This is a genomic window from Bacteroides sp. OM08-11 (genome assembly GCF_003438665.1).
Classification (GTDB): Bacteria; Bacteroidota; Bacteroidia; order Bacteroidales; family Bacteroidaceae; genus Bacteroides; species Bacteroides cutis.
The window spans coordinates 68,697-299,382 of record NZ_QSTJ01000002.1 but is presented as its reverse complement, the minus strand read 5'-3'; the positions used below and the strand labels follow the sequence as shown (position 1 = coordinate 299,382).

Genomic DNA, 230,686 nt, shown 5'->3' with positions numbered 1-230,686 from the left:
GGTAATATTGCGGATTTGGTAATTGACGGAGGAATTGGTGGGACAGAAGGTTCTACCGTAGTGGATTGTACCAACGATGAAATCGAAATAGTACGTCAAGGGAAAGGCTGGCTCGACGAAGGATAAAATTTTAATCAACAACAAAACTTTTCCGGTTTCTGCAATGTTTCTTGTCAAAAGAAACAATGAACTCTATGAATACCAAAGAGAAATACTGGAAATATTCACTAATAACTATCATCTTAGGACTGGGCCTCATCCTCTTCCGGCAAATTACTCCCTTCCTTGGCGGTTTATTGGGAGCATTAACCATTTATATCCTTGTCAGAAAGCAGATGTTTTATCTTTCCGTGAAAAAAAAGATGAAACGCAGTTTGGCCGCTACTATCATTACGGCAGAAGCTATTTTATGTTTCCTTGTCCCCTTAGCCCTGGTAGTATGGTTGGCAATTACTAATTTACAAAACATCAATCTTGATCCTCAAGTAATCATTACTCCGTTTGAAGAAGCCGCCCAAATCATAAAAGAAAAAACAGGATACAATATACTGGGTGGTGATGTCATTTCTTATATAATATCGATTCTTCCACGTATAGGTCAGACTTTAATGGGCGGTATCAGCAGTTTTGCCGTTAATATGTTCGTATTGGTGTTTGTACTCTACTTCATGTTGATAGGAGGGAAAAAAATGGAACAGTACATTGACGATATTCTGCCTTTTAATGCCGCCAATACACAAAACGTAGTACGCGAGATTAACCTGATTGTACGTTCAAATGCCATCGGTATCCCTTTATTGGCTATCATACAAGGTGGGGTAGCTATGATCGGTTACTGGATATTCGGTGCTCCCAATATTCTGTTATCAGGACTTCTTACAAGTTTTGCAAGTATTGTACCAATGGTAGGTACGGCATTAATATGGATACCTATTGCCGCTTATATGGCTTTAATAGGAAATTGGCTCCAGGCTGCTGGTTTAGCTTTTTTCGGAACAATTGTTATTTCACAATTGGATAATCTGATACGTTTTATTATCCAAAAGAAGATGGCAGATATCCATCCACTCATTACCATCTTCGGAGTTGTCATCGGTTTATCATTATTCGGCTTTATGGGGATTATATTCGGTCCATTACTACTTTCTCTGTTTTTTCTTTTTGTTGATATGTTCAAAAAAGAATACTTGGATGGTGGAAAATAACAAGCTTCTTGCAGACATTTCATACATCCACGTCGACTAAGAACATTTTCTTTTAGGTTCTTTTCTCTTCAAGCAAAATACCGGCAGAAAGAAAAAGATACCTATCACCGACATCACCAATCCACCAATAGTACCAGCTGCCAATGGAAACCAAAATGCCTCTTTTTCAGTACCAACCATGAAAGGAATAAATCCCAAGATAGTGGAAATAACCGTTAAGAAGATAGGTACAACCTTGGCATTCCACGCTTTGGTATAAGCACGTAATGAAGACAGACATGGAAAACGGCGCCGAATACTGTTATATTCATTGAGTATATAAATACTGGCATTCACCGTAATGCCACATAACAACACAAATGAAGCAAAGCCACCCTGGTCAAAGTTCAGACGGAACCAGTAAAAAGTAAGGAATACTCCAATGTAAGACACAGGAATAACGAAGATAATAGCGAGTGGTTGCTTTAAAGAGTTGAACAATATACTGGTAGTAAAGAAAATAATGGCTATCACCACTAGCAAAAACAAATATTGCTTATTATCCTTTTTACCCCATCCCCATGAAGTACTTTGAGACTCGGCTGTATACCCCATCGGCAAAATAGAATTAAACTCTTCCAAGTCACGTTCCAAAATCTTATTTCCCATTTCATTGGAGCCAATATATTCATACTGTAGGCAAAGACGATACTGTTGCCGTTCTTTGGCTATCTCTTGCGGCATTTGTCCTTTCTCCACACTTGTCAGTTCCGAAAGTTTGTAATGTTTATCATTATCCGATCCGTATGGAAAGAACTGCATTGCCCAAATATCATATTCGTGAGATTGCCGGGAAGAAAGCCTGATCTTTTCTGTTCCCTCCTCCGTCAACACCGAACCTATTTCCATATTCTTGCCGAAGATAGGTTGTACTGCCGCAAACAACTTCTGTGCACTAACCCCTTCCTGTATCATACGTTCCTTATTCAGATTGAAATAAAACTCTTGATAGTCATCTTTCCACCACGAGAACTCCGAATTAATGAGTACTTCCTTGATGCGACGGTGCGTCAAAAGCTTCGCTTTCAATTTTTCAGCCCATTCATAAAGTTCATCATAGTTGTAACCATACATCTTTACACGATAAGAACCCGCACTCTCGCGCACATCATTGCTAAATCCTTGGTCTTGCAATCCATAAATACCCCAACTGCCACCACCCAGTTTCAATGCCTTACTTATCATGTTAGCTTTTAAAGTATAAGGAAAACCGCTATTTTGATACTCTTTCTTAAAGTAAACGGTGATACTTGCTCGTCGAGGACTATATACAGAAGTATGGAATTGCTTAATCTCCTTAAACTCACTAAGATAAGTTTCCATACGTTTTACCAATGTATTCATCTGTTCCAACGTACTTCCATTAGGCAGGTTTGCATTGGCATAGAGTACTACTTCTTCATTGCGTGTGAAATAACTGCCTTCATATACTTTCTGCACAAAAAGACGCAAGGCACCTCCCAAAACTTTGTCTACAACGGGTTTCACCGTTTCTTTATACGCGTGGGAACCGATGGTTTTATTATAGATCTCTTCCCATTTTCCCTCTCCCTGCAACTTCTCGGGAAGTAAAAAGACCGGCAAACCAAACCCCAACAATAGCAATATACAAACCGCCCATCGCCATCGGCAAAGAAAACGGATAAGCACAGTATAACAACGAGTAAAGTAAACCGGAAAACGTTTAAAAAACTTCCTGATGCCGATCATACTTTGTTTCATCTTGAATGACAAAATACTCCTTCCGCACCTTTTTGAATTCGTATGTTTCACCAATCCAATCTTCTCTATCATAGAAGGTACGAAAAATAAGGATACCAACAAAGATACAGCCAGGTTGATAATCACTACCGCCGCAAAATCCTGCAAGTTCAATCTGATTTTATCATCCAGAAAAAAGATGATGACCAATGCTCCCATAGTGGTGAGCGTAGCCGCCAATACAGACATAAAAGCTTTCAGGTTACGACGATGGAGAATATGGTCGGCCATCACAATTGTACTGTCTATCACAAGGTTCAACGAAACCGTAATACCAGCCAACGAATAGAGTTGCATCTCCAACCCGAAGAGATAATAAAAGATAAGTGCAATCGCTATGTTCACAACCAGACTGGTAACTATCAGAAAAAGATACTTCAATTTACGGGTTATCAACCACACAAATACCAATAGAATAAGTACCGTCAATCCGGTACGGAAATAGATCTTATCCAGTTCTTCCCGAATGTACTCTGTAGCATCGTAGCTCGCATGAACTTCGTATCCGGCGGGAAGAACCGTCTTGATATCTTCCATCGCCTCCATAACCTCATGGCTGAGTTGCAATTGATTGGCAGTTTCCTCAGCCGTTACAGACAAATAAATAGAATTCAATCCGTTGATACGGTAATAACTTTGAGGCGATTCTTCAATATGAGTTACAGTTACCAACTCATCCAGACGAATTACCTTTCCCGCAGTAGTAGTCACGACTATTTTAGAAGGTTCAAAACGATCTGAAACCCTGTCGGGCACTAAAGCAAGACGTATCCATTGTTCACTGCCATCTCCTGCATCCACATTATGTGTACCCAGGAACTCTTTCCGATAATATTGCCTCACAGCTTCCCTGATATCAGACAAAGTAACCCCCAGTGTACGTAACTGTTCACTATCGTACTCCAACCTCCATTCCATCGGAGTTGCCCCGCTCAGTTCCACTTTATATATACCGGCAATCTGTGCCAACCGTGGTTTGATATGCTCTTCTGCATACTGTTGTATCAATATCGGGGTCGAAGGAGCATTCAATGTAAAGGACATGAAAGGACGCACCGCATCTTTATCCGGAACTTTCATCCGGATAATTGGATAAGTGACCCCCTCAGGCAATCCGGGCCATGTCTGCCGGATTACAGTAGAGGCCTCGAAGCGGACAGCATCCACATCCGCATGTTTATCCAGTTCCACAGTAATACTGCCCGAACCGTTACCCGAGTTGGAATTCAATTTCTTCACTCCCCGTATACGTGCCAACATGGCTTCCAGTTTACTTGTCACCTCCATTTCAATAACCCGCGACGATGTTCCAGGCATACTGAAACTTACCGTAAAGCCCGGCAGGCTACGTGATGGGTTCAATTTGACCGGCAAGAGCGGTATCAGAGCGATGCCCACCAAAGCCAGACAAACGAATGTAACAATGACGGTGAAAGAAGAAGCAGATTTCATGGTTTTCTCAGTTATCATAATCAAATTTTTCCGATAACGAGAACCCCGTCGCAAAATCATGCAACGTCAGTTTCCGTATTTTATAATAATACAGCCAGTAATTCTTCAAAGCTGAGATATAATTACGCTGTGCTTCCTGTTGACGGTTTAAAGAAAGAGTAAGACTATTGATATCCGCTTTACCGATAATAAAACGTTGACGCGTTTCATTATAAGCCAACACAGAAAGGTCGAGCGCTTCTTCGGCACTTGCCACCATACTCTGTTGGACATTGAAATCGGAAACAGTCATTATCACTTCCTCTTCAATACTGATTTCACTTTGGCGGGCAGAAGTTTTCACCACATTAAGACTGTTACGCGCCATGTTATATTTTCCTTTCCGCACTCCCCAGTCTATCAATGGTATAGAGACACTGACAGATACCATTTCCTGCTGCATGGGATGTTGATATGCCCCACCCAGTTTCTCTGCAACTTGATTGAATCCTACACTCGCATTGATACTGGCATTGAACCGGGATTCTTTTTGGGTCTTATCCACTTTTTGTTCAGCTTCCAGAACATTCTGCCGGAGTTCAAGAAAATCCGGATTGTTGGATTGTGCAGCCATCAAAGCCTCATCTACCGGAATAGTCAGGGCTTGCGGACGACCGGGAAGTTTTACTTTTATCTCCGTATTCTTTTCCAGATTTAAGAAAGAAGCCAATGAAAACATAGCACGTTTCAAAGAACTGGTCGCATTCTGCAAAGTATTACGTGCATTCACCACATCAAGCTTCAAAGTCAACAAATCTGCCCGGCTGATAGAAGCTATCTTCAAACGTTGCATTCCGATACGGTAAAGAGTATCGGTAGATATCGCATTTTCTTTTGCCAGATCATATTCCGCCTGCGCCATGGCAAGCGCAAAGAAATAAGTGGTAGCTTGCTCGGATACCTGTTCTGCATTATAGATATATTCTTTCTTGACTTTTTCGTACTTCAAAGGCTCAATCTTACGTTCCCAACGGAAAGGATTGTACCCCACCAAGTTCTGCGAATATCCCAAACGTACCGGAACACTTGTAAATTGAGTATATTTATTACTGCCGAAACTCCGCATATACCCCAGTTCCGTATCCAGATAGAACGTACCTCCCGTCAAGTCAAAGTTCTGCCGGATAGCCAGATTACCATATGCATAGAAAGACTGTTGGCTACGATACACATCCAAGTCCTGTTCCGAGTCATAACGTTTGGTGATATCACGGTTATACTGTGCCGGAGTCATGTTCAACGTCAGGCTGGGTAAGCGATTTGCCTTATAGGTACGGTATTCCCAATAACCGGACAAATACATGTTTTTGGTACGGAATGCTTCCAATGAGCTGTCGTTCGCCATAGAAATAGTCTGCTGCAAATCCAGTGTTATCCGACGTTGAGCAGAACAATAAAGTGAACATAAACTCAATAGAAGTATAAAATTCAGTTTTTTCATATATCAAGTAGTTTTCTTCTTATAAATGAACCAATATATCAGCGGAATAATGAATAAGCTGACCAATGTCCCGATAAACATGGCACCAATCATCGCAATAGAAAGCGGTTTCTGTAACTCTGACCCCATATCAAAAGAAAATAGCAGAGGAACCATCGCGAATATCGTAGTGAGCGACGTCATGATGATAGGACGAAGCCTTCTCCGTCCCGCCTCGTGAATGGCCTCCATAAGCGGCATACCGGCTTTTCGCAGTTCATTAATCGCGTCCAATTTCAAAATGGAGTCATTGATAATAATACCGCACGTTACAATCAATCCGATAGCCGACATCAAATTCAGAGTATGCCCACACCCCCACAGCAGCAACAAGGCAAATGCAACATCGACAGGAATTTCCAGCAAAACGATCAAAGGTTGCACAAAACTTTCAAACTGGGCGGCAAGGATGAAATACATCAATAAGATAGATATGAAAAGGATTATCACCAGTTCGTCCAGCATCTGGCGGTTGGAAAAGAAACTACCGGAAAAAGTAGTATCCCAATCTCCGGTAGTATCCGCTACCTGCTTCACTTCCGTCATCAAAGGTTCCGCATCCTCCACGTCATAAAAACGGAAAGGAATATATTCTCCATTACGTCCTGCAGTAATTGTTTTCAGGTCTTCTGCCGGACTGATTCTGACCAAACCACGTAAAGGAATATATTCTATCTCACCTTTATTGTCCGGACGTGTCTGTACCAAAGTTTGCCGTAAAATTTCATTCACAGTTTTCTCTTCGCCCACTATACTGATAGGCAAATATTGCTGGTATGAATGCAACATTGCCACACTGTTCTCCTTGAAAGCCGTTTTCAACTCCCGGTACAATTCATTATAAGCGACATTGTATAACAAAAGTTTTTCTTGCAGAACACTGATATTCAATTGGTTTTCAAAAGATATTCCGGTCGGTGCCACTCCTGTCCGTTCATTAAACCTACGTTCCAATTCTTGCAATTTTTCCGCTACCGGGGCTTTTTCCTTATTACGCGCATAAAGTTCAGCCACTACATCAGCCTCTCCGGTTACAAACAACTTCTCAAAAACCGTTTCGGGAGGCATAAAAGTAACCACCGCCAAGGGATATTCAGCTTTCAATCGTTGATATACCTTTTGCTGCAAGGATTTTATCTCCGAAGGGCTTTCTGTCTTGAAGTACAATTCAGCCTCAGAAGATGAAAGCGCCTGTTCCCGGTTCAACAAATACTCCTGCTGACCGACAGATGCAGTCTGTTCCACAGTTTCCCCCTTCAACTCTTCAAACAAGACATCCACCCGATGGCGATTTTCATCCACATGGATATTTTCATTCCATTCTATGCGGACAATTAATTCATTCTGATCGATTTCAGGCATACGCTCTTTCCCGATAAAAAAGAAAAGGAAGACACAAAGAGGAACGGAAACAATACAGAAAACGACACTCAACGTTTTGTGAGAAAAAACCCAATCGACTCCTGCATCATAAAAACGATCCAATGTATGTTCCTTCAACGGATTATTAATACGTATCCTGCCCAACCAAGATTTCCGGCGTATTCCCGTACGGTAAACCAACATGTAAAGTACCGGCAACAACATGATACCTGTAAAATAAGAGACCAACAATCCCACCGTTACCGAAAAAGCCTGATCATAGAACAATGCCCCCGCAATGCCACTCATAAATATCAATGGAACAAAAACAGCGATAGTAGTCAGTGACGAACTAAGCATCGGCGTTATCACCTCGCTTGTCCCTGTCACACATGCACGTCTCAAGGAGTATCCCCGCTCTCGATACTGAGAAATATTTTCGGTAACAATGATACTGCTGTCAATCATCATACCTAATGCCAGAATCAACCCTGATAAAGAAATAATATTGAGTGACATCTTAAAGAGGTAGAAAAACAAGAAACAGACAACAATAGACACCACCATACTCAATCCGATGATAAACGGTGATTTGACATCGCCCAAAAACAAAACCGCCACAATACAAATGAACAGAAAACCCAGTGACAAATTCTGTTGCAAATTGGAGATCGTATAATCCAGTAATTCAGTCTGGTTCCGACTGATACTGAAATCAATATCCGGATATACTCTTTTGAAATAATTCATCGTACCGGTAATCGCCTGCTTCATGTCGTCCATGTTCTCGTCCGCCTGCTTGATGACTGCCAAGGTCACCGCACGCTTGCCGTTACTCATGGACACACCTTTTTCTTTGACCGGTACAATACCTATCCGGCAGAAGTCACCCAGACGGATAATACGTCCCTCTTTACGCAAAAATATATTCCTGACATCTTCATCTGTACGCAGCAAAGTAGAAAACTTTATGTTATACTCATAATACCCGTCACGTACGGTCATACTACCCGGCTCCACATTATTCTGAGCCAGTGCATTTTCAATATCCTCCATGGAAACACCGAGTACCGCCAGTTTATCCGGATCGGGCACAATCTGCAACTGCCTTTCCAGCAAACCGGTCACATCTACCATTGCCACCTCCGTCAGCTGTTCTATACGGCGTTTAATGACATTCTCCGCAAATTCACATAAATCAAGGAAAGCACGCTCATCGGTTTCCCCATAAGCACTGTCATTCTTCAAAGTCAGATTTACATAAAACACAGGAATATCCGTAGCACTCGCTTTCACCACCTTAGGGCGATCAGCATCTTTGGGCAGATAGTTCATGGCAGCGTCAATCTTCTCATTCACCTCGATAAAAGCAAGATCCGTATTCGTACCATAATCAAAACTCAAGCGGATGACACCCGCCCCATCCCGGGTTTCACTATTCATATCTTTCAACTTCGCCACCTGGATAAGCTGTTGCCGCAAAGGTTTTACTATCGTATTTTCCAATTCGCGTGCAGACGTATTCTGTTCAGACACCTGTACCGTAATTTCAGGAATAGCAATATCAGGCAACAGGGAAACAGGCAAAGTGAAATACGTCACCAGCCCCACAATGAAACATGCCGTAAACGCCATCAACACGGCAATCGGTCTCCGTATAAGGAAGTCAACCATCCTTCTCTCCTCAGTTTTATAATTAATTATTAGTAATTATTTTCACCGGTGCCTCATGCGCCAGATTTACATTTCCGGTTACGATAATCGTGTCTCCTTCCTCAATTTTATCCGTTTGGGAAGCTCCCGTAACCAATGTATATTCATCAGCGTTCTCCAATCCGGTTTGCACATAATTCCACCGGGCAACGCCCTTCTTCAGAGTAAATACCACCTGTTTACCCGAACGTAACACCACCGCACTCTTCGGAATTACAAACTGCTTACCCAAGGAACGGTGCACATTCACCCTCACATTCATGCCACTGAACAATCTCCCCTTACCGTTTACAACAGCTTTCACCTTAACCATTCCCTTGTCGTCCACTATCGGATTTATCTGCGTAATCCGCCCTTCATAACCGGAAGCAGCATCAGAATAAGGAGTAATAATCACTTTGTCACCGGTCTTTATCAGAGGAAGTTCATTTTCCAGTACCGTGAAATCAGCTTCCATATTTTGTGCACCGACAATGGTACAGAAAGCCTCTGAAGTATTCGCGGCATTATAAGTTTTAGAAAAGAGATTGGCTACCACACCCTCAAAAGGAGCCACCAACGTAGCATGTTCCTCTTCATATTTAGCCAATTCATATTGGGAAAGATTTTGTTCGTAACCACTCTTGGTACGAGCCAGTTGCATGACGTCAGCCGGTACTTTACTTATGTCATCCACCGTATATCCCTGTCCTATCAGCACATCCTGCAACTCCAGTTTTGCACGGTCCAAGGCATCCTTAGCCTGTGCGGTTTTATTCTTCAGGCGAAATTTGTCCAGTTCGGCAATTTTTTGCCCTTTACGCACATAGTCACCATTCTTTACATAAATATGCGCTACAATACCGGTTGTTTCAAAGCGTAAATCCGCCAATCCTCCGGCAACGACCTTTCCGTTACTCACCAACTCATGATTAAAGTCCCGCTGCCTCAAAACCTCTATGGTCACTTCATTGTCATTGTCAGGAAGAACGGTTGCTACACCTTCCTCAAGAGTTTTTTCTTTCTTTATTCCAGAACAGGCAGTCAACAATAAGAGCACCATATATAGCACGTACCGATAATTTTGTGTTTTCATAGCGATTTTATTTTTAATTAAGATTGTTGCAAAATTAGTATTTATCATTAGAATGTAAAATAAATAATACAAATTCTAAAAAATCATCATCAATAAAGACAATCGAATATATTTCATATTAAAACTGATTCTATTCCGCATCCCCCGTTATCTTCAATTGAACCGACGAAGGATTCATATTGGAATACACGATTATCGTTTTGCCAAAGTGCTCCGGATGGTCTGCTTTATAAGCGACCTGCAATGAAATACTATCACCGGGAGAAACAGGCTGCTTGAAATAATCAACGGAAGTACAGCCACAGGAAGTAGATAGAATCTTATATTCACTTTTCGGTAAATAGTTTGTATCATTTCCTAATAGGGTAAACTGCATTACATCAGGAAAGACTATTTGTTTTCCATTCCATTCTTTCACCAAATGGTTAATCCTTTCCTTGTTCGTTTCTCCACAAAGGAAAAGACAAACCATGGTAATTATAAGCATTAATATTCCCATTTCTAAATAAAGTTTTCGTCTCTAAACTGAAAAAACATCAGAATAGGATTACTATCTTCTTTCGTATTATTAATTATCTTTCCAAGTTCCGTATCCCTTACCTTCACATTTTCTTTTATATCAAAAGGTTTTAATACAGCAATAAAGTCATCACCACACGAACCTACTATTTGAAAATAGTCAATCTCTTGATTAGGGGCAAGATATGTTTTTCTAAAGAAATAGGAACCCTTGTCTCTATTTTTATCATATATACCAATATAACCTTTTTTCTCTACATTAAATAAAGAGACAAAAAAATCTTTATTTTCAAATAACTGGACAGAATAAATATAATGTTCGTTATATAGTTTTGAAATATAATTCTCCCCTTTCATCTCTGATGACTGTAAATATTCCAATGGAGGAAAAGAAAGATTCTCATACGCCACATTATAACAAACAAAGCATGAGTCTTTCGTAATTTTATAGACTTTTGAAGTAAAAGGAGGATAGAAGAATATATCATTTCCCTGTCTATAGAAACGATGAATAGGTCGCATCGAATAACCACTTTCAAAATCGATAGGCACGTACTTTTTTTCTATATTACCCTGTTTATCATATTGAAGTAAATGAAATTTATGCTTCACATCTTTTTTCATTACAGGAAGTGAGTTATAAGCTATATATTCCCCTTTAGCAACTTCTTCGGCAGATACAGCATCAATACTTTGTTGTTCCAAACACTCAAATGTATCCATATCATAATTTATTATACGACTCCCTAAATCTACTATAGATATTCGATGGTCTTGTTCATTCAACGAGATTGCTGACATCATAGAATATTCTCCAGGACCTTGTCCTATTCTATGTAATTTTCTCAAATATTTTCCTTCGTAACTAAATACAAAAACTGATTGAGAATACACATCAAATATGAAGATTTCTTTGGATGTACAAAGTAGTTGTGTAATCTCCGTTATCAAACATTCTTCTTGGGTATCAAGTTGAATGTATCTTCTGTTTTGGGAAAGCTCCAATTTATCATGCTCTGATTTATTTTCAACAAACATGATTTTTCTTCCACCAACTTCCGGTTTATTTTTAGTATTATCACAAGCTAAAATGCTAAGAACAACGAAAGATAGTAACAATAAATATATATTTCTTTTCATATACTGTAGTGTTGTAACAAAAGGAAAAGAAAACGTATAATAGAGTTCTTTCTCTTTTCTTTTAATTCAAATTAGCAGCAACTTTTACTACCTGAACCAGAACATACGCATTTTACACTAGGATCACTACCCGGAAATACATATTTATATCCATCACTACTTTCAGTATCATTGGCCAATGCTTCCACATTAGCCAATAGTAAATCCGACACAGAATCAGATTTCTGTGACGTATAAACACCATATCCTGCAATTGCCGCAAACGCTGCAACAAAAGCTAACTTAACATTTTTTTTCATATAAAAATCATTTTAATGTTTACTATTTATGTTTTTCCGTATTCATCATTTCAACGGACGAAGCAAACGCATTGCTTATTAAATGAAAATAGTATCTTTGCCGGGCTTCTATTTTTAGAGGTTAGGGAGCATTCTGTGTTTTTTCTGTGCAAAGGAAGGTGACATCGTCTGCTCCTTTTAATATATCATTTATCACTACGTGTAGCCATACTCTATTAAAAAAAATCTCATGCTTTGTCTAAATTCGATAACCGGTATCTTACTTTTGTATCCTCATATCTATTTTTTCCAATTCTTCCCTCATTTCCCGTATAGCCGTAGACTCAACTTTCGGTTTCTTCGTCCATACTATCCTCTTCATTTCTTCAAATTTATCCGGTTGGCAAAAATCCGGTTCTGCATACAATTTTGCCAACAGATAATACGGATATATCCTTCCCGGCAGACGACAGATAGCACGGATAAACCTATTTTCCGCTGCCCGGTAATTTCCCATTTGCTGATAGTTCTTACCTATTATATTCAGTATCATCGGATCATTGCTCACCTTCATCGCTTCTTCCATGATCCGGTTAGAATCCTCATATCTTTCCAGTTTATGCAAGCAGTGCCCATACTCAAACATAAAACTATCTTTCTCTTTCAACAAAGGATAAAGTCTTTCATAACCTTCCAATGCCGCTTCGTAAGCTCCCGCCCGATAAAGCATCCGTACATTCACCTCTTCCCGGCAGGCATCCAGCATCTTGCGGTCATCCGGCAAGCGGCATATACCGTATGCAGCTATCACAACAGCCATCATCACCAAAGTTGTCCACCTGTTATTCATCACACACACCAGTAACAGGCCGACTAATGTAACAAGAAATACCGGAAGTTGAAGCGGATAAGATGAAAAAGAAAATACCAACAGTGAAATTATAGCCGCACATACCCCGTAGCGCTCCTGGCGTATTCCCGAATACAGACAAAAACCTATAACCAGTAATACCAAAATTGTCACCGGTATTCCATATTCAATCGTCACCTTCAGATATTCATTAAAAGCATACTTCGGACTTCCCGCCACATGTTCTTCCCACTGACTATATTCCTCCCCTGCAAAATACTTTTCTTGCGCCACTCCAAAGGCCGCTGCAAAACTTCCTTCTCCATGCCCGCTCCAAGGTTTCTCGACCACCGCACGACACGCGATCTTCCACATAAACAACCGTCCTTTGGCAGAATCCTGCTTAATCATAAACATCAGGAAAAACACCAACATCAGCGTAGCCACACTCCCGATTACAGTCATCACCGCACGCTTTCTTTTCCATTTCCACATTCCAAGCCAAATTCTTCCCCAACCATTCTCCATGGCAACCACACATACGCAAGATATCCCGGCTGCCAGCCATGCCGAACGGCTCATGGTGGCAGGGAGTACACAAAGGATACAAATCCCTGCTCCTATTGCAATGCACTTCTCTATTCTCAAAATCTTTTCCGGCATATACCTCCACGGATACCATAATTCCATAGTACGACATAGACACACGGGCAGCACCATCGCCAGATAACCTGCATACGGACCCGGATTAAAAAAAGAACCGGTCAGCGCATATCGTGAATGCCCCGAAACTGCAAACCCATACAACTGGCATATCCCCCAAACAGCCTCTGCACCACCCCAAATCATCAATGCCACCGACAAACAATATGCAGAGTCATACAAATATTTCTTCTGCCTCAGCACAAAAGGTATCAATAAGGCAATTCCGGCTGCCACCACAGCCATTTTATCAAACCATATCCATTGCTCGATGGTTTCACCTGCCGCCAACCCAGAATTAGTGATACTCGCCAAAGAGAGCAACAGCAACATGGCAACAATCAATAGAACACCTGCCACATTAAATCTCCACACTTTCATTTTATCGTTTTCCATATCCTGTCCCATCTTACGGTTCCCCTGTTTTCATCTACCGATTTCCATATTCTACAAGCTTTACCTACAATATATTCTTCGGGTAATAATCCCCAATAACGTGAATCTTTAGAGTTTTCCACCTTATCACCCGCCATGAAGTAATAATTCTTCTGGAAACAATATTCCGAAAGTATCCGGTCACCTATATATACATGATTATTCTTACACTTCAACCTCTCCTGCCGTTCCCATTCTATCACATTCTTATAAAGCCTGAAAGTAACACTATCCAACCGAATACAGTCACCCGCCTTTGGAATATAGAACGGCCCAAAGTTTTTTACCGTCCATTTCTGTGTCCCCCCCGGATAAGCCCTGACTCCGGTATCCTCGTCCGACAGTTGCCGTTCCTTAATGATCGTCATAAAACGGTCTTGCGCCTCCACATTCCCCAATTCATGCGGATAGCCATCCACCCGGTATCTTCCGTTCACAATCCGGAACGTATCTCCCGGCAACGCCACACAACGCTTCACATAATATTGCATCACATCCATCTCAATCCGTTTCCACTTCTTAGGGCAGGGATAATTAAAAACCACCACATCATTTCGTTCCACCTCTCCCAGTCCCGGCAGACGTTTAATCTTCACCTGTTTGTCATTGACCGCCTCCATGATGTTGAACAGCCGTGCACCATATTTCATCTTGTTTACCAAAATTGCATCACCTGCCAATAATTCCGGTTCCATAGAGTCGCTGGGTATATGAAACGATGTGACGCAAAAAACTTGGATAACCAGCCACAAAAGCCCCATGCCACAGATACAGAGAAAGATATTTATTCCCCAATCAATGATTTTATGTAAACGAAACGACTTATGCATACTATAGTTTCTAATTTAAATCTGCTTTTCCCTGAATTATATTCATATAAAGTTCTTTGATTTTAGGATTATAAACAGGATTACCTATAGCTACAATTTTATTATCCTTATCTAATAAAAAGGTTTGAAAGGATGGAATTGATAGCAAATGGTTTACTTTATTAAAAATATCAAGTGTGTCAATACAGATTGGATAATTAAACTCATAACGATCCAACATATATGTAGCTTCTTTCATATCATTCACATGAAAAATTAAGATTGGCGACACTAAGGAAGGGGTAATTCCATTCATTTCCTGAATTATTATTTTCCATTTATCTAAATGTAATTTACAACTCAGACATCCTATAGTATCAACATAGGAAACAATCGTATATTCAGTATTAAACATAGAATCATTTGGTATTTTTTCCCCTTGAACCGTATATGTCATACTCTCTGGAAATATCATTATTTTTCCTGTCCAATTATCTGCCATCTGAAGAATATTCTCTTTTTTTATATTATGACAGGACATAAAACATACTAAAAGGAATAATACAGATATAAAAAATCTTAGTTTCATTTTCAATGGGTTTGAATAATATACAATATAGGGTTCGACTCCTCTGTAACTCCATAACTTTCCAAAATTTTCTTACCTTCATCATTCATTTGTTCCTTCAAACCTATGGGAGAAACCACCGCAACCAAACAATTACCATTAGCCTCATATTCTAACAAAGGCATATTAATTCCATAATAATCATCAATCAGCGTTTCACAATAACACGAGTTTCCTTTATTCTTTTCTTTTTCATACAGAGCAAAGACGGGCTTATTATTATCAAAATAAACATAAGTAATCACATCTTCGTTCTCTACAAAATACTTCAAATGACAAGAAGATTTTCCCATCTCCAATAATAATTCTTGCTTTGATAATTTATCAAACCCGTCCAACTGTAATTCATTCTTTCCTAAATTTATCTTATAGACAGATGAAACGATATTATCTATTTTGTAAACGATATTATCCAAAAATCTTCGATAATATATTTCATCATTTTTTTTATATAACGGGTGAATAAGCATCCTTTGGTTAGCTCCATATTCTTTTTGCGAGAAATATGAAATTAATTTATGATACTTCGCATCCGTTATTATCAAATTATCATCTTTTATATCACTACAGATAAAATAAAAATGCTCTTTCGCATATTCCATCTTATCTGCATAAAAACCCAAATTCTTCTCATGAACGAAATCCCCAAACAATGTATATGTTATTACTTTATGCCGATTAGTCAATACATATATTTTCTTCTTTTCTTCATCAATAGAGAAATCCGATATACTTTTATATTCTCCCGGGCCACTACCGATAGTGCCAATTTTTGAAATAAATTTCCCCGTTGATGCATCAAATATCATTATCTTTGCTGCATATTTTTGATCCAGTACATATATTTTATTGTCGTAAAACACCAATTTATCAACTCCACCAAACAAAGACTTTTCACTGGTTTCCAATGGTAACAAAAATGCTTTATCCGAGAATTCAGATATACGTAACGGCACATCCTTCTGTTCACATGTTATTATAGTTCCTTCTTTAGAAATTTCTCTTTTTTTTCCACAAGCACTCAAAAGACATGAAATAAATATAAAACAATACAATTTATTCATATACATTAATTATTATATGGGTTATGTAAAAGGTGACATACATATATTTCTCCCGTGTCTATCATTTCAACGGATAAGCAAAAAAATTGCTAATTATTAATCAAATATCTACCTTTGCCTCGACCTCCTTTTTTAGTTGGTTATGGAACGGGCAGTAAGTTTTGCTCCAATAAAAATTCACACTGTCCGCTCCTTTTATCATTATATTATATTATCCTAATCATCTTAAATGTCCCAAGAAACGTTGTTTCCCACTCTCCCACAGAAACACCTGTTCTTCCACTCCTTTGGTACAATGATGCAATCTCAACAAAGCATTAGACGGTACATCATCAAACTCTATGAAATCATCTTCCGCTACCTTCCTGCCCAATGACACCCAACCATTCGCTCCATCCTGATACAGCAACTCGTAGCAATCACCACTTTTCACATAATTATCATCGTTACGCGGTATCCACAAGATGCCACCTATCTCTACCGGTCTGCCAAAATCCAGCACTAAGAAAACACTTCTCTTATACGACTGAAACAAAGAAAGCCAATCACCGTCCTGCGCCTTATCTATTTCCCGGCCCGGCATGCTGCATGTGGGTAGCAAATCCTCCACAAAATCAAAACGCAATTTTTCTGTAAAAGCAGTATCAGTATATACGCACAGTTCAGCAATCTCCAGTTGCGCTTTTCTTATCAAATTGAGCTTCAAATACCTATAACGTTTCTTGGGCCGGAGCTCGATGTACCGCTTCAAATACAACCCGCTGTCTCGCACCACCGTCAAAAGATCCGTATCTTCAAAGTCAAGCCGGTTACTGGCTTCCACACGAGTTCCATTAATTCTGTATAAATGATCCTTCATGTAAGATGTCACCGGATACTTCCGGGTCAGTCTCACCCTCTCCTTCTTAGTACAATCAGGTTTAAATACCCTGATTTTCCCTCCTTCCAGCATGAAAGGATAACCATTCTCTACCAGACCGTCTTTTCCTTTCGCCACCGGCATAAAGATTGCTTCCGGTTCAATATTTTCAATACGGGCATATCCGCCATCCTTTTCATAACACCCCACAGGCATCCACCCCTCAAAAGCAAACACGGCAATAAACCCATCTTCATTTTTTTCGATAGGAACCTTCACGATATTCCCACCGAAGTACTCCGCAGTCACATCACGCAAATAATAATCCCCACCAAATGCAGGATACGCTTGTCTGGCAAAACAAGTACGATATACCTTTCCCTTTCTCCGTTTGTTTTCCCAATCCCGTTTCACTCCCGATTCATGAAACTCTATGGGAATAAATCTCCCGGTCGTGTCTTCCACCGCATTCCATTCATGGCTTTGCCTGATTTCCGGTGAATATTTATACCGGTCTCTCGTCACGGGAATTCCCAATGTACGAAACATATACATGATATAATCACAATACTCCCTGCACGTCCCCATCCAGCATTTCCTCAAAGAAAGCGCCCCGTGATGCGGCATGTTGAAATCTGTATTATGCCTGTATCCGGCACGTTCCGCATAATGTTGCATCGCGCTTGCAGCTTCTATCACATCCGTTCCTCTATACAAAGAGTCCAGCAACGGTACAAAATAATCACGATACTCCCCACGCCACTTTTCCAGCGGTTCATCCCCTATCCGGTAGGGTAACAGATACTCACAGAAATCGTCAAAAGAATAATATTTACCCCACTCATACCTCCGCCATGCTTCAAAAGCCAGCTCTATATTCTCCATCAGATAATCGGCAGTTATAACCTGCGCATCATATACTTTAGGCAAACTCCTATAAGGAAAATTTTTCCATCTTTTCTCAATCGCATTTTTTGTCTTCACATCGATCATCGCCTGCCGGATGTTATCCAATTCCGGTACATTATATGCGAACTTGTCCTTCATATTGGCAATCAGAAATCTGGCAGCCTTCCATTTCAAGGTATCCCCCTATCCTTATAGTAATTCAGTACCCGTTCCAGTTCCACACGATTGTCTCCGGCAAAAACCAAAGTATCCTCTATACGACGGTCTTCATCCGTAGTACATCCGGTCCATAATAACTGTATAGCTATCATAGCCCATACAACATATATCTTATGGAAAAACCTGTCGTCCATCTTCATAATAAAAAGCCCTCTCCTCTTTACCTCTTGTAAGGTTTCGTAACCAAAGCAATGCATTCTCGGGTACATTGTCATACTTCAGCCAAACAGACGTAGCTGTCCGCTTGCCAAGTGAGACCCATCCTTTTATTCCATCCTGATAAAATAATTCATACGTATCTCCTGCACGCACATAATTATCATCATTTCGCGGAACATAGACTACACTATGTACCGGCACCTGTTGCCCAAAATCAAAAATCAACGCTTCACCTCTACGCTTCGATTTGTAAAAGCTGACCCAATCACCATCGTTTACCGCCTCTATTTTTCTTTTTTCTTCTTCCGGCAGTATCGTATCCGCCTCTATACTTACAGGTATCCATTTATTTTGCTGCATCGTATCACTGAATACAGCAAACTCTCCTAACTGCAAAAAACGTCCTTTCCGGGCCTTATAGCGGATATAGCGATATTCATGCGTCTTTGACAGATTTACTATATTATAATTCACTTTAGGACTGTCTGCCACCTGACATAAAAGTTCGGCATCTCTAAAGTCTTTCCGATTGGCACCTTCTATACATACCCCTACAGCCGTTTCAAGATACTTTTTCACTCTACTGTCAGGAAACTTACGGTTAAGACATACCGTAATCCGATGTTGTTCATCCGGTCGGAAATACCGCACAGACAACGTTCCATCCAACCAAAAAGGTTCTCCGGCAGGTACAAACTCCCCCTGCCGATAAAAAGTGACCTGATATAACATATCCGGTTCCACATTACGGAATACCGCTCTATCTTTTCCAGCTCTCGTCACATCAATCGGATCAAATTTGCTACCGTCAAACACCGACAGATAAGCATACTTTTCCTTTCCGTTATTGGCAATATTCGTCTCCAACCTATTAACAGACCGATATTCCGCTGTCACGTCTTTCAAATAAGGCTGCCTGAAGCGAGCATAAAGTTCTTTATCCTCATACTGCCCCTCAATTTTTTCAGGTTGCATGGAATACATCTTACGATATACCTTGCCACGCTTACGGGCATCAATCAAATCACGTACAATGTCCTTATCCTGCTCAAACTCAAAAGGAATTGTTTGTCCGGTCGTATCTATCAAAGCTACCCAATTATGATTTCCTACATATGTATTAGATACAAAATAAGAGTCCGACGCTACAGGTATCCCGGCAGCCCTCATTGCATAACACAACAAATCCGTTTTGTCCCGGCAATATCCAATACGGTTTTTCCATAGAAAAAGAGCTCCAAAATGAGGAAGTGCAAAATCACGGTTATGAGCAAATCCTTCTTTCTTGATATAATCATGCAGCAACTCAGCAGCCTTCACTACATCCGTACCTTGATATAACGAATCAAGCATACTAGCGTAGCGATCATAATATAACTTCCGCCATCGCTCCAAAGGCTCATTATCCAATCGATAAGGAAGAATATAATCACAGAAATCTTCAAAAGAATAATGTTTACTCCATGGACGGCGTTCCCATACCTCAAAAGCCAAATCTATATTCTCTATCAATAAATCAGCCTTTATTTTCCGAACATCAAACTCTTTCTGCGCTTTGTTATAGCGTGTACCTTTCCATTTATCCCTTATCTCCTTTGAGAGGGTTTCCTGTTGTGGTATAGCCATCGTCAAAACCCGTTTCAAACTATCTATCTCTCCATCCGTGTAGGCATAATTATACAACATGTTCGATAATAAAAATCGGGCAGCCTTCAGCTTCTCCGGTTCTTTCTCATAATGTTTCAGCACTATTTTCAATTCTTCCGCATTACTGTCCGCCGCTTGTAGACAGAAGTCCAGACGCTTATCTTCCATACTGCTGCATGAAATCAGCAATACGGTCAATATCGGCATCAGTATGTTGTAACCCACACGTCCCATCATTCCAATTATATAGATCTAATTCTACTCGGTATCCCCCATAATCTTCAAATGAACCAACGAGGGATTGGCATTGCAATATACCGTTATCGCCTTGTCAAAATGTTCCGGATGATCTGCCTTATAAGTAACTTGCAGGGAAATACTATCTCCGGGACGGACAGGTTCTTTTGAATAATCAACAGATGTACACCCACAGGAAGTGGTTACATCATTGATAATTAATGGATACTTTCCTGTATTTTCTATCTTAAACGAAGTTTTCTTTTCTTCTTTCCAATTAAAGTGTCCCAATGAGATTATTGGTTCTTTAATTGTTATTTCCGTTCTCAAGGTTTTCTCACCTTCAACGTCTTTCTTACCTTGGATAATATTCAAATAAAGTTCCTTTATTTTAGGATTATGAACAGGATTACCGATAGCTACCACTTTATCATTTTTATCAAGTAAGAAAGTTTGAAACATCATATCTGATGGAAAGTGATTTAATTTATTGAAAGAATCATTTTCATCAATACAAACAGGATAATCAAAATGATTTCGTTTCAAGATATAATTCAATTCATTTTGACTTTTAGGATACATAAAAAATAAAATTGGGAAATTCCCTAAAGAGTCTAGTTGATTAATAAACTCCTTCCATTGTGACAGTCTCAGTTTACAGCTTGTACATCCTGTTGAGTCAATATAGGATATAATTTTATATTCACTTTTTGGCAAAAAATTTGTATCAGCTCCTAATATAGTAAAATGCATAATATCAGGATATGTTATTTGCTTACTACTCCATTCTTGCACTAGATGATTAATCTTATCTTTCTTTATTCCGTTACAAGAAAAAAGACAAATCACCGCAACTATCAGCACTAAAATTTTCATTTCAAAATAAGTTTCTATTTACTTAATCAAGAATATTCAAGAGTCAAAAGTATTTATTCTATTTCTTCAATGAATAAATTAGCAGAATTGGATTATCTTCTTCTGTTGATTCATTCAGCAATTGTATCAACTCATCATTTATTTTATTCCCCTTTTCCTGTAACTGCAAAAGTAATCCCGGACGAAGTAAAGAAATAAAAGAACCATCCTGAGTTACTCCTATCGGAGAGCTAAAAGCCCCTATTTGAAGTTCTGATTGAAGTTTATCTTGAGAAAAATTATATGAAATGTTCTTCTTTTTATCATAAAACCCAAAATACATTGTTTTATCCATATAATATGGCACACATAGCAACTGGTCACTTTCATAAACATTATAAAATGCAACGTAGGGTGATTCTAATAACTCCGGTATGTAATTCTTATTATTAGCAGACTTTTCTTTTAAAAAATCTATGGGTGGTAATTTCTTTTCTCCAAACTTGAACTGAAAAGCAGGATAAATGCTGTCACTCTTTACACGATATAATACAGGATTAAAAGGTGTATATAAGCTTACTTCATCACCTTGCTTATACAACTTTCGGCTCGTACCCAAGGAATATCCACTTGAAAAATCAATAGGAATGAAACTCTTCTTTATATTTAAATCCTTATCTGTTATAAAAACATAGGAATCTGAAGCATCCGATGCCAACTTATTATACCATACATAATCACCATTTGGTAATTGTTCCATATAATCACTATAAAATGGCATTTTTTTCTCAGACAAAAAGCGAAAGTCAGCCAAACTATAGACAATTATCTTTTGTTGTTCAATATCAATAACAGAAAGAGTTTTATCCCGTTCATTTACTGAATACTCAAAAGGGTTAATATACTCACCAGGTCCATTTCCTTTTTTACCAATTTGTTGTACAAAACTTCCATCTAAATTGAAAGCATAAAGAGTTCTCGCCATAATATTATCCAATAGAATATAACGATCTCCAACATTAGTACATTGATTACCACCCGCCAATAAATAATCATCACCTGTCTCTAACTTTACATAAGAAACAGACAATAAATCTGATGCCGACAAAGAACTTTCTTCTGAAAAATCAACTATCACCGACTCTACTTCTTTATTACTTGTACTGCATGAGACAAATAGAAGCAAAAAAACGACATATGCAATTCTAATCATACTTATATTATTTATAAGAGCAATAAATTCCCATTGAATCAAAACAAACTTTGTTTGCTCCCATTCCGATACTGTGATTTTTAAATTATATCTTAGCTACACATCTATTCAGCATCCCCCATAATCTTCAAATGAACCAACGAGGGATTGGCATTGCAATATACCGTTATCGCCTTGTCAAAATGTTCCGGATGATCTGCCTTATAAGTAACTTGCAGGGAAATACTATCTCCGGGACGGACAGGTTCTTTTGAATAATCAACAGATGTACACCCACAGGAAGTGGTTACATCATTGATAATTAATGGATACTTTCCTGTATTTTCTATCTTAAACGAAGTTTTCTTTTCTTCTTTCCAATTAAAGTGTCCCAATGAGATTATTGGTTCTTTAATTGTTATTTCCGTTCTCAAGGTTTTCTCACCTTCAACGTCTTTCTTACCTTGGATAATATTCAAATAAAGTTCCTTTATTTTAGGATTATGAACAGGATTACCGATAGCTACCACTTTATTATTTTTATCCAATAAGAAAGTCTGAAAAGCCATATTAGAAGGGAAATGATTCAATTTATTCACAGAATCCCGTTCATCAATACATATAGGATATTTAAAATTAGCTAAATAAGTAGCATTACATATATCTGATTTCTTTTCAGGTGAAAAAAAGAATAAAAATTTAACAGAAGATAATTCCAAAGAAGATATAGTATCTATAAACTCCTGCCATTGAGGTAATCTCAATTTACAACTCAAACATCCTACTGAGTCTACATATACAAAAATCTTATACTGAGATTGCATAGAAAAATCGATTGTGTCTTTTCCATGTAACGTGAAAACGTTTTTTTTAGGGAAAAGTACCTCTTTATTTTCCCAAGATTTTATAAGAAAGAGAATTTTATCTTCTTTTGAGTTTACACACGACAAGAAAAAGATTAATAAAATGATAAGATACAATATCTGGTTATTTTTCATTTCACACATCACATAATTAAATAATTACAATAAAATAGTTTTAAGTTGTGATTTAGCGAGAACATATTCACCATCTTTTCCTATCATAACTGCATATATGATATTATCACCCTCAGAAACACATATATCACAAATTGTCGGGTTTACTTTATAGACACAATCCAAACTACCAAAGGCATCAAAACGTAATACATATCGAGCCTCTAGATTTTGATTATGTCCCAAATCATCCCCATCATATAGCATATAAAAATAATTATTAGATTTACAAATATCAATACAATATCTTATATCACTTTTATGAAGAATCGGGGTTTTCTCATTCAAAATACGATTTTCCATTTTTTTGTTTCCAATACAAAAGGAATCCGTCTGCACCCAAGCCTCATTATCCTTAAGAAAAAATCTAACAACAGAGGCATAAGAAGGGGCTAACATTAAACAACCACTTACGTTATGAAAAGCAATTCTCCCTTGAAACAATTTATATTTAGTTGCAATATCGGAAAATTTATATTCTGTATACAAATCTAAGCTAGATTCCAACTTGCCACTCTCATCAAAAAAAGTCACTAAAGCATCTTCATAAAATCCAATACATGCATATCCATTTTTTATTTGAGTAAATCTATCTGAATTGCCTAAATCCACACTATTGCAATCTTGTATACAACCACTTATCAATTCTTTCAATTTATATTTTCGGCATTTTCCATTCTGCCGTTGAAGAATATTTATTACCTGCTCATTTTCATCTACATCAATTGCAATAGGACTTAATACATCATTGGGTCCCTGTCCAATAGACAATGCTCGTACAAAAGAAGCATCTTCCAAATTGTACAAAAGCAATGCTCTATTTTCAATATTATCTGCCAGGATTAAAATGCTATCTATTATTTCCATTTGATATGGTTTATGAAGTAACGGTTCAATAGGTATCTCTTGGAAGAATAGTTCAAACGGCGATAATTCCGATATATTTTCGACTTTTTTGGTTTGAGAATTATTTGCACATGAGGTCAATACTACAAATAAAACAAGCAATATATATTTATACATATTTTTGATTTAAGAAAAGAGAAATCAGATTGTCAACAAATAATTTGTTGACAATCTGATTATCTACTTATTTATAATACAGTTTAATTCCAACACCAGTACCATTTGCCGGATAAAAAGTGCCACAAAAGTCTCCTGTACAAGAACTTGTATCACTACAGCAATCTACACTGTCCCCTGTTTCTGAATCATTAGCCAATGCTTCCACATTAGCCAACAACAAATCTGACATCATTTCATTCTTTTGGGTGGTATAAATACCATAACCTGCTACTGTAACAAATGCTGCTACAAATGTATATTTCAATAATTTTTTCATGTTCATTTTTTTAATGTTAGTTTTTCAATTATTTATAAGAACAATAAATGCTCATTGAATCAGAACAAACTTTGTTTGCTCCAATTCTGGTACTGTGATTTTAAAATACTATCTTTGCCTCGACCTCCTTTCTTTGGTGGGTTATGGAGCGGACGGCACGCTATGTATCAGCAAGACGTTCACCGTCCGTTCCTCTCCATCTATATTCTTTTATTACATACTAAATTCAACTATAGGCTCATCACTATTCACGTCCGTAGCCGTAATAATGCCCCGCTCCTCATCTACTGAAATGCCATAGATATAGCGGTCCAAGACATATTTCATCAGAGGTTCGCCTTGCAGACTGAAGACATAGATGTATTGCCCGCCGTCTACTTCTTTTCCTTTGGGTTGCCGTGACAATTCCTTGAAAGTACGTCCGTGAAAGACAGCATAGATAGCTTTGTCAGTCACCTTTATATCACTAAAGCCCATGATACCGACCGGTATGCCATAACCTCTGGACACCTTAAATTCCGGTTCCCCATGCGGACCGATACGGACAATATGGGTAGTATCTTTTAAATTATAAATTTCAAGGACTTCACCCAATTGGGTAACGGCAGCAAGAACGCCATTACGAGGATTGTAATCAATGAAACTGCGCCATGCTTGCGCCAAGGCAGGTCGTGAATGTGCCAGAGCATCTTCATTCGCAGTAGGCATACTGCCAAACTTACGAAGCAGCTCTCCTTTACGGCTAACCATGCAAAAACGATTATCGCCGGAATAATCGGGGATAATAAAAGTTGAATCGTCGTATTGCGAAAAGTCCAAAGCACGAAGGATCTTCTTGTCCAGTGACACCGCTTCATCACGAAGCAGTGAGTCACCGGATTCAAAGAACACAAACCTAGTTAATTCACTCTTATTGGCATCCAATGCCCACAAAGATTGCCCATTCCATCGGATATTTTCGGCAGAAAGCATATCTTTGGGTGAATCACCACACTCACCAAATGATGCGATATAGCGGAACTCAGGATAACGGAACACTTGAAAAAAATGATCCATACCATGCAAGTCAAGCACAACAGCCAACTCATTTTCTATACGTATACGAAAAGGATAACGGAACACAGCAGTATCCAGAAATATCTCCTTCGCTTTCAGCTCCTTCGTATGAGGAAATTCTGCATAATTGTAATTTGATTTTGAAACATTCGAAGCACAAGAGGATAATAAAAGAAACAACAGGCTAATATAGTAAACTATAGGGGGCATATACTTCTTTTACCTTTATATGATTAATAGGACAGTCTACAGAACCTGAACCATAACACTCTATATAAGTCATCTCCTCATCATCAGCTAATGCCTCCACATTTTCTAATAATAATGTACTCAAATTTTCAGATTGATGGATTTTACAATAACCTACAATTGAAATAACAACAACCATACTTACCAGAATAAATTTACTTTTACTTTTCATAATGTCGTTTTTTTGTATTAGAATATGTAACAAAGGTAAATGAAAAAATTAGGATTATGGATAACATTGCAAGAAATATGGTGCACAAAGGGCGTGAGAAATTTCTCACGCCCCACCAATACCTTGTAGGCGATATTTCGTCAAGATAGCACAGTTAATTGATATCCATTTTTCTCAGTAATTGAGACAATTTTGATAGCAGTATCCCTCACAAAAAGTTTGTTCACTTGACTTATTGCCGTCCTACGACGGCTATCCAATCCGTCATCTGCCAGATTCCAACCGCAAACATGAGCTATTTCGTTATTTGATAAAAAATAATCCGGAGCAGATACAAAGGCATAAAGTAGTTTATTGGATTGAGAGGAACAGGATATTTCCTGCCCTTTACAAACCAAAACCTGCCTTATAGCATCAAAAGAATATTCTCCTATTTGAAAAACCGATTTGGACTTATTTGCTATATTCTTTACATAGTTCAATAATATCAAAGACAATAAACTTCCCAATAGTAAAATCCATACGCCAAGCGCCAACACTAACTCCGATGAATCCCAGTCTATATATCGTACAAATGGAGAAGGAATAAAGTAGGCAGTCAGTATCGTTGTGTACATGTCATCAACATAATAAGTACCCAATAAATTTTGAGATAGACAAATGGTAGTATCACCTAAACAAGATTCATAGCGATTTGCTTTACCCAAAGGAGTAACAGTGAGTTTCAAAGCACATTTCATCATGGGATTTTCTTTTCCTATCTCTTCCTTCCAGACAGTCAACATCATATCAAGAAGGTTCACCGAATAAGACTGCAACATTCTAAATCGGCTTCCAACCGTCTCCAAAGGATAGAGTCCCTGCGATTCTTTCAAAGAATCGATAGTTACAACAAACATCCCATTTTCTGTAAACAACCGACGTTTAGTATATTCTCTTTTGTACTTTTTCAGTACATAAGCAGGAACTTCTAATCTTTCGCATTCTCTATTTATCACAAATTCTGCCAATTTCCGCAAAGTTTCTCTCGCACCATTCTGCCCTGCCACCATATTTCTACTGCCATTATGATAGACAATAAGCATCAAGACAACGGTCATTACTATTATAAGAACACATAATATAGACAAAATGTATTTATATTTTTTCATAGTTACTATAAATCTATTTTTTGACAAAGTTAATAGAAAAATAGTTTTTTTCTGAAACACATTAAAATCAATTTCTTTCTTGAAAACAAATATTCATATCGAAATCCATTTTTGAAAACACATTATTTTATCTACATAATACGGTACACAAAACGACTGGTCATTTTCATAAACATTATAAAATGCAACGCAAGAGGATGCAAGTAAATCCGGTATATAATTCCTATTGATAAATGCTGTCACTCTTTACACGATATAATACAGGATTAAAAGGTGTATATAAACTTACTTCATCACATTCGTTAATTCTCCTTCTATCAAGAATTCACCTTCGAACACCTTAGGTGTAAGAAGAACAACCGGCAAACAATCCTCCTGCCAGCAGGAAGCAAATAGCTATAATACTTCCTTTCATTTCAGTTTTTATATTACTCTTCATATTGATGGAACAAAGGGTTAAAACATTGACTCATAAAATCATACACATTAAGGCCTTAATTACATTTTCTTTAATTCCAATTTCTGAAAACACAAAACATTTTCATCAAAATCAGGACGTTTGAAATGGGAAGTACTTAAGTATAATCCGTCTTCACAGAGGTAGAAAAGACGAGGATTGTAAGTATACTCCGAGAAAAGGGTTTCTCCAATCACATTCAATTTCTCATCCAATATCATAATAGAAAATGACATTTTACCAGAACGAAGCAGTTCCAAATAGTCACCGGAGTAATTATTTATTTCTGTTTCAGGATAAGCAAACCTATAATAGACTTTCCTATATCTATCGTACAAGATATCTCCGTAAGAGGCATGTTCGCACTGTGCTTTAATCAGTTTCTGAAAATCATCTTCCTTGGAACGGAAAACGGTTACTTCATCTATATATCTGCTGTTAGCTCTAATTTTCTTTACTGTTTCATGATCCGGAGTTGTCTTATACAAATATTCATCAGCGAAAAAGGAATATATAAAATTCTGTCCATCACAGCAACAAGAATATTCTGCACCCATACCTGCAACAGTGCCAAAGTCTTTGGAAGTAATCAAAGGAGGAAACTTCATCGGTAATGCCGTCACTGTCTTTTTTACGGTATCAACCACAGCCCTTACAGAACTATGTTCTAATGCTTTATCGCCTAATCTGCCATTAAGCATCTGAGGGATATACAAATTATCCCCGATGAACGTCAACGGTTTTCCACCATATAATATCGGCGGAATGAATGATTGTCCACTTTGTGTTTTCGAGAAGTCAATCCGCTGTTTAATAATTCCGGCAGTATCTACCCGATAAATAGTACTCACATAAAGGCTGGGAATATAGATATGTTCCATATCGGCAATGGTATATCCGCCAAAACCTCCCGTTACAGAGTTATTACCTTCGGCATCAATGCACACCCGTTTTATCAATTCTTGCGCATCTACATCATAGATGAGAATTTCTCTTTCGGGCAAATTCTGAAAGCTCAAATACCACTTGTCTTTATCCTTGAATGGGAAAACCGATATTTGAGGCATTCTTACATCATCCGGAATATTGAAAGACAAGAAATCGTCCTTCGCTTCCAACTTACAGATATCTTGATTTACTTTAGAAGTACAAGAAAGAATGGAAGTTATTATGTAGAGAAATATTAATACTTTTCGCATATAAATTTTAAATCTAAGTTGTACCAGAATTTATTTCATATTTTTTGCTAAAATCTTGACTTCATGTTCTAAAGTTGTGTTATCATAAATTTCATTGCGGGCAATTCTGTATTGAACAAAAATAGGGAATATTTATCAATATAGAAAACATAATAAATTAAATAGATTGAACCTGCTTGTTTTATTGAACAAAATCGATATTTCTTCATTCTAAACTTCCTTTTTATTGCTTGCAAACTTTTTCTTTATCCATAAAATTCTATATTCGCAAGCTGCGAACAGATAAACTTAGATTAAGAATAGTAATTCTTAGCCTAAGTTTATATATTTGCAAACAGCGGACAAAATATATTCTAAATAAAAGAAAAGTTTGCAAGCAATAAAAAGGAAGTTTAGAATGAAGAAGAAATATCTTTTCGCTTTACTCTGGAAATAAAGAAACTATATGTGGAATGAACTGATAAAAACAGGGGGCTGATAAAACAACGCCTGCCTTCCTCGTTCCCAAGAAAGGCAGGCGCCATTATTCGATATGATCAATCTCTGTTATTTCAGCAAAGCTTCCGGATCCAAATGGTCGGCTTCGATATCCTTGAAGTAACGGTAAGTGCCGACTTTCAATTCTACTGTAGCGGCATCATCACAAACGATGATACCTTTTTCGTGCATTTGCAAAGCACTGATTGTCCACATCTGCATTACAGGACCTTCTACCGCATGATAAAGGGCACGGGCTTTGTTATGGCCGTTCACGATAATCATCACTTCCTTGGCACTGAGCACAGTACCTACACCAACTGTCAATGAAGTCTTGGGCACCTTGTTTACATCGTTGTCGAAGAAACGGGAATTGGCGATGATAGTATCGGTAGTCAGCGTCTTCTGGCGGGTACGTGAAGTCAGGGAAGAACCCGGTTCGTTGAAAGCGATATGGCCGTCGGGACCGATTCCACCCATGAAGAGGTCTATACCACCGTATGACTTGATTTTTTCTTCATAACGGGCACATTCCGCATCAAGGTCGGCGGCATTACCATTCAGGATATTGGTATTCTCGGGTTTGATGTCGATGTGGCTGAAGAAATTGTTCCACATGAAAGAATAATAGCTTTCCGGGTGTTCCTGCGGAAGACCTACGTACTCGTCCATATTGAAAGTGACCACATTCTTGAAAGATACGATACCTTTCTTGTTGAGGTCGATTAACGCCTTATACATGCCCAGAGGGGAAGAACCGGTGGGGCATCCAAGTACAAACGGTTTCTCGGGTGTCGGATTGGCGGCCTTGATTTTCGCAGCTACATAATGTGCCGCCCACTGTGATACGGATTGGTAATCCGGTTGAATGATTAGTCTCATGTGATTGTTTTTATTAGGTTAATAACGTTTTGTTAATTAAGAGTTAAGAGTTACGAAGTCAGTAATTTTACAATTACTTCCTGTCTTTCTTCAAACGCTCCGCCATGGCACGCGCAAGGTTTTCACATTGTTCGTAAGTAATGTCTTTCATAGCCTGCTTCATTTCTACAGGGTCACCTATGATTTCGAACTTACTCTTTTCCGCAAATTCACCCATACGCTTCACGGCAGCACCTGCCCAGCAGAAAGAGCCGAAATAGCCCAGATAACGGCCTTTCACTTCGCGCACCAGTATCTTGGACAACAAGGATTCTACTTCGGGAAATATCTGATTACTGTAAGTAGGGCTACCGATTATCAAACCTCTATATCTGAATATATCGGCTATGATATAAGAAGGATTGCTTTTGGCTACATTATGCAGCACAATGTTTTTGATGCCTTGCACTGATAATTCCGCCGCAATAGCTTCGGCCATCTGCTCCGTATTGCCATACATGGAACCGTATGCAATGACTACACCTTCTTCGGCGGCATAACGGCTCAATTTATCATAAATGCCGATAACCTTGGCGATATTGTCCGTCCATACCGGCCCGTGCGTGGAACAGATAGTAGAGATGGGCAAGCCACCCAACTTTGCCAACGCCTTCTGTACCGGAGAACCATATTTGCCGACGATATTGGAATAGTAACGAACCATTTCGTCCCAATATTTATCCAAATTTATGCGGGTATCGAGGAAACCGCCGTCAAGCGTTCCGAAACAGCCGAAACCGTCACCGGAGAAAAGTACTCCCTCGGTTTCGTCAAATGTCATCATCGTTTCGGGCCAATGCACCATCGGGGTCATATAGAAACGTAGTTTGTGATGGCCTAAAGCCAGAAAATCATCCTCTTTCACCAAGTATTGTTCACCCGTCACGCCATAGAAACCTTCAATCATGCCGAAAGTCTGTTTGTTACCGACAATGACAATATCCGGATAGTGTTGCTTTATCAGACGGATAGAGCCTGAATGATCCGGTTCCATGTGGTTGATGATAAGGTATTGGATGGGACGTTCGCCAATGATGCTCTTTATTTTACGAAGATATACTTCAAAGTAACAAATATCTACGGTATCGATCAGAGCCACAGTTTCATCGTCTATCAGGTAAGAGTTGTAAGAAACTCCGTAAGGCAATGGCCACATACCTTCAAACAAATGTTTATTACGATCATTCACTCCCACGTAGTGGATTTTTCCTTTTATCACTGTTTTTGGGTTCATTGTTTTTTCTCTAATTTAGATTGATTCCATATTCTAACGTCGGCAAAAATAAGTCTTTTTTCTCACATTTCATATTTCTTTCCTTGATAAGCGCCGAGTTCTTTCATTCTTTTTTGTACCCGATGGTTAAATTCATAATTTTTTAGTCCCCAATCCGGTGCAATCAATAATTCTTTGGGAGATTGGGATACAAACCGCTCCAATACCAAGTCGGGACGCAGGTGTTCGACGTAATCTATTACGAGGTCGATATATTCTTCGACATCAAACAGATGGAAATCTTCGGGATGCTGTTCATACTCCCATGCCATGCGGGTGCCGCGTATCAGTTGCAATTGGTGCATTTTCAGCGTGGTGAGGGGAAGACGCGACATCGCGGCCGCCTGGGATACGATAGCGGGATGCGTTTCGCCCGGCAATCCCAAGATGACATGCCCGCCGGTAAGAATGCCGCAGGAGGCTGTACGTTCTACCGCATCAACAGTGGTTTGAAACGTGTGCCCCCGGTTGATGCGACGAAGTGTTTCGTCATGGGTACTTTCAATACCATACTCTATCAAAAGGAAAGTGTGTTTATTGATTTCCTCCAGATAATGAAGCAATTCATCGGGCATACAATCGGGACGGGTACCGATAACCAACCCGACCACATCATCTACGGACAGAGCCTCCTCATACTTCCGTTTCAAGGCTTCCAGTTCGCCATACGTATTGGTATAGGCCTGAAAGTATGCGAGATATTTCATTTCCGGATATTTGTGGGCAAAGAACTGTTTGCCCTCTTCCAGTTGTTGTGCAACCGGCTTTTCCGTCCGGCAATAATCGGGATTAAAGGTCTGGTTGTTGCAATAGGTACAACCGCCATATCCTTTACTGCCATCCCGGTTGGGACATGTAAAACCGGCGTTCAACGATATCTTCTGTACTTTGTACGGGAAATAACGCTTCAGAAACAAAGGAAACTCATTGTAAAGAGGTGTGATGTTCATAAATCTGTCTATTATGAAGCAAAAGTAGTGCTTTTGTTCGAAATAAAATAAAATAAATTCATAGCTTTGCATGTAACCTTAACCAATCAACTGATATAATGAATAACTATCATAAAAATTTGGTCTTCATAGCCGCTTGTATCGGAATGTGTTTTTTCGGCGTTTCAATGATTACATTGGGTTCGGTATTACCGTCGCTGGTTATCAAATTAGGTTTAAACAGCTTGCATACCGTTTCGCTTGTAACATTCCTGCCACTCGGCATGTTGGTGGGATCACTGATTTTCGGTCCTATCGTAGACCGTTTCGGGCATAAGGCATTACTCGTGCCCGGTTGTGTCATTGTATTGCTGGGTATGGAAGGACTTGCTTTCTTCGAAAACATTCCCATGTTACAAGCTTCCATCATCGGAATAGGACTGGGTGGAGGTATTCTGAATGGAGAAACGAACGCATTAGTGGCCGATATCTCGGAAGACGCAGAAAAGGGTTCCCGGCTTAGCTTCCTGGGCATGTTCTACGGACTGGGCGCATTGGGTATCCCCATGTTACTGGGCATCTTATCGGAACATTTCACCTACGAAGTGATTTTACAAGGTATCGGTGTTATCATGCTGGCAGCTATCCTGTTCTGTATCCCCATACGTTTCCCCGCACCGAAACAGGCACAGGGTTTTCCCATAAAAGAAGGATTGGGATTACTGAAAGAGAGTAGTTTGTTGCTGCTCAGCTTCATTCTGTTTTTCCAAAGCGGCATTGAGGGGGTCTGTAACAACTGGTCAACAAGTTACTTTGGAAAGGCGACAGATATCCCCGCCGACCGCGCATTGCTGGCACTGACTTGCATGATGGTGGGATTGACGGTAGCACGTATACTTCAGGTCGTTATCTTCAAGAAAGTAAAACCGGAAAAGGTGTTGCCTTACAGCCTTGTCCTGACTGCCGCCGGCTTCGGCCTGCTGATATTTTCACCGGACTTTATCAGGGCAGCCATCGGCATGACAATAGTGGGTGCCGGATTATCGGCAACCTATCCTGTCATATTAAGTCTTATCGGTAACCGTTATCCTTCTTTGTCGGGAACGGCTTTCAGTGTAGCGCTCGCCATAGCTCTGGTAGGACAGACCGCAATGAATGGCCTGATGGGAATTATAGCGCGAAGTGCTGATGGTATCAAGTTATATCCGTATCTGATGATAGTTTCACTCATCATCATGCTTTTCTTGTTCAGGCGTTCGCTCAAATAAAAACAAGCCGGTACTTCGCTATTTCTTATCATTATCGTATATTTGTTCCGAATTATCAACCGTTTGAATAATATAAAAAAACTATGATATGAAAAAGATAAGTATTGTACTTCTTTTATGCTTCTACGCCTTGACCGGTTTTGCGCAAGGTGGCAAACCACTCGACTTAAAAGAAATCGTATCCGGTAAATTCTCTCCTGAAAATATTTCCGGTGTTATTCCCATTCCGGGAGACGGTGAGCATTATTCCCAAATAAATGCCGACCGGACACAGATTATCAAATATTCTTTCAAGACCGGTAAACCGGTAGAGGTACTTTTTGACGCTACCACCGCCCGTGAGTGTCCATTCAAGAAATTCGACAGTTACAGTTTCTCTCCCGATGGCAGCAAACTGCTCATCGCCACGGAAACGACTCCTATTTACCGTCGTTCATATACAGCTGTACATTACATATATAGCCTAAAACGTAATCTGGACGGAAAAATCAATAATGTCGTAGAAAAACTCTCTGACGGAGGACCGCAGCAGGTACCTGTTTTTTCGCCGGATGGCAATCAGGTAGCTTTTGTACGCGATAACAATATTTTTCTCGTGAAACTGCTTTATGGCAACAGTGAAAGCCAAGTTACGGAAGACGGTAAACGTAATGAAGTTTTGAACGGAATTCCCGACTGGGTATACGAGGAGGAATTCTCTTTCAATCGTGCTTTGGAGTTCAGTCCCGACAGTAAGATGCTGGCATTCATCCGTTTCGATGAGCGCGAAGTGCCTTCCTACTCTTTCCCCGTTTTTGCCGGAGAAAAGCCTCACATTGCTCTTTATGAAAAATATCCGGGAGAATATACCTATAAATATCCCAAAACGGGCGAAGTCAATTCTAAAGTATCTGTTCATACTTTCGATATCAAGTCTAAAGTGACCCGTAAAATAAATGTTCCGCTGGATGAAGACGGATATATTCCTCGTATCCGCTTTACGCAAGACGAGAATAAACTGGCTATCATGACCTTGAACCACCATCAAAACCGATTCGACCTGTATCTTGCCGACCCTCGCAGCACCGTTTGCAAACTGGCTTTGCGCGACGAAAGCGATACATACATCCGGGAGAATGTGTTCGACAATATTATCTTCTATCCTGAGAATTTCAGTTTTATGAGCGAAAAGAGCGGATACAATCATTTGTATTGGTACAGTATCAGCGGTAATCTGTTGAAACAGGTAACTTCCGGCTCGTATGAGGTGCAGGATTTTCTGGGTTATGACCCTGAGGATGGTAGTTTTTATTACACCAGCAACGAAGAAAGCCCTATGCGTAGTGCTGTGTACAAGATTGACCGTAAAGGAAAGAAAAGCAAGTTGTCCGACAAGACAGGAACGAATAGCGCGCAATTCAGTACGGACATGAAGTATTTTATGAACCGCTACTCCAGTGTGGATACACCTACTGTTATCACGCTGAACGACAATACAGGTAAGACATTGACTACTCTAGTCGATAATGCCGCCCTGAAACAGAGAATTGACGGATATGCCATGCCGAAAAAAGAATTCTTCAATTTCCAGACCTCAGAGGGTACTAAGCTGAATGGCTGGATGATGAAACCGACTGATTTCTCGGCCAATAAGAAGTATCCGGTCATCATGTTCCAATATAGTGGCCCGGGATCACAGCAGGTACTTGACAAATTCGGCGTCAGCTGGGAAACATATATGGCATCGCAGGGTTATATTGTGGTTTGTGTAGACGGACGAGGAACAGGTGGACGCGGTGCAGAATTTGCTAAATGCACCTATCTGAACCTTGGCGTGAAAGAAGCCAAAGACCAGGTAGAAACAGCTCTTTATCTGGGAGGTCTGCCTTATGTAGACAAAAATCGCATCGGCATCTGGGGATGGAGCTTTGGCGGATATATGACTATCATGAGCATGAGTGAAGGTACACCGGTATTTAAAGCCGGAGTAGCCGTTGCCGCCGTTACGGACTGGAATTATTATGATACGGTATACGGGGAACGCTTTATGCGTACTCCGAAAGAAAATGCAGAAGGATACAAAGCTGCTTCCGCTTTCAACCGTGCCCATAAGTTGAATGGTAACCTGCTATTAGTTCACGGAATGGCTGATGACAATGTACACTTCCAGAATTGCGCGGAATATGCAGAACATCTGGTACAACTTGGAAAGCAATTCGATATGCAAGTGTATACGAACCGTAACCACAGTATTTATGGGGGTAATACACGCTTGCACCTGTATACGAAATTAACAAATTTCTTTGACAGGGAATTAAAATGACAGTTTCCATTTATCTGATATCACTATGACAAACAGAGTACCTAAACCGGAATGGCTTAAAATAAGTATCGGAGCGAACGAACGTTATACCGAAACTAAGCGTATTGTAGAATCGCACTGCCTGTATACTATTTGCAGCAGCGGACGCTGCCCCAATATGGGGGAGTGCTGGAGCAGAGGTACTGCCACTTTTATGATTGGCGGCAATATTTGCACCCGCTGTTGCAAGTTCTGCAATACACAAACCGGGAAACCCCTGCCGCTCGATCCGCAAGAACCTACCCACGTAGCAGAGTCCATCGCTTTAATGAAACTCTCGCATGCAGTCATCACCTCAGTAGACAGGGATGACCTGCCTGACCTCGGTGCTACACATTGGACGCAAACCATCCGCGAAATCAAACGCCTCAATCCGGAAACTACCGTAGAAGTGTTGATACCCGATTTCCAGGGACGACATGAGCTTGTTGCACAAGTGATCGACGCCCGGCCGGAAATTATCTCCCACAACATGGAAACCGTAAAACGTATCAGTCCGTTGGTGCGCAGTGCCGCCCGTTATGAAACAAGCCTTGAAGTGCTACGCCAAATTGCAGAAAGCGGTACTACGACCAAATCGGGCATTATGGTCGGACTGGGAGAAACCCCGACGGAAGTAGAAGAACTGATGAATGATTTACGCCAAGTGGGTTGCCACATTCTGACAATCGGACAATATCTGCAACCTACACACAAACACTATCCTGTGGCAGAGTATGTGACTCCCACTCAATTTAACATTTACAAACAGATTGGATTAGAAAAAGGATTTGTACAGGTAGAAAGTGCCCCGCTGGTCCGTTCTTCCTATCATGCCGATAAATCAACCATTTACATACAAAAAAAGATGAAATAAAGAACATTTAGCTATAGCTGATTGTTAATTAGAGAAAACGACAAAATAATACAATAATGGGTCGGCAAAGAGTTCTATCATCTCAATTCAATATGTCATTAGGATATATTCCTGTTATTATATCCATTTTACTATGCGAATTCATAGATCAAGACATAGCAATCTACACCGGTACCGGTGTGGGAATATTCTACAGTTTCACTATCTGGACAAGTAAAAGTATACATGTTCCTAAAATCATTCTTTACAGTACAACCGGAATGTTATTGTTGCTGACTATAACGACTTTTATTATTCCGAATTATTGCCCTAAGGAAATGTCTCCGTTTACTTTGGAAATCAGCGCCATTATTCCACCACTGGTTATCTTTCTCAACCGGAAACGTTTTCTGAACTATCATGCCTCACAAACCCATAAATGTTGCAAGCAGTTTTTTGCCCAAGGAGCCGAAGCCGCAATTGTTTCAGCACGTGTATTACTGATTATCAGTTCCCTGCATTTTTTTATCATCATTATCTCTGTTTTGATAAGTCACCCGATGGGAGATACCCTCCGCTATATATTATTCCACATCATTCCTCCTTGTGTATTCATTTTAAGTATCCTGTTCAACCAATTCGGTATCTACTATTTCAATAAGGTAATGAGATACACGGTTTTTGTACCGATAGTCGACAAAAAAGGAAATGTCTTGGGAAAAGCAATAGCCTCTGAAGCCATAAACCATAAAAATGGCTATATAAACCCGGTTATCCGTATTGCAGTAACTTCACATGGCATGTTGTATCTTCTGCCACGCCCACAATGTTCCTCGCTTGAGAAAGGAAAAATAGATTTACTCATGGAGAGTTATCTCCTTTATGGTGAAACATTGGAACAAGGTGTTGAAAGAATGTTACAGCAAACACTTCCCACGGCTCCGCGCCAGAATTTGCACTTCAACCTGATGTATCCCTTCGAAAATGAAGTCACTAACCGACTGATTTATCTCTTTACCCTCGATTTGGATAATGATTCTATATTATGTAATAAAAACTTTAAAGGTGGAAAACTTTGGACTTTCCAGCAGATAGAACATAATTTATACCGTAATTTCTTCAGTAGCTGTTTTGAATATGAATTCGAACATATTAAAGCTATTATTAACATAAGAGAAGAATATAAAGACACTAATGGATAAATATACAGCTCACTAAAAAGAAAACATAAAAAAACATAGCTACAATTTGGGCTGGTTTAAAAATCCCAATATCTTTGCACACATAACCTTATATATAAATTTTTAGAAAAAAAACATGAACAAATCATTTGGTCACTATAGGAGACTGAAGGCATTATCATATACCTTCCTCCTATCAATGGTACTGTCGTGCCCAGTTGTAAATGCTGCAGGTAGAGAAAAAATCCATGCGGAAGTTGCCCAGCAACAAAGCCAAATCCTTAGCGTAACGAAAATCAACCCTACCACAGTAGAAGTATTATTCGCCAATCAACAGCGTATGACTCTTGATTTCTATGGAGAAAACATCTTCAGAATCTTCCAGGACAATACAGGTGGCATACTCCGTGACCCGGAAGCCAAGCCTGAAGCTAAAATTTTGGTAAGCCAACCCCGCAAAGATGTATCCCAACTGGATATTAAAAACAGCGATGGTTCCGTATCCATTATTACCGGAAAGATTGAAGTACAATTAAACAAGAGCACCGCATTGATGAAGGTCATCAATCTGACAACCGGCGCTACCGTACTGGAAGAAGCAGAGCCTATTATTTTCGATAAAGAAAGAGTCACCTTGAAATTTAAAGAACATCCACAGGAGTATTTCTATGGAGGTGGTGTACAGAACGGGCGATTCTCACATAAAGGTAAAACCATATCCATTGAAAACCAAAACAGCTGGACAGACGGAGGTGTAGCATCTCCTAATCCATTCTATTGGTCAACGAATGGTTATGGCTTGATGTGGCACACCTTCAAAAGAGGAGTTTATGACTTCGGAAGAGAAGAAAAGAATATTGTGAAACTATTTCATCAGACAAACTATCTGGATATCTTTGTCATGGTTAATGAAGGTGCTGTACCTTTACTGAATGATTTCTATCAACTGACCGGCAACCCTGTATTGCTTCCGAAATTCGGTTTCTATCAAGGGCACCTGAATGCCTATAACCGTGACTACTGGAAAGAAGACGAGAACGGAATTCTATTTGAAGACGGAAAACGTTATAAAGAAAGTCAGAAGGACAACGGTGGTATCAAAGAATCGCTGAATGGAGAAAAAAATAATTATCAATTCTCGGCACGTGCCGTGATAGACCGCTATAAGAACCATGATATGCCTCTGGGCTGGCTCTTACCTAACGATGGTTATGGAGCCGGTTACGGTCAGACGGAAACACTGGATGGAAACATACAAAACCTGAAAGAACTGGCAGGATATGCTCATAAGAATGGTGTGGAAATCGGTTTGTGGACTCAATCTGACTTACATCCTAAAGCAGGTATCAGCGCTTTGTTGCAAAGAGATATCGTGAAAGAGGTACGTGATGCCGGTGTACGTGTATTGAAAACGGACGTAGCATGGGTGGGATCCGGATACTCCTTCGGACTGAATGGTATTACAGACGTGGCACAAATCATGACCTACTATGGTAACGACGCTCGTCCTTTCATCATTTCTCTCGATGGCTGGGCAGGTACACAGCGCTATGCAGGTATATGGTCGGGCGACCAAACCGGTGGCGTTTGGGAGTATATACGTTTTCACATTCCGACTTATATAGGTTCGGGATTATCGGGTAATCCTAATATCTGCTCTGATATGGATGGTATTTTCGGTGGAAAAAATCCAATAGTAAATACCAGAGACTTCCAATGGAAAACCTTTACCCCTATGCAACTGAATATGGATGGTTGGGGAGCTAATGAGAAGTATCCTCATGCACTGGGTGAACCTGTAACTTCCATCAACCGCTGGTATCTGAAAATGAAATCGGAAATCATGCCATATACATACAGTATAGCAAAAGAGGCTGTTGACGGTCTGCCAATGATTAGAGCTATGTTCCTTGAATATCCTAATCCTTATACGTTGGGGAAAGCAACGCAATATCAGTTCCTATATGGCCCATATTTCTTGATAGCTCCTATTTATCAGGCTACCAAAGCTGATGCACAAGGCAACGATATCCGCAACGGTATTTACCTGCCCGAAGGTGAATGGGTAGATTATTTCTCCGGTGAATTATATCAGGGTGGACGTATCATCAACAACTTTACTTCACCGCTTTGGAAACTCCCCGTATTCGTGAAAAACGGGGCAATCATACCCATGACGTCCCCCAACAATAACGTCAATGAAACAGCCAAAAACCTGCGTATATACGAACTCTATCCATACGGACAAAGCACATTTACTGAATATGACGATGACGGTATCACTGAAGAATATCGTGCAGGTAAGGGTGCAAGCACTTTGATAGAGTCTGCCGTTGGTCCGAAAGGTGATGTTACAATTACTATTCAACCGACTCAGGGTGATTTCAACGGCTTTGTAAAAGAGAAAGTTACCGAGTTCAAAGTCAATGTGACCCAAAGGCCCAAGAAGGTTTCGGCAACCATCGGTAAGAACAAGTTGAAACTTACCGAAGCCAAAAGTATGGATGAGTTCCTCCAAAAAGAAAACGTCTATTTCTATGACGCTCAACCTAATTTGAACAAATTTGCTACCAAAGGTAGCGAGTTTGAGAAAGAAGTTATCATTAAGAACCCACAGCTACTCGTCAAGTTGGCTGCTACGGACATCACTGTAAATCGTACAATATTGAAGATTGATGGGTTTGTGTTTGCTCCGACTGACAACACCAAGACAAGTACCGGCCCTCTGACCGCTCCTAAGGCTAAGGTAAGTGAAGAGAATACAGCTGCTTATACTCTGAAACCTACCTGGAACAAGATAGACAATGCCGACTATTACGAGATAGAGTTCGACGGTATGAACTATAGTACCATCAAGGATACGGAATTGTTGTTTGAAGGACTGAAAGTGGAAACTACATACGACTTCAAAATACGTGCAGTGAATAAGGATGGATATTCCGATTGGTCAACATTCAGTGCTACTACCAAGAAAGATCCGTTGGAATTTGCCCTCCATGGCATTACGGGTGAAACTACCGCTGCCAACCAAGGCCGTTCACTCCGCCGCTTGTTCGACTTTGAAGAAGGTGAATTGTGGCATACCAAGTATAATGAAAAAGCTGTACCGTTCGATCTGGTTATGGATTTGAAATCAATCAATCAAGTTGAGAAGTTCCACTATCTTCCGCGTGAAAATGCAGGAAACGGAACAATCCTGAAAGGTACTGTTTACTACAGTATGGATAAAGAGAACTGGACTGAAGCAGGAGCGTTCGAATGGAAACGTAACAATGAAGTGAAGGTATTTACATTTACCCAAGCACCAACTGCACGCTACATCAAGATGAGTATCACTGAAGCCGTTGGCAACTATGGTTCCGGTCAAGAGATTTACGTATTCAAAGTACCGGGAACAGAAAGTTACTTGCCGGGCGATATTAATAACGACAAATTGATTGATGAAAACGATCTGACCTCGTACACCAACTATACCGGCCTGAGACGTGGCGATGCCGACTTTGAAGGATACATCAGCAACGGCGATTTGAACCGTAACGGTCTGATAGACGCCTATGATATTTCTGTCGTAGCCACTCAGCTTGAAGGTGGTGCCGACGGTGTCAGAGGTGAAAAAGTAGAAGGTAGTCTCAACATAAGTACGCCGAAACATACTTATGCCAAAGACGAAATAGTAGAAGTATTGGTAAAAGGTTCCGGACTACGTTTCGTAAATGCTCTCAGTTTTGCTTTACCTTACAATCCTGCCGATTATGAGTTTGTGAGCGTACAGCCGATAGCCATGAAAGAAATGGAGAACCTGACTAATGACAGACTCCATACCAACGGAACGAAATCGCTGTATCCTACGTTCGTAAACATCGGAGAGCGTAAAGCATTGGAAGGTGACGGTGACTTGTTCATTCTAAAACTCAAAGCTAAACGGAATGTGACTTTCAACTTGAAGATAACAGACGGATATCTGGTAGATAAGTTACTGAATGTATGTAAGTTCTAAATGTCATACCGATAAGAGAGTTTTCTCTCTTATCGGTACATAAATAAAAAAACGAAGGTGTATCCAAAACAAACAGTAAGTGTTTTTTTGTTTTTGATACACCTTCGTTTTTTTATTCCTTCTTTCACTCCTACCTATACAGTAGAAAAATACAAGGTATTTTAGAAAGGTCGGGCACTTTCCCTTGCCATTCTTTTACAGTCTTGGTTTTGATATACTCTCCTTCGCAAGTAATATTTGCCGCAATACAAAGTTTGGTTTGCGGACGGCAATTATGCAGAATATCCTCTACCATCTTATTATTTCGATAAGGGGTTTCAATGAAAAGTTGAGTCTGACTCTCGGCATACACACGCTGTTCGAGCATTTTCAACTTCTTGGCACGTTCACCAGGTTCAATCGGCAAATAACCGTTGAATGCAAAACTTTGCCCGTTGAAACCCGACCCCATGACAGACATAATAATGGAAGAAGGTCCCACCAAAGGAACCACTTTCAGGTTTTTACGTTGAGCGATAGCAACCACATCCGCTCCCGGATCGGCCACAGCCGGACAACCGGCTTCAGATATCACCCCCATCGGGTTTCCCGTTTCAAGAGGTTTCAAATATCCGGAGATATCCTCAGGCGAGGTATGCTTGTTCAACGTGTAAAAAGTAAGCGTATCTATATCTATCTCCCTATCCACCTTTTTCAGAAAACGACGTGCCGAACGCACATCCTCCACTATAAAATGGCGGATACCTGAAATGATCTCCTTATTATAAGAAGGTAAGACCGTCTCAACAGGAGTATCACCCAAAGTAACGGGTAAAAGATAAAGAGCAGATTCCATTATCCGTAAATGATATTTCCATTCTCGTCCTTGTACTCATCCAGCCCCTTTTCATAAGTAGCCATAGCACGAAGGCTCATACCGACACTGGAGAAACCACCATCATGATACAAATTCTGCATGGTAACCTTACGGGTGAGATCAGAAAACATAACGATACAATAGTCTGCACATTCGTCAGCCGAAGCATTACCCAGTGGAGACATACGATTAGCAAAGTCGAACAACTTATCCATCCCCTTCACTCCGGAACCGGCAGTAGTCATTGTAGGAGACTGGGAAATAGTATTGACGCGTACATTATGTTCGCGACCGTAAATGTAACCGAAACTACGAGCGATTGATTCCAACAAAGCCTTAGCATCAGCCATATCATTGTAACCGTAGAACGTACGTTGCGCAGCCACATAACTCAAAGCCAAAATCGAACCATATTCAGCAATAGCGTTCATCTTCTTGGCAGCCTGTATCATTTTATGGAAAGAGATAGCCGAAATATCCAACGTCTTGTCCAACATGTCATAATCAAGATCATCGTAAGTACGTTTTTTACGCACATTGGGAGACATACCGATGGAGTGAAGCACAAAGTCAATCTGACCACCCAACACTTCCATAGAACGTTTGAAGACGTTTTCCAAATCTTCTACACTTGTAGCATCAGCCGCAATCACTTCACAATTCAGTTTCTCGGCAAGAGCCGATACTTCACCCATACGCACAGCGACCGGTGTATTGGATAAGGTGATAGTCGCACCTTCTTCTACTGCTTTTTCTGCTACTTTCCAGGCAATGGACTGCTCATTCAGAGCACCGAATATAATGCCTCTTTTTCCTTTCAACAAATTGTAACTCATACCTATTATTTACTAAAATTCGGCACAAAGATACGAAGTTTCTGCATAAAAGCCCTGAAAGTGTGCAAAGAAAAGGCCAAAACCTCAAAAAATACACCAAAACCAACAATAAGTACACATAGTTTCATTCAAAGCCCGATACATTTGCAATCAGTAATTAAGAGGTTTTTTCATAATATTTATTTAAGGTTAGAATTAGGTTAACATGAATTATTTATTAATTCTTTCGTAAGTTGCTCGTGAGAGTCGCTTACGGGAGAATAATAAAAAAGTGGTAAGCAGAGAGTGAATAGTTGAAAGTCAATAACCCCGAATATGATGAAAACGCCTTTCCTTAATTAACCCGTAATTTGTAATTAATAACTTGTAATTAATATAGTATCACGAATGAACACATTTATAAAAAAACTGGTTGCGCTCATCGTTTTTTCCCTGCCACTGTTACCCATACAACATGCAGTATTTGCGCAAAACGGAAGTTTGATAGACGAAAGTATCTACAAGAACCTTCCTTTCGATATGCCTAAGGTAAAACAACCTTCATTCCCCGATTATACAGTCAATATTTTAGAATTCGGCGCCAAAAGTGATGGCATCACTCTGAATACCCAAGCAATCAACAATGCCATCAAAGCGGTAAATGCCAAAGGTGGCGGTAAAGTCGTCATCCCGGAAGGACTATGGCTGACAGGCCCTATCCAACTGTTAAGTAATGTAAACCTACATACCGAAAAGAATGCATTGGTACTATTTACAGACGATTTCAATGCCTATCCCATCATCAAAACTTCGTTTGAAGGACTGGAAACCCGTCGTTGCCAATCACCTATCTCCGCGATGAATGTTGAAAACATTGCTATTACAGGTTATGGCGTATTCGATGGTTCGGGCGACAGTTGGCGCCCTGTGAAACAAAGTAAACTCACTCCCGGACAATGGAACGAGTTGGTAAAATCAGGTGGTGTAGTAGATAATTCCGTATGGTATCCCACTGCAGGTTCCCTGAAAGGAGCACTGGCTTGCAAGGAATTCAATAATCCTGAAGGTATCGAAACCGAAGAAGAATGGAATGAAATCCGTCCATGGCTGCGTCCGGTATTACTGAATATCGTCAAGAGCAAGAAAGTACTGCTCGAAGGTGTCACTTTCAAGAACTCCCCGAGTTGGTGCCTGCACCCGTTGTCTTGTGAACACATCACTATCAACCAAGTGAAAGTATTCAATCCATGGTACTCTCAGAATGGTGATGCCTTGGATCTTGAGTCTTGCAATAATGCACTGATTATCAACAATATCTTTGATGCTGGCGATGATGCCATCTGTATTAAATCCGGAAAAGATGAAGATGGTCGCAAACGCGGCGAACCTTGCCAGAACGTAATCGTCATGAACAACACTGTATTACATGGACATGGCGGTTTCGTAGTAGGTAGTGAAATGTCCGGTGGTGTAAAAAATATCTACGTTACAGATTGTACCTTCCTAGGTACTGACGTAGGTTTGCGTTTCAAGAGTACCCGTGGTCGTGGTGGTGTGGTAGAAGGTATTTATATCCACAATATCCACATGATTGATATACCTCACGAAGCATTGTTGTTCGACCTTTTCTATGGTGGTAAAGGTGCAGGCGAAGAAACGGAAGAAGAGCTGAAAGACCGTATGCAAGCCGCCATTCCACCGGTAACTGTTGAAACTCCTTCATTCCGCGACATTCATATTTCAAACATCATCTGCAAAGGCTCGGGACGTGCCATGTTCTTCAATGGTCTGCCTGAAATGCCCATCAAAAATGTGACGGTGAAAGATGTGATTATCAGTGATGCTAAAGAAGGTATCATTATCAGTCAAGCGCAAGGTGTAACTCTGAAGAATATCCGTATTGAAACCAAAGGAAACACTCTGAAGGTGAAGAACGCCAAAGAACTGAAAGTAGAAGGAAAGGAATATCCAGTGATTGATGCAAAGGGCAAGACACTGGATTTCTAATTCATCACAGAGAACATAGAGTTTTCTTGAAATGCAGATTAAAAACCTTAAATTTGCATCTTCATCTATTAAACACAATACGTCATGAAAACGACCTTTTTAGCCGGTTTCCTGTTGCTATGTACAGGTACACTTACCGCACAATCACCAACAAGTACCCGAACAATTTCCATAGAAGTCAGTAACACTTGGAACAAAGATAGAACAGATGCCCCCGTCGTACTGAAACTCAACGATCTGAAACCCGGTTTCCAGGTACGTTCCGCTGTAGTAATGAACGGTAATAAAGAAGTTCCTTCACAGTTGGACGATTTGAACGGTGATCTGAAAGCCGACGAACTGGCATTCGTCATCGACATGCCTGCACAGAGTAAGAAAGAACTCACGATCACCTTATCTTCTACCAAGACAGATAAAAATTATCCTACACGTGTTTTTGCCGAACTACTGGTACGTGAGCCCATGAAACAAAAACACGCTCCCATACAGTCGGTCACAGCACCGGGTACCACCAATTTCTATAATATGATATACGGACATGGTCCGATGTTTGAGTCCGAACTTGTGGCATACCGTGTATACTTCAATGCCAAACAGACCGTGGATCCCTATGGGAAATTCCATAAGGGACTGGAAATCAAAGAAAGCCAATTCTACCCCAACGACGAACAACTGGCACGAGGTTTTGGAGATGATGTGCTGATGGTGGGAAACAGCTGTGGCATCGGTACTCTGAAAGGCTGGGACGGAAATAAAGCTATCCATATAGAACCGGTAGCTTTTCGCACTGAACGTATCCTTGCATACGGTCCCGTCCGTACCGTAACCGACATAGAAGTAAAGGGTTGGAATTATCAGGGTAGAGAGTTAAATATGACCAACCGTTATATCCTCTATGCCGGCCATCGCGACCTATTGGTAGAAACGTTCTTCGATGAACCGTTGAAAGACGAAGTTTTCTGTACCGGCGTACAGAATATTATGGGTAACGAGACTCTCACTGATTCTGATCACATGGGATTGATAGGCAGCTGGGGAAGACACTGGCCCGTAAATGATACTGTGAAATATGCCAAAGAAACCGTGGGTATCGCCACTTATATTCCGCAGAAATACGTTCGTAAGGAAGTGAAAGATAAAGATAACTTTCTCTACACTATATCTGCACCAGGCAACGACCGTTTCCATCACTATACAATGTTCACTTCCTGCAAGGAAACATTTGGCTATCCCACACCGGAAGCCTGGTTTGCTTATATGCGAGATTGGAAAGAAGAGTTGGAACACCCTGTGGATGTAAAGCAACTGACAGCCCAAGAAAAAAATTACGTATCCGAAGTATGGGTATCCGATTTGGGAAACGGGAAATATAAAAATCCGGTACTCTATGCTGATTACTCCGATCCTGACGCCTGCCGCGTAGGAGATGATTTCTACCTAACCTCTTCTAGTTTCAACTGCCTGCCCGGTCTCCAAATTCTACATTCCAAAGACCTTGTGAATTGGACTATCATAGGTGCCGCCGTACCATACGCACTAACTCCCACCGAAACGCCCGAACGACCGGAACACGGTAATCGTATATGGGCTCCGGCCATCCGTCACCACAATGGCGAGTTCTACATTTTCTGGGGTGATCCCGACCAAGGTGCTTTCATGGTAAAAGCCAAAGATCCGAGTGGACCGTGGACCAAACCTGTACTAGTAAAACCGGGAAAAGGCATCATCGATACTTGCCCCTTCTGGGACGAAGACGGTAAAGTATACATGGTACATGCCTATGCCGGTAGCCGTGCACAACTGAAAAGTGTCATTGCCATCTGTGAACTGAACGCCGAAGCAACCCGGGCCATCACTCCTTCACGCATCATTTTCGATGGTCACGAGGCACATGAAACCTGCGAAGGTCCGAAGTTCTACAAACGGGGCGATTATTACTACATTTTCCATCCGGCAGGTGGTGTACCTACCGGGTGGCAGGTAGTACTTCGTTCTAAAAATGTATACGGTCCTTACGAATGGAAAACTGTGATGGCACAGGGAAACAGCCCGATCAACGGTCCCCACCAAGGTGCATGGGTGGATACCGTGACCGGTGAAGACTGGTTTCTACACTTTCAAGATGTAGGTGCTTATGGCCGATTGGTACACTTGCAACCCATGAAGTGGGTGAACGACTGGCCTGTTATCGGTATTGATAAAGACGGTGACGGCTGTGGCGAACCTGTATTGACCTATAAGAAACCAGATGTCGGCAAATGTTATCCCATCTGTACTCCGCAGGAAAGTGACGAGTTCGACGGGTACACGCTGTCTCCGCAATGGCAATGGCATGCCAATATCAATGAGAAGTGGGCATACAGCGCAGGCGACCGAAGTGTTATACGTCTATACTCTTATCCGGTAGTAAAAGAATACAAAAACCTGTGGGATGTAGCTAATCTGCTTTTACAGAAAACCCCTTCCAGTAATTTCACAGCCACCATGAAGTTGACCTTCAAACCTATACAGAAGTACAAAGGTGAACGTACCGGACTGATTGTCATGGGAATGGACTATGCCGGGTTAATCTTAGAGAATACAGATAAAGGACTGGTTCTTTCACAGATTTCTTGTCAGAATGCCGACAAAGGTAAACCTGAACAAATAAATGGAAGCGTGAATTTGGCAGATAATACGGTTTATCTGAGAGTGAAATTCAGTACAGATGGAAAGAATATCAAAAGCAGTGAAGGAGGACACGATCTCATGGTGATGTGTAACTTCAGTTATAGTCTCGACGGAAAACAGTATCAACCACTCGGCCAGCCCTTCCAAGCTAAAGAAGGCAAATGGATCGGAACTAAAGTGGGAATGTTCTGTACCCGTCCTGCCATTGTCACCAACGATGGAGGTTGGGCAGATATAGACTGGTTCAGAATTACCAAGAAATAAGTACTGTATCTATCTCACTTTTTATGCGTATATTTGCATTGAATTAATAGGAACAACGTATGAAAAGACTGATAATATTTGATTTAGATGGTACATTACTGAATACCATTGCCGATTTGGCACAAAGTACAAACCATGCTCTGCATGTATTGGGATATCCCACACACGAAGAATCCGCCTATAATTTTATGGTAGGTAACGGAATCAATAAACTGTTTGAACGTGCCCTGCCCGAAGGAGAGAAAAGTGAAGAAAATGTGTTGCGTGTACGTACAGAATTTATTCCTTATTATGATGTGCACAATGCAGACAAGAGCCGTCCCTACCCCGGCATTTCCGGGCTGCTGGAACAATTGCAGGCAAAAGGATTGCATATAGCCGTCGCTTCCAATAAGTACCAGGCGGCCACCGAAAAGCTGATAGCCCACTATTTCCCCGGCATTCGTTTCATCGCTGTATTTGGACAGCGGGAGGGCGTGAACGTGAAACCGGATCCGACCATCGTGGAAGATATTCTTGCTATAACTAAAGTAGAAAAAGAGAGTGTACTCTACGTAGGAGATTCCGGAGTAGATATGCAAACGGCACTCAATGCCGGTGTCACCTCCTGCGGGGTTACATGGGGCTTCCGTCCACGTACTGAACTGGAAAGCTTTCATCCGAATTACATCGTAGACAAAGCAGGGGATATTCTGTCTCTCATTAATCAATAATCACTATTTTTTAATGTGGAATATCCGGGGAAAAATATACATTTCTCCGGATATTCTGCTTTATAACATCATTAGACCGGGCTTTAACATTATAATACCATATAGAAAACAAAAAATACACGCCTAAGAACAAATATTCCACAACTGATATTTTACATTCCGATACATTTGCATCAAACAATTAACAGTGTGTACGAACACACTAAAGAAAAAAATCACTTATTTAATTTATAAACATGCAAAGGATGTCTAACAAAATGAAAAACATGCGCGCATTTCTGCTATCATTACTGGCAGTGATATCGCTTAGCGTATCAGCGCAGAATGTAACCGTGAAGGGTACGGTTACAGACAAAACAGGAGAAACCGTTATTGGTGCTTCCGTAGTACAAAAAGGTAATACCAGTAACGGTACAATTACCGATATCGACGGTAATTTCTCTCTCAGTGTTCCCTCTAATGCTACCTTAGTTATTTCTTATGTGGGAATGACCACACAAGAAATTGCAGTAAAAGGACAAAAAACAATTAATGTAGTTTTAGCTGATGATGCACAGGCTTTGGAAGAAGTTGTGGTTATCGGATATGGTACTGTGAAGCGTAAAGACTTGACAGGTTCTGTAGCAACGGTCAGTTCCGATGTACTGGCTGCTGTTCCAGTGGCTTCTGCCACAGAAGCTTTGACCGGCAAAATGGCAGGTGTACAGATTACCACAACAGAAGGTTCACCAGATGCTGAAATGAAAATTCGCGTACGTGGTGGTGGTTCAATCACAGGTGATAACACTCCATTGTTCATTGTAGACGGTTTTCCTGTGGAATCCATCAGCGATATTCCTGCTTCGGATATTGAAGATATCACAGTTCTGAAAGATGCCTCTTCTACAGCTATCTACGGTTCACGTGGTGCAAATGGTGTAATTTTGGTAACAACGAAGTCTGGTAAAGAAGGAAAAGTCAACGTTAGTTATAACGCTTACTATAGCTGGAAAAAAATTGCCAAGACTCTGGATGTACTTTCTCCAAAAGATTATGCTAAATGGCAATATGAATTGGCAGCTCTTATTAAATCAGATGACTTGAGTTCATATGAGAAATATTTTGGAGCTTATACCGATATGGATATGTATGACAATATTCCATATAATGACTGGCAAGATTTAACATTTGGCCGCACAGGTCATACATTCAATCATAACTTAAATATCAATGGTGGTAGCGATAAAATCAAATATGCATTCAGTTATAGCCATATGAATGATAAAGCTATCATGGAAGGCTCAAATTACAAACGTGACAACTTTAGTTTGAAATTAAATACTAAACCTGTGAAGAATGTAACACTGGACTTCTCCGCGCGTTACTCTGATACTGATATCAAAGGAGGTGGTGCAAATGATGTTAGTAGTACTTACGACTCAGACAAGCGTTTGAAGTACTCTGTAATTTATACCCCAATTCCACTTTCAAATCTGGATTCTTCTGCAGGTAGTTCTGATGATGACTTAGGAAACTTGTATCACCCATTAACTGCTATCTCTGACAATGATCGCGAACAGGAACGTAAAACCTTGAATGTAGCAGCCAGCTTCGGTTGGGAGATCTTTAAGAATTTCAAAATCAAAACAGAAGTCGGTTATGACGATTATCGCAACAGTGACCAACGCTATTGGGGGCTGACTACCTATTATATCAAAAACGTACCATCTGACATTAATCAAGGAAAACCCGCTGCGCAATTTGCGAACACGAACCGTCATAAGTTCCGTAATACCAATACTATCAGTTACGATTTCTCCAAATTATTTAAAGGAGATAGTCATCACTTGAATGCAATGGTAGGTCACGAATGGATTATAACTAAATCTAAAGTATTAACTGATATTATACATGGTTTTCCTGAATCATTCACAGCACAAGATGCATGGAAATACTCCTCACAAGGAGTACCCTTCTCCATAGATAATTATATTAATCCAGATGATAAATTATTGTCTTATTTCGGTCGTGTAAATTATGACTTCGAAAGCAAGTATCTGGTTAGCGCAACATTCCGTGCCGATGGTTCTTCCAAATTTGCTTCAGGTAATCAGTGGGGTTATTTTCCCTCTGCTGCTGTTGCATGGCGTATTTCTTCCGAAAGATTTATGGAAGGTACCAAATCTTGGTTAGATGATTTAAAACTCCGTTTCAGCTATGGTACTGCCGGAAACAATAATATTCCTTCGGGGCAGATGAATTTAAATTATGTATCTTCAGCCACATCATGGATTAATGGTTTCAGTAACTACTGGGCAGCTTCTAAAACAATGCCAAATCCTGATTTGAAATGGGAAACTACTATTACCCGTAATATTGGCATGGATTTCACTGTCCTGGGTGGTAAACTTAATGGTAGTGTGGAAGCTTATTTAAATACAACTAAAGATTTGTTAATCCAATTTCCAGTTTCCGGTACAGGATACGATTACCAATACCGTAATATGGGCAAAACTCAAAACAAAGGTATTGAAGCAACTCTAAACTGGACAGCTATTGAAAAGAAAAACTTCGGTTTGAGCTTCAGCGCTAACATTGGTTTTAACAAGAATGAAATCAAAGATCTTGGCATCATGAACGACTTCGGAGCAGAAACATATTGGGCTTCTTCTGAAATTGGTTACGATTTTTGGATTGCGAAAGGAGGTTCTGTAGGTAAAATGTATGGTTACCGTTCTGCTGGACGTTATGAGGTAAGCGATTTTGAAGGTTACGATGCATCAAGTAAAAAATGGATATTAAAAGATGGAGTAGTGGATGCATCTGCCGTAGTAGGAACTTTACGCCCCGGTATGATGAAATTACAAAATCTTGACGGTAGTGAAGATAACAAAGTAACTTCCGATGACCGTGAAATCATTGGGGACGCAAATCCTCTGCATACAGGCGGTTTTACTATCAATGCTCGTGCATATGGCTTTGATTTGAGTGCAAATTTCAACTGGAGTTATGGCAACGATGTATATAATGCCAACAAAATTGAATTTACCCAAACCGGTAAATACCAGTATCGTAATTTGATTTCAGATATGGCTGATGGAAAACGTTGGACTAATTTAAATGCTGACGGTACAATTTGTAATGATCCCGCCCAACTAGCTGCAATGAATGCCAACACCACCATGTGGTCACCCTATACCGCACGTATGGTGTTCAGCGATTGGGCTGTTGAAGATGCATCATTCTTACGCTTGAATACTTTGACATTAGGATATACCTTACCTAAAGCTCTGTTGAACAAAATAAAGATTCAGAATCTGCGTTTCTATGTAACAGGTTACAACTTATTCTGTATTACAGATTACTCAGGATATGACCCAGAAGTTTCAACTGTCCGCAAAACAAATCTGACTCCGGGGGTTGACTACTCTGCATATCCCAAGAGCCGCCAATTTGTTATAGGTGTTAACTTAAACTTCTAAACTAATAAAAAGAAAGACAAATATGAAAAGATTTATATACATATCACTGTTATCCCTTTCATTGACAGGTATAATGACCTCCTGTGATTTGGATGCTCCAGCACAATCTGCAATGGAAGAGCCTAATTTGTTCAATGTAAAAGAATTGGCAGAAGCTGCCGTAATGGGTATTCATCAATCTTTTGGCGAGACAAACTCATATCGTGGTCGTTTCCTTCCTTATTATGGAATAAATTCCGATATCGAATGGATTAATAATATGGACGCATCAAAAATCGCAGATGATGGTAAATACGAATTATGTACATATGCAGCCCGTCCATCCAATACTCAAATGAATACTGCCAATAATGCTTGGGCCAAATTTTATGAAGGTATAGAACGTGCCAATTTATGCATACGCGGCTTAAAAAACCATTCAAATCTTGAAGATCCTGATTTTGCTCAACTCTTAGGTGAAGCCATTACTTTAAGAGCTGTACTCTATCTTGACTTGATTAAAGGTTGGGGAGATGTTCCCGCACGTTTTGAACCCAATAGTTCTGAAACTGTGTACCTTCCTAGAACCGATAGAGACGAGATCTATCTTCGTCTTTTAAGCGATTTGGACAATGCAGCTGAGATGGTACCTTGGCCAAACGGTTCAGATGTTACTAAAAGTACTGAGCGTGTCAACAAAGCTTTCGTAAAAGGACTCCGTGCCCGGATCGCACTCTATGCAGCCGGATATAGTCAGCGCGCAGATGGTGTACGTAGAAGTACTAATCCAGAATTGAGTGTTGATAAAATGTACACTATCGTAAAAAATGAATGTGAGGATATCATCAAAAACAGTGGTTGTCAGTTAGGAACATTTGAAGAAAATTTCAAGAAACTGTGTCAGGACAATACTACAGCTGGTGGAGAATCTATTTGGGAAATACCATTTGCAAGTGGACGTGGTCGCGTATTATACACATTTGGTGTAAAGCATAATGTTGCTGACCAATATACGTCACAGGCTCAGGGGGGTGTCAATGGTCCGTTACCTTATCTGTTTTATGATTATGATATCCAAGACATACGCCGTGACATAACTTGTGTACCTTACGAATGGGGTAAAGATTTAGTTGATGGAAAAGCCAAACAAGAACTACGTAGTTTAAAAAGTTGGTGTTTTGGAAAATTACGATACGAATGGATGAACCGTATCGTAACTTCCACCAATGATGATGGTGTAAATTGGCAATATATGCGTTTAGCAGACGTTTACTTGATGGCGGCAGAAGCAATTAATGAATTAGATGGTAATCCAGCAAATGCCGCAAAATACTTAAAGCCCATTTTGGATCGTGCTCTACCTGCAAGTAAAGTAACAGCATACATGAACCAAGCAACAGCCAGTCATAATGATTTCTTCAATGCAATCGTTGAACAGCGAGCACTAGAATTTGCGGGAGAATCATTAAGAAAGGCGGATCTTATTCGCTGGAATTTGTTGAAAACAAAATTAGATGAAGCCAAAGAAAAAATGAAGAAATTGGCAAGACGTGAAAGTCCTTATAATGATCTTCCTGAGAAACTCTACTATAAAACTGATACAGATGGAGAGTCTTTACTTTTCTACGGATTAAACCATGGTGAAACAGGTACTGCCCCTGCCGGTTATGAAAACGTTACTTGGATCAACACAGAGAAGTTGCCTGATGCTTTAATTGATGCTCTTTATCAAAAGAACCCTGATGAAAATCAATACTGGCCTATCTGGCAGACATTTGTCGATAGTAGTAACGGTACACTTTCCAACAACTAATATATTGTTGAACATACACATTAAAAGATTATCATGAATAAATTCAAGAAATATACATACCTGTTAGGACTAGCATGTACAGTCCTAACAGTAGCATGCGATGACCAAAGTGAGGAAATTACCTATTTGGAACATAATCACTTATTCGCTCCATTCGGTTTAGAAGCAAAGGTTAACAATACCATTGACGTACGTTTAAACTGGACTGTCAATTCCGAAGCATCGTCCTACGACTTGGAAATCTATGCCAATGATAGCCTAACATTTCAAGGTACCCCAGTACGTACCTATACTGATATCACAGCGGATCAATTACCCTATGATGTTACAGGACTAGAAGGTGATACCAAATATTCAGCCCGAATCATGTCTAAAAGTGAAAAGATTGAAAACTCAAAATGGAATGGTGTTTTTTTCAAGACAGATCCGGAAAAACTTTTAAAAGAGGTTGATGAAGATAATCTTACAGCTTCATCAGTTACTCTATACTTTGAATTAAACAGAACGTTTACCGAAGTGACAGTAACTCCAGAAAAGGGTGAAACCATAAAACAACCCATTTCAAGCCAAGATATTGAAAACGGTTATGTCACTGTAAATGGACTCGCAGGTAACACCAGTTATACAGCTAAATTACTCAACAATGAAAAGAATTGTGGTATACGTACATTTACTACGCTGATTGATCCAGCCACCGCAATAGTTGTATCACCAGAAGGAAAATCCTTGCAAGATGCAGTCGTAGAAGCAACTGCAAACAAGAATCTCATTTTGGTTCAAGCTGGCACTTACAATATTGATGAAGTTATTGTTGATAAAGAAGTACAGATCATAGGTGAACGCTTTAAAGATAAACCGATTTTGGTAGGTAAATTCAATATGGTTGAAGGTTCAGGTATTACAATGCGTAACATCATTATGGACGGAAACAATGCTAAGGTGAAGAGAATGTTCTCGTATGAAGATGGAACTACGGCTAAAGAAGTAAAGGTTGAAGCTTGTGAAATCAGAGGTTACAAAGAAGGTTTATTCGTAATTAATAATACGGCTAAACCTATAACAGTAAGTGCCATCACTATCAACAATAACCTAATCTACGACATAGCTTGTGATGGTGGTGATTTTCTTGATAGTAGATCAGGTTCCATCAAAGCTTTAACAATAACTAACAATACTATCTACAATTGCTCTCAAGTAAAAGCGCGTGAATTCATTCGTATTGACGGAGATGCAGATAAGAAGCCATGGAATCCTGAAATTACCGAATACACCATTAAACTGGAAAACAATACCATTGTCGGTGCTAGTAAGACCTTCAAACGCTTGATGTACGTTAGATACCCAGGTGCAAAAGTTACAATGAAGAGTAATCTGATTACAAACTTCTCCGGTTATCTGAACGATCAGAAATATATTGAAGCTAAAAATATCACAGCTAGTAATAATCGTTACTATAATGCAAAAAATGCTGGTATAATCCAATATAAAAGTGGTGATGAGACAATTAAAGCATTTATAGACGATAACTGCGTAGAAGCCAAGTTCGTTGATCCCAAATTCAAAGATGAAGCAAATGGAAACTTCACTATCACCAATGAAGATCTTATCATTGATAAAGTTGGCGATCCTAGATGGCTAAAATAAAATAGTACTAACCAATCATAAAAGTCTCTGAGACAATGAAGGGAGGACATCGTTGACCGGTGTCCTCCCTTGTTGTTATGTTTCTTATATTCATCCACCCAACCTGCTACGAACATTTATGAACAGTCTTCACATCCTTATGGATATGACTTTGGTCAGATATCCCGACCGGGTATTAGTTGTAACAGACAGTAACAAGAACTATATATCCAAATAGCGCTTACTGTTTCAATACCTTATCCCGATATTCCGTCGGTGTCATTCCCATCTTGTTCTTGAAACACTTGCTGAAGTAACGCGGATCATTGATACCCACCATATATGATATTTGTGTCATGGAATACTCACCGGTTTCTATCAACTGCACGGCACGGTTTATACGCATATCCTTGATAAATTCGATAGGTGCCAAACCAGTCAGCGTTTTCAATTTCTTAAAGAAAACCGAACGGCTGACAGCTAATTCCTGTACTAAATCATCGACTACCAAATCTCCGTTATCCATATTCTTCTCCATCAGCTCCAGAAGTTTATCCATGAATTTACGGTCGTTGGAGGACATAATCGGTGCTTTCTTGTCCTCTGTATCTTCCTCCGGCAAAGAAGCGACACCGGCAGACATCAGATCTTCACGATACAGAGCTTGCAACTTTTTCCGTTGCGTCAGTAGATTTTTCACACGTGCTTTCAGATAGGTGGCACTGAAAGGCTTGGTTATATAATCGTCCGCTCCATATTCCAATCCCTCCAATTTACTTTCGATGGAGGTTTTGGCAGTCAAAAGGACAACAGGAATGTGGCTGGTAGTCATGTCAGCACGTAGCTCACGGGTCATAGCTATACCATCCTTTTCCGGCATCATCACGTCACTGATAATGATATCAGGCAGGAACTTCAATGCCTTACTCCACCCCTCCATACCATTCCCCGCCTCTACGACACGATATTCTGAGGAAAAGATACTACGCAGGAAGAGTCTTAATTCCGAATTATCTTCCACCAAAAGCATGACACCTTTAGAGTTTCCCATTTCTTCTCCTTCAGGCGTTTTTTCTTCCTCCATATGGTCATGAGCCATCTCATCCTGATTACCAACAGGTTTGGCTACCTCCATTCCGGCGGTAGCATCATCCTGCATAAACTCAACAGAATCATCATAATGTTCCTTACCTTTCTGGAAATCAACCTTAAAACAACTTCCCTCTCCCAACTGGCTATCCACTGAAATCAAAGCTTTATGCATTTCAACCAACTCCTTCACCAGTGACAAACCAATACCTGTACTGGACTGATTGAATAGATTACGATCCACCAAATTCTCAAAACGTATGAAAATAGAGTTCTTCTTGCTATCCGCAATACCGATACCTTGGTCTTGTACACCAATTGAAACAGTATTTTCATCCTCATGGATAAAGACTTTTATCATCTTTCCATTTGATGTATATTTAAAGGCGTTAGACAATAGATTAAAGACAATTTTCTCGTACTTATCGACATCTACCCACAAATAGAGTTCTTCTTTCTCCGTCTCAAACAAGAAATCAATCTGATGTTCATCAGCTACGGAATCGAAATTCTCCATAATCTTACGGGTATACGCCACCACCTCAATGCGTTGTACCAGCATTTTCATTTTCTTATTCTGTATTTTACGAAAATCGAGTATCTGGTTAATCAAACGCAACATACGGTTCGTGTTCCGCTCCACCACCTGCAACTGCTCACGGGCATCTGCCGGAAGCGAAGCATTCTCCAACACATATTCTACCGGACCGGAAATCAACGTTAATGGAGTACGCAGTTCATGAGAAATATCCGTAAAGAAGCGCAACTTCATATCCGTCATTTGTTGCTCCATAAATACCCGATGCTTCAAACGATAGATAGTAAACAAGATATAAACGGCAGTTACGATAATCAGCACAATGAACAATACATATAGGAAGTAAGCAAATGGAGTTTCCCAGAAAGAGGGAAGAATTTCGATATCGAGTAAACGCGTATTTTCCGTCCATACTCCATCAGCATTAGTAGAACGTACCTTAAAAACATAGTGCCCTTTCGGCAAGTTAGTATAGGTAGCCATACGCTGTTTGCCCACATAATTCCATGCCTTCTCAAATCCATCCAGAGTATAAGCATACTGTATCTCGAAAGGTGCCGTATAGTCAAGCGCGGCAAACTGTATCGTAAAAATATTCTCCTTATGAGAAAGTTTCAACTCGCGTGTATCATCTAATGCCTTCTGCAATACCGAGCCTTCTCCAGGCAGTACATTTTCATTGGCAACCAGCAGCTTAGAGAACACAATCGGGGGGATATAACTACTTTTACGGATGGAGTCGGGATTGAAAACAAAAATGCCATCACTCGCCCCAAACATGATATTCCCCCACGAAGTATAGGCTGAAGCCGCTTCACTGAACCTGACCTGAAAGGATATACGCTTGTCCACATAATTCTCAAACTTTTCTTCCGCAGGAATAAACTTGCTGACACCATTTTCGGTACTCATCCAAAGATTACCCTTAGCGTCCTCACGTATGGAGAGTAACACATCTGAAGGTAAACCGTTCTGTACACAATAGGATTTGAACATGGCGTGCCCATTTTCGTCAATAGACATCAATTTATTCAGTCCGCCACCAAAAGTAGCCAAATAGAGTTCCTTTTTTCGAGTAGAGATTATCCAATGTACATCATTATTACTCAAGCTATTAACATCATCTGTAACACGTACAAAATGATGGAACACCGCATCCTCTGGAGATTTAAAGTCCGCATTTACCATCAAAGCACCTACGGTAGTACCTATCCAGATATTCCCTTGATGATCGCCGGTTATGAAACGAGCTTTATAACAGTCATCAATGGGATAGCCCTTAAGGTTATTACGATGATTGACAAAGATTTCCCTTCCTCCCTGATTACGCGTCAAGTAATTCACGCCACCAGCAAAAGTCGCTATCCAAATGCGGCCACGTATGTCTTCGTAAACGCAATACACATTGTCGTCACTCAGACTGTAGATGTCATCCTTACGATATTGATAACGAGTCAGCTTATAACGCATTGCCCCTTGCGGCTCCGCTTTCACCAGTCCGTCACCCTTAGTGGCAATCCAAAGATTGTTCTTGCTGTCTTGCCGGATAAAATACACATTTCCTATCAGTGGAGTACCTGTACGGGATACCGTTCCTGCCTCAGTGAGATAGCCGAGCTCTTTATGATTTCTATCGTAGACACGCAGTTTACTATCCTTCAGCCCCACCCATAGGTTATGCTCTTTATCCTCACAAAGAGCACGTACTTCATTACTCAGCGACTCATACCGATGGGGCTCGGGCGTAACCATCCTAAACTGAGAAGGGCGGAAAGTTACCTTTTCCAATCCTTTGGAATGTGTACACATCCACAGATTACCTTGTCTGTCAGAGAAAGCGGAATGAATTTTGTTGGAGAAACGCCAATTTGCATCAGTCAGTCCATTATAGAAAGGACACAAACGATTACTTTCCTTATCAAAACGCGAAAAGCCACCGCCATATGGATGTACCCATACCGTACCGTAAATATCCTCATGTACATGAAAAGCCGGACGTGAACGATCGGTACTGGTAGGTTCCACCTTGATAACTTCTGTTTTCAGTACCTTTGTTTTCGGATTGAAATGGACCACCGTACCGGAAATTTCTTGTTCAAACCATATTTCCGAAGTTCTATCCACATAAACGGAACGAATCGGCACTTTAGGTAGATGGGACGCTTCAAAATGTTCCGTCGTCTTGGATTGGAATTTGTAAATAAAGAAACCATCCGTGGCGGTTACAATCACCATTTCCTGTTCATTCAATTTCCGGATAGCTACAATCCTTGAAGAAACGGGCAACTGAAGTAGCCGGAATTGTCCGTCTTTCTTCTGATAACGCCATACGCGTCCACTACCCGAACCAAAGAATATCTCGTCATTGTGTTCCTGAGCAGCATAAAAGAGCTGCCCGGCAGAAGTTTCCTGTTTGGACGCTTCTACAAAATAAGATACGGATTGTTTGCTTCCCGCCGGAAACATTGTCAATCCGTTATTAGTCAACAACCATTCATTTCCTGAAAGATCTTCGAATACATTATGTATAAACGTAGCTTGCAAAGAACCGTTCTTTTCAGAATACCAGTCTGTCGTCAGGCGATATGTCTCAGGGTTTGTCTTTATTCGGATAGCACCCTCTTTCTCCGTAAGTAACCAGACGGAACCACAAGGCAATATTTTAATAGTGGCAACGGTGGCTGCGGCACCGTCTTTCTCCGTGGCAGGTACTCGTTCGAATACTTCCGAACGAGGATCAAAACGATAGACGTGGTTATCGTATGTCTGCATCCAGAGAAAACCGTATTCATCTTCAAACATCTGATCAATGCGGTTGTTCGTCAAATCGATCTGGTTATCCAACTTTGCTTTATAGGTTCTAAAAGTATACCCGTCGAATTTATTAATTCCGTCCCAGGTAGAAAACCACATATTACCTTTTCTGTCCTGCAAAATACTCATAACGGTATTTTGGGAAAGTCCGTCTTCTGATGAATAATGAGTAAAAAAACAGTCGGGCTGCGATTTGGCCGACAGCGCACATACTAAACTGGCAATCAGATATAAGATTCTTTTCATAATGGATCTATTCTATGCGGTAAAGATACATATTTCAGTGAAAAATCCAGTATCTTTGTTTTTATTTTAAGTACCAAATATGAAACAGTTTATCTTCTTTTTCATCTTATTTCTGTCAGTAAATAGTCCCATTTCGGCCCAGTCTGATACAATCCCCTATGGAATTCTCAAAAACATGCCGGTTTTCTACGAACAACTCAAGCAACAACTCACCTACCCCGAAGCATGGGGAAACTCTTCTATAAAAGATTTCAAACAGTGGAAGACGAATGCACGTAACATTGTAATGGAATGCATGCAGAATTTACCGCCTGCTCCCGGAAAATACAATATGACACTCGTCGCAACAGAACAACGAAATGGCTACGAAGCCCGTAAAATCCGGTTTAATGTCTCGGATTGGTATAGCATACCAGCCTATCTGCTGGTTCCTGCAGGTAAGGGTCCTTTTCCCGCTATCGTCATGCTTCACGACCACGGTGCCCATTTTTCAATTGGGAAAGAGAAGATGATTCGTCCATTCGGAGTGTCGCCGGAGGTCTTAACGGATGCCGGAGACTGGGTAATACGTTGTTACGACGGAGAATATATCGGTGATTATTTTGCACAGAACGGATATGTGGTATTGGCCATAGATGCCTTATTTTGGGGAGAGCGTGGGCGAAAAGAGGGTACAAATTATGAAGTACAGCAGGCGTTAGCTTCCAACTTCCTGCAGATGGGGGCTTCTTGGGGGGCTTTCATCAATATAGATGATGTACGCAGCGCTGAGTTTCTGGCTTCGTTGCCTATGGTTGACAAAGAAAGAGTAGGGTGTCTGGGGTTTTCTATGGGAGCTTATCGTTCGTGGATGCTTGCAGCCCTTACCGATTGTATCAAAGCTTCGGCATCTGTTTGCTGGATGAACACCACTGAATATCTGATGTCTCTCACCAATAATCAAAACAAAGGCGGATCGGCCTATTCGATGCTCATTCCCAATCTGAGACGTTATCTCGATTATCCGCATACGGCAAGTATCGCCTGCCCGAAACCTACACTGTTCTTCAATGGAAGTAAAGACAAACTCTTTCCGGTGGATGGGGTGAAGGATGCGTATCAGACCATGCGTGCCGTGTGGAAGAGTCAAGATGCAGAAGACAGGCTTGTGACCAAGATATGGGAGGAGAAGCATTTCTTTAACAAATATATGCAAAGAGAAACGCTGGAATTCTTCAATAAATGGTTTCTTACCAGTCCTCTTGAAGGAGAAAGAAAATAATTCTGAGGGATATAATAATCTGTCGCGAGGAATATATAGATTTATCACGACAGATATATAGACTTATCATGACAGATCTTTATATCCCTCGCAAGGCATCTATATATCTGTCAACCTCTTATTTAAGATGTTTTTTAATCCAGACTAAATGTCCATATTCCGTATCTTCTGACGTCCAATGTTCATTGATTGGAGTGACAAGGGCTTCTTTCGGACAATTCAACAGATTGTACACAATATAGCTCGTAGTAGGCGGACATGTATCGTCATTGTATCCCCAGGTAAGATAAGTAGGTACTCTTATCTGCCTTGCAAAATTCACGACATCATAATATGCCATTGTTTTGAGTTTATCGGGAGTATCCATACCACCTACACGGAAAAAATGGGGATAACCTCCGGCACGTCCGACCTTATATCCAGCCATATCACAGAGAGCAGGATGGTTGGCAACACACGCAGTGACACGTTCATCCAGTCCGGTGGTTACCAAGGCTAATGCACCACCCTGGCTACCACCCTGAACGATAACGTTCTTACCATCCCACTCCGGTAACGACGTAAGGAAATCGATACTGCGAACACATGCCAGATACACACGTTTCATATAATAATTGTCACGGTTATCCAACCCATTGGACAGATATCCGTTCTCCCTGCCATTAAAAGCATTGCTGATTTCCTTAAATTCGGTTTCCGTCATTTCTGGATTCAAACCATGAATCTCCATTTCAAAACGAATACAACCCTGCTCGGCATAATATTTATGCCGCAATGGTTCTTTTATAGTCTTTATACCTGCTCCCGGAGGACAGAGAACCACGGGACAAGCGGCTTTCGTCATGTTCTTGGGACAAGTGAGGTATCCGTAGATGCTTTGCCCACGATTATTAAGTTGTAGTTTCACGAGATAGCAATCTATCTTGTCAGTAGAATACTTTTCTACCCATTTCTTTGTAAAATTCAAGGGATATTTAGTTGCTTCAGTTTTGTTTTTCTCCCAGAATTCTTTGAAATCGGCAGGTAGTTGTGTATAAGGCTGTAATTTCTCGGGCGAGAAACCGACCTTCACATGGTGTCTATAGGTCTTACCTCCGATAGTTGCCTGCAAACGGCAATCGCGAAATCCCGGTTGTTTCATGGTACCGACAGCGATTACGGCTTTACCAGCTTTCAGGACAACAGAACCTTTGGTATCGGCGGGCATCATGTCGCCACCAAGTTCATAAGTTACCGTCACTCCATTCTGAGGGATGCCATATTTATAGAACTGTATTTCTACAGTCGCTTCTTCTCCCGTTTTATACAACCAATCGGCATGATCGGGTACGGCCACCCAAAGCACATCGCTACGGTAAGGATAATTCTCTGCTGAAACTGAAAGTGTCAGAGAGATCAGGAAAACAACAGATAATAAGATTCGTTTCATTATAGCATGTCTAAATTTTACATACGCCACAGAAGACGCAGATTTATACTTTGGCAAATGTTTTTATCGTTTTATCTCTATCAGCCCATTACCATTCTTCACCGGATTCCAACCATCGTCCCCCGCAAGTACGGTTTCAATCTCATAGCCTTTTCCACTTTTGAGCTGATGTGAGAATGGCGCACGTGTTTTAGAATTGGAACCTGCGCCATAACTACCATATTCGGCATAGAAAACTGTTTTCTCCGCTTCTTTCTTCCCCCAATTATGCCAACCTGCCGGAAGAATATGCTTGCCCATGTCACAATGAACGTATACAGCCTGCGCATAAGGTCGCCACGGGCGGGAAAGATATACTTTATGCACATCGTCATCAGCCGTCAACTTACAATCTTGAAATACATAACCATATCTCTGACCCTTATCGGTAGAAGGTGCAGTGACGTAACCATCTCCTTTACTGTGAATACGGCAACGGTTGAATACCGCCACAGACCAACCGAAAATAAAATCGACAGTTCCTTCTATGTAGCAATCTTCATAATATTGGCGACATCCCTTTCCGTAAGTATAAAGCGTATCCTGGAAACCAAGAAAACGGCATTTTTTGAAATATACGCGGTCAGCGCTGACAAAGCAAGCTACAGCCTGTCCCACAGGTCCTGCCGTATTTTCAAAAGTTATGTTCTCCGCATAGAAATCGGGGGCATAGATATAGCAGGAAGAAGAACCGGAAGTACTTTTCTCTTCACCAAAGACATTGAGCTTACGGGCATAATCATCAAACGAAACCACAGCACCTTCCTGACCTATCAGCGAGATATTTATCTTACTCTCAGGAATTATCAATTTTTCCTTATATACCCCTTTGCGCACCAAGATAGTGGTACGTTTGTTCTTGCGAAAATCAGGAACGGCATCAATCGCCTCCTGTACCGTGAAGAAATCACCGCTACCATCCTGTGCCACTACAAAATCATAATGACATACATACTTAGCCAGTTCCGGTACTACTTTGGCAATGGCATCCACAGCCAGCCCGGCAACGACACGGGCACCATGTACATTCAAGTGTGTATTGTCTTCACGTCCCTTAGGCATGGCAGGAACTACATCGGCGGGAACCCACATAAAAAGTTTCTTCGATTCTTCCGGTCCCATACCTTCCACCAAATCATGAGTCAACTTATTCATATCTATAAAAGGAACGTCCAACTCTTTTGCCACATTACGCGGAGAGTCCAGATAAGCTCCATGTGTATCTATCAACTTATCACCTTTCTCAGGAGATGGAGTCTGCGATGCTTCACGTTTGGCATCGGGATTTATTCCTTTACGGATATCATCTTGGATGATTGCCTGTGCTACAGCCTTTTCATCAGCCGTTCCAAAATTACGGCGTACAATGGAATTGAACAAAACAGGAATGCCACCCTTGGCCCGTGTTTCATTCACAAATTTACGCAGATTGGCATCGAAGGTAGTTCCGGGATCTGTATGGCGGTCGGCAACGGGTTTTTCATCATTATGCCCGAACTGGATGAATACATAATCTCCTTTCCTTATCAGAGAAAGTACTTTATCCCATCGCCCTTCGTCGATAAAACTCTTGGAACTACGACCATTCATGGCATGATTGTCTATCCGGATGTCTTCGGAAAAGAAACCGGGCAACACATGGCCCCATCCTCTCTCGGGATTTCCTCCTGTGAGCGATTTATTCGACATTGTCGAATCGCCAATCATAAAGATCGTAACAATCGGTTTGTCCGCTTTGAACGCGGAAAACAAAAAGAATGCTACAAGTAGCAGAAACAATTTATTTTTCATGGTTTTCAAACTTATGTTTTTTACTATATTTGCCACACTTATTTATAGATTCTACACAAAATGCAAAAGACAAGAAGTAATACATTCATTCTCGAAAACGAGAAAGTATGGGAACCTGCCGGTGAAGGCGTCGTTCGTCAGATCATGGGTTATGATGGCCAAGTAATGCTCGTAAAAGTAAAGTTCGAGCAGGGAGCAGTCGGCACACCCCATACACATTATCACACGCAGACAACATATGTTGCCAGCGGCAAGTTTGAATTTACCGTCAACGGCGAAAAACAAATCGTTTCAGCGGGAGACGGCATTTATATGGAACCGGATGCAGTACACGGATGTGTCTGTTTGGAAGCAGGGGTACTGATTGACTGCTTCAGCCCGATGAGGGAGGATTTTTTGAAAAGATAAATAGTCATTCAGGGGCGTTATGCCCCTGAATGACTATTTATCTTCCTTCCGGTATCCATTCATTACAAATCCTAAATATATACTTCAAATCATTGTATTTGGCCACTTCTTTCTTTGAAAGTTGCTTTGCCCATTGTACGCGACCGACATTTGCGGCACCTTCACCTTTATTACCATATTCGGCATAACGTGCCGTTTTCTCATTCTCTGCATTACGCCAGTTGTCCCAGCCTGCCGGACAGATGTGTTTCCCCATTTCACAATCAATGAATACAGTTGCAGCATACGGACGCCACGGACGTCCCAGATAAACCTTATCTACACCTGGCGCTGCCGTCAAAGTACAATTCTTGAAAACATATCCCACTTCCACATTGGCAGGAGTAGATGCTGCCGTGATATATGAATTTTTCTTGCTATGGAGCGTGCAATTATCGAATAAAGCGGTAGAAGAACCGAATATAAAATCGGTAGTACCTTCTATATAACAATTAAAAAAATAAAGACGAGTACCCTCAAGCCCCGTATAGATGGTATCCTGATTTCCCAAAAGACGGCAATTAATGAATACCAGACGATCACCTTCTGTATGAAGCGCCACGGCCTGTCCTAATTGCGCTGCATTATTCTCAATCGTTAAATTCTTGAAGATAATACCGTTACCTTCTACCTTTACCGTATAAGTACGGAACGTACCCATCTTATTGATATTGGCATGGTCATCGTACGTAATAATCGTATTCTCCGTATCTTCACCGATGAAATCTATGTTTTGCAACCATGAGGGGATAACCACCTTCTCCTTATAAAGTCCGTTCTTGATAAATACCGTCACTTTATAATCCATAAAAGCACGAATTCCCTCCATGGCTTCATTCAATGAACGATAATCGCCCGAACCGTCACGCGACACTACCAATGTATCTTTCCACTGATTGGCTGCGGACAGGGAAACAACACCACATGACACAATCATTATACAGACAGCCAAGATCCTTATTCTATCCTTCATTTCTGATTTATCACTTCTTTTACCTCCTGAAGACGCTCCCATTCCAAACTTCCCAAAATAAAAGGCCCCACGGCTTTGGGATCATTATTACGGATAGTTTCATTGATATAATAGTTGTAATCACCTGAACGATATACCTTTCCACCTAATCCGGCAACAGCACAGGCTTTGGTTATGGTCACTATACCATCTTTATCCACTTCTATGAAATTATCAAGAATTCCTTTATATCCCTTAATTGCTACATCCAGATAAGATTTATCAATATATCCTTTACGTACACCTTTAAACAGAGCATACACAAACATGGCAGAACAAGATGACTCCAAATAATTACCTTCTGCACCACTCTTATCCAATACTTGATACCATAAACCTGTTTTCATATCTTGCAAACGTTTCACTTGCGAAGCTATTTTATTGAAAATAATCAGCATGGAGTCACGTCCCGCCTCATGTTTCGGAATAAAATCCAGTGCATCTACAAATGCCATAGCATACCATCCCATAGCACGTCCCCAGCTATGTTTTGACTGTCCGGTCACAGGATCCGCCCAACGTTCTTTATGGCTTACATCGCAAGCATGACGATATAAATCATTTTTCGCATCATAGGTATGGCGGGCCGCCATCAAAAACTGGTTGATAACGTCTGCATAAACATTCACTTCATTATTACGGAAAGCATATTCCGCATAGAAAGGCGCTCCCATATAGACACCATCCAGCCAAACCTGATTTGGATAAATTTTCTTATGCCAAAAGCCGCCATCGGCATTCCGAGGCTGCCCATCGAACTGGCTGCGTAGCAGGGCGAGTGCTTTCTTATACTTATCATCCTTGGTTTGCTCATAAATACGAAATAGAAATTTACCGGAGTTCACACGATCCAAACTATATTCCTGCAACTTGTACATCTTAATGGTCCCATCGTTATTGACCATCGTATCGGCGTATGCCAAAACATAATCATAAATTTTCTTATCACCATAACGGTCGTACACATCCAGCATGGATTGAAGTTCCAGTCCATGACAATAGTCCCATTTCAATTTTGGCTGAAAATCAAGCTGCCAGGATTCAGGCCAACGAATCATTTCAGACTCTACCATACGCACTGACCAAGGTAGTTCCTTACTTACACGTTGCGCAGATACCCCTAAAGAAATTCCTAAGGATAATATCAGTAACAAGCCAGATACAAATAATTTACAAATAAAAATCTTTTTCATGAAATTGTTCATTTTGGGTATTAGACCTATTCTTTATTTACGAAACAAAAATAGCGTATTCTTACTAAACAAGTGTGTACTTTTCAGTACAGAAGGTAGATTATTTGGTTTTCGTGTACGGAAACGAGTAATTTTGTGCACGATAACGAGCAAATTTGTCTAAAATCGTCCTTTTTACTAAATATTATGCTTTTCCAGTTTGATTAATTAATAAAAGGTCTTATTTTTGACCCCAGTTTTTAATACATACTATTGTAAAACATAATCAATTACCAATTTAACACGCATAAAGAATGGAACAAGTTTTCAAGTACATCCTCGGTTTAGGAGCAGCTGTTATGATGCCAATAATCTTTACAATCATTGGCATGTGCATTAGGATGAAATTCAGTAAGGCTCTGAAGTCGGGCCTATTCGTCGGAGTCGGTTTTGTGGGTTTAGGAGTAGTCACAGCTCTGTTGACAACTAATTTTGACAATCCTTTAAAAACCATATCCGATTTATATCACCTGCAACTAAACGTGTTCGATATGGGATGGCCTGCCGCTGCCGCTGTTGCTTATAATACAGCTGTAGGTGCGCTAATAATACCTATATGCTTAGGTATTAATTTTTTAATGCTCATCACCAAGACTACACGAACAATAAATATCGATTTATGGAACTATTGGCATTTTGCTTTTATTGGTGCTGTGGCATACTTTGTTACAGGTGAAAATTTGGCATGGGGGTATTTTGCCGCTATTATCTGTTATGTTATTACGCTGGTTTGTGCAGACCTTACTGCTGAGAAGTTCCAAAAATACTATGATTTAGATGGAATATCTATTCCTCAACCGTTCTGCCAAAGTTTTATGCCTTTTGCCATTGTCATCAATAAAGCACTGGACAAAATACCGGGTTTCTCCAAATTAGACATTGATGCCGAAGGAATGAAAAAGAAATTCGGTGTGATAGGTGAACCGTTGGTATTGGGTGTCATTGTAGGTATGTTGATTGGATGGGCTGCACAGTTGGATATTAAGAAAATACTTTTCTTAGGCATTACAATGGGAGCTGTAATGGAACTTATTCCTCGTATTACTTCTTTGTTCATTGAAGGATTGAAACCTATATCTGAAAAGACATCCGAATTGGTAAAAGCCAAATTTAATGGCAAGAAGATAAACATCGGTATGAGTCCTGCATTGGTTATCGGACACCCTACGACCTTGGTAGTATCGGTTATCTTAATTCCTGTCAGTCTGGCATTGGCAGTATTTCTCCCGGGTAACCAATTCCTGCCATTAGCTTCTTTGGCTGGTATGTTCTACTTGTTTCCTATGGTATTACCTTTCACTAAGGGTAATGTATTGAAAACATTAATAGTAGGTCTCGTCACTCTGATTATCGGTTTGTACTTCGTAACCGACATGGCACCAGATTTTACTTTGGCTGCCAACAATGTATACGCCGAGACACATGACCCAACGGCACACATTCCTGATGGTTTCTCCGGTGGTGCAATTGATTTTGCGTCTTCTTTCTTCGGTTGGACCATATATAGAGGTATAAAACTCTCGTATGTGGGTGGTGCTCTGTTGGCTTTGGTAGCTATCGTATTGATGTTGATCAACCGTCGTGCCATCATCCGTAACGAAAAGGTAGCAAAAGAGACTATAAAAGAAGCTTAAATTAATCATAGCATATTCATCTTAAAAGTTTATATTAGAAATGAAAAAATTAGCAATTGCCCTGATGTTGGGTGCTGCCGCATTGACGGCTTCCGCCCAAGTAAACTACAAAGTACAGACAGCCTGTCATCCGTCAGACGTAAAGCACTATGACACGGAACGTCTTCGTAGCTCTTTTATGATGGACAAAGTAATGGCTCCGGACGAAATTAACGTAACTTATACTCTTTACGATCGTTTGATTTATGGAGGTGCCATGCCTGTAAACAAGACTTTGAAGTTAGAAGTATTCCGTGAACTTGGTCCGGAAATCACTTATTTCCTGGAACGTCGTGAACTGGGTGTTATCAACACCGGTGGTGATGGAGTGGTTACCGTAGATGGTAAGGAATATCCGATGAAATACAAAGAAGCACTTTATGTGGGTTGCGGTAATAAGGAAGTTACTTTCAAAAGTAACGATGCTTCTAATCCTGCAAAATTCTATATCAATTCAGCTCCGGCTTACAAACCTTACGTTACTCAGCTGATTACCACTGACGTTAAACTCCAGAAAGCTAATCCTAAGAAATATGCTCTGGGAATTTCCGATCATTATGGAAAAATGGAAGACAGTAACGACCGTATCGTAAACCAACTGATTGTGAAAGATGTATTGGAAAGAGTGAAAGACGGTGGTACCAACCAATTGCAAATGGGACTTACGGAATTGGCTCCCGGTTCTGTATGGAACACTATGCCTGCTCACACTCATACACGCCGTATGGAGGCTTACTACTACTTCAACCTGACTCCGGGAAATGCTATTTGTCATTTGATGGGTGAACCTCAGGAAGAACGTCTTGTATGGTTGCACAACGAACAAGCCATCACTTCTCCTGAATGGAGTATCCACGCAGCAGCAGGAACCAGTAACTATACTTTCATCTGGGGTATGGGTGGTGAGAACCTGAAATATAGCGACAAAGATGAGATTAAATACATTGATATGAAATAAACTCTCTTTAATACAGAATAGGCATGGATTATTCTAATCCATGCCTATTTTGTCATTTTCTCCATGATTTACATCAAAAATTACACCAGAAACACAACACAAACCCCTACATTTGCAAATAAAATAACAAATCTATATCATGAGTACATTTCAAAACACACTGGGCAAAATGACCAATTATCGTTGGACTATTTGCGCCATGTTATTCTTCGCAACAACAGTAAATTACCTCGACCGTCAGGTATTGTCACTTACCTGGGACGAATTCATCAAACCGGAATTTCATTGGGATGAATCTCACTACGGAACAATTACTGCAGTTTTCTCATTTGTATATGCGGCTTGTATGCTATTTGCCGGCCGTTTCGTAGATTGGCTAGGCTCTAAAAAAGGATATTTATGGGCTATTGGCGTATGGTCAGTCGGTGCCTGTCTCCATGCCTTTTGCGGTATAATTACAGAACATTTTGTAGGTTTACATAGTGCAGCAGAATTAATGGGGGCTACCGGTGACGTAGTAGTGACTATCGCTACCATCAGTATGTACTGTTTCCTGGCAGCCCGTTGTGTACTAGCTTTAGGAGAAGCCGGAAACTTTCCAGCCGCAATCAAGGTTACTGCCGAGTATTTCCCCAAGAAAGACCGTGCATACGCTACTTCCATATTCAATGCCGGCGCATCTATCGGAGCGTTGATTGCTCCTATTTCTATTCCTTTATTGGCTAAAGCCTGGGGATGGGAAATGGCATTTATTGTAATTGGTGCGCTTGGGTTTATCTGGATGGGCTTTTGGGTATTTATGTATACAGCTCCTGCCAAGAGTAAGCATGTAAACAAGGCTGAATTAGAATATATAGAACAAGACAGCTACGAGATTGCGGGAGTTAAAGAGGAAAACCAAAAAGAGGAAAAGAAAATGGGCTTTTTGCAATGCTTCGGTTATAAGCAGACATGGGCCTTTGCCATCGGTAAATTTATGACCGACGGTGTATGGTGGTTTTTCTTGTTCTGGACCCCGTCCTATTTGAACACACAGTTCGGTATCAAAACTTCCGAGGGACTGGGTATGGCACTCATTTTCACATTGTATGCTATCACCATGCTTTCCATTTACGGTGGTAAAATACCTACTATCATCATCAACAAAACCGGACTAAATCCGTATGCAGCGCGTATGCGTGCCATGCTGATTTTCGCATTCTTCCCGTTGTTGGTATTATTAGCACAACCTTTAGGCACTATTTCACCATGGTTCCCGGTTATTATGATTGGTATCGGTGGAGCAGCCCATCAATCATGGTCTGCAAACATCTTCTCCACTGTGGGCGATATGTTCCCGAAATCAGCAATCGCCACTGTTACCGGTATTGGCGGCATGGCAGGTGGCATCGGTTCCATGTTGTTACAATTCATTGCCGGTGAACTCTTTGTATATGCAGGAAACACTAATATGACATTCATGGGATTCGAAGGAAAGCCAGCCGGTTATTTCGTAATCTTCTGCGTATGTGCTGTAGCTTACTTGTTAGGATGGGTAATTATGAAAGGATTGGTTCCTAAATACAAACCTATCGTACTTGACTGATACAGAACCCAATAAGCATAAAAAAACAAAAAAGCTCTTTCTTACGAAAGAGCTTTTTTGTTCCCTTATCGGAACTGGATTTTAGCATTTAGCCCAACGGTAACAAATAAGGAAAACATTTTAAGGTGAAAAAAAGGGAAGTCTCACGACTTCCACAATTCTTCTAACCTTAAATCTAAATCTCTATGAAAAAAACGTGTTGCAAATATAACGCTTTATCCTACGCGAAGCTATTAATAAAATATATAAATATAAGAAAAACATTTAATAAACATTAAATAATCACCTATAATAGTCATTCTTCACTCTACTAAAGTAAAAGGAGAAAAATCAGTAAAGCCAATGAAAGTTTACCAACTCAAAAGCATCTTACTGCTTGCAGCAAACGTGCATATACAGGATTTTGTTTCAGTAGTTGAGGTACACCGGTCATAAACATCTGCTTACGGGCACGTGTCAACGCCACATTCAGTTTCCGATCTATTTGCACACCATCCTCTTCCGTCATATTGGCAAGAAATCTTAATTGATATGCCCGATTTACACAAAATGAGTAAATAATCACATCCCGTTCACTACCTTGAAAACGTTCTACTGTATCCACTAAAATATCATTCAAAGCAACAATACCCATAGCGGCAATCTCTTTCTTAATCAAAGCAATCTGACTACGGTAAGGAGTAATTATTCCCAATGTCCGCGTTACATCAAAACCACCCTCAGAAAACATATATTGCCGATAGACCTCCTTCGCCAACCGCGCTACAATTTGCGCCTCCGAGTGATTCATCTTGACAGACTGCATCACAGCATCGGGTACAGAAGGCAGAAAAGCGACACGGCAAGTCAACAAATCTGCGAACTCACTATCTGCCAACCCCGAAGCAAGTTCCAGTTTTCCAAATTGGTGCGGTAACCCTACCGGTTGTAAAAGTCCACCATAAAAGGCATGATTAGGAAAAGCGGCTACATCTACATTCATACGCCCTTGCCGGCAAAGCATATCAAAAGATTTGAAATTTGCCAGTTGACGGTTAACAACCGAAACAGGTAAATTTAAAGTAACATTCCGATAAAGTCTCTCAAAAAGTGAATCCTTCAAATTACGCAGTCCAATGGCACGCAAATTCTCGTCACATACCTCCGACTGCTCAGAAGATTGTAACACTACCGCAGGCAACTGCTTATGATCTCCAATCAAGATAAACTTACCAATAGCATTTCCTCCCGAAACACTACGGGTACAAAGCAGTCCCAACAACTGTGGCTCTAATATCTGAGTAGCCTCATCTATGATAGCTACATCAAAGGTTTTCAGTCTGAACAACTCTGTTTTGGCAGAAAGTGTAGCAACCGTTCCCACAAAAATCTGGCAACGCGACATACGTTCTTGTACCTCACGCCGGGTACTACACGGTTCAAGTACATTTTCTATTAAATATGAACGATAAGACACATCGCATGACAACTCATTACCGATGCGGATAAAATCGACTTCCGGAGTAATTGCAGTCAATGTTTTACAGATTTCATCCACCGCACGGTTAGTATACGAAAGTAACAAGATTTGTTTTCCTTCCCGATGAAACGTCTCGACCATATTACGCAAGGCACGGGAAGTCTTGCCCGTTCCCGGAGGACCAATCAACAAGAAATAATCCCGAGCCGCCCTTGCTTTCAAAGCGATACGTTCAAAATCATCCTTTGTTGAAGCTATGTCATCATCCAATGAAACATCAAACTCAGGCGGACGTTGATTTAACAACAAAGCCCGCCTTTCTGACGTGGCCGATAAAAAAGCGGAAAGTCCCCAATACATACTTCGGAAAGAAGTATCCATTATATCATGTTCCACAGCATAACGGCTATCCATTGGTAGAACAGCTATATTCTGTTGTGAGGCCCGAAGACGGATGCACAAATCCGTATCAGAAATCCATTCGATATTTCCTTTGAACACCATCTTATTGGTAACATTATCGGTATCTGTATTTCTTTCGTAAAGAACCACAGCGTCTCCCCGACGAAAGTTCGGGAGTCCCCCCTCACTTGGTTCCTCCCAAGCAACCGGAACCCTTCGCAATGACAAATAAGGCTTATGTACATTTGCCGCACAATTCTCTTGTATTGTCAAATCATACAAAATCTCCCCACTCTCACACTTCTCAGCCAGTGTGGAAAGCCATAACGCAGCCGCGCCGGCAGGTCCTTCATAGTCCATATCCCCCGACTTGGAGGTATAAAGTTCTTTAGTGATAAAGTTGTAAAGCGTATAGAAATAAGACTTTTCCAAAGGTGACAATGTCTCAATGCGTTGTCTCACTACATCAATGGAAGGTAAAAGATACCGTTTCCACAACGTATTATCCAATTGCCGCTCGTTCAGCGTATCAGAATTAAGTTCCTGCAAGCGCTCTGCCGTATATTGCTGACTATTGCGTAATTGGATACTGTACTCATTCGCCACAATCCGGTTCCGCACGTCCATCACTCGGCGTACCATCGCCCACGATGGACGTGCCGGATAAAGTAACGGATAACGTGTATAAAGCAGGTAAGCTTTCACCCACCGGTGATTCATCCCCATGGAATACTCCAACACAGCTTGATAGAGCAACATCTGTACCTTGTTATTTTCCTTCGGTTCCACCTTACCCCGGATGGTATATTCATCTGCCTTACCCGACTTCATTTCAATGAACGAAGACATATCCCGCTGCATATAATCGAGCCGTCCTTGCAAGCCCAGAGCCTCGCAGATGTAAGAAGGTTCCAATACAGCATCCGTTTTATCCAGGTTATAGCCAGAAGTATGGAACGTTTCTTTCACTGTCTGCCGTATATTCTCGAAATGCCGTTTACAATCGGCAAAGAATTCCCGTTCCTTCTCCCGATCACGTAAGTCAGCGCATGCTGCCAGTTCGATGGGATAGGTACGGAAAGCTTTCTTCATACAAACTAGATAATCCGGCTCGTTGTCGGCATAAATCCACTCATCCAAAAAAAGGTTGGCGATATTACCAAGCAGAAGTGACCGTGTATTTTCAGGAAGCTGAAAACGAGCTAACAGATAGTTGGCAGGATGGTGACCGTAGTCTTTGAAACACTCCGCCAGTGAACTGATATCTATCAGATAATCAGGTTCCAATATAATGAATGAAGGAGTCAAAACTCCCGATTCATCCACAGCCACATCCAGCAGATTGAGTTGAGCATGACGCCATAACAAACGACAGGTCTCATTAAACTCCTCATTGACTTGCGGTATATTATAACGTACCTTCAACGGCTCGTCTGCCACCGAATCTACAGGCAATACATATAAATAAGTATCATCAGCTTGCTGAAAACTGACACGCATACGTCGTACACACTCCCTAGCAGGCGGGAGTACAATATAAGTAGCATCGGCACGTGGAAACAGGCGATAAAGTTCATCGGGAATATCCACTTCTGTCAGTCGCTTAACGAAGAAAGCCAACGTCTTGGCATCACGCAACAGATGTTCCCGCTGTGGCTCTACCTGCCGGTTCAGTATGGCATTGGAAGTCAGACGGAACGTGTGCAAACGGTTCTGCTCAACCACAGAAAGTCCTGTCTTGGAAGCTACAAAGTTGATACGTGCAGAGAGGTCAGTCATTTGTAAGCTACTGTCTGTCATCTGCGTACGACAAAGGTGTTCAAGGAGTTCACGCAACCGGCGATAAGCGGCGGCAAGAAGCACATCTTCACTTCTGCAAGCCGCTAACAATATATCGTAGTATTCATTGAATTCCTTCATACTTCGATATCCGCCAGTTCCTTGTTTTTCTTATCCTTAATCATCAATATACTCAACTCATAGAGCATATAGAGTGGAACCGAAACGACTGTCAATGTAAAAGGATCGCCTGTCGGAGTAATGATGGCAGCAACAATTACGATGACAACAAGCGCATGACGGCGATATCTCCGCAAAAGAGACTTATGCACCAGCCCCAACAAGGACAGCAGCCATGTCACCAACGGCAACTCAAATGCAAGTCCCATGCAGAGCACCAGCATCATAAAGTTGTCAATATACGAATTGAGAGAGATCTGATTTTCTATCGCCGCACTTAGCTGATAAGTAGACAAGAAGCGTAATGTCAACGGATAAACCATGAAATAACCTAGTAATACCCCCAGAAAGAACATCACCGTACCGATACACAACGCTTTTTTCACCCCCCTGCGTTCTTTCGGATAGAGCGCCGGACTGATGAACCGCCAAATTTCAAAGAAGATATAAGGCGCAGCCGTCACTACCGACATCCAAAATGCTGTAGACATGTGGATAAAAAACGGTGCCGCCAGATTGATATTAATCAGTTTTACATGAAATTCCTGTGTGAAGAACTCATCTTTCAGATCGAATATCTCACCAACATAACGCAACACATCATAAAAGATAAAGTCGTTATGGCAAGGTGCCAACACCACATTATCAAACAAATAGGGCATTGCAATAAAGTAACCGACCGCCAACAGAAACCACACACCAAGAATACGAAACAACACACGGCGCAATTCATCCAGATGATCCCAAAAGGTTAATTCTTTATCAGACATGATTATAAACAGGAAATTTAGTTTTCACTGTAGAAGACACAGAGATTATTATTATACTCTGTCAGTATCTGTTATCCTGAACTTGCCGAAGGGTCTCTTCTCCTCGTATACATAAAGAGAATAGACTTTTCAACAGGTTCAGACTATACCCTAATGAAATAATCAGAAGAGATTTTGAATGGAGCTAATGACAGATAGACCTGCTTATCAATAAGGGAAAATTTTGCGACCTCTGTATTCTTACGGTGAAAGAAAATTATCATTTTTTCTCCTCAGCCGGTTTATCCACTTCGTCTTTAGCCTTATTAATTTCTTCCTTCGCCTCATTCACGCCTTCTTTGAAGCTCTTCACGCCTTTACCCAATCCTTTCATTAATTCAGGGATTTTTTTACCGCCGAACAGCAACAATATAAGCAATGCGATAATAACCCATTCGGAACCACTGGGCAAGAAACCTAGTAAAAGTAAGTTTGTCATAGTTATACAGGATTAATTTGATGCAAAGATAGTGAAATAATGATTAATGATTGACGATTAATGTGTAATGATTGGCGAATAATGTGTAATGTTCGGTGATTAATCACAAACCAATAAGCCACAATTCTCATCAATCCTGATAATATACTCTCTTCACTCTCGTCGAAACACTCGTCAATACTTCATAAGGAATAGTTTCGAGCACATCGGAGAGAACGGTTATTGGCAAATGATCACCGAAGATTTCCACTGCATCACCTTCCTTACAGTCAATATCAGTCACATCTATCATGCAAACATCCATGCAAATATTCCCCACGTATGCGGCACGTTGCCCGTTCACCAAACAATAAGCACGACCGTTACCCAAGTGCCGATTCAGTCCGTCGGCATAGCCGATAGGAATGGCGGCAATGCGTGAAGGCCGTGTCAAGTGCCCTTTACGGCTGTACCCCACCGTATCTTCTTCGGGCACGTCCCGTATCTGGAGAATAGTAGTTTTCAACGTACTCACATTATTCATAATAGAATTGTCTATCGGACTGATACCATACAATCCCAGTCCCAGGCGCACCATGTCGAACTGCGCCCCAGGAAAACGCTCTATACCCGCAGAATTGCAGATATGGCGAAGTATCTTATGCGGGAAAGCCTCCTGCAACTGCATCGAAGCCTTTTCAAACATCTCTATCTGCCTACGCGTAAACGCATCGAACTGCGGCGCGTCACTCCCCACGAAATGCGAGAAGACCGAACGGGCAATCACAGCATTCTGCCCCTTCAGGCGTTCTATTAACCGGGGCATATCTTCCGGCGCAAAACCAAGCCGATGCATACCCGTATCCAGTTTCACGTGAATGGGGAAGTTCGTGACCCCCTCTTTCTCCGCCTCCTTAATCAATGCATCCAATAAATGGAAACTATACACTTCCGGTTCCAGCTTATAGTCGAACAACGTCTTGAATGCCGTCATTTCAGGATTCATGATGATGATGCTTGCGGTGATACCTGCCTTACGCAGTTCCGAACCTTCATCAGCAACAGCAACCGCCAGATAATCAACATGATGTTCCTGCAAAGTTTTAGCAATTTCATACGAACCCGCGCCATAGGCCGAGGCCTTCACCATACACACCATCTTGGTTTCGGGTTTCAGCTTGCCACGATAATAGTTCAGATTGGCAATCATCGCCCCCAGGTTTACTTCCAATATCGTTTCGTGCACCTTCTTTTCCAGTACCTCTGTGAGGGAATCGAAACCGAACTTACGTGCACCCTTTATCAGAATTATTTCATTTTCCAGCCGCAACTCCCCTTTTGCAATGGCACGCGTCAACGTATCCGTATTGGGATAGAAAGTTTTTTCGATGTTGAACCGTGAAGCACAAGTAGAAATCTCACTCCCCACACCGATAATGCGCTCTATGCCACGACTGTTCACCAATTGCGCCACTTGTCGGTAGAGCGTAGGCGTATTCTGCCCTGTCTCCAGGATATCCGAAAGAATCAGTGTCCGCTTCAAACCCTTGCTCTGCGAACGCCGGTACAGAAAATCGAGCGCAATATCCAGCGAAGCCAGATCGGAATTATAACTGTCATTTATCAACAGACAACCGTTCTTGCCCTCCTTTACCTCCAGACGCATAGCGATAGGTTCCAACTTTGCCATCCGTTCTGTAATTTTCTCGGCAGGAAGCATCAAATACAGACAGGCAGCCAAACAATTCAACGAGTTCTCTATGGAAGCATCGTCAATGAATGGTAGAGTAAACGTGTTGTCCATGTCCAGATAACGGTAAGAAATGACAGTAAAATCGTCCTTCTTATCCACCTTACTTATAAACAAAGGGCGTTCCATATCCTTACGACTCCATGCAATTTCACGCGCCGAAAGCATCGACTTGCCCACGCAATTACTGATAAATTCGTCATCGCCATTGTAAATCACCACATCACAGTTCTTGAACAACGCTAATTTCTCCATACACTTTTCCTGCAAGGAGAAGAAGTTTTCCTGATGCGCACCACCAATATTCGTCAGTATACCGATAGTAGGCTTTATGATATTCTGCAAAGCACGCATTTCCCCCGGCTCCGAAATCCCGGCTTCCAGCAGGGCGAGCTCAGACTCCTCATTCATCTGCCACACGGACAAAGGTACGCCAATCTGCGAATTGTAACTACGTGGCGAACGCACGATGATACGTTCGGGACTGAGCAACTGGTGCAACCACTCCTTCACAATGGTTTTTCCATTACTACCCGTAATACCGATAACAGGTATCTGGAAACGGTCACGATGCTGTTCCGCCAATTTTTGCAAAGCCTTTAAAGGACTTGCAACAATCAACAAATTGGCAGTCGACAGTTGATAATTGATAATGGACTGTGCCACCGCCTCACTCACTACGAAATTCCTCACACCCCGAGCATATAAATCCGGTATATATCGCGCACCGTCGTTCCGCTTGGTAGTCAGTGCAAAGAAAAGTGTTTCCTCGGGGAAACTCAATGAACGGCTGTCGGTAAGCAGCCAGTCAATGGTGGCCGGTGTATCCCCTACACGCCGTGCACCAATGATTTCAGTTATGCTTTCAATCGTATACGACATATTTCTCTCTCATTTTTGAAGTCTAAGTACGGGTATTTTCCGTTAAGTCGGTCTATTTTTAACACAATTTGTCCTAAAAAACGCTTATACTCTTCAGAATCCGGATGAAAGGGCTTATGCGCCAACGCTCTATGTATATTTTCACTTTCTTCTATTATCTGTAACGTCTCTAAAGAGAAACAGGCCGATGAAAAGCGTTCCCAAACATAGCTGGCAGCTACTTCGGAAGGGTGCACCATGTCTTCTGCATAAAATCGATAATCACGCAACTCATCCAGCACCAACTCATAAGCAGGAAAGTAAAACACATTCCCCGAAAACACCTCCTGTAAACGGTCGATGGCAAGCAGTAGCGTGGCTTTGCTGAGTTGGTTGGCATGTAACCCGTCGCGCACATGACGGATAGGGCTAACGGTGAACACGATCTTCAGTTTTGGGTTTCGTGCCAGCAATCCCGACAGCAGCGAAGTATAGTCCGTCACAATCTCCTCTACCCCCAACCGACGACGGTTGAAACACTTCTCCGGCTGCTTGTGACAGTTGGCGACAATACATCCCGTGCTGTTCCGTTCATACACCCATGCCGTACCGAAAGTCAGCAACAAGCAATCCAGACTGAAAATATCATTGTGTGCCCGGACAATACGCCCGTTGATACGTCGCAAAGTTTCTTCCACTTCGGGTGACGAGAAATCGCCATGATGCATCGGGCTGTGCCAACATTCACGAAAGAAAAACAAGTCTTGCCGCCCGTATATCTTTCCTGCCACAATTTCACGCAAAGCAGCAGAAATGGACAACGGATTATAAAGTACACCGTATGGGTTGACGTCGCAACGAAACTTGGCATCGACAAGCCGTTCCCCCATGCCGGTGGCAAAGCAAGAACCGATCGACATCAAACGGTCACTATGCGTAAGTTGCGGCAAGCCAGCGGGGAGGTAAACGGGAGTGTAGAAATTCATAATCTCCTCCTTCCCGTTACATCATCATATTCTTTCTAATCGAGAACTTAACAATAGCCATCGCATTGATAGCCGCCAGCGGCACATCCATCGGCTCGTGGTGCGGGTTGTAGCTCACCAGCTTCAGGCAACCTTCCTTGTCCGAACGGTTCACATATTTTACCGCCAGATACTCATCACCATCGATGACGAATGAAACCAGATACATTTCGCCATAAATGACATGGCTGAAACTGTTTATCTCCTTGAACCCCACGATATCGCCCGATTTCAGTATGGGATACATACTGTCCCCGCTGATGTATAGCGCGCCATCGCATACCGGAATGCTCGGTATCTGTATCCTCCCCACCACATACTGCCGTTTATCCGCCAGCAAGGTTTTCAGGTTGGCGGCGGCGGTGATGTCGTAAAGCGCCACACTACGGTCATCCACAACCTCTGGTGTTTTAGGATTGTGGAGTATTTCTACTTCACCCTGTGCCCACTCGTCTCCACACTGCTTCTGCTTGTGTGCCGGACTTCCCTTACCTGTGAGCAACCAGTTGTAGTCCACCTCTTTCAGCCGCTCCAGCAACAGTGGAAAGTCTATACTATTACGTGCAATCCAGTTACTCAGGGTAGAACGGGATACTCCCAGATAGGAGGCCAAGGCAGCATCAGTCTTCAAGTCGAGCACTCTCTTGGCACGCCCTACGATTTCCGACACATTGAACAATAAATCTATTTTTTTTTCCATAGACACAAGTTATGTAATATTTTATTATACTGCAATGTTTATCATTGTATAACTTTGACTCATTTACCTCATTTCCACTCAATTATGAACGATTTTTAAACATCAGCGGCACAATCCGTTTCTTACTTGAAAACGCATCTATCTTTAATGTGACAAACGTACGCAAATTGTTTCTAAAACACAAATAATTAAAGCTAATAATTATAAAGTGAGGGAACTATAGATACGCCACGAGGAAACTATAGACCTGTCGCGAGGGATATATAGATGCCACACGAGGAATATATAGACCTGTCACAAGGGAGCTACAGACGCCTCATTTCATCCTGAAGCGCAAAGACCTCTACCAACAGGCGCAAGATGTAACATTAATGCCCCAAAATGTAACATTAACATCTCAAAATGTAACATCCGGTACACATAGCATAGCATAGAATAGCATAGCATAGAATACTCCCTCCTCAATAGTTCCCCCGAAACCGGAGGAACTCAAGACACAGGCTGTCCGCAGCCTGTGGATGAAAAGGGAGATTTTTCGATACGGAAAGATATGTCGACCGGGGAAGTACCTATTGAGCCTGTGCAGGAGCAGGCAAATAACCGGCTATTTATCAAAACACATTTCGTGAACAAAAACAGTGGTTTTAATTTTCACGCACCACATGCAAGCCTTACATTTGCATCGTGATTAAGCTTAAAACACAAAAACAAAACTATTTTATCAACCGATTTAACACAATTCACACATGAAAAAACTCAATTTTAAAACAATGGCAGCCTGCCTGCTCCTGGTTTGCGGCATGCCATGTCCCGTGTCCGGGCAGTCCGTCCCGGGCAGTTACGACATCGCCGCACGTTCCCAATCATTCTGTCCGGCTTCCAGGCAAGCCTCGGAGCTGTTCTGCAAAAAGCCGGAGGCTATGGATTACTCCACCGGACGAGCCACGATACGCATACCGGTTTACACCATCCGTACAGCTTCGTTCACTCTCCCCATCTCGCTTTCCTACACCACCGGAGGGATAAAAGCCGAACAGAAAAACGGGCCGGTGGCACTGGGATGGACGCTGGAAGCGGAACCCGTCATCAGCCGTGAGGTGCGCGGATTGCCCGACGAACGATCGTTCCTGTACGACAAGTCAAACCTGACCCGCCTGCCCGATATCTATAAGGCAAGGATAGGACAGGGAACCTGCGACGTGCTTGAAGACATTTTCCACATGAAGCTCATCGACGCATCGGCCGACTTTGTGCTGCAACAAGCCGACAGCCACCAGTTCATCCCCCGGCTGTTTCACCGTCCGGAACTGAAAGTGTCATTGGGCGAAAGCGAAACCAAGGTCAACGACAGTTTCAACAACCAGCTGAGGGTTATCGATGGAACCGGAAACAAGTACCTTTTCGGGCAAGATGCCAACGCGAGGGAGGAAACGAGCCTCGTAAACTCCTATTCCGCACAAACGGCCTGGAAAGCTTCCGAGATCACTTCGCCCGATGGCGACAGGATAAGTTTCAGCTATTACACCGACCTGCCGGACGAGGTTTACAAGGGTGCTTACGACTATTACGCCACGGAAGACAATTATCCCGACTACCATGTGCCGTCACCGGGGACACCTCCCCACCCGGGCTACTGGGCGGGAGTGAACGGACAAGAAAACTACTATTACATGAACGGGACAACCATACAGCCCGGCGGGACCCCGAAGCCGGTTTTTGAGAAGTGGGGGGGCGTGGGTAACCGCAGCTACTTCGGGGCGGTGGCCACGGTAAAGGTGCGCCCGATAAAGGGTATCGCTTTCAGTGGCGGCACGGTGAGTTTCTCTTATTCTTCCACCGGAAACTGCCTGGAAAAAATCCTGGTGAAAGATACCCAAGGGAATGTAGTGCGCAGCGTTACCCTGATACAGAAAAAGGCCGGTCATGGCAGGATCCTGCTTGAAGCGCTGAAAATAGCCGACGGTGACGGCAATACGGTCGAAACGTACAAGATGAACTATTTCGGGGGAGATTATGACCCTGCCACCAAAGCCGTTGACTACTGGGGATATTATAACGGGAAAAGCGGCAATACGGATTTTGTACCGAGACAGACGGTGAGTATCACCAACAACCGGCAGACGTACTCGTTCACGATAGGCGGCGCCGACAAAAGCGGCGACCTGTACAGTGCCAGAATCCATACCCTGTCGGACATCACCTATCCTGCGGGCGGAAAAACGGTGTACGCCTATGGACTGAGCCGCATTCCCGCCCCGGACAGCGCTTCGGGATATATAGACGGGGGACAACTCCGGATTACGGAAATAACGGACTATCCCGTCGCGGGACATCCCATAAAGCGTGTCTTCAAGTATTATTCGGGCGACAACGAGGAAGGAATCGGAAGTACCCGTTTCCCGATGTGCAACCTGACCTATCGGCAGAAGATGAAGAAGTACTATGTAAGCAGCAACCAGATCGCCCCCGATGTCCGCCCGGTAGACTACACGCTGTACACGCACAGCAATTCGGTGACCCAAGACCAGGACGTGTATTTCGACAAGGTTATGGAGTTTGTAAACCCTCAAGGTTCCCAGCCCGCTCCAGGTTCCGTTCCCGAACTTTCCGCGGAGAGACAAGTCGGCGAATCTACCGTCCATCATTTCGATAACCGTGCGGTGTGGCCCGACTCCTATTATACGAATCCGGACAACTTGCATAACATTGACGAGCCTGTCAACAACAGGGTACTCCTCCAAGCCGGGAAACGCACCGACATCATCAACCACGACCGACAAGCCGGCAGCGTGTCTTCCCTGCCCCGCCATTCTTTCCACGACATCAGTGACTTGCGCAGGCTTTCGTTGATAGAAGGAGCGACGGACGCAATGGTGGCTTCCAGTTCGAAACTCCGTGAACTCTATCAAAACAGCTACAGCCACAGGACAGGAAAGGGTTATACGGTAGTGGATGCGGAGGACGGTTCGCAGACTGTCACGGTTTACGGGAACGACACCGTGCTGACGCGCTCCGTTTCCAAAATCCACGAAAACAGGTATAACCTGATCCGTGAAAGCAAAACGGACAATAGCGACGGGACGTATGACCGGGTGGTGTACACTTATCCGTTCGACCGCTCCAAGACCATAGATGCCGCCATGACCGCCTCCAATGAGCTGTCCACTCCGGTCGAGGCCCGTTATTATTCGGACGGTAATCTGCTGAAAACGGTGCGCTACCGTTATGAACAGGGAGCCGTGAACCGCGGCTACAGCCTGTCGGCGGTGGAAGGAAGCGTGAATGCCGCCAATACCCAGTTCAGGGATGTAGAGACGTATTCGCGTCCTTTGAAATGCGGGCGTCCCTGCCAGGTGACTTCCCGCGACGGGACAATCACCACTTACCTCTGGGGATACGGCGGAAAGGATATCATTGCGGTGGCACACAACCTGTCCCTTTCGGTTTTCGAGACGGCCGGTATCCAACCCGAAACCTTGGCTGCAAGCCACGACATCGGGCAACCGGTTTACGACATCATCGAGCAGGTGCGCAAGGACAACCCGCAAGCGCAGATTACCGCATACCGCTACCGCCCTTTAGTGGGAGTGATACAGGAGACAGCTCCCAACGGAATGTCCACCTACTACGAATATGACTCCCTGGGGCGTCTCACTACAATCAAAGATACTAATAAAACGAACCTTTCAACCATAGAATATCATGAAGTCAATCCATAATAAAACAAACAGCAAACTCTACGGGGCATTGCTCGCCCTGCTGGTGACGTTCCTTTTCCCACTTACGGCGGGAGCGCAAAAGACCTTCACGGAGGACATGTCCCTATCACAACCGGACCGCAACCCGCAGACATTCAACATTCCGGCAGAGTATTCCGCAGTAGACATCACCCTACGGTTCCACATCGACAGGCCCTCCATGTTCGGCCCCGTATTTTTCAGTCCGTCCGCAACCACCGGCAGCTCTTCTTCCTTCCCGTTGGGATATACGGTCAGGCTCTTCAAGATAGCGGACGATGGTGCCCGCCGGGAATATACGTTGAAATACCGGCCGATGACCGGTCGCCCTTGCGGCATGAACGCGTATGTCTCTTCCGGCGATTACATGGCGCAGGTGGCCCTGAAGAATAATACGTCAGCGCATGAACTGCGTTTCACCTTTATTGTCGACAACCTGTTGCCGCCATATTCTCTTGACGTGCCGGCCCCGGCCCCTGTCTACCCCGGCCTTATCCCTTATATACCGGAACCCGATTCCGACCCGTCGTATGCTTCACCGGTGGCAGGCATCACCTCCGGACGGAGTTACATCCGCCGGAAACTGATGCTGGACACCTCGGGAGGATGCCTGGACCGGATACAATACTTCGACGGGCTGGGCCGCCCGGTGCAGACGGTACGGAAAGGCGTGACCCCGGGAGGGAAAGACCTGGTGGATTTCATCGACTACGACAAACGTGGCCGTGCATGGCGGCAATGGAACGCGGTTCCCGTATCGGGAATGAGCGGGGCTTTCATCTCCAACATGCCCGAACAGGCACCGGGCATCTTGGGAGACACCCGCCCGTATTCGGAAACCCTCTACGAAGAATCTCCCTGGGGACGTCCCTTGCTGATGACAGATGCCGGCATTGCCTGGAAGGAACATCCCGTGCAGACGGTGTATACCCTCAACAGGGCTTCCGGGGAATATTCCTGCCGACAGTACAAGGCGGGTAGCGACGGTACCCTCCAAGATGCGGGCATGTACCCATCGGGGACGCTCGAAGCGGTAAAGACCACGGATGAAGACGGCAAGGTGTCGTATACCTTTACCGACAAGCGGCAACGCACGGTGCTGACCCGCCTGAAACAGGGGGATGAAACTTACGACACCTATTATGTATATGATGCGGAAGGCAACCTGGGATTCGTACTCCAGCCGATGTACCAAAGCCATGCCAACCTTAACTTGTATGCTTTCCGGTACGAATACGACGCCATGCAACGCTGTATCAGCAAGAAGCTTCCCGGCGCGGAGCCCGTGGAGTATGAATATGACAGCTGCGACCGCCTTTCTTTCTCGCAGGACGGCAACCAACGTCCGGCGGGCAGATGGACCTACTACCTGTATGACGCTTTCGGAAGGCTGACGGAACAGGGGGAGTGTTCTTCGAAAAACCTTTCCTCAGGCCGCACGGCACATGTGAGGAATTTCTATGACGGCTATGCGGCATTCCGCGAAGCCACGGGCTATGACAGCGCCTTCCACGATGACACTTCGGGTTATGCCCACGGGGCACTGACGGGAAGCGTGACAACCTCCTTCGGAAGTGACACGCCTGTCTTCAAGGCTTACTATTACGACAACAAGGGCCGCACCGTCAAGGTTGTCGAAAGCAATCTGCTGGGCGGTTACGAGACTACCGGTACGGTATATACGCTGACGGACAAGCCGCTCACCGTGACACATACGCATACAGGAAGCGGGAAGCTGACACGGACGGAAACGTATGTCTATACATACGACCATGCCGACCGGCTGAACCGGGTGGAACACACGCTGGACGGTGCGAAGGTGACACTGGTTGCCAACGCGTATGATGAATGGGGACGCCTGTCTTCCAGGACTTTCCACGGCTCTTCCACAAATTCGCTGGCCTATACTTACAACATCCGCGGCTGGTTGACGGAAATCGGCGGAGGGAAGTTTACACAGGACCTGTATTACAATACGGGCAATGGTACGCTCTGCTACAACGGAAATATCAGCAGCATGACCTGGAAAACGGGCAACGAGAGCAACATACGCGGATACAAGTTTGACTACGACGGGGTAAACAGGCTGGCAAGCGCCATGTACGGGGAGACCGCCTCCATCGACAGCAATACCGACCGTTTCACGGAACGCGTGACGGGTTATGACAGCAATGGGAACATCACCGGCTTGCAGCGCTACGGACAGACTTCGGTAGCCGGTTATGGCCTGGTGGACAACCTGTCATTCACCCTGGACGGCAACCGGTTGAACCGTGTGGACGATGCCACGACCGCTTCTGCCTACAACGGCAGCTTTGAGTTCAAGGACGGCGCTTCACAGGCTGGTGAGTACACTTACGACGCAAATGGCAATCTGACGAAAGATTTGAATAAGAATATCATTGATATTCAATATAATGTATTAAATTTGCCAAGTAAGGTCGTGTTCAGTGACGGCAGCGTCATCTCCTATGTTTATGCGGCGGACGGAACAAAGCTGCGCACCGTGCATACAATTGGCGGTGCGGCCACCACAACCGACTATTGCGGGAATGTGGTCTATGAAAACGGTGTTCAGAAGCTGTTGCTGACGGAGACGGGATATGTGACCTTGAACGACAAGAAGTATCATTACTACCTGCAGGACCATCAGGGGAACAACCGGGTGGTGATGAGTCAGGACGGCAGTGTGGAAGAGACGAACCATTACTATCCGTTCGGGGGCGTATTCGCTTCTTCGGGGAATGTACAACCTTACAAGTACAATGGCAAGGAACTGGACACGAAGAAGGGGCTGGACTGGTATGATTACGGGGCAAGGCAGTATGATGCGGCGCTGGGAAGGTTTACGACGGTGGATCCGATGGCAGAGAAGTATTATCCGGAAAGTCCTTATAGCTATTGCGGAAATAATCCGATAATGTTTATTGACCCTGATGGACATATGAAGGTAATCTACAATCCTGACGGGACATATAAAGAGACTACTCATAACAACTGGTTTCATAATACTTTTATTGGCCGTCAAGAATACATTGCTTATAAGGAAGGGAATGTAAGATTGTCAGAGCAGGAATTTTGGAATTGGCAACGAACCGGAAGTTATAGTAGTATTCAAGGTACGGGTAATATGACAAATATTGAGTTTACATTGGATGAACCGGCAAAGGGAGTGGTAGACGGTATAAGCAAATTCATACTTTCCAGTGTTTATTCATTGGTAAATTCGCCTAAGGTTGTATTGACAGGGAGGACTTGGTCAGGAGCATCACAGACTTCGACTGAAACAATGGGAGCGTTTATTGATGTAGTCAGTAATAATATACCATTTTCAAAGATGAGTAAAGTGGGCAATCCGGGTTCATGGTACAAGTTTAAGAAAGCTAATAAACATATACCTGCATTGAAAAGAAAAGGTGTTTATAATGCTGAGGTAAGGAGATATGAAGGGAAAACAAGGAATATAGATATATTCAATAAAGAAAAAAATACAATAGAAACTATTAAGTATACTCATAATCAACAAAACGAGGAGGAATGATGACGCCAGATTTAATTGGAGCATTTATTTGCTGGATATTAAAAGGATGTAGAACTAACTTATTTAAAGATGAATGGAATATTGAAAAAGAAGTTCGAAATAGAATTATTGCATATGTTCTAGCTTTTATTTTATTAATAAGTCTATTCGTTTCTTAACTGTTCACTATTATTGTTTCTTTCGTTACAGCAATGGCTCTTCATCTCTCAGTTTTGAATATCAGAATTTCTAATTCGACAAACTAAATACTCCCTTGCTTATGTCACTGAACATAGGCAAGGGTTTTCATTATTATCCAAAACTATCTATGAGACTTTTCAGTTATCACGCCCTATACGCTGCTACGGAGTGGGTAACGCTTTCAAAAAGATCTGGCAAAGACCGCTTGTATAATGACAGTAACCTGAATTTCTTTACTGAGAAAGTGACGGAGTAATCTTTGATTATAGGATAGGAATTACCCACTTCCTTCAAAGTAAACGTCCTTCTCTCTCACTGTTTCGAAAGCACCAATATTTTTAACTCGAAAAAGCCCGAAGTGAAAGGATTTTATAATGGCTTTTCATCACAATCCATTTTCTTTTGCTATTTTTGCAATTTGTAATGCTCAGATTAGTAATGAAGACTGAAATAACAACATATAACTTGCTAAATTCTATTTCTTATCCTGAAGACCTGCGAAAGCTTAGTGTAGAGCAACTTCCGGAAGTCTGCAATGAATTGCGGCAGGATATTATAAAGGAACTTTCGCGCAACCCTGGACATTTTGCAGCAAGCTTGGGAACAGTAGAGCTGACAGTGGCTTTGCATTATGTTTACAATACTCCTTATGACCGTATCGTATGGGATGTGGGACATCAGGCTTACGGTCATAAGATATTGACCGGACGACGGGAGGCTTTCTCCACCAATCGGAAGTTCAAAGGGATACGTCCCTTCCCTTCCCCTGAAGAAAGCGAATATGATACTTTTACCTGCGGACATGCGTCGAACTCTATTTCAGCAGCGCTCGGTATGGCCGTAGCTGCAGCAAAGAAAGGGGAAGAAGACCGCCATATAGTTGCCATATTGGGCGACGGAAGTATGAGTGGAGGACTGGCGTTCGAGGGGTTGAACAATGTCTCATCTACCCCAAACAATATGCTGATTATCCTTAACGACAACGACATGTCAATAGACCGTAGTGTAGGAGGAATGAAACAATATCTTTTCAACCTCACTACCTCGAACCGTTACAATCAGCTACGTTTCAAGATGTCTAAAGTGTTGTTCAAGATGGGATTACTGAATGAGGAACGCCGGAAAGCCTTGATACGCTTTGCCAACAGCCTGAAGTCTATGGCTGCCCAGCAGCAGAATATATTCGAAGGAATGAATATCCGTTACTTCGGTCCTATCGACGGCCATAATGTAAAAAATCTGGCACGTATCCTACGGGATATCAAAGACTTGAAAGGACCGAAAATCCTACATCTGCATACTACCAAAGGAAAAGGATTTGAACCTGCCGAAAAAGCTCCGGGCATCTGGCATGCTCCCGGTAAATTCAATCCGGAAACGGGTGAACGGATCAAGGCAGACACGACCAACCTGCCCCCACTCTATCAGGAGGTTTTCGGTGAGACATTGGTGGAATTGGCTGAAAAGAACCCGAAGATTATGGGTGTCACTCCTGCCATGCCTACAGGTTGCTCCATGAACATATTAATGAAAGCCATGCCCGATCGTGCTTTCGATGTGGGTATTGCCGAAGGACATGCAGCCACTTTCTCAGGCGGTATGGCAAAGGAAGGATTGCAGCCGTTCTGCAATATCTATTCTTCTTTTATGCAACGGGCATACGATAATGTGATACATGACATTGCATTGCTTCGTTTACCCGTTGTGCTCTGCCTGGACCGTGCCGGACTGGTAGGTGAAGACGGACCGACACATCATGGCGTATTCGACTTGGCATATTTCCGTCCTATTCCTAATATAACTGTATCTTCACCGATGAACGAACATGAACTGCGCCGATTAATGTACACGGCACAACTGCCGGACAAAGGACCGTTTGTCATCCGCTATCCACGCGGACGTGGCGTGCTGGTGGATTGGAAATGTCCGTTGGAAGAAATTCCCGTCGGTAAAGGACGAAAGTTAAAAGACGGTAAAGATATCGCTGTCATAACCCTTGGACCAATAGGAAATATCGCTGCCCACGCCATCAAGCGGGCAGAAGAGGAAAAAGGGCTTTCTATTGCACATTATGACCTGCGTTTTCTCAAACCGATGGACGAAGCATTATTGCATGAAGTGGGACGTTCATTCCAACGTATCATTACAGTGGAGGACGGTGTGCTGAAGGGTGGCATGGGAAGTGCCGTGCTCGAGTTTATGGCAGATAACGGTTATACACCACACATACAACGTATCGGCGTGCCTGACAAGTTTATAGAACACGGCTCGATACCGGAATTGTACAGGTTATGCGGAATGAGTGAAGAGGAGATCTTTAATCAATTGATAATGAATAATTGGCAGTGAAAATAATTATTGCTGGTGCCGGCGCAGTAGGCACACACTTGGCTAAACTGTTGTCCCGCGAGAAACAGGATATTATATTGATGGACGACAATGAGGAGAGGTTGAGTACACTTAACTCAAACTTCGACCTGATGACTGTCACCGCATCACCAACTTCTATCAAAGGGTTGAAAGAAGTAAATGCAGGTGAAGCAGATTTGTTTATCGCAGTTACTCCTGACGAAAGCCGGAATATGACTGCATGCATGTTGGCAACCAACCTTGGTGCACAGAAAACCGTTGCACGTATTGATAATTACGAATATTTATTGCCGAAAAACAAAGAGTTTTTCCAGAAATTGGGCGTAGATTCACTGATTTATCCGGAGATGCTCGCCGCTAAAGAAATCGTATCTTCCATTCGTATGAGCTGGGTTCGCCAATGGTGGGAATTCTGCGGTGGAGCACTGATACTGATAGGTGCCAAAATGCGTGAAAAGGCAGAGATACTGAATATTCCCTTACATCAATTGGGCGGACCGGAGTTGCCTTATCACGTAGTTGCCATCAAGCGCGGTAATGAAACGCTTATTCCACGAGGTGACGATACAATTAAACTACATGACATCGTTTACTTCACAACCACCCGCAAATATGTGCCGTATATCCGGAAAATTGCCGGAAAGGAGGATTATGCCGATGTACGTAATGTGATGATCATGGGAGGAAGCCGTATCGCCGTACGTACCGCACAATATGTTCCCGACTACATGCAGGTAAAGATTGTAGACAATGATATGAACCGTTGTAACCGACTGACAGAGCTATTGGACGATAGAACCATGATTATCAACGGAGACGGACGGGATATGGATTTGCTTGTGGAAGAAGGTCTGAAGAATACGGAAGCTTTCGTTGCACTGACCGGTAATTCGGAAACAAATATCCTCGCCTGCCTGGCAGCTAAACGCATGGGCGTCAGCAAGACGGTAGCAGAAGTAGAAAACATAGACTATATCGGTATGGCCGAAAGTCTCGACATCGGTACGGTTATCAACAAAAAGATGATAGCCGCCAGCCACATCTATCAAATGATGCTGGATGCTGACGTAAGTAATGTAAAATGCCTGACTTTTGCCAATGCCGATGTTGCGGAATTTACCGTGAAAGCCGGATCCAAAATCACCAAGCACCCGGTAAAAGACCTGGGATTGCCTAAAGGAACTACTATCGGAGGACTTATCCGCAATGGAGAGGGTGTGGTAGTAATGGGTAATACACAAATACAAGCGAACGACCACGTAGTAGTATTCTGCTTGAACATGATGATTAAGAAAATCGAAAAATACTTCAATTAATTGAGAATAAAAATTGATTAACTTTAAAACGATCATACGGATAATCGGTATTCTACTGTTATTGGAAACAGTCATGTTACTTTGTTGTTCCGGCGTATCCTACTATTACGGCGAGAACGACTTGCTTGACTTCTGGAAATCCGGGGGGATCACGGCAGGCATAGGTTTATTGTTGGTAATAGCAGGTAAAGGAGGCGAACGCCAATTAACCCGTCGTGACGGATATGTACTGGTGAGTTTAGCTTGGGTCGCTTTTTCGCTTTTCGGTATGTTGCCATTCTACATCAGCGGATATATTCCAAGCGTCACAGATGCTTTTTTTGAAACGATGTCCGGCTTTACAAGTACGGGAGCCACCATACTTGACAATATAGAATCTTTACCGCACGGACTACTCTTCTGGCGCAGTATGACGCAGTGGATAGGCGGACTGGGAATTATCATGTTCACCATCGCCGTACTTCCCATTTTCGGTGTAAGCGGTCTGCAGGTATTTGCAGCAGAAGCAAGTGGTCCCACACACGACAAGGTACATCCACGTATCGGTATCACCGCCAAATGGATATGGAGTATCTATGCCGGAATTACATTTATTTTGGTCACCTTGCTGATGATGGGAGGAATGGACTGGTTTGACAGTATCTGTCACGCTTTTGCAACCACCGGTACAGGTGGTTTTTCCACCAAGCAAGCTAGTGTGGCATACTATAACTCCCCCTATATAGAATATGTAATTTCAGCTTTTATGTTTATTTCCGGTATCAACTTCACACTACTGCTGTTCTTCGTCAACCGGAAATTCAAAAAAGTTTTTAATAATGCAGAATTGAAATGGTACTTTTGGTCAGTGGTATGCTTCACCGGACTGATTGCAGTTGTACTCTATTATACAAGTCCCATGGGTACAGAAGAAGCTTTCCGCAAATCATTGTTTCAGGTCATTTCACTGCAAACTTCCACAGGCTTTGCTACAGATGACTATATGTTGTGGACTCCTGTTTTGTGGGGACTACTGACAATAGTAATGATGATGGGTGCTTGTGCCGGCAGTACGACGGGAGGATTGAAATGTATCCGTCTGGTCATCCTTGCCAAAGTATCACAAAATGAATTCAAGCACATATTACACCCTAATGCTGTACTTCCGGTAAGGATAAATAAACAGGTCATATCTCCTTCCATCATATCTACGGTACTGGCATTCTGTTTCCTATACTTAGTGATTATCATCATCAGCATACTGTTGATGATGGGGATGGGCATAGGTTTTCTGGAGTCCGTTGGATGTGTCATATCCAGTATCGGCAATATGGGTCCCGGTTTGGGAGAGACGGGTCCGGCATATTCATGGAGTGCATTGCCCCATGTCGCCAAGTGGTTGTTATCATTCCTCATGCTTCTAGGACGTTTGGAATTGTTCACTGTTTTACTGTTATTTACTCCTGAATTCTGGAAGCGAAATTGATTTAGGATAAAAAGTGTAAAAATAATCATTTTTTGTTATACTGAGATTGCAAAATGAAGGATAGTTGTTATATCTTTGCAGCTCTAAAGAGAAATTAATGGTATGAGACAGTGCATAAAATATTGTATGATTGTCATACTCGCAGCCTTGTTGCATAATAGTGCAATGAATGCCGCGACTTTTTTATGTACTCCGGCAAACAGTAAAACAGAATGTTGCATTTTATCTCAGGCACCTACCGCACAACAAGCTATCCGTAATTTTTATCATCATCTGTCCGTTCTATCTCTGTGTATAGAGCATACAGATACCATCATGCAGGTGCCAAATGATAAAAGTACCACTCTATGTGCTACTTTCATCCGTCTGCAACAACAGCCGCAAGCGCCGGAATGTGATCGTTTGTCATACTTATCCTCTTTTCCCGTACCCGACTCGCATTATTATGTCTTCGGGCTGAGAAAAATTATCATTTAAAACAAATCTCCTATCCAGATTTGGCCGGGCAACAATTCAGAGGTATTGTCATACGGTAAAATAGTTCTATTATATATATCTAAAATCTTATTCAGGTTTATGAACTTTACTTTGTTAGTGGCCGTCTTATTGACGGCAATTGCTTTCGTGGGTATTGTCATCGCTATTTCCAATGCGATAGCTCCCCGTTCGTACAATCCGCAGAAGATGGAGCCGTACGAGTGTGGTATCCCCACACGTGGTAAATCGTGGATGCAATTCCGTGTAGGTTATTATCTGTTTGCCATCCTGTTCCTGATGTTCGAAGTGGAAACGGTATTCTTGTTTCCGTGGGCAGTCATCGCGCGTGAACTGGGAGTAGCCGGACTTTTTAGTATCTTATTTTTCCTGATTATATTGGTTCTGGGCCTTGCATATGCCTGGAGGAAAGGAGCATTGGAATGGAAGTAACAAAGAAACCCAAAATAAAATCTATTCCTTATGAGGAATTTACAGACAACGAGACGTTGGAGAAACTGGTTCGGGAACTTAATGCCGGAGGTGCCAATGTGGCTCTCGGTGTACTGGACGATTTCGTCAACTGGGGACGCAGTAATTCGCTGTGGCCGCTTACCTTTGCAACAAGTTGTTGTGGTATTGAATTTATGGCTCTTGGCGCTGCCCGTTATGACATGGCACGTTTCGGGTTTGAGGTAGCCCGTGCCAGTCCGCGCCAGGCTGACATGATTATGGTGTGCGGAACAATAACCAACAAAATGGCTCCCGTACTGAAACGTCTTTACGACCAGATGGCAGATCCTAAATATGTGATAGCCGTAGGTGGATGTGCCGTCAGCGGAGGTCCGTTCAAGAAGTCCTACCATGTAGTGAACGGAGTTGACAAAATATTGCCGGTGGATGTTTATATCCCCGGATGCCCTCCTCGTCCGGAAGCCTTCTATTATGGCATGATGCAATTACAACGTAAAGTGAAGGTTGAGAACTACTTTGGCGGAGTGAACAGGCAAGAAGAGAAATCGAAAGAAGAAGAATAATCAATATGGAAATAAGATATATAGAACCCGCAGTCTTGCACGACGAAATGCTGCGCCTGCGGAAAGAAGAGCAAATGGACTTTCTGGAATGTCTCAGCGGTATGGACTGGGGAATACCGGAAGAGGGCGATGCTCCCGATAAAGTTCGTGGACTCGGTGTCGTTTATCTGTTGGAATCAACAGCCACCGGTAAAAGAGCTTCAGTATGCACTGCCACCTTGAACCGTGAACATCCCGAACTGCCCTCTGTCAGCGATATATGGAAAGCGGCAGACTTCAACGAACGTGAAGTGTATGATTTCTATGGTATTGTATTCATCGGTCATCCCGATATGCGCCGTCTCTATCTTCGTAACGACTGGGTAGGATATCCGATGCGTAAAGACGATGATCCAGAAGTAGAAAATCCCTTGCGCATGGACAACGAGGAAACCATCGATACGACTACCGAACTTGAGTTGAATCCCGACGGAACCGTCAAGAACAAGGAACTGATGCTTTTCGGCGACGACGAGTATGTGGTCAATATCGGTCCTCAGCACCCTGCAACCCACGGTGTCATGCGCTTTCGCGTATCACTGGAGGGAGAAATCATCGAAAAGATAGACGCCAATTGTGGTTATATCCACCGCGGCATAGAAAAAATGTGCGAAAGCCTCACTTACCCGCAGACTCTTGCCCTGACCGACCGTCTGGACTATTTAGGTGCACACCAAAACCGCCATGCACTGTGCATGTGCATCGAAAAGGCTATGGGTATAGAAGTGAGCGAACGTGTACAATACATTCGTACCATTATGGACGAGTTGCAACGTATCGATTCCCACTTGTTGTTTTACTCTTGTCTTGCGATGGATCTTGGTGCACTGACAGCTTTCTTCTACGGTTTCCGTGACCGTGAAAAAATTCTCGACATCTTTGAAGAAACTTGTGGCGGACGTCTCATCATGAACTATAATACCATTGGCGGTGTACAGGCAGACCTTGCTCCCAACTTCCAGAAAAAAGTGAAAGAGTTCATCCCCTACCTACGTGGCATTCTTCACGAATACCACAATGTATTTACCGGCAATATCATTGCACAACAACGTCTGAAAGGTGTAGGTGTACTTTCAAAGGAAGACGCCATCGCTTTCGGGGCTACCGGCGGCACAGGACGTGCCAGCGGTTGGGCATGTGATGTACGCAAACGGATACCATACGGAGTATATAACAAGGTGGACTTCCGCGAAGTAGTCCGCACCGAAGGCGACTCGTGGGGACGTTACCTCGTACGTATGGAGGAAATAGAAGAAAGCTTGAAAATCATTGAGCAACTGATAGACAATATCCCTGAAGGGTCCTATCAGGAGAAGATGAAACCGATTATCCGCGTACCGGAAGGTAGCTATTATGCTGCCGTAGAAGGTAGTCGTGGTGAGTTCGGTGTCTTCCTTGAGAGTCATGGCGACAAGACTCCCTACCGTTTGCACTTCCGCTCAACCGGATTGCCTTTGGTTTCGACCGTAGATACCATTTGCCGTGGAGCCAAGATTGCCGACCTTATCGCCATTGGTGGCACACTGGATTATGTAGTACCTGATATTGATAGATAATATGTTTGACTTTAGTATAGTAACCAACTGGATTCACCAGCTATTGACCTCCATCATGCCGGAAGGTCTGGCCGTATTCCTTGAATGCGTAGTGATAGGCGTATGCATCATCTTGATGTATGCCGTACTCGCCATTATTCTGATTTACATGGAGCGTAAAATATGCGCTTTTTTCCAATGTCGCCTTGGCCCGACGCGCGTCGGGAAATGGGGATTACTCCAAGTTCCTTGCGATGTTATCAAGATGTTGACCAAGGAAATCATCGACCTGAAATTCTCAGACCGTTTTCTCTACAATCTGGCGCCATTCATGGTGATAATCGCCTCATTCCTCACTTTCGCCTGCCTGCCCGTCAACAAAGGGCTCGAAGTATTGGATTTCAACGTAGGCGTATTCTTCCTGCTGGCTGCATCGAGTATCGGTGTGGTAGGTATCTTGCTGGCAGGTTGGAGTTCCAACAACAAATTTTCACTGATTGGCGCCATGCGAAGCGGTGCACAAATTATCAGTTATGAACTGTCCTGCGGATTAAGTATATTGACGATGGTTGTCCTGATGGGAACCATGCAGTTCTCCGAAATCGTAGCGGGACAAGCTGACGGCTGGTTCATTTTCAAAGGACACATCCCGGCATTAATAGCTTTCATTATCTACCTGATTGCAGGTAATGCGGAAACCAACCGTGGGCCTTTCGACTTACCCGAAGCGGAAAGTGAGTTAACTGCCGGATACCACACGGAATATTCCGGTATGGGTTTTGGTTTCTTCTATCTGGCAGAATATCTGAACTTATTTATCGTGGCAAGCGTAGCCGCCACCATTTTTCTGGGTGGTTGGATGCCATTCCATATTGTAGGACTTGACGGTTTCAACGCCGTAATGGACTATATACCTGGTTTCGTCTGGTTCTTTGGTAAAGCATTTTTCGTAGTATTCCTGCTAATGTGGATAAAGTGGACATTTCCCCGTCTGCGTATCGACCAGATTTTGAATTTAGAATGGAAATATCTCGTACCTATCTCAATGATAAATCTGATATTGATGGTATTAATCGTAGTCTTCGGACTTCATTTTTAACCGGCGCAGCACCTTTCCCCCTGCGAACAATTTCAAAAAAAGACTAAAGCAATGAAAGAAAAAGAACATAATTCATACATCGGCAGCCTTGTACATGGCATCTGTTCTCTACTTACAGGTATGAAAACTACCATGACCGTTTTTCTGCGCAAGAAAACAACCGAACAATATCCGGAAAACCGCAAGACACTGAAACTATCCGACCGTTTCCGTGGAACGTTGACGATGCCCCATAACGACAAGAACGAACATCACTGCATAGCCTGCGGATTGTGCCAGATGGCCTGCCCTAATGACACGATACGTGTCATTAGTGAAATGGTGGAAACCGAAGATGGCAAGAAAAAGAAAATACTGGCAAAGTATGAATACGACCTTGGCTCATGTATTTTCTGCCAGTTGTGCGTCAATGCCTGTCCCCACAATGCCATCACTTTCGACCAGAATTTTGAACACGCCGTGTTCGACCGTTCCAAACTGGTGTTGACGTTGAACCATCCAGGCAGTCATGTAATGAGTAAATAAGATTTCGGCTAAAACGAAATATAAAATAATAACATAATCATTATGGAAATAAATCTTGAAACAGTAGTATTCTACTTCCTCGCGGCTTTTATCACCATATTTTCAATCTTGACGGTGACTACCAGCCGTATGGTGCGCTCGGCTACGTATCTGCTGTTCGTACTCTTTGGTACAGCAGGCATCTACTTCCTGCTGGGTTATACGTTCCTCGGTTCCGTACAAATCATGGTCTATGCCGGAGGTATTGTTGTCCTCTACGTCTTCTCCATCCTATTGACCAGTGGCGAAGGTGACCGTGCAGGAAAGCTGAAACGTAGTAAATTCCTTGCCGGACTAGGAGCCACAGTGGGTGGAGCCATCATCGTATTGTTTATCACATTGAAGCATAAGTTCATCACTACCACAGATTTGGCACCGCTGGAAATCAATATCAAAACCATTGGACACCAAATGTTGAGTGGCGACAAGTATGGCTACCTGCTGCCTTTCGAGGCTGTAAGTATCCTTTTGTTGGCATGTATCGTGGGGGGACTGCTGATTGCTCGAAAACGTTAATCATCAATCACTAAACATTAATCACTGATTATGATACACATGGAATATTATCTGATAGTTTCGGCTATCATGTTCTTCGCCGGTATCTACGGGTTCTTCACCCGTCGCAACACGTTGGCGATATTGATTTCAATTGAGTTGATATTGAATGCTACGGATATCAACTTTGCGGTATTCAACCGTTTCCTGTTTCCGGATGGACTTGAAGGATATTTCTTCTCACTGTTTTCCATCGCTATTTCGGCGGCAGAAACAGCAGTGGCTATTGCCATTATGATTAATATTTATCGCAATATCCGTAGCATCCAGGTGAACAAGCTGGATGAGTTGAAATTTTAATTAATGGATAATTGACTTATTTATCAATTATCAGTTTTTCAATTATCAATCATCAATTAAACAAATGGAATATACAATTCTAATCCTTCTTCTTCCTTTCCTCTCCTTCCTTGCACTGGGGCTGGGAGGTAAATGGATGTCTCATCGTATAGCCGGAACCATCGGTACCGCAGTGTTGGGCGTGGTAGTATTGCTCTCTTATATCACTGCGTGGCTGTACTTCAGTGCACCGCGCCTGGCAGACGGTACGTATGAGACACTGGTCCCTTACAATATTACCTGGTTGCCTTTCACTTCGTCGCTCAGCATCGATATGGGCATTCTGCTCGACCCGATTTCAGTGATGATGCTGATTGTCATCAGTACCGTATCTTTCATGGTACACCTCTACTCTTTTGGATACATGAAAGGTGAACGAGGTTTCCAACGTTATTATGCTTTTCTCTCGTTGTTCACCATGTCCATGTTGGGGCTGGTAGTAGCGACCAACATCTTCCAAATGTATCTGTTCTGGGAACTGGTGGGCGTTTCATCTTATCTGCTGATCGGATTCTATTATACGAAACCGGCAGCCATTGCCGCTTCAAAGAAAGCATTCATTGTAACCCGTTTTGCCGACTTGGGCTTCCTGATAGGTATCCTCGTTTATGGCTATTATGCCGGAACCTATACTTTCCATCCCGCTGAAATGGCAATATTGAAAGGCGGTGCTGCCATGATTCCACTAGCGTTGGGATTGATGTTTATCGGTGGTGCCGGAAAGAGTGCTATGTTTCCGCTACACATCTGGTTACCAGATGCAATGGAAGGTCCTACTCCTGTCAGCGCACTGATTCATGCCGCTACCATGGTAGTAGCAGGTGTATATCTGGTTGCCCGTATGTTCCCACTGTTCATTGAATATGCTCCTTCGGTGTTACATCTGGTGGCATACGTAGGTGCGTTCACGGCATTCTATGCAGCAAGTGTGGCTTGTGTACAAAGTGACATCAAACGTGTACTGGCCTTCTCCACGATTTCCCAAATCGGTTTTATGATGGTGGCGCTGGGTGTTTGCACATCAATGAATCCGCACGAAGGGGGATTGGGCTATATGGCAAGTATGTTCCACCTCTTTACGCATGCCATGTTCAAGGCATTACTGTTCCTCGGCGCAGGCAGTATCATCCACGCAGTACACAGTAATGAAATGTCTGCCATGGGAGGACTTCGTAAGTATATGCCTATCACGCACATTACTTTCCTTATTGCATGTCTGGCCATCGCCGGTATCCCTCCGTTCTCAGGTTTCTTCTCCAAAGACGAAATCCTGACTGCCTGCTTCCAGTTCAGTCCGGCCATGGGCTGGATAATGACTGCAATTGCCGCTATGACAGCTTTCTATATGTTCCGCCTTTATTATGGCATATTCTGGTCCGGTTCACAACCCGGTATAGCGATGGGACAAGAGTCGGCAAACAATGAGAGCCACAGCCATACCCCTCATGAGTCTCCGTTGACAATGACTATCCCGTTGATGTTCCTAGCTCTAGTCACAGTAGTTGCCGGTTTCATTCCGTTCGGTGAATTTATTTCCTCCAACGGTACGGCATACGAGATACATCTTGATTGGAAGGTAGCAGGTACAAGCATTGCCATAGCCGTAATCTCTATCGCGATTGCCACCTATATGTATGCAAGTAGTCATCATCCGCTTGCCAATGCGTTGGCGCGTCGTTTCCACGGCTTGTGGAAAGCCGCATACCATCGTTTCTATATCGATGAAGTTTATCAGTTCATCACCCACCGTATCATCTTCGGTTGCATCAGCCGCCCCATCGCCTGGTGGGATCGTCATGTGGTGGATGGTTTCTTCAACTTCCTCGCATGGAGCGCCAATGTTACCAGCGAAGAAATACGTGGTTTGCAAAGCGGACGGATACAACAATACACGTTTGTATTCCTGTTGGGTACACTTGCTTTGATATTGCTTCTGCTGCTATAAACCAGAGATTTTTCAATCGTAAATAGTAAATCGTAAAATCGTAAATATAGATATGAACTTTTTAAGTATTTTCGTACTCATCCCCTTGCTGATGCTTCTCGGTCTCTGGCTCAGCCGTAACATCGCACAGATACGTGCGGTGATGGTAGCCGGAGCTTCTGCCCTGCTTCTATCAGCTATCGGACTTACCATTATTTATCTGCAAACCCGTCATGGCGGTGCAACGGATGAAATGTTGTTCCGTGCAGAAACAGTTTGGTATCCGGCACTTAATATCCACTATTCCGTAGGTGTAGACGGTATATCGGTAGCCATGTTGCTACTCTCGGCTATCATCGTATTTACCGGCACATTTGCCTCTTGGCGGTTGCAACCGTTGACTAAAGAATACTTCCTTTGGTTCACACTGCTTTCCATGGGAGTATTCGGTTTCTTTATTTCCACCGATTTGTTCACGATGTTCATGTTCTACGAAGTAGCTCTCATCCCTATGTATCTGCTTATCGGCGTATGGGGTTCGGGACGTAAGGAATATTCCGCCATGAAGCTGACACTGATGTTGATGGGTGGTTCCGCCTTTCTGCTCATCGGTATACTGGGTATTTACTACGGCAGCGGCGGTACCACAATGAACCTGTTGGAAATAGCCAAACTTCACAATATCCCCATCGAGCAACAACGCATCTGGTTTCCGCTCACCTTCCTCGGTTTTGGTGTACTGGGCGCCTTATTTCCATTCCACACATGGAGCCCCGACGGTCATGCCTCCGCACCTACTGCGGTATCTATGCTCCATGCCGGTGTACTGATGAAGCTGGGAGGTTACGGATGTTTCCGCATCGCTATGTATCTGATGCCCGAAGCTACACAAGAATTAGGTTGGATATTTCTAATTCTTACAGGTATCTCCGTAGTTTATGGTGCATTCTCGGCTTGTGTACAGACGGACTTGAAATACATTAACGCCTACTCTTCAGTATCACACTGTGGACTGGTACTCTTCGCCATCCTGATGATGAACCAAACGGCCGCCACGGGTGCCGTACTGCAAATGCTCAGCCACGGATTGATGACCGCCTTGTTTTTTGCCCTTATCGGTATGATTTACGGCCGTACCCATACGCGTGATGTTCGCGAACTTAGTGGTCTGATGAAGATCATGCCTTTCCTGGCTGTCTGTTACGTTATCGCCGGTCTTGCCAACCTCGGTTTGCCGGGACTCAGCGGTTTCGTTGCCGAAATGACCATTTTCAACGGTGCCTTTCAACATCCCGATATATTCCACCGCACATGGACCATCATCGCTTGTACAAGTATCGTCATTACTGCTGTCTATATTCTCCGCCTTGTCGGTAAAATTCTTTACGGTACTTGTACCAATAAGCATCACTTGACTCTGACTGATGCCACATGGGATGAACGTACAGCCGTCATCATCCTTATCGCCTGTGTTGCCGGTCTCGGTCTTGCTCCATTATGGATCAGCCGGATGATTGGAGAAAGTGTATTGCCAGTAACCAATTTATTTCAATTGTAAATCGTCAAATCGTAAATAAAACAACATGGATTATTCCCAATTCCTATTGATGAAAGAAGAGTTATCGCTGATATTGGTCATCATCATACTCTTCGTAGCCGACCTCTTTATGAGTCCGGATGCGCACAAAAACAATGGTAAGCCGGTATTGAACACAATGCTCCCCGTTGCACTGCTCGCCATCCATACTCTTATTACCATCGTCCCCGGTCCGGTGGAAGATGCATTCGGCGGCATGTATCACAACACCCCGATACAAAGTATTGTAAAATCCATCCTCAGCGTAGGTACACTTATAGTTTTCCTGATGGCACACGAATGGATGCGCCGTCCCGATACCGCCATTAAACAAGGTGAGTTCTATGTGTTGACACTCTCTACACTATTGGGTATGTACTTCATGATTTCCGCCGGACACTTCCTGATGTTCTTCATCGGACTGGAAATGGCAAGTATCCCGATGGCAGCGCTCGTAGCCTTCGATAAATATCGCCATCACTCTGCCGAAGCAGGTGCTAAGTATATACTTACCGCGCTGTTTTCAAGCGGTCTGTTACTATATGGACTTTCATTGATTTACGGAACAGTAGGTACACTCTATTTTGCTGATATACCTGCCCATATCGATGGCAATCCCATGCAGATTATGGCATTCGTGTTTTTCTTCTCGGGAATGGGTTTCAAAATTTCTCTTGTTCCCTTCCACCTCTGGACGGCAGATGTTTACGAAGGAGCTCCCAGTACAGTTACAGCTTATTTAAGTGTAATCTCCAAAGGTTCCGCCGCTTTCGTGCTGATGACTATCTTGTTCAAAGTATTCGCCCCGATGGTAGATCAATGGCAAGAAGTGCTCTATTGGATAATCATTGCCTCCATCACACTTGCCAACCTCTTTGCACTGAGGCAAGAAAACCTGAAACGATTGATGGCATTCTCCAGTATCTCACAAGCCGGATACATCATGTTGGGTGTCATCAGTGGCACTTCGCAAGGTATGGCTTCGTTGGTTTACTACGTATTGATTTATCTGTTTGCCAATCTGGCAGTGTTCACCGTAATCACCATTGTTGCCCTGCGTGCGGATAAATTCACGTTGGAAGATTATAACGGACTGTACAACACCAACCCTAAGCTGGCATTCCTCATGACACTGGCACTGTTCTCACTGGCAGGCATCCCGCCGTTCGCAGGTTTCTTCTCAAAGTTCTTTATCTTTGCGGCTGCTTTCCACAGCGGTTTCCATCTATTGGTGTTCATTGCTTTAATCAATACAATATTATCACTTTATTACTATTTGAAGATAGTAAAAGCAATGTATATCAACAAAAGTGATGAACCGATTGCCACTTTCCGCAGTGACAACTACACCCGTGCCAGTCTCGCTATCTGTACACTGGGTATTGTAGTACTAAGCATTGCCAGTGTGGTATATCAATCCATCGACAAGTTCTCATTCGGGATGTAGTCAAACCATTTTTTATAGGGACAAGGCGGATAAATCATTTCCTGATTTTATCCGCCTTGTCCTTTTACGCCCCTCCTATGTTATAAATTATTGTCTTACAGTACAGAATAACAAGATAATTGCTTATCTTGCGCCATTAAACTAAAAACATTGTAAAACATGAAGTTATCCGAAGAAGAGATAGCAATATTACAAAAGTCTATTTCAATGGCTCGTTTAGGCTGGTGGGAAGCCGATTTCTATGAAGGAGTATATTACTGTTCCGATTTCCTGATAGATTTATTTAACCTGCAAGAAAACACTATCTCTTTTGAAGACTTCGGAAACCTTATATGCGAAGAATATAGAGATAGAATACGTGCCGAGTTCCGTACATTCAAAATGATGGATATCTATGAACAAGTTTTTCCAATGCAGACCAGGTACGGTGTCATGTGGGTCAGTACCAAAGTCGGAGAAAAAAGGGTAACAGAAGAAGGGCACCCCCTTGTTTTCGGTACTCTGCAATGCATTTCCCGCCAACGCATGAATGCCTCCGAACAAACAGTCAACCGACTGAATAACCTTCTTTATCAACTCAATGGCATCTCACGTTCTTTATTAAGCTTCCTCCATTCAGACAATACAACGGAGGTCATCAATAAAATCCTGAGTGATGTACTTCATTATTTCCACGGCGATCGTACTTATATCGTCGAATTCGATCAGACAAGCAGTATACAACATTGTACATACGAGATATTATCACCCGATCTGCCTGTGATATGGAAAGGGCAATCTAAAATCCTAAGAGATAATATCTGGTGGAACAAACAAATTCTTTCTGGTAATCCTATTATATTCTTTGATACCAATGAAATACCAGAAGAAGCTTACGAAGACAAACAAATTCTCACAAGAATCGGAGTAAAGTCGGTTATGGCAGTACCGGTAAATACCAAGAAAGGTATTCGGGGATATATCAGTATCGAAACTATCCGAGAATTCCGTGAATGGAACAATGAAGATTATTTGTGGTTCTCCTCTCTTGCCAATATCATCAGCATCTGTATGGAGCTACGAAAGGCCGAAGAAATAGCCAGTCTGGAAAAGAAATATTTCCATGATATCTATCAAAACATTCCGGTAGGCATCGAACTCTATAACCGTAATGGCATATTACTCGATATCAATGAAAAAGACCTGGAAATATTCGGATTGAAAAGTAAAGAAGATATAGTAGGAACCAATATGTACGACAATCCTATTATGTCTGAAGAGTGGAAAGATATGCTGAAGCAGGGAAAAGCAATGGACTATTCCCTCAAATACGATTTTAACCAAATCGGTGATTTTTACAAAACAACCCGTAAAGGGAGTATAGACCTGACAACTAAAGCTATTCCGATGTTTAATCATGCCGGTAAACTGGAGAATATCCTGGTTGCCAATATAGACAATACGGAAACAAACAATGCATACGTCAAGATACAGGAATTTGAAGAGAACTTTATGTTGATAGGCGATTATGCCAAAGTAGGTTATGCTCGCTTCAATGCAATGACAAGAGAAGGATATGCCATGAACAGTTGGTATCGGAATATAGGAGAAAAGGAAGGTACTCCGTTAACACAGATCATCAGAATACATTCCCATTTCCACCCCGAAGACCGGAAAATTATACAGGCTTTTTTCAACAAGGTACTAAACGGGGAAAGTACTCACCTGCAACACGACGTACGTATCTTACGCGAAGACGGGCATTATACCTGGACATGTATAAATGTCATGGTTAGAGACTTCCGGCCGGAAGATGGGTTGATTGATACGACTTGCGTAAACTATGATATCACGGAATTAAAGGAAACCGAATTCAAGTTGATAGAAGCCAAAGATAAAGCTGAAGAGTCAGATCGCCTAAAATCAGCCTTCCTCGCCAATATGAGTCATGAGATACGTACACCGTTGAACGCCATTGTCGGTTTCTCAAGCATGCTGGTAGAATCGGAAGACAAAACGGAAAGACAGGAGTACCAAAGTATCATTGAGGAAAACAATGATTTACTGTTGCAACTGATCTCCGACATTCTGGACTTGTCCAAAATAGAAGCCGGTACTTTTAACTTTGTAACTGGTGAGATTGACGTCAATCAGATGTGCCATGAAATTATCAACTCCCTGCAACTAAAAGTCTCCTCACAAGTAGAACTACGTTTTGAGGAGCATTTACCCCGATGTATCATCGTTGCAGACAAAAATCGCTTGACACAGGTCATTACCAATTTCATTAATAATGCCATCAAGTTTACTTCCGAGGGTAGCATTTCCCTCGGTTATCAGGAAGTAGACGACAATTATCTGAAATTCTATGTACGCGACACAGGTATTGGAATTCCTGCTGATAAAATCAATCAGATCTTCGATCGCTTCATCAAACTAAATACCTTTGTGCATGGTACAGGTTTAGGGTTGCCTATCAGCAAAAGCATCATAATGCAGATGAAAGGACAGATAGGAGTAGATTCTGTAGAAGGAAAAGGTTCGTGTTTCTGGTTTACCATTCCTAAGCAATAAGCTTACGTTATCGGTAGTATGAACCAAAAGCAAGACCCTTTGCCCGGTTCACTGTCTATACCAATCGTACCTCCCATTTGTTTAATGATACTCTTACTGATAGGCAACCCTAAACCTGTACCATGCACAAAAGAGTTCAATTTGACAAAACGTTCAAAAATCTCAGCCTGCTTCTCTTTTTCAATGCCAATACCCGTATCAGATACGTAAAAACGCAAATGGCTTTCGTCAATTTGATCGTAACCGATGCAGATGCTACCCTCGGAAGTAAACTTGATGGCATTATTCACAAAATTAGAAATAACCTGGTTCAGGCGGTTACGGTCACTTATAATCGTACACTCCGGTAAATGGCGTTCAAAGATCAGTTCCACTCCCGGCTTAATTTTCATCTTCATAACACGCACAATGTCCTCGCACAACAGGTTTACATCCAATTCCTTCTCTACAAAATCAAAAGTACCGGCTTCTATTTTGGACAAGTCCAGAATGTCGGAGATCAGTTGCAACAGTAAATCATTGTTTTCCTCTACTATCGCCATATACCGTTTCCTTTCTTCGATATCCTCTTCAGTCACCAATAGGCTTGAGAAACCGACAATGGCGTTCAACGGCGTACGTATCTCATGGCTCATATTGGCAAGAAAAGCACTCTTCAACCGGTCTGCCGTCTCAGCTCTTTCCTTGGCTTCCGTCAGTTTGGCGGCAGTTTCTTTTAATTCTGTAATATCATAGTTTACACCGATCAGTTCAATAATACCATTCTCCGGCTCAAAAAGATTAACTACGACATTGGTACGTACCCAGTTCCATTCATTTTTAGTACCCGGACGTAAAACACGCATTTCTCCTCTAAAGTCTTTTGCCTCACCGATACGGGCTTTCCGGAAAAAATCCAGCATCCTCCCCCTGTCATCCGGATGCATCATGGCATACACCCCGACTACATCCGCCAACGGAGTCTGTTCATCTTCTCCCATATTCTTATACCATTGTTTGATGGCATATCCTTTTCTATCCAATAAGTTCAATTTGGCGTACCCCACCTTGGCATAATCAGAAATAAGCAGAAAGAAATTTTCAAAGTCACAGATACGGCTCAGCGCATCCATACGTTCCGTGTTATCAATGTTAATCATTGCGTATCCGGTGAAATTACCTTTGCTATCGTATATCTTGCTGATCTTAGTATACAAGTTTATTACATTCCTTCTGGTGGATGAATAATATTCGTCAAGTCTATCAAAAGAATAATCCAGACGGAAATCGACCACATCCTCGGTACGTATCCGCTCTATCAGGTGGGAAGATAAATTAGGATTGGAGAACAGATCAATGCCTATAACCTCCGATTTATTCTCAAGTCCGAATATTTCCATATCCTTATTGTTGATATCCACCAAAATCCCGTTTCTATCATAGATTTCAACACCGGCAGGTATATTGGCAAATATATTCTTAAACAATTTCTCACTATGGTCCAATGCTTGATGAGCCTGTGCAGCTTCGGTAGTATCCAAAAATAATGCTACGACTTCATCTTTTTCAGGTGAATATATTACAACATGACAACTCTTCCCGGTACGTTCAAAACCCATGTCCTCTTCTTTATAAGAGCCGTTCGCCAATATATCCAACAGATAGTTCAGCATTTGAGTAGTATCTTTATAGAAATAAGAGGCTGCCTTTCCTACAAATTCCGACATAGGTCTGCCCAATACGTCCGCAAAGTGCTGATTGGCATCTGTTATGAAATAATCACAAGGTTTATCCTGCGCATCCTTCAATATGGACAAACGTATGTATCCCAAAGGCATGTAACGGAACAAATTACTGAGAAAACTGCGTTCACGGACAGCGTCATCCTTATTCTTACGTAATTCGATACAAATACTCACAATGTTCGCCAAAGAACTCAACCATTGAAAATCTTCATTGGACCACATCATTGTACGGTCTACCAAATCAACTCCCATATATCCCCACACATGGTCATTAGCTACCAAAGGAGTAACCATCAACGATTTTATATTTTGTCCCGACAACACTTCAAACTCATTCCGCGCAGTTGCAGGTATTTGCCGCAGGGTTTCCAGGATGATAGGCTTTTTTGAGAGAATTTGAGAAGTCCACCAAGGAAGTCCCTCAGTAGGAAGTTGGTGAAGCATTTCCTGTTCGGGCAACACACCCGGTGCCACAACTTCATAGATACAATCTTGATATTGATAATTCTCATCATATTCGAAGATATAAACCCGCCCTCCATGAAAGAAGTCAAGAATATCCTTCAATATCTCGTAAATGCTGGAACTGACATCCTCGTCTTCGAGAAAACGAAACAGTGAATGTGAAATAGAATTTTGCCTGTACAACAAATCATTGATTCTACGCATGACATCATTCTCTAATTCATTGTCGGGAGCTTTCACACGCTGCAATATACCAAAAGCTTTCAATGTTCCATCCGGCATGCATTCTTTCTTACCCATACGCGAATTTACCCATATCACTCCTTCCGCTGAATGAATAGGAAAAGTCTGTTCATAGACTTCCAGATATGTAATCGAAAGAAACTCACGGCTGATACGCATCCTATAATCTTCGCGTATCATCTGTCCAAAATCAAAAAAGCTCAGTGTCTCCCCTCTCAAACCAAGCAAATCACAAACGTATTCGGAACAAAGATATTCCCTTTTCGAAAAATCAGCCTCCCACCATCCTATTCGTCCGAGGTTTGAAAGGCAACGAAAACGTTCACTGTCATCACGATAAGAATTAGTCATGTCTTTTAATTTGGTTTAACGTACAAAATTAAAGATAAAAGTATAATATGCAAGTTTTCAAACTCTTTTTTACTATTCTTTCCAATGAAGAGCAGGCGTAACAGGAGTGTAACGAATATGAAAATGAAACGTACAGTGTATGTATTACTTACGTAATAATATCACTTCATCTTTGCAACGAATAAAAAAAAGAATGAAACCCAAAGACGTATTAATCAAGAAGCGTATTAAAAAGATGAGTAAAAAACTGGATTTAGGTAAGATTTTTTTTCTGATTTTACTCCTGCCCCTGTCTGCAATGACTGCCATGGCAGGTACCATCAAAGGAACCATTACCGACAAACAAACTAAAGAACCACTGACCGGGGCCACCGTACAGATATCAGGCAGCACACTGGGTGTGATAGCCGACATTGACGGCAATTATACATTGGACGTAAAAAATGGTACTTACACCATAGAGATACGATACATAGGTTACAAAAACATTCAAGTCACCAATATAAAGGTAGGCAAAGAAACTCTTATCCTGAACTTTGAGTTGGAGAACGATGCACAGGCACTGGGAGAAGTATCGGTAATAGCCCAAAAGAACTTGGAAGGTGAACGTGCCTTGCAAATGGAACGACAGAAGGCGACGCTTGCCATCGAGAACCTGGGAGCCAAAGAGATGAGCATCAAGGGGATCAGCAATGTGGAAGAAGGAGTAAAAAAGATAACAGGCATCTCCATTGCCAGTGCCGGACAACTGATTGTTCGCGGACTAGGCGACCGATATAGTACCACCACCCTGAACGGGCTTCCCATCGCCTCACCCAACCCGGACAACAAACTTATTCCACTCGACCTTTTCCCCTCGAGTACCGTACAGAACATCACCGTGAGTAAAGTATATGATGCCGGTGCCTTTGCCGACTATTCCGGAGCGCACATCGACATCAGCACCAAAGAGAATGTACCCGACAACTTCTTCACTATCAGTCTGAATACCGGAGGTAAATTCAATACGACAGGCAAGGACTTCTACCGTATGGACCGCGACGGCTCACTTTTCAGAAATCCGTCGATGGACCGGGCAGCCCTGGATATGAGCAGAACGGAATTCAATGAATACGTAAAGACCAAAGACATATTCAATACCTCGTTTGCCGTAAACAAGAAAACCTCCCTACCCGAACTGGGTGGAAACATCGGCCTTGGCAGGAACTTCAACATCAACAACCAAACATTGAGTGTCATCGCCTCCATCAGTGCAGGCAACGGGCACCAGACCATGAACAATGCGTTCTACAAAACCCTGGAAGCCAACGGAAACGCATTGGACAACTTCAGCTACAACGGTTATACAGACGAACTAAAGCTGGCAGCGTTAGGTTATCTGGGCTACACACTGCGTAAGCACGACCGTATCGGTTATACCTTCTTCTATGCCCGCAATGCCAGCGACACCTATCAACGCCGTGAGGGTAACGATGCCGAAGGCTACGAGTTGACCGGCAGTAACAACATCACCCACATCTATACTTTGCAAAACCACCAGTTGAACGGTTTACATAACTTTGGTGAACACGGGCAATGGGAACTGACTTGGGGAGGGTCTTACGGCAAAACCGGCAGTGAAGAACCCGATCGCCGCCAAGTGATGTATATCAGGAACAGTCAAGGTTCCCTCAGCTTATTCACACTGAACCAACAGGAAACCGCACGCTATTTCGGCGAGTTGAATGAAAAAGAATGGAATGCCAATCTCGGCCTGACATGGAAATGGAACGAACAGAACTCCGTAAAAGTAGGTTTCAACTATAAAGATAAGAACCGCGACTACGCAGGTACGCGCTTTTACTACGACGTAAGGAAACTGAAACCGGCCATTACGGATATTTATGATACGGACAGCTTCCTTAATCAGGAAAACATCGCCAACGGAAACATCAGTGTAGGACGCTACATGTATCCCTACGAGAGTTACAAAGCAGGTAATGATATTTACGCCGGATACCTGTCGACCGACTTCTACCCGATAGCAACCATGCTGGTAAACCTCGGAGTAAGGTACGAAATAAGTAAACAATGGGTAAAATATGCCACAGACGGAGGAGAGAAGTACTCCAAACGCCGTAACCTGGACAAGAACGATATCTTCCCCACCCTAAATCTGCGGTATGCCGTGAACGAAGGAAACAACATCCGTTTCTCCGTTTCACGTACCGTCACCCGTCCCTCATTCATCGAAATGGCACCGTTCCTCTATCAGGAATCCTACGGTTCGGCACAAATACGAGGTAATGCAGAGCTACAGAACGGATATAATCTCAACTTTGATTTGCGTTACGAACTCTTCAAGAAAAATGGTGACATGCTTTCCCTTACCGGTTATTTCAAATACTTGGACAAGCCGATAGAGCGCACCCAGATGCTTAACGGCGGCAGTACGATACACTCTTTCCACAATGCAGACAACGGTATGGCAGGTGGCGTAGAAGTGGAGTTCCGCAAACAGCTGGTACGAGACCTGCGGTTGGGTGCCAATGTCAGCTACATGTATACCAACGTAAAGTTACCCGAAAGTGGGGCCTATACCAACAAGGAACGTTCGCTGCAAGGCGCATCACCTATCCTGGTGAATGCCGACCTCACCTACTCTCCCCGCTTCGGCGAAGACCGGCTGCTGAATCTCGCTTTGTTATACAATCTTCAAGGCAGCCGCATCCATTCGGTAGGCATATCCGGCCTGGGCGACGTGAAACAACAAGCCGTGCACACGCTGAACTTTAATGCCGGTTACAACTTCAACAAACGTTTCAGCATCAGGGCACAGGTAAACGATCTGCTGAACCGCGATATCGTCTTCAAACAAGATGTACCGAAAACAGGGCAGAATATCGAAGTGGAACGCTACAAAAAAGGAACAAACTTTGAGATAGGGGTAAGTTATAATTTCTGAGATCTCTCCCCTGCTCTAATAAAAAAGTATAATCAATTATTACAAACCATTATTAACTAAACGAATTGAATTATGAAATCTTTAAATTTGAAATTGTATTCTTGGGCACTGGTAGCCGGAATGTTCTTCTTCACCGCATGTAGTGATAACGAAGATGATGGAAATCCTGACGGTAATGCAATCGAGAACGGTGCCACCCTGAAAGGTTCCACCACCTCGGACGTCACCCTGAAAGCCGGCAACTCCTACAAATTGAGCGGCGAGTATATCGTAGAGAACGGTGCGACGCTGAACATCGAAGAAGGTGTAACCATCACCGCCATCGGTGACGATGATATCGTAGACTATATCCTCATCAAACAAGGAGGCAAAATCAATGCGGTAGGTACGGCAGACAAGCCCATAGTGATGACCAGCGACCTAAAAGCTCCCGGCGCATGGGGCGGTATCCACATTTGCGGCAAAGCGCAAACCAACGTAGGTTCGGGAGTATCCGAAATCGGCGATGCGGTCTATGGTGGCGATAATGATACCGACAATTCAGGCATATTGAGATATGTACGTGTAGAATACAGCGGTTACGCTTTCAATCCCGAGAAAGAAGCCAACGGCATCACATTCTACGGGGTAGGTAGCGGCACCACTGTTGACCATTGTGAAGCCTACAAAGGTTCCGATGATGGTTTCGAGTTCTTCGGCGGCACTGTCAATATCAGCAACATGGTAGTAGTGAGCTGTAGTGACGACTCATACGACTGGACCGAAGGTTGGAGAGGTACGGGCACAAACCTCGTAGCCTATCAGGAACCGGAAGCCACATTAGGATACGACTGTGACTGCCTCATCGAAGCCGACAACTATGAGAACGACTTCACCGCCACTCCCATCGCGCACCCGACACTGAAAAACCTGATCCTTGTAGGCAACGGATCCACCGAAAACAAACGGGGTATCCGTCTACGCCGCGGTACTCAAGTCAACATTGACGGCGCCAAAGTCTGCGGCAAGAATAACGCCGTAACCCTGGAAAGCGACGAAACAGAAAATGCCTTGAAGAACGGGATTTCCAAACTAATAAACATGACGGTAGACTCCGAACTGAAAAGTGAAAAGAACATCTATACGAACGATGCTTTCGTTGCTGCCGGAAACACGATCGACACTTCACTGAAATATACTTCATTCAGTGACATCAAGGCTGAGTGCAACTGGATGGCGGGTAACTGGGTGAAATAAAATAGAAAGATATCCAAATTCTTCCTATCCAGGTCTTATTAAGGTAAAAAACAGCCTGCACAACTCCGGTCAATGTGCAGGTCGTTTTTTTATAGAAGCGATTAAACTCCCTTATCTTTCTTCTTCAGTTCCTTTTTCAAATCCTGCACCTGGAAACTGAACAAATCCAAATGTCGGTAAATACGCTGCATAAAGCCGCTTGCCGCCTTGAAGCAAATACGCGAAACACGTACCTTGTCTGCCGTACAGTCTTCTATCCGTTCTACAGGTTCGCTGGTAATGGCGGGAAAGAAGTTACCCAAACCCTTGATATTCACAGTACGGCCACTTGCCAGAAAATCGGCAATGATGTCTGGAAGCTGTATCAATACGGACTGTGCATCACCCGTTTGCAATGAACTCATCTCCGCAAGCCTTGCCGCAATTTCATCGTTGCTCACCGGTTCGGGTTGTAACACTTTCGATGCGGCATAGTAACGCACCACTTCTTTATCTCCACTCTTGTCCACTTTCTTGCGGACTACATAATTCATTGACATACAGATTTAAATCTTTAAGTTTATAAGATATTCTTACCCAACATTTGTGATATCAACATCGAATATCTGCGATATTACGACTGAATGCTTTCGACATTACGCCCGAGTACCTTAGACATTACGACTAAAAGCCTAAAACACCCGGATGTTGTACCCCAAAACATGGGGATGTTTTCACATAAAACACCCGGATGTTTTATCGTATAACATGGGGATGTTTTGGAAGAAAAGTTCCGGTAGTTATTATCTTTCGATATAGGGCTTAAAGATACTAAGTATAGATGAGAAAAGCAACAGATATATAAGCAGTTCCTTCAACTAAACACATCAAGAGAATGCCCTCTGAAAGTCTCTTCCTGACGGTGATTGGAATACCTGCAAATCAAATTCGGGAATGATGGCAAGTACATGGTCGAAGACATCGGCTTGTACACCTTCGTATGGCACCCAATCTTTGAGAGAACAGAAGAAGTAAAGCTCCATAGGGATACCGTGGTCGGTGGGTTGTAGTTGGCGTACCATGCAAGTAAGCTCCTGATTGACATCGGGGAGACTTTTCAGATAAGCGGTCAGATAGGCACGGAAGACACCCAAGTTGGTTTGGCGGCGACCGTTGACGAGGATAGAATTATCAATATGGTTCTTTTCATTATAGTCTGCAATAACTTGCTCAGTATGTTCTACGTAATCTTTCAAAAGACGGATTTTACGATACTTCGCCAACATCTCCGGAGTACAGAACTTGACACTCGTCATATCGATGTTGATGGAACGCTTTACACGCCGTCCTCCACTCTCACGCATACCGCGCCAGTTCTGGAAGGAGTCGCTCACAAGCAGATAAGGGGGAATAGTAACAATGGTGTTATCCCAATTACGCACTTTCACAGTGTTCAGGGTGACTTCTATTACCGTACCGTCCGCACCATACTTGGGCATTGCAATCCAGTCGCCTACTTTCAGCATATCGTTGGCGGAGAGCTGTACACCGGAAACAAAGCCCATGATGCTATCTTTAAATACCAACATCAGGATGGCTGCCGACGCACCCAAACCGGCAAGCAGTGAGACAGGCGATTTATTGATGAGGATACTCACGATGACGATAGCTCCTACAAACCATAGGATGACCTGAACAGTTTGGAGCATTCCCTTCAAAGGGCGGTCACGAAGCTGTTCCTTGGCACTATATACCGTATAAACGGCTTTCAGGAAAGAGTTTATGAAACTCAGGAAAGTTATGATAATATAAATGAGACAGATACGCTGGATAAAAGCCAGAGTAGCCGAACCCGCCTCCGCAAATGCTACGGGGACAAAGATATAAATGATAACGGGAGCTACCATGCGGCTGAGGTGTACCATCACTTTATGGTCGAATACGATATCGTCCCATGTAGCTTTAGTCTTCCGCACCAGATGCGCCACTATTTTCAATAAGATATGACGGCATACGGCATCTGCCAGAAACGCAATGACAAGTACCAGCGCAAATGCGATGAATTGGTCGAGGCTATCAGCCAAGGAAGGAGATATTCCCCAAGATATCAAAAGATTATCAATGCTCTGCAATATTTCCATAATTTTACCCTTCGTCTTCCCTAAAGGGGAAGAAAAAATAATTTCATTAAGTTGATATTCATCATTAATGTACTTATAGAAAATCTATTTAGTTGCACACTCAACTATCAATCCGTTTATGGAGTAATCCTCTTCTCCTACTCAGGGTACAGGAGGCAACTCTAAAAACTCACGTATATCTTCTTTCAACCACTGATATAGGTAAAGGTTCTTATAGCCGCTGTTTTTTTTCAGCATCACGGCTACATTGACCTGGCTGTTTTCATAACCGGTCAGCTCGTTACGGAACTGCTCATTGTGTTCTGCCAGACGCTTGATTTCCTGTTCACGTTCACGGCGCAGTACGGTACAGACGGGAATTAAAATCTTCAGCACTACACAGTCCATGATGTGATGCCCCTGCATATAGAGATAAGTGGTATCTGGAGTCAGACCAAGACGTTCCAGTTCTTGCCCCATTTTCTTTATCGGATCGATATATCTCGGAAAACGGGCACGCATCTCGGATAATTTTGCCGATACTGTACGCTGCATCCGGTCCAAGGCACTGTAGGGATGCCGGATATTTATCTCTTGCAAACGGACATAGCTGTTGAAGTCGTACATGGGAAACGTGTGGGTATCGTGCAGGCGATAGAACCATACATTCCAAAGGAACAACGGATAGGCTATTTGGGAATAGCGTTTCAGGAAAGCGGGAAAGTCCAAAACAAAACGATCGTTCAGCGTAGCCTGCACACAAACCTCACGCAAACTTTCGGCAAAACAGTGAAAGTTTTCAATAGCATAACCGTAAGTCTGAAAGATATAAGGATTGCGGTTTATCTTGCGTGACATGTTAGTGGCACCTTGCAACAGAAAATCATAGTCACTGTCTACACAAGCGATCAAACTACGTCCCAGTTCGGCTGTATTCAGGGTATTCATCAGTACCATCTTCTTACCTTTGGCAAGGGAGGTGGCGGAAGGAAGCATTACCTGAAAATAGCGTTCTTCGTTTTCGAACTCGGATAGCAAGGTACGCCAGAAAGCAATGTCGTCATAACTCTCCACATACGCAACAATACGTCGGCGGGCTCTTTTGGGCGAAAGTTTGCGGGCGGCATCGAGGTAAGTGGAAGTAAGGTTGTGTCTTAAAGAAGTAGCCATCGTTCTATCGTTCTATCTCTGTTGAAATTTCTTCAACTTCCGTCACCGCATCCAGCCAACCTTCCATGATGACGGCAGGTGAGTGAGTGGTGAGGATAAGTTGCACATTGGGGTTCAGTTCGCGTATCATGCCGATAAGTTTCTGTTGCCACTCGATGTGAAGGGATGCCTCAGGCTCGTCCATGAAAAGTACACAATGGTCACCGTCACGTACCAGCACGGTTAGCAGAATTACCAACATCTGCTTTTCACCGGAAGAGAGCTTATAAGGTAAAAGACGTTCTCCATCCTGATAAAAAACGATATCGTTGCTCTTCCGGTCTATCTTCTTGCGAGTATAGCTGAACAGTTCATCAATCAGGTCCTGAAATTTCCGTTTTGGGGCGGACAATGAAGGTGCCAGAGAACGCTGTTTTTCATCACCGCTGAGAAGTTCTATCATCTTGTTGCCAATGTTTACCTGATAGTCGAGATAACGACGCTGAAGCAGGTAGAGTTGCCAGTCCAATTCCGACTTCACATTGGGATCCGCCATATGGGCGGTAAAATCACCCATGATGAGAGGACGGTCATAACTACGGATCACGTCGTAAGGTATAAAAGTCGCTTCAGGATTATCGAAGAAAACACGAACACCGTTTTTTTCATCATTCTTCATTTCACCGGAAGTCTGTTCCAAATAGTTGACCGAACTGTTCAGGATAGTGGTTTTCCCCACTCCGTTGATACCGGAGAGTATGTTGACGTCCGGGCGGAGCTCCCAGGCGATGTTGTACCGATGCCACAGTCCGTGTATTTCGATACGTTTGATATAATTGGCTTGTACTTCCATGATTTCTTGCTTTAAATCAAGACAAATATAAAGAAAGGAATTGAGAAATTAGTTAACTTTGCGACGTTTTTCGCATTGGCACGATTAGCGCATCGTCATATTAGTAGATTATTGCATTATGAACAAGAATATACAAGGACACCTATTTGCCTTAACGGCTAATATATTATGGGGGTTGATGTCACCTATCGGTAAATCGGCATTGACAGAGTTCTCCGCATTGTCAGTCACCACTTTCCGTATGGTAGGTGCAGCCGCCTGTTTCTGGCTACTTTCGCTGTTTTGCAAACGAGAACAGGTAGATCACCGGGACATGTTGAAGATATTCTTCGCTTCTCTGTTCGCATTGGTTTTCAATCAAGGCGTTTTTATCTTCGGATTGTCCATGACTTCTCCTATCGATGCCTCTATCGTGACCACCACACTACCTATCGTCACTATGATAGTAGCTGCTATTTATCTAAAAGAGCCTGTTACCAATAAAAAAGTGTCAGGTATTTTTGTGGGAGCTATGGGAGCATTAATACTCATCATTAGCAGTCAGGGTGCCAATAGCAGTGATGGTAATATATTGGGTGACTTACTCTGCCTGATAGCACAAATCAGTTTCTCCATTTACCTGACTGTATTCAAAGGGTTATCGCAGAAATATTCCCCTATCACCCTGAATAAATGGATGTTTGTCTACGCTTCCATGTGCTATATTCCTTTTTCTTATCATGATATGACAGCTATCCAATGGAGTGGTATCTCTACAGCTGCACTGTTGCAAGTGGGCTATGTGGTAGTAGGTGGCAGTTTCCTGGCTTATATCTGTATCATGTCTGCGCAAAGGATGCTCCGCCCCACAGTGGTAAGCATGTACAACTATATGCAACCGATCGTAGCCTCAACAGTGGCAATTATGATAGGACTGGGAACGTTCAATCTTGAAAAAGGAATAGCAATCGCACTGGTGTTCCTTGGAGTATATATTGTAACACAGAGTAAGTCACGAAAAGACTTTGAAAAAGAGGGGAAAGAAGTGTGACTATCCCCTCAACTCCTCAAAATACGTATCCAGCAAGTTCTTGGCGGCAACAAAAGAGGTTAGATTGCCCTGCAATACCTGCTTTTCCTTATCACTCAACATCGTCTCAATCTTCCGGTTATGATAGAAACTATCACGAAGCTGTTCGTTGATAGTCTCGTACATCCAGTATTTGCTTTGTTCATTCCGGCGATGCTCAAAATATCCATTGCCTTTCACGAAATCAATATACTGATATACCATATCCCAAACTTCTTTTACTCCGAGATTGAAGAAACCCGAATAGGTCAAGACTTGGGGAGTCCACCCACTCTCGGGAGCCGGAAAGAGATGGAGTGCATTGCGGAACTGGGTAGCCGCCAACTTGGCACGCTCCAAATTATCGCCATCGGCTTTATTGATAACAATGCCATCTGCCATCTCCATAATACCGCGCTTGATACCTTGGAGTTCGTCACCCGTACCTGCCAACTGGATAAGCAGGAAAAAATCCACCATTGAATGTACGGCAGTTTCACTCTGCCCCACACCAACCGTTTCTACAAATATCTTATCAAAACCGGCTGCTTCACAAAGCACAATCGTTTCACGCGTCTTACGAGCCACACCACCCAACGAACCTGCCGACGGGCTGGGACGAATAAATGATTTGGGATGTACGGAGAGTTTCTCCATACGGGTTTTATCGCCAAGGATACTTCCTTTGCTGCGCTCGCTACTGGGGTCGATGGCAAGAACCGCCAGTTTACCGTTATATTTCTCCAACACATGCAGACCAAAAACATCGATAGAAGTACTTTTACCCGCTCCCGGTACACCACTGATACCCACACGGATAGAGTTACCCGAATAAGGCAGACATTTTTCTATCACCTCCTGCGCTACCGCCTGATGTTCCGGTTTCACACTCTCCACCAACGTCACTGCCTGGCTCAATATGGTTACATCACCTTTCACAATACCGTCTACGTATTCTGCTACGGAAAGCTGACGCCGCGCCTTCCGCTTCAGATAAGGATTGACCGATGACGGTTGTTCAATGCCCGCATTGACAACCAAGCCTTTGTATGCTTCGTTATTTTCAGGATGTTCCATGTTTTTTTAATGTGCTAATATGATTAATATGCTAATGTGATTAATATGACAATATACTAATTGATTAATGCGCTAACAGACCTTTCTGATAATTCCGATTATCTACATTAGCATATTAGCACATTAACCACATTATCTCTTTATATTAATCTCGACTTTCGGTTGCATCGGATCGTTCGTTATCATCAACAAGCGCAAATGACGACGTTTTTTGCCAATATTCTTTTTCACCACATTCACACGAAGACGAGTACTTTCACCCGGTTGTAGCAGGCTCTTCTTCAAACTGACGCCCACGGCAGGATGGAACACCTGCAATTTTCTGATTTGCAATGGAGAGCGACCGGTATTAGTGAGAATAATATCCTGACGGGCCTTCGATTTCTTCGCTAAAACAGCACTCATATCAACATCTTTCGTGGACAACTGTATAGAAGGAGCATTCGTTTTTTCCGTAACCGTCATACCAGAGAAGTCAGGCAAGAGAATGGCAGACACAGGAATTTCATTTTCATCGCCTACTTTATCTCCGGCAAAGCGCGCCAAATAGACAGAAGTTTGCGTCAGACCGAGGTCAGTAAGTTTCTCAGAATCCAATGTAAGGGTAATAACACCTTTCTCACCTTTTTGCAAAACGTTGGGTTTTACTTCCATTTGCAGGTAAGGCGGCAAGTGCATAAGCACTGGTTCGTAAGGACGATCTGAAAGGTTCACCACCCCGATGTGGATAACCGGCTTGTCACCAGGCTGCACATCCGGAAAATCAAGGTTGTTCTTGTCAATACGAATTTGTCCGATGAGATACGGATGAGTCTTAGTATAATCCTTAATTTCTTGCACTACTTCTCCGGAAAACTTCAAATAAACCAAATGAGGTTCTGCATTGCTATAAATAGCCACAGATTTATGAAAATGTCCCAATGCTTCCGCATCAAAGGTCACATTGACCATTCCTTTTTCTCCAGGCGCTATAGGCGTTTTTGTCCATTGGGCAACGGAACAAGCACAATCCGGCTCTACCTCCGTGAGCACCAAAGGTTGATCACCCGTATTGGTGATGGTATATTGCACCGAGACCGGGTGCTTCCATTCAATCTGGCCGAAATTATGCATTTCGGTATTAGAGGTAAAACGTGGCTGTGCTGCGGCTGTCAAAGCCACAGCAGCCAACGTATATAGAGTAGTAAAGATACGTTTCATTTATTCTGTTTCTAAATTAGATGTACAAAAATAGATGTTTTAAATGAAAGTACCTAATAATTTAAGATTACTTGATTACTACCGTTCCTCCTGTAGAGTGCGAAGCATATTCCGGAGCGTACGCACACTGAATAGTGGCAAGTCCTGTTTCGTATGTTCCTCCACGAGCCACACGATAGCTATATTCCAGTACATGAACACCCTTGCCAAGCCGATCGAAGAAGAAATTCGTCGCGGCATCTTCCACCTCTACATAATAACTGAAGCCACTGTTCCAACGATAACCGGAAAGAGCGCCTATCGGTTCGAAACAAGCACCCCGCTGATCTTTCAACTGAACGAAGTCCATGGCACGATCCAGACGAATGGTTAAACGGGAGACAACTTTATCGCCAATGGATAAGTGAGCACTTTCTGTAATGGGTTGCAACGACTTCTGTCCGTCGGCAGCAACACGCTCTACAAACAAAGCCTTTTCTACGTTCAGTTCTCCGCCTTGTTGTTTCACGTCGGAAACAGGTGACAAATATTGCGCATAAACGGCTCCCCAAGCAATACCAGCATCACGTTTCTCTACAGTGATGGACTTAGCTTTCAATACCGGGTTCTCTTGGGTAAAGGTTTCCTTGATATATCCCAAACCGTGAACAGTAGTTTTAGTTGGTGATACTGTTTCCAGTACTTTATTACCTAAAGTGATACGCACATCCCCCTGATTATCGAGCAAGTTACTACCTTGGCAAAGCAACGCATAAACGGCATCGGCAGTGGCTACCGGAGAGTCCCAACTTGTAGCCTGCTTCTGTTTCAGCAGCCAAAGTTTCATTTCTTCTACCAAAGTTTCGTTACCACCTACCATCATCAAAGCTTCCATCACTTCGACATGAGTAGAAACCGGCAACATCCCCCAAGCATACGGATTCGCATAAAAAGCGAAGTGCGCACCCATTTCATCGGTCTGTACCAGATGTTCCTTGATAGAAGCGATAAATTCATTGGCAGCAGCCTTGCGACCGGTCTTGAGCAGAATGATGGCAGATTGTGCCTTACGTGCCATTGTTCCGTTTTCAAGATTACGGGCTATCTTGGAAAGGAAGTATCGATAGGCCACTTCATTACGGGCTGGTACCTTTTCACCACTGATGGCGATCAAGTAAAGATAACGCATAGCGGCATCTGATATTGTCGTAATCTTGGCTCCGTTTTTCTCAGCCTTAAGAATAGTATGGTATTCATCCAAAGCTTCCTGATGCAGATAACCGAAAGCATTTTGCAATAAACCGGCGGCATCGGCAGAAAGGGCTTCTTTCGTCAGTAACGGAAGGTGTACCAGCAACTCGGTAACATAAGCAGTAATGTATCGACTGCCTGGCATTCCCTTGTACCAGCTCCATGCACCGTCTTCTCCCTGCAAATCTTTCAATTTGGTAAATGCAGCCAAATTGCGATTATTCAATTGGTTCACATCGAACAAAGTGGCTATGCGTGCCTGCTGTTCGGCTTCAGTGGCAGCTTCCATCAACCAAGGAGATTCATCAAGCAAAATATTTTTCACACTCTGGTTTTTCTGTAATTGGCTGAGGAAAGTTTCCTTTGTTCCACCTGCCAGTCTCCAACTATCGAATACGGCTTTAATGCGCGGCTGGCTATTGGCAATGAAACCTGCCAGACTGTTGGCATAGAAAGCAGTAGCCCAAGAAATAGCATTATCCGTGGTAGGCTGGCTCAATACCGGAAGGGCTTGCACGGCATACCAAGCAGGATTTCCGGTAAATTCCACCGTCAGACGGCGGTCGGTAGCCGTACGGTTATTACCGTTGAACAAACTGTCAAGGGAGAAGGTACGGGTTTCTTCGCCCCGAACAGGCATTGCCAAAGTTTCGGTTATAAATTCCTTATTGCTCAATACCGGCAACAAGTGTTGTTCACCATCACTGAACGTACCTCCATCGGCAACCATACGTACACCTAATAAATCATAACGGTCGGTCACGTCGAAGCGGAAGTCAACGGAAGTTGTCTTTCCGGCTTCTACGACAAACTTCTGTCGTTGAGTAGAAATAACCTTCTCATTTATCGGATTGAAAAATGTAAGTGTAGCTGTACCCTTCACTTCTTTATTTGCCATATTGGAGATAGTTGCGGCAATCTGTGTCTTATCGCCTACACGGACGAAGCGAGGCATATTGGGCATCAACATAAATTCTTTGGCTGTTACGGCAGTACCATCAAGCATTCCCGTCATCATATCCTTTGTATGAGAATATCCACGGAAGTTCCAACGAGTCAGGCTTTGCGGCATGGTGAAAGAGAAAGCTATCTCTCCCTGCTCGTTGGTGAGCAGTTGCGGATAGAAGAAAGCAGTCTCGGCAAAGTTGGTACGAAGTTCTGCCATAGGCTGCAAGGTTTCACCGCCTATAGGAATTAATTCCTCTTCAAAAACGACATCCTCTACTGTATCAGAAGACTCAACCGGTACATATTTCACTTCAACAGCTTGTCCGACTTCTTCGGCTGAAGCCATTGAATTACTGATACCACGTACTCTGAGAGCACCAGTCATAGACTTATTTCGAGTGACCCCATAAGCCATTACTGGAGGCTCTTGAAGCAAAGCTTCGTCATCGACGATTTGTAGCAACTCAACGACTCCATTAAAGGGAAATATGAAATAGTCGAAATGCCAAGCCGGTACTTTCCAAGCGTTCAAAGGAAAATAGAATGAGAAATAATTCGTATCATACCTGCTGGCATTACGATAGACGCCATACTGATTATCTGGATAATAAACACGTAAAAATTGATTTTGACTATAAATCTTATCCAAAGAGGCATCGTACATCGTTGCCAACATTTCTGCTGCAGCAGGTGTACCTTGCGGTGTCTTTATAACAAGTCTCCATTCCTCTTTCTGTCCGGGGCGCAAACGGTCACGGAATACTTCCCATTTCATGTCGAGCGTATGGTTGGGCTGACGTTTTTTCAAAAAGACTTGTTCACTATACATTTCTCCACCCTTCACGAAACTAAAAAGAACGGTTATCCCTTTACCATATTTCTCCTGATAGGGAATTTCCATACGGAAGATTGTATCACTCAACTGCATGGTACGGGATTCAATACGTTTTTGTTCACAGAAGATATCCATCAACATATATACATCCTTATAAGAAGTACCAATAAGGAAAGATGCCGGATACCGGGCATCAAACTCTTCATTTTCTTTAAAATAGAACAGTTCGGTAAATGCAGCCGGACGTTTATCGTTCTTTGAGAACAGCAAAAAGCCGGAACTGCCATACTCTCCATTATTTTCTTCACGTCCCAAACTGTCACAGACAGAAAGTTCCAAACGATAGTTTCCCGAAGGCAACTTACTCCAAGCAGAAAAATCTTGTTGCACATTGGCATTGAACTTACCTTCAAGTACAGGTTGTTTTATATCCTTATCCGCCTTTACATTCTTTTTGGTTTTAATCAGCACTACACCATTCACACCACGGCTTCCATAACCAACAGTCGCAGAATCGCCTTTTAAAACCGTTATAGATTCTACATCCGTAGGGTTCAGTTTACTGATGTCTCCAACGACTACATCATCTACCACATGGAGAGGGCGATTTTCTACCGGCTCTTTCATAAATCGATTTATATCCTCCACAGAATATAAATGATAAATTCCTTTAATATTCTGAGGGATATTCATTATGTTAGTTACGCCGAAGGTGAATGACAGGTTATCTTCTTTACAAATAGCCCGAGGCAAACGGACATCAAATGAGTAAGCCTTGGGACCTGCCAATAAATTATAATCGGCAGTTTGTGTTTCACCGGCCTCATCGGTCACAACCGCTTCAACAGTATAAGTATAGACATGACCGTATCTGTCGATATTTCCATCCGCCTCCTCAGCATTCAAAGTCAAAGGAATGGAGAAATTACCGTTAGCATCCAACTTTAGAGTATCTGCCAATAATGCTTTATCCGTATTATTCCAATAAAAAGGTCGCGGATTACGCCGTTTTACCGTATAAACCAACGGTACATCCTGTACCGACACTCCATTAAACGATTTGACATTCCCCTTCAATATTACTTTCTCACCTAAACGATAAGCCTCAGAAACCGGAATGAAAGTGATTTCGAATGTAGGACGTTTATATTCTTCCACTCTGAAAGAAACATTGGAGCGCAGTTCTTTAGTCTGTACAGTGAATATCCCGCTCAGGCACGCAGAAGGGAGTACAAACTCAGCTGTAAATGAACCGAAATCATTCGTGTGTACTTTCTTAGTGGCAAGTTCTTTGTGGTTGGTATCCAACAGAGCAATTTCATAGTCGGCTCCTGCCAATACGTGGGCGCTATCACTGTTTTGTTTATATGCTATACCTTTCACATATACAATTTGCCCGGGACGATAAAGCGAACGGTCAGTCAACAGGGTAACCTGTTGCCAATCAGCATCCTTATCACCAATGTATCCAGAACCCATATAGACAGACTGAGGCATCATCGCTGTATCTTTCCCCTTACGTGCTACATAACTACGGATACCATGTTGCCAAGGTACTACAGCTTTACCTCCGGCATCCGTTACCACCTCTGCCAACAGCTTACGATTTCGTTCACTGTAAGTAGAATAAAAACTCACCTTTGTATCTGCAATCGGTTGTCCGTTACGAGCATCCAGTGCAGTGATTTCCATACGACCATCGCCCAAATTCAAAGTTAGTACTTTAAAGCGGGTAGATACCAGAAACTTATCCTCTGTCCGGGTAGTCGCAACATCGGGTACTACCTGAAGTATATAAACCCCTGTTTCTTGAGGTATCATAAACTTGAAGACTGTATCTGAAGAGAGATAAGGTATATCCTCAGGCAATTTATCCTTACCCGGTAACGGTCGTAAATCAAAGTGCCTGGAAGAAAGCTTCCGGGTATATCTTTTATAAGTATCCTTGTTTATACTCTGTTCCATCTGGGGAACTTCACTCAAAGTAGTGGCGTATATATTCAAAGTAAATCCTGTCAAATTGCGATACTGCAACCTCATGTCTACAGAATCACCGGGATAACCACTCCCGTCCGTAGTCAAAGTAAGTTGAGGTTGTAACAATCCTTCGCGAATATTCTTCAACTCATTGATACGCTTATAGGTAGGATAGCGTTTCAACCCTTCATCACAGACTTTCAGTGCCTGGGCAATATGCTCCACACCCGGATTGCGCAAATAAACGGCTTTATTGATATAAGTTTCGGCACAAACCTCACGTGAACCGTATTCTCTTATCAACCCATCCAAAGCCTCAAGATATTCTTGACTAACCTTTTTCTGACTCATTCGAAAGGTTGGATAAGGTTGCTGATTAATGCCATTGGTCAACTTCCAATCCCAATAATCAAGGGAACAGAGTAATACAGCATCTTCTGAATCGACACGATGCCGATAGGCATTTATCATATTTTGATAAGTATCTCCGATACGAATCTGCATCAGAGAATCCACATTGAAACCATCCAGTTTCTGATAGGTAATAATGGCACGTCTTGCCAATAGATGATACATATCATGCTGGTAGAAACGGCTACCGTCTTCCAATGTAACAAAAGGTACATAACTTCGTGAAGAAACGTCGAGTAAATTGATAGAATCCTGCAAGGATGCACAATTGTGCTCGTCAATCTTGGCTACAAATTGAGTAATTGTCCACTCACGGATATCCGCAGGTATTTCGTTTATATCCAAAGCAATACGGTTCATCAAGACAGCACGGTTACTTTGCATATAATCGGCATACTCACGTGCCAACAGTGAATGCAAGATGGCTTTGTTCACCGGATTTTGTTCCGATTGCGCCCAAAATTCCATATTTTTCAGATTGGCGTAAAGGCTATCCGGAGTCAGTTTCTCCTGATAGGTGTCCCGGTAAATAGTAGCTTTCAGCATTTGTGGAGCATTCTTCTCCTTTTCTGCCTTTTGATAGATTTCACCCGTCAATTTTATTACGGTCTGAGGCAGGCTCTTCTTTTGAGCCTGTTCCACTTGTTTCCATAACTTGTCATACGACTGCGCATGTAATGCTGACAGCCCCAAACCTATTAATAGTAAAAACAGGGTACATTTTTTTTGAAATCTCTTCATGGTTATTCTATTGTTAAGTTTTTATTTATTCTTGAAAGCAGTGGACAATCTTCATTAAAGATATTCATTATAAGGTAAATAACAAAAATAACAAATTACTGCTTATATTGTGCTACCTTTTAAATAAAAATATAAAAAATGAGGGATACAATTCCAAAGAACGTATCCCCCACTCTTCTATTAAGTTAGTGTACTCAGTTTGAATAGCTATAATACTTCATAGCTTCAATCCAGTTCTCTCCCATTCTGGTGAGAACGTGTTTAAATGAATTCACAATTTTCTTTTTCATACTCTCAAAAAATTAAACTAATACCTGAAAACTAATTTTTCTCATTTATTGATGGTGTATCCCATCATCAACATTTCATTCCTTCCTACTTCGGCAAGAATGCGTCTAAATGAATTTACAATCTTTTTTTTCATTTTGTTATCCTCCTAAAATCAATCTTGTTACTCTTAAATGTAACCTATTACCTATTGTTTCTATGTTTTACAACACAAAATTAAAGTCTTTGTTCAAAATGGCAAGCACTTTCAAACAGAAAAACATGTTATACAACATATTTCTTGATGTAAATCAATTTTTCAACAATAGAAAAAGGAGCAAGATACCTTAAGACATCTTACTCCTTTTTCTATATTCCTATTTGATTAGGTATCGTTTCCGGTTATTTTTTCGGAGTCTGTTCCAATGTTGCCATCAGGAAATCATAAAACTTCGGTACAGACGGAATATACGCACGTTCGTCGGGTGAATGGGGCGAACGCAAGGTAGGACCAAAAGAGATCATATCAAGTCCCGGACAGTTGGCACCGATAATGCCACATTCCAAACCTGCATGTATCACTTTCACTGCAGGTTCTACTCCAAATTGCTGTTTGTAGGAAAGCTTCATGCTTAATAAGAATAATATAATAATATAGGATTCATATCTTCCGAAAAGTTCAATTGTACTTTGGAAGACGGAGAAAGATAACCTTCTTCAAAGTATTCTTTTAGTATTGGCATTTCATACGAATTCAAAAAATAATAGTCTCCTTTAAAATCTGAACTTCCCCAACGTTGTTGTAACAAAATATTATTCTCCTTATTGAACAATAAGTCATTCAATAAAAGATTGATTTTTCTAATGTTTGTTTGATTATGATTGGCAAGTAAGGTGTACATGACGTTACCTTGCATGTAGCGTATGTGAAATAAATTAGAACGAATGATACAACAATTCATGTTGTAAATCTTATCAGCAGCAATAAGTTCTTGAAATCCGGCCTTTTCAATCTGCTGTATTGTTTGTCGATTAATCAAATTTTTGCTTTTAATGGAAAAAACTGGAGAAATTTGATCCTTTTTTACTTCAAAAATAACATTAGAAAATAGAGGGATAAAATAAAATCCATTATGGTCGGCCGGATAAAAAGGAGATGTACCACTAAATTGATTCCATCCTAAATTCCACTTTTCACTATCTAAAAAGAAATCTTCCCTATACTGCTCAGACAAGTCTATCTTTCTGAGTAAGTATTTTTTTCCTCCTTGTTTTTTAGCATATAAATCTGTAAATAAGCATTGACTGTTATATTGCAAATGGCGGCTTATATAATTTTCATTATTCAATCTGGTAGATCCTATAAAATTTCCCGTTAAAAGATTGTAAGTATAGATAGCTTGAGCTCGAAATTCTAATGCATATATATATCCTCGGTCATAGTCGATAGTGAAATCTGAAATATCTGTATATTCTCCAAGCCCTCCGCCTTTATTCCCTATTTTTCGCAAAAAAAGACCCTCATTATTGAACATATATAACTGTTGCGTCTTATCCAGTACGTAAATGAAGTTATTGGATACTTGCATTTTAACTATATCAGAGAGTACTATTTCCGAATTATCTAACGGAATAACTTTGACTGACTTATAAATAGCTGACAACCACGTTTTTTCCTCTGAAACGATAGTGTCTATATCTAACGTATTATTGTCTATGTAATATTCTTCTTTTGCACCACACGAGCACAAAAGAAGTAATATTAATAGAAAGAATGTATAAGATTTCATAATATTTTAAAAACAAGTACCTATGGAATTAAAAACTTCTGTTCCAGTCAACTCTCTATCACAATTATAATAATTTACTTCTTGTCGTGGACTGCAAGATGTCCCTCTTCCATTGTCACATCCATATGTATGAACAAAACTACCAACTAACGATAAATTACCACATTGCTCCATAGCACCTGTGGTACATCCCAAATAAATAGTACAATCGTACTCTTCAAATTCATAATCTGCTAAAGCTTCAATATTAGCTTCTATTAAACCGGGGATTTTATTACTCTGATGAGATATATAAATCCCATACCCTGCTATTAAAACAATAATAGTTATCCATAAAAATTTTCCATGTAGTGATTTCATATGTTCAGTATTATTTTTATATAAAAATAATTTATTCTCTTTAATATCACAAACAATAGTCAGTATTATTATTTATCAACACAACACATTTTCAAAGGTTACATTAATATTTTTTCATACAATTATCTACTGAATATTTCAAAAGAAATAATATTGGCGTAGAAAAAACAGAAAGAGCTTACTACAATCTCAAAAAATGTAGTAAGCCCTGTTAAGATAGTGTCAATTCTTTATTCTTATATAATGATATTACTTTTCAGGAGTCTGTTCCAATGTTGCCACCAGGAAATCATAAAACTTCGGTACAGACGGAATATACGCACGTTCGTCGGGTGAATGGGGCGAACGCAAGGTAGGACCAAAAGAGATCATATCAAGTCCCGGACAGTTGGCACCGATAATGCCACATTCCAAACCTGCATGTATCACTTTCACTGCAGGTTCTACTCCAAATTGCTGTTTGTAGGAAAGCTTCATGGCGTGAAGAATTGGAGAATCGACATTAGGCTGCCAACCGGAGTAAGCACCGCTCAACTCAATCTTCATACCTGCCATAGAGAAACAAGCCGTCAGGCTGTCACTCAGGAAGTCTTTCATTGTATCGCAAGAACTACGCGCTAGAATACGAACATCGGCCTTACCATCACCAATAATTACAATGGCCAAGTTGGAAGATGTTTCTACTGTATCAGGTACAGTAGGGATCATGCGCATCACACCATTCTGACAAGCCATCAATGCATTAATCAGATTATCCTGAATTTCTTCGGGAACAACGGCAAGCGGTAAGCTAACCGTTTCCATTGTCAACGTAATACCACTTTCAATTGGAGTATATTCTTCATTGAGTTGTCTTTCATATTCCTTGATGTAGTCTTCCAATCCTTCGATATCCTCAGGATTAAATACTAATATGGCATGCGCCTCACGAGGAATGGCATTACGCATATTACCACCTTCGAAACTTGACAACTGGCAGTCAAATTCAATCAGCAAATCGTGAACAATACGTGCCAGCAACTTATTGGCATTGCCACGCCCTTGGTTGATTTCTAGACCAGAATGCCCACCACGTAAGCCTTTCAGGGTTAATTTCCGGGCTACAAGATCGGCTGCAGGAACCTCTTCCTTATATTCCATAGTGGCAGTGATATCAATTCCGCCGGCACAACCGATATAAAGTTCGCCTTCATCTTCCGAGTCAAGATTCAGCAAGATTTCTCCTCCCAACGTACCCGGTTTCAAACCAAATGCACCATACATACCAGTTTCTTCGTCTTTGGTAATCAATGCTTCAAGCGGACCATGTTTCAAGTCATCGGCTTCGAGCACTGCCATAATAGCAGCTACACCCAAGCCATCATCAGCTCCTAACGTAGTACCTTTAGCTTTCACCCAGTCACCGTCAATGTAGGTTTCAATGGGGTCTTTAGTAAAATCGTGGACGGTATCGTTGTTCTTTTGAGGCACCATATCCATGTGCGCCTGAAGTATGACGCCTTTGCGGTTTTCCATACCCGGAGTGGCAGGCTTACGAATAATGACATTACCGACTTCATCGACAAAAGATTCCAAGCCTAACCTCTTACCGAAATTAACAAGAAACTCGGTTATCTTTTCCATGTGTCCTGACGGACGGGGAATGCGGGTCAATGAATAAAAATGCTTCCACACATTCTGTGGAGCTAACTGTAAGATTGTACTCATAATTCTAAAAAGTTAGTTTTCGCAAATATAACAGTTATTTTTCCAATCACGGCACTATACGCTGCATTTTTACCCCTCCTTACCCGACAATTGTCATAAAAGAGCTATAGAGATATCAACAAGAATATTCCAAAGTAGTTTATTTCGGACGGTTCAGCAACGAGAGATGCATCCAACCATAAATACCAAGAATAATAACCAATAACGTCTGAATACCATGTACAATCAATGCAAAAACTCCTGCATCCGTAGCATCTACACCATAGAGCATCATCATGGTGATGACGGCAAAATGCCAAGGACCAGCACCATTGGGAGTAGGAACAATCACCGCAAACGTTCCGCCTACAAACATTACTAGAGCAGCCCAAAAACTAAGGTGTGCCGTGAATTCAAAGCAATAGAAAGTGATATAGAAATGATAGAAATAACAACCCCATATTAATAAGGTATAAAGAAGAAAAAGAGGTATGTTCTTTACATTACGAAGCGACATTACTCCTTCCCACACATTCAGTACCACCCCTTTTACTTTTTCAAAAAAAGAAAGCATACGCAAGAGAAAATAAAGAAGTACCAACACACCTATAATGGAAAAGAGAACGACATAAAACCAGGGCGAAGTAACCAGGTGCATCAGAGAAGGGATTTTGGTTCCCGTCTCCTCAAAAAAACGAAAAAACACAGGCATCTGTATCAGAAAAGTGACACCTGTTATCAACAGAATACACAGTGTGTCAACCAACCGCTCCGTCACTACGGTCCCCAAAGATTTGGCAAAAGAAACATTATCATACTTGGCAAGTACACCACAACGAGAAACTTCTCCTACACGTGGCAATATCAGATTGGTGGCATAGGAAAGGAAAATGGCATCTACGCAATCGCTCGTTTGAGGATAGGCATTCAACGGTTCCAAAGTCTGTTTCCAACGCCAACCGCGAAAAACATGACTCATCACTCCAAAAAACAATGAAAACAACATCCATCCCCAGTTTGTACCATGTAAAAGTACTTCTTTGGCATGCTCAAAGTCGAAATCACGATATATCCAGTAAAGGATAAAACCGCCCAAAAGAATGGGTAAAACGATTTTCAATGTCTTTTTTAGCAGTTTATTCATGCTACTTTCCTAAATTCTTCATTCTTCATTCTTCATTCTTCATCGAAAAGAATTACCTTTGCCATAAATAACGAGGATAGTCTACACTACAGTATAAAAAATAAGATCGCTTATTTTTCTTCTGCATCTGGTTTGTACTATCTTTGCGCTACAAAAGTAACGATTTACTTGATACATGAGATTAGTAAAGCCTAAAAAGTTTCTTGGCCAGCATTTCCTGAAAGACCTCAAAGTAGCACAGGACATAGCCGATACGGTAGATGCTTGCCCCGAGCTTCCAATCCTGGAAGTAGGTCCGGGTATGGGGGTATTGACACAATTTCTTTTACCTAAAGAACGCCAGGTGAAAGTGGTGGAAGTCGATTATGAGTCGGTGGCTTATCTGCGGGAAGCTTATCCACAACTAGAGGAAAACATCATCGAAGATGATTTTCTCAAGATGAATCTACATCGGTTGTTCGACGATCAGCCTTTCGTACTGACAGGGAACTATCCTTATAATATTTCCAGCCAGATATTTTTCAAGATGCTGGAAAACAAAGAACTGATACCATGTTGTACAGGTATGATACAGAAAGAGGTGGCCGAACGAATTGCTGCCGCCCCGGGAAGTAAGACTTACGGTATTCTGAGTGTATTGATACAGGCATGGTACGATGTGGAATATTTGTTCACCGTACACGAACATGTGTTTAATCCGCCTCCTAAAGTAAAAAGTGCCGTTATCCGCATGACACGTAACGACAAACTGCAGTTGGGATGTAACGAAAGGTTGTTCAAGCAAGTGGTAAAAACGACTTTTAATCAACGGCGTAAGACGTTACGGAATTCTATAAAGCCGATACTCGGCAAAGATTGTCCGCTCACAGAAGATATTATTTTTAATAAACGCCCCGAACAATTGTCGGTGCAAGAGTTTGTGGAATTGACCAACAAAGTGGAAGAAGCGTTGAGAGAGACAAATGAAAAACCGATAAATGATAATTAAAGAGTGATAATATAGTAGAATAATAGCGTAACTCTACAACCGTTTTTCTAGTATGAAGAAGCATATCTCTATCACCTTATCATCCTAACACTTTATCACTTTTTATTATGGAAATAGACGAAGAATATATTGACAAAGTCAAAAGTTTTATTGAGCAAAAAGACGTAGAGAACGTCAAAACGCTCTTAATAGATCTCCATCCGGCAGATATTGCAGAATTATGTAATGACCTTGCCCCGGAGGAGGCACGCTTCGTTTATCGTCTTTTGGACAATGAAACGGCTGCAGACGTATTGGTAGAAATGGACGAAGATGTCCGGAAAGAATTCCTGGAACTCCTTCCCTCGGAAACAATTGCCAAACGATTTGTGGACTATATGGATACGGATGACGCCGTAGACCTGATGCGTGAGTTGGATGAAGACAAGCAGGAAGAGATCCTCTCGCATATTGAAGACATAGAACAGGCAGGTGACATCGTAGATCTGCTGAAATACGATGAAGACACTGCCGGTGGTTTGATGGGTACGGAAATGGTAACCGTCAACGAGAATTGGAGTATGCCGGAGTGCTTGAAAGAAATGCGTCAGCAAGCTGAAAAACTGGATGAAATTTATTATGTTTATGTCATCGACGATGAAGACCGCCTGCAAGGCGTGTTCCCACTGAAGAAGATGATCACCTCTCCCTCTGTCTCCAAGGTAAAACATGTGATGCGAAAAGACCCTATTTCTGTACATGTGGATACTCCCATTGATGAGGTAGCACAAACTATTGAAAAATACGACTTAGTAGCAGTTCCCGTAATCGACAGTATTGGTCGGTTAGTAGGTCAAATTACTGTAGACGATGTCATGGATGAAATTCGTGAGCAATCGGAACGTGACTACCAGTTGGCATCCGGTTTGTCACAAGACGTAGAAACGGATGATAATGTAATGCGACAGACATCCGCCCGCCTTCCCTGGTTGCTTATCGGTATGTTAGGAGGGATCGGTAACTCCATGATATTGGGTAATTTTGACGCGACGTTTGCCACACATCCCGAAATGGCTTTATACATTCCGCTTATCGGTGGTACAGGTGGAAACGTCGGAACTCAATCTTCTGCTATTGTAGTACAAGGACTTGCTAACAGTTCACTGGATGCTAAAGATACTTTCAAGCAAATAGCTAAAGAATCCGTTGTGGCACTTATTAATGCCACCATTATTTCACTTTTGGTATATATATACAATTTTATCCGGTTCGGTGCCACGGCTACAGTCACTTACTCAGTGTCAATCAGCCTGTTTGCCGTTGTAATGTTCGCCTCTATTTTCGGTACTCTGGTACCTATGACATTAGAGAAATTAAAAGTAGATCCCGCTATCGCAACAGGACCATTTATCTCCATCACAAACGACATCATAGGCATGATGATGTATATGGGGATTACCGTATTATTGGCATAAAACAGTCAAAACAAAAAAAACATAGAAAAAAAATATGAAGTAATCATTTTATTTCATTAATTTGTAATCTAATGTAACCCTGACGGGCATATCCCGTTGCTAAAAAAGTAAATACAAATGACGGACACTCATGACACTAATCTCCCCGAAAAGCCGGTGGAATTAGAAGAAGAAAAAAAAACAGTAGAGGTTTCTGAACCGGCAACAACAGAAACTCCCACTGAAGAAGCCTTGACCATTGAAAAGCCGGCTGAATCGCTTCAAAAAATTACCAAAGAAGAAATCCTCGCCAAACTCAAGGGAGTTATTACCAATGTGGAGAATGCTGCAAAATCGGAAATAGATGGTTTGAAACAGGCTTTCTATAAGCTACATAATGCAGAGCAGGAAGTAGCTAAAAAACAATTCATTGAAAATGGAGGAGTTGCAGAAGACTTTGTTCCGCAAGCCGATGCTTTGGAAGAAGAATTCAAAAACATCATGTCCGTCATTAAAGAAAAAAGAAGTGCATTAACAGCTGAATTAGAAAAACAGAAAGAGCTTAATCTGCAAATTAAGCTTTCTATCATCGAGGAACTGAAAGAGTTGGTAGAATCTCCTGAAGATGCTAATAAGAACTATACGGAATTTAAAAAATTGCAACAGCAATGGAATGAAGTAAAACTTATCCCTCAAGCTAAAATAAATGAACTTTGGAAAAATTATCAGCTATATGTCGAGAAGTTCTACGACCTACTGAAGTTAAACAATGAGTTCCGCGAATATGACTTTAAAAAAAATCTGGAAATTAAGACACATCTCTGTGAGGCTGCCGAGAAATTGGCAGACGAACCAGATGTAGTATCCGCTTTCCACCAATTACAGAAGTTACATCAGGAATTCCGTGATACGGGTCCTGTAGCCAAAGAACTGCGTGACGAAATATGGGTACGTTTCAAGACTGCATCTACCACTGTAAACCGTCGTCATCAGCAACATTTTGAATCACTGAAAGAAACGGAACAGAATAATCTCGACCAAAAGACTGTAATCTGCGAAATTATTGAGGCAATTGACTACAACGAATTGACCAATTTCGCTACCTGGGAAACCAAAACTCAGGAAATCATCGCCCTACAGAATAAATGGAAGACTATCGGTTTTGCACCGCAAAAGATGAACGTGAAGATTTTCGAACGTTTCCGTAAGGCATGTGATGAGTTCTTCCGTAAAAAAGGCGAATTCTTCAAAACTCTGAAAGAGGGTATGAATGAAAATCTGGATAAGAAACGTACTTTGTGTGAAAAAGCAGAAGCATTAAAAGAGAGTACTGATTGGAAAGCCACCGCCGATGAACTGACCAAATTGCAAAAAGAATGGAAAACGATCGGGCCTGTTTCCAAGAAATATTCGGATGCCGTTTGGAAACGTTTTATCTCTGCTTGCGACTATTTCTTTGAGCAAAAGAACAAAGCTACTTCTTCCCAGCGTTCTGTTGAACAAGAAAATCTGGACAAAAAGAAAGCCATCATCGAAAAGTTGAATACCATCGATGAGAATATGGACGTAGAAGAGGCCACACAATTGGTGCGCAGCCTGATGAAAGAGTGGAATAACATAGGCCATGTACCGTTTAAAGAGAAAGACAAAATTTACAAGCAATATCATAACCTGATAGATAAACAGTTTGATCGTTTTAATATCAATGCTTCCAATAAGAAGTTGAGCAATTTCAAATCATCTATCAGTAATATTCAGGAAGGTAGCCCGCAAGCTCTTTATCGTGAACGAGAGAAACTGGTTCGCAGCTGTGAGAACATGAAGAATGAACTGCAAACCTATGAAAATAATCTCGGTTTTCTAACAGCATCTTCCAAAAAAGGAAATAACTTGTTGACCGAACTAAACCGTAAGGCAGAGAAACTAAAAGGAGACATTGAGTTAGTAAAACAGAAAATCAAAGTAATTGACAATTCAATCAAAGAGGCTGAATAACTTCTAAACAAAATCTAAGAGGTTATGCCAAAAGAATAGGATACTTTTGACATAACCTCTTTTTCATCTAACCATATAATACTGAATAATGAAAAGAATTCTAACTTTAAGTTTGTTTTTACTTGCAGTGAACGGACTTACACGAGCGCAAGAAATCACTTTCTCGGAAACAAAAGTAGAATGGGGTACTGTACAAGAAAAGAATGGCGATATCAGTCACGATTTCCAGTTTATGAATACCGGTGACAAGCCATTACTCATCAAAAACGTTATCACCAGTTGTGGATGTACTTCGGCTGAATGGTCCAAAGAAGCCTATCAGCCGGGAGAGAAAGGAAGTATCCGTTTGATTTATCATCCCCAGGGAAGAACAGAAACCGACATCAACCTAGTTGCGGAAGTATACAGTAACCGTGCATCAAAAGGGACTGTCAATTTGGAGATAACAGGTCATGTGACACATGAAGCACCGGTTCATTCATCTTATTTTAATCCGGCAAACGGAAGAAAGAGTGATATCTACATTTCTGTCCCTCAAGATGAATATGAGCGTATTCTTGAACGTATCCGTACAGAAATATACGAAAAAGCTACCCCGGCAAAAACAGATGCCTCCACTGAAAAGTTGTTACGTTCAATGACAGCGGAAGGTAAATGGAACGATTTGGACTATGCTTGCTATTTTCGTACAAATTGGGAACCTGTAGAGCATCTAAAACGCCTGGTTACCATTGCTACATCTTATACCGACAAGCGTTCTGCTTACTATGGTAATAAGGTGTTGTTCGATGCCATCAATACAGCCCTAAAATATTGGATAAAGCAAGATCCTATTTGTCACAACTGGTGGTATAATCAAATCTCTGTGCCACAAACGCAGGCTTCTTTACTCGCCCTGATGGCCGCCGGACAACAGAAATTGGCACCAGAAATCTACGAACCGATTTATAAGACAATGAGTGAACGGAGCGATCCACGTAAATGGACGGGAGCCAACAAAATGGACATCGCCATTCATCATCTGGTGAGAGGATGTTTACAGAAAAACGACAGTATTGTAAGTGTGAATGCCGATGAAATATTCTATCCGGTACAAATAGTTAAGGTAGAAGGAATACAAAAGGATATGTCTTATCATCAACATGGTTCTCAACTTTACATCGGAGGCTATGGAACAGTCTTCGTCGATAATATTGTACGTATGGGTAACATTCTGCTCGGTACAAAATTTGCCATGAATGACAATAAACTTAAATTATTCTCTGACTTTACACGTAACACCTATCTTAACGTGTTTCGTGGAAGGCATCTGGATTTCAGTGTAACCGGAAGAGGTGTCAGCCGTACGGGTATCTTGGACTACGGAGATTGCGCCTCGTTATTTCGAAATCTGCAATCCCTCGACCCGGACCATACCGATGAATACGCTGCTATCGCTCATCGTTTTCTCACTCAAGATGCATCATACAAGCGTTCGGATCGTAATGTGATGTATTACTGTTCAGACTACATGTTGCATAATCGCAAAAATTATGATATTTCCATTCGTACCGCTTCTACTCGTACCAACAAGACTGAAAGTGGAAACGGTGAGAATTTGTACGGAACTTACATGAGTGACGGAGCTACCAATATCCGTGTTCATGGAAATGAATATACTGACATATTTCCTGTATGGGAGTGGGATAAAATACCCGGAACTACAGTACCCGCCGGTGAAAAGCGTAATCCTGCCGACTGGGGGACTAAAGGTACATGTACTTTTACGGGAGGAGTATCTGACGGAAAACATGGAGTCATGACTTTCGATATGAATGATTATGGAGTAAAAGCACGCAAATCCTGGTTCTTATTCGATAACGAAATAGTATGCTTGGGAGCGGGTATCACATCAAATGTATCAGAAAACATTGTTACTACAATCAACCAATGCCATTTGAACGGAGAAGTTTGGATCAATACCGGTAAGACCAGTCAAATGATAAAAAGAGGAGAATTTATATATCAAACAGCTCCTCAATGGATATGGCACGACAATGTTGCTTATTACTTTCCGCAAGCAGAAAATATGAAACTGAAATTAGGAGATCAGAAAGGTAATTGGGCTAAAATCAACTTTAATTATTCAGCAGCAGAAGTCAGTATGCCTGTATTCAACCTCACTATCAATCATGGAAAATCTCCACAAGGTGCATCTTATGCCTATATCATCGTTCCTGGAGTAAACAATACAACAGATTTGAAAAGCAAACCGGAAGTAAAAATTGAACGAAATGATGCAGATATACAGGCTGTAAGCAATGAGAAGCTAGGTTTGATACAGATTGTGTTCTTTAAACCAGGAATGTTTGACAATGGCAAGACTAAAGTAAAAGCAGTGAAACCATGTGTCGTTCAAATTCAAAAGAAGAACGGTAAAGTAGTAGATATACAGATTGCAGATCCTAAAAATCAAGAAACTCTAAAAATAGGAACTGATGTAACAGTTCTATAGCAAATTTTCAAAACCCACATAATTATTAAAGATCAGGCATGAATTGCACTGCTAGTGTACAGAAAATCAATAGTACTTGTGCGATTCATGCCTGAAAAATATCAAAACCCTCCTCTTAATGATGGAATAAACGGATACCCGTGAATGTCATCGCTATACCATATTTATCACAAGTCGCAATAACATGGTCATCACGAACCGAGCCACCTGCCTGAGCGATATATTCCACCCCACTCTTATGGGCACGTTCTATGTTGTCACCAAACGGGAAGAAAGCATCTGAACCTAAAGACACCCCTTTCAATGTATCCAGCCATGCACGTTTCTCTTCGCGAGTCAATACTTCCGGCTTTTCGGTAAAGAATTGTTGCCAAACTCCATCAGCAAGTACATCTTCATGGTCGGCACTAATATAAATATCAATGGTATTATCACGATCGGCACGACGTATATTCTCCATCCAAGGTAAGTTCAACACTTTAGGATGTTGGCGCAAATACCAAATATCCGCTTTATTTCCTGCTAAACGGGTACAATGGATACGACTCTGTTGTCCAGCACCAATACCGATAGCCTGTCCATCCTTTACATAGCATACTGAATTGGACTGCGTATACTTCAAAGTAATCAGTGCAATCATCAAATCAGACTTTGCCGTATCAGGAAAATTTTTGTTTTGAGTAGGAATATTTGCAAACAAATCATCACCATTCAGCTTGATTTCATTCCGACCTTGTTCAAAAGTAATACCAAACACATCCTTACGTTCTACCGGCGCCGGTTTATAATCAGAATTAATCTTGATTACATTATAAGTACCCTTACGTTTGTTTTTCAATATCTCAAGAGCCTCCTCAGTATATCCCGGGGCAATGACACCATCCGATACTTCCCGATTGATGAAACGAGCAGTTGCCTCATCACAGATATCACTCAGAGCTATAAAATCACCATAAGATGACATACGATCGGCGCCACGAGCACGCACGTATGCATTGGCAAGCGGAGATAGAGGTAAACCGTCCACAAAATAAATCTTCTTCATTGTTTCATTCAATTCCAAGCCGATAGCTGCACCCGCAGGACTTACATGTTTAAATGAAGTAGCTGCCGGCATACCGGTTGCCTCTTTCAATTCTTTTACCAACTGCCATCCGTTCAAAGCATCCAAAAAATTGATATATCCCGGACGTCCATTCAATACTTCAATAGGTAATTCTCCCTCCTGCATAAAGATGCGGGCCGGCTTCTGATTAGGATTACAACCGTACTTGAGTGATAGTTCTTTCGTCATAATTTTTATAGTTTGAGTTGAATTGCAACAAAATTACAGATTATTTTCGTACATGGTCGAAACTCAACAAAAAAACCCACTAAAACTTGCGTTTTTAGTGGGTTTTTGACCTAAATTGACTGTATGATAGTTGGGCTACCTGGATTCGAACCAGGAATGACAGGACCAGAATCTGTAGTGTTACCATTACACCATAGCCCAATAACAGGTCATTTCTGTTTTGCGGTTGCAAAGATACAAAGATTTCTATAAACCAAAACAAATTCCACCGTTTTTTTCACTAAAAACTGATAAGCCACCGTAAGCCAAAGAATTATATACCTAAAAAAAATCAAAAAATAAAAGACTTTTTCCCTTTTACGTGTTTGGTATAAGAAATCAATGTATATTTGTCAACTGTTTTAATATTAATAATGTGTAATGAACGAAGCAAAAAAACTTATTCAACAAATAACAGAAGGTATTCAAGAAAAAAAAGGTAAAAATATCGTTATAGCAGACCTTACCCATATAGACGATACGATTTGTAATTACTTCGTAATCTGTCAAGGAAATTCTCCCAGTCAAGTGAACGCCATCGTTGAATCTGTAAAAGATTTCACCCGTAAAGGTGCTGACAGTAAACCTTTTGCCATTGACGGGTTACGCAATGCCGAATGGGTAGCCATGGATTATGCCGACGTATTGGTTCATGTATTCTTACCAGAAGTACGAGATTTTTACAATTTGGAACATCTTTGGGCAGACGCCAAATTAACCCAAATCCCTGACCTCGATTAACAAAGATTTATGGAAAATAATAACAACAAGAAACCTATCAAAACCAACATGCCCAAGTTCAACCTGAACTGGTTGTATATGATAATAGCTATGATGCTATTGGGCTTATATTTTGCCAACGAAAACGATACAGCTACCAGAAACATTCCATACGATGAGTTTCAGCAGTATGTTCGTAACGGCTATATCAGTAAAATAACCGGTTATGACGACAATTCCGTAGAAGCATTCGTCAAACCGCAATTTGTAGCCAATGTTTTTCATGCAGACTCCAGTCGAGTAGGTAAAAATCCGCTTATCACTACCGAAGCCCCTTCCCGTGAAAGTTTGGGTGACTTCTTGCAAAAAGAAAAGGACGAAGCCCGTTTCGACGGTTCCATCAGCTACGAAAAGAAGCGTAACTATTTCGGCGCAATCCTTTGGCAAATCCTACCCTTTGCATTCCTTATCGGTTTCTGGATATTCCTGTCACGTCGCTGGAGTGGCGGCGGAGGCATGGGCGGAGGTGGCGGCATCTTCAGTGTAGGAAAATCCAAGGCCCAATTATTTGAGAAAGGCTCTCCTATAAAGATTACCTTCAAAGACGTAGCCGGACTTGCCGAAGCCAAACAAGAAGTAGAAGAGATTGTAGAATTCCTGAAAGAACCGCAAAAATATACTGACCTGGGAGGTAAAATACCTAAAGGTGCATTACTTGTAGGACCTCCGGGAACAGGTAAAACCTTGCTCGCAAAAGCTGTGGCAGGAGAAGCAAACGTGCCGTTCTTCTCATTGGCAGGTTCCGATTTCGTAGAAATGTTTGTCGGTGTAGGTGCGTCACGTGTACGTGACTTGTTCCGTCAAGCCAAAGAAAAAGCACCTTGTATCGTATTTATCGATGAAATTGATGCTGTGGGACGTGCCCGTGCCAAGGCTGCTGCCATGGGTGGTAATGATGAACGTGAGAACACCTTAAACCAATTATTGACGGAAATGGACGGATTCGGTTCCAACAGTGGTGTCATTATCCTTGCAGCAACCAATCGTGTAGATGTTTTGGACAAGGCTTTGCTGCGTGCCGGACGTTTCGACCGTCAAATTCACGTCGACTTGCCCGATCTGAACGAACGTAAAGAAGTATTCGGCGTACATTTACGCCCCATTAAAATAGATAATACGGTTGATGTAGACTTGTTAGCTCGCCAAACTCCGGGCTTCTCGGGTGCAGACATCGCCAATGTCTGTAACGAAGCCGCACTGATTGCTGCCCGTCATGGAAAGAAATTCGTAGGTAAGCAAGACTTCCTGGATGCTGTAGACCGTATCGTAGGTGGCTTGGAAAAGAAAACGAAGATTACGACAGAAGCGGAACGTCGTTCCATTGCCATGCACGAAGCCGGTCATGCCAGTATATCTTGGTTATTGGAATATGCCAATCCGTTAATCAAAGTAACTATCGTACCACGTGGTCGTGCATTAGGCGCCGCTTGGTATTTGCCTGAGGAACGTCAAATTACTACCAAAGAGCAAATGTTGGACGAAATGTGCGCCACTTTAGGTGGACGTGCTGCCGAAGACTTATTCTTAGGCAGAATATCTACCGGTGCCATGAACGATTTGGAACGCGTCACAAAACAAGCATACGGTATGATTGCTTATCTGGGTATGAGTGATAAATTGCCGAACCTTTGTTATTATAATAACGAGGAGTACTCGTTCAATCGTCCGTACAGTGAAAAAACCGCCGAACTGATTGACGAAGAAGTTAAACGCATGGTCAATGAGCAGTATGAACGTGCCAAGAAGATACTTTCCGATAACAAAGAAGGCCATAACAAGTTAGCTCAATTGTTGATAGACAAGGAAGTCATCTTTGCTGAAGATGTAGAACAAATCTTCGGCAAACGTCCATGGGCTTCACGTTCGGAAGAAATAATCAGTGCAACCAAAATCTCAGATGAGTTGAAGAAAGCAGAAGAACAAGAAGCTTTGATTGCCGTAGAAACTGAAAAAGAAGTAAAAGAAGAAGAGGATAAGGATGTCAATAACAGTCCAAATACAGAGAATGGTAAAACGGCTGATGATAATAAATCGCTTTCCGAACCTTCCAAAAAATCTGAATCTAAAAACTAAAACGGAAACACCGTGAAAAATAATTTCATACAACGTGCTGTCACAGGAGCACTATTTGTAGTCGTATTGGTGGGCTGTATACTTTACAGCCCCCTTTCATTCGGTATTTTATTTACCATTATCAGTGCGTTAAGTGTCCATGAATTCGCCCATTTAGTCAATCAAAACGGTGAGGTGAATATCAACAAGACAATCACAGCCTTGGGAGGGGCTTATTTATTCCTTGCCTTAATGGCATTCTGTACTTCAGCTACCGATGCGCGTGTATTTCTCCCCTATTTAGTTTTATTACTCTACATGATGATTACGGAGCTTTATCTCAAGAAAAAAAATCCTCTCGGCAACTGGGCCTTTTCAATGTTGAGCCAACTATACATAGCATTGCCTTTTGCTTTACTGAATGTACTGGCATTTCAAAACACTCCGGAAACAAGTAGTGTAACTTTCAATCCCATCCTGCCACTCTCTATCTTCGTATTCATTTGGTTAAGTGACACAGGTGCCTATTGCGTAGGTTCACTGATTGGCAAACATCGCCTTTTTGAGCGTATCTCTCCCAAGAAGTCATGGGAAGGCAGCATAGGTGGAGCAGTCTTCGCGATAGCGTCCTCTTTCGCTTTCGCTCATTTCTTTCCTTTCATGCAAATGTGGCAATGGGCAGGATTGGCGATTGTTGTCGTTATCTTCGGTACATGGGGTGACCTGACCGAATCACTGATGAAGCGTCAGTTGGGAATAAAAGATTCCGGAAATATATTACCGGGACATGGTGGTATGCTCGACCGTTTCGACAGTGCTTTAATGGCTATTCCGGCCGCGGTAGTTTACCTGTATGTATTGACAATGTTCAAATAAATCATATTAAAAAAATCAAGGGGCACAAGGTCGATATGAATCCATATCCCCCTGTGCCCTCTCTATAATCAACAGCAAACTCTATTATTCCAACATCATCTTCGACAAATCCAGATTTTCTACATTCTCCGTGTTATCTCCCGGCTCTTTCAGGTCGAACGTCAATTCCACTTCATCATTCACCTCCGAGTTCAATTTCAGCTTGATGCCCTTGGTTTCCGAGGTAATATCCAGACTATTTAAATTATACGACACAGCCCCATAAACTCTTAGTCCGGTCAAATCATCATAGTTATTATAGCGAAGTTCCAAATGAATATAACCATCCTCAGCGTATAACTCAGCATCATTTTGAGGTCGTACCAAACTAATACGATGTTTCGTATCCGACGGCAAGTTTTGCAGGAAAATTATATTCATATACCCACCGCTAATACCGATATCACCTTTGTGAATAAACACAGGGTCATTGCCAAATTCGCTATCATTCTCCGGAGTCAATTCTTCAACCTCTTTAGTCAAGACCTCCTGCAAGCGCAATATATTTACGGCATAATCAAAATCACCATATTCTTTGACTAATGGATTAAATACCGTAAGAACCCGTTGCCCGTCTGCAGGTTCATATCCGCCCAAATTTACATTTGTAGGCCAAAGCTTCCCCCATACATCACAATCTAGATAGAAAGCATTGCCCGTGACACGTACCGTAGCCCATAAAGGCGGTGTAAAATCACCTACAGAAAACCCGTCATCATCATCATCGCATGATTGCAACACAGGCATCACAGCCAAGCATATCGCCATAAAAAGCCAATGTAATTTTCTCATAATTAAAGTCTTTTAGTTTGTTTCTGTATAAAAAATACAAAAGCCGGGCATTTACTGCACCGGCTCTGTCTATTTTAACAAATTCTTAAAAATCACCCTCTCTTTTTACTATATTTCTTTAATAACTCTAACATCCGATTCGCTGCCCGTTTCGGTGCTCCCGCTTCACCCAAACGCGATGCCATATATTCATACCCCTCGAGCATCTGCCCACGATATTCTTTATTATAAAGAATGCGTTCCAACTCTTCACGGATATATGCCACGGTCATCTTATCGGCAACCAATTCCTGAACAACTTCCCGGTCGGCTATCAAATTGACCAAAGAGATATATTTCACTTTCAAGATATGACGTTTCAGAAAAGCAATCACCTTTCCTATCGGTGTATGATAACATACCACCTGTGGCACACGAAACAAAGCCGTCTCAAGCGTTGCCGTACCCGAAGTGACCAACGCCGCTTCAGCCTGTTGCAACAAAGAGAATGTCTGATTAAATACAATCTTCACACTAACGCCCCCCACATATTTCCTATAATATTCGGGGGAGATACCCGGTGCCCCCGCCAATACCAGCTGATAATCAGGAAAAGCAGATGCCGCCCGGAGCATATCGGGCAAATTATCTTTGATTTCCTGCTTACGGCTACCTGCCAGCAAAGCGATAATCGGTTTGGAAGATAATCCGTTAGACTTCACAAACTCCTCCAATACGCCAGAGTGAGACGAGCAAAAAGCCACCACCTCATCCATCGTAGGATTTCCCACATAATGTATCGGGTATTGATGTTTTCCCTCGAAAAACTCCACCTCAAACGGCAGAATGGAAAATAATTCGTCTACATCCCTCTTGATATTCTTTATACGATATTCTTTCCAAGCCCAGATTTTGGGAGAGATATAATAGAAGACCGGAATTTGCGTATGAGCATGGATAAATTTTGCAATGTTCAGATTAAACCCGGGATAATCCACCAATATCAGTACATCCGGTTGCCAAGTTACCACATCCTCCTTACAACATTTCATATTGGCAAAGATAGCACGCAAATGGAGCAATACAGGAATAAAACCCATATAAGCCAGCTCCTTATAATGCTTCACCATCGTTCCTCCCACCGCAGCCATCAGGTCACCGCCAAAAAAGCGGAATTCCGCCTGCGGATCTTCCTCTTTCAAGGCAGCCATCAAATGAGAAGCATGCAAGTCTCCGGAAGCTTCACCGACAATCAAATAATACTTCATAACAGTTGACAGTAGCCGATAATTAAAACCAAGTCTTCAATTCATCAATCAATCCATAAGCTGTAGCGTCTACCGTTGTGGGAGTGATAGCTACATAGCCGTTGGCAAGTGCCCAATGGTCAGTTTTCTCATTCTCGGCATCAGCTTCTTCAAACTCACCGGTCAACCAATAATAGTGCGTATCATTTCTATGAGCAAAATTTTCCCACTCATTGACCCACTGTCCTCTGGCCTGTTCGCAGACTTTGATTCCTTTCAGCTCTTTGGCATCAGGGAAGTTCACATTCAAGCAAGTCAACGGCGGCAATCCCTTTTCCAACACTTGGCGGGCTATTTCACGAATATAAGGCCCGGCAGGTTCAAAATCAGCATCAGGTTGATGGTTACATAAAGAGAAAGCGATAGAAGGTATCCCTTTCAGACATCCCTCGATAACAACCCCCATCGTACCGGAATAGTGTACATTCACTGAAGAGTTATCACCATGGTTGATGCCACCTACCACTAAATCCGGTTTACGGTCGAGCACCGTATGAAAAGCCAACTTCACACAATCTACCGGTGTACCGGAGCATTTGTAAACCGTCAATCCTACATCTTTACGGAGCAATTGATAGCGGATAGGTTCTGTCACCGTCAATGAACAGGCAGCGCCCGAACGTGGCGCATCCGGTGCCATGACGACAATTTCGCCCAGTGGACGAAGAAACTTGATCAACTCGCTAATTCCTTTCGCAATGATACCGTCATCATTGGAAATCAATATCAAAGGTCTCTGATTTTCCATATTTTCTTCTTAAATTTGCTACAAATTTAGCAAAAGAGAACCACATATTAACCACCATACTTTAAAAAAGCTCATTATGGACATTATTCTTATCATATCAGGTATTCTCTGTATGATTGCAGGACTGGCCGGTTGTTTCCTTCCCATCCTTCCGGGACCTCCCATCGCCTATGCCGGTTTACTGTTATTACACTTCACGGACAAGGTGCAATACACCACTACCGAACTGCTGATTTGGCTACTGATTGTCGTCATTGTACAGATACTCGACTATTTCATTCCCATGCTGGGCAGCAAATACAGCGGTGCCAGCCGATGGGGCACACGTGGTTGCTTCGCCGGTACAATAATCGGCCTGTTCTTTATGCCTTGGGGCATTATTCTCGGGCCATTTCTGGGTGCATTTATTGGAGAGTTGCTTGGTGGCCGGGAAACAATACAAGCCCTAAAGTCTGGATTAGGTTCCTTATTGGGATTTCTATTGGGCACAGTACTGAAATGTGTAATAGTCGGTTACTTTATTTGGCAATTTATGGCAGTTTTCCTATAAAAAAGATAGGATAAGTTCCATTCTACTGACACTGTTTTTCCCGAAAAGTTCTAAACAAAATAAGAACAGACAAAATAAAAGCATAAAAATACATCTTTTCCGCATAACATCCACTTTTTATACATCTCTTAAACGAGGGATGTTAACATCCCACATGAAGGATATTAACATCCCGGATAATTCTTATTAACTTCCGGCACGATGGATATTAACATCCCTCGCAAGCAAGCTCAACATCCATCCCCAATCACGTCTTTATCACTTCTACAAAAGATGTTTAAGAAAGAGTTTGATACTGTTTTCTATTTTTTAGAGTTGCCTATATTTCCATATCACACTATCCATAAGCGAGATACGGATTTTGGTTGCTGATTTATCCTTCAAAGCCATCCAAGGGCGGAAATACGCAATTCTCGCGTATGCAAAAAAGACAATGTGTCAAAAAGACAATATACTCTTCTTTCTCCTTTAAACTTGAGGAATTCCACATTTTAAGATATTTATCAAATAAAAGTGAAACCAATAAAAAAAGAAAAAGAAGCATTCGAAAGTTTCACAGACAAAAACGTAATCTTCTTTTAAGAATACTCGTTTATTTTGCATAATAATTACAAATACGCATATCATAATATATAGCCATGAAAATAACATGCATCATTTCTTTTTGCAATCCTATATCGTTGCCTTATGGAATATACCAGTAATTATGTAATGAACAAATGATACTAGCCGAGGGGTAACAAATGATATTTTCCCAACTCTTTCCTTCGGTAATGCAAAATTCTTGAAAAGCACATGATTAAGTATTGTATCACCTGATGTTACGCAAAAAAAATGGAGATAATCCGTTTCTGATAATTCTGTATTTAAAAAGATAAGTCTATTTAGCAAGAATAAACAGGGGTTACCTTTACAATTAGAACCATTTACAAATCTTAATCTTCTGCAAGCGAGACAAAAAAAACTATTTCATTTCAAGAGAAATACGTATATTTGTCTCCTAATATAGAGAAGAAGCACATAGAACCTTCATTTGAAGGTAAAATGGTCTAAAAGCACCTATGAGTTATTAACAAAACAGGTGACTTATCAACCGTTTTTGCAATCTTTCTCTTTTTTAGTAGGCGCTATTCGGAATTATCACTTATTTCGCTGCCAATAAACATTGAGATTATGGGAAAAATAATTGCTTTGGCAAATCAAAAAGGTGGTGTAGGAAAGACAACAACGACAATCAACTTAGCAGCTTCTCTCGCCACGCTTGAAAAGAAAGTACTTGTTGTAGACGCAGACCCGCAGGCGAATGCTTCTTCGGGACTCGGTGTGGACATCAAGCAAGCAGAATGTACTATCTATGAATGTATTATTGATCGTGCAAATGTGCGCGACGCAATCCATGATACAGAGATCGATACATTAAAAGTGATATCCTCCCACATCAATCTGGTAGGCGCCGAGATAGAAATGCTCAATCTCAAAAACCGTGAAAAAATATTGAAGGAAGTGCTTTCTCCTCTGAAAGAAGAGTTTGACTATATTTTAATAGACTGTTCACCGTCATTGGGATTGATAACAGTAAATGCACTGACTGCCGCAGATTCGGTCATCATCCCCGTACAGGCGGAGTATTTCGCTCTGGAAGGAATTAGCAAACTGCTGAATACTATCAAAATTATTAAGTCCAAGCTGAATCCTTCACTCGAAATCGAAGGATTCTTGTTGACAATGTACGACTCACGTTTGCGCCAGGCTAATCAAATTTACGACGAAGTGAAACGCCACTTCCAGGAATTGGTATTCAACACCGTCATTCAGCGTAACGTCAAGTTGAGTGAAGCTCCCAGCTATGGCCTGCCTACGATTTTATATGACGCAGACTCTACCGGAGCTAAAAACCACATGGCGTTAGCCAAAGAATTAATCAGCCGGAACGAGAAATAACGGTAACGTTACACATTCCGTAAGATTAACTAATAATTTGTGTAAATAGTAAAATAGTAAATAAACAGATGGCACAGAAAAGAAGTGCATTAGGACGAGGGCTGGACGCCCTGCTCTCTATGGATGAAGTGCAGACTGAAGGTTCTTCCTCCATTAATGAAATTGAATTGTCGAAGATTGCCGTCAATCCCAACCAGCCACGTCACGAATTTGACCAGACTGCGTTACAGGAACTTGCCGATTCTATCTCAGAAATAGGAATTATCCAACCTATCACGTTGCGTAAGCTGTCCGACGATGAATATCAGATTATCGCCGGAGAACGCCGCTTCCGGGCTTCGCAACTTGCCGGACTGACAAGTATTCCTGCCTATATCCGTACGGCCGACGACGAGAACGTCATGGAAATGGCGCTCATCGAAAACATACAACGCGAAGACCTGAATTCCGTGGAAATCGCCCTCGCCTATCAGCACCTGCTGGAACAATATGGACTGACTCAGGAACGTCTCAGTGAACGTGTAGGAAAGAAACGTACCACGATTGCCAATTATCTGCGCCTATTGAAGTTACCCGCCCCTATTCAGATAGGATTGCAGAACAAGCAGATAGATATGGGACATGCCCGTGCACTGGTGACATTAGGTGACCCCAAATTACAAGTGAAGATTTTCGAAGAAATCCTCGAGCATGGTTATTCCGTGCGCAAGGTGGAAGAGATTGTAAAATCCCTAAACGAAGGCGAAACCGTGAAAAGCGGCGACCGTAAAATCGTTCCTAAACGCGCCAAGTTGCCCGAAGAATTCAACATGCTGAGACAACAGCTTTCAAGTTTCTTCAGCACGAAAGTACAACTGACTTGTTCGGAAAAAGGAAAAGGGAAAATCAGTATCCCATTCAGTAACGAAGAAGAATTAGAACGTATCATTGGAATTCTGGATACGCTGAAAAAATAAATGGCAAAGAAAAGAAGAATATATCAAATCTGTATCACCCTGCTGCTTTGTTTCCTGCAAACGGCAGGGATTGCTATGTATGGTCAGAACCGTCCGCGTGCCGCTGCCAAACGAATACACAGACAGCAGACCGATACGCTCAACACTCAGCGGCAACCGATACTTCCGCTGACCGACAGCCTAAACCTTGAAACAGTCAATTCTGCCCTCAGCCGGCCAGCGACCACGACAGACAGTTTGACCATTGCCGACAGTATTGCTGCGGAAAATAAAAAGAAACTGTTAGAAATGACTTCCAGTCCCGAGCTGAAAGAACAGCCGGTACCTACGGACAGTATCAAGAAAGAAATAAACCAGAAGATATGGGTACCTAACCCTACAAAAGCAACTTGGTTAGCCCTTGTCATCCCCGGTGGCGGGCAGATCTATAATCGTAAATACTGGAAACTCCCCATCATTTACGGTGGATTTGCCGGATGTGCCTACGCCTTGACATGGAACGGAAAGATGTATAAAGACTATTCTCAGGCCTATAAGGATGCCATGAACGGCAATATGCAGTCCAGCAGTATCACAGACCTGTTACCTCCCGGATATACCATATCCGAAAGCCAGTTGAAAGAATTGCTGCGAAAACGGAAAGACACCTACCGCCGATACCGCGACTTAAGTATTTTCGCATTTATTGGCGTATATCTGATATCCGTTATCGATGCATACGTAGACGCTGAATTATCTAACTTTGATATCACTCCCGACCTAAGTATGAGAGTAGAACCTACGGTCATCAACAATCAGATGACCGGTTCATCAAACAGGTCGGTGGGGGTACAATGCAGTTTCCGATTTTAAACAAAACCCGATAAACTTGAATAAAACCCGATTTAAAAAGATATACTCATGACAAACAAACCTACATACATGAAGAAGATAATAGCCGGTTCCTCATTACTGTTCTGTACACTGTTCGTTGCCCCGCAACTACACGCACAGGAAAGTGTAGATGTAATCATCCGTGAAAACGGAACGGAACGTCGCGAAATAATCGATTTACCTACAAGTATGACCTATCCGCTGGACAGCTTGCTCAATGACTGGAAGGCAAAAAACTATATTGATTTAGGAAAAGATTGCAGTACTTCAACCGTTAATCCTGAGTTCAGTGACTCGATATATATTGACCGACTTTCGCGCATGCCGACTATCATGGAAATGCCGTATAACGAAATCATACGTAAATTCATCGACATGTATACCGGACGCCTGCGTAATCAGGTGGCATTTATGCTGAGTGCCTGCAACTTCTATATGCCTATCTTTGAAGAAGCGCTTGATGCTTACGGGTTACCTCTCGAATTGAAATACTTGCCTATCATCGAATCGGCTCTTAACCCTTCTGCCGTATCCCGTGCAGGAGCTTCCGGTCTGTGGCAATTCATGTTGCAAACCGGGAAAATTTACGGTTTGGAAAGTAACAGTCTGGTAGACGAACGCCGCGATCCGATAAAAGCAACCTGGGCTGCCGCACGTTACCTGAAAGACATGTATGCCATTTATCAAGACTGGAATTTGGTAATTGCGGCTTATAACTGTGGTCCAGGAACCATCAACAAGGCTATCCGACGCGCCGGAGGAAAAACAGATTATTGGGAAATCTACAATTATCTGCCCAAAGAGACGCGTGGCTATGTGCCTGCTTTCATTGCAGCCAACTATGTGATGACTTATTATTGTAAGCACAACATCTGTCCGATGGAAACCAACATACCGGATGCTACTGACACGGTACAAGTAAACCGTAACCTCCATTTTGAACAAATAGCCGATGTATGCGGTATCAATCTGGATGAAATCAAAAGCCTGAATCCCCAGTTCAAAAAGAATATCATTCCGGGAGATACCAAAGCACAAACTCTCCGTCTTCCGATAAATTATATCAGCACATTTATTGACAAGCAGGACACTATCTATGCTCACCGTAGCAAAGAGTTATTCAAAAATCGCAGGGTAGTTGCCGTTGCCGATACACGAAGCACGGCACGCAACCAAAGTAGTACCCCTAAAGGAAGTGCCACTTATCATAAAATAAAGAATGGAGAAACTTTGTCTACCATTGCACGTAAATATGGCGTCACCGTCAATCAGCTAAAAAGCTGGAATGGACTGAGCGGCACAAGGATCAACGCAGGGAAGCAACTGAAGATTTATAAATAATAAAACATCAAATGCTTGCCCCGTATTGAAAATTGCTTATTTTTGCAGAAAGTGAATAAAAGGAGAACAGTATATGGAAGAGAATGTAAGCCAGAAGGAGAAAGAGAAAGCCGAAGAAGAAATGATTGAACAGGCATTCCAGGAACTGTTAAACGACTACTTGGCAACTAAGCACCGTAAACGTGTCGAGATAATAACCAAAGCATTCAATTTTGCCAATCAAGCGCATAAGGGTATCAAACGCCGCTCGGGAGAGCCTTACATAATGCATCCTATTGCCGTGGCAAAGATTGTTTGTAATGAAATAGGACTCGGTTCCACCTCTATCTGCTCGGCTTTGTTACACGATGTAGTAGAAGACACCGACTATACCGTAGAAGATATCGAGAATATTTTTGGTCCCAAGATTGCCCAAATCGTAGATGGACTGACAAAAATATCCGGCGGTATCTTCGGTGACCGCGCTTCGGCACAGGCCGAGAACTTCAAGAAGTTACTTCTCACCATGTCCGATGATATTCGCGTTATCCTTATTAAGATAGCAGACCGGTTGCACAACATGCGTACGCTTGGTTCCATGTTGCCCAACAAGCAATTTAAGATTGCCGGTGAAACACTTTATATCTACGCTCCGCTTGCCAATCGTTTAGGATTGTACAAGATCAAAACGGAATTGGAAAACCTAAGTTTCAAATATGAACATCCGGAAGAATATCACGAAATAGAAAAAAAACTTGCCGCGACGGCCGTTGAGCGCGACAAAGTATTCAATGAATTTACAACTCCGATACGTGCACAACTCGACAAGATGGGGTTGAAATACCGTATTCTTGCCCGTATAAAATCCATCTACTCCATCTGGAACAAGATGCAGACCAAGCATGTTCCTTTTGAGGAAATCTACGATTTGCTTGCCGTACGAATTATTTTTGAACCCCGCAACATGGAAGAAGAGCTAAATGACTGTTTCGACATTTATGTTTCTATTTCCAAAATATACAAACCACACCCTGATAGATTGCGCGATTGGGTAAGCCACCCGAAAGCCAATGGTTATCAGGCTTTGCACGTCACCCTCATGGGCAACAACGGACAGTGGATTGAGGTTCAAATCCGGAGTGAACGCATGAACGACGTTGCCGAACAAGGTTTCGCCGCTCACTGGAAATATAAGGAAGGTGGCGGTAGCGAAGATGAAGGTGAACTTGAAAAATGGTTACGTACCATTAAGGAAATACTTGATGACCCTCAACCAGATGCTATCGACTTTCTTGATACTATCAAATTAAATCTTTTCGCTTCGGAAATCTTTGTATTTACGCCGAAAGGTGAAATTAAAACCATGCCGCAAAACTCCACTGCACTGGATTTTGCATTCTCTTTGCATACTGATATTGGCAGCCATTGTATAGGTGCTAAAGTCAATCATAAGTTGGTTCCCTTAAGCCATAAGTTACAAAGTGGCGACCAAGTAGAAATATTAACCTCCAAATCGCAACGTGTTCAACCGGAATGGGAAGTGTATGCCACCACCGCTCGTGCTCGTGCCAAAATTGCCTCCATTCTACGTAAAGAGGCGAAAGCTTATCAGAAAGAGGGCGAAACAATGATAGCTGAGTTCTTCCAAAATGAAGATATCCGTATGGATGATGCTGCACTGAACAAACTAACCAAGCTACATAATTTCCATACTCCCGATGAACTTCTCATCGCCGTCGGAAGTAAAAAAATTGTATTGGGCGATGCGGATAAGAATATATTTAAAGAAAAGCAAAGTAGTAATTGGAAAAAATATCTCACTTTCTCTTTTGGAAGCAAAGAAAACAAGGACAATAAAGATGGTAAAGAACAACCTGAAGAAAAGACTTCACAAGAGAAAATCAATACAAAGCAGATATTAAAGCTGACAGAAGAAACTATTTCGAAGAACTACATCATGGCAGACTGTTGCCATCCCATTCCCGGAGACGACGTACTGGGCTACATTGATGAAGAAAACCATGTTATTATTCATAAACGCCAGTGCCCCGTTGCCGCCCGTTTAAAGAGCAGCTACGGCAACCGGATCATTGCCACAGAATGGGATACACACAAAGATCTCACCTTCTTGGTTACCATATATATAAAAGGTATAGACTGTATGGGATTGCTGAATGAAGTAACTCAAGTTATCTCGCGTCAGCTGAATGTAAATATCCGTAAACTGACAATTGAAACCATCGACGGTATTTTTGAAGGCAAGATACAACTCTATGTACACGATGTGGATGACGTACGTTCTATTTGTAATAATTTGAAACAGATACAGAACATCAAGCAGGTAGTGAGAATAGAAGACTAAAAGAGATTTTCTTTCAAATCATCTACTTGTTGATAAGTAAACGTGTCCAAGGCATCACGCATTCCTACCAACTCTTCGCGAATGGATTTCAGCCTATCTACAATCTCAAAATTGCGAAGAGTTGTTTCCTTATTATCTTTCATTCGCTGACGGGCACCAGGGAGGGTCATACCACGTTCCTTTACCAAATGATAGATAAGTTTTACCGTTTCAATATCCTCTTTTCGATATTGCCGTATACCACGCCCCCCCTTCTTAGGATTGAGTTGAGGAAACTCTTTCTCCCAAAAACGAAGCAACGACTCGTTTACATCGAACATCGCCGCGACCTCACTAATAGAGTAATATAACTTCAGCTTTTTATCTGTATTCAGCATATCAGTACTTTCAATTAACCATTGTCAAATATCCATCAATCCATCATCTTACCGTGGTTCTCCGCAATCTGAATCATATGGTCATAATCTTCGGCACTAAGATCCATAAAGTAATAGTTGACGGGGTTTACAACCTGGCCTTTTACATGTACCTCATAATGAAGGTGCGGTCCGGTACTTTTACCTGTACTGCCAACTGCACCAATCACCTCACCCCGTACAACTCGCTTACCAAGTTGCGTACGAAAACCTTGCAAGTGGGCATACCAAGTCTGATAACCAAAACCATGATCTATAATAATTATATTACCATATCCGGTCTCCCACCCCATCTTTATCACTTTTCCGTCACCGGTAGCGTAGACATCTGTACCCGGATGAGCAGAGAAGTCCATCCCTGCATGGAAACGAGCAGTACCGTATATAGGATCTATACGCGTTCCATAGCCAGAAGCAGTCTTCCGTAAATCTTTATTGGAAATAGGTTGGATAGCAGGAATACATTTCAACATCTCATCATGGTTCTTACACATCTTCACTACATCATCAAAAGAACGTGATTGAATATAAAGCTGTTTGGTCAGCATATCCATTTTCTGTGTAGTGTTGATAACCAAATCCGAGTTCGCCATATCCATCAAGTGCTCATAACGGTTTGTACCGCCATAACCCGCCTTACGAATGGTCGAAGGTATCGGATCGGCTTGAAAGATGACACGATAAAGGTTGTCATCACGCTGCTGTATATCCTGCAACACCCCCATCGCCTCATCCAACCGACGGGAAAGTACATTATACTGCGCTTGTAGCTTACTATTTTCTTTTCTCAACTCCTTCTCCGACGGAGAACCGAAAATTAATAACAGTATGATGAAACTACCCGCACCCAGTCCCATACCAAAAAATAAACGACGCAAAATACTTAATGCCCGTTGCCGTACAGTAGGATAGATTCGGTCATAAGTCTGTGTCCTTGGATTATAAATGTAGTAAACTTTGCGCATCTTAGGAAATATTTCGCTTGTCAATGCGACAAAAGTAATAAAAACACGCTATCTTTGCACAGTTTTTTCAAGAATATTAACCTCAAGGATAGATATATAGAGTATGTTGACTGCAAATGAAATCAGAGACTCGTTCAAGAGTTTTTTTGAAAGTAAAAGCCATCAGATTGTGCCTTCGGCACCGATGGTGATTAAAGATGACCCCACGTTGATGTTTACCAACGCGGGTATGAACCAGTTTAAAGACATTATTTTGGGTAACCACCCGGCAAAATATAAAAGAGTTGCCGACTCACAGAAATGCCTTCGTGTGAGCGGAAAGCACAACGACCTGGAGGAAGTAGGTCATGATACTTATCATCACACCATGTTTGAGATGCTAGGTAACTGGTCGTTTGGTGACTACTTTAAGAAAGAAGCTATTTCATGGGCGTGGGAATATCTGGTAGACGTATTGAAACTGGATCCCAAGGATCTTTATGCCACCGTATTTGAAGGTAGTCCTGAAGAAGGTCTGGAACGCGACAACGAAGCTGCATCTTATTGGGAACAATTCTTACCCAAAGACCATATCCTTAATGGGAACAAACACGATAATTTCTGGGAAATGGGCGATACGGGGCCTTGTGGTCCGTGTTCAGAAATACATGTTGATTCCCGCTCGGAAGAAGAGAAAGCACAAGTTCCCGGTAGCCAGTTGGTGAACAAAGACCATCCGCAAGTTATTGAAATTTGGAATCTTGTATTTATGCAATTCAACCGTAAAGCGGACGGTAGCCTCGAAGGACTTCCCGCCAAAGTAATTGATACAGGCATGGGATTTGAACGTTTGGTACGTACATTACAAGGTAAAACTTCCAACTATGATACAGATGTATTCCAACCGATATTGAAAGCCATCGGTGACATGGCAGGTAAAAAGTATGGCGAAGATGAAAAATCAGACATTGCTATGCGTGTTATTGCCGACCACATCCGAACTATTGCCTTTTCTATCACAGACGGCCAATTGCCGAGTAATGCAAAAGCAGGTTATGTAATTCGCCGTATCCTCCGCCGTGCAGTACGTTATGGCTATACATTTCTTGGACAAAAACAGGCATTCCTGTACAAACTTCTCCCCGTGCTGATTGAAAATATGGGTGGTGCCTACCCCGAATTGAATGCGCAAAAAGAATTGATTACCAAAGTGATTAAAGAAGAAGAAGATTCCTTCCTTCGCACTCTGGAAACCGGTATACGCTTACTCGACAAGACAATGGCAGATACCAAAGTTGCCGGTAAGACTGAAATCAGCGGTAAAGATGCCTTTACATTATATGATACGTTCGGTTTCCCACTCGACCTCACGGAACTTATCTTGCGCGAAAATGACATGACTGCCGATATCAAGGAATTCAATGCCGAAATGGAGAAACAGAAACAACGTGCTCGCAATGCTGCAGCCGTTGAAACCGGTGATTGGATTACATTGAAGGAGGGTACCACAGAATTTGTGGGTTATGATTATACGGAATATGAAACATCCATTCTGCGTTATCGCCAGGTGAGACAAAAGAATCAGACTTTATATCAGATTGTATTGGACAAGACTCCGTTCTATGCCGAAAGTGGTGGTCAGGTAGGTGATACGGGGGTATTGGTGAATGAATTTGAAACTATCGAAGTAATTGATACGAAGAAAGAAAACAATCTTCCTATTCATATTACCAAGAAGTTGCCCGAATATTTGGAAGCTCCGATGATGGCTTGCGTGGATACAGAAAAGCGTGCCGCATGTGCCGCTAACCACTCTGCTACCCATTTGCTGGATGCCGCATTACGTGAAGTATTAGGTGACCACGTAGAACAGAAAGGTTCTTTAGTTACTCCTGACTCTCTGCGTTTTGACTTTTCCCATTTCCAAAAAGTAACAGATGAGGAACTTCGTCAGGTAGAACACATTGTAAATGCCAAGATACGTGCTAATATTCCTTTGAAAGAATATCGTAATATTCCTATTGAAGAAGCTAAAGAACTGGGTGCCATCGCACTTTTTGGTGAAAAGTATGGCGACCATGTACGTGTTATCCAGTTCGGCTCTTCCATCGAATTCTGCGGTGGTACACACGTTGCCGCTACCGGAAACATCGGAATGGTGAAGATTGTATCCGAAAGTTCTGTTGCTGCCGGTATTCGTCGTATCGAAGCATACACAGGAGCACGTGTAGAGGAAATGTTGGATACTTTCCAAGACACCATGCGCGACCTGAAAGCACTTTTCAACAATGCACCCGACTTATCCGGTGCAATCCGTAAGTATATTGAAGAAAATGCAGGGTTAAAGAAACAGGTGGAAGACTTCATGAAAGAAAAGGAAGCACAACTGAAAGAAAAATTGTTGCAAAACGCTCAAGAAGTAAACGGTATAAAGGTTATTAAGTTCTGTGCAGCAATGATACCTGCCGATGCCGTTAAAAATATCGCTTTCCAATTGCGTGGAGAAATTACGGAAAATCTTTTCTTCGTAGCCGGAACAGTATTCGAAGGTAAACCGATGTTGACAGTTATGTTAAGCGATAACCTCGTAGCTGGTGGTCTTAAAGCGGGTAACTTGGTGAAAGAAGCAGCTAAACTGATACAAGGTGGCGGTGGCGGTCAACCTCATTTTGCAACTGCAGGTGGTAAAAACCCTGATGGTTTGAACGCTGCAGTAGATAAAATTATGGAATTGGCAGGGCTATAAACAGCCTCTAACTGATCTTACCTAATAAAAAGGACTCCGCTTTCGGCTAAATATCGAAAGCGGAGTCCTTTTTTACAGACAAAATATAATCTGATATTATTCTATACCAAGGCTAAACAATTCCCGAAAAACAACTGTCACACCCTGAGGCAACAAACCGGAAGGGCAAAATTCTGTGATATTCTCAGCAAGTACACACTTTGCCGTATTACCGGAAGAAGAAAGAAGAGTTCGGGTATAAAACCTCTTTTCATTACCATAAGTAAATTGCCACACGACCCGCATATCTCCTTCTTCATCTTCTACGAAAATTGTATCGTAACGGCCAATAAAAGGTATACTTTCTTTCCCTTCCGGATAAATCTCCAGTATACCTTTCTCCCAAAAAGAAGAGTCATCATCTGGTACCAACAAGTAATATCCGTTGTCTTTCAACCAAGGCCGTTCGGCCAGATTTTTCTGCACACTAGCCAGCAAATCCATAGATGCACCTTCGCTAATTCCATATTCAAAGCCCATTTTCATCATTTTACACTGATGACGATTTTTCACTGTAATGAAAAGTTTAGTTCCAGTACCCGAGCCATCCATGATACGCAATATCGTTTCACCTTCCATCAGAGGTTGAATCTTAATACGCCGGTAACCGTTAACATCTTTAGTAAACGCTACATTTGCCACAGACTCATGTTCATTAATAAGGTTATAATTACCATCTCCTCCATCAATTCCTAATACTATCTCTTTTGTATTTGCCAAATATAATGTAACAGAAGAAATCAAGTTATCACAAGTCCCAATTTGATAGATAGGTTCAATCCCCTCAAAGATTACCATATCCCGATAATCCTCTTCACAACTGGCACCAACCAGCATCAAGCATATCAAAGTTAATATGTAATAAGCATGTTTCATTGTCTTAGATTTTAGTTGTTCCTTATATATAGGAATGCAAAATAGCAACAAATACTGCACTGAGAAATAGATATTCCACTTATTTTCCAGTATGATACAATCGTCCGTCTTGTTTACGTAATGCCAATTGTGCATCATAGAGTGACACCGGAGTGACATCTTTTCCTTGCATAATCCATACGCCATCGGGTCTTCCCTTACGAGCTCCTTCATGCTTGTTTCCCTTGGTACCGATACTGAAGTTTTTGGCAGATACCCATGGATTTTGAACGGTAATTCTACCTCCTTTACAATTCCAAAGAAACTGATTGGCACCTGCCCATCCATGTCCGGAACCCATATCGGCACGATCTTGCACATTGATTTGTCCGTCACTGTCAATGTTATCGTAGAGTGTACCAATATTCCAGCGGTGATGTGGTCCTGCATCGGCATGAGAATTTCGTATTTTCACCCTTACAAAAGCATTGGGTCCTACTCCCTTACTACCAGTAACACAATCATGCCGTCCTTCAGTAGTTTCACAATCTATCACCAAACATGATGACACATCATCCATCAAGAAGGAATAAAGTCGCCCTCCGGTACGCACCGCTACCCCATCAAAACATTTACAGTCCTTCACCGTAATATAACGAGAATTATCTCTCAGTTCAGCCAAACCATAGGCAAAGTATTTGGAAGTAACATTACGTATCCAACTATGTTCAGTCTTTGTCATATCAATAGCCGTACAACTATGATCTTCATCATTATAATAACCAGTCTTATCTTTTTTGGTTTTGTCATATTCACTGATAATCTGCATATTTTCTACACCACAATGGTTTATTCGTCCCGAAAAAGTTGACTTATACACAGCTCCACCACCATACCGAGTTTCCATAGCCATCATAATAGGATTATCAAAATGAAGAGTGTCGTCAATAATTTTAGTAACTACACGTTCATAAGCAAAATTATAGCCACTGGCTTCCCACTGCTTAACACCTGAGCCACCTTCTATTTGATCCATCTTAAGGTCATGAATCCATTCATTGGTACCGGGACGATAAATAGTGACATCATCACCAACCTGGAAAGAACCAGGGTTATTTACTGTAACCCAGAAACGCCCTACAGGAACATAAGCCTCTTTGATATTGTTAGAAGAAGGCGCAGATGGGGTCAATTTTCCGGAACCTGCTATTTTAATGAGCCTATGATGTGCATCATAACCTGCTTTTTTACCGGCAGCTACCAATATGGTACCATCTTCTCCATCGCCTTCACCACGAAGTACTACTCCACTAGCCTTTATAGCCAAAGACCCAAACACTTCATATTGTCCTTTTTGCAAAAGAATTGCTCCACGGATATTGTCCGTAAGCGGCATCCGAGAAACTTCATCAATAGCATTTTGAATCATGGAAGTAGCATCCACACCCTGCATTGGTGCAGAAAGGACTTTGACAACAGGAGCTTCAGGTATCTCAACTTCACCACCTTTATAGCCTATATTACTAAAATCAGGAAGAGTATTCCCAAAATCATCCTCCAGCAAAGAAAAATCAAAGTTAGGTTCTATACGCGAGTATAATACGGAGGGGACATAAGGGGCTTGAATTACAGAAATTTCTTTCTTCAAAGAACCAGCTGTAACACTGACAATAGCCTTACGTTGGTGCATGGCAGAATTTGACTCCACAGCGATGACCAGTATATTCGGTTTCTCCTTTTTCACAACACATGTAACCCAACTTGCTCCGGCAGTCATTACTCCTGCTTTCCATTGTATATTACTCTGTACCTGTATTTCCTTACTGCCACTGGCCACATCGAATGAAAGTTCAGTTTCAGTAATTTCAAGCATAGGTTCAATATTTTCCTGAATAACAAGAAGTACCTTCTTTAACGTGCCACATGTAAAAAGTATTTTCGATTCACGCTTAGCACCAGAGTCGTTAGCTTTTACAGTTATCGAAACAACCCCATTAGTTTCATCTTTGTAACTACACCAATCAGCACCGGAAACTACTTTAGCTTCCCAAACAGCAGAAGATTTAATTTCTATCTTCTTCGAAGACGCATCAGAACCAAATACCAGTTCTTCATCACTGATTTCTAACGTAAGAGGTGTTTCATCATCAGAACAAGCCTGCAAACTCCCCCCAAAAAGCAACACTAAAAAGAGAAAGAATAGTACCTTCCCTTCCCCAAAAAGAGTAGAATGTTTCATCGTAATATTCGTGTTTGTTGTTTAATAAAAATAATATTACGAATATAAAGGAAAAAAATAAAATAAAGCTAATTATAAAGAAAAATAAAACAAATAACCCAATTATATACTTTAATGCACCAATCACACAAAAATAAAAGCCGTACCCAAATTCAAACTTAGGTGCGGCTATTCTTAAATCACAATTATATACATTATCCTAACTATGGCAAATAAAGTATTTGCCTAATATATAAGTTATCCATATACCCTGAACTATTTTTAGTTACTCGTATATAAGTACTTGACATATAAACAGTAAAAAAGTAATATGGATCTCCTGCATTCATTTGGTACTTATGTGTAACATATTTTTCTGCATAAACAGTTCGTGGGGTCTTTACACCAGTATTAGAAGCTGCTTCCAATGAAATTAAAGCTGATTTAAACGCATTATTGTTATTAGCTATATCAGTTGAACCTCCATCCCTGTTTGGTACTAATGAATTACCTCTCCATACTAAAAATCCAGCAGAATTTATAGCTTCCTGTACTTCCGATTTTGTAGGTATCTCATTTGACGATAAACTAGACCAAGCCATACTGTACCTCCTTTCTCAAAAACAATTCAACACATTTACGAGGTGGTACACCAATGGTGGATTTCGTCACTTGACTACCTAAATGGGGGGGATATTAGGAATCTTTCTTTATACATAAACCTGTATTTCAATTTATGATTTATATATGTATAAACAAAGACCGTATCTCAATGGTTATACTTTGATACGGTCTTGCCAAAATTCTCTATATTCAAATCATTTCTTCAACACTTTAGCTATTTTTCCAAATAGTCCAGCTTTTTTCTCATCCCACTCTTGTGCTTTCTTCTCAAAATACGGTATCATCTTATTATGCTCATCCAAACATTTCAAACGCATTAAGCTAGTATCAAAATCAGCACGTTTCCTAAGAAGTTCTTGTTTATCCATAGCCCTTGTAAGCATACCTAATCCTGGAACAGTAGGACTAGGTGCAAATTTTTCTGAAATATCTTTCGTTAACCATGAAAGTCTATCAATAATATCTTCAACCTTTTTACTATTTGGTTCACTTGTCGTCTTTTTTACAGACTTTTCTGTTTTACTTTCTTTTTCTTCCACCTTTTTCATAACTTCTACTTTCTTTTTGGAAAAGGCTTCAAACGGGAACATATAAACTACTGAACATTGTTCAATGGCAGAATTAGACTTCAAATAAGCAGAAACATAAGGCTCATTACCCAAAATGTCCTTGTTATCTCTTTTATTTTCATTTCTCGCCTTAGCATTCCAACGGAAATCGCTATCAACCATTGAATTAGCCCAAGTACACCAAGCAATAGTACTCCCTACCATCCAAACTTTAAAATACTTATCGCCTTCTTCTCCCGCATATTCAAATGCTTTCTGCGGACTCAAAATGATAATATCACTTTGATTAATATCCGTAAAATTAACTTGCTTTCCTTTACGCAAAGCATTCACGATTTTATCAAACAATACTTCATTGTTTGCTTTTAAATACTCTAAAACTGAATTTTCATTATTGCTCATATCTTCTCATTTTAATGTTTTTACCCAATTATCAAATTTCCAATAAACCACACTGCAAAAGCTGTCATATTGGCTACACCAAGTTTCTTTATAAAGATACCGAATGCAGAATTTACCCAAAAATCTCTTGGAGCAATCGTTACTTCCACACTCAAAGCATATCCTATAAAGAATGCTATAATACCAAATACTCCAGCAAGTCCCGAAGCTGCACTTTCAGCCCAAAACATAATATCTATTGCAACTAATGCAATGATATTCAATACTAATAATACGAATGTTATACAACCCATAATTCTACTATTTTAATGATTCAACAATTTCATCTACATATACATTTGCAACATTTTCGGCTGTTGCTTTAATGTCTTCTAATATTGGAAACCTTTTGACTATTGCTCCTCGTGCAGTTCCCGACAAATGTGGCAACACTATTGATTTGGCATTTACCGTACATTTATCCAAAACTTCTTTCGCTTTCTTACCTAAACAAACACAAAGATTTGGTCTCACCAAGTCTAATTCTTTTTGCAATATATCAGTATATGTCTTTAATCTACTTTCAGCATAAGTCTTAGACATTTCTCTATCATGTACAAAATACTTATTCGCATCAGTCAGGTATATTGCAACCCCTTTCTTAATCAGATCATTAACCAACAAGCCAGCCATTTTGCCACCACTTCCACTTTTTCTATGAGCTGCATCATGCAGCCCAAATGGACTTGACACTATCGCATCATGGCATTCTTCATACCATTTCGCATCACGTAACGGGTCTTGCGCAATAAGCATAATTCGGACATTATCGACTTGAACATTAAACCAGGTCGGCAAATCTAAACCTATTGCACCTTTATCCACAAAATCTTTTCTAAACAATGGATTCAAAATGGGAATACAAACAGAGGTAGTATCTGTATATCCATTAAAAGGCTTCAAATCATCGGAAAACTCTTTTTGCCATTCTGCATACGAGAAGTCATAGCACTTTCTCATTTGCTTATAACGAGCCTTTAACATATCTAATTGCTGAATACCCAACAATTCATCAGCAACTAACTTTGGAATATCATCCGACAAATGACAATCATTGCAGAAGACTGTTCTCATACACAATCACTTTGCGCTCCCCCAGTCTCAAAGAAAGCATTTTCTAAAATAGGGAAGGCGCAAGACTGTTATCAAATTCCGTCAATGGGTTCTGGACTACCTCTGCACCGAAAAATGAAAACAGCTCACGCCTTTGGCTGTATATCAACACATCAGTGCTATATATGCAAACCAAAGGGAGCATTCTTTCATATTCCTCAGTGCAGGTGAATTGTCCAGATTCATTGACAAGGAATAAGCTAAACGCTTCCTAAACTATGTCTGTCCCTCTTGGGACAATGCAAATATAGGAACTATTTAGCAAAAATGCTACTTCGTGAACTGCTCTTTTTCTATTTTCAATTCAAATTTACCTATTCTTATGGGGAAATCAAACTTTGATACTTTAATCTTTTATATGCTGACATCGTAAAATAAGTAAATCTTTCAACATCTGTTAGTCCTCTCGTATTATATCTAAATGCAAATTCATCACAGTATTTATCCAAATGCTTTGGACTTACTTTATGATATATTCCTAATATTCCACGTTTCAAGTGTGACCAAAATCCCTCAATACTATTGGTATGAAATCCGTCTTTTACATATTCACCAGTACTATGTTCAACAACTTTATGAATATAATTTTTCGATATTCCAGCATAACCTTTCCATCCATCTGTTATAACGGTAGAACCTTCCTTGACTAAAGTATTGATTATCGTTTTCAAAACCTTTCCACCGGTATTTGGAACAACGGTTGTATATGCCATTCCATCAGATAATAGACCTACTACGGGAGTCTTAACTTTAAGACTTCTTCCTTGTGCATTCTTTACTCTACCTTTATTCTTACCACCGACATAGGTTTCATCAACTTGTGTCATATCATTAAATTGAACTACAAGTTTGTCTTTCAAATTATGTCTTATCCGTTCCAACATAAACCAAGCTGTTTTCTGTGTTACATCTATATCTTTAGATAATTGTATGCTACTTATTCCTTTCTTATGGGCTAAGAATATATACAATGCATAGAACCATTTCTTTAATGACACATGACTACCTTCAAACATTGTACCAATAGTAACCGTAAATCTTTTCTTACATCGTTTACATTTATATAGTCCTTTAAATTCTCCATTAGACTTTAACTTATAATGCTCTTTCGTTTGACAATTGCAGTGTGGGCAAATCGGTTCTCCACGCCATTTAACATCTTCAAGAAATTCTCTGCATGATTTTTCATCATAAAAGGATTTCATCAAATCAATAAATGACTTTACTTCTCGCATTTGTTTATTCTTCTTTATTATTTCTACAATATTGATTATTTCTGTTTCCAATTGACATGTTATTTTTATTATATAAATATAATAAAAAATCCTAACACATAAAACATAAGTGATTAAAAATTAGATACTTAAATAAGCCAATTGGGTATAATTATCATATACATATATCCTGTAATTATTGCTCATTTAAACATTAACCAAGTGCTTCCAGTATGATACTTGGAACACTTGGTTTTTACTACTATGAAAACTACTTTGGCGAATTATACCCCAATCCAATCTCAAGTGTTATCTACTTAGGATTCTTTAACAAAATTCTTTGATTCACTTGAAAACGGGCATAAAAAATAGGGAAACCCAAAAGATTTCCCTATTGAAATAAGATATAAATAGATAGAATTAAAATTAGTACATTAAAGTATATAATTGGGACAAATAATTTTTATTCTACCTGTACAGACGGATAATTCACTAGATACAACGTACCTGTAGTTCGTGTAAATGCGGTATACAGCCAACGAAAATAATCAGGTGTCAGATACTCATCTGTCATATATCCCTGATCAAGGAAAACATTCTTCCACTGCCCACCCTGCGCTTTGTGGCAAGTTACAGCATATGCATATTTCACTTGTAAGGCATTATAATAAGGATCCGCTTTCATCTTCTTCATTCGTTCACGCTTTATGGTAATATCAGCATAGTCTTCTAACACCATATAAAAAAGGCGGTCGTTGTCAACTTTGGATAGTGCCGGTGCATCACTATGTAAAGTATCTAATAACAGATTTACATCCAATTCGAAATCATTGTAATCAGGAAAAGACAGAGTGACATTTGCAAAATGGAAACCATATAATTCACGTGTACTCCCAACTCTCCGAACAACAGCCGTATCACCATTAGCAATGAAATCCAATTCTTTCTCTTTCTCCGTCCAATAATAATTATTTTTCGCAACCATAAGTAAATCGCCTGTATTCAATTCATCCTCACGCCAGAGTATTTGGGTACGAATACCGTTATTGTAAATATTAGCTCGCTTGTTGGAACGGCATATCACAATGGTATCATCCACTCCATCACGACTATAACACTGTTCCAGAACATCAATCAACTCGTTACCCGGTAGTACCTTTATGTCTGCAAAACCTGTTACCTTTATTTTCGGTAAAGAGATACAGTTATCCTCTGTTATCAATTGGCGTAACCGGGTAGCATTCCACAAAATCCCCGATTGTTGTTCTTGTCTTACCACCTGAGTTAAATTCACCTCAACGACTTCGAGCCCATACCCCTTTAGAGCTTCGGCATAGAGAGCAGGACTTTGTTCTTCGCCAACCGGCGGCAACTGTGCCGTATCTCCCATCAGCAACAAACGACATCTCTGTCCGGAATAAACAAATTGTACCAAATCATCCAGTAATCTCCCCGTACCAAAAGCCGAACCGGACAACCCTTCATTGGAAATCATCGACGCTTCATCTACTATATATAAGGTATGTGTCGTCAAATTATCGTTCACCAAAAAATTACTCAATTCATTAGAAAAAGATCGTTGTCTATAAATTTTTTTATGAATTGTAAACGCTGAATGCCCCGCATAAGCTGAAAAAACCTTTGCCGCACGTCCCGTTGGAGCCAACAAAATTGACTTTTGTTGTAACTTATCCAATGTTTTGACCAATGCCCCTACTAACGAAGTTTTACCCGTTCCGGCATAACCACGAAGCAAGAAAACCACCTCACTACGGGGCGACAGAAGAAACTCTGATAAAGATTTTACAGCAATTTCTTGCTCGGGAGTTGGTTGATAAGGAAAATTTTCCTTAATTTGCCTTTCTAAATAGTTATTTATCATTTTTGTAAGAGAAAAAAGTAACGGTAACTATCGTTTTTAAATTTATTTCTTTTATTTTTGCGGTGCGAATATAACAACTAAAAAACATATTTATCATGAAAACAGTATTTAATATCGTTTTAGGCTTATGTGCTCTGGCCTTAGTTTATATCTGCTATACCAGCATTATGGGTCCTATAAACTTTGAAAAAGCTAAAAAGCACAGAGATGCGGCAGTCATCGCTCGTTTGATTGACATCCGTAAGGCACAGTTGGAGTATCGCGGTTTGCACAATCAGCAATACACAGCAAGCTTTGACACATTGATTGATTTCGTTAAAAACCAGAAACTTCCGTTCATTTATAAACAAGGTGAATTGAGTGATAAACAATTGGAAGATGGTCTTACAGAAAAGAAGGCTATCAATATCATCAATAAAGCTAAGAAAACCGGTAATTATGCGGATGTAAAAAAATGGGGATTGGAAAACTTCAAACGTGATACTTTGTGGGTAGCTGTTTTGGATACAATCTTCCCAAAAGGTTTCAATGCAGACTCTATGAGATATGTTCCTTTTGGAAACGGTGTACAGTTTGAAATGGCTATCAAAAATGATACAGCAAAATCCGGTGCTCCTTTCTGTCTGCTCGAAGTTAAGACTCCATACGAAGTTTACCTGAATGGTTTGGATAAACAAGAAATCGCTAACCTGAAAGATGTACAAACTAAGTTGGGTAAATATTCCGGTTTGATGATTGGTAGTTTGGAAACAGCTAACAACAACGCTGGTAACTGGGAATAATCTTCCATCATACGTATGATAGAAACAACTGATTTTAGTAAATCGGAACAATATACCTTATCCATCCGTCTTAGTACGGATGGATTTTCTTTTTCTGTATTCAATCCCTTGAATGATGGTAATTTTTTTTTCTATGAACATGATGTAAACAAGTCCCTATCCCTCACTGCCAATCTGAAACAAACTTTCCGTGATGTGGAATGGTTAAAGCATCCCTTCCGCCGTGTCAATGTGATAATGGCAGACAAGCGATTTACATTCATTCCTTTGGAGTTTTTTGAAGATGAACAAGCAGAAACGGTATTCTATCATAACCATCCACGAAAGGAAAACGAAACAGTGCAATACAATATTCTACAAAAAAACAATATCGTAGTATTATTTGGTATGGATAAGAGTACTTGTACTTTCTTGAATGAACAATATCCCAACATTAAATTTTACTCTCAAACCAGTCCACTCATAGAGTTCTTTGCAACCAAAAGCCGTTTAGGAAATAGTAGAAAGATGTATGCTCATTTGTGCAAAGATGCCGTAAACATTTATACTTACGAACGTGGACGTTTGTTACTTGCCAATTCTTTTGCCTGTAAGGAGATCAACGATCAAATCTATTATCTACTTTATATTTGGAAACAGCTTGGTATGGAACAGGAACGTGACGAATTACACCTTACAGGATACTTATCTGACAAAAACCAATTATTATCCGAACTGAGAAAATTTATCCGACAGGTATTCATCATGAATCCTGCCACTAATATTGATCTCCAAGCCATTAACCTATGCGAGTAATTAGCGGAATATACAAAAGAAGACGTTTTGATGTACCCCACTCTTTCAAGGCACGTCCGACCACAGATTTTGCTAAAGAGAACCTGTTTAATGTACTATCCAATTATATTGACTTTGAAGACGGTATACGCGCTCTCGATCTCTTTGCGGGAACAGGTAGTATCAGTATTGAACTGGTATCCAGAGGTTGTGATCAAGTTATCAGTGTAGAAAAAGATCGTGATCATTATGCTTTTATTTGCAAAATCATACAAGAATTGAAGACCGATAAGTGCTTGCCTATCCGTGGCGATGTATTCAAATACATAAAAAGCGGACGAGAGCAGTTCGACTTCATCTTTGCCGACCCTCCTTATGAACTTACCGGATTGGAAACTATACCTGATCTGATTTTTGAAAATAATTTTTTGAAAGAAGACGGACTGTTTATCCTGGAACATGGTAAGAAAGATAATTTTGAGAATCACCAGCATTTTGTAGAAAAAAGAGTGTACGGAAGTGTAAACTTCTCTTTTTTCCAATTATAGGAGCGGTGCCAAAAGCCGTATCACACTCTCGGCAGCTTTAAGATACCAAGAGCGTTTCTTCCAACTTTTTAAGAATACTTGTATACACTCTCGCTGATCCTGTAAAAAGATTTCGCGCATCTGGAGAGCAGTTTCCGCATCGTATATAAAAGCATTTACCTCGAAGTTATGTTCAAAGCTACGGAAATCTACATTCGTAGACCCTACCGTAGACAATTCGTCATCCGAAACCATCAGCTTGGAGTGTAAAAAACCTTTCTTATAAAAATAAACCTTAACCCCGGCACGTAACATATCTGCAAGATACGAACAAGACCCTAAATGCGTCAGCCGATTATCAGCCCGATAAGGGATCATTAAGCGAATATCCACACCAGACAAAGCAGCTGTCTGCATAGCAACAGCTACCGCCTCGGTAGGCAAGAAGTAAGGAGTTTGTATATAGAAATATTTCTTTGCCCCCGAAATTGCTGTTAAAAGTCCCTGCATAATTTCTTTCCATGGCCCTATCGGTTCACTGGTAACAATCTGCGCCAACGAAGTGCCACAGTTGTCTATTTTCGGAAAATACCGGGTAGAAGTCATTAAAGTACGGTCTACAAAATACCAATCGAGTAAGAAAGCCGTTTGTAATCCATGTACAGCTTTTCCTTCCAACATCAGATGAGTATCCCGCCAAATCCCCCATGAGAAGCCACGCATATAACGTTCTGCCAAATTCATCCCTCCAATAAAACCAATACATCCGTCAATAACAACAATTTTCCGGTGATTACGATAATTCACTTTACTAGTGAACAGTGGAAAGCGGACTTTCAGAAAACTGCGTACCTCGACACCTGCCTCGCGCATTTTTTCAAAAAAGCGATGGGGTACATGCCAACAACCTACATCATCATAAATGACACGTACTTCTACTCCTTTTTTTGCCTTATCTATCAGGACATCGCGCACCATACGTCCAATTGCATCGTCCTCAAAGATATAAAACTCAATATGAATATGTTTTTCCGCTTTCTGCAATTGACGCAAAAGAGATTGCAACATTGAAAGTCCCAATGTATAAGTTTCTACACGGTTACCATCAAAAGGAAAAGCTTGGTTAGTATTACGGAATAAGGAAATGAGACGACTATAATTCATAGGAAGAGCACAGGAGTCCTGAGACAGATACTCCGCCATCGGTTTTTTCAATAGGCGGTCGTAACTTTTCTTTCCGATGATACGTTCACGACGTTGGCTACGACCAAAGAAAAAGTAAAGGATCAATCCCACTACCGGCAAGAACATCAGTATCAATATCCACGACATCGTCTTCACCGGATTACGGTTATCGAGGACAATGACAATAATCGTTCCGATAATGGCTCCAAAATAAAGAATATTAAAAGCTACGGCAGCGATTTCACTTGCTATGAAAGTCCAGTCTATCATGCAAGCAAATATAAAAAAAAGAAATGATAATTTAATATACTAATATATAGTTAATGTGCTAATATGCACATATTAACACATTAGCACATTAACTATATATTAGCGCCTTATCAAAATGGCCTTCTACCTCCAAAACCACCTCCATGGCGTCCTCCACCAGGAGCGCCAGGACCTCCGAAGCCACGTCTGCCACCATCTTGCATACTCTCACGAGCTGATTTATTACCAAAGATATTCAGACGATAGATAAAATGCAACATACAATAACTATTGACACCGTTGTATTCATAAACCGAACGACCGTTAGCATTCAATGAGCGACTGATATTACTCTGTTGCTTCAGTATGTCATACATCTCAAAACTAACTGTCGCCGCTCCCTTGAAGAGAGTTTGTGAAAGCTGCGCATTCCAAATTAATTCATTACGGTTCATACTGGCATCCGTATAACCACGACGACTTTGGTTGGCAATATTAGTAGAAAGACTCATATTCCATGGCATACTCACTGTAGTATTAGCACCGTAAGAAAAAGTATAAGGTTCCTGATTATTACTTGGTGTCAGTTTGTCTTTTTCAATTGAATAAGAGAGCGAACCGTTCAAACCAAACTCAAGCCAGTCATTACGAAAAGTACCATTCAATCGTTCATTCAAAGTAAGATTTGTAGTAGTATTTTTTTGTTCCACTGCATCAGTACCTCTACCAGAAGTCAGGTAACCCACATTATTAGTATAATCGGCATTGGTATATGAACTAATAGTGAACTTCTTGTTTTTCAATGCCGTATTGAAACCAAACAAACCAGACGCACGCCAATCACCATTTATATTTTTGGAAGTCGTAGTCCATCCACCAGTCGTTTCATTATACACACGACTGTTACTGATACTATTTTGAGTGGTTTGGAAATTCGCATGTGAAAAAATGCCACGTTGTTTATCCGCATTATACGTATTATAAAAAACACGGAGATTATGCGTAAAAGAAGGTTTCAATCCTGGATTACCAATTCTGATATTCAATGGATTAGAATCATCTGTCACTGGTAACAAGTTCTCCATACTAGGTTGACTGCTACGTCCACGGTATGTCATACGCAATTGGCTTACTTTAGAAAAACGTACACGCAAATCCACATTCGGTGCAAAATTAAAAACGCTACGAGTAGTAATCGTATCAATTTCACCCTTCTTATAAGTGAGTTCCGTATTCTGTGGTTGGAAAGACAGACCAGCATTCAGTTGATACTTCGGACGGATAAACCGCAATCCCACCATAGCATCATGATTATAGGTTTTATATTCAGCATACTTACTTTGATCCATATCCTTATTATTTATATAGTCGGCCGGAAGCTGTTCACCCATTTCCCATCCCAGCTTAGAAAGGTCATATGTACTTTTATCACTCTCAGTATAGTTATACTGAAACTGATAGCTGAATTGTAAGAAAGTTGCCCACGCAATAGGTTCGCTATAAGTAAGCTGCCCACTATAACTGTAATTTGACGCAGGTGAAGTAATATAACGTCGTATCACATCATCATCCCGAATGTTATCCGTCTGGAAATATCGCGTATCCGTAGAACTGAACTGTTCGCTATCATTATCACCATAACTAAAACGACCTCGAAAGGTAATATTACGTCCTTTTGAGTTCAGCTTACGATTTATCTGAAGCGTCGCATTAGTGGAAAGAGAATTACCGTTACTACTAGAAAGACTATTATTAGTATTCACCAAAATCTTTTTCAACGGATCGTCATCGTCCGTCAGGTCGGCACGCATCAGCTTCATCCAGATATTGAGCGAATCATTAGGATTAGTGAAATATTTATAAGGATCATCATTGAACGTAGCAGACTTTCCATCGGAATAGCTTTCCGTCTTTCCATACGAAAGATTAGGACGGAAAATGATATTCGTCAACGTATCGGGTCTCCATTCCAAACGGAAATCCACATTTACATTCTGACTCTTACTTCTACTCAAAGAATTAGAATTTGAGAAAGAAGAATTACTTCCACTGGACAAGAAATTTTCCGAATATCCACGACTAATCACATCATTGTCCCGATAATTATAGCGTGCGCTACCACCTAACTCCAGTTTATCAGTCTCTGTAGCAAAGCTCACACCCAATTCCTTAGTTGCAGTCAATCCGTTGTTACGGCGCCAACGGGGACCGCCGCCACCACCAGAAAAGCCCTGATCGTTTACATTATTCGCACCGGCTATCAGAGACACTTGCGTCTTGTCACGGAAATAATTCACCATAGCGCGTCCCATATAACGGCTTTCCGTACCTCCTGCCAAATCTATATTACCAAAAACACCTTGATTCATACCTTTCTTTACCGTGAGGTCAAGTACTGTTTCCTCTTCACCGTCATCAATGCCGGTAATACGTGCCAAATCAGACTTCTTATCGTATGTTTTCAGTTTGTCAACCATATCGACCGGAAGGTTCTTCAAACCGGTTTTCACATCACCGCCAAAGAATTCCTTGCCACCAACCATGATTTTCTTTACCTCTTTACCGTTTATTTTCACGTTACCATCTTCATCGACTTCGGCTCCAGGAAGCTTCTTTACCAACTCTTCAAGCATAGCACCTTCGGGAGTACGGTAAGCAGAAGAGTTAAACGCAATCGTATCTTCCACAACCTGTACCTGAGGAGCTTCGGCAGTAACCACTGCCTCTGCCAGCATAACGGCATCAGTTTCCAACGTCAACGTACCTATTTTCCTGTTGGGATTGGCATCAGTCAACTGCAAGGGAACCAGTTTATTTTTAAAACCAATATAGGAAACCTTCAATACATATTTTCCGGCTTTTACCTTCGGTAAGGTAAAATAGCCTTGCCCGGTAGTAGCAATACCGGCTGCGTACGTACTGTCCGGTAATGAGAGTAATTGGACAGTAGCTTGTGCCGCAGGTTCTTTCGTGTCCTCAACTACACGACCGGAAACGGTAATGTTCTTTGTTTGTGAGAAAGCGGAAACTGTCGTTATTAACAGCAACGCCAGTCCGGTGATAATCTTTTTCATGCCCTATTTTTATAAATGACTAACAATGTTTATTTGTACACTGCTTCATTTGACAAACTTCTACACAAAAGGTTTAACACCTTACATGTTGAAATATCTTAATTATCGACCATTCCTCCCAAAGCATCTACCAATCTGCATTTTTTATATACTAAAATCATTGTAGCCAGCATACTCCTGCAGTATCACCGTTCACTGTTCACAATAATACTATCTATCTTTTCGGTTACCACTCTTATTACCTCCCAAAGTGTCGAAACGATAGACAAGATGTACCATGCAATAACTGGTCAAAGTATTAAAACGGATATCCGTAACATTTGTACCGCTTGTCCAGCGATACTGATTATTCTGCTGTTGCAAGATGTCATATACTTTGACACGTACCATCGCCTGCTTCCTTTTCAGAAATTTCTTAGATATCTGCGCATTCCACATCAGTTCATCTTTGTTAGCATTGCCGCTGTATCCGTCACGTATCCTCCAGTTTAAATCTGTAGAGATCTCTATATCCCAAGGTAACCGGATGTTGGTATCCCCACCCAATGTATAGTCAAATGTTTCGCGGTTACTGTCGGTCTGTTTACTATTATATATACTGTTATACCGGAAAGTTGCTTTCAAAGACACATCGAATTTGTCACTACGATAACTACTACGTAAAGTCTCACCCGTCGAAAAATTATGTGTAGTACTCAGTTCCCAATCCTCCCCCTTTTGATTGACAGTAGTATAACTCACCTGATCTCTATAGTTGAAATCCATATTCACTCCGATATTGAACTTCTTGTTTTTCAACGGCATATAAAAAGAGCCCCATGAACCGATATTCCAGTTACCGTTCACATTCACCTTATGATAGGTACGCGCGCCTGTTTCCTTGTCATAAGTCATACGGTCGGCTACGGAATTCATTGTATTTCTGAAATACAGACTCATGTAGATACTTCGCATACTCTTAGGCGAATAACGATTATAATTGATATCCACATTATTTGTAAACGAAGATTTCAGGTTCGGATTACCATACCGCATGTTCATCGGGTCAGTCACATTAATCACCTCCTGCAAGTCCCACATATTAGGTGCTTCACTATTCCCCCTGTAATTGAGCCGTAGCCTCTCACGTTGAGAAAATACATATTCCAACCATAATGTAGGCGTCCAATTCACTACATATTGCCGTGGTAAATCCTTGAAAGCATTAGGACCAATTGTTGTCTTACTCTCCGTAGTACGCGGATTTAAGGCCACTCCGGCATTATACAACAATCCCTTATAGTTATCGCCTTGCTTAAGGTGGTTACCTTGAATAGAAAGATTTACATAATGGTTGTTATAAAAATTCTCCACACGCGAACTCAATCCATTATTATAGTCCAGATTAAAGCGATTATCGTAGTTGATACTGTCATAGACCAATGATTGGGACAAGCCGCTTTGATGGGAATAATTATAACTGAGACTGAGTGTATAATGTTTGGAAAGTGGTTCTGAATACATGGCAAAAACTCCCCAATTACGATTATCGCCGTTACCAGCCGTCCTACGTTCAATGTCCGAGATACTGTCCTGCTTAAAAAACTGCGAATAAGAATCATTGAAATTATCCCGCTGGTTATCACTATAACCAAAGTTTACAGAGGCATGAAAATTACGCCCCCGTTTCTTGAAACGGTGATTGTAAGTGAATGAACCACTGACATTAAAATTCCTGCTATCCCCATAATTTTGCGAAGTTGTTTCATTGATATCTTTCAGTTCATTGTCACGGTTCTTGTTCCAATAGTTGCCCCAAGAGTCATTCTTCTGATAGCCCAAAGCCGACCTTACGGAAATTGTATTCAAACTGTCTACCTTCCATTCCAAGTACATGTCTCCTTTCAAATCGTGACTACCATTCTTGCTGTTCGACCTATTATTAGAAAAAGTAGATTCCTCTCCCAGAAAGGTTTCTGTAGATGATTCCGTATCCGAATCTACCTCATTATGCCGATAACGGACATTTCCTCGCAAATCCAGCTTTTTCCCTTTGCGCGCATACGTAAGACCACCGTTCTGGTTAGTACGTTGCCCGCCGCCCCAACTACGATCTCTACCAAAGTCCCGTCCAGCTTCTCCAAGTTCCGAGAAACCTTTCCCATTGGTATTATTGGCAGAACCGATAAAAGACAAATTAACTTCATCCGTGAAATGATTAACATTGACTCCCTCTTCATAGCGATCTTTACTACCATATCCGGCAATCACATTTCCCATCCAACCACTGTTCTTTTTTAATACCAGATCTAATACCGCCGTTTCATTTCCATCTTTAATACCTGTCTGGCGTTCGCGGTCGCTCTTCTCTTTATAAGCTTTCAGTTTCTTCACAGCGTCTGCCGGAAGGTTTTTCAGCGACATTTCCGTGTCTCCACCAAAGAACTCCTTACCATTCACCATGATTTTCTTTATTTCTTCACCATTCAACTTTATCTTTCCCTCCTCGTCGATCTCCACACCGGGAATTTTCTTTATCAGTTCATCAAGCATAGCACCTGCAGAAACACGATAGGCAGACGCAGAATATTCTGTCGTATCGGCTTTCACCACTACCGGAGGAGCTTCTGCTGTGATAAGCGCCTCATCAAGCAACACTCCATCAGATGCCAAAGCTATGACACCGATATTCTTAGACGGTACTTTAGCAGATAATGCTACTGACTGAAAATGAGTGTTATATCCCACAAAGGAAACTTTAAGAAGGTAGGTTCCGGCCTTTACAGGGGGCAATGTAAAATAACCCTTCTCTTGGGTGATATTTCCTGCCACTTGCGAACTATCGCGCAAAGCAAGCAGCTGAATCGTAGCAGCTTCAATAGGCTCTTTTGTCTCTTTCTCGATGACCTTCCCCGAGACAACAACTGTGTTCTTTTGCGCCAAAGCAATTCCGGGAGTAAAAAGTAATAACAACATCCCGGCTATAAGTTTTTTCATGTAGTATTAGTGTTTATATTGCGGATACAAATATAGGCACTAATCTCTTACATAAGGTTTAAAATATACCACAATTATCTCCAAAATACATCATATTTACCTTTTAGGTTCAGATATCGTGAACTATTGAAGATTAAAACAGAAGCTTGAAATGTTACTAAGGACTATTTTGAAAAGACAAATGCGAATTTGGGGATGTTATTTTAATTCTTAGGCATAAATTAAACGGATTTCTACTCAGATAAGGATAACACGATGCGATCTTAAAATCTACGTTATTTACGTTTAAAGAGGCCGTCAATCGTTGCTTTCTTTATACCAAATTCCAGACAAAGCACGTTCAATATGAGGAATATCAGGAAAGAAGAAGAGTCTACAGTCAAAAGATCACCCAGCGCCACCCGGTAGAGCATCCCACCGAAAACGAAAAGTACAGTCAGAAAGATAGCGTTCCGCGTTGCTTTATTGCGTATCTGTTCCGTTTCTTTACTTTCGGATTTGGTCAAAGCAAACAAAATCATCAATGCTCCCATCATCATCAAAAGTTTGGCACATTCTTTATAAAACAACAGGTTGGCATCAGTCACTTTACCCATCATCGCCATGATGAAGGGAATAAACAAACCCAATGCAATCACAAAATACCCAAGTGGGCGACAATATGCAGGAAGTAAAGCTCTCATCAATTCAATTACAAATTACTAGTTATAAATTACCGATTATGAAATGCAGATAATAACCACATCTTACAAATCCATAGATTTTCAGTGGACAAAGATAACATTTTATTGTCAAAAGAGCTATCTTTGTACCACAATAAATGAAGGAAATCCCTTATTTCCTTCCATAATTTGTAATCCGTAATCCATAATCAAGAATGAGTAAACAAAAAGTAATCCTCTGCGAAGGACTGGGAAACAGCCTGACGCTTGCCATTGAACAATGTCCCCACGATAAGCTTTTCATTCTCACTGACGAACATACCCATCGTTTGTGCTTGCCACAACTGAAAGACATTGCCGTTTTAAAGAATGCCACAGAAATCATCATTGGTGCAGAAGACTTGCATAAAAACCTGGAAACGTTGGCTTCCGTTTGGCAAGCCCTGAGCGAGCAAGGCGCCACACGCCATTCTCTGCTTATTAATCTGGGCGGTGGCATGGTAACCGACCTGGGTGGTTTTGCCGCCTCCACTTTTAAGCGGGGAATTGCTTACATTAATATTCCCACCACCCTGCTTGCCATGGTCGATGCTTCGGTAGGTGGCAAAACCGGTATCAACTTTAACGGATTGAAGAATGAAATCGGTGTCTTCGCCCCTGCTACCAGCGTATTGTTAGAAACAGAATTCCTCCGTAGCCTTGATGCGCACAACTTCTTTTCGGGATATGCCGAAATGTTGAAACACGGCCTTATCAGTACTCCGGAACACCTTGCCGAATTACTTTCTTTTGATACCGAAAAAATAGATTATGTAGGTCTTAAAACAATGGTAGGCCGTTCTGTCCGGGTAAAAGAAGATATCGTGGAACAAGACCCTCAAGAGCATGGCATTCGGAAAGCACTGAACTTAGGACATACCGTAGGACACGCGTTCGAAAGTCTCGCGTTGGCAGAGAACCGTCCCGTGTTACATGGCTATGCCGTGGCATGGGGGCTTGTTTGCGAACTATATCTTTCCTATATAAAAGTCGGTTTCCCGAAAGACAGAATGCGCCAAGTCATTCAGTTCGTCAACGAGAACTATGGTGGTTTTGTCTTTAACTGCAAGCAGTACGATCGCCTTTACGAGCTAATGGGACATGACAAAAAGAACGCTGCCGGAATTATCAACTTTACTTTACTGAAAGAAGTCGGTGAAATCTGTCTCAACCAGACGACAGATAAAGCCACTATTTTCGAAATGTTTGATTTCTATCGGGAATGTATGGGGGTATGACATTCCACCTTTTTATTGCCACTCTCAATATGTCAGCAAAATCCCCTTTTTGCTGACATACTTATTTTCTAAAACTCTCCTAAAAAAAGTCTCAGCCCCTTTACATACAACTTTCAGATATAGGTATTAACTATCCGAACGGACAAGAAAAGCATTTTCTTCCACGAATAAACTTACTTCAGACGTGGTGCATATAGATGGAACACGTGCTATCTATATAGGTAACGTGTCCCATCTATATACGGTTCGCGATCCACATATAGATGCCACCAAACGGACATATACATCTACTGAAAAAAAAGTATATATTTCACTGTTCGTCTCTCATTTGTCCATTCAAAAACGCTTCATTCCAGATTACAGAATTGTATATATTTTTATATTCACCTATCTTACAGAAACTTATCAGATTTCATTCGTTTGTTTTCTGCTAACTGTCTTTCTACCCACAAACAAAGAATTCTCGTTACGGTTGAAAATACAAAATGTCAGTCGACATAAAAAAGTTCTATCTTCAATCATTCACAAATCCACTATAAAACAAAGTATTATCACACTTTCTTCAACCACAGTCTATTTTTCATTCTAAAAAAGAAGCCAGAAAATTTGCAAGTTTTCCATAAATGCCGTACTTTTGCAACCGCAATTCGGGGTATAGCTCAGCCCGGTAGAGTACGCGTCTGGGGGGCGTGTGGTCGCAAGTTCGAATCTTGTTGCCCCGACAAAGCTGAATAAAAGGAGTTAAGTGAAAACTTGATTCCTTTTTTATTTTATCCATCCCTGCTTTATAGAACACTTTATTGGAACTGACAGATTTTCTATACCGGATAAAAACAAAATATTTCCACTATTACATTTGCCACTATTTGTAACTTGAAAAAGACAGTAAAGTTTACTTAAAACAAATTATATATATAGGATTTTATCAGTCCCGTCTTTCTATAATTTAACTGAAATAGTTACTTTTGCAAAAGTAAAAAACAAATTTATGGGAGCAGCAAAATGGATTGGTGGTATCATCGGTTTCATGGCCGGAGGTCCACTGGGAGCATTGGCAGGTTATGCCTTTGGTTCGCTTTTTGACAACAGTGACAATAACTACTATAATCGCTATAATGACGAACAGGCCAAAGGATACTACGGACAACGTAACAGCTTTCTTTTCTCTATGCTCGTTATGGCTTCGTACATCATCAGGGCTGACGGACGTATTATGCACAGCGAAATGGAATTTGTCCGCCGTTTCCTGCGAACCACTTTCGGTGAAGAAGCAGTAAATGAAGGTGAGCAGATACTGCTCAACCTTTTTGAGCAAAGTAAACAGATGGAAAAACAAGATCCTCTTGCCTTTAAAAATACCATTCGTGACTGTGGAAAACAAATTGCCGTAAACCTCACATACGAGGAACGTCTACAATTGCTTGTTTTCTTGGCAGAAATTGCCAAAAGTGACGGTCACGTTTGCTTGAAAGAAATAGAAGCACTAAAGGAAATAGCCACATATATGGGGCTTTCGACAGCCGAAGTAAATTCCATGCTCAATCTGGGTGGAAACTCACTTGAAGAAGCGTACAAAGTGCTCGAAATAGAATCCACTGCTACCAATGACGAAGTACGTGCCGCATACCGCCGCTTAGCCTTGAAACATCATCCCGACAAAGTGGCAACATTAGGAGAAGATATAAAGAAGGCTGCCGAAGAAAAGTTCCAGAATATTAACAATGCCAAAGAACAAATCTACAAAGCAAGAGGTATGAAATAGTAAAAGCCATTAATAACAATATCAATCAGTATTTATGAAAAAACTTCTCGTAACCATTACATTACTTCTCACAGTAATGACCGGCCATGCCGCCACTCCTCTCTGGATGCGTGATGTACGTATCTCACCCGACGGTTCGGAAATCGTTTTTTGCTACAAAGGAGATATTTACAAAGTGCCTGCAAAAGGCGGAACAGCTATCCAACTGACAACCCAAAACTCATACGAATGTACACCTGTATGGTCGCCCGATGGTAAACAGATCGCTTTTGCCAGCGACAGGCACGGCAACTTCGATGTATTCGTAATGTCTGCCAATGGAGGAACGGCACAACGCCTGACTACCAATTCAGCAGGTGAACTTCCTTCCACTTTTACACCAGACGGTAAATACATATTGTTTTCAGCCTCTATTCAAGATCCGGCAAGCAGTGCCTTGTTTCCCACCGGTGCCATGACTGAACTTTACAAAGTTCCTGTAACCGGCGGACGAACGGAGCAAATACTGGGTACACCTGCCGAAGCAGTCTGCTTCGATAAATCCGGTAATCATTTCTTCTATCAAGATCGTAAAGGTTTCGAAGATGAATGGCGAAAACATCACACATCGTCCATCACCCGTGACGTATGGATGTACGATATTCAAAGCGGGAAACATATCAACCTTACCCAACATGCCGGCGAAGACCGTAATCCGGTACTGGCTCCCGACGGACAAACCATCTACTTTTTGAGCGAACGAGATGGCGGTTCGTTCAATGTATATTCTTTTCCACTCGACCGACCGCAATCGGTAAAAGCGATAACCGACTTCAAGACTCATCCGGTACGTTTCCTTTCTATGAGTAACAATGGAACATTGTGTTATGGATACAATGGTGAGATTTATACTCAGCAGAACGGTTCCGCCCCGCAAAAGGTACAGATAGAAATGATACGCGACGACCAGCCCCAATCAGTCAATCTGGTCTTTTCGGACAGAGCAACTTCGGCTACCATTTCTCCGGATGGCAAACAGGTCGCTTTCATCGTTCGTGGTGAAGTTTTCGTTACTTCGACAGACTATACCACTACCAAGCAAATCACGCATACTGCAGCACGTGAAGCCGGGCTTACCTTTGCTCCGGATAATCGCACTTTGGCATATGCCAGCGAGCGTAATGGTAACTGGCAATTGATTTTAGCCAAAATCGCCCGGAAAGAAGACCCCAATTTCCCCAATGCAACTATTATCAACGAAGAAATATTGCTACCGTCCGCTACCATAGAGCGTGCGTATCCGCAATTCTCTCCTGATGGTAAAGAACTAGCATTTATTGAAGACCGTAACCGATTGATGGTACTTAATCTGGAAACCAAGAAAGTGCGCCAAATTACCGACGGATCAACCTGGTACAGTACCGGTGGTGGGTTTGACTATTCTTGGTCACCCGATGGCAAATGGTTTACCCTTGAATTTACAGGAAACAAGCACGACCCATACTCTGATATAGGTCTTGTCAGTGCAGATGGTAAAGGTGAGATTGCCAATCTAACGAATAGTGGATATATGAGTGGTTCTCCCCGTTTCGTACTTGACGGCAATGCCATTCTCTTCATCACTGAGCGTTACGGTATGCGCGCTCATGCGTCATGGGGTTCGCAAAACGACGTCATGTTGGTATTCCTCAATCAAGATGCTTACGACAAATATAGCCTGAGTAAAGAAGATTACGAACTGCGCAAGGAACTGGAAAAAGAACAGAAGAAAGATGCTGACAGTAAAGATAAAAAGAAAGAAAACAAAAAAGAAGATAATGATGCCGAAACAAGAGTAAAGGAGATCGTTGTAGAATTGAAGAACATCGAAGACCGCATTGTACGTCTCACTCCAAATTCTTCCGATCTGGGTAATGCCATCATTTCCAAAGACGGTGAAACCCTCTACTATTTCGCAGCTTTTGAAGGGGGATATGACCTCTGGAAGATGGATATTCGAAAAAAAGACACCAAATTACTCCACAAGATGGACACAGGATGGGCTTCTATGCAGCTGGATAAGGGGGGAAAGAATCTCTTCCTGCTGGGTAGCAGTAACATGAAGAAGATGGATATGGTCTCCAATAGCCTGAAACCTATCACTTATCGTGCCAATGTGAAGATGAACTTGGAAGCTGAACGCGAGTATATGTTCGACCATGTGTATAAACAACAGCAAAAACGTTTCTACAACACCAATATGCACGGTGTAGATTGGGATGCCATGAGTGCTGCTTATCGTAAGTTCCTACCCCACATCAACAATAATTATGACTTTGCCGAACTACTGAGTGAATGGTTGGGTGAACTGAATGTATCGCACACTGGAGGACGCTATTATCCAAGTGGACAAAGTGAACCGACTTCAAGCTTGGGACTACTCTTCGATTGGAATTACATAGGTAAAGGTATGCTTATTTCGGAAGTGATAGAGAAAGGTCCTTTCGACAGAGCTAATACAGAAGTAAAACCGGGTATGGTAATCGAAAAAATTGATGGTACGGAAATCACTCCCGAAATGGACTATTATACCTTACTTAATAATAAGACAAAGAAGAAAACCCTCGTCTCACTTTACAATCCACAAACCAAAGAACGCTGGGAAGAAGTGGTAATCCCTATCAGTAACGGTACACTAAACGATTTACTCTATACCCGTTGGGTGAAACAACGTGCTGCCGATGTGGATAAATGGTCTAACGGTCGTTTGGGTTATGTCCATATCGAGTCGATGGGCGATGACAGTTTCCGTTCCGTTTATTCGGACATTTTAGGAAAATACAACAATCGTGAGGGTATCGTCATTGACACTCGTTTCAACGGTGGTGGTCGTCTACACGAAGATATAGAGGTGTTGTTCAGTGGTAAAAAGTATTTCACGCAGGTAGTTCGTGGACGTGAAGCCTGCGATATGCCCAGTCGCCGTTGGAACAAACCTTCCATCATGTTGACGTGCGAAGCCAATTATTCCAACGCACATGGTACACCGTGGGTGTACAGTCATCAGAAATTAGGTAAGCTGGTAGGTATGCCCGTTCCAGGAACCATGACTAGTGTATCATGGGAACGCTTACAAGACACATCACTTGTTTTCGGTATTCCGGTGATAGGTTATCGTCTGCCTGATGGCAATTATCTGGAAAACACCCAATTGGAACCGGATATCAAAGTGGCCAATGACCCTGAAGCTATCGTCAAAGGAGAAGACACACAATTGAAGACAGCAGTGGAAGAGCTGTTGAAAGAGTTGGATGAAAATAAGTAAAAAAACAGGTTTCAATGATATGGATTTACTCATCCATATCATTGAGGTGTATTTCTAACGCTTTCACCGAAATATAAATCTCGTACACCGAAATGGCCAGCGAAATGATCAGCAATACCAAAGCAAGGCCGAAAATATAGACCGAAGCAAGATAAAGCCGGATATAAATAAAGAACATACTGACTACGCACAGTAATAAACTCGCTATACCTGATACCTGCATAGCACGTGTCAGGTATAGTCTTTTTCGCAAGTTGGCAATCTGTGCGGCAGTCACCGAGGAATGGTTCTTCTGATGTTGTTCCTTCAAAGTACGTACCAAGCTGGCATAAGACAGAAAACGGTTAGTATATGCCAACATAATCAGAGAAATTGCCGAAAACAGCAAAGCGGGAGTAGTCAGATCTATTTGCATAAGAATCAGTTTCTAAGTTTGTATCTGCAAATATAAACGAAAGAATGTAACGACATGTTTATCATCAGAAGATAATACTTTTTCCATCTCACTTTTTTGCCTTATCTTTGTTTCCTAAAAAACAACTCTCTAAACCTATGTTTACAGACCTGCTCAATTCCTCCTATTTCGCCCTTTTCCTCATCGTGGCTTTAGGCTTCATGTTGGGAAGAATTCAAATCAAAGGATTATCCCTTGATGTCTCCGCAGTAATTTTCATCGCCCTACTCTTCGGACACTTTGGCGTTGTCATTCCCAAAGAACTTGGAAACTTCGGCCTTGTACTTTTTATCTTCACTATAGGCATCCAGGCAGGGCCTGGCTTTTTTGATTCCTTCCGGAGTAAAGGAAAGACACTTATCATCATTACCATGCTGATCATCTGTTCCGCAGCGCTGACAGCTGTCGGACTTAAATATGCTTTCGATATTGACACCTCTAGTGTTGTAGGACTGATAGCAGGTGCACTGACTAGTACTCCCGGACTTGCTGTCGCCATAGACAGTACCCACTCTCCGTTGGCATCTATTGCCTACGGTATCGCTTATCCGTTTGGCGTTATCGGGGTTATCTTGTTTGTAAAACTACTTCCCCGTGTTATGCATATCGATCTGGATAAAGAAGCACGTCGTCTTGAAAAAGAGCGTCGCGGTCAATACCCAGAACTGAATACCTGCATTTACCGTATCACTAATGCTATAATCTTCGGTCGTAGTCTGGCACAAATCAACGCCCGCGCCATGACCGGTGCAGTAATCTCCCGCCATAAACACGGAGAACAAATATCCATTCCGACTGCCCATACCGTACTCCACGAAGGAGACTACATACAAGCTGTAGGCAGTGAAGACGCCTTAAATCAGCTCGCAGTACTGGTAGGAGAAAGGGAGGAAGGTGAGTTACCGTTGGCAAACACACAGGAAATTGAATCTTTGCTACTAACTAAAAAAGATATGATAAACAAACAATTGGGCGACCTCAACCTGATGAAAAATTTTGGTTGTACGGTGACACGTATCCGCCGAAGCGGCATCGACCTGTCACCTTCACCCGACCTTGCTTTGAAATTCGGCGACAAATTGATGGTAGTAGGCGAAAAAGAAGGCATTAAAGGCCTGGCGCGCCTGTTGGGAAATAATGCCAAGAAATTATCCGACACCGATTTCTTCCCTATCGCTATGGGTATCGTACTTGGCGTATTGTTTGGTAAATTGAATATCTCCTTTCCTGGCGGCTTGTCCTTTTCTCCGGGGCTGACAGGCGGTATCCTGATGGTTGCCCTTTTCTTGAGTGCAATCGGTAAAACCGGTCCTATCATCTGGTCGATGTCCGGCCATGCCAACCAATTATTACGTCAGTTAGGTCTTTTACTGTTTCTTGCTGAGGTAGGAACATCGGCAGGAAAAAATCTTGTAGCGACTTTTCAAGAAAGCGGTTGGTTACTGTTCGGAGTAGGTGCCGCCATTACGTTGGTTCCCATGCTGATAGCCGTACTTGCCGGACGGTTCATTTTCAAAATCAGCATTCTTGATTTAATGGGAACCATTACCGGTGGAATGACCAGTACACCAGGACTTGCAGCCGCCGACTCTATGACAGACAGCAATATTCCCAGTGTAGCTTATGCAACGGTATATCCCATTGCCATGGTATTCCTTATTCTGTTTATACAAATAATTGCGACAGTGGTCTAAGAGATGAAAACATATAGTAAAGAAGAAGCTATCAATAGAATAAATAAATTAGCCCGACACAATCTTCCGTTTCTCTTTATTATTGATTACCTCCAAGAGCATTCTTTCATCGAGGAAATCAACAAAATAGATGCGGCATCCTGTCTCTTCCAGTTCAGAGAAACAGGAAATGCCGGTAATGATGTACCGCCATATACCGGAGCAATAGACTGGAAATACAGTGCACCGGCTCCTTGTGAATACAAACGTTCTTTCGATCATGTAAAACAAAATATACTGGCAGGAAACAGTTATCTGACCAATCTAACATGTAAAGTTCCCATCAGTACCAATCTGGCATTGAAAGATATATTTCTCCACTCTCAGGCTCTATACAAACTTTGGCTAAAAGACAGGTTCGTCTGTTTTTCCCCTGAAATCTTCATTCGGATCGAAGAAGGGAAAATAAAATCTTTCCCTATGAAAGGTACAATTGACGCGACCTTACCTCATGCCGAAACAACATTGCTGAACGATTTAAAAGAAACCGCCGAACATGCCACCATCGTAGATCTGATAAGGAATGACTTAAGTATGGTATCCAACCATGTTATGGTCAAATCTTATCGCTATATAGACCGCCTACAAACTAATAGAGGAAGTATCCTCCAGACCAGTTCCGAAATTTGCGGTATACTGCCTGATGATTATACAACGCATATCGGTGACATTCTTTTCAAATTATTACCCGCCGGCTCCATTACCGGTGCTCCCAAACCCCGCACCATGCAAATCATTACTCAAGCAGAAGGTTACGAACGAGGTTTCTATACCGGGGTCATGGGTTACTATGATAACGGACATTTGGACAGTGCCGTCATGATCCGTTTTATCGAACAAGAGAATGACCGCCTCTATTTCAAAGCAGGAGGTGGTATTACAGCCAAAAGCCATTGGGAAAACGAATATAACGAAATGAAACAAAAGATATATGTACCGATTTATTGAAACCATACGTATAGACCACGGCAAGATATGTAATCTATCCTACCATAATCAACGGCTGAATAATACCCGTACCCACTTCTGGCCGGAAAGCCCTGCTCTACAATTGACAAATTATCTGCCTTCCGTTCCCGAAAACGGTATATATAAATTACGGGTAATTTACAGCCGGGATGGTATCGAAGAAATAACCTGTACCCCCTACACTATACGACCTGTCCATTCACTGGCATTGATACAAGCAGACAACATCGACTACGCCTATAAAAATACGAACCGTGATGTACTTAATCAGTTATTCACACAACGTGGTTCCTGTGACGACATTCTGATTGTCCGACATAACTTGCTTACAGATACCAGCATCGCCAACATTGCCTTCTCCGACAGCAAGTGTTGGTACACTCCGCAATACCCTCTGATGAAAGGTACCAAACGTACCGAATTGTTGGATAAAGGGATCCTTGTGGAAAGGAATATCTGTATTGAAGACATACCGTCTTATTCCACCATCCGCCTTTTTAATGCCATGATAGACTGGGGGGAGTTGGAACTACCTTTTTCCTTAACAAAATCTGGTACAGTATTACAAGCTTCAGGACTATGCAGATAACTCCGCTATTTAAAGAAACGGCAGACATATTTAGCTTCTATCTGTCTCCGACACATTTCTGGAATACAGCAAAGGAAAATGCCTAATAATCAAATTTCCATTTTCCGAAGATTTATTTTACTTTTGTAGTAGAATATCACTTATAAATTAACGAATACAATTATGCGCTATATCATTTCCGCTCCCGAAATACCGTTGCAAACCACTATACAGTTGCCTGCGTCCAAAAGTATCAGTAATCGTGTACTTGTCTTGCATGCTCTTTCCCATGGCAAACAGATACCATGCAATTTGAGTAATTGTGACGATACCCGTGTTATGATACGTGCCCTGCAAGATAATCCGGAACACATAGATATCATGGCAGCCGGAACAGCTATGCGTTTCCTCACCGCTTACCTTAGCGTAACACCCGGTACACATACTATTACCGGTACACCACGTATGCAACAGCGCCCTATCCGTATTTTAGTAGATGCCTTATGCCAACTCGGCGCAAATATCGAGTATATCGGTAATGAGGGTTTTCCACCTCTTCGTATCATCGGCACTGAGCTGCAAAAGAATGAGATTTATCTCGCCGGAAATGTCAGTTCACAATATATATCTGCCCTGCTGATGATAGGAACCGTACTCCCTGAGGGATTACACCTGTACCTTACGGGGAACATAATTTCTCGCCCTTACATCAACTTGACACTGCAATTGATGCGTGACTTCGGCGGACACGCTGAATGGACCTCAGAAAACAGTATTACCGTGCAACCCGGTGGTTACCAGGATGTACCATTCACTGTGGAAAGTGATTGGAGTGCCGCCTCCTACTGGTATCAAATGTTGGCACTTGAAGGCATGAAAAAGAGAGCAAAGACAGAACCGGTAACTTCTAAAATTGAATTGTCCGGTTTATTTCTCCACAGTTATCAAGGTGATAGTCGCGGAGCGGAAATCTTTTCACGTCTAGGTGTCTGTACCGAATATACCGGCCGGGGTGTAAAACTTACTCCCAAAGGGACTCCCGTAGCTCATCTTGTAGAAAATATGGTAGATATCCCTGATCTGGCACAAACATTCGTTGTAACTTGTTGCCTGATGAATATTCCTTTCCGCTTCACCGGATTACAAAGTCTTAAGATAAAGGAAACCGATCGTATCACGGCACTCATCACTGAACTACATAAGTTGGGATATATAGTACGTTCTGAACAAGACAGTATTCTGACGTGGAATGGTGAACGTTGTCCCACAGAGAAAATCCCTGTGATATCCACTTACGAAGATCATCGCATGGCAATGGCATTTGCCCCCGCCAGTCTCATGTTTCCTGAAATTCGTATTGATGAGCCACAAGTGGTTTCCAAATCATATCCCGCTTATTGGGAAGATTTACAAAAAGCCGGTTTCCAGATTCAAGCAATATCTTAGCCGTGATTTTGCAATCAGTAAAACAATATGTATCTTTGTCCGTTCATTAGAAGGACATATTTTTCAGAGAAAGGAAACTCATGTGGATACTGATTATTAGTCTGATCGTCCTTGCCCTAGTAGCTGCCGCGGCAGGAATATTGCGCAACTGGAGACTTCAAAAGAAGATTGACCGTGGCGAGTTGGATGCTATGCCCGAAGTACGTGAAGTGGATGCGGAGTGTTGCGGACAACATGAAATCTGCGAACGTGACAGTCTGCTGGCTGCTGTAAGTAGAAAGATAGAATATTACGACGACGAGGAACTAGACAAGTACATCGGTATCGCCCCCGAAGCCTATACTCCAGAACAGGAAGATGAATTCCGTGACATCTTTTATACCATGCAAGATATCGATGTTGCCGGATGGGTGCGTAGCTTGCAGTTACGAGGTATTGCATTACCTGACAATATAAAAGATGAGGTGTTTTTGATTATAGGAGAACGCCGTATCACTCCTCATGCCTGAAGTTACCTAACTAAATTTAATTCTTAACTTTTAACCGAACAATGGAGCTCCTGCAATATACATTCTTTCAACATGCCCTTATAGGTAGTCTGCTGGCAAGTATCGTTTGCGGACTCATTGGTACGTATATCGTCACCCGCAGGTTGGTATTTATCAGTGGAGGATTGACACATGCTTCTTTCGGAGGTATCGGCTTAGGGCTTTATACTGGTATTTCACCTATCCTATCAGCCGCAATTTTCGCAGTGCTGTCGGCTTTCGGAGTAGAGTGGCTCAGTAAGCGGAAAGATATGCGTGAAGATTCTGCTATTGCCGTGTTCTGGACATTGGGAATGGCATTGGGTATCATGTTCACTTTTCTTTCTCCAGGTTTTGCACCCGATTTATCAGCTTATCTTTTCGGTAATATACTTACAATAACGGTAGGAGACATTGCACTGTTATGTGGACTTGCCCTTGTCCTTGCTTTTTTCTTCATACTATATCTTCGACCGATAATCTATGTAGCGTTCGACCGCGAATTTGCACGTTCGCAAGGTATCCCTGTACAGTTGTTCGAATATGTATTGATGATGTTCATTGCGTTGACTATCGTAGCCTGTCTACGCATGGTGGGTATTGTGTTGGTGATTTCATTACTTACCATACCGCAGATGACGGCTAATCTCTTTTCACACCGTTTTCATCGTATCATCTGGTTGTCCATCGGTATAGGCTACCTCAGTTGCCTGGGCGGACTGATGATTTCGTTTTATCTCAACGTGCCCTCCGGTGCTGCCATTATTTTCTTCTCCATTATTATTTACGCAGTTTGTAAGGCCGGAAAAAGTTTTTATCTATCTTTGCCCAAGAAATTACTTCATACCACAGATTGATTACATAGATATATACAAATAAACCTCTGCAATCGATACGTTTTCTGTGGTGAATATCAAAAACTGTAACAATGGAAATCAAAATTCAGTCATTAGACCAAATTCATGAAGCCGCCCGCCAATTCATCGAAGCTATGGGTGACAATACCGTTTTTGCTCTCTACGGAAAAATGGGAGCCGGTAAGACAACTTTTATCAAAGCAATCTGTGAGGAACTTGGTGTATCCGACGTCATCACCTCCCCCACTTTTGCCATTGTTAATGAATATCGTTCCGATGTTGCCGGTGAATTAATTTATCATTTCGACTTCTACCGTATCAAAAAACTGGAAGAAGTTTATGATATGGGATACGAAGATTATTTCTACAGCGGTGCGCTTTGTTTCATTGAATGGCCGGAACTGATTGAAGAACTTCTGCCGGGTAATGCCATCAAGGTTACGATTGAAGAAGTAGAAAACGGAGAACGCAAGGTTACATTGGAGGATTTTGAATAAAATTTCCAGCTCTTTCCTAAGTGTTTTTTTATCTCTCTCTATTTTTCATTCTAATTCTTTATTTCTAATGAGCCAATATATCGTACAAGGCATCTTTGCCGCTGCAGGCATCATCTCTCTACTGGCGGCGCTTCTCGACTGGGAATGGTTCTTTACAGCTCAGAACACACAATTTGTCGTGCGCAACGTAGGTCGAAAGCAAGCCCGCTGGTTCTATGGCGTATTGGGCCTTATACTTATCTGTACAGCTCTATTCTTTTTCCTGAATATGCCCGAAACACGGTAAAAGACAATCACCTTATTCCCTGTATTCATATATAGGTCTGACATTTATGCCACTATGTTGGCACAACGTTGCCATTATATTGGCACAGTAGTGCCACTTTAATGGCACTAACCATGTGAAAGTTAAATATACATCCACTTTTTAGCAAAAGAATACTGCATTTATCTTATTTATATAGAAAAACGCACCTCCTCCCCATACAGGGAGAAGATGCGCATAATACAAATATTTTCTATTCATCCTCAGGAATAGAAACAGGCACTATTTCGCCCGGCTACTCATCTTCCAAAGATTCGGTATATTCCATCTCACCTTGCACTATGAAAAGAATTTCCTCCGGTTCATAGTCACCTATCTCATCTTTATGAGCCTCCTTGATAATGTAGTCCACGATTTTTCCGAGATCAATGTCGATATATCCTTCGGCATCAGGCTGCACATCAAGGATACCACTGGTTGAATAATACTCGTCAATCAAATCGAGAAAATAATAGAACTCGTCGTCAGAGAACTTCTCTTTCAACTCTTGTGGCAAATAGTTTTTGATGTACTCAATGGTCTTTTCGTCATCGACATCATTCTTCAAAAAATCGTCTTCTAGTCCCATAACTTTATTATTTAAAGATTATAACAATGCTTTTATTTTAGCAACGTATTCAGTTTTTTGAGTAGAACCAACTTGCTTGTCTACCAACTTGCCATTTTTAAAGAAAAGTACGGTAGGAATATTGCGAATACCGAATTCAGTTGCAACATCACCATTCTCATCTACATCACATTTACCAATGACAACTTGCCCTTCGTATTCTCCGGCCAATTCATCAATGATAGGTCCTACCATCTTACATGGTCCACACCACGGTGCCCAAAAGTCAATCACTACAGGTTTACCCTCTGCCAGGATCTCCTTGAAATTGTTGTCTGTAATTTCTAATGCCATTTCTTTAATGATTAATTATTAATTGTTTAATGTTTACTATATCCGTCATTTAGAGCAAAGATAACTAATTTATCCGAAATCCAAGGTCGGGACGCTCTTTTAAATAAGAGATAAGGTCACGTCCTACTGAAAGTTTGACCGGACGGGATATCAAATCAACTGTCATCTTACTGTCCGGATCGGTAACTTTGAAATAAAGTTCCGTCGTTCCAGGATGTTCTTTCATCAGTTCGGCAAGTTCGGTAATCAATGCCTTGTTTAGCACACTTAACGGAATAAAAATGGTTATTTTTTCAATCAGTTTTTCTTTAACATCAGGCAGCAACTCCATCGACGTAATCTTTAGTTCCAGTTCGTCCTGCCGCCATTGCTTGGGCTGACAACGTGCTTTTATATAAAGGAAAGTCCGTTCTCCCAAATATCCCTGATAAGTCACCCAATCGTTACCAAAGAAAGGAAGTTCTGCCGAACCGGAATAGTCCTCTATTTTAGCAATACCGTATGGATTACCGTTTTTACTGATACCACGACGAACGGAAGTAACGATTCCCCCCATCGTAATTTCACGACCTACAAGGGCTGCTTTATCTTCCAATTCCGCCATATGGGTATTACAAACATGTTCCAAAACTACAGAATACTCATCCAGAGGATGAGCAGAGAGGTAAATACCCACTAAATCACGTTCACGGTTCAAACGGTCAAGGTCACTCCAACGTTCAGCCAAAGGTATTTCGGGAGTAGCTATATCGACCACATTCTCACCACCAAACAGAGAGTTTGCGGCAGCCGCCTTATCAGCCTGATACCGGTTTCCGTAGCGTACCAATGTTTCAATAAACACCTCATTTTTAGAGTTCACGGCAAAATATTGTTCACGTTTCAATTCAGGAAAACTGTCAAAGCCACCTGCCAATGCCAAACATTCAATGTTCTTTTTATTACAGGCGTTCAGATTGACACGTTGTACAAAATCAAAGATACCGGTAAACGGACCGTTCTTCTCACGTTCTTCCATAATACTTTGTACGGCACCTTCACCTACACCTTTCACAGCACCCAAACCAAAACGAATATTACCCTCGGTATTTACAGTGAATTTCAAGTTCGACTCGTTTACATCCGGACCAAGTGTATTGATACCCATCGCCTTACATTCATCCATCAATTTAGTGATATCCGTTATGTTCGATAAGCTTCGGCTCATCACTGCTGCCATGTATTCTGCCGGATAGTTAGCTTTAAGGAATGCTGTTTGATAAGCAACCCAAGAGTAACACGTAGCATGAGATTTATTGAATGCGTATGATGCAAATTTTTCCCAGTCCGTCCAAATCTTCTCAAGGACTTTCGGATCGTGTCCATTCTTCTGTCCCCCCGCAATGAATTTCGGTTTCATGTGATCTAGCTTATCACGCAGTTTCTTACCCATCGCCTTACGTAAAGCATCGGACTCACCACGAGTAAAGTCCGCCAACAAGCGTGACAAAAGCATGACCTGTTCCTGATAAACCGTAATACCATACGTGTCTTTCAGATATTTCTCCATGATAGGAATATCATACTCAATAGGTTTACGTCCCCATTTACGGTCGATAAAATCCGGAATGTAATCCATAGGTCCCGGACGATAGAGTGCATTCATGGCAATCAAGTCTTCAAAAGTACTTGGTTGTAACTCACGCAGATATTTCTGCATACCGGCGGATTCAAACTGGAAGGTTCCGATTGTCCGTCCGTCACAATAGAGTTTATAAGTAGCAGGATCATTGATGGATATCTTATCGATATCCAACTGCATCCCCCGATGTAAACGTACATTTTCTACGGCTTCCTTGATGATAGACAATGTTTTCAATCCCAAGAAGTCCATTTTGATTAAACCTGTATCTTCGATGACCGAACCCTCGTATTGGGTAACAAGCATCTTTTCACCAGTTTCCTTGTCATCGGCTGTACTTACAGGTACCCAATCCGTGATGTCATCGCGACAAATAATCGTACCACAGGCATGTACACCTGTACCGCGTACATTACCTTCGAGCATCTTGGCATATTTCAAAGTATCCCGTACTAAAGGATCTGGTGACGCTTCTGCTGCCTGCAATTCGGGCACATATGCAATCGCATTGGGCAAATTCAATTTCTTGTCCGGTATTTTATCTGGAACCAATTTTGCCAAACGATCGGACTCTGACAAAGGTAACTTCTGTACACGGGCAACGTCCTTGATGGCCAATTTAGTTGCCATGGTACCGTATGTAATGATATGCGCTACTTTCTCCTGCCCATATTTCTCAGTCACCCAACGTAACACCTCACCACGTCCGTCATCATCAAAATCCACATCAATATCGGGCAAAGAGATACGATCAGGATTTAAGAAACGCTCAAACAGAAGATCATATTGGATAGGATCGATTTTAGTAATACCCAAACAGTAAGCCACTGCCGAACCGGCAGCCGAACCACGCCCTGGACCAACAGAAACACCTAACTGTGTACGAGCCGCATTGATAAAGTCTTGTACAATCAAAAAGTAACCAGGGAAACCCATTGTCTTCATGATGTACAATTCAAAAACCAGACGCTCTCTTACTTCATCAGACAAAGGATCACCATAAATCCGTTTGGCACCATCAAATGCCAATTTCGCAAGATAATCAGCTTCCAACTTGATACGATAAAGTTTTTCATACCCACCCAGACGTTTAATCTTAGCTTTAGCAGCTTCCTCATCCAGTACGACATTTCCATTTTCATCTTGCGTAAATTCATCAAACAGATCTTTCTCTGTATATTTTCTACGGTATTCCTCTTCCGTTCCGAAGCCTTCGGGAATAGCAAAGGTAGGCATGATAGGCGCATGGTCAATGGAATAATACTCCACCTTATCCAAGATTTCCAACGTATTGGACAATGCCTCGGGTACATCAGCAAAGAGTTCATTCATCTCCGCCTTTGTCTTCATCCATTCCTGCTTGGTATAGAGCATACGAGTGGGATCGTCCAAATCCTTACCCGTACTAAGACAAATCAAACGGTCGTGAGCTTCCGCATTTTCTTCGTCCACAAAGTGAACGTCATTGGAACAGATAACTTTAATGTTGTATTTTTGGGCATATTCCAGCAATTTGGCATTTGCCTTTTGTTGCATAGGATAAGCTTCGTGATTGGCACGGGATACGGTAGCCTTATGCCGTTGCAATTCCAGATAATAATCATCCCCAAAAAGGTTCTTGTACCAGCGGATAGCCTCTTCAGCTTCTTCCAATTGATCATTGATAATCTTCTTCGGTACCTCGCCTCCTATACAGGCAGAACATACAATCAAGCCTTCATGATACTTCTCCAACTCATTCCGGTCTGTACGTGGCCTCATGTAATATCCCATCGTCCAGGCACGTGAAACCAACTTTATCAGATTATGATAACCTTTTTCATTCTTTGCCAACACAATCAAATGATATCCACTCTGATCAGGCTTGCCCTCTTTCTTATCCATTGTACGGCGGGCTACATACATCTCACAGCCTATGATAGGCTTAAACAATTTATTTTCAGCCTCAACAATCTTTGTCTTACAATCAGCAATCTCCGCTTCTTTATCCCCACAGACTATTTCGCCACTTTCCAAAGCGGCAATTCTCTTTTTAAGATCTTTTATTTCTCCCTTCGGACCGCCATTCTTCTTATTAACATAATTGGTGAATTCTTTAATACCGAACATATTACCATGATCGGTCACGGCGATACCCTTCATACCATCTTTCATAGCTTTGTCCACCAGTCTGCTTACACTGGCCTGACCATCGAGAAGAGAATATTGGGTATGAACGTGTAAATGAACAAAATCCTGCATAAATATATCCTTTCTATAAGTGAGCATAAAGGTACGATGTATGTAACACCTAACAAAAATATTCCTCAAAAAGTTATCAACATCTGCATTTCTATGCTCAAATCCTTGTTAGATTTTCAAAATAAGCCTATTTTTGCCGATAATTTGTATTCAAAAAGAATAAAACAAGATACATGGGCCGACTAAAAAAATTAAAAAAGATACGTATTCACCGTGAAGGAACACATACACTGGCAGGTAGCCTTCTACTGATACTTACCGTCAATGCCGTATTATATTTCGGCTTGGAGTGTAAAATACCCTTCTATATAGTAGCCGTTATTAGTATTATTGTATACGGTATACTGGTAAATTTCTTCCGTTGCCCAATACGTTTATTCGGCCAAGAAGATACCGAGAAAATAGTCGTTGCACCCGCTGACGGAAAAATAGTAGTCGTAGAAGAGGTGGAAGAGAATGAATATTTCCATGACCGCCGTATCATGGTTTCTATTTTCATGAGCCTTGTCAATGTACATGCCAATTGGTATCCAGTGGATGGTATCGTAAAGATGGTGAAACATCAGAATGGTAAGTACATGAAAGCCTGGCTTCCAAAGGCCAGTACGGATAACGAACGATCTACTGTAGTGATTGAAACTCCTGAAGGTGTAGAGATCATGGCACGACAAATTGCTGGAGCCATGGCACGGCGTATCGTAACTTATGCCGAACCGGGTGAAGAATGTTACATCGACGAGCACATGGGATTCATCAAATTCGGTTCCCGTGTAGATGTATTTCTTCCGTTAGGTACGGAAATATTTGTAAAACTAGGACAACTGACTACCGGTAATCAAACCGTGATAGCAAAACTTAAATAATATAATGGCAAATCGCATCACCCGTCCTATTCCCAATACTCTAACCTGCCTGAATTTATTCTCCGGGTGTATTGCTTGCGTCATGGCCTTTGAAGCCAAGTATGAATCCGCACTTCTTTTTATCATCTTGAGTGCAGTCTTTGATTTTTTTGATGGAATGATGGCTCGCTTGTTGAATGCTCATTCTGTTATTGGTAAGGATCTGGACTCTTTGGCAGATGATGTTAGTTTCGGTGTAGCACCTTCAATTATTGTATTTTCCGTTTTCAAAGAAATGCACTACCCTGCCGGAATGGGCTGTGTGGCAACCTTATTTCCATATTTAGCATTCTTATTGTCCATATTTTCAGCATTACGACTGGCAAAATTCAATAATGATACCCGCCAAACAATCTCCTTTGTAGGATTACCAGTTCCAGCAAATGCATTATTTTGGGCTTCTTTAGTGGTGGGGACACACGATTTTTTAGTTTCAGACGCTTTCAATCCGTTTTATTTATTAGTATTGGTTTGCCTGTTTTCTTGGTTGTTGGTGGCTGAAATCCCTATGTTCTCCCTAAAGTTCAAAAGTCTTTCCTGGAAAGATAATAAAGTAAGCTTTATTTTTCTTACCGTATGTATTCCACTTCTTGCCTTTTTGCAAGTCAGTGGCTTTGCAGCCATCATCGTATGGTACATATTACTGTCACTGTTTACGAGAAAAAGTAAATAAACAATTTCTTGGCACGGTTGTTGTACTATCGTTCGTAGAAAACGAACACATTAAAGACATTAGCCCATGTTTCATATTTTAGGTTTCTTATTTATTATCATAATTGCTATTCTACTTATTGGACTTAGCATTGTCGGTACCGTTATCCGTAGCATTTTCGGTTTCGGGGGGCATCGTTCATCCAAAAGCCATCAAGACCACTCCTCCGATTTTTCTCAGAAAAAGACGAAACCAGATGACAATACAACATATTCCAAACGCAAGAAACTATTCTCTGAGGATGAAGGAGAGTATGTAGACTTTGAAGAAATTAAAGATTAACGGCGTCTGGCGGCAAAAAAGTTTTTCATCAATCCGACACATTCATCTGCAAGTATACCTTTTATTACGACTGTTTTAGGATGCAACGCCTGTGGAGCATAGCGTTGATATCCTCGTTTTTCATCTTCCGCACCAAAAACAAGACGTCCGGTTTGCGCCCAAGCAATAGCGCCTGCACACATCACACAAGGTTCTACAGTTACATATAATGTACATTCATTTAGATATTTCCCCCCCAAAGTAGCGGCAGCAGCAGTGATAGCTTGCATTTCAGCATGAGCAGTGACATCTGTCAGAGTTTCGGTAAGATTATGTGCACGAGCTATGATACGATCTCTACACACCACTATCGCACCAACGGGCACTTCTCCCCTCTCACTTGCCTTTTGAGCTTCAAGAAGCGCTTGCTTCATATAATCCGTATCCGTCATTATCACATTACCATTATCACTTTAGCACCTTACCACTTTCTGTCACCGTCTCATATCATGCTCTCCAAAAAGAGTAGGATAATCCTCTTCCATATTTTTATGGATAAACATAAGAATAGTTTCCCTTAGCCAGCGCGATTTATTCGTTATCTTATATTTATCAAGATAACGATCTACAATCCGCAGCTCCTCTTCGCTCATCAAACATACCATCCGTTGTTCACGTTTTGGTTCTTCAAGCGTCGCTTTAGTACAGGTTTTATCTCTCTTTCTCATATTTCAATGCAAAATTACTTTTACTTCTGTAAAAACAAAGCAGAAAAAGCTTAATTTTGTATCGAAACAACTAAAAATTAGGACAAAAGAATAATGGCACTACATAACCTCCTCGGGAAAATCGGTGAAGACGCGGCAGTAGCATACTTGGAAAGTAATGGTTACACCATACGCGACCGTAATTGGCGAAAAAATCATCTGGAACTGGACATCGTTGCAACCAAAGACGGAGTATTAATTGTGGTAGAAGTGAAAACCCGTAGTAATACGGACTATATTGAGCCACAAGATGCTGTCAATTGGCAAAAAGTGCGACGTATCGTTATTGCCGCAGATGCTTATATAAAGCATTACAATATTGACGCTCCTGTTCGTTTTGATATTGTTACCGCTGTCGGCAAGAAAGGAGATCTTGAGATAGAACATATCAAAGAAGCCTTTTATCCGCCCATATTTTGAGAACTTGAAATGAAAATTTTCAATCGTTGAATGTTAATAATTAAATCGTAACTACTATCATGGATATAGAAACTGTTCGTGAATACTGTCTCAGTAAAAAAGCCACCACAGAAGATACTCCCTTTGGTGAAGACATTCTTGTCATTAGAGTGATGGGAAAAATGTATTTATGCATTAATCTCAATACCCCGGACCGTATCACAATGAAATGTGACCCTGAATATGCCCTAGAGTTACGTGACCACTACAATGCCATTGAAGGTGCTTGGCACTTCAATAAGAAATATTGGAACCAAGTATTTCTAGATAGTGATGCGGATGACAAGTTGATAAAACATTTGATAGATCATTCCTACGAAGAAGTTCTGAAGAAGTTTACTAAAAAGATGCGTACCGAATATGATATCCTCCCCTGATACTTTCACATACCCCTTAATCTGTTTGCAGGAGACCGATTCCACAAACCGATATCTCAGTCATATCTGTAACGAACAACCGGAAACTATTGCTGAGTTTACAACAGTTACCGCTGAATTTCAAACAGCCGGTAAGGGACAACGCGGTAATAGTTGGGAAGCGTCCAAAGGGAAAAACCTTCTGTTTAGTTTCGTACTCTATCCTGTTTTTCTGGAAGCTCGTCGACAGTTCATTCTTTCACAAATTGTTTCCCTTTCCATTAAAGAAGAACTAGACCAATGGATAAATGATGTTTCCATCAAATGGCCTAATGATATTTATTGGAAGGATAAGAAAATCTGTGGTATACTGATAGAGAATGATTTATCTAGCCATTTCATTGAAAGAAGTATTTCTGGTATCGGAATAAATATTAATCAGGAAGAGTTTTACAGTAATGCCCCTAACCCAATATCCTTGAAACAAATCACTGGACAGGAGTACAATCGGCGAATTATATTGGACGGTATTATGCAACGTATTCAAAAATATTATACCCTATTGCAAACAGATGAAACAACTACATCAACCTTAATTTCTACCAATTACGGACTCCATCTTTTCCGTCGGGAGGGTCTTCACCATTACGAAGATTGCAACGGCCAGTTCCGTGCTTTTCTGGAACGCGTGAAACCGGACGGAAGACTTATTCTAAAAGATGAAGCAGGATACATCCGGGAATACCTGTTCAAGGAAGTAAAATACGTAGGGAATTTCCCTACTTAAAAAATATTCTTTAATAGTTGTTCATCTCTATTTCTACTTTCTTTATCTTCTCCAGCGTTTTTCCCGCCTCAGTGGACGGAAAGAGCTGAAGTACCTTCTGCAAATAGGATTTTGCTCTGACATATCTCGTAGAAAAGATATCTGAAAGTCCGTTACGATATCGAGCATATTGCATCCGCGTAGGAGAAGATATTTTCTTATAATCTTCTTCTATTTTCTTTTTGGCCTGTTCTGCCTGAAGATAATAGTAATTACCAAGGAATATATTGGCCTGAAGATTATTCGCATCAAGCATCAATACCTTTTCGCAAAGGTTTACAGCATCTTTCTCTTTACCACGCATCATCTGCATTTCGGCACACGGTACAAGTACGGACACATCTTCAGGAAAATATTGAAGAAGCTCTTTATAGAAAAGATAAGCTTTATCATAGTCACGTTTTTCTTTATAATATATGGCCATTTCCTTTGCTAATCGTGGGGCTATCCCAGAACGTTTGTCAACATGCGTCCAATAGTACATTTCTACCAGGTCTACATTGATATTCACAGCCTGCCGAAACAGACTTACCGCATAATCACTTTTATCAACCGAAAGTGCATCGGACACCTTCTGCAACAAAATTTCTGCCGACTGTGCCCAAAGTGACAGAGGACATGTCAATAATAAAGTAACAAATAAAGCTAAGGTTTTCATTATTAAAATATATAAATAGTTTACAGCCCAATACAGTCTCATAAAGATACATCTACAAATGTACAAACTTTACTCACAACAGTCAACAGCTGAAAGTAGAAATATAGTTAATCTTTCTCACTGTTTTTTCTTTTATATGTACCTTTGCTGACTATAAAAACAATATGAATTCCAGAAATAAACAAATCCTGCAAATAGCATTGCCTTCGATTGTATCGAACATCACCGTCCCATTACTGGGATTGATTGACGTCGCTATTGTCGGACACCTGGGTGCACCTGCTTATATAGGTGCCATTGCCGTGGGCGGAATGCTGTTCAATATCATCTACTGGATTTTCGGTTTTCTACGTATGGGTACCAGTGGTATGACATCACAAGCCTACGGAAAACGAGATATACCCGAAATTGTTCGCCTGCTCCTGCGCTCAGTCGGAATAGGTCTGGCAGTAGCCATCCTGCTTATTTTGTTGCAAATACCCATCCGGCAAGCAGCTTTCCTAATCATCCATCCGACGGAGGAGGTCAGAGAACTGTCAACGCTCTATTTCCATATCTGCATTTGGGGCGCTCCCGCCATGTTGGGGCTTTATGGACTCTCCGGTTGGTACATCGGCATGCAAAATTCACGCATCCCCATGTACATTGCCATTACCCAGAATATAGTTAACATCGCTGCCAGCCTCAGCCTGGTATATCTGTGCAACATGAAAGTGGAGGGTGTTGCCCTTGGAACGCTGATTGCCCAATATGCCGGATTCTTCATGGGCGTGGCTCTATGGATGTATCAATACGGCAAACTGAAAAAGTACATTATCTGGAAAGGGATATTGCAAAAAGAAGCCATGAGCCGTTTCTTCCGGGTAAACCGGGATATCTTCTTGCGGACGCTTTGCCTTGTGGCGGTTACGTTGTTCTTTACTTCGGCAGGAGCTTCGCAAGGAGTGATTATCTTGGCGGTGAATACGCTGCTGATGCAACTCTTTACACTGTTCTCTTATGTGATGGATGGCTTTGCCTATGCGGGAGAGGCATTGAGCGGACGGTATATCGGAGCCCGAAACCGGGAAGCATTTACAGATACAACCCGCCGTTTATTCGCCTGGGGCGGAGTAATGGTAGTACTTTTTACATTAGTCTATGCTCTGGGAGGAGATGCTTTCCTCGGACTACTGACTGATGACAAAGAAGTGATAGCCGCCGCCGACACCTATTTCTATTGGGCACTCGCCATACCGGTAGCCGGAATTGCCGCCTTTATATGGGACGGCATCTTTATCGGTGCCACGGCAACACGAGGCATGCTTCTATCTATGGTAATAGCAGCTATCTGCTTCTTTACTTTGTACTACGGGCTGCGTCCTGTCCTGGGAAACCATGCCCTGTGGCTGGCTTTCCTCACTTATCTTTTCATGAGAGGAGTGGCACAGACCCTACTCAGCAAAAAAATATTCGCTATCTTTACATCCAACTAACAAAAAGACTATGACAAAGACAAATATCCATCAGGAGAATATCCTCCATATCAAAAATATGGTGTGCAACCGTTGCATCATGGTGGTAGAAGACCAACTTAAAAGATTAGGGTTACAACCTCTATCGGTAGAGTTGGGCGTTGCCATATTGCAGACGCAGGTAACGGATGAAGTCTATCATTCCGTAAAGGAAGCATTGGAACCTTTCGGCTTTGAGCTGATGGATGACAAGAAGTCGCAGGTGATAGAGCAGATAAAAGATGCGATTATCGAGCTGGTGCACTACAAAGACAGTGACTTGAAGGTCAATCTGTCCGACCATCTGGCATCCAAGCTCAACCGGGATTACAGTTCATTGAGCAAACTCTTTTCGGAAGTTACCAATACTACTATCGAGAAATACCTCATTGCACAGAAGATAGAGCGCGCCAAAGAACTTCTGGTATACGGAGAACTCTCCCTGAACGAGATTGCCGACAAGCTGAACTACTCCAGTGCCGCCTATCTCAGCGCCCAGTTCAAAAGTGTAACGGGACTGACTCCCAGTTACTTCAAAAAGATAAAAGAGCATAAGCGCAAACCGCTCGACGAAGTATAAATCTGCCCGTAGCAACACCTGCCGTAATTCTATAAATCAAATCCATAATTCCATAACCTCTCACAACTTCTTTGCCGTATCTTTGTTCCAGAAATAACAAAGAAAAACAACCTATCATTATGGCAAACAAGAATACTGTTCAAGAAGCATTTCCCGTATTAGGAATGAGTTGCGCCTCTTGCGCCGCGCGGATAGATAAAACCCTCAATCATCAACCGGGGGTCAGTAAAGCTGCCGTCAACTATGCGTCGGGAGTGGCAACGGTGGAATATGACCGTTCGCAATGCACGCCCGAGACTTTGCAACAAGCAGTACAGGCGGCAGGATATGACTTGCTGATTAAGCAAGACGAGAACACACTCGATGAAGTGGAGCAAGTGCACAACAAGAAATACCGGGCGTTGAAGTTCCGCACTACCTGGGCTATCATCCTGTCCGTACCGATTGTGATTATCGGCATGTTCTTTATGAATATGCCGTATGCCAACCTCATTATGTGGATACTCTCCACCCCTGTCGTCTTCTGGCTGGGAAGAAGTTTCTTCGTCAGTGCCTGGAAGCAGCTGAAGCATGGCAGCGCCAATATGGATACGCTGGTAGCCAACAGTACCGGAATTGCCTACGTGTTCAGCCTGTTCAATATGCTTTTCCCCGACTTCTGGATGTCAAGAGGTATTCATCCGCATGTCTATTTTGAGGCGGCAAGTGTCATTATCGCCTTCATTCTCTTAGGACGTTTGTTGGAAGAAAAGGCAAAAGGAAATACCTCATCTGCCATCAAGAAACTAATGGGCTTGCAACCTAAGGCGGTAACAATGATTACTCCCTCAGGCGAAGAAGTAGAAATCCCGATTGAACAAATCCGTCCCGGAGACATCGTTCTGGTGAAACCGGGAGAGCGGATTGCGGTCGATGGCATTGTGACGGAAGGAACCTCGTATGTAGACGAGAGCATGTTGAGTGGCGAACCGGTAGCGGTAGCCAAACAAAAGGAGGCTAAAGTATTTGCCGGAACCATTAACCAGAAAGGAAGTTTCCGGTTCAGTGCCGAGAAAGTCGGGACAGATACTCTATTGGCTAAAATCATCCACATGGTGCAGGATGCACAAGGCAGCAAAGCGCCCGTGCAGCAGTTGGTTGATAAGATTGCAGGAATTTTCGTGCCTGTCATTATAGGCATCGCCGTGCTGTCTTTTATCGCATGGATGTTGCTGGACGGGCAAAACGGATTTACGCACGGACTGCTGGCACTGGTTACGGTACTTATCATCGCTTGCCCGTGTGCCCTGGGACTTGCCACTCCTACCGCCATCATGGTAGGCATTGGCAAAGGCGCTGAAAGAGGTATCCTGATAAAAGATGCCGAAAGCCTGGAGATTGCCAAGAAGATTGATACGGTGGTACTGGACAAAACCGGAACAGTGACGGAAGGCAAACCGGTAGTCAGCGATTTAATCTGGGCTACGCAGGCCGAAAATGCCGAAAATATCTTTTATAGCCTGGAGAAGTTGTCGGAGCATCCGCTTGCCGAAGCAGTGGTACACTACTTCCGGGAGGCACAAAGTGTAAATATAGACAACTTCGAGAGTATCACAGGCAAAGGCGTGAAGGGTGAACAAAACGGAAAAACCTATTATGCCGGCAATCGCAAACTATTGGACGAGAACCACATTGCAGTGGGGCAATCACTCAGCGATGAAGCCGCCCGCCTGACGGCGGATGCCCAGACCGTCATCTGGTTTGCCGATGAGGAAAGAGCGTTAGCGATAGCAGGTATTACAGACCAAATCAAGAAGACTTCCGTGCAAGCCGTTAGTGAATTGCAGGCTGCCGGTATTCTGGTTTATATGCTGACGGGGGACAATGAAGCCACCGCCAGGGAGATAGCCGGTAAAGCAGGAATCGCGCACTACAAAGCAGGCGTATTGCCACAAGACAAAGCGGCTTTTATCAGCCGGTTGCAGCAGGAAGGCAAAAAAGTAGCCATGGTTGGCGACGGCATCAACGACAGTGCCGCCTTGGCACAAGCCGATTTAAGCATTGCCATGGGGGGCGGTAGTGATATAGCCATGGATGTAGCCAAGATGACTATCATATCTTCCGACCTGACCAAGATACCGGAAGCTCTCAAACTTTCCAAGCTGACCGTGCAAACCATTCATCAAAACCTGTTCTGGGCATTTATCTACAACGTAATCGGCGTGCCCATCGCCGCCGGTGTACTCTATCCCATCAGCGGTTTCCTGCTAAACCCGATGATAGCAGGTGCTGCCATGGCATTCAGCAGTGTCAGTGTAGTAACCAACAGCTTGAGGTTGAAAAGGAAAAAGATAGAAGTCACGGAAACTCCCGCCTCAGAGTTGCAAGTTGCCGAAGAAGATGTAAAACCATTAACAGAAGAAATCATGAAGAAAGAATTTAAAGTAGAAGGCATGACGTGCAACCACTGCCGCATGCACGTAGAAAATGCGTTGAACACCATTGAAGGCGTACACGCCACAGTAACCCTTAACCCTCCGGTAGCCATCGTTGAGTTTTCAAAAGAAGAAAAACCATTGAGCGAGTTACAGGCTGTGGTAACAGACAAGGCGGGAGACTATACACTCAAAGAATAACTGATACAAATTCAGGTCAACTTGATTGTATTGCACCCAAATTCCGTTATCTTTGTCGCTAAAGAGAACAAACTTTAAAATTATGGCAACATACAAACGAATTTTATTGAAACTCAGCGGTGAAAGTCTGATGGGAGAAAAGCAATATGGTATTGACGAGAAGCGTCTTGCCGAATATGCTGCACAGATTAAGGAAATTCATGAATTGGGTGTACAAATAGGTATCGTCATCGGTGGCGGAAACATTTTCCGTGGGCTGAGCGGTGCCAATAAAGGGTTCGACCGTGTAAAAGGCGATCAAATGGGTATGCTGGCTACGGTAATCAACAGTCTGGCACTAAGTTCGGCATTGGTAGCTACCGGTGTAAAAGCACGTGTGCTGACGGCTGTCCGCATGGAACCTATCGGCGAGTTCTACAATAAATGGAAAGCCATTGAGTGTATGGAAGCAGGCGAAGTAGTCATCATGTCCGCCGGAACAGGAAATCCATTCTTTACCACCGACACCGGTTCCAGTCTGCGAGGCATCGAGATTGAAGCCAACGTTATGCTGAAAGGTACCCGCGTTGACGGAATCTACACCGCCGACCCCGAAAAAGACCCGACTGCCACCAAGTTCCACGACATCACTTATGATGAGGTGCTGAAGCGCGGATTGAAAGTAATGGACCTCACAGCCACCTGTATGTGCAAGGAAAACAATCTGCCTATCATCGTGTTTGATATGGATACGGTAGGCAATCTGAAAAAAGTAATGCAAGGCGAAGAAATCGGTACACTCGTACACAACTGACAATTCAGCGTAGAGTACATAAAGTGATAACAAAATATTGGTAATAACGTTTTAAAGAAAAAAAAACTCTATGTCCTCTGTGTCCTCTGTAGTGAAATAATTATATTTGCAAAGTTTCAAATCAAGCAACTTCAAATTATAGAAATATGAAAGACGTAAAAGACATCTTAGACGAAGCGCAAGAGAGTATGGATATGGCAGTGATGTATCTGGAAGAGGCATTAGCTCATATTCGTGCAGGAAAAGCCGACGTCCGTTTGTTGGATGGTATCCGTGTGGATTCTTACGGTAGTATGGTACCTATCAATAACGTAGCGGCTGTTAATACTCCCGATGCACGCAGTATCGCTATCAAACCATGGGATAAAAGCATGTTCCGTGTTATTGAAAAAGCTATTATCGACTCTTCTTTGGGTATCATGCCTGAAAACAACGGTGAAATCATTCGTATCGGTATACCACCATTGACCGAGGAACGCCGTAGACAGCTTGCCAAACAGTGTAAAGCTGAAGGTGAAACGGCCAAAGTAAGCGTTCGCAACGCTCGTCGTGATGCAATCGATGCTTTGAAGAAAGCTGTAAAAGAAGGTCTTGCAGAAGATGCTCAAAAAGGCGGTGAAGAAAAGTTGCAGAAAATCCATGATAAATATATCAAGCAGATTGATGATATGTTAGCTGCAAAAGATAAGGAAATTATGACAGTATAATCTATTTATTGACAATTGACAATGAATAACTGATAACTCGTTTCCTCCTAAAAATAGGATATATTTGTGTCAAATTATTCATTGCCAATTGTCAATTATCAATTATGAATTAAATTGAGAGGACTTGTTATTAAAAACACAGGAAGTTGGTATTTGGTAAAGACCGACGAAGGAGCATACGTCGAGTGTAAGATCAAAGGAAACTTTCGTTTAAAAGGTATCCGAAGTACTAATCCGGTAGCTGTAGGTGATTATGTACAAATCATACTAAACCAAGAAGGCACAGCCTTTATCTGCGAAATAGAAGACCGGAAGAATTATATTATCCGCCGTTCCTCCAATTTATCCAAACAATCCCACATACTTGCCGCCAATCTTGACCAATGCATGTTAGTGGTAACAGTGAATTATCCAGAAACATCCACTATCTTCATCGACCGTTTTTTAGCTTCAGCCGAAGCTTATCGCATCCCCGTTAAAATTATATTTAATAAGGTGGATGTTTACGATGAAGATGAATTACGTTATTTAGACGGACTTACCAATCTTTATACTTACATCGGTTATCCCTGCTTCAAGATTTCCGCCAAGACAGGCGAAGGGATTGATAGTATTAAAGAAGAACTTCAAGAAAAAATAACCCTTTTCTCTGGACACTCTGGAGTGGGTAAATCAACTCTTATTAATGCCATCTTACCGGAACTTGACATCAAGACTGGTGAAATCTCTACATATCATAATAAAGGTATGCATACCACCACCTTTTCTGAAATGTTCCCTGTAACAGGTGACGGATATATCATTGACACTCCAGGTATTAAAGGTTTCGGCACATTTGATATGGAGGAAGAAGAAATAGGACACTACTTCCCCGAAATATTCAAAATTTCTGCCGATTGCCGCTATAATAATTGTACACACCGCCACGAGCCGGGATGTGCCGTACGTGAAGCTGTAGAAAATCATTATATCAGCGAATCACGTTATACTTCCTATCTGAACATGCTGGAAGATAAGGAGGAAGGAAAATACAGGGCAGCGTATTGAAGATGATAAAATGACAAAGTGGCAAAGGTGATGGAATTTCTCATTTTTCTATCACTTTTTTTAACTCTTCCTTTTTTAAACCTTTTCGTACCTTTTCAGTCCAAAATCAAAGGCATAAATATATACTAATACTATATGAATAAAAAAGTAAAATGGGGCATCATCATTATTGTAGGTGCCAGTTTAATAGGAGGGGGAATTTATTCTCAACTTCCCAAAGAAAATGAGGAATTAACAGCTGCCGACAAAGTGATGACAAGTAGACCGAAAGGGAAACAGGTACTGAATGTCAACGCTAAAATAGTAAAACCACAGCTATTGAAAGACGAAATTCTAATCAGTGGTAGTTTATTACCTGATGAAGAGGTAGACTTATCTTTCGAAACATCCGGTAAGATTGTCGAAATCAATTTTGAAGAAGGGACTTTTGTCAAGAAAGGACAATTGTTAGCAAAAGTGAACGACCGTCCTTTACAGGCGCAATTACAACGATTGGTTTCTCAATTGAAATTAGCTGAAGATCGTGTATTCCGTCAAAATGCACTGCTAGAAAGAGATGCTGTCAGTAAAGAAGCTTATGAACAAGTAAAGACAGACCTCGCTACCTTGAACGCAGATATTGAATTAGTAAAAGCTAATATTCTACAAACAGAACTTCGCGCCCCATTCGACGGGGTGATTGGTTTACGCCAGGTCAGTGTGGGAACCTACGCTTCTCCTTCTACTATTGTGGCAAAACTTACTAAGATATCTCCTCTAAAGGTAGAATTCGCCGTACCCGAACGATATGCCAACGACGTAAAGACTGGCGCCGGACTAAACTTTACACTTGAAGGAAAGTTAAATGCTTTTTACGCTACAGTCTATGCCCGCGAGTCTAAAATAGACCCGACCACACATACATTGACCATTCGTGCTCTCTATCCCAATACCAATGGTAGTGTCCTGCCGGGGCGTTATGCCAGTATCAGATTGAACAAAGATGAGATAAAAGATGCGCTTGCCGTACCTTCCGAGGCCATTGTACCGGAAATGGGCAAAGACAAAGTATTCCTTTATAAATCGGGTAAGGCTCAACCAGTAGAGATAACAACCGGTATCCGTACCGAAGCCGAAGTACAAGTATTACAAGGCTTGCAGGTCGGAGATACCATTATCGTTTCAGGAACTCTCCAACTCCGTACGGGATTGCCGGTGACACTAGACGCCGTTAATTAAGAACGATCTATTATCAATTATCCATTATCAAAAAACATGAATATATCCGAACTTAGCATACGGCGCCCTGTACTATCCACTGTATTGACGCTAATCATCCTGCTCTTTGGTTTCATCGGGTACAATTACCTCGGTGTCCGAGAGTACCCCTCCGTAGATAATCCTATCATTTCGGTATCCTGTTCTTATCCAGGTGCCAATGCAGACGTTATCGAGAACCAGATTACAGAGCCATTGGAACAAAACATTAATGGCATTCCAGGTATCCGTTCACTCTCTAGTGTCAGTCAACAAGGTTCCTCACGTATCACGGTGGAGTTTGAACTTTCCGTTGACCTGGAAACGGCAGCTAATGACGTTCGCGACAAGGTTTCGCGTGCACAACGTTATTTGCCGCGTGACTGTGACCCTCCTACCGTATCCAAAGCTGACGCAGACGCCATGCCTATCCTGATGGTAGCTCTACAAAGTGATAAACGTTCTCTACTGGAATTGAGCGAGATAGCAGACCTTACCGTAAAAGAACAGCTGCAAACAATCTCCGATGTCAGTAGTGTAAGTATTTGGGGAGAGAAGCGTTATTCCATGCGCCTTTGGCTCGATCCTATCAAGATGTCCGGTTATGGCATCACTCCTATCGATGTTAAGAATGCGGTAGACAAGGAAAACGTGGAACTTCCGTCCGGAAGTATCGAAGGAAATACCATTGAGCTTACCATCCGTACACTCGGGCTGATGCATACGGCAGAAGAGTTTAACAATCTTATTCTAAAAGAAGAGAATAACCGTATTGTCCGCTTCAGTGATATCGGCCGTGCCGAACTAGGACCTGCAGATATAAAAAGCTACATGAAAATGAATGGTGTACCGATGGTAGGTATCGTTGTTATTCCGCAGCCGGGTGCCAATCATATCAAAATTGCCGATGCCGTGTACGCCCGTATGGAGAAAATGCAGAAAGACTTGCCTGAAGATGTGCACTATACATACGGTTTTGATAATACCAAGTTTATCCGTGCTTCCATCAATGAAGTAAAACAAACTGTATATGAAGCATTTGTACTCGTTATCATTATCATCTTCCTTTTCTTACGTGACTGGCGTGTTACACTAGTACCTTGTATCGTAATCCCCGTTTCGTTAATCGGAGCTTTTTTTGTAATGTATCTGGCAGGCTTTTCCATCAATGTGCTTTCCATGCTTGCCGTGGTACTTGCCGTAGGATTGGTGGTGGATGATGCCATTGTAATGACGGAAAATATCTATGTCCGTATTGAGAAAGGAATGCCCCCCAAAGAGGCAGGTATCGAAGGAGCCAAAGAAATCTTCTTTGCAGTTATTTCAACGACTATCACGTTGGTAGCGGTGTTCTTCCCCATTGTATTTATGGATGGTATGACAGGACGTCTGTTCCGTGAATTCAGTATCGTTGTTTCCGGTTCAGTAATTATTTCTTCATTCGCCGCATTGACTTTCACTCCGATGTTGGCTACCAAACTCTTAATAAAGAGAGATAAGCAAAGCTGGTTTTACCGTAAAACCGAACCATTCTTTGAAGGAATGAACCGTCTATATAGTCGGTCACTGGCAGCATTTTTGAATAAACGCTGGATCGCAATGCCTTTCATCTTGATAACGATTTTGATTATTGGTTTCCTTTGGAATTACATCCCTGCTGAAATGGCACCGTTGGAGGACCGTTCGCAAATCAGTATCAACACACGTGGAGCAGAAGGTGTGACATATGAATTTATTCGTGACTATACAGAAGATATCAACCAACTGGTTGACTCTATCATTCCGGATGCCAAAGCTGTAACTGCCCGCGTATCCAATGGCAGTGGAAATGTGCGTATTACTTTGGAAGATATGCAAGATCGTGACTATACACAGATGGAAGTTGCCGAGAAGCTATCAAAAGCAGTACGAAAGAAAACCGACGCACGTTCATTTGTACAGCAGTCCTCTTCTTTCGGTGGACGGCGTGGTGGAATGCCAGTGCAATATGTATTACAGGCTACCAATATCGAAAAGTTGCAAGAAGTATTGCCCAAATTCATGTCAAAGGTTTATGAAAATCCTGTTTTCCAAATGGCGGATGTCGATTTGAAGTTCAGTAAACCGGAAGCACGTATCAACATCAATCGTGATAAAGCAAGTATTATGGGGGTCAGTACTAAAAATATAGCGCAGACTTTACAGTATGGATTAAGTGGCCAGCGTATGGGATATTTCTACATGAATGGAAAACAATACGAAATATTAGGAGAAATCAACCGTCAGCAACGTAATAAGCCTTCTGATCTGAAAGGTATTTATATTCGTAGTGACAAAGGCGATATGGTACAACTTGACAATCTTATCGAATTGACAAATGGTATTGCTCCTCCGAAACTGTATCGATACAATCGTTTTGTCTCTGCCACCATATCTGCCGGACTTGCTGACGGTAAGACTATCGGCCAGGGCTTGGACGAAATGGACAAAATAGCAAAAGAAACATTGGACGAAAGTTTCCGTACTGCCCTCACCGGTGACTCTAAAGAGTATCGAGAAAGCTCCTCCAGTCTGATGTTTGCTTTCGTACTTGCCATCTTATTGATTTACCTTATTCTTGCCGCACAATTTGAGAGTTTCAAAGATCCGCTGATTATCATGTTGACAGTACCTCTCGCCATTGCAGGTGCTTTGGTCTTTATGTTTTTTGGAGATATCACAATGAATATATTCAGCCAAATCGGTATTATTATGTTGATTGGTCTGGTAGCAAAGAATGGTATCCTTATCGTGGAGTTTGCCAATCAAAAGCAAGAAGTGGGTGAAGATAAGATGCAAGCGATCAAAGATGCAGCCTTGCAACGTCTGCGTCCCATTCTGATGACGAGCGCTTCCACCGTATTAGGTTTGATACCGTTAGCATTTGCCACAGGCGAAGGTTGTAACCAACGTATTGCTATGGGTACTGCCGTTGTAGGTGGTATGGTAGTATCTACTTTGTTGACAATGTATATCGTTCCCGCCATTTACAGTTATATATCTACTAACCGAAGTAAACTAAAGAAAGTATGAAACGTACGATTTTATCAGTCATCGTCCTCCTCTGTATAACCTTTACACTTCAGGCACAGTCCGTACCGACCTATACTTTGAAGTCATGCCTTGAACTGGGACTTCAAAATAATTACTCTTTACGTATCACCCGTAATGAAGAACAGGTGAGTAAAAATAATGCCACTCTTGGAAATGCCGGATATCTACCTACTCTAGACCTCTCTGCCGGATATAAAGGGACATTAGACAATACTGACACAAAAGTGAGAGCTACTGGAGAAACAACCTCTGAAAATGGTGTCTTTGACCAAACATTCAATGCAGGTATCAATCTGAATTGGACAATTTTCGACGGTTTCAATATTACTACCAACTATCAGAAATTGAAAGAATTGGAACGGCAGGGAGAAACCAATACCCGCATTGCAATTGAAGACCTGATAGCCAACCTTACAGCCGAATACTATAACTATGTTCAGCAAAAAATCCGTTTAAAGAACTTCCGTTATGCAGTCTCTCTCTCCAAAGAACGTTTACGCATCGTAGAGGAACGTTATCATATCGGTAATTTCTCCCGTCTGGACTATCAGCAGGCCAAAGTAGACTTCAATGCCGACAGCGCCAAATATATGAAGCAACAAGAATTACTGCATACTTCACGTATTCAGCTGAATGAACTGATGGCGAACGAAGATGTAGACCAGCCCATCAATATTCAGGATAGTCTCATCAATGTACATGCCCAGCTCAATTTTGCAGAACTTTGGGATGCTACTTTGCAAACTAACTCTTCACTGCTGAAAGCCGAACAGAACAATAATTTGGCACGTTTAGATTATAAAAAAGTAAGTTCACGAGATTATCCGTACGTAAAAATGAACGGAGGTTATGGTTACACGCTCAACAAATATGATATTTCTGTAAACAGCCATCGCAGTAATCTCGGACTAAATTTTGGCCTGACCGTCGGTTTCAATCTATTTGACGGTAATCGTAAACGCGAACGCCGTAATGCCCGCATTGCCATCCAAAACGCACGGCTAGAACGGGAACAATTAGAACAAGCCTTACGTGCCGATCTCAGTAACTTATGGCAAGCTTATCAAAATAATCTCCAAATGCTAAATTTAGAACGTCAAAATCTTGTTGCCGCTAAAGAAAACCATGAGATTGCCATGGAACGTTATATGCTCGGTAATCTCTCAGGTATCGAAATGCGCGAGGCACAAAAAAGTTTGTTGGATGCGGAAGAACGTATCCTTTCGGCAGAATACGACACCAAGTTATGCGAGATATCACTGTTACAAATCAGCGGAAAGGTTACAAGTTATTTAGAATACTAAAGAGAATAATACCATGAAACGAACTTTTTTACTATATGTATTACTCGCTTGCCTGATAGGTATCCAAGCACAAGAAACAAGAACCTACCAAGAAAAGCAATCCTATAAAAACTGGGTAAAAATGGCTCCCAAATTGGAAGATTCTTTTTTCAAGACTCCCGAAGCCATACGTATAGCTGATAATGTATTGTTATATCAACAAACGACCGGTGGCTGGCCTAAGAATATCTTCATGCCAGCCGAACTTTCCAAAAAGGAACGTAAAAAAGTACTTGCCGCCAAAGGTAATATCAATGAGAGCACTATCGACAATAATGCCACCAGTACCGAAATTCGCTACCTCGCCCGTGTCTATCTCGCCACCAATATCGAAAAATATAAAGATGCTACTTTGGAAGGCATCCACTATATATTGAAATCACAGTATTCCAATGGTGGCTGGCCACAATTCTGGCCCCGCCCTACAGGTTACTATACACACATCACCTACAATGACAATGCCATGGTGAATGTGATGAATTTGCTACGCGAAGTCTACGAAAGAAAGCCCCCCTATACCTATGTTCCCGACAGTATTTGCGAAAAGGCACGTACCGCATTTGACAAAGGCGTGGAGTGTATCCTCAAAACCCAAGTAAAACAACATGGAAAGCTCACCGTATGGTGTGCACAACATGACGAACACACTCTAGCTCCCGCCAAAGCCCGAGCCTATGAATTACCTTCTCTAAGCGGTGCCGAGTCTGATAATATTGTTTTATTACTGATGTCCATTCCCAATCCCTCCTCTGAGATTATCACTGCAGTAGAGTCAGCAGTAGAATGGTTCAAGCAAAACAAGATTACAGGTATTATGCGCGAAACCTTCATCAATAGTGAAGGAAAAAAGGACTTTCGCATGGTTCCTTGCCCACAGGACGATTTCAATTGCCCCACGCTTTGGGCACGATTCTACACCTTAGAAGATAATCGGCCCTTCTTCTGTGATCGCGATGGCATCAAGAAATATGACATCTCCGAAATCGGTTATGAACGCCGTAACGGATACAGCTGGTACAACAGTGAAGGGCTGAAGGTATTAAAAAAGTACGAGCAATGGAAAAAAAAGTTATAAACTATCCCATTACCCACTTTGTACTCTTACCGAAACAACGATAGGCCATTGACACCAAAAACCATGATACACAGAATGCTACTACCGCTGCACAAGGGATTTGTAAACAGATCGGTACATGAATGACTCGCATCAGTACTACACTGGGACCAGTAAAGAAATAATGTATCATATAAACCCCAAAACCACAAAGGGTCAAATTAGCCAAGGCTTTCTTAACCTTTTCTGATTTTATATTCACCCGTTTGCAAAACATAAATATAGGAATTGTCATCATTACTACATTCAGAGAGCAATATGTGAAAAATAGCTCCAGCATCTCATCTGTATATTCCGGTAACGATGTAATATGGCGGAAGCCGAAGAACGTAACAGCATATCCAATTAAAAACATCGGAATACCTAATAACATCAATTTACTACCACTCCAATCGTGGTTCCGAAGATAATGTCCCAAAAGCAGGTAACCATTGAAACCCGCAAAATAATAGAACATTCCAAAAGCATTCCACGAACAACTTCCCCACAAGTATTGAGCAATGAATTCATTATAATAAGGTAATAATAAAGTCACTCCCCATGCAACAAGAAACCATAATTTAGCGCGTTCCGACGCTTTCTCCACCCATGCTGAAAATATGGGCAAATAAAGATAAAGCCCTATCAACAAATAGATGTACCACATATGAACAGCAAGAATGGAAAAATTAAAAGGTATTTGGGCAATATACTCCAAACTTACAGCAAACGACTGACGCATAACCTCTTCTCCCGAATAAGGGAAAAAATCAAGAATAACCCGGGGGGCTATGCCCAGCATCCCCGTTATCCACGGAAAAAGATTATAGATTACAGACCAGATAAGGAAAGGAAAGAATACGCGGGGAATACGTTTTCTGTAAAACACCGATATTTCACCATGTACCGGAAGCAACAACGCACCAGTAATCATAACAAATAGAGGTACGCATGGACGAAGTATTGCACCATAAATTGCTCCCCAAAACTTAATGTTGGCAATGTCAGGTGAAGTCCCCGGATAGAAATTAAAAGGATCTGCACTGTGACAACAGACCACGGTAAACATAGCCACCAACCGGACTACATCTAGCCATACAATGTGTTGTCTTTGATTTTGTCGTGAAAGAGTTTGTTCCATACTATCAGATTAATTAATAATTAGTAATGCAAAGATAGAAAAAAGCCGTTTACGAAATATTCCGAAACGGCTTTTTTGCATCAGCTGTTAAAACAGCATAAATATACATTTATTTAGTACAATTCCAAGGCTTCAATTGCTTGAAGAAGTCATTACCCTTATCATCTACCAGAATAAATGCAGGAAAATCTTCCACCTCAATCTTCCAGATAGCTTCCATACCCAATTCCGGATATTCCACACATTCAATACTCTTAATATTGTTCTGTGCTAAAATAGCGGCAGGTCCACCGATAGAACCAAGATAGAAACCACCATATTTCTTACATGCATCCGTAACTTGCTGGCTACGGTTACCTTTAGCAAGCATAATCATACTTCCACCGTGGCTCTGGAAGAGATCCACATAAGGATCCATACGTCCGGCAGTGGTCGGTCCCATAGAACCACAAGCCATACCTTGCGGAGTTTTGGCAGGACCGGCATAATAGATAGGATGATCTTTGATATATTGCGGCAAATCTTCACCACGGTCCAAACGCTCTTTCAGCTTAGCATGAGCAATATCACGACCTACAATAATGGTACCATTCAATGACAAACGGGTAGAAACCGGATATTTAGTCAATTCTTTCAGAATATCTTTCATCGGTTGGTTCAGGTTAATCTTAACAACATCACCCTCACCTGCCTTACGAAGTTCCTCCGGAATTAGTTCACCCGGATTACTATCCAGTTTCTCAATCCAAATACCTTCTTTATTGATTTTACATTTAATGTTACGGTCGGCAGAACAAGAAACGCCCAAACCTACCGGACAAGAAGCACCATGACGCGGCAAACGGATAATACGTATATCGTGAGCTAAGTACTTACCACCGAATTGTGCACCAAGACCAATCTTGTGAGCCTCCTCCAATACCTTCTTTTCCAGTTCAATGTCACGGAAAGCACGTCCGAATTCATTACCGGTAGTAGGCAGATTGTCATAGAAATGCGTAGATGCCAATTTCACAGTCAGCAAATTCTTTTCGGCAGAAGTACCTCCGATGACAAAAGCGATGTGATAAGGAGGACACGCAGCCGTACCCAACGTTTTCATCTTTTCTACGAGGAAAGGAACAAGTGTGCCTGGATTCAGGATAGCTTTTGTTTCCTGATAAAGATAAGTCTTATTGGCTGACCCCCCGCCTTTGGTTACACAAAGGAATTCATACTCCATACCTTCGGTAGCTTCAATATCAATCTGCGCCGGAAGGTTACACTTCGTATTAACTTCATCATACATAGTCAAAGGAGCATTCTGCGAATAACGCAGATTTTCTTCTGTATATGTTTTGTAAACACCCAGCGAAAGAGCCTCTTCGTCACAATAACCTGTCCATACTTGCTGTCCTTTTTCGCCGTGGATAATCGCAGTACCGGTATCTTGGCAGAAAGGAAGTACGCCTTTGGAGGCCACTTCTGCATTACGCAAGAAAGTCAACGCCACATACTTATCGTTATCGCTTGCTTCGGGGTCACTCAAAATTTTAGCAACCTGCTCGTTGTGAGAACGACGCAACATAAACGAAACGTCACGAAAAGCCGCATTAGCCATTGCAGTCAAACCTTCTTTCTCAATCTTCAAAATAGGATTTCCTTCAAACTCGCCTACTGACACATAGTCTTTCGTAAGCAGATAATACTCAGTCGTATCTTTCCCCTTTTCAAACATGGGTTGATACTTGAACGGAGGTGTTGTTGCCATAATTACTTGTTCATTTAATGTTTAAAAGTGATTCGTGTAGCAAAGGTAACAACTATTATTGAAATATTTCTTTAATTAGTCTGAAAACTTACCTTCTTCATTCGTCCTATCAACTCATCTCCAAGCTCTGTCTTTACCTCAATATGTTTCAAAACAGCCGTGACGAACGGATTACTTTCAAAATCGCCACGCACTTGTTCAAAATCCAGTTCTTTCTCTACTCGAGAACCATCGGCTCCGAAACCAGTCATAGAAGCCAAGGAAAATTCTTTCTTAGCATCCTCGTAAACCATACGATCAAGGCCAACAACAGATTCTTTCCATTTTTCTACAATATGAATAATGTCTTCAGAAGTTATATTTTCAGGATTGATACCGTAATATTCTTCCAGTTTCTCGTAAGCCCATGTCCATTCGTAAGTATAATAGTTCCGGTGCATCCGTTCAAACTCGGCATTAATATACTTTAAACGATTTACCACACCTGTTTCAATACCCTCTATTAAAGCATCTATCTCACTTTTGGGAGCAATCAAACCGGATATATCGACCCATTCACCACTACCAATAGATGTGTCGGGTTTCAACCGGGCACGAATTTCATCATCGCTCAAGAAATTGATACCTTCCAAACGCTTGATAATGGAATTACCCAGGAATTTATGAATAGCAATTTCATAGAAACCAATACCTTTTACCAAAGCCGAGTTACGGATTTTCGCACTGTGAAAAGAGTAGATGTCAGAAAGTTCACCGGAAGCATGACGGAGATTTATCAAAGTCTCCCGCCCCTTAAACATCTTCTGTACGGTGTAAGGACTGAGAAGATTATAATTGATAAAATCCAATTTGTTAATATCGGTACGTTTGTCACGTTTCGGCCATTTCTGCGCATCACGGATCGTACCGACGCTACGTAAGTTGACACCTGGTACAAGATAAGTAGTATTATTCTGCTCTATCAGATAAGAAAAGGGGAGATTAGAAGTATCGGAATGGTTGACGTGACGTCCCATAACGAGAGAAAAGGCCCCTACCCTAGCAGGCCATAGGATATAAGAATCGGAAGTAGTCTTGGCACCACGTTCCAATGTACCCTGATGGATAGGACCAAGTTTATACATGTGATTACTCTGGTTAGACCCCGAACCTGCATTCATAAATGAGAACATACCGGCTATCAAAAGAGTAGATTTGTGATGCGTCACGGTATAAGGGCCAGCAAAGATAGCACATGCTTCACCGTTCTCTCCTTGGCAGTTACTGAAAAACAAAGAATCGGAAGCGGAATAGTTATGTCCCAATTTACAAGCTTGCCCCACAAAGCAACGACTCAACATCGCGCCATCATCTACATGCGAACCGGAGGAAATAATAAAATCATCGCAGATAACGCCATGACCGATATGCACAGGAGCGACCTCATTACTATTAATACTTCCGTTGTACAAACGGCACGTACCACAGATACGGCAATAATCACCAATACGCACATTCTTAATAGAACCAGTATTGAGTATCATTACATGATTACCGATAGAACCGACATCAGAAGCATGTTTGTTGGAATAAAAATCCGTAATTTCCTTCATCCGGGCAATGAGTTCAGGACGATGGCGATAAAGCGCCATGATATAAGCTTGGTGGGCAGATAACTTGTCATTGATGAGTACCTCACGTCCCCCTGTCTCGTTCAAAACAGAAACCTCTACTCCATTACCGAACTTGGAAAGACCGTCAACCAAAATAATATCTACATTCTCAATGAAAGTGTCATGTCCAATCTCATAGTTGGCAATATAGTTCTGGATGTTTTCAATACAGCAATTGTCACCTACCGTCACATTGTGAAGTGTGACATGTCGCAACCCGGAATGTTTCTTAATTCCTCCCGGCAAAGTAAAACTCGACTGAAAAACTCCTAAACGTACCTCCCCTGAGAAACGGGTATGATGTACAAATTCCGTTGTAAAACCTTCTGCAACGGTTACTTTCTCCCAATCGTCAGCCAAACACGACTGACTCTTTAACCGGAGCACTTCATCTTCGGTCAAGTTTCTGTAATTCATAATCCTTATCAGTTTTGAAAATTATTCCTCACCATCTTCGTAAGTCTGATAAAGAAAATCGTTATAAGGATACTTCTGTACGTGCAATTCTTTGACACGTTGATAAACCACACTCTTCAGCTCCTCCAGATTAATCTTTTCGCGGGCAGAAATAAAGAGACAATTATCCTCCATTTTTGCCATCCACGTCTTCATCAGTTCTTCGAGTGTTAAGTTTTCTTTGGTTCTGGGGGTAAGGTCATCGACTGCTTTCTCTATATAAGTATAAGCATCTATCTTATTGAATACAAGCACCATGGGTTTACCGGATGCACCGATATCGGCCAATGTCTTGTTTACCACTTCTATCTGTTCTTCAAAATCAGGATGAGAAATATCAACAACATGCAATAACAAGTCGGCCTCACGTACCTCATCCAAAGTAGATTTAAAAGAATCTACCAGATCAGTTGGCAACTTACGGATAAAACCTACCGTATCGGACAACAAGAAAGGTAAATTCTCGATAATAACCTTGCGCACCGTAGTGTCCAACGTTGCAAACAACTTGTTTTCTGCAAAAACTTCGCTCTTGGAAAGCAAGGTCATCAAAGTGGATTTTCCCACATTGGTATATCCTACTAAAGCAACGCGAATCAGACGCCCACGATTTTTACGCTGGGTAGACTTCTGCTTGTCAATTTCAGCCAAACGTTCTTTCAGTAATGCCATACGGTTCAAGATGATACGACGGTCCATTTCCAACTGTGTCTCACCCGGACCACGCAAACCAACAGAACCTTTTCCTCCACCAGCACCAGAGCCACCACCCTGGCGTTCCAAGTGAGTCCACAGGCGTTGCAAACGGGGAAGCATATACTTATATTGTGCCAGCTCCACCTGCGTTTTAGCATTGGCAGTCTGTGCACGCATCGCAAAAATATCAAGAATAAGTGAAGTACGATCCAATATTTTGATTTTCAATTCCGCTTCAATGTTACGTATCTGTTTCGCCGATAGTTCATCATCGAAAATCACCATACCTACTTCACGCTCAGCTTCTTCTTCGTTATGGATATATTCTTTTATTTCTTCCAGCTTACCCTTACCGACATATGTCACAGAGTTTGCCTGATCTAACTTCTGAGTAAATTTTTTCACTACTTCCGCCCCGGCTGTCTCAGCCAAGAATGCCAGTTCGTCGAGATATTCGTTCGTCTTACGCTCATCTTGAGTCTTCGTGATAAGACCAACCAATACCGCAGTTTCAACCTGTACCTCGGAAATTATAAATTCTTTCATTGCCATATTCTGTCCTTATACCTTATTATATAATCACACTCCGGCTCTGACCGGAACAATTGACATATAAATGGGAGTTTAGCTGGGCTAAATTATCATTTATATGGCGACAAATATAGTGAAAAAGAAAGCATAAATAAAAGGTTCCTACTAAAAATCCCCCTGTCACTGAAGTACACTTCAAAAGTTTTGTGTCTAACTTTTGAGATATAGTTCAGTACAGGGGGATTTTATATCTAATCGATATTCAATCAAACATTATCTTACTTATCTAGCGGAAATGAGATTTGTGCAGCAAACAACGTCATACTATTTGTAGGATTGGCATCTTCGGTTAAAGTAATATAACTCGGATTTTTTATATCGTCCGTAGTCAATGTAAACAAACGTGCACTACTGTAACCAAACGGTACCAAAGCATTGTACATACCTTCATTATGATACCATACCCCATTACCTTCACCGGTCAGAGCACATTGTAATGCTATCTGGTTATCGCCAACCAATTGGTAGTTAAAATGCAGCACACCACCATAGCCACTACTGATAAAGTTAAAACCAAATGTACCTGTTTCAGAGAGCATAGTACCCATAAAAGCATATTGCAGAACCTCGCCTAATCCATCTTCCATTTCTTTCACCTTATCAAAATAAGGTTTGGCGTATTCACCCAACTGGCTGTAAGCGATAAACCAATCACCTTCTACAAACAATTCATTTACCGTAGGTGGTATTTTAATCATAGTAACACCAGAAGTAGAAGAAGTGAAAGCATCAGTCGATACATCATAAATCAAATCTGCAAATTCAGTACCATTCACAGTTATGGGAGCATAGAATTTCATACCAGTAGGGGTCACAATATAAGATACCTTTTGCGATACCGTTTCATCATTCACCTCATAGCTCAATGACAAAGTACGTTGTGATCTGCGTACAAATATCTCCATACCATCTACCGTCATCGTGAACTTATTGCTGAACATAGCTATTTCCACCGTTTGGATTTCTGTAATATAATCTTCCCAGTTACCACTAACCGGAGTCATCACAGCTACATTACCACTCTTCTTACCTTTCAATACCACTTTTTCTTGAGTAGCTTCCAGTATCAAGAAGTCATAGTCACCTTCCATTCCATATCCGGGACCTCCCAACCCCGATGGATCGTCAGGATCAGAATAAAAATGAAAAATTTCATTGTAAGTATCAAAAGAAAGCATTACGCCTGCACTCTGCTTCACAGAATAGAGACTGGTAGCCACATCGGTTGCCTCATAAACATCACTCGATACGCTAACCTTACCATTTTTTTCAAATTTCACCAATGTATTGTAACCGCCATACTTTTGCTGCATTTCAGGATAATACTCCATCAGCCATCCGTTTTCGGCTCCGGTCAATATATCCGTATAAGCTTTGATTGTCGCATCGGCACGGTCGGCAGATGAAGAGTCAAACAAATCTTCTTCCTCGTGAGTACATGCAGACGCCATCATGACCGCAACCAAACAAAATAGATAGTATATTTTCTTCATAATCGTATCCATTAATTAAGTGTTGATAAATCCATGTCCAAGACCTCTTGTGAACGACGCTGTACTACGGTACGAAGCTCATCCAAATCAATCTCCCATGTAGTTTTCATGTAATCTTTCACAATAGCCAGCTTTTGATCTATGATCTCACGTCCATAATCGTTTGCCAAGCTAACCAACGCATCCCAATATTCCGCCGTATGAGTAACATAAATAGAAATGAACTCTACAAAATCTTCTTGTGGTTCAGAACTACCGTAAGAAGAAATAAATCCCATATTAAGTGCGGCAGGAGAAATCTTTCCCAACTGTGGGTGTACCACTTCTTCTACATTCACCCAACTCCCAGCCTGATAGTTACTGGCGGATATAGTACCGAAATCGGTAGAATATTCCTTAGTTTGATGCAGAATATGTGCAAACTCATGGTGCATAGTCTTGAAATACCAATAATTCAGTTCATCAATGTCTATATTGTCCAAATCAATGGCATTTACATTATAAAGTGTAATCTTAAGACCACCTTCTGCTGTACCCAATACAACTTCTCCTTTACTGTTATAAGCCGGTGAACCTATCAACTGTATTATTTTAGGGCAATAAGTACGAATAAAATGTGGTCCTGCCAGTTCTTCGTAAGCATCAAGCCACAAAAACTTCACCATCTTAGCCAGTGCTACTGATTTATCATAATCGGCAGGGACAAGATTATACCCCATATCCGTTTCTTTATCTTCCAGATGATACTTGAAATTGATATTGAAAGGTCCGGCATAGTTATTGAGCAACCATGAATCAAACTCATTCTGAACTCCGGTATCTTCCGTATCAAAGATACTGTTCGAATTCAAGTCATCTTCACTACACGCTCCTAACATAAGAGCAGTGAGTAACATAAATATCCATTTTATTTTTTTCATATTCGTTTCGTTTATAAAAGTCATTTATTACGTGGATTCGCTTCAAGTCCTGCACTTATCACATCAGCCGGTAATTGGAAGGCACGACGTGGATCATCAGCTTTCAAAACATCATTTACCTGTCCTTCGCGATTATGCGAAATTTCTATGCGATAACGCTTGATATCCTGCCAACGTAGTCCTTCATGTATAGTCTCGATACGACGTAAATGCAAAATACATTGTATCATTTCTTTCTGATCACCTTCAGCCAGCGTAAAGCCGATAGGATTTATCTCCTTCTTAATGGTACGTTCGCTATTGTCAAGTGGCATACACTTGATGGCCTTATAGAAATTCACGATTTCTTCCGTAGTCACTTGTAAAGGAGCATCACCGGGAGCCGGTTGATTAGGATCGGCAAACATACGAGTATGTGTAGAAAGCCATGAATTGATATCCGCAGTAGCCTCATTAAGCATTCCCTTCAGCGCATAAGCCTCAGCGCGGCAAAGCAAAGTTTCATCTGCGCTGAATGCTAAAATAACATTCTTACGATAACCAATTCCATTTACCTTATCAGTATAGAAGAAATAGCCACCCACTTTACCTACCGCAAATTTTTGGTCCATACCCCACACATTTTTAAAGGGTAACAACTGATAATGGTTTCCCCACATACCTATAGCTCGACCGGTTTCCGTCATGCAAAGATCTTTAGAATGACCATATCGAGTACCTATATCATAAGGTCCTCCCCAATATCCCCAAGAAGAGGTCACCGGAAGAAGTAACAAATTAGCAGGATCACTGGCATTGATATAAGCATCCACACGGTTATCCCAGTTAGGAGTACCGCTTTCTATCACAATACTATACCAGTTTTTCAACATTTTTTGCGGAACTGTACCCAATACTACATTGGCATATTTTATCACATTATCCAGATTTTTGTAGTACAGATTAAAACGTGCAGCAAATGAATAAGCAGCCTTTTTATTAAAATGATATTTAGGAACCTTATAAATTCCATCATTTACCAATGGAAGTGCCTCTTCTATATCTTTATTTATTTTGGCATAGAGCTCTTTCATATTACCCCTCTGATAGGCAGGAGCTACTTCTGTCTCAGGTTTATCAGAATAAGGTATTCCCAGATCCTGTTCGGCTGTTTCAGGATTATAAGGTAGGCAAAAAAGATTTGCTAACGCAAAATGTCCGTAAGCGCGACACATCAAAGCTTCACCGCGTTGTGCTTGCAAACTGGCCGGATTTCCCATCTCTTCAATTGCAGCCAAAGCCTGATTGGCAGATGCAATAGCATTATAACATGCATCCCAATAACTTTTGGGAGAATCATTACCGGTACTTGTAATATTTTTCCATAAATAGGCCTCTTCCTGTGCCTTATCTTCTATAGAATATCTGGAACCGTTATCCACGGCATTATCCGATGCCATTTCCGCCAACACCACATCCGTATTACCCGGATAGGCAGACACCAACAAACTGGTAATTTTACTTTCAGTGTTCACTTCGGCCCGATTGTCAGGCATCGTATCCAGAAAATCGGCACACGAAGCCAATGTTATAGCAGAGCCAATCAATATATATAGTAAACTGTTCTTTTTCATATCCTTCATATATTATTGTATTTTAAATGCCTAATCTTACAGTAAGTGTAAATTGTCTGGGGACAGGAGCAGCCACACCGCCGGTATTATAAAATTCCGGATCCTGACCGTTCAACTTATCATCAGCATAAATCAGGAAAAGATTTGTTGCCTGCAATTTCAGTGAAAGATCACTCACTTTCAGAGGTTTCAACCAATTTTTCGGGAAATCGTATGATAATGAGATTTCCTTCATACGGATAAAATCACCTTTTGCTACACGAGCGGTAGAATAATTGTAAGCATTATAGGCATAACGCAGATAATTATCATTGTTATTCATGCGTTTATCGGCAATGACCGGAATATTCGTAGTATTTTCATCACCGGCAACGGTCCAACGATTTTTAAATTCCTTGGGCATTGCATCAAGGTCGGAATAGCGATTACTAAACACAGGATCCAGACGGATAACATTACCAAACGAATAAGTCATAAATACATTCAGTTTAAAATTCTTATAACTGAATACATTACCGAAACTACCGGTAATTGTAGGGTCTGTCGGTCCTTCATAAACCAAGTGCCCCTTATTGTCACGTTCTTGGAAGTCAATATCACTTACGGTCAGTTCACCTTTTTCGTTAATAAAAGTAGGTAATCCTTCTTCATTCAACCCTTGAAAATCCATAGAGAAAAGTGAGCGTACCGGATATCCCGCCATAGTAAAACCAGTACCGGTAATCATATCGATAACACGTGCTGTAGATTCAAGATCAGTCACCTCATTCTTAGTTTTCGAGAAAATGAAGTCTGTATTCCACTTAAAATCTTTCGTTACGATATTACGGGTAGAAAGAGTCAATTCTACACCATGTGACTTCATACTAGCTACATTGGCATACTTCATGATCTGTCCACCTACTCCCATAGTATTAATAACACCTATCAAATCGTAATTATTACGTTTATACCAGTCAGCAGAAAGATTGATACGGTTATTCAAAAATCCTATTTCAGCACCAATATTCAATTCGTGTTTCTTTTCGTAAGTAAGTTCGCTATTCTCAAGATCATATATTTGCAACCCGGACTCATTAACACTAGTAAAAGGACGCCAAGGATTATAACTTTGAATTACAACTCTGGAATTAGTTACACTGGCAGGTCCCCGGTCAGCAGTTAGTGAATAAGAAGCCTTTAAAGTCAAATTAGACAATGCCGGGGTAAGGCTTTCAAAGAACTTTTCTTCGTGCATGTTCCATGCTGCAGACACGTTCCATGTAGGAAGCCAACGTGCGGAACGGCTCTTTCCTAACTTATTGGTTCCTTCGTAACGTACTGTACCATTCAACGTATACCTCCCTTGATATGAGTAAGTAGCAGTACCGAAAAATGACGCTGAACGGGTACGAGTCTCATCTACCGTATAATACTGTGAGTTTTCCTCATTACCTTGCTTGAAATACAAATAATCATAGGCAGGAAGCATACCCATCTCATACTGCATACCTACACCGTTGAACCAAGTTTTTTTACGGTCTACGGCATTGATTTCCATACCTCCGAAGAAATTGAAGATATGATCATCATTAAACACATCGTTATAGCTAGCTGTCGCACGGAAATCATAACTATTCATAGAATACTTTGTTTCACGGTAGAAGCCCCCGACCGGCAATACACTTACAGGTAGAGAGTTTACATTATCCGGGTCTGTATATAACCACGGGTTAGCATCTCTCATAGTCGCATCATCCATAGCACGGAATGCCCAGGCTTGATTGGAATAATCTTTGATTTCATGACTTTGTGTAGTAGTTGAATATTTATAAGCACCCAATGCTGCAAGTTCCAATTTTCTAAAAGGTTTCCACTTTAATTCACCCTGAAATTTCAAGTCCACTACATCCAAACTCATATTGTTATTCTCCAACTCATTAAGAATATTGAAAGGAGCATAATTACGAACATAATATTCATTGGCATCTAACGCACGCGATGTATTCAGAGCATAAGAGTAAGGATTAATATCAAAATCACGTCTCACTTCACCAGAAACCACATCCAAACTTTGGCTTAAAGTACCAGGAGCCTTTTGCTTACGATATGAACCGTTACCAATCAAATTCAAAGACAAATGTCTGGAGATATTATATAATGCATTGATATTTGCAGTATAACGACTTACTTCACTTTGTTTATACCAGCCCGGATCGTTCATCACACTTAATGAAGTGTAATAAGAAGCCTTATCCGTACCGGAAGACATGCTTATAGCATGATTTTGAGAAACAGAATTATTAAACAATACATCAAACCAATCAGTATTTCTATATTCAGCAGCCTGTAGGTAGGCGTTACGTGCAGCAACCGTATTCGCCAAAGCATATTTTCCAGTTATGGGATCATATGTGTTGAGTAAGTGATACATTTTACCATATACACCACTATCTGATGCACGATAAGTTTCCGCCAAATTTAAATATCCTCCTCTTTCCATTTCGCGATAGACACTCATCTGTTCCTGCGAATTCATAATGTTGTAATTGCGATAGCTAGGTTTCATACGGAGAGAAAATTCACCCGTATAGCTTATTTTATTACTACCTGCCTTACCCTTTTTAGTAGTAACTACAATCACACCCGCCATAGCACGTGCACCATAAATAGATGTAGCAGAACCGTCCTTCAAAATTTGAAAGCTTTCGATATCATCAGCATTTAAACCGGCAATGGCAGAAGAAATTAATGTTTCAGCATCACCTGAAGACAATGCATCGGCATCTACTTCAGTAACATCTTCCATAATAACTCCGTCTACAACCCATAGTGGTTTAGAACTACCATATATAGAAGTAGCACCACGTACACGGATTTTGGGAGCTGTACCAAATGTTCCGGACACATTCTGCACGGATACACCGGCTGCACGACCTTCCAATGCACGACTGATTTCAGCGATACCGTCCAGCTTTACATTATCAGCAGCCAATTTGGTAGCAGCTCCGGTGAACAATCTCTTGTCCATCTTTTGCATACCAGTGACAACAACCTCATCAAGTACTTCACTATCAGCCTTTAAAGTAACTTTCACATGAGGTTTTATTGCTACTTCCAGTGTCTGCATACCAACATACGAAACACGCAAAGTCTTCGCAGAACT

The 230,686-nt window shown here is 41.7% G+C and carries 167 protein-coding genes, 2 tRNA genes and 2 pseudogenes (1 of these 171 running past the window's edge); 85 read left to right on the top strand and 86 right to left on the bottom strand.

Annotation, left to right across the window (positions count from 1 at the left end):
* A protein-coding gene (locus DXC10_RS04985; protein ID WP_101544615.1) for an L-threonylcarbamoyladenylate synthase crosses the window boundary here: on the top strand, window positions 1–126 show its end. Its footprint begins 489 nt before the window's first position; only the last 126 of its 615 coding nucleotides appear in the window; the start codon falls outside the window, past its left edge; the stop codon is at window positions 124–126.
* A gap of 68 nt (window positions 127–194) precedes the next feature.
* The gene (locus DXC10_RS04980) at window positions 195–1,205 is read left to right on the top strand and encodes an AI-2E family transporter (protein ID WP_117737543.1); all 1,011 of its coding nucleotides are present in this window, start codon (window positions 195–197) and stop codon (window positions 1,203–1,205) included.
* A gap of 36 nt (window positions 1,206–1,241) precedes the next feature.
* Here the strand turns inward: DXC10_RS04980 and DXC10_RS04975 are convergent, their stop codons facing one another.
* From DXC10_RS04975 to DXC10_RS04845, 26 genes are all read right to left on the bottom strand, one after another.
* Window positions 1,242–4,457 (bottom strand): efflux RND transporter permease subunit, encoded by a 3,216-nt coding sequence (locus tag DXC10_RS04975; protein WP_117737542.1) that lies wholly within the window; start codon window positions 4,455–4,457, stop codon window positions 1,242–1,244.
* 7 nt (window positions 4,458–4,464) lie between these two features.
* Window positions 4,465–5,937: a TolC family protein gene (locus tag DXC10_RS04970; RefSeq protein WP_101544612.1), complete on the bottom strand. Its 1,473-nt coding sequence runs from the start codon at window positions 5,935–5,937 to the stop codon at window positions 4,465–4,467.
* Between the two features lie 3 nt (window positions 5,938–5,940).
* Window positions 5,941–9,012: an efflux RND transporter permease subunit gene (locus DXC10_RS04965; RefSeq protein ID WP_117737436.1), complete on the bottom strand. Its 3,072-nt coding sequence runs from the start codon at window positions 9,010–9,012 to the stop codon at window positions 5,941–5,943.
* Between the two features lie 22 nt (window positions 9,013–9,034).
* Window positions 9,035–10,126 (bottom strand): efflux RND transporter periplasmic adaptor subunit, encoded by a 1,092-nt coding sequence (locus tag DXC10_RS04960; RefSeq protein ID WP_117737541.1) that lies wholly within the window; start codon window positions 10,124–10,126, stop codon window positions 9,035–9,037.
* A 130-nt stretch (window positions 10,127–10,256) separates the two neighbouring features.
* Complete coding sequence (locus DXC10_RS16695; RefSeq protein ID WP_370448201.1) at window positions 10,257–10,613, bottom strand: DUF1573 domain-containing protein; 357 nt, start codon at window positions 10,611–10,613, stop codon at window positions 10,257–10,259.
* Between the two features lie 14 nt (window positions 10,614–10,627).
* Window positions 10,628–11,785, bottom strand: coding sequence for a 6-bladed beta-propeller (locus tag DXC10_RS04950; RefSeq protein WP_117737434.1), 1,158 nt, complete (start codon window positions 11,783–11,785; stop codon window positions 10,628–10,630).
* Between the two features lie 71 nt (window positions 11,786–11,856).
* Window positions 11,857–12,084, bottom strand: a complete 228-nt coding sequence (locus tag DXC10_RS04945) for an NVEALA domain-containing protein (RefSeq protein ID WP_117737433.1) — start codon at window positions 12,082–12,084, stop codon at window positions 11,857–11,859.
* A 259-nt stretch (window positions 12,085–12,343) separates the two neighbouring features.
* Window positions 12,344–14,011, bottom strand: a complete 1,668-nt coding sequence (locus tag DXC10_RS04940; RefSeq protein WP_117737540.1) for an O-antigen ligase family protein — start codon at window positions 14,009–14,011, stop codon at window positions 12,344–12,346.
* Entirely contained in the window at window positions 13,993–14,880 is an 888-nt protein-coding gene (gene lepB / locus DXC10_RS04935; protein ID WP_117737432.1) for a signal peptidase I, read from the bottom strand. Before lepB ends, DXC10_RS04940 begins: the two co-directional genes overlap by 19 nt.
* 10 nt (window positions 14,881–14,890) lie before the next feature.
* A complete protein-coding gene (locus DXC10_RS04930; RefSeq protein WP_145998990.1) occupies window positions 14,891–15,361 on the bottom strand; it encodes a hypothetical protein in 471 nt (156 codons plus the stop codon).
* An 89-nt stretch (window positions 15,362–15,450) separates the two neighbouring features.
* On the bottom strand, window positions 15,451–16,551 hold the full coding sequence (locus DXC10_RS04925) for a 6-bladed beta-propeller (RefSeq protein ID WP_158557818.1): 1,101 nt from the start codon (window positions 16,549–16,551) through the stop codon (window positions 15,451–15,453).
* A gap of 220 nt (window positions 16,552–16,771) precedes the next feature.
* Window positions 16,772–18,457, bottom strand: coding sequence for a hypothetical protein (locus DXC10_RS04920; RefSeq protein WP_147331295.1), 1,686 nt, complete (start codon window positions 18,455–18,457; stop codon window positions 16,772–16,774).
* A gap of 32 nt (window positions 18,458–18,489) precedes the next feature.
* A complete protein-coding gene (locus DXC10_RS04915; protein WP_147331294.1) occupies window positions 18,490–18,672 on the bottom strand; it encodes a hypothetical protein in 183 nt (60 codons plus the stop codon).
* The gene (locus tag DXC10_RS04910) at window positions 18,650–20,581 is read right to left on the bottom strand and encodes a transglutaminase-like domain-containing protein (RefSeq protein ID WP_147331293.1); all 1,932 of its coding nucleotides are present in this window, start codon (window positions 20,579–20,581) and stop codon (window positions 18,650–18,652) included. Before DXC10_RS04910 ends, DXC10_RS04915 begins: the two co-directional genes overlap by 23 nt.
* Window positions 20,582–20,602: 21 nt before the next feature.
* Window positions 20,603–21,457 (bottom strand): DUF1573 domain-containing protein, encoded by an 855-nt coding sequence (locus tag DXC10_RS04905; protein ID WP_117737428.1) that lies wholly within the window; start codon window positions 21,455–21,457, stop codon window positions 20,603–20,605.
* Between the two features lie 58 nt (window positions 21,458–21,515).
* Window positions 21,516–22,649 carry a 6-bladed beta-propeller gene (locus tag DXC10_RS04900; protein ID WP_117737427.1) on the bottom strand — a complete coding sequence of 378 codons (1,134 nt, stop codon included), beginning with the start codon at window positions 22,647–22,649 and terminating at the stop codon, window positions 21,516–21,518.
* Between the two features lie 104 nt (window positions 22,650–22,753).
* Window positions 22,754–23,626: a DUF1573 domain-containing protein gene (locus tag DXC10_RS04895; protein ID WP_117737539.1), complete on the bottom strand. Its 873-nt coding sequence runs from the start codon at window positions 23,624–23,626 to the stop codon at window positions 22,754–22,756.
* 24 nt (window positions 23,627–23,650) lie between these two features.
* Window positions 23,651–24,688 (bottom strand): BF3164 family lipoprotein, encoded by a 1,038-nt coding sequence (locus DXC10_RS04890; RefSeq protein ID WP_101544581.1) that lies wholly within the window; start codon window positions 24,686–24,688, stop codon window positions 23,651–23,653.
* A 67-nt stretch (window positions 24,689–24,755) separates the two neighbouring features.
* Window positions 24,756–25,013, bottom strand: coding sequence for an NVEALA domain-containing protein (locus DXC10_RS04885; protein ID WP_370448200.1), 258 nt, complete (start codon window positions 25,011–25,013; stop codon window positions 24,756–24,758).
* Between the two features lie 207 nt (window positions 25,014–25,220).
* The gene (locus tag DXC10_RS04880) at window positions 25,221–26,273 is read right to left on the bottom strand and encodes a BF3164 family lipoprotein (RefSeq protein ID WP_117737426.1); all 1,053 of its coding nucleotides are present in this window, start codon (window positions 26,271–26,273) and stop codon (window positions 25,221–25,223) included.
* Window positions 26,248–26,484, bottom strand: a complete 237-nt coding sequence (locus DXC10_RS04875) for an NVEALA domain-containing protein (RefSeq protein ID WP_117737425.1) — start codon at window positions 26,482–26,484, stop codon at window positions 26,248–26,250. The genes DXC10_RS04880 and DXC10_RS04875 overlap by 26 nt, the downstream gene beginning before the upstream one ends.
* A gap of 140 nt (window positions 26,485–26,624) precedes the next feature.
* Entirely contained in the window at window positions 26,625–27,584 is a 960-nt protein-coding gene (locus tag DXC10_RS04870; protein ID WP_117737424.1) for a DNA-binding response regulator, read from the bottom strand.
* Window positions 27,585–28,133: 549 nt separating this feature from the next.
* Complete coding sequence (locus tag DXC10_RS04860; RefSeq protein ID WP_117737423.1) at window positions 28,134–29,291, bottom strand: DUF4221 family protein; 1,158 nt, start codon at window positions 29,289–29,291, stop codon at window positions 28,134–28,136.
* A 546-nt stretch (window positions 29,292–29,837) separates the two neighbouring features.
* Complete coding sequence (gene nagB, locus DXC10_RS04855; protein WP_101544551.1) at window positions 29,838–30,650, bottom strand: glucosamine-6-phosphate deaminase; 813 nt, start codon at window positions 30,648–30,650, stop codon at window positions 29,838–29,840.
* A 73-nt stretch (window positions 30,651–30,723) separates the two neighbouring features.
* Window positions 30,724–31,923, bottom strand: coding sequence for an FprA family A-type flavoprotein (locus DXC10_RS04850; protein WP_101544548.1), 1,200 nt, complete (start codon window positions 31,921–31,923; stop codon window positions 30,724–30,726).
* A 62-nt stretch (window positions 31,924–31,985) separates the two neighbouring features.
* Window positions 31,986–32,912: a TIGR01212 family radical SAM protein gene (locus DXC10_RS04845; protein WP_101544545.1), complete on the bottom strand. Its 927-nt coding sequence runs from the start codon at window positions 32,910–32,912 to the stop codon at window positions 31,986–31,988.
* A gap of 98 nt (window positions 32,913–33,010) precedes the next feature.
* Here DXC10_RS04845 and DXC10_RS04840 point away from each other — a divergent pair, with 98 nt between their 5' ends.
* The 5 genes from DXC10_RS04840 to DXC10_RS04820 all read left to right on the top strand — a co-directional run bounded on the left by DXC10_RS04840 (window position 33,011) and on the right by DXC10_RS04820 (window position 42,513).
* Window positions 33,011–34,159: a sugar MFS transporter gene (locus DXC10_RS04840; protein WP_101544542.1), complete on the top strand. Its 1,149-nt coding sequence runs from the start codon at window positions 33,011–33,013 to the stop codon at window positions 34,157–34,159.
* 88 nt (window positions 34,160–34,247) lie between these two features.
* Window positions 34,248–36,461: a S9 family peptidase gene (locus DXC10_RS04835; RefSeq protein WP_117737422.1), complete on the top strand. Its 2,214-nt coding sequence runs from the start codon at window positions 34,248–34,250 to the stop codon at window positions 36,459–36,461.
* Window positions 36,462–36,486: 25 nt separating this feature from the next.
* Window positions 36,487–37,356, top strand: a complete 870-nt coding sequence (gene lipA / locus DXC10_RS04830; RefSeq protein ID WP_117737421.1) for a lipoyl synthase — start codon at window positions 36,487–36,489, stop codon at window positions 37,354–37,356.
* Window positions 37,357–37,412: 56 nt separating this feature from the next.
* Window positions 37,413–38,537 (top strand): hypothetical protein, encoded by a 1,125-nt coding sequence (locus DXC10_RS04825; protein ID WP_117737420.1) that lies wholly within the window; start codon window positions 37,413–37,415, stop codon window positions 38,535–38,537.
* Window positions 38,538–38,715: 178 nt separating this feature from the next.
* On the top strand, window positions 38,716–42,513 hold the full coding sequence (locus tag DXC10_RS04820; protein WP_370448204.1) for a TIM-barrel domain-containing protein: 3,798 nt from the start codon (window positions 38,716–38,718) through the stop codon (window positions 42,511–42,513).
* 130 nt (window positions 42,514–42,643) lie between these two features.
* Here DXC10_RS04820 and DXC10_RS04815 read toward each other — a convergent pair whose 3' ends face one another.
* A complete protein-coding gene (locus tag DXC10_RS04815) occupies window positions 42,644–43,348 on the bottom strand; it encodes an SAM-dependent methyltransferase (protein ID WP_101544530.1) in 705 nt (234 codons plus the stop codon).
* Window positions 43,348–44,205 (bottom strand): enoyl-ACP reductase, encoded by an 858-nt coding sequence (locus DXC10_RS04810; protein ID WP_101544528.1) that lies wholly within the window; start codon window positions 44,203–44,205, stop codon window positions 43,348–43,350. Before DXC10_RS04810 ends, DXC10_RS04815 begins: the two co-directional genes overlap by 1 nt.
* A gap of 387 nt (window positions 44,206–44,592) precedes the next feature.
* On the opposite strand from DXC10_RS04810, the gene DXC10_RS04805 reads away from it, so the two are divergent.
* From DXC10_RS04805 to DXC10_RS04780, 7 genes and pseudogenes are all read left to right on the top strand, one after another.
* Window positions 44,593–46,191, top strand: coding sequence for a glycoside hydrolase family 28 protein (locus tag DXC10_RS04805; RefSeq protein WP_101544526.1), 1,599 nt, complete (start codon window positions 44,593–44,595; stop codon window positions 46,189–46,191).
* An 84-nt stretch (window positions 46,192–46,275) separates the two neighbouring features.
* A pseudogene (locus DXC10_RS16480) lies at window positions 46,276–47,493 on the top strand (DUF4861 domain-containing protein); the annotation flags it as partial.
* Entirely contained in the window at window positions 47,482–49,125 is a 1,644-nt protein-coding gene (locus DXC10_RS04800; protein ID WP_233519883.1) for a glycoside hydrolase 43 family protein, read from the top strand. The pseudogene DXC10_RS16480 and the gene DXC10_RS04800, both read left to right, overlap by 12 nt.
* Before the next feature lie 59 nt (window positions 49,126–49,184).
* Entirely contained in the window at window positions 49,185–49,838 is a 654-nt protein-coding gene (locus tag DXC10_RS04795; RefSeq protein ID WP_101544524.1) for an HAD family hydrolase, read from the top strand.
* Window positions 49,839–50,083: 245 nt separating this feature from the next.
* Entirely contained in the window at window positions 50,084–53,299 is a 3,216-nt protein-coding gene (locus DXC10_RS04790) for a TonB-dependent receptor (protein WP_180949220.1), read from the top strand.
* A 22-nt stretch (window positions 53,300–53,321) separates the two neighbouring features.
* Window positions 53,322–55,091, top strand: a complete 1,770-nt coding sequence (locus DXC10_RS04785; RefSeq protein ID WP_101544520.1) for a RagB/SusD family nutrient uptake outer membrane protein — start codon at window positions 53,322–53,324, stop codon at window positions 55,089–55,091.
* A 33-nt stretch (window positions 55,092–55,124) separates the two neighbouring features.
* Window positions 55,125–56,735 carry a DUF4957 domain-containing protein gene (locus DXC10_RS04780; protein WP_101544518.1) on the top strand — a complete coding sequence of 537 codons (1,611 nt, stop codon included), beginning with the start codon at window positions 55,125–55,127 and terminating at the stop codon, window positions 56,733–56,735.
* Window positions 56,736–56,955: 220 nt separating this feature from the next.
* On the opposite strand, the gene DXC10_RS04775 is transcribed toward DXC10_RS04780, so the two are convergent.
* Window positions 56,956–61,401 (bottom strand): hybrid sensor histidine kinase/response regulator transcription factor, encoded by a 4,446-nt coding sequence (locus DXC10_RS04775; protein WP_101544516.1) that lies wholly within the window; start codon window positions 61,399–61,401, stop codon window positions 56,956–56,958.
* A gap of 79 nt (window positions 61,402–61,480) precedes the next feature.
* Between DXC10_RS04775 and DXC10_RS04770 the strand changes: the two genes are divergently transcribed.
* On the top strand, window positions 61,481–62,662 hold the full coding sequence (locus tag DXC10_RS04770; protein WP_117737418.1) for a dienelactone hydrolase family protein: 1,182 nt from the start codon (window positions 61,481–61,483) through the stop codon (window positions 62,660–62,662).
* A gap of 118 nt (window positions 62,663–62,780) precedes the next feature.
* Here DXC10_RS04770 and DXC10_RS04765 read toward each other — a convergent pair whose 3' ends face one another.
* Window positions 62,781–64,091, bottom strand: a complete 1,311-nt coding sequence (locus DXC10_RS04765) for an acetylxylan esterase (protein ID WP_101544512.1) — start codon at window positions 64,089–64,091, stop codon at window positions 62,781–62,783.
* Window positions 64,092–64,154: 63 nt separating this feature from the next.
* Window positions 64,155–65,921 carry a pectinesterase family protein gene (locus tag DXC10_RS04760; protein WP_101544805.1) on the bottom strand — a complete coding sequence of 589 codons (1,767 nt, stop codon included), beginning with the start codon at window positions 65,919–65,921 and terminating at the stop codon, window positions 64,155–64,157.
* A gap of 60 nt (window positions 65,922–65,981) precedes the next feature.
* Here DXC10_RS04760 and DXC10_RS04755 point away from each other — a divergent pair, with 60 nt between their 5' ends.
* Window positions 65,982–66,329: a cupin domain-containing protein gene (locus tag DXC10_RS04755; RefSeq protein ID WP_101544510.1), complete on the top strand. Its 348-nt coding sequence runs from the start codon at window positions 65,982–65,984 to the stop codon at window positions 66,327–66,329.
* A gap of 37 nt (window positions 66,330–66,366) precedes the next feature.
* Here DXC10_RS04755 and DXC10_RS04750 read toward each other — a convergent pair whose 3' ends face one another.
* Window positions 66,367–67,305 carry a pectinesterase family protein gene (locus DXC10_RS04750; RefSeq protein WP_370448203.1) on the bottom strand — a complete coding sequence of 313 codons (939 nt, stop codon included), beginning with the start codon at window positions 67,303–67,305 and terminating at the stop codon, window positions 66,367–66,369.
* A gap of 32 nt (window positions 67,306–67,337) precedes the next feature.
* Window positions 67,338–68,573, bottom strand: coding sequence for a glycoside hydrolase family 105 protein (locus DXC10_RS04745; protein ID WP_117737537.1), 1,236 nt, complete (start codon window positions 68,571–68,573; stop codon window positions 67,338–67,340).
* A gap of 293 nt (window positions 68,574–68,866) precedes the next feature.
* On the opposite strand from DXC10_RS04745, the gene DXC10_RS04740 reads away from it, so the two are divergent.
* The 3 genes from DXC10_RS04740 (at window position 68,867) to DXC10_RS04730 (ending at window position 72,828) form a co-directional block, all read left to right on the top strand.
* The gene (locus tag DXC10_RS04740) at window positions 68,867–70,246 is read left to right on the top strand and encodes a PTS galactitol transporter subunit IIC (RefSeq protein WP_117737417.1); all 1,380 of its coding nucleotides are present in this window, start codon (window positions 68,867–68,869) and stop codon (window positions 70,244–70,246) included.
* Window positions 70,247–70,286: 40 nt separating this feature from the next.
* Window positions 70,287–71,243, top strand: a complete 957-nt coding sequence (gene kduI / locus DXC10_RS04735; protein ID WP_101544504.1) for a 5-dehydro-4-deoxy-D-glucuronate isomerase — start codon at window positions 70,287–70,289, stop codon at window positions 71,241–71,243.
* 139 nt (window positions 71,244–71,382) lie between these two features.
* Window positions 71,383–72,828, top strand: coding sequence for an MFS transporter (locus tag DXC10_RS04730; protein ID WP_101544503.1), 1,446 nt, complete (start codon window positions 71,383–71,385; stop codon window positions 72,826–72,828).
* A 358-nt stretch (window positions 72,829–73,186) separates the two neighbouring features.
* On the opposite strand, the gene DXC10_RS04725 is transcribed toward DXC10_RS04730, so the two are convergent.
* The 6 genes from DXC10_RS04725 to DXC10_RS04700 all read right to left on the bottom strand — a co-directional run bounded on the left by DXC10_RS04725 (window position 73,187) and on the right by DXC10_RS04700 (window position 82,211).
* Window positions 73,187–76,609: a DEAD/DEAH box helicase gene (locus DXC10_RS04725; RefSeq protein ID WP_117737416.1), complete on the bottom strand. Its 3,423-nt coding sequence runs from the start codon at window positions 76,607–76,609 to the stop codon at window positions 73,187–73,189.
* Window positions 76,606–77,418, bottom strand: a complete 813-nt coding sequence (tatC, locus tag DXC10_RS04720) for a twin-arginine translocase subunit TatC (RefSeq protein WP_101544500.1) — start codon at window positions 77,416–77,418, stop codon at window positions 76,606–76,608. Before tatC ends, DXC10_RS04725 begins: the two co-directional genes overlap by 4 nt.
* A gap of 259 nt (window positions 77,419–77,677) precedes the next feature.
* Entirely contained in the window at window positions 77,678–77,896 is a 219-nt protein-coding gene (locus DXC10_RS04715) for a twin-arginine translocase TatA/TatE family subunit (protein WP_101544498.1), read from the bottom strand.
* Between the two features lie 130 nt (window positions 77,897–78,026).
* Entirely contained in the window at window positions 78,027–80,507 is a 2,481-nt protein-coding gene (locus DXC10_RS04710; protein WP_101544497.1) for a bifunctional UDP-N-acetylmuramoyl-tripeptide:D-alanyl-D-alanine ligase/alanine racemase, read from the bottom strand.
* Window positions 80,483–81,472 carry a GSCFA domain-containing protein gene (locus DXC10_RS04705; protein WP_101544495.1) on the bottom strand — a complete coding sequence of 330 codons (990 nt, stop codon included), beginning with the start codon at window positions 81,470–81,472 and terminating at the stop codon, window positions 80,483–80,485. Before DXC10_RS04705 ends, DXC10_RS04710 begins: the two co-directional genes overlap by 25 nt.
* Window positions 81,473–81,488: 16 nt before the next feature.
* The gene (locus DXC10_RS04700; RefSeq protein ID WP_187120665.1) at window positions 81,489–82,211 is read right to left on the bottom strand and encodes a S24 family peptidase; all 723 of its coding nucleotides are present in this window, start codon (window positions 82,209–82,211) and stop codon (window positions 81,489–81,491) included.
* A 746-nt stretch (window positions 82,212–82,957) separates the two neighbouring features.
* Between DXC10_RS04700 and DXC10_RS04695 the strand changes: the two genes are divergently transcribed.
* The 18 genes from DXC10_RS04695 (at window position 82,958) to DXC10_RS04615 (ending at window position 107,962) form a co-directional block, all read left to right on the top strand.
* Window positions 82,958–85,930 carry a SpvB/TcaC N-terminal domain-containing protein gene (locus DXC10_RS04695; RefSeq protein ID WP_117737415.1) on the top strand — a complete coding sequence of 991 codons (2,973 nt, stop codon included), beginning with the start codon at window positions 82,958–82,960 and terminating at the stop codon, window positions 85,928–85,930.
* Entirely contained in the window at window positions 85,914–89,489 is a 3,576-nt protein-coding gene (locus DXC10_RS04690; RefSeq protein WP_233519875.1) for an RHS repeat domain-containing protein, read from the top strand. The genes DXC10_RS04695 and DXC10_RS04690 overlap by 17 nt, the downstream gene beginning before the upstream one ends.
* A gap of 259 nt (window positions 89,490–89,748) precedes the next feature.
* Window positions 89,749–89,925, top strand: a complete 177-nt coding sequence (locus DXC10_RS16285) for a hypothetical protein (protein WP_158557816.1) — start codon at window positions 89,749–89,751, stop codon at window positions 89,923–89,925.
* Between the two features lie 182 nt (window positions 89,926–90,107).
* Window positions 90,108–92,018, top strand: a complete 1,911-nt coding sequence (gene dxs, locus DXC10_RS04685) for a 1-deoxy-D-xylulose-5-phosphate synthase (protein ID WP_101544491.1) — start codon at window positions 90,108–90,110, stop codon at window positions 92,016–92,018.
* The gene (trkA, locus tag DXC10_RS04680; protein WP_117737534.1) at window positions 92,015–93,355 is read left to right on the top strand and encodes a Trk system potassium transporter TrkA; all 1,341 of its coding nucleotides are present in this window, start codon (window positions 92,015–92,017) and stop codon (window positions 93,353–93,355) included. The genes dxs and trkA overlap by 4 nt, the downstream gene beginning before the upstream one ends.
* A gap of 13 nt (window positions 93,356–93,368) precedes the next feature.
* Window positions 93,369–94,820 (top strand): TrkH family potassium uptake protein, encoded by a 1,452-nt coding sequence (locus DXC10_RS04675; RefSeq protein WP_117737414.1) that lies wholly within the window; start codon window positions 93,369–93,371, stop codon window positions 94,818–94,820.
* 102 nt (window positions 94,821–94,922) lie between these two features.
* A complete protein-coding gene (locus tag DXC10_RS04670; protein WP_101544487.1) occupies window positions 94,923–95,297 on the top strand; it encodes a hypothetical protein in 375 nt (124 codons plus the stop codon).
* Window positions 95,298–95,396: 99 nt separating this feature from the next.
* A complete protein-coding gene (locus DXC10_RS04665; protein ID WP_101544484.1) occupies window positions 95,397–95,747 on the top strand; it encodes an NADH-quinone oxidoreductase subunit A in 351 nt (116 codons plus the stop codon).
* The gene (locus DXC10_RS04660) at window positions 95,738–96,331 is read left to right on the top strand and encodes an NADH-quinone oxidoreductase subunit B (protein WP_101544482.1); all 594 of its coding nucleotides are present in this window, start codon (window positions 95,738–95,740) and stop codon (window positions 96,329–96,331) included. The genes DXC10_RS04665 and DXC10_RS04660 overlap by 10 nt, the downstream gene beginning before the upstream one ends.
* A gap of 5 nt (window positions 96,332–96,336) precedes the next feature.
* A complete protein-coding gene (locus DXC10_RS04655) occupies window positions 96,337–97,926 on the top strand; it encodes an NADH-quinone oxidoreductase subunit D (protein ID WP_117737413.1) in 1,590 nt (529 codons plus the stop codon).
* Window position 97,927: 1 nt separating this feature from the next.
* Window positions 97,928–99,004, top strand: a complete 1,077-nt coding sequence (gene nuoH, locus DXC10_RS04650; RefSeq protein WP_101544478.1) for an NADH-quinone oxidoreductase subunit NuoH — start codon at window positions 97,928–97,930, stop codon at window positions 99,002–99,004.
* Window positions 99,005–99,055: 51 nt separating this feature from the next.
* Window positions 99,056–99,529: a 4Fe-4S dicluster domain-containing protein gene (locus tag DXC10_RS04645; protein ID WP_101544475.1), complete on the top strand. Its 474-nt coding sequence runs from the start codon at window positions 99,056–99,058 to the stop codon at window positions 99,527–99,529.
* 42 nt (window positions 99,530–99,571) lie between these two features.
* A complete protein-coding gene (locus DXC10_RS04640) occupies window positions 99,572–100,084 on the top strand; it encodes an NADH-quinone oxidoreductase subunit J (RefSeq protein WP_101544472.1) in 513 nt (170 codons plus the stop codon).
* A 30-nt stretch (window positions 100,085–100,114) separates the two neighbouring features.
* Window positions 100,115–100,423 (top strand): NADH-quinone oxidoreductase subunit NuoK, encoded by a 309-nt coding sequence (gene nuoK, locus DXC10_RS04635; protein WP_101544470.1) that lies wholly within the window; start codon window positions 100,115–100,117, stop codon window positions 100,421–100,423.
* A 64-nt stretch (window positions 100,424–100,487) separates the two neighbouring features.
* A complete protein-coding gene (nuoL, locus tag DXC10_RS04630; RefSeq protein WP_117737412.1) occupies window positions 100,488–102,407 on the top strand; it encodes an NADH-quinone oxidoreductase subunit L in 1,920 nt (639 codons plus the stop codon).
* A 52-nt stretch (window positions 102,408–102,459) separates the two neighbouring features.
* Window positions 102,460–103,944 carry a NuoM family protein gene (locus tag DXC10_RS04625; RefSeq protein ID WP_101544466.1) on the top strand — a complete coding sequence of 495 codons (1,485 nt, stop codon included), beginning with the start codon at window positions 102,460–102,462 and terminating at the stop codon, window positions 103,942–103,944.
* Between the two features lie 25 nt (window positions 103,945–103,969).
* A complete protein-coding gene (locus tag DXC10_RS04620; RefSeq protein ID WP_101544464.1) occupies window positions 103,970–105,409 on the top strand; it encodes an NADH-quinone oxidoreductase subunit N in 1,440 nt (479 codons plus the stop codon).
* Window positions 105,410–105,568: 159 nt separating this feature from the next.
* Complete coding sequence (locus DXC10_RS04615) at window positions 105,569–107,962, top strand: ATP-binding protein (RefSeq protein ID WP_101544462.1); 2,394 nt, start codon at window positions 105,569–105,571, stop codon at window positions 107,960–107,962.
* A gap of 2 nt (window positions 107,963–107,964) precedes the next feature.
* Here DXC10_RS04615 and DXC10_RS04610 read toward each other — a convergent pair whose 3' ends face one another.
* Window positions 107,965–110,745: an ATP-binding protein gene (locus tag DXC10_RS04610; RefSeq protein ID WP_117737411.1), complete on the bottom strand. Its 2,781-nt coding sequence runs from the start codon at window positions 110,743–110,745 to the stop codon at window positions 107,965–107,967.
* 235 nt (window positions 110,746–110,980) lie between these two features.
* Here DXC10_RS04610 and DXC10_RS04605 point away from each other — a divergent pair, with 235 nt between their 5' ends.
* Window positions 110,981–113,689, top strand: coding sequence for a TonB-dependent receptor (locus DXC10_RS04605; RefSeq protein WP_117737533.1), 2,709 nt, complete (start codon window positions 110,981–110,983; stop codon window positions 113,687–113,689).
* A gap of 72 nt (window positions 113,690–113,761) precedes the next feature.
* Window positions 113,762–114,925 carry a hypothetical protein gene (locus tag DXC10_RS04600; RefSeq protein ID WP_101544458.1) on the top strand — a complete coding sequence of 388 codons (1,164 nt, stop codon included), beginning with the start codon at window positions 113,762–113,764 and terminating at the stop codon, window positions 114,923–114,925.
* 101 nt (window positions 114,926–115,026) lie between these two features.
* Here the strand turns inward: DXC10_RS04600 and DXC10_RS04595 are convergent, their stop codons facing one another.
* The 4 genes from DXC10_RS04595 to DXC10_RS04575 form a co-directional block, all read right to left on the bottom strand.
* On the bottom strand, window positions 115,027–115,464 hold the full coding sequence (locus DXC10_RS04595) for an HU family DNA-binding protein (protein WP_101544456.1): 438 nt from the start codon (window positions 115,462–115,464) through the stop codon (window positions 115,027–115,029).
* A gap of 327 nt (window positions 115,465–115,791) precedes the next feature.
* The gene (locus DXC10_RS04585; protein WP_101544452.1) at window positions 115,792–117,045 is read right to left on the bottom strand and encodes a mechanosensitive ion channel family protein; all 1,254 of its coding nucleotides are present in this window, start codon (window positions 117,043–117,045) and stop codon (window positions 115,792–115,794) included.
* Window positions 117,046–117,186: 141 nt separating this feature from the next.
* Window positions 117,187–118,194 carry a DUF4435 domain-containing protein gene (locus DXC10_RS04580; RefSeq protein WP_101544450.1) on the bottom strand — a complete coding sequence of 336 codons (1,008 nt, stop codon included), beginning with the start codon at window positions 118,192–118,194 and terminating at the stop codon, window positions 117,187–117,189.
* Window positions 118,195–118,198: 4 nt separating this feature from the next.
* Window positions 118,199–119,026, bottom strand: coding sequence for an AAA family ATPase (locus tag DXC10_RS04575; RefSeq protein ID WP_101544447.1), 828 nt, complete (start codon window positions 119,024–119,026; stop codon window positions 118,199–118,201).
* A gap of 118 nt (window positions 119,027–119,144) precedes the next feature.
* Between DXC10_RS04575 and DXC10_RS04570 the strand changes: the two genes are divergently transcribed.
* A complete protein-coding gene (locus DXC10_RS04570; RefSeq protein ID WP_101544445.1) occupies window positions 119,145–120,056 on the top strand; it encodes a DMT family transporter in 912 nt (303 codons plus the stop codon).
* Here DXC10_RS04570 and meaB read toward each other — a convergent pair whose 3' ends face one another.
* The 8 genes and pseudogenes from meaB to DXC10_RS04525 all read right to left on the bottom strand — a co-directional run bounded on the left by meaB (window position 120,057) and on the right by DXC10_RS04525 (window position 133,740).
* A complete protein-coding gene (gene meaB, locus DXC10_RS04565) occupies window positions 120,057–121,151 on the bottom strand; it encodes a methylmalonyl Co-A mutase-associated GTPase MeaB (RefSeq protein ID WP_101544443.1) in 1,095 nt (364 codons plus the stop codon).
* 132 nt (window positions 121,152–121,283) lie between these two features.
* Window positions 121,284–122,351, bottom strand: a complete 1,068-nt coding sequence (locus tag DXC10_RS04560; protein WP_101544440.1) for a DUF1573 domain-containing protein — start codon at window positions 122,349–122,351, stop codon at window positions 121,284–121,286.
* A gap of 67 nt (window positions 122,352–122,418) precedes the next feature.
* The gene (locus DXC10_RS16280) at window positions 122,419–128,493 is read right to left on the bottom strand and encodes an alpha-2-macroglobulin family protein (RefSeq protein ID WP_158557814.1); all 6,075 of its coding nucleotides are present in this window, start codon (window positions 128,491–128,493) and stop codon (window positions 122,419–122,421) included.
* 669 nt (window positions 128,494–129,162) lie between these two features.
* Window positions 129,163–129,399: pseudogene (locus DXC10_RS04545) on the bottom strand (cytosol nonspecific dipeptidase); the annotation flags it as partial.
* Complete coding sequence (locus DXC10_RS04540; RefSeq protein ID WP_117737410.1) at window positions 129,393–130,550, bottom strand: 6-bladed beta-propeller; 1,158 nt, start codon at window positions 130,548–130,550, stop codon at window positions 129,393–129,395. The gene DXC10_RS04540 and the pseudogene DXC10_RS04545, both read right to left, overlap by 7 nt.
* Window positions 130,551–130,556: 6 nt before the next feature.
* Window positions 130,557–130,910 carry an NVEALA domain-containing protein gene (locus DXC10_RS04535; protein ID WP_101544435.1) on the bottom strand — a complete coding sequence of 118 codons (354 nt, stop codon included), beginning with the start codon at window positions 130,908–130,910 and terminating at the stop codon, window positions 130,557–130,559.
* Window positions 130,911–131,159: 249 nt separating this feature from the next.
* Window positions 131,160–132,617 (bottom strand): aminoacyl-histidine dipeptidase, encoded by a 1,458-nt coding sequence (locus tag DXC10_RS04530; protein WP_101544432.1) that lies wholly within the window; start codon window positions 132,615–132,617, stop codon window positions 131,160–131,162.
* 139 nt (window positions 132,618–132,756) lie between these two features.
* Entirely contained in the window at window positions 132,757–133,740 is a 984-nt protein-coding gene (locus DXC10_RS04525) for a lysylphosphatidylglycerol synthase transmembrane domain-containing protein (protein WP_101544429.1), read from the bottom strand.
* 175 nt (window positions 133,741–133,915) lie between these two features.
* Between DXC10_RS04525 and rsmA the strand changes: the two genes are divergently transcribed.
* The 4 genes from rsmA to DXC10_RS04505 all read left to right on the top strand — a co-directional run bounded on the left by rsmA (window position 133,916) and on the right by DXC10_RS04505 (window position 140,650).
* Window positions 133,916–134,728, top strand: a complete 813-nt coding sequence (gene rsmA / locus DXC10_RS04520; protein ID WP_101544426.1) for a 16S rRNA (adenine(1518)-N(6)/adenine(1519)-N(6))-dimethyltransferase RsmA — start codon at window positions 133,916–133,918, stop codon at window positions 134,726–134,728.
* A 107-nt stretch (window positions 134,729–134,835) separates the two neighbouring features.
* Window positions 134,836–136,182, top strand: coding sequence for a magnesium transporter (mgtE, locus tag DXC10_RS04515; RefSeq protein ID WP_370448199.1), 1,347 nt, complete (start codon window positions 134,836–134,838; stop codon window positions 136,180–136,182).
* A gap of 117 nt (window positions 136,183–136,299) precedes the next feature.
* Window positions 136,300–138,156: a DUF349 domain-containing protein gene (locus DXC10_RS04510; protein ID WP_117737409.1), complete on the top strand. Its 1,857-nt coding sequence runs from the start codon at window positions 136,300–136,302 to the stop codon at window positions 138,154–138,156.
* 88 nt (window positions 138,157–138,244) lie between these two features.
* Window positions 138,245–140,650: a polysaccharide lyase family 8 super-sandwich domain-containing protein gene (locus DXC10_RS04505; protein WP_117737408.1), complete on the top strand. Its 2,406-nt coding sequence runs from the start codon at window positions 138,245–138,247 to the stop codon at window positions 140,648–140,650.
* A 115-nt stretch (window positions 140,651–140,765) separates the two neighbouring features.
* Here the strand turns inward: DXC10_RS04505 and DXC10_RS04500 are convergent, their stop codons facing one another.
* Both DXC10_RS04500 and DXC10_RS04495 read right to left on the bottom strand, forming a co-directional pair.
* The gene (locus DXC10_RS04500; protein WP_101544419.1) at window positions 140,766–141,944 is read right to left on the bottom strand and encodes a phosphoribosylaminoimidazolecarboxamide formyltransferase; all 1,179 of its coding nucleotides are present in this window, start codon (window positions 141,942–141,944) and stop codon (window positions 140,766–140,768) included.
* Between the two features lie 130 nt (window positions 141,945–142,074).
* A tRNA-Gln gene (locus tag DXC10_RS04495) sits at window positions 142,075–142,145 on the bottom strand.
* A 219-nt stretch (window positions 142,146–142,364) separates the two neighbouring features.
* Between DXC10_RS04495 and rsfS the strand changes: the two genes are divergently transcribed.
* Genes rsfS through DXC10_RS04480 form a run of 3 tightly spaced genes read left to right on the top strand, consistent with a single transcriptional unit; the run spans window position 142,365 to window position 145,691 of the window.
* Window positions 142,365–142,724: a ribosome silencing factor gene (gene rsfS, locus DXC10_RS04490; protein ID WP_101544417.1), complete on the top strand. Its 360-nt coding sequence runs from the start codon at window positions 142,365–142,367 to the stop codon at window positions 142,722–142,724.
* 9 nt (window positions 142,725–142,733) lie between these two features.
* On the top strand, window positions 142,734–144,836 hold the full coding sequence (gene ftsH / locus DXC10_RS04485) for an ATP-dependent zinc metalloprotease FtsH (protein ID WP_101544415.1): 2,103 nt from the start codon (window positions 142,734–142,736) through the stop codon (window positions 144,834–144,836).
* A 12-nt stretch (window positions 144,837–144,848) separates the two neighbouring features.
* Window positions 144,849–145,691 (top strand): phosphatidate cytidylyltransferase, encoded by an 843-nt coding sequence (locus DXC10_RS04480; RefSeq protein WP_101544413.1) that lies wholly within the window; start codon window positions 144,849–144,851, stop codon window positions 145,689–145,691.
* An 84-nt stretch (window positions 145,692–145,775) separates the two neighbouring features.
* On the opposite strand, the gene DXC10_RS04475 is transcribed toward DXC10_RS04480, so the two are convergent.
* The 3 genes from DXC10_RS04475 to surE form a co-directional block, all read right to left on the bottom strand.
* A complete protein-coding gene (locus DXC10_RS04475) occupies window positions 145,776–146,522 on the bottom strand; it encodes a NigD-like protein (protein WP_101544411.1) in 747 nt (248 codons plus the stop codon).
* A gap of 92 nt (window positions 146,523–146,614) precedes the next feature.
* Window positions 146,615–147,769 carry a lipid-A-disaccharide synthase gene (gene lpxB / locus DXC10_RS04470; RefSeq protein ID WP_101544408.1) on the bottom strand — a complete coding sequence of 385 codons (1,155 nt, stop codon included), beginning with the start codon at window positions 147,767–147,769 and terminating at the stop codon, window positions 146,615–146,617.
* 22 nt (window positions 147,770–147,791) lie between these two features.
* Window positions 147,792–148,556, bottom strand: a complete 765-nt coding sequence (gene surE / locus DXC10_RS04465; protein ID WP_101544407.1) for a 5'/3'-nucleotidase SurE — start codon at window positions 148,554–148,556, stop codon at window positions 147,792–147,794.
* 73 nt (window positions 148,557–148,629) lie between these two features.
* Between surE and DXC10_RS04460 the strand changes: the two genes are divergently transcribed.
* From DXC10_RS04460 to DXC10_RS04435, 6 genes are all read left to right on the top strand, one after another.
* On the top strand, window positions 148,630–149,106 hold the full coding sequence (locus DXC10_RS04460; RefSeq protein ID WP_180949224.1) for a DUF456 domain-containing protein: 477 nt from the start codon (window positions 148,630–148,632) through the stop codon (window positions 149,104–149,106).
* Window positions 149,107–150,279: 1,173 nt separating this feature from the next.
* Window positions 150,280–151,047 (top strand): ParA family protein, encoded by a 768-nt coding sequence (locus tag DXC10_RS04455; RefSeq protein WP_101544403.1) that lies wholly within the window; start codon window positions 150,280–150,282, stop codon window positions 151,045–151,047.
* Between the two features lie 68 nt (window positions 151,048–151,115).
* Window positions 151,116–152,003 carry a ParB/RepB/Spo0J family partition protein gene (locus DXC10_RS04450; protein ID WP_101544402.1) on the top strand — a complete coding sequence of 296 codons (888 nt, stop codon included), beginning with the start codon at window positions 151,116–151,118 and terminating at the stop codon, window positions 152,001–152,003.
* The gene (locus DXC10_RS04445) at window positions 152,004–152,855 is read left to right on the top strand and encodes a DUF5683 domain-containing protein (RefSeq protein ID WP_101544400.1); all 852 of its coding nucleotides are present in this window, start codon (window positions 152,004–152,006) and stop codon (window positions 152,853–152,855) included.
* Between the two features lie 48 nt (window positions 152,856–152,903).
* Window positions 152,904–154,217 carry a lytic transglycosylase domain-containing protein gene (locus DXC10_RS04440; protein WP_101544398.1) on the top strand — a complete coding sequence of 438 codons (1,314 nt, stop codon included), beginning with the start codon at window positions 152,904–152,906 and terminating at the stop codon, window positions 154,215–154,217.
* Between the two features lie 73 nt (window positions 154,218–154,290).
* The gene (locus tag DXC10_RS04435) at window positions 154,291–156,558 is read left to right on the top strand and encodes a bifunctional (p)ppGpp synthetase/guanosine-3',5'-bis(diphosphate) 3'-pyrophosphohydrolase (RefSeq protein WP_101544396.1); all 2,268 of its coding nucleotides are present in this window, start codon (window positions 154,291–154,293) and stop codon (window positions 156,556–156,558) included.
* Here DXC10_RS04435 and DXC10_RS04430 read toward each other — a convergent pair.
* Both DXC10_RS04430 and DXC10_RS04425 read right to left on the bottom strand, forming a co-directional pair.
* Entirely contained in the window at window positions 156,555–156,935 is a 381-nt protein-coding gene (locus DXC10_RS04430) for a MerR family transcriptional regulator (protein WP_101544393.1), read from the bottom strand. The genes DXC10_RS04435 and DXC10_RS04430 overlap by 4 nt on opposite strands.
* A 35-nt stretch (window positions 156,936–156,970) precedes the next feature.
* Window positions 156,971–157,939 (bottom strand): M23 family metallopeptidase, encoded by a 969-nt coding sequence (locus DXC10_RS04425; protein ID WP_101544391.1) that lies wholly within the window; start codon window positions 157,937–157,939, stop codon window positions 156,971–156,973.
* Window positions 157,940–158,042: 103 nt separating this feature from the next.
* Here DXC10_RS04425 and alaS point away from each other — a divergent pair, with 103 nt between their 5' ends.
* On the top strand, window positions 158,043–160,664 hold the full coding sequence (gene alaS / locus DXC10_RS04420; RefSeq protein WP_101544389.1) for an alanine--tRNA ligase: 2,622 nt from the start codon (window positions 158,043–158,045) through the stop codon (window positions 160,662–160,664).
* A 96-nt stretch (window positions 160,665–160,760) separates the two neighbouring features.
* On the opposite strand, the gene DXC10_RS04415 is transcribed toward alaS, so the two are convergent.
* The 8 genes from DXC10_RS04415 to DXC10_RS04380 form a co-directional block, all read right to left on the bottom strand.
* Window positions 160,761–161,579, bottom strand: coding sequence for a hypothetical protein (locus DXC10_RS04415; RefSeq protein WP_101544790.1), 819 nt, complete (start codon window positions 161,577–161,579; stop codon window positions 160,761–160,763).
* 79 nt (window positions 161,580–161,658) lie between these two features.
* The gene (locus tag DXC10_RS04410) at window positions 161,659–163,797 is read right to left on the bottom strand and encodes a BACON domain-containing protein (protein WP_101544387.1); all 2,139 of its coding nucleotides are present in this window, start codon (window positions 163,795–163,797) and stop codon (window positions 161,659–161,661) included.
* 203 nt (window positions 163,798–164,000) lie between these two features.
* Window positions 164,001–164,378 (bottom strand): hypothetical protein, encoded by a 378-nt coding sequence (locus DXC10_RS04405; protein WP_117737407.1) that lies wholly within the window; start codon window positions 164,376–164,378, stop codon window positions 164,001–164,003.
* A 216-nt stretch (window positions 164,379–164,594) separates the two neighbouring features.
* On the bottom strand, window positions 164,595–165,371 hold the full coding sequence (locus DXC10_RS04400) for a hypothetical protein (RefSeq protein ID WP_117737406.1): 777 nt from the start codon (window positions 165,369–165,371) through the stop codon (window positions 164,595–164,597).
* Between the two features lie 20 nt (window positions 165,372–165,391).
* A complete protein-coding gene (locus DXC10_RS04395; protein WP_005825562.1) occupies window positions 165,392–165,664 on the bottom strand; it encodes a hypothetical protein in 273 nt (90 codons plus the stop codon).
* 7 nt (window positions 165,665–165,671) lie between these two features.
* Window positions 165,672–166,484, bottom strand: coding sequence for a uracil-DNA glycosylase family protein (locus tag DXC10_RS04390; RefSeq protein ID WP_117737405.1), 813 nt, complete (start codon window positions 166,482–166,484; stop codon window positions 165,672–165,674).
* A gap of 359 nt (window positions 166,485–166,843) precedes the next feature.
* Window positions 166,844–167,809, bottom strand: coding sequence for an IS1595-like element ISBun2 family transposase (locus DXC10_RS04385; RefSeq protein WP_117737404.1), 966 nt, complete (start codon window positions 167,807–167,809; stop codon window positions 166,844–166,846).
* A gap of 391 nt (window positions 167,810–168,200) precedes the next feature.
* Window positions 168,201–169,619 carry an ATP-dependent RecD-like DNA helicase gene (locus DXC10_RS04380; protein ID WP_101544374.1) on the bottom strand — a complete coding sequence of 473 codons (1,419 nt, stop codon included), beginning with the start codon at window positions 169,617–169,619 and terminating at the stop codon, window positions 168,201–168,203.
* Window positions 169,620–169,714: 95 nt separating this feature from the next.
* Here DXC10_RS04380 and DXC10_RS04375 point away from each other — a divergent pair, with 95 nt between their 5' ends.
* The 3 genes from DXC10_RS04375 to rsmD are packed head-to-tail and all read left to right on the top strand — an operon-like array spanning window position 169,715 to window position 171,723.
* A complete protein-coding gene (locus DXC10_RS04375; RefSeq protein WP_117737403.1) occupies window positions 169,715–170,401 on the top strand; it encodes a hypothetical protein in 687 nt (228 codons plus the stop codon).
* Between the two features lie 15 nt (window positions 170,402–170,416).
* A complete protein-coding gene (locus tag DXC10_RS04370; RefSeq protein ID WP_117737402.1) occupies window positions 170,417–171,196 on the top strand; it encodes a DUF3822 family protein in 780 nt (259 codons plus the stop codon).
* Window positions 171,187–171,723, top strand: coding sequence for a 16S rRNA (guanine(966)-N(2))-methyltransferase RsmD (gene rsmD / locus DXC10_RS04365; RefSeq protein ID WP_101544367.1), 537 nt, complete (start codon window positions 171,187–171,189; stop codon window positions 171,721–171,723). Before DXC10_RS04370 ends, rsmD begins: the two co-directional genes overlap by 10 nt.
* Here rsmD and cls read toward each other — a convergent pair.
* The 4 genes from cls to DXC10_RS04345 form a co-directional block, all read right to left on the bottom strand.
* Window positions 171,718–173,157: a cardiolipin synthase gene (cls, locus tag DXC10_RS04360; RefSeq protein ID WP_101544364.1), complete on the bottom strand. Its 1,440-nt coding sequence runs from the start codon at window positions 173,155–173,157 to the stop codon at window positions 171,718–171,720. The genes rsmD and cls overlap by 6 nt on opposite strands.
* A 110-nt stretch (window positions 173,158–173,267) precedes the next feature.
* The gene (locus tag DXC10_RS04355; protein ID WP_101544362.1) at window positions 173,268–176,210 is read right to left on the bottom strand and encodes a TonB-dependent receptor; all 2,943 of its coding nucleotides are present in this window, start codon (window positions 176,208–176,210) and stop codon (window positions 173,268–173,270) included.
* A 210-nt stretch (window positions 176,211–176,420) separates the two neighbouring features.
* A complete protein-coding gene (locus DXC10_RS04350; protein ID WP_117737401.1) occupies window positions 176,421–179,186 on the bottom strand; it encodes a TonB-dependent receptor in 2,766 nt (921 codons plus the stop codon).
* 275 nt (window positions 179,187–179,461) lie between these two features.
* Window positions 179,462–179,869 (bottom strand): hypothetical protein, encoded by a 408-nt coding sequence (locus DXC10_RS04345; protein WP_101544356.1) that lies wholly within the window; start codon window positions 179,867–179,869, stop codon window positions 179,462–179,464.
* Window positions 179,870–180,063: 194 nt separating this feature from the next.
* Between DXC10_RS04345 and aroB the strand changes: the two genes are divergently transcribed.
* The 4 genes from aroB to DXC10_RS04325 all read left to right on the top strand — a co-directional run bounded on the left by aroB (window position 180,064) and on the right by DXC10_RS04325 (window position 186,170).
* The gene (gene aroB, locus DXC10_RS04340; RefSeq protein ID WP_117737400.1) at window positions 180,064–181,125 is read left to right on the top strand and encodes a 3-dehydroquinate synthase; all 1,062 of its coding nucleotides are present in this window, start codon (window positions 180,064–180,066) and stop codon (window positions 181,123–181,125) included.
* A 648-nt stretch (window positions 181,126–181,773) separates the two neighbouring features.
* Window positions 181,774–181,847, top strand: a tRNA-Pro gene (locus DXC10_RS04335).
* Between the two features lie 266 nt (window positions 181,848–182,113).
* Complete coding sequence (locus DXC10_RS04330; RefSeq protein ID WP_117737399.1) at window positions 182,114–182,887, top strand: DnaJ domain-containing protein; 774 nt, start codon at window positions 182,114–182,116, stop codon at window positions 182,885–182,887.
* Window positions 182,888–182,921: 34 nt separating this feature from the next.
* Entirely contained in the window at window positions 182,922–186,170 is a 3,249-nt protein-coding gene (locus DXC10_RS04325) for a S41 family peptidase (RefSeq protein WP_117737398.1), read from the top strand.
* Window positions 186,171–186,195: 25 nt separating this feature from the next.
* On the opposite strand, the gene DXC10_RS04320 is transcribed toward DXC10_RS04325, so the two are convergent.
* A complete protein-coding gene (locus DXC10_RS04320) occupies window positions 186,196–186,585 on the bottom strand; it encodes a DUF2721 domain-containing protein (RefSeq protein WP_101544348.1) in 390 nt (129 codons plus the stop codon).
* 137 nt (window positions 186,586–186,722) lie between these two features.
* Between DXC10_RS04320 and DXC10_RS04315 the strand changes: the two genes are divergently transcribed.
* From DXC10_RS04315 to DXC10_RS04280, 8 genes are all read left to right on the top strand, one after another.
* Window positions 186,723–188,318 (top strand): aspartate:alanine exchanger family transporter, encoded by a 1,596-nt coding sequence (locus tag DXC10_RS04315; protein WP_101544346.1) that lies wholly within the window; start codon window positions 186,723–186,725, stop codon window positions 188,316–188,318.
* Between the two features lie 3 nt (window positions 188,319–188,321).
* Window positions 188,322–189,305 carry an aminodeoxychorismate synthase component I gene (locus DXC10_RS04310; protein ID WP_101544344.1) on the top strand — a complete coding sequence of 328 codons (984 nt, stop codon included), beginning with the start codon at window positions 188,322–188,324 and terminating at the stop codon, window positions 189,303–189,305.
* Entirely contained in the window at window positions 189,289–189,915 is a 627-nt protein-coding gene (locus tag DXC10_RS04305) for an aminotransferase class IV family protein (protein ID WP_101544343.1), read from the top strand. Before DXC10_RS04310 ends, DXC10_RS04305 begins: the two co-directional genes overlap by 17 nt.
* 162 nt (window positions 189,916–190,077) lie before the next feature.
* On the top strand, window positions 190,078–191,340 hold the full coding sequence (locus DXC10_RS04300; RefSeq protein WP_117737397.1) for a 3-phosphoshikimate 1-carboxyvinyltransferase: 1,263 nt from the start codon (window positions 190,078–190,080) through the stop codon (window positions 191,338–191,340).
* An 80-nt stretch (window positions 191,341–191,420) separates the two neighbouring features.
* Window positions 191,421–191,849 carry a phospholipase gene (locus DXC10_RS04295; RefSeq protein WP_101544339.1) on the top strand — a complete coding sequence of 143 codons (429 nt, stop codon included), beginning with the start codon at window positions 191,421–191,423 and terminating at the stop codon, window positions 191,847–191,849.
* Between the two features lie 41 nt (window positions 191,850–191,890).
* A complete protein-coding gene (locus DXC10_RS04290) occupies window positions 191,891–192,724 on the top strand; it encodes a metal ABC transporter permease (protein ID WP_101544336.1) in 834 nt (277 codons plus the stop codon).
* A gap of 71 nt (window positions 192,725–192,795) precedes the next feature.
* A complete protein-coding gene (gene tsaE / locus DXC10_RS04285; RefSeq protein ID WP_101544334.1) occupies window positions 192,796–193,221 on the top strand; it encodes a tRNA (adenosine(37)-N6)-threonylcarbamoyltransferase complex ATPase subunit type 1 TsaE in 426 nt (141 codons plus the stop codon).
* A gap of 67 nt (window positions 193,222–193,288) precedes the next feature.
* Window positions 193,289–193,507 carry an immunity 17 family protein gene (locus tag DXC10_RS04280; RefSeq protein ID WP_101544331.1) on the top strand — a complete coding sequence of 73 codons (219 nt, stop codon included), beginning with the start codon at window positions 193,289–193,291 and terminating at the stop codon, window positions 193,505–193,507.
* Between the two features lie 274 nt (window positions 193,508–193,781).
* Here the strand turns inward: DXC10_RS04280 and DXC10_RS04275 are convergent, their stop codons facing one another.
* The 3 genes from DXC10_RS04275 to dnaE all read right to left on the bottom strand — a co-directional run bounded on the left by DXC10_RS04275 (window position 193,782) and on the right by dnaE (window position 198,309).
* Window positions 193,782–194,114, bottom strand: a complete 333-nt coding sequence (locus DXC10_RS04275; RefSeq protein ID WP_101544329.1) for a hypothetical protein — start codon at window positions 194,112–194,114, stop codon at window positions 193,782–193,784.
* A gap of 18 nt (window positions 194,115–194,132) precedes the next feature.
* On the bottom strand, window positions 194,133–194,447 hold the full coding sequence (trxA, locus tag DXC10_RS04270) for a thioredoxin (RefSeq protein ID WP_101544327.1): 315 nt from the start codon (window positions 194,445–194,447) through the stop codon (window positions 194,133–194,135).
* 64 nt (window positions 194,448–194,511) lie between these two features.
* The gene (gene dnaE / locus DXC10_RS04265; protein WP_117737532.1) at window positions 194,512–198,309 is read right to left on the bottom strand and encodes a DNA polymerase III subunit alpha; all 3,798 of its coding nucleotides are present in this window, start codon (window positions 198,307–198,309) and stop codon (window positions 194,512–194,514) included.
* 173 nt (window positions 198,310–198,482) lie between these two features.
* Between dnaE and DXC10_RS04255 the strand changes: the two genes are divergently transcribed.
* The 3 genes from DXC10_RS04255 to DXC10_RS04245 all read left to right on the top strand — a co-directional run bounded on the left by DXC10_RS04255 (window position 198,483) and on the right by DXC10_RS04245 (window position 200,205).
* The gene (locus DXC10_RS04255; protein ID WP_101544322.1) at window positions 198,483–199,172 is read left to right on the top strand and encodes a phosphatidylserine decarboxylase family protein; all 690 of its coding nucleotides are present in this window, start codon (window positions 198,483–198,485) and stop codon (window positions 199,170–199,172) included.
* A gap of 4 nt (window positions 199,173–199,176) precedes the next feature.
* A complete protein-coding gene (pssA, locus tag DXC10_RS04250) occupies window positions 199,177–199,884 on the top strand; it encodes a CDP-diacylglycerol--serine O-phosphatidyltransferase (protein ID WP_101544321.1) in 708 nt (235 codons plus the stop codon).
* Window positions 199,885–199,950: 66 nt separating this feature from the next.
* On the top strand, window positions 199,951–200,205 hold the full coding sequence (locus DXC10_RS04245) for a DUF4834 family protein (RefSeq protein WP_101544318.1): 255 nt from the start codon (window positions 199,951–199,953) through the stop codon (window positions 200,203–200,205).
* Here DXC10_RS04245 and DXC10_RS04240 read toward each other — a convergent pair.
* Together DXC10_RS04240 and DXC10_RS04235 are read right to left on the bottom strand one after the other, a co-directional pair.
* Window positions 200,202–200,636, bottom strand: a complete 435-nt coding sequence (locus DXC10_RS04240; RefSeq protein WP_180949218.1) for a nucleoside deaminase — start codon at window positions 200,634–200,636, stop codon at window positions 200,202–200,204. The genes DXC10_RS04245 and DXC10_RS04240 overlap by 4 nt on opposite strands.
* 42 nt (window positions 200,637–200,678) lie before the next feature.
* Window positions 200,679–200,912, bottom strand: coding sequence for a hypothetical protein (locus DXC10_RS04235; RefSeq protein ID WP_101544316.1), 234 nt, complete (start codon window positions 200,910–200,912; stop codon window positions 200,679–200,681).
* Window positions 200,913–201,005: 93 nt separating this feature from the next.
* Here DXC10_RS04235 and DXC10_RS04230 point away from each other — a divergent pair, with 93 nt between their 5' ends.
* Genes DXC10_RS04230 through DXC10_RS04220 form a run of 3 tightly spaced genes read left to right on the top strand, consistent with a single transcriptional unit; the run spans window position 201,006 to window position 202,553 of the window.
* The gene (locus DXC10_RS04230; RefSeq protein ID WP_117737396.1) at window positions 201,006–201,371 is read left to right on the top strand and encodes a YraN family protein; all 366 of its coding nucleotides are present in this window, start codon (window positions 201,006–201,008) and stop codon (window positions 201,369–201,371) included.
* A gap of 59 nt (window positions 201,372–201,430) precedes the next feature.
* Window positions 201,431–201,787 carry an MmcQ/YjbR family DNA-binding protein gene (locus DXC10_RS04225; protein WP_117737395.1) on the top strand — a complete coding sequence of 119 codons (357 nt, stop codon included), beginning with the start codon at window positions 201,431–201,433 and terminating at the stop codon, window positions 201,785–201,787.
* Window positions 201,771–202,553 carry a biotin--[acetyl-CoA-carboxylase] ligase gene (locus DXC10_RS04220; protein ID WP_101544311.1) on the top strand — a complete coding sequence of 261 codons (783 nt, stop codon included), beginning with the start codon at window positions 201,771–201,773 and terminating at the stop codon, window positions 202,551–202,553. The genes DXC10_RS04225 and DXC10_RS04220 overlap by 17 nt, the downstream gene beginning before the upstream one ends.
* Before the next feature lie 10 nt (window positions 202,554–202,563).
* Here the strand turns inward: DXC10_RS04220 and DXC10_RS04215 are convergent, their stop codons facing one another.
* Window positions 202,564–203,250 (bottom strand): tetratricopeptide repeat protein, encoded by a 687-nt coding sequence (locus DXC10_RS04215; protein WP_180949217.1) that lies wholly within the window; start codon window positions 203,248–203,250, stop codon window positions 202,564–202,566.
* Between the two features lie 164 nt (window positions 203,251–203,414).
* On the opposite strand from DXC10_RS04215, the gene DXC10_RS04210 reads away from it, so the two are divergent.
* The 10 genes from DXC10_RS04210 (at window position 203,415) to pelA (ending at window position 217,211) form a co-directional block, all read left to right on the top strand.
* Window positions 203,415–204,725 (top strand): MATE family efflux transporter, encoded by a 1,311-nt coding sequence (locus DXC10_RS04210; RefSeq protein WP_117737394.1) that lies wholly within the window; start codon window positions 203,415–203,417, stop codon window positions 204,723–204,725.
* Between the two features lie 10 nt (window positions 204,726–204,735).
* A complete protein-coding gene (locus tag DXC10_RS04205; RefSeq protein WP_101544305.1) occupies window positions 204,736–205,323 on the top strand; it encodes an AraC family transcriptional regulator in 588 nt (195 codons plus the stop codon).
* A gap of 119 nt (window positions 205,324–205,442) precedes the next feature.
* A complete protein-coding gene (locus DXC10_RS04200; protein WP_117737393.1) occupies window positions 205,443–207,938 on the top strand; it encodes a heavy metal translocating P-type ATPase in 2,496 nt (831 codons plus the stop codon).
* Between the two features lie 82 nt (window positions 207,939–208,020).
* Window positions 208,021–208,731: a UMP kinase gene (gene pyrH / locus DXC10_RS04195; RefSeq protein ID WP_117737392.1), complete on the top strand. Its 711-nt coding sequence runs from the start codon at window positions 208,021–208,023 to the stop codon at window positions 208,729–208,731.
* A 146-nt stretch (window positions 208,732–208,877) separates the two neighbouring features.
* Complete coding sequence (gene frr, locus DXC10_RS04190) at window positions 208,878–209,438, top strand: ribosome recycling factor (protein ID WP_101544299.1); 561 nt, start codon at window positions 208,878–208,880, stop codon at window positions 209,436–209,438.
* A 114-nt stretch (window positions 209,439–209,552) separates the two neighbouring features.
* On the top strand, window positions 209,553–210,485 hold the full coding sequence (gene rsgA / locus DXC10_RS04185) for a ribosome small subunit-dependent GTPase A (RefSeq protein WP_101544297.1): 933 nt from the start codon (window positions 209,553–209,555) through the stop codon (window positions 210,483–210,485).
* Between the two features lie 135 nt (window positions 210,486–210,620).
* Window positions 210,621–211,703, top strand: coding sequence for an efflux RND transporter periplasmic adaptor subunit (locus tag DXC10_RS04180; RefSeq protein ID WP_101544295.1), 1,083 nt, complete (start codon window positions 210,621–210,623; stop codon window positions 211,701–211,703).
* A gap of 36 nt (window positions 211,704–211,739) precedes the next feature.
* Window positions 211,740–214,772, top strand: a complete 3,033-nt coding sequence (locus tag DXC10_RS04175; RefSeq protein ID WP_101544293.1) for an efflux RND transporter permease subunit — start codon at window positions 211,740–211,742, stop codon at window positions 214,770–214,772.
* On the top strand, window positions 214,769–216,097 hold the full coding sequence (locus DXC10_RS04170; RefSeq protein WP_117737391.1) for a TolC family protein: 1,329 nt from the start codon (window positions 214,769–214,771) through the stop codon (window positions 216,095–216,097). Before DXC10_RS04175 ends, DXC10_RS04170 begins: the two co-directional genes overlap by 4 nt.
* Before the next feature lie 13 nt (window positions 216,098–216,110).
* A complete protein-coding gene (gene pelA / locus DXC10_RS04165) occupies window positions 216,111–217,211 on the top strand; it encodes a pectate lyase (RefSeq protein WP_101544289.1) in 1,101 nt (366 codons plus the stop codon).
* A 1-nt stretch (window position 217,212) separates the two neighbouring features.
* On the opposite strand, the gene DXC10_RS04160 is transcribed toward pelA, so the two are convergent.
* The 8 genes from DXC10_RS04160 to DXC10_RS04125 all read right to left on the bottom strand — a co-directional run.
* Window positions 217,213–218,370 (bottom strand): acyltransferase, encoded by a 1,158-nt coding sequence (locus tag DXC10_RS04160; protein ID WP_117737390.1) that lies wholly within the window; start codon window positions 218,368–218,370, stop codon window positions 217,213–217,215.
* 109 nt (window positions 218,371–218,479) lie between these two features.
* Window positions 218,480–220,120: a fumarate hydratase gene (locus DXC10_RS04155; protein ID WP_101544286.1), complete on the bottom strand. Its 1,641-nt coding sequence runs from the start codon at window positions 220,118–220,120 to the stop codon at window positions 218,480–218,482.
* 71 nt (window positions 220,121–220,191) lie between these two features.
* On the bottom strand, window positions 220,192–222,189 hold the full coding sequence (locus DXC10_RS04150) for a DUF4954 family protein (protein ID WP_101544283.1): 1,998 nt from the start codon (window positions 222,187–222,189) through the stop codon (window positions 220,192–220,194).
* 21 nt (window positions 222,190–222,210) lie between these two features.
* A complete protein-coding gene (hflX, locus tag DXC10_RS04145; protein ID WP_117737531.1) occupies window positions 222,211–223,470 on the bottom strand; it encodes a GTPase HflX in 1,260 nt (419 codons plus the stop codon).
* A gap of 263 nt (window positions 223,471–223,733) precedes the next feature.
* Window positions 223,734–225,008 (bottom strand): DUF4302 domain-containing protein, encoded by a 1,275-nt coding sequence (locus DXC10_RS04140; protein WP_158557812.1) that lies wholly within the window; start codon window positions 225,006–225,008, stop codon window positions 223,734–223,736.
* A gap of 11 nt (window positions 225,009–225,019) precedes the next feature.
* Window positions 225,020–225,928: a putative zinc-binding metallopeptidase gene (locus DXC10_RS04135; protein WP_101544280.1), complete on the bottom strand. Its 909-nt coding sequence runs from the start codon at window positions 225,926–225,928 to the stop codon at window positions 225,020–225,022.
* A gap of 20 nt (window positions 225,929–225,948) precedes the next feature.
* On the bottom strand, window positions 225,949–227,541 hold the full coding sequence (locus DXC10_RS04130; protein WP_101544781.1) for a RagB/SusD family nutrient uptake outer membrane protein: 1,593 nt from the start codon (window positions 227,539–227,541) through the stop codon (window positions 225,949–225,951).
* A gap of 22 nt (window positions 227,542–227,563) precedes the next feature.
* Window positions 227,564–230,686, bottom strand: a 3,123-nt coding sequence (locus DXC10_RS04125) for a SusC/RagA family TonB-linked outer membrane protein (RefSeq protein ID WP_233519874.1), incomplete at its 5' end; no start/stop codon positions are given.

Excerpts from the sequence above, each read along its gene's own strand:
- DXC10_RS04435 (WP_101544396.1), top strand. The coding sequence starts at position 154,291 with ATGGAAGAGAATGTAAGCCAGAAGGAGAAAGAGAAAGCCGAAGAAGAA.
- DXC10_RS04665 (WP_101544484.1), top strand. The coding sequence starts at position 95,397 with ATGAACTTTACTTTGTTAGTGGCCGTCTTATTGACGGCAATTGCTTTC.
- DXC10_RS04375 (WP_117737403.1), top strand. The coding sequence starts at position 169,715 with ATGAAAACAGTATTTAATATCGTTTTAGGCTTATGTGCTCTGGCCTTA.
- DXC10_RS04915 (WP_147331294.1), bottom strand. The coding sequence starts at position 18,672 with ATGGACGACAGGTTTTTCCATAAGATATATGTTGTATGGGCTATGATA.
- DXC10_RS04975 (WP_117737542.1), bottom strand. The coding sequence starts at position 4,457 with ATGAAATCTGCTTCTTCTTTCACCGTCATTGTTACATTCGTTTGTCTG.
- nuoK (WP_101544470.1), top strand. The coding sequence starts at position 100,115 with ATGATACACATGGAATATTATCTGATAGTTTCGGCTATCATGTTCTTC.
- DXC10_RS04970 (WP_101544612.1), bottom strand. The coding sequence starts at position 5,937 with ATGAAAAAACTGAATTTTATACTTCTATTGAGTTTATGTTCACTTTAT.
- DXC10_RS04750 (WP_370448203.1), bottom strand. The coding sequence starts at position 67,305 with ATGATTGTGTCATGTGGTGTTGTTTCCCTGTCCGCAGCCAATCAGTGG.
- DXC10_RS04345 (WP_101544356.1), bottom strand. The coding sequence starts at position 179,869 with ATGAGAGCTTTACTTCCTGCATATTGTCGCCCACTTGGGTATTTTGTG.
- DXC10_RS04745 (WP_117737537.1), bottom strand. The coding sequence starts at position 68,573 with ATGAAAAAGATTTTTATTTGTAAATTATTTGTATCTGGCTTGTTACTG.
- DXC10_RS04425 (WP_101544391.1), bottom strand. The coding sequence starts at position 157,939 with ATGCGCAAAGTTTACTACATTTATAATCCAAGGACACAGACTTATGAC.
- DXC10_RS04455 (WP_101544403.1), top strand. The coding sequence starts at position 150,280 with ATGGGAAAAATAATTGCTTTGGCAAATCAAAAAGGTGGTGTAGGAAAG.
- DXC10_RS04200 (WP_117737393.1), top strand. The coding sequence starts at position 205,443 with ATGGCAAACAAGAATACTGTTCAAGAAGCATTTCCCGTATTAGGAATG.
- trxA (WP_101544327.1), bottom strand. The coding sequence starts at position 194,447 with ATGGCATTAGAAATTACAGACAACAATTTCAAGGAGATCCTGGCAGAG.
- DXC10_RS04850 (WP_101544548.1), bottom strand. The coding sequence starts at position 31,923 with ATGAACCCAAAAACAGTGATAAAAGGAAAAATCCACTACGTGGGAGTG.
- DXC10_RS04950 (WP_117737434.1), bottom strand. The coding sequence starts at position 11,785 with ATGAAAAGAAATATATATTTATTGTTACTATCTTTCGTTGTTCTTAGC.
- DXC10_RS04765 (WP_101544512.1), bottom strand. The coding sequence starts at position 64,091 with ATGAAACGAATCTTATTATCTGTTGTTTTCCTGATCTCTCTGACACTT.
- DXC10_RS16695 (WP_370448201.1), bottom strand. The coding sequence starts at position 10,613 with ATGCTTATAATTACCATGGTTTGTCTTTTCCTTTGTGGAGAAACGAAC.
- DXC10_RS04280 (WP_101544331.1), top strand. The coding sequence starts at position 193,289 with ATGAGCCAATATATCGTACAAGGCATCTTTGCCGCTGCAGGCATCATC.
- DXC10_RS04500 (WP_101544419.1), bottom strand. The coding sequence starts at position 141,944 with ATGACGAAAGAACTATCACTCAAGTACGGTTGTAATCCTAATCAGAAG.
- dnaE (WP_117737532.1), bottom strand. The coding sequence starts at position 198,309 with ATGCAGGATTTTGTTCATTTACACGTTCATACCCAATATTCTCTTCTC.
- DXC10_RS04620 (WP_101544464.1), top strand. The coding sequence starts at position 103,970 with ATGGATTATTCCCAATTCCTATTGATGAAAGAAGAGTTATCGCTGATA.
- DXC10_RS04610 (WP_117737411.1), bottom strand. The coding sequence starts at position 110,745 with ATGACTAATTCTTATCGTGATGACAGTGAACGTTTTCGTTGCCTTTCA.
- DXC10_RS04525 (WP_101544429.1), bottom strand. The coding sequence starts at position 133,740 with ATGAATAAACTGCTAAAAAAGACATTGAAAATCGTTTTACCCATTCTT.
- tatC (WP_101544500.1), bottom strand. The coding sequence starts at position 77,418 with ATGTCTGATAAAGAATTAACCTTTTGGGATCATCTGGATGAATTGCGC.
- DXC10_RS04705 (WP_101544495.1), bottom strand. The coding sequence starts at position 81,472 with ATGAATTTCTACACTCCCGTTTACCTCCCCGCTGGCTTGCCGCAACTT.
- DXC10_RS04755 (WP_101544510.1), top strand. The coding sequence starts at position 65,982 with ATGCAAAAGACAAGAAGTAATACATTCATTCTCGAAAACGAGAAAGTA.
- surE (WP_101544407.1), bottom strand. The coding sequence starts at position 148,556 with ATGGAAAATCAGAGACCTTTGATATTGATTTCCAATGATGACGGTATC.
- pelA (WP_101544289.1), top strand. The coding sequence starts at position 216,111 with ATGAAACGAACTTTTTTACTATATGTATTACTCGCTTGCCTGATAGGT.
- DXC10_RS04215 (WP_180949217.1), bottom strand. The coding sequence starts at position 203,250 with ATGAAAACCTTAGCTTTATTTGTTACTTTATTATTGACATGTCCTCTG.
- DXC10_RS04245 (WP_101544318.1), top strand. The coding sequence starts at position 199,951 with ATGTTTCATATTTTAGGTTTCTTATTTATTATCATAATTGCTATTCTA.
- DXC10_RS04885 (WP_370448200.1), bottom strand. The coding sequence starts at position 25,013 with ATGAACATGAAAAAATTATTGAAATATACATTTGTAGCAGCATTTGTT.
- pyrH (WP_117737392.1), top strand. The coding sequence starts at position 208,021 with ATGGCAACATACAAACGAATTTTATTGAAACTCAGCGGTGAAAGTCTG.
- DXC10_RS04305 (WP_101544343.1), top strand. The coding sequence starts at position 189,289 with ATGTACCGATTTATTGAAACCATACGTATAGACCACGGCAAGATATGT.
- DXC10_RS04560 (WP_101544440.1), bottom strand. The coding sequence starts at position 122,351 with ATGAAACGTATCTTTACTACTCTATATACGTTGGCTGCTGTGGCTTTG.
- DXC10_RS04130 (WP_101544781.1), bottom strand. The coding sequence starts at position 227,541 with ATGAAAAAGAACAGTTTACTATATATATTGATTGGCTCTGCTATAACA.
- nuoH (WP_101544478.1), top strand. The coding sequence starts at position 97,928 with ATGTTTGACTTTAGTATAGTAACCAACTGGATTCACCAGCTATTGACC.
- DXC10_RS04785 (WP_101544520.1), top strand. The coding sequence starts at position 53,322 with ATGAAAAGATTTATATACATATCACTGTTATCCCTTTCATTGACAGGT.
- nuoL (WP_117737412.1), top strand. The coding sequence starts at position 100,488 with ATGGAATATACAATTCTAATCCTTCTTCTTCCTTTCCTCTCCTTCCTT.
- DXC10_RS04290 (WP_101544336.1), top strand. The coding sequence starts at position 191,891 with ATGGAGCTCCTGCAATATACATTCTTTCAACATGCCCTTATAGGTAGT.
- DXC10_RS04840 (WP_101544542.1), top strand. The coding sequence starts at position 33,011 with ATGAATAACTATCATAAAAATTTGGTCTTCATAGCCGCTTGTATCGGA.
- DXC10_RS04780 (WP_101544518.1), top strand. The coding sequence starts at position 55,125 with ATGAATAAATTCAAGAAATATACATACCTGTTAGGACTAGCATGTACA.
- DXC10_RS04920 (WP_147331295.1), bottom strand. The coding sequence starts at position 18,457 with ATGAAGGACAAGTTCGCATATAATGTACCGGAATTGGATAACATCCGG.
- DXC10_RS04965 (WP_117737436.1), bottom strand. The coding sequence starts at position 9,012 with ATGGTTGACTTCCTTATACGGAGACCGATTGCCGTGTTGATGGCGTTT.
- DXC10_RS04170 (WP_117737391.1), top strand. The coding sequence starts at position 214,769 with ATGAAACGTACGATTTTATCAGTCATCGTCCTCCTCTGTATAACCTTT.
- DXC10_RS04440 (WP_101544398.1), top strand. The coding sequence starts at position 152,904 with ATGACAAACAAACCTACATACATGAAGAAGATAATAGCCGGTTCCTCA.
- DXC10_RS04325 (WP_117737398.1), top strand. The coding sequence starts at position 182,922 with ATGAAAAAACTTCTCGTAACCATTACATTACTTCTCACAGTAATGACC.
- DXC10_RS04205 (WP_101544305.1), top strand. The coding sequence starts at position 204,736 with ATGACAAAGACAAATATCCATCAGGAGAATATCCTCCATATCAAAAAT.
- DXC10_RS04600 (WP_101544458.1), top strand. The coding sequence starts at position 113,762 with ATGAAATCTTTAAATTTGAAATTGTATTCTTGGGCACTGGTAGCCGGA.
- DXC10_RS04740 (WP_117737417.1), top strand. The coding sequence starts at position 68,867 with ATGGAACAAGTTTTCAAGTACATCCTCGGTTTAGGAGCAGCTGTTATG.
- DXC10_RS04505 (WP_117737408.1), top strand. The coding sequence starts at position 138,245 with ATGAAAAGAATTCTAACTTTAAGTTTGTTTTTACTTGCAGTGAACGGA.
- meaB (WP_101544443.1), bottom strand. The coding sequence starts at position 121,151 with ATGGAACATCCTGAAAATAACGAAGCATACAAAGGCTTGGTTGTCAAT.
- DXC10_RS04295 (WP_101544339.1), top strand. The coding sequence starts at position 191,421 with ATGTGGATACTGATTATTAGTCTGATCGTCCTTGCCCTAGTAGCTGCC.
- DXC10_RS04320 (WP_101544348.1), bottom strand. The coding sequence starts at position 186,585 with ATGCAAATAGATCTGACTACTCCCGCTTTGCTGTTTTCGGCAATTTCT.
- DXC10_RS04615 (WP_101544462.1), top strand. The coding sequence starts at position 105,569 with ATGAAGTTATCCGAAGAAGAGATAGCAATATTACAAAAGTCTATTTCA.
- DXC10_RS04595 (WP_101544456.1), bottom strand. The coding sequence starts at position 115,464 with ATGTCAATGAATTATGTAGTCCGCAAGAAAGTGGACAAGAGTGGAGAT.
- DXC10_RS04540 (WP_117737410.1), bottom strand. The coding sequence starts at position 130,550 with ATGAAATCTTATACATTCTTTCTATTAATATTACTTCTTTTGTGCTCG.
- DXC10_RS04900 (WP_117737427.1), bottom strand. The coding sequence starts at position 22,649 with ATGATTAGAATTGCATATGTCGTTTTTTTGCTTCTATTTGTCTCATGC.
- DXC10_RS04390 (WP_117737405.1), bottom strand. The coding sequence starts at position 166,484 with ATGAGAACAGTCTTCTGCAATGATTGTCATTTGTCGGATGATATTCCA.
- DXC10_RS04695 (WP_117737415.1), top strand. The coding sequence starts at position 82,958 with ATGAAAAAACTCAATTTTAAAACAATGGCAGCCTGCCTGCTCCTGGTT.
- DXC10_RS04175 (WP_101544293.1), top strand. The coding sequence starts at position 211,740 with ATGAATATATCCGAACTTAGCATACGGCGCCCTGTACTATCCACTGTA.
- DXC10_RS04350 (WP_117737401.1), bottom strand. The coding sequence starts at position 179,186 with ATGAAAAAACTTATAGCCGGGATGTTGTTATTACTTTTTACTCCCGGA.
- DXC10_RS04255 (WP_101544322.1), top strand. The coding sequence starts at position 198,483 with ATGGGCCGACTAAAAAAATTAAAAAAGATACGTATTCACCGTGAAGGA.
- DXC10_RS04810 (WP_101544528.1), bottom strand. The coding sequence starts at position 44,205 with ATGAGTTACAATTTGTTGAAAGGAAAAAGAGGCATTATATTCGGTGCT.
- DXC10_RS04980 (WP_117737543.1), top strand. The coding sequence starts at position 195 with ATGAATACCAAAGAGAAATACTGGAAATATTCACTAATAACTATCATC.
- lpxB (WP_101544408.1), bottom strand. The coding sequence starts at position 147,769 with ATGAAGTATTATTTGATTGTCGGTGAAGCTTCCGGAGACTTGCATGCT.
- tsaE (WP_101544334.1), top strand. The coding sequence starts at position 192,796 with ATGGAAATCAAAATTCAGTCATTAGACCAAATTCATGAAGCCGCCCGC.
- DXC10_RS04715 (WP_101544498.1), bottom strand. The coding sequence starts at position 77,896 with ATGACAAACTTACTTTTACTAGGTTTCTTGCCCAGTGGTTCCGAATGG.
- DXC10_RS04570 (WP_101544445.1), top strand. The coding sequence starts at position 119,145 with ATGAACAAGAATATACAAGGACACCTATTTGCCTTAACGGCTAATATA.
- DXC10_RS04795 (WP_101544524.1), top strand. The coding sequence starts at position 49,185 with ATGAAAAGACTGATAATATTTGATTTAGATGGTACATTACTGAATACC.
- DXC10_RS04275 (WP_101544329.1), bottom strand. The coding sequence starts at position 194,114 with ATGGGACTAGAAGACGATTTTTTGAAGAATGATGTCGATGACGAAAAG.
- DXC10_RS04815 (WP_101544530.1), bottom strand. The coding sequence starts at position 43,348 with ATGGAATCTGCTCTTTATCTTTTACCCGTTACTTTGGGTGATACTCCT.
- DXC10_RS04220 (WP_101544311.1), top strand. The coding sequence starts at position 201,771 with ATGATATCCTCCCCTGATACTTTCACATACCCCTTAATCTGTTTGCAG.
- DXC10_RS04925 (WP_158557818.1), bottom strand. The coding sequence starts at position 16,551 with ATGAATAAATTGTATTGTTTTATATTTATTTCATGTCTTTTGAGTGCT.
- hflX (WP_117737531.1), bottom strand. The coding sequence starts at position 223,470 with ATGAAAGAATTTATAATTTCCGAGGTACAGGTTGAAACTGCGGTATTG.
- DXC10_RS04530 (WP_101544432.1), bottom strand. The coding sequence starts at position 132,617 with ATGAGTACAATCTTACAGTTAGCTCCACAGAATGTGTGGAAGCATTTT.
- DXC10_RS04400 (WP_117737406.1), bottom strand. The coding sequence starts at position 165,371 with ATGAGCAATAATGAAAATTCAGTTTTAGAGTATTTAAAAGCAAACAAT.
- DXC10_RS04940 (WP_117737540.1), bottom strand. The coding sequence starts at position 14,011 with ATGGAAAACGATAAAATGAAAGTGTGGAGATTTAATGTGGCAGGTGTT.
- DXC10_RS04645 (WP_101544475.1), top strand. The coding sequence starts at position 99,056 with ATGAAAGAAAAAGAACATAATTCATACATCGGCAGCCTTGTACATGGC.
- DXC10_RS04805 (WP_101544526.1), top strand. The coding sequence starts at position 44,593 with ATGAACACATTTATAAAAAAACTGGTTGCGCTCATCGTTTTTTCCCTG.
- DXC10_RS04180 (WP_101544295.1), top strand. The coding sequence starts at position 210,621 with ATGAATAAAAAAGTAAAATGGGGCATCATCATTATTGTAGGTGCCAGT.
- DXC10_RS04895 (WP_117737539.1), bottom strand. The coding sequence starts at position 23,626 with ATGAAAAATAACCAGATATTGTATCTTATCATTTTATTAATCTTTTTC.
- DXC10_RS04535 (WP_101544435.1), bottom strand. The coding sequence starts at position 130,910 with ATGAAATCACTACATGGAAAATTTTTATGGATAACTATTATTGTTTTA.
- dxs (WP_101544491.1), top strand. The coding sequence starts at position 90,108 with ATGAAGACTGAAATAACAACATATAACTTGCTAAATTCTATTTCTTAT.
- alaS (WP_101544389.1), top strand. The coding sequence starts at position 158,043 with ATGTTGACTGCAAATGAAATCAGAGACTCGTTCAAGAGTTTTTTTGAA.
- rsmD (WP_101544367.1), top strand. The coding sequence starts at position 171,187 with ATGCGAGTAATTAGCGGAATATACAAAAGAAGACGTTTTGATGTACCC.
- DXC10_RS04445 (WP_101544400.1), top strand. The coding sequence starts at position 152,004 with ATGGCAAAGAAAAGAAGAATATATCAAATCTGTATCACCCTGCTGCTT.
- DXC10_RS04140 (WP_158557812.1), bottom strand. The coding sequence starts at position 225,008 with ATGAAGAAAATATACTATCTATTTTGTTTGGTTGCGGTCATGATGGCG.
- DXC10_RS04155 (WP_101544286.1), bottom strand. The coding sequence starts at position 220,120 with ATGGCAACAACACCTCCGTTCAAGTATCAACCCATGTTTGAAAAGGGG.
- DXC10_RS04150 (WP_101544283.1), bottom strand. The coding sequence starts at position 222,189 with ATGAATTACAGAAACTTGACCGAAGATGAAGTGCTCCGGTTAAAGAGT.
- DXC10_RS04845 (WP_101544545.1), bottom strand. The coding sequence starts at position 32,912 with ATGAACATCACACCTCTTTACAATGAGTTTCCTTTGTTTCTGAAGCGT.
- DXC10_RS04210 (WP_117737394.1), top strand. The coding sequence starts at position 203,415 with ATGAATTCCAGAAATAAACAAATCCTGCAAATAGCATTGCCTTCGATT.
- nagB (WP_101544551.1), bottom strand. The coding sequence starts at position 30,650 with ATGAGACTAATCATTCAACCGGATTACCAATCCGTATCACAGTGGGCG.
- DXC10_RS04580 (WP_101544450.1), bottom strand. The coding sequence starts at position 118,194 with ATGGCTACTTCTTTAAGACACAACCTTACTTCCACTTACCTCGATGCC.
- DXC10_RS16285 (WP_158557816.1), top strand. The coding sequence starts at position 89,749 with ATGTCACTGAACATAGGCAAGGGTTTTCATTATTATCCAAAACTATCT.
- DXC10_RS04135 (WP_101544280.1), bottom strand. The coding sequence starts at position 225,928 with ATGAAAAAAATAAAATGGATATTTATGTTACTCACTGCTCTTATGTTA.
- DXC10_RS04820 (WP_370448204.1), top strand. The coding sequence starts at position 38,716 with ATGGTACTGTCGTGCCCAGTTGTAAATGCTGCAGGTAGAGAAAAAATC.
- DXC10_RS04760 (WP_101544805.1), bottom strand. The coding sequence starts at position 65,921 with ATGAAAAATAAATTGTTTCTGCTACTTGTAGCATTCTTTTTGTTTTCC.
- DXC10_RS04670 (WP_101544487.1), top strand. The coding sequence starts at position 94,923 with ATGAGACAGTGCATAAAATATTGTATGATTGTCATACTCGCAGCCTTG.
- DXC10_RS04945 (WP_117737433.1), bottom strand. The coding sequence starts at position 12,084 with ATGAAAAAAAATGTTAAGTTAGCTTTTGTTGCAGCGTTTGCGGCAATT.
- DXC10_RS04655 (WP_117737413.1), top strand. The coding sequence starts at position 96,337 with ATGGAAATAAGATATATAGAACCCGCAGTCTTGCACGACGAAATGCTG.
- rsmA (WP_101544426.1), top strand. The coding sequence starts at position 133,916 with ATGAGATTAGTAAAGCCTAAAAAGTTTCTTGGCCAGCATTTCCTGAAA.
- lipA (WP_117737421.1), top strand. The coding sequence starts at position 36,487 with ATGACAAACAGAGTACCTAAACCGGAATGGCTTAAAATAAGTATCGGA.
- DXC10_RS04230 (WP_117737396.1), top strand. The coding sequence starts at position 201,006 with ATGGCACTACATAACCTCCTCGGGAAAATCGGTGAAGACGCGGCAGTA.
- cls (WP_101544364.1), bottom strand. The coding sequence starts at position 173,157 with ATGATAGACTGGACTTTCATAGCAAGTGAAATCGCTGCCGTAGCTTTT.
- ftsH (WP_101544415.1), top strand. The coding sequence starts at position 142,734 with ATGGAAAATAATAACAACAAGAAACCTATCAAAACCAACATGCCCAAG.
- DXC10_RS04395 (WP_005825562.1), bottom strand. The coding sequence starts at position 165,664 with ATGGGTTGTATAACATTCGTATTATTAGTATTGAATATCATTGCATTA.
- DXC10_RS04310 (WP_101544344.1), top strand. The coding sequence starts at position 188,322 with ATGAAAACATATAGTAAAGAAGAAGCTATCAATAGAATAAATAAATTA.
- frr (WP_101544299.1), top strand. The coding sequence starts at position 208,878 with ATGAAAGACGTAAAAGACATCTTAGACGAAGCGCAAGAGAGTATGGAT.
- DXC10_RS04510 (WP_117737409.1), top strand. The coding sequence starts at position 136,300 with ATGACGGACACTCATGACACTAATCTCCCCGAAAAGCCGGTGGAATTA.
- DXC10_RS04660 (WP_101544482.1), top strand. The coding sequence starts at position 95,738 with ATGGAAGTAACAAAGAAACCCAAAATAAAATCTATTCCTTATGAGGAA.
- DXC10_RS04730 (WP_101544503.1), top strand. The coding sequence starts at position 71,383 with ATGAGTACATTTCAAAACACACTGGGCAAAATGACCAATTATCGTTGG.
- DXC10_RS04160 (WP_117737390.1), bottom strand. The coding sequence starts at position 218,370 with ATGGAACAAACTCTTTCACGACAAAATCAAAGACAACACATTGTATGG.
- DXC10_RS04415 (WP_101544790.1), bottom strand. The coding sequence starts at position 161,579 with ATGAAACATGCTTATTACATATTAACTTTGATATGCTTGATGCTGGTT.
- DXC10_RS04225 (WP_117737395.1), top strand. The coding sequence starts at position 201,431 with ATGGATATAGAAACTGTTCGTGAATACTGTCTCAGTAAAAAAGCCACC.
- DXC10_RS04315 (WP_101544346.1), top strand. The coding sequence starts at position 186,723 with ATGTTTACAGACCTGCTCAATTCCTCCTATTTCGCCCTTTTCCTCATC.
- DXC10_RS04370 (WP_117737402.1), top strand. The coding sequence starts at position 170,417 with ATGATAGAAACAACTGATTTTAGTAAATCGGAACAATATACCTTATCC.
- DXC10_RS04725 (WP_117737416.1), bottom strand. The coding sequence starts at position 76,609 with ATGAAGGAATTCAATGAATACTACGATATATTGTTAGCGGCTTGCAGA.
- DXC10_RS04870 (WP_117737424.1), bottom strand. The coding sequence starts at position 27,584 with ATGACCGTTGTCTTGATGCTTATTGTCTATCATAATGGCAGTAGAAAT.
- lepB (WP_117737432.1), bottom strand. The coding sequence starts at position 14,880 with ATGCATAAGTCGTTTCGTTTACATAAAATCATTGATTGGGGAATAAAT.
- DXC10_RS04300 (WP_117737397.1), top strand. The coding sequence starts at position 190,078 with ATGCGCTATATCATTTCCGCTCCCGAAATACCGTTGCAAACCACTATA.
- DXC10_RS04625 (WP_101544466.1), top strand. The coding sequence starts at position 102,460 with ATGAACTTTTTAAGTATTTTCGTACTCATCCCCTTGCTGATGCTTCTC.
- DXC10_RS04240 (WP_180949218.1), bottom strand. The coding sequence starts at position 200,636 with ATGACGGATACGGATTATATGAAGCAAGCGCTTCTTGAAGCTCAAAAG.
- DXC10_RS04875 (WP_117737425.1), bottom strand. The coding sequence starts at position 26,484 with ATGAAAAGTAAAAGTAAATTTATTCTGGTAAGTATGGTTGTTGTTATT.
- DXC10_RS04710 (WP_101544497.1), bottom strand. The coding sequence starts at position 80,507 with ATGTCGTATACGATTGAAAGCATAACTGAAATCATTGGTGCACGGCGT.
- DXC10_RS04880 (WP_117737426.1), bottom strand. The coding sequence starts at position 26,273 with ATGCCCCCTATAGTTTACTATATTAGCCTGTTGTTTCTTTTATTATCC.
- DXC10_RS04905 (WP_117737428.1), bottom strand. The coding sequence starts at position 21,457 with ATGAAAATTTTAGTGCTGATAGTTGCGGTGATTTGTCTTTTTTCTTGT.
- DXC10_RS04860 (WP_117737423.1), bottom strand. The coding sequence starts at position 29,291 with ATGCGAAAAGTATTAATATTTCTCTACATAATAACTTCCATTCTTTCT.
- DXC10_RS04910 (WP_147331293.1), bottom strand. The coding sequence starts at position 20,581 with ATGATGGGACGTGTGGGTTACAACATACTGATGCCGATATTGACCGTA.
- kduI (WP_101544504.1), top strand. The coding sequence starts at position 70,287 with ATGAAAAAATTAGCAATTGCCCTGATGTTGGGTGCTGCCGCATTGACG.
- DXC10_RS04825 (WP_117737420.1), top strand. The coding sequence starts at position 37,413 with ATGGGTCGGCAAAGAGTTCTATCATCTCAATTCAATATGTCATTAGGA.
- DXC10_RS16280 (WP_158557814.1), bottom strand. The coding sequence starts at position 128,493 with ATGAAGAGATTTCAAAAAAAATGTACCCTGTTTTTACTATTAATAGGT.
- aroB (WP_117737400.1), top strand. The coding sequence starts at position 180,064 with ATGAGTAAACAAAAAGTAATCCTCTGCGAAGGACTGGGAAACAGCCTG.
- DXC10_RS04930 (WP_145998990.1), bottom strand. The coding sequence starts at position 15,361 with ATGGCAGATAATTGGACAGGAAAAATAATGATATTTCCAGAGAGTATG.
- DXC10_RS04775 (WP_101544516.1), bottom strand. The coding sequence starts at position 61,401 with ATGAAAAGAATCTTATATCTGATTGCCAGTTTAGTATGTGCGCTGTCG.
- DXC10_RS04355 (WP_101544362.1), bottom strand. The coding sequence starts at position 176,210 with ATGAAAAAGATTATCACCGGACTGGCGTTGCTGTTAATAACGACAGTT.
- DXC10_RS04575 (WP_101544447.1), bottom strand. The coding sequence starts at position 119,026 with ATGGAAGTACAAGCCAATTATATCAAACGTATCGAAATACACGGACTG.
- pssA (WP_101544321.1), top strand. The coding sequence starts at position 199,177 with ATGGCAAATCGCATCACCCGTCCTATTCCCAATACTCTAACCTGCCTG.
- DXC10_RS04380 (WP_101544374.1), bottom strand. The coding sequence starts at position 169,619 with ATGATAAATAACTATTTAGAAAGGCAAATTAAGGAAAATTTTCCTTAT.
- DXC10_RS04605 (WP_117737533.1), top strand. The coding sequence starts at position 110,981 with ATGAGTAAAAAACTGGATTTAGGTAAGATTTTTTTTCTGATTTTACTC.
- DXC10_RS04700 (WP_187120665.1), bottom strand. The coding sequence starts at position 82,211 with ATGGAAAAAAAAATAGATTTATTGTTCAATGTGTCGGAAATCGTAGGG.
- DXC10_RS04450 (WP_101544402.1), top strand. The coding sequence starts at position 151,116 with ATGGCACAGAAAAGAAGTGCATTAGGACGAGGGCTGGACGCCCTGCTC.
- DXC10_RS04690 (WP_233519875.1), top strand. The coding sequence starts at position 85,914 with ATGAAGTCAATCCATAATAAAACAAACAGCAAACTCTACGGGGCATTG.
- DXC10_RS04330 (WP_117737399.1), top strand. The coding sequence starts at position 182,114 with ATGGGAGCAGCAAAATGGATTGGTGGTATCATCGGTTTCATGGCCGGA.
- DXC10_RS04770 (WP_117737418.1), top strand. The coding sequence starts at position 61,481 with ATGAAACAGTTTATCTTCTTTTTCATCTTATTTCTGTCAGTAAATAGT.
- DXC10_RS04960 (WP_117737541.1), bottom strand. The coding sequence starts at position 10,126 with ATGAAAACACAAAATTATCGGTACGTGCTATATATGGTGCTCTTATTG.
- DXC10_RS04405 (WP_117737407.1), bottom strand. The coding sequence starts at position 164,378 with ATGGCTTGGTCTAGTTTATCGTCAAATGAGATACCTACAAAATCGGAA.
- DXC10_RS04640 (WP_101544472.1), top strand. The coding sequence starts at position 99,572 with ATGGAAATAAATCTTGAAACAGTAGTATTCTACTTCCTCGCGGCTTTT.
- DXC10_RS04475 (WP_101544411.1), bottom strand. The coding sequence starts at position 146,522 with ATGAGAAAATTACATTGGCTTTTTATGGCGATATGCTTGGCTGTGATG.
- DXC10_RS04430 (WP_101544393.1), bottom strand. The coding sequence starts at position 156,935 with ATGCTGAATACAGATAAAAAGCTGAAGTTATATTACTCTATTAGTGAG.
- DXC10_RS04835 (WP_117737422.1), top strand. The coding sequence starts at position 34,248 with ATGAAAAAGATAAGTATTGTACTTCTTTTATGCTTCTACGCCTTGACC.
- DXC10_RS04235 (WP_101544316.1), bottom strand. The coding sequence starts at position 200,912 with ATGAGAAAGAGAGATAAAACCTGTACTAAAGCGACGCTTGAAGAACCA.
- DXC10_RS04585 (WP_101544452.1), bottom strand. The coding sequence starts at position 117,045 with ATGGAAATATTGCAGAGCATTGATAATCTTTTGATATCTTGGGGAATA.
- DXC10_RS04790 (WP_180949220.1), top strand. The coding sequence starts at position 50,084 with ATGTCTAACAAAATGAAAAACATGCGCGCATTTCTGCTATCATTACTG.
- DXC10_RS04890 (WP_101544581.1), bottom strand. The coding sequence starts at position 24,688 with ATGTATAAATATATATTGCTTGTTTTATTTGTAGTATTGACCTCATGT.
- DXC10_RS04410 (WP_101544387.1), bottom strand. The coding sequence starts at position 163,797 with ATGAAACATTCTACTCTTTTTGGGGAAGGGAAGGTACTATTCTTTCTC.
- mgtE (WP_370448199.1), top strand. The coding sequence starts at position 134,836 with ATGGAAATAGACGAAGAATATATTGACAAAGTCAAAAGTTTTATTGAG.
- rsfS (WP_101544417.1), top strand. The coding sequence starts at position 142,365 with ATGAACGAAGCAAAAAAACTTATTCAACAAATAACAGAAGGTATTCAA.